Annotated in this window: 220 protein-coding genes, 2 tRNA genes, 2 other RNA genes, 1 pseudogene, 5 riboswitches and 1 other annotated feature (2 of these 231 only partly in view); of the genes and pseudogenes, 80 read left to right on the forward strand and 145 right to left on the reverse strand. The window is 53.4% G+C overall.

Features of this window, described 5'->3' with window-relative positions:
- A protein-coding gene (locus tag CIG75_RS16225; protein ID WP_094237575.1) for an S-layer homology domain-containing protein crosses the window boundary here: on the forward strand, positions 1-99 show its 3' end. It extends 1,566 nt beyond the left edge of the window; the window shows 99 of its 1,665 coding nt (coding positions 1,567-1,665); the start codon falls outside the window, past its left edge; it ends in the stop codon at positions 97-99.
- A 470-nt stretch (positions 100-569) separates the two neighbouring features.
- Here the strand turns inward: CIG75_RS16225 and CIG75_RS16230 are convergent, their stop codons facing one another.
- From CIG75_RS16230 to CIG75_RS16240, 3 genes are all read right to left on the reverse strand, one after another.
- Complete coding sequence (locus CIG75_RS16230; protein WP_157729601.1) at positions 570-2,192, reverse strand: peptide ABC transporter substrate-binding protein; 1,623 nt, start codon at positions 2,190-2,192, stop codon at positions 570-572.
- 240 nt (positions 2,193-2,432) lie between these two features.
- Entirely contained in the window at positions 2,433-2,807 is a 375-nt protein-coding gene (gene queF, locus CIG75_RS16235) for a preQ(1) synthase (protein ID WP_094237577.1), read from the reverse strand.
- Between the two features lie 117 nt (positions 2,808-2,924).
- Positions 2,925-3,365 carry a hypothetical protein gene (locus CIG75_RS16240; protein ID WP_094237578.1) on the reverse strand — a complete coding sequence of 147 codons (441 nt, stop codon included), beginning with the start codon at positions 3,363-3,365 and terminating at the stop codon, positions 2,925-2,927.
- 143 nt (positions 3,366-3,508) lie between these two features.
- Here CIG75_RS16240 and CIG75_RS16245 point away from each other — a divergent pair, with 143 nt between their 5' ends.
- A complete protein-coding gene (locus tag CIG75_RS16245; protein ID WP_094237579.1) occupies positions 3,509-4,834 on the forward strand; it encodes a serine-rich family protein in 1,326 nt (441 codons plus the stop codon).
- 315 nt (positions 4,835-5,149) lie between these two features.
- On the opposite strand, the gene CIG75_RS16250 is transcribed toward CIG75_RS16245, so the two are convergent.
- Positions 5,150-5,428 (reverse strand): hypothetical protein, encoded by a 279-nt coding sequence (locus CIG75_RS16250; protein WP_094237580.1) that lies wholly within the window; start codon positions 5,426-5,428, stop codon positions 5,150-5,152.
- 245 nt (positions 5,429-5,673) lie between these two features.
- On the opposite strand from CIG75_RS16250, the gene CIG75_RS16255 reads away from it, so the two are divergent.
- Positions 5,674-7,221: an oligosaccharide flippase family protein gene (locus CIG75_RS16255; protein ID WP_094237581.1), complete on the forward strand. Its 1,548-nt coding sequence runs from the start codon at positions 5,674-5,676 to the stop codon at positions 7,219-7,221.
- A gap of 165 nt (positions 7,222-7,386) precedes the next feature.
- Here CIG75_RS16255 and CIG75_RS16260 read toward each other — a convergent pair whose 3' ends face one another.
- From CIG75_RS16260 to CIG75_RS16280, 5 genes are all read right to left on the reverse strand, one after another.
- The gene (locus CIG75_RS16260) at positions 7,387-8,430 is read right to left on the reverse strand and encodes a M42 family metallopeptidase (RefSeq protein ID WP_094237582.1); all 1,044 of its coding nucleotides are present in this window, start codon (positions 8,428-8,430) and stop codon (positions 7,387-7,389) included.
- 72 nt (positions 8,431-8,502) lie between these two features.
- Positions 8,503-9,834, reverse strand: coding sequence for a DUF4830 domain-containing protein (locus CIG75_RS16265; protein WP_094237583.1), 1,332 nt, complete (start codon positions 9,832-9,834; stop codon positions 8,503-8,505).
- Between the two features lie 21 nt (positions 9,835-9,855).
- A complete protein-coding gene (locus CIG75_RS16270; RefSeq protein ID WP_094237584.1) occupies positions 9,856-10,353 on the reverse strand; it encodes an RNA polymerase sigma factor in 498 nt (165 codons plus the stop codon).
- Between the two features lie 115 nt (positions 10,354-10,468).
- Positions 10,469-10,840: a hypothetical protein gene (locus CIG75_RS16275; protein ID WP_094237585.1), complete on the reverse strand. Its 372-nt coding sequence runs from the start codon at positions 10,838-10,840 to the stop codon at positions 10,469-10,471.
- A 34-nt stretch (positions 10,841-10,874) separates the two neighbouring features.
- Entirely contained in the window at positions 10,875-12,326 is a 1,452-nt protein-coding gene (locus CIG75_RS16280) for a leucyl aminopeptidase (protein ID WP_157729602.1), read from the reverse strand.
- Positions 12,327-12,469: 143 nt separating this feature from the next.
- Here CIG75_RS16280 and CIG75_RS16285 point away from each other — a divergent pair, with 143 nt between their 5' ends.
- On the forward strand, positions 12,470-12,754 hold the full coding sequence (locus CIG75_RS16285) for an AtpZ/AtpI family protein (protein ID WP_227874262.1): 285 nt from the start codon (positions 12,470-12,472) through the stop codon (positions 12,752-12,754).
- Between the two features lie 19 nt (positions 12,755-12,773).
- Here the strand turns inward: CIG75_RS16285 and CIG75_RS16290 are convergent, their stop codons facing one another.
- The 3 genes from CIG75_RS16290 to CIG75_RS16300 all read right to left on the reverse strand — a co-directional run bounded on the left by CIG75_RS16290 (position 12,774) and on the right by CIG75_RS16300 (position 15,360).
- A complete protein-coding gene (locus CIG75_RS16290; RefSeq protein WP_094237588.1) occupies positions 12,774-13,352 on the reverse strand; it encodes a hypothetical protein in 579 nt (192 codons plus the stop codon).
- A 215-nt stretch (positions 13,353-13,567) separates the two neighbouring features.
- Positions 13,568-14,035, reverse strand: coding sequence for a hypothetical protein (locus CIG75_RS16295; protein ID WP_094237589.1), 468 nt, complete (start codon positions 14,033-14,035; stop codon positions 13,568-13,570).
- Positions 14,036-14,127: 92 nt separating this feature from the next.
- Positions 14,128-15,360 (reverse strand): LCP family protein, encoded by a 1,233-nt coding sequence (locus CIG75_RS16300; protein WP_094237590.1) that lies wholly within the window; start codon positions 15,358-15,360, stop codon positions 14,128-14,130.
- Between the two features lie 137 nt (positions 15,361-15,497).
- Here CIG75_RS16300 and CIG75_RS16305 point away from each other — a divergent pair, with 137 nt between their 5' ends.
- Positions 15,498-15,839, forward strand: a complete 342-nt coding sequence (locus CIG75_RS16305) for a histidine triad nucleotide-binding protein (RefSeq protein ID WP_094237591.1) — start codon at positions 15,498-15,500, stop codon at positions 15,837-15,839.
- A gap of 20 nt (positions 15,840-15,859) precedes the next feature.
- On the opposite strand, the gene CIG75_RS16310 is transcribed toward CIG75_RS16305, so the two are convergent.
- A complete protein-coding gene (locus CIG75_RS16310) occupies positions 15,860-17,206 on the reverse strand; it encodes an oligosaccharide flippase family protein (RefSeq protein ID WP_157729603.1) in 1,347 nt (448 codons plus the stop codon).
- Positions 17,207-17,367: 161 nt separating this feature from the next.
- Between CIG75_RS16310 and CIG75_RS16315 the strand changes: the two genes are divergently transcribed.
- Positions 17,368-17,691: a YtrH family sporulation protein gene (locus CIG75_RS16315; protein WP_094237593.1), complete on the forward strand. Its 324-nt coding sequence runs from the start codon at positions 17,368-17,370 to the stop codon at positions 17,689-17,691.
- Positions 17,688-18,176 carry a sporulation membrane protein YtrI gene (locus CIG75_RS16320; RefSeq protein ID WP_094237594.1) on the forward strand — a complete coding sequence of 163 codons (489 nt, stop codon included), beginning with the start codon at positions 17,688-17,690 and terminating at the stop codon, positions 18,174-18,176. Before CIG75_RS16315 ends, CIG75_RS16320 begins: the two co-directional genes overlap by 4 nt.
- An 11-nt stretch (positions 18,177-18,187) precedes the next feature.
- On the opposite strand, the gene CIG75_RS16325 is transcribed toward CIG75_RS16320, so the two are convergent.
- Both CIG75_RS16325 and CIG75_RS16330 read right to left on the reverse strand, forming a co-directional pair.
- Positions 18,188-18,697: a hypothetical protein gene (locus CIG75_RS16325; protein WP_094237595.1), complete on the reverse strand. Its 510-nt coding sequence runs from the start codon at positions 18,695-18,697 to the stop codon at positions 18,188-18,190.
- Between the two features lie 28 nt (positions 18,698-18,725).
- On the reverse strand, positions 18,726-19,346 hold the full coding sequence (locus tag CIG75_RS16330; protein ID WP_157729604.1) for a Gmad2 immunoglobulin-like domain-containing protein: 621 nt from the start codon (positions 19,344-19,346) through the stop codon (positions 18,726-18,728).
- A 180-nt stretch (positions 19,347-19,526) separates the two neighbouring features.
- Between CIG75_RS16330 and CIG75_RS16335 the strand changes: the two genes are divergently transcribed.
- Positions 19,527-19,853 carry a DUF1811 family protein gene (locus tag CIG75_RS16335; RefSeq protein ID WP_094237597.1) on the forward strand — a complete coding sequence of 109 codons (327 nt, stop codon included), beginning with the start codon at positions 19,527-19,529 and terminating at the stop codon, positions 19,851-19,853.
- Positions 19,850-20,473: a YqkE family protein gene (locus tag CIG75_RS16340; RefSeq protein ID WP_094237598.1), complete on the forward strand. Its 624-nt coding sequence runs from the start codon at positions 19,850-19,852 to the stop codon at positions 20,471-20,473. Before CIG75_RS16335 ends, CIG75_RS16340 begins: the two co-directional genes overlap by 4 nt.
- Positions 20,474-20,712: 239 nt before the next feature.
- On the opposite strand, the gene CIG75_RS16345 is transcribed toward CIG75_RS16340, so the two are convergent.
- The 8 genes from CIG75_RS16345 to CIG75_RS21705 all read right to left on the reverse strand — a co-directional run bounded on the left by CIG75_RS16345 (position 20,713) and on the right by CIG75_RS21705 (position 26,617).
- Complete coding sequence (locus CIG75_RS16345; RefSeq protein WP_094237599.1) at positions 20,713-21,123, reverse strand: hypothetical protein; 411 nt, start codon at positions 21,121-21,123, stop codon at positions 20,713-20,715.
- A gap of 83 nt (positions 21,124-21,206) precedes the next feature.
- A riboswitch (ZMP/ZTP riboswitch) is annotated at positions 21,207-21,293 on the reverse strand.
- A 302-nt stretch (positions 21,294-21,595) separates the two neighbouring features.
- Entirely contained in the window at positions 21,596-21,976 is a 381-nt protein-coding gene (locus tag CIG75_RS16350) for a hypothetical protein (protein ID WP_094237600.1), read from the reverse strand.
- A complete protein-coding gene (locus CIG75_RS16355) occupies positions 21,973-22,179 on the reverse strand; it encodes a hypothetical protein (protein ID WP_094237601.1) in 207 nt (68 codons plus the stop codon). Before CIG75_RS16355 ends, CIG75_RS16350 begins: the two co-directional genes overlap by 4 nt.
- A 65-nt stretch (positions 22,180-22,244) precedes the next feature.
- The gene (locus tag CIG75_RS16360; RefSeq protein ID WP_094237602.1) at positions 22,245-22,853 is read right to left on the reverse strand and encodes a flavin reductase family protein; all 609 of its coding nucleotides are present in this window, start codon (positions 22,851-22,853) and stop codon (positions 22,245-22,247) included.
- 18 nt (positions 22,854-22,871) lie between these two features.
- Entirely contained in the window at positions 22,872-24,032 is a 1,161-nt protein-coding gene (locus CIG75_RS16365; protein ID WP_094237603.1) for a homogentisate 1,2-dioxygenase, read from the reverse strand.
- Entirely contained in the window at positions 24,016-25,011 is a 996-nt protein-coding gene (locus CIG75_RS16370; protein WP_094237604.1) for a fumarylacetoacetate hydrolase family protein, read from the reverse strand. Before CIG75_RS16370 ends, CIG75_RS16365 begins: the two co-directional genes overlap by 17 nt.
- A complete protein-coding gene (hppD, locus tag CIG75_RS16375) occupies positions 25,011-26,111 on the reverse strand; it encodes a 4-hydroxyphenylpyruvate dioxygenase (protein ID WP_172844471.1) in 1,101 nt (366 codons plus the stop codon). Before hppD ends, CIG75_RS16370 begins: the two co-directional genes overlap by 1 nt.
- Before the next feature lie 158 nt (positions 26,112-26,269).
- Positions 26,270-26,617: a hypothetical protein gene (locus CIG75_RS21705; RefSeq protein ID WP_456119757.1), complete on the reverse strand. Its 348-nt coding sequence runs from the start codon at positions 26,615-26,617 to the stop codon at positions 26,270-26,272.
- Positions 26,618-26,711: 94 nt separating this feature from the next.
- Here CIG75_RS21705 and CIG75_RS16385 point away from each other — a divergent pair, with 94 nt between their 5' ends.
- On the forward strand, positions 26,712-27,641 hold the full coding sequence (locus CIG75_RS16385) for an RluA family pseudouridine synthase (protein WP_094237607.1): 930 nt from the start codon (positions 26,712-26,714) through the stop codon (positions 27,639-27,641).
- The gene (locus CIG75_RS16390; protein ID WP_094237608.1) at positions 27,638-27,856 is read left to right on the forward strand and encodes a hypothetical protein; all 219 of its coding nucleotides are present in this window, start codon (positions 27,638-27,640) and stop codon (positions 27,854-27,856) included. Before CIG75_RS16385 ends, CIG75_RS16390 begins: the two co-directional genes overlap by 4 nt.
- Before the next feature lie 55 nt (positions 27,857-27,911).
- On the opposite strand, the gene CIG75_RS21485 is transcribed toward CIG75_RS16390, so the two are convergent.
- Complete coding sequence (locus CIG75_RS21485) at positions 27,912-28,037, reverse strand: hypothetical protein (RefSeq protein ID WP_265415043.1); 126 nt, start codon at positions 28,035-28,037, stop codon at positions 27,912-27,914.
- A gap of 182 nt (positions 28,038-28,219) precedes the next feature.
- Positions 28,220-29,089, reverse strand: a complete 870-nt coding sequence (locus tag CIG75_RS16395) for a LysR family transcriptional regulator (protein ID WP_094237609.1) — start codon at positions 29,087-29,089, stop codon at positions 28,220-28,222.
- 123 nt (positions 29,090-29,212) lie between these two features.
- Between CIG75_RS16395 and CIG75_RS16400 the strand changes: the two genes are divergently transcribed.
- Both CIG75_RS16400 and CIG75_RS16405 read left to right on the forward strand, forming a co-directional pair.
- Positions 29,213-30,310: a citrate synthase/methylcitrate synthase gene (locus CIG75_RS16400; RefSeq protein ID WP_094237610.1), complete on the forward strand. Its 1,098-nt coding sequence runs from the start codon at positions 29,213-29,215 to the stop codon at positions 30,308-30,310.
- A gap of 238 nt (positions 30,311-30,548) precedes the next feature.
- Positions 30,549-31,238, forward strand: a complete 690-nt coding sequence (locus CIG75_RS16405) for a DUF7121 family protein (RefSeq protein ID WP_094237611.1) — start codon at positions 30,549-30,551, stop codon at positions 31,236-31,238.
- Between the two features lie 37 nt (positions 31,239-31,275).
- Here the strand turns inward: CIG75_RS16405 and CIG75_RS16410 are convergent, their stop codons facing one another.
- Positions 31,276-32,223 carry a 4-hydroxy-3-methylbut-2-enyl diphosphate reductase gene (locus tag CIG75_RS16410; RefSeq protein ID WP_094237612.1) on the reverse strand — a complete coding sequence of 316 codons (948 nt, stop codon included), beginning with the start codon at positions 32,221-32,223 and terminating at the stop codon, positions 31,276-31,278.
- Between the two features lie 274 nt (positions 32,224-32,497).
- On the opposite strand from CIG75_RS16410, the gene CIG75_RS16415 reads away from it, so the two are divergent.
- Positions 32,498-33,769: an MFS transporter gene (locus CIG75_RS16415; protein WP_157729605.1), complete on the forward strand. Its 1,272-nt coding sequence runs from the start codon at positions 32,498-32,500 to the stop codon at positions 33,767-33,769.
- 336 nt (positions 33,770-34,105) lie between these two features.
- Here the strand turns inward: CIG75_RS16415 and CIG75_RS16420 are convergent, their stop codons facing one another.
- Positions 34,106-35,035 (reverse strand): 50S ribosomal protein L11 methyltransferase, encoded by a 930-nt coding sequence (locus CIG75_RS16420; protein ID WP_094237614.1) that lies wholly within the window; start codon positions 35,033-35,035, stop codon positions 34,106-34,108.
- A gap of 206 nt (positions 35,036-35,241) precedes the next feature.
- Between CIG75_RS16420 and CIG75_RS16425 the strand changes: the two genes are divergently transcribed.
- The gene (locus tag CIG75_RS16425; protein WP_094237615.1) at positions 35,242-35,940 is read left to right on the forward strand and encodes a protease complex subunit PrcB family protein; all 699 of its coding nucleotides are present in this window, start codon (positions 35,242-35,244) and stop codon (positions 35,938-35,940) included.
- 72 nt (positions 35,941-36,012) lie between these two features.
- On the opposite strand, the gene hisS is transcribed toward CIG75_RS16425, so the two are convergent.
- Entirely contained in the window at positions 36,013-37,263 is a 1,251-nt protein-coding gene (gene hisS / locus CIG75_RS16430; RefSeq protein WP_094237616.1) for a histidine--tRNA ligase, read from the reverse strand.
- Positions 37,264-37,315: 52 nt separating this feature from the next.
- Positions 37,316-37,599, reverse strand: a binding site (T-box leader).
- Positions 37,600-37,722: 123 nt separating this feature from the next.
- Here hisS and CIG75_RS16435 point away from each other — a divergent pair.
- Both CIG75_RS16435 and CIG75_RS16440 read left to right on the forward strand, forming a co-directional pair.
- Positions 37,723-38,400, forward strand: a complete 678-nt coding sequence (locus CIG75_RS16435) for a peptidylprolyl isomerase (protein WP_094237617.1) — start codon at positions 37,723-37,725, stop codon at positions 38,398-38,400.
- 179 nt (positions 38,401-38,579) lie between these two features.
- A complete protein-coding gene (locus CIG75_RS16440; RefSeq protein WP_094237618.1) occupies positions 38,580-39,014 on the forward strand; it encodes a hypothetical protein in 435 nt (144 codons plus the stop codon).
- Between the two features lie 5 nt (positions 39,015-39,019).
- On the opposite strand, the gene CIG75_RS16445 is transcribed toward CIG75_RS16440, so the two are convergent.
- Both CIG75_RS16445 and CIG75_RS16450 read right to left on the reverse strand, forming a co-directional pair.
- The gene (locus tag CIG75_RS16445; RefSeq protein WP_094237619.1) at positions 39,020-39,286 is read right to left on the reverse strand and encodes a spore germination protein GerPB; all 267 of its coding nucleotides are present in this window, start codon (positions 39,284-39,286) and stop codon (positions 39,020-39,022) included.
- A gap of 14 nt (positions 39,287-39,300) precedes the next feature.
- Complete coding sequence (locus tag CIG75_RS16450) at positions 39,301-39,522, reverse strand: spore germination protein (RefSeq protein WP_094237620.1); 222 nt, start codon at positions 39,520-39,522, stop codon at positions 39,301-39,303.
- A gap of 140 nt (positions 39,523-39,662) precedes the next feature.
- On the opposite strand from CIG75_RS16450, the gene CIG75_RS16455 reads away from it, so the two are divergent.
- Genes CIG75_RS16455 through CIG75_RS16465 form a run of 3 tightly spaced genes read left to right on the forward strand, consistent with a single transcriptional unit; the run spans position 39,663 to position 40,388 of the window.
- The gene (locus CIG75_RS16455) at positions 39,663-39,884 is read left to right on the forward strand and encodes a spore germination protein (RefSeq protein ID WP_094237621.1); all 222 of its coding nucleotides are present in this window, start codon (positions 39,663-39,665) and stop codon (positions 39,882-39,884) included.
- A gap of 4 nt (positions 39,885-39,888) precedes the next feature.
- Positions 39,889-40,191, forward strand: coding sequence for a hypothetical protein (locus CIG75_RS16460; RefSeq protein ID WP_094237622.1), 303 nt, complete (start codon positions 39,889-39,891; stop codon positions 40,189-40,191).
- Complete coding sequence (locus tag CIG75_RS16465) at positions 40,188-40,388, forward strand: hypothetical protein (protein WP_094237623.1); 201 nt, start codon at positions 40,188-40,190, stop codon at positions 40,386-40,388. The genes CIG75_RS16460 and CIG75_RS16465 overlap by 4 nt, the downstream gene beginning before the upstream one ends.
- Positions 40,389-40,460: 72 nt before the next feature.
- Here the strand turns inward: CIG75_RS16465 and CIG75_RS16470 are convergent, their stop codons facing one another.
- From CIG75_RS16470 to CIG75_RS16490, 5 genes are all read right to left on the reverse strand, one after another.
- Positions 40,461-41,447 carry an electron transfer flavoprotein subunit alpha/FixB family protein gene (locus tag CIG75_RS16470; RefSeq protein WP_094237624.1) on the reverse strand — a complete coding sequence of 329 codons (987 nt, stop codon included), beginning with the start codon at positions 41,445-41,447 and terminating at the stop codon, positions 40,461-40,463.
- Positions 41,448-41,487: 40 nt separating this feature from the next.
- Positions 41,488-42,252 (reverse strand): electron transfer flavoprotein subunit beta/FixA family protein, encoded by a 765-nt coding sequence (locus CIG75_RS16475; protein WP_094237625.1) that lies wholly within the window; start codon positions 42,250-42,252, stop codon positions 41,488-41,490.
- Between the two features lie 45 nt (positions 42,253-42,297).
- Positions 42,298-42,897 (reverse strand): fatty acid metabolism transcriptional regulator FadR, encoded by a 600-nt coding sequence (locus CIG75_RS16480; RefSeq protein WP_227874263.1) that lies wholly within the window; start codon positions 42,895-42,897, stop codon positions 42,298-42,300.
- Positions 42,898-43,037: 140 nt separating this feature from the next.
- Positions 43,038-43,228, reverse strand: a non-coding RNA gene (ssrS, locus tag CIG75_RS16485) — 6S RNA.
- 212 nt (positions 43,229-43,440) lie between these two features.
- Positions 43,441-44,172 carry a DUF6602 domain-containing protein gene (locus tag CIG75_RS16490; RefSeq protein ID WP_094237627.1) on the reverse strand — a complete coding sequence of 244 codons (732 nt, stop codon included), beginning with the start codon at positions 44,170-44,172 and terminating at the stop codon, positions 43,441-43,443.
- Between the two features lie 114 nt (positions 44,173-44,286).
- Here CIG75_RS16490 and CIG75_RS16495 point away from each other — a divergent pair, with 114 nt between their 5' ends.
- Together CIG75_RS16495 and CIG75_RS16500 are read left to right on the forward strand one after the other, a co-directional pair.
- Positions 44,287-45,429, forward strand: coding sequence for a cation:proton antiporter (locus CIG75_RS16495; protein ID WP_094237628.1), 1,143 nt, complete (start codon positions 44,287-44,289; stop codon positions 45,427-45,429).
- A gap of 104 nt (positions 45,430-45,533) precedes the next feature.
- Positions 45,534-46,994: pseudogene (locus CIG75_RS16500) on the forward strand (IS1182 family transposase).
- 206 nt (positions 46,995-47,200) lie between these two features.
- Here CIG75_RS16500 and CIG75_RS21035 read toward each other — a convergent pair.
- Both CIG75_RS21035 and CIG75_RS21040 read right to left on the reverse strand, forming a co-directional pair.
- Positions 47,201-47,323: an FDLD family class I lanthipeptide gene (locus CIG75_RS21035; RefSeq protein ID WP_193791323.1), complete on the reverse strand. Its 123-nt coding sequence runs from the start codon at positions 47,321-47,323 to the stop codon at positions 47,201-47,203.
- A gap of 321 nt (positions 47,324-47,644) precedes the next feature.
- On the reverse strand, positions 47,645-47,752 hold the full coding sequence (locus CIG75_RS21040) for an FDLD family class I lanthipeptide (protein WP_193791324.1): 108 nt from the start codon (positions 47,750-47,752) through the stop codon (positions 47,645-47,647).
- Between the two features lie 868 nt (positions 47,753-48,620).
- Here CIG75_RS21040 and CIG75_RS21645 point away from each other — a divergent pair.
- The gene (locus CIG75_RS21645; RefSeq protein ID WP_407701296.1) at positions 48,621-48,803 is read left to right on the forward strand and encodes a transposase; all 183 of its coding nucleotides are present in this window, start codon (positions 48,621-48,623) and stop codon (positions 48,801-48,803) included.
- Positions 48,804-48,925: 122 nt separating this feature from the next.
- Here CIG75_RS21645 and CIG75_RS16510 read toward each other — a convergent pair whose 3' ends face one another.
- The 5 genes from CIG75_RS16510 to CIG75_RS16530 form a co-directional block, all read right to left on the reverse strand.
- On the reverse strand, positions 48,926-50,626 hold the full coding sequence (locus CIG75_RS16510; RefSeq protein ID WP_094237630.1) for a methyl-accepting chemotaxis protein: 1,701 nt from the start codon (positions 50,624-50,626) through the stop codon (positions 48,926-48,928).
- 190 nt (positions 50,627-50,816) lie between these two features.
- Positions 50,817-52,514 (reverse strand): methyl-accepting chemotaxis protein, encoded by a 1,698-nt coding sequence (locus CIG75_RS16515; protein WP_172844472.1) that lies wholly within the window; start codon positions 52,512-52,514, stop codon positions 50,817-50,819.
- Positions 52,515-52,824: 310 nt separating this feature from the next.
- Positions 52,825-52,998 (reverse strand): hypothetical protein, encoded by a 174-nt coding sequence (locus CIG75_RS16520; protein ID WP_157729606.1) that lies wholly within the window; start codon positions 52,996-52,998, stop codon positions 52,825-52,827.
- Between the two features lie 138 nt (positions 52,999-53,136).
- Positions 53,137-53,934 carry a GTP pyrophosphokinase gene (locus tag CIG75_RS16525; RefSeq protein WP_094237633.1) on the reverse strand — a complete coding sequence of 266 codons (798 nt, stop codon included), beginning with the start codon at positions 53,932-53,934 and terminating at the stop codon, positions 53,137-53,139.
- 147 nt (positions 53,935-54,081) lie between these two features.
- A complete protein-coding gene (locus CIG75_RS16530; RefSeq protein ID WP_094237634.1) occupies positions 54,082-54,378 on the reverse strand; it encodes a hypothetical protein in 297 nt (98 codons plus the stop codon).
- A 135-nt stretch (positions 54,379-54,513) separates the two neighbouring features.
- Here CIG75_RS16530 and CIG75_RS16535 point away from each other — a divergent pair, with 135 nt between their 5' ends.
- Positions 54,514-55,623, forward strand: a complete 1,110-nt coding sequence (locus CIG75_RS16535) for an aminopeptidase (RefSeq protein ID WP_094237635.1) — start codon at positions 54,514-54,516, stop codon at positions 55,621-55,623.
- A gap of 38 nt (positions 55,624-55,661) precedes the next feature.
- On the opposite strand, the gene CIG75_RS16540 is transcribed toward CIG75_RS16535, so the two are convergent.
- The 8 genes from CIG75_RS16540 to CIG75_RS16575 form a co-directional block, all read right to left on the reverse strand.
- Positions 55,662-59,444: a UvrD-helicase domain-containing protein gene (locus tag CIG75_RS16540; protein ID WP_172844473.1), complete on the reverse strand. Its 3,783-nt coding sequence runs from the start codon at positions 59,442-59,444 to the stop codon at positions 55,662-55,664.
- The gene (locus CIG75_RS16545) at positions 59,437-62,745 is read right to left on the reverse strand and encodes a PD-(D/E)XK nuclease family protein (RefSeq protein ID WP_094237637.1); all 3,309 of its coding nucleotides are present in this window, start codon (positions 62,743-62,745) and stop codon (positions 59,437-59,439) included. The genes CIG75_RS16540 and CIG75_RS16545 overlap by 8 nt, the downstream gene beginning before the upstream one ends.
- A 125-nt stretch (positions 62,746-62,870) precedes the next feature.
- Positions 62,871-63,320, reverse strand: coding sequence for a cupredoxin domain-containing protein (locus CIG75_RS16550; protein ID WP_094237638.1), 450 nt, complete (start codon positions 63,318-63,320; stop codon positions 62,871-62,873).
- Between the two features lie 147 nt (positions 63,321-63,467).
- The gene (locus CIG75_RS16555) at positions 63,468-64,931 is read right to left on the reverse strand and encodes a hypothetical protein (protein ID WP_094237639.1); all 1,464 of its coding nucleotides are present in this window, start codon (positions 64,929-64,931) and stop codon (positions 63,468-63,470) included.
- Complete coding sequence (locus CIG75_RS16560; protein ID WP_157729607.1) at positions 64,928-65,479, reverse strand: RNA polymerase sigma factor; 552 nt, start codon at positions 65,477-65,479, stop codon at positions 64,928-64,930. Before CIG75_RS16560 ends, CIG75_RS16555 begins: the two co-directional genes overlap by 4 nt.
- A 158-nt stretch (positions 65,480-65,637) precedes the next feature.
- Positions 65,638-66,216 (reverse strand): tRNA 5-(aminomethyl)-2-thiouridylate-methyltransferase MnmM, encoded by a 579-nt coding sequence (locus CIG75_RS16565; protein ID WP_094237641.1) that lies wholly within the window; start codon positions 66,214-66,216, stop codon positions 65,638-65,640.
- 72 nt (positions 66,217-66,288) lie between these two features.
- Positions 66,289-67,245, reverse strand: a complete 957-nt coding sequence (locus CIG75_RS16570; protein ID WP_094237642.1) for a tRNA modification radical SAM protein MnmL/YtqA — start codon at positions 67,243-67,245, stop codon at positions 66,289-66,291.
- Between the two features lie 264 nt (positions 67,246-67,509).
- Positions 67,510-68,832 (reverse strand): phytoene desaturase family protein, encoded by a 1,323-nt coding sequence (locus CIG75_RS16575; RefSeq protein WP_094237643.1) that lies wholly within the window; start codon positions 68,830-68,832, stop codon positions 67,510-67,512.
- A gap of 171 nt (positions 68,833-69,003) precedes the next feature.
- On the opposite strand from CIG75_RS16575, the gene CIG75_RS16580 reads away from it, so the two are divergent.
- Positions 69,004-69,597, forward strand: a complete 594-nt coding sequence (locus CIG75_RS16580; RefSeq protein ID WP_094237644.1) for a TetR/AcrR family transcriptional regulator — start codon at positions 69,004-69,006, stop codon at positions 69,595-69,597.
- Positions 69,598-69,750: 153 nt separating this feature from the next.
- On the forward strand, positions 69,751-70,359 hold the full coding sequence (locus CIG75_RS16585) for a superoxide dismutase (RefSeq protein ID WP_094237645.1): 609 nt from the start codon (positions 69,751-69,753) through the stop codon (positions 70,357-70,359).
- A gap of 43 nt (positions 70,360-70,402) precedes the next feature.
- Here CIG75_RS16585 and CIG75_RS16590 read toward each other — a convergent pair whose 3' ends face one another.
- Positions 70,403-71,206 (reverse strand): inositol monophosphatase family protein, encoded by an 804-nt coding sequence (locus CIG75_RS16590; RefSeq protein ID WP_094237646.1) that lies wholly within the window; start codon positions 71,204-71,206, stop codon positions 70,403-70,405.
- A gap of 227 nt (positions 71,207-71,433) precedes the next feature.
- Between CIG75_RS16590 and CIG75_RS16595 the strand changes: the two genes are divergently transcribed.
- A complete protein-coding gene (locus CIG75_RS16595) occupies positions 71,434-72,717 on the forward strand; it encodes an ATP-binding protein (RefSeq protein WP_094237647.1) in 1,284 nt (427 codons plus the stop codon).
- 24 nt (positions 72,718-72,741) lie between these two features.
- Here the strand turns inward: CIG75_RS16595 and CIG75_RS16600 are convergent, their stop codons facing one another.
- The 4 genes from CIG75_RS16600 to CIG75_RS16615 form a co-directional block, all read right to left on the reverse strand.
- Positions 72,742-73,488, reverse strand: coding sequence for an energy-coupling factor transporter transmembrane component T family protein (locus CIG75_RS16600; protein WP_157729608.1), 747 nt, complete (start codon positions 73,486-73,488; stop codon positions 72,742-72,744).
- On the reverse strand, positions 73,481-75,148 hold the full coding sequence (locus CIG75_RS16605) for an ABC transporter ATP-binding protein (protein ID WP_094237649.1): 1,668 nt from the start codon (positions 75,146-75,148) through the stop codon (positions 73,481-73,483). The genes CIG75_RS16600 and CIG75_RS16605 overlap by 8 nt, the downstream gene beginning before the upstream one ends.
- A 1-nt stretch (position 75,149) precedes the next feature.
- Positions 75,150-75,731, reverse strand: coding sequence for an ECF transporter S component (locus CIG75_RS16610; RefSeq protein WP_094237650.1), 582 nt, complete (start codon positions 75,729-75,731; stop codon positions 75,150-75,152).
- 89 nt (positions 75,732-75,820) lie between these two features.
- Positions 75,821-75,924: riboswitch (TPP riboswitch) on the reverse strand.
- A 236-nt stretch (positions 75,925-76,160) separates the two neighbouring features.
- Positions 76,161-76,424, reverse strand: coding sequence for a glutaredoxin family protein (locus CIG75_RS16615; protein ID WP_094237651.1), 264 nt, complete (start codon positions 76,422-76,424; stop codon positions 76,161-76,163).
- Positions 76,425-76,529: 105 nt separating this feature from the next.
- Between CIG75_RS16615 and CIG75_RS16620 the strand changes: the two genes are divergently transcribed.
- Complete coding sequence (locus tag CIG75_RS16620; RefSeq protein ID WP_094237652.1) at positions 76,530-76,829, forward strand: hypothetical protein; 300 nt, start codon at positions 76,530-76,532, stop codon at positions 76,827-76,829.
- 18 nt (positions 76,830-76,847) lie between these two features.
- On the opposite strand, the gene CIG75_RS16625 is transcribed toward CIG75_RS16620, so the two are convergent.
- On the reverse strand, positions 76,848-78,056 hold the full coding sequence (locus CIG75_RS16625) for an MFS transporter (protein WP_094237653.1): 1,209 nt from the start codon (positions 78,054-78,056) through the stop codon (positions 76,848-76,850).
- A gap of 333 nt (positions 78,057-78,389) precedes the next feature.
- Between CIG75_RS16625 and CIG75_RS16630 the strand changes: the two genes are divergently transcribed.
- Genes CIG75_RS16630 through CIG75_RS16640 form a run of 3 tightly spaced genes read left to right on the forward strand, consistent with a single transcriptional unit; the run spans position 78,390 to position 80,832 of the window.
- Positions 78,390-78,623: a FeoA family protein gene (locus CIG75_RS16630; RefSeq protein ID WP_094237654.1), complete on the forward strand. Its 234-nt coding sequence runs from the start codon at positions 78,390-78,392 to the stop codon at positions 78,621-78,623.
- 29 nt (positions 78,624-78,652) lie between these two features.
- Positions 78,653-79,441, forward strand: a complete 789-nt coding sequence (locus tag CIG75_RS16635) for a FeoB small GTPase domain-containing protein (protein WP_094237655.1) — start codon at positions 78,653-78,655, stop codon at positions 79,439-79,441.
- On the forward strand, positions 79,438-80,832 hold the full coding sequence (locus tag CIG75_RS16640; protein ID WP_094237656.1) for a nucleoside recognition domain-containing protein: 1,395 nt from the start codon (positions 79,438-79,440) through the stop codon (positions 80,830-80,832). The genes CIG75_RS16635 and CIG75_RS16640 overlap by 4 nt, the downstream gene beginning before the upstream one ends.
- Positions 80,833-80,868: 36 nt before the next feature.
- Here CIG75_RS16640 and CIG75_RS16645 read toward each other — a convergent pair whose 3' ends face one another.
- On the reverse strand, positions 80,869-81,120 hold the full coding sequence (locus CIG75_RS16645) for a hypothetical protein (RefSeq protein ID WP_094237657.1): 252 nt from the start codon (positions 81,118-81,120) through the stop codon (positions 80,869-80,871).
- An 89-nt stretch (positions 81,121-81,209) separates the two neighbouring features.
- Here CIG75_RS16645 and CIG75_RS16650 point away from each other — a divergent pair, with 89 nt between their 5' ends.
- Entirely contained in the window at positions 81,210-81,659 is a 450-nt protein-coding gene (locus tag CIG75_RS16650; RefSeq protein ID WP_094237658.1) for a YlbF/YmcA family competence regulator, read from the forward strand.
- Between the two features lie 45 nt (positions 81,660-81,704).
- On the opposite strand, the gene CIG75_RS16655 is transcribed toward CIG75_RS16650, so the two are convergent.
- From CIG75_RS16655 to CIG75_RS16715, 12 genes are all read right to left on the reverse strand, one after another.
- A complete protein-coding gene (locus CIG75_RS16655) occupies positions 81,705-82,568 on the reverse strand; it encodes an aldo/keto reductase (protein ID WP_094237659.1) in 864 nt (287 codons plus the stop codon).
- Positions 82,569-82,710: 142 nt separating this feature from the next.
- Complete coding sequence (locus tag CIG75_RS16660) at positions 82,711-84,156, reverse strand: DUF4397 domain-containing protein (RefSeq protein WP_094237660.1); 1,446 nt, start codon at positions 84,154-84,156, stop codon at positions 82,711-82,713.
- 102 nt (positions 84,157-84,258) lie between these two features.
- Positions 84,259-85,704, reverse strand: a complete 1,446-nt coding sequence (gene cls / locus CIG75_RS16665; protein WP_227874264.1) for a cardiolipin synthase — start codon at positions 85,702-85,704, stop codon at positions 84,259-84,261.
- Positions 85,705-85,947: 243 nt separating this feature from the next.
- Positions 85,948-86,913, reverse strand: a complete 966-nt coding sequence (locus CIG75_RS16670; RefSeq protein ID WP_094237661.1) for a hypothetical protein — start codon at positions 86,911-86,913, stop codon at positions 85,948-85,950.
- Positions 86,910-87,872: a hypothetical protein gene (locus CIG75_RS16675; protein WP_094237662.1), complete on the reverse strand. Its 963-nt coding sequence runs from the start codon at positions 87,870-87,872 to the stop codon at positions 86,910-86,912. Before CIG75_RS16675 ends, CIG75_RS16670 begins: the two co-directional genes overlap by 4 nt.
- A gap of 148 nt (positions 87,873-88,020) precedes the next feature.
- Positions 88,021-89,793 carry an ABC transporter ATP-binding protein gene (locus CIG75_RS16680; protein WP_094237663.1) on the reverse strand — a complete coding sequence of 591 codons (1,773 nt, stop codon included), beginning with the start codon at positions 89,791-89,793 and terminating at the stop codon, positions 88,021-88,023.
- Positions 89,790-91,529 carry an ABC transporter ATP-binding protein gene (locus CIG75_RS16685; RefSeq protein ID WP_094237664.1) on the reverse strand — a complete coding sequence of 580 codons (1,740 nt, stop codon included), beginning with the start codon at positions 91,527-91,529 and terminating at the stop codon, positions 89,790-89,792. Before CIG75_RS16685 ends, CIG75_RS16680 begins: the two co-directional genes overlap by 4 nt.
- 299 nt (positions 91,530-91,828) lie before the next feature.
- Positions 91,829-92,461 (reverse strand): hypothetical protein, encoded by a 633-nt coding sequence (locus CIG75_RS16690; protein WP_094237665.1) that lies wholly within the window; start codon positions 92,459-92,461, stop codon positions 91,829-91,831.
- 24 nt (positions 92,462-92,485) lie between these two features.
- Positions 92,486-93,430 carry a heme o synthase gene (cyoE, locus tag CIG75_RS16695; RefSeq protein WP_227874265.1) on the reverse strand — a complete coding sequence of 315 codons (945 nt, stop codon included), beginning with the start codon at positions 93,428-93,430 and terminating at the stop codon, positions 92,486-92,488.
- A 281-nt stretch (positions 93,431-93,711) separates the two neighbouring features.
- A complete protein-coding gene (ctaD, locus tag CIG75_RS16700; protein ID WP_407701266.1) occupies positions 93,712-95,352 on the reverse strand; it encodes a cytochrome c oxidase subunit I in 1,641 nt (546 codons plus the stop codon).
- A gap of 22 nt (positions 95,353-95,374) precedes the next feature.
- Positions 95,375-96,358: a cytochrome c oxidase subunit II gene (gene coxB, locus CIG75_RS16705; RefSeq protein WP_094237668.1), complete on the reverse strand. Its 984-nt coding sequence runs from the start codon at positions 96,356-96,358 to the stop codon at positions 95,375-95,377.
- A gap of 326 nt (positions 96,359-96,684) precedes the next feature.
- Entirely contained in the window at positions 96,685-97,830 is a 1,146-nt protein-coding gene (locus CIG75_RS16715; RefSeq protein ID WP_094237670.1) for a THUMP domain-containing class I SAM-dependent RNA methyltransferase, read from the reverse strand.
- Between the two features lie 92 nt (positions 97,831-97,922).
- On the opposite strand from CIG75_RS16715, the gene CIG75_RS16720 reads away from it, so the two are divergent.
- The gene (locus tag CIG75_RS16720; RefSeq protein ID WP_094237671.1) at positions 97,923-98,168 is read left to right on the forward strand and encodes a hypothetical protein; all 246 of its coding nucleotides are present in this window, start codon (positions 97,923-97,925) and stop codon (positions 98,166-98,168) included.
- On the opposite strand, the gene CIG75_RS16725 is transcribed toward CIG75_RS16720, so the two are convergent.
- Both CIG75_RS16725 and CIG75_RS16730 read right to left on the reverse strand, forming a co-directional pair.
- Positions 98,169-98,645 carry a hypothetical protein gene (locus tag CIG75_RS16725; RefSeq protein WP_094237672.1) on the reverse strand — a complete coding sequence of 159 codons (477 nt, stop codon included), beginning with the start codon at positions 98,643-98,645 and terminating at the stop codon, positions 98,169-98,171.
- 107 nt (positions 98,646-98,752) lie between these two features.
- On the reverse strand, positions 98,753-100,516 hold the full coding sequence (locus CIG75_RS16730; protein ID WP_157729609.1) for an aromatic amino acid hydroxylase: 1,764 nt from the start codon (positions 100,514-100,516) through the stop codon (positions 98,753-98,755).
- Between the two features lie 215 nt (positions 100,517-100,731).
- Here CIG75_RS16730 and hemQ point away from each other — a divergent pair, with 215 nt between their 5' ends.
- The gene (hemQ, locus tag CIG75_RS16735; RefSeq protein ID WP_094237674.1) at positions 100,732-101,484 is read left to right on the forward strand and encodes a hydrogen peroxide-dependent heme synthase; all 753 of its coding nucleotides are present in this window, start codon (positions 100,732-100,734) and stop codon (positions 101,482-101,484) included.
- Positions 101,485-101,947: 463 nt separating this feature from the next.
- Positions 101,948-102,754: a DUF2935 domain-containing protein gene (locus tag CIG75_RS16740; protein WP_094237675.1), complete on the forward strand. Its 807-nt coding sequence runs from the start codon at positions 101,948-101,950 to the stop codon at positions 102,752-102,754.
- A gap of 43 nt (positions 102,755-102,797) precedes the next feature.
- Here the strand turns inward: CIG75_RS16740 and CIG75_RS16745 are convergent, their stop codons facing one another.
- Together CIG75_RS16745 and CIG75_RS16750 are read right to left on the reverse strand one after the other, a co-directional pair.
- Positions 102,798-103,508 carry an SIR2 family NAD-dependent protein deacylase gene (locus CIG75_RS16745; protein ID WP_094237676.1) on the reverse strand — a complete coding sequence of 237 codons (711 nt, stop codon included), beginning with the start codon at positions 103,506-103,508 and terminating at the stop codon, positions 102,798-102,800.
- A gap of 3 nt (positions 103,509-103,511) precedes the next feature.
- A complete protein-coding gene (locus CIG75_RS16750) occupies positions 103,512-104,057 on the reverse strand; it encodes a GNAT family N-acetyltransferase (RefSeq protein ID WP_094237677.1) in 546 nt (181 codons plus the stop codon).
- A gap of 452 nt (positions 104,058-104,509) precedes the next feature.
- Here CIG75_RS16750 and CIG75_RS16755 point away from each other — a divergent pair, with 452 nt between their 5' ends.
- Together CIG75_RS16755 and CIG75_RS20825 are read left to right on the forward strand one after the other, a co-directional pair.
- Entirely contained in the window at positions 104,510-105,664 is a 1,155-nt protein-coding gene (locus CIG75_RS16755) for an aminotransferase A (RefSeq protein ID WP_094237678.1), read from the forward strand.
- Between the two features lie 173 nt (positions 105,665-105,837).
- On the forward strand, positions 105,838-105,981 hold the full coding sequence (locus CIG75_RS20825; protein WP_157729610.1) for a hypothetical protein: 144 nt from the start codon (positions 105,838-105,840) through the stop codon (positions 105,979-105,981).
- A gap of 314 nt (positions 105,982-106,295) precedes the next feature.
- Here CIG75_RS20825 and CIG75_RS16760 read toward each other — a convergent pair whose 3' ends face one another.
- On the reverse strand, positions 106,296-106,505 hold the full coding sequence (locus CIG75_RS16760) for a helix-turn-helix transcriptional regulator (protein WP_094237679.1): 210 nt from the start codon (positions 106,503-106,505) through the stop codon (positions 106,296-106,298).
- 188 nt (positions 106,506-106,693) lie between these two features.
- Between CIG75_RS16760 and CIG75_RS16765 the strand changes: the two genes are divergently transcribed.
- The gene (locus CIG75_RS16765; protein ID WP_094237680.1) at positions 106,694-107,095 is read left to right on the forward strand and encodes a helix-turn-helix domain-containing protein; all 402 of its coding nucleotides are present in this window, start codon (positions 106,694-106,696) and stop codon (positions 107,093-107,095) included.
- Positions 107,096-107,256: 161 nt separating this feature from the next.
- On the opposite strand, the gene CIG75_RS16770 is transcribed toward CIG75_RS16765, so the two are convergent.
- Both CIG75_RS16770 and CIG75_RS16775 read right to left on the reverse strand, forming a co-directional pair.
- Complete coding sequence (locus tag CIG75_RS16770) at positions 107,257-107,748, reverse strand: acyl-CoA thioesterase (protein WP_094237681.1); 492 nt, start codon at positions 107,746-107,748, stop codon at positions 107,257-107,259.
- A gap of 144 nt (positions 107,749-107,892) precedes the next feature.
- A riboswitch (cobalamin riboswitch) is annotated at positions 107,893-108,084 on the reverse strand.
- A gap of 28 nt (positions 108,085-108,112) precedes the next feature.
- Complete coding sequence (locus CIG75_RS16775; RefSeq protein ID WP_094237682.1) at positions 108,113-109,345, reverse strand: GNAT family N-acetyltransferase; 1,233 nt, start codon at positions 109,343-109,345, stop codon at positions 108,113-108,115.
- Between the two features lie 207 nt (positions 109,346-109,552).
- Here CIG75_RS16775 and CIG75_RS16780 point away from each other — a divergent pair, with 207 nt between their 5' ends.
- From CIG75_RS16780 to CIG75_RS16800, 5 genes are all read left to right on the forward strand, one after another.
- The gene (locus CIG75_RS16780) at positions 109,553-110,377 is read left to right on the forward strand and encodes an IucA/IucC family C-terminal-domain containing protein (RefSeq protein ID WP_157729611.1); all 825 of its coding nucleotides are present in this window, start codon (positions 109,553-109,555) and stop codon (positions 110,375-110,377) included.
- A 176-nt stretch (positions 110,378-110,553) separates the two neighbouring features.
- Positions 110,554-111,537 carry a 2,3-diaminopropionate biosynthesis protein SbnA gene (gene sbnA / locus CIG75_RS16785; RefSeq protein WP_322348615.1) on the forward strand — a complete coding sequence of 328 codons (984 nt, stop codon included), beginning with the start codon at positions 110,554-110,556 and terminating at the stop codon, positions 111,535-111,537.
- Positions 111,538-111,580: 43 nt separating this feature from the next.
- On the forward strand, positions 111,581-112,594 hold the full coding sequence (gene sbnB, locus CIG75_RS16790; RefSeq protein ID WP_094237684.1) for a 2,3-diaminopropionate biosynthesis protein SbnB: 1,014 nt from the start codon (positions 111,581-111,583) through the stop codon (positions 112,592-112,594).
- An 11-nt stretch (positions 112,595-112,605) separates the two neighbouring features.
- A complete protein-coding gene (locus CIG75_RS16795) occupies positions 112,606-114,441 on the forward strand; it encodes an IucA/IucC family protein (RefSeq protein ID WP_094237685.1) in 1,836 nt (611 codons plus the stop codon).
- Entirely contained in the window at positions 114,438-115,625 is a 1,188-nt protein-coding gene (locus tag CIG75_RS16800; protein ID WP_094237686.1) for a type III PLP-dependent enzyme, read from the forward strand. Before CIG75_RS16795 ends, CIG75_RS16800 begins: the two co-directional genes overlap by 4 nt.
- Positions 115,626-116,826: 1,201 nt before the next feature.
- Here CIG75_RS16800 and CIG75_RS16805 read toward each other — a convergent pair.
- From CIG75_RS16805 to CIG75_RS16815, 3 genes are all read right to left on the reverse strand, one after another.
- Positions 116,827-117,207, reverse strand: a complete 381-nt coding sequence (locus tag CIG75_RS16805; protein WP_094237687.1) for a hypothetical protein — start codon at positions 117,205-117,207, stop codon at positions 116,827-116,829.
- Positions 117,204-118,487: a helix-turn-helix domain-containing protein gene (locus CIG75_RS16810; protein WP_172844474.1), complete on the reverse strand. Its 1,284-nt coding sequence runs from the start codon at positions 118,485-118,487 to the stop codon at positions 117,204-117,206. Before CIG75_RS16810 ends, CIG75_RS16805 begins: the two co-directional genes overlap by 4 nt.
- Before the next feature lie 290 nt (positions 118,488-118,777).
- On the reverse strand, positions 118,778-119,965 hold the full coding sequence (locus CIG75_RS16815) for a helix-turn-helix domain-containing protein (protein WP_094237689.1): 1,188 nt from the start codon (positions 119,963-119,965) through the stop codon (positions 118,778-118,780).
- Positions 119,966-121,309: 1,344 nt separating this feature from the next.
- Here CIG75_RS16815 and CIG75_RS16820 point away from each other — a divergent pair.
- The 5 genes from CIG75_RS16820 to CIG75_RS16840 all read left to right on the forward strand — a co-directional run bounded on the left by CIG75_RS16820 (position 121,310) and on the right by CIG75_RS16840 (position 125,877).
- Complete coding sequence (locus tag CIG75_RS16820; RefSeq protein ID WP_094237690.1) at positions 121,310-121,987, forward strand: TetR/AcrR family transcriptional regulator; 678 nt, start codon at positions 121,310-121,312, stop codon at positions 121,985-121,987.
- A 66-nt stretch (positions 121,988-122,053) separates the two neighbouring features.
- A complete protein-coding gene (locus CIG75_RS16825; RefSeq protein WP_157729612.1) occupies positions 122,054-123,199 on the forward strand; it encodes a YhgE/Pip domain-containing protein in 1,146 nt (381 codons plus the stop codon).
- 65 nt (positions 123,200-123,264) lie between these two features.
- Positions 123,265-124,215, forward strand: a complete 951-nt coding sequence (locus CIG75_RS16830; RefSeq protein WP_094237692.1) for an ABC transporter ATP-binding protein — start codon at positions 123,265-123,267, stop codon at positions 124,213-124,215.
- Complete coding sequence (locus CIG75_RS16835) at positions 124,196-125,077, forward strand: ABC transporter ATP-binding protein (protein ID WP_094237693.1); 882 nt, start codon at positions 124,196-124,198, stop codon at positions 125,075-125,077. Before CIG75_RS16830 ends, CIG75_RS16835 begins: the two co-directional genes overlap by 20 nt.
- Positions 125,078-125,091: 14 nt before the next feature.
- Positions 125,092-125,877, forward strand: coding sequence for an ABC transporter permease subunit (locus CIG75_RS16840; protein ID WP_094237694.1), 786 nt, complete (start codon positions 125,092-125,094; stop codon positions 125,875-125,877).
- Positions 125,878-126,037: 160 nt separating this feature from the next.
- On the opposite strand, the gene CIG75_RS16845 is transcribed toward CIG75_RS16840, so the two are convergent.
- The gene (locus CIG75_RS16845; RefSeq protein ID WP_227874267.1) at positions 126,038-127,012 is read right to left on the reverse strand and encodes an ABC transporter substrate-binding protein; all 975 of its coding nucleotides are present in this window, start codon (positions 127,010-127,012) and stop codon (positions 126,038-126,040) included.
- Between the two features lie 203 nt (positions 127,013-127,215).
- On the opposite strand from CIG75_RS16845, the gene CIG75_RS16850 reads away from it, so the two are divergent.
- The 3 genes from CIG75_RS16850 to CIG75_RS16860 are packed head-to-tail and all read left to right on the forward strand — an operon-like array spanning position 127,216 to position 130,100.
- Entirely contained in the window at positions 127,216-128,226 is a 1,011-nt protein-coding gene (locus CIG75_RS16850; RefSeq protein WP_094237695.1) for a FecCD family ABC transporter permease, read from the forward strand.
- Complete coding sequence (locus CIG75_RS16855; protein ID WP_094237696.1) at positions 128,223-129,260, forward strand: FecCD family ABC transporter permease; 1,038 nt, start codon at positions 128,223-128,225, stop codon at positions 129,258-129,260. Before CIG75_RS16850 ends, CIG75_RS16855 begins: the two co-directional genes overlap by 4 nt.
- 15 nt (positions 129,261-129,275) lie before the next feature.
- Positions 129,276-130,100, forward strand: a complete 825-nt coding sequence (locus tag CIG75_RS16860) for an ABC transporter ATP-binding protein (RefSeq protein ID WP_094237697.1) — start codon at positions 129,276-129,278, stop codon at positions 130,098-130,100.
- A gap of 15 nt (positions 130,101-130,115) precedes the next feature.
- Here the strand turns inward: CIG75_RS16860 and cobA are convergent, their stop codons facing one another.
- The 21 genes from cobA to CIG75_RS16965 form a co-directional block, all read right to left on the reverse strand.
- Complete coding sequence (gene cobA, locus CIG75_RS16865; protein ID WP_094237698.1) at positions 130,116-130,889, reverse strand: uroporphyrinogen-III C-methyltransferase; 774 nt, start codon at positions 130,887-130,889, stop codon at positions 130,116-130,118.
- A 15-nt stretch (positions 130,890-130,904) separates the two neighbouring features.
- Positions 130,905-131,837: an adenosylcobinamide-phosphate synthase CbiB gene (gene cbiB, locus CIG75_RS16870; protein WP_094237699.1), complete on the reverse strand. Its 933-nt coding sequence runs from the start codon at positions 131,835-131,837 to the stop codon at positions 130,905-130,907.
- Positions 131,838-131,906: 69 nt separating this feature from the next.
- Entirely contained in the window at positions 131,907-132,578 is a 672-nt protein-coding gene (locus tag CIG75_RS16875; RefSeq protein ID WP_157729613.1) for an adenosylcobinamide amidohydrolase, read from the reverse strand.
- Complete coding sequence (locus CIG75_RS16880; RefSeq protein WP_094237701.1) at positions 132,575-134,083, reverse strand: cobyric acid synthase; 1,509 nt, start codon at positions 134,081-134,083, stop codon at positions 132,575-132,577. The genes CIG75_RS16875 and CIG75_RS16880 overlap by 4 nt, the downstream gene beginning before the upstream one ends.
- Complete coding sequence (locus CIG75_RS16885) at positions 134,080-134,634, reverse strand: histidine phosphatase family protein (RefSeq protein ID WP_094237702.1); 555 nt, start codon at positions 134,632-134,634, stop codon at positions 134,080-134,082. Before CIG75_RS16885 ends, CIG75_RS16880 begins: the two co-directional genes overlap by 4 nt.
- On the reverse strand, positions 134,631-135,440 hold the full coding sequence (gene cobS / locus CIG75_RS16890) for an adenosylcobinamide-GDP ribazoletransferase (protein ID WP_227874268.1): 810 nt from the start codon (positions 135,438-135,440) through the stop codon (positions 134,631-134,633). The genes CIG75_RS16885 and cobS overlap by 4 nt, the downstream gene beginning before the upstream one ends.
- Positions 135,437-135,970, reverse strand: coding sequence for a bifunctional adenosylcobinamide kinase/adenosylcobinamide-phosphate guanylyltransferase (gene cobU / locus CIG75_RS16895; protein WP_094237703.1), 534 nt, complete (start codon positions 135,968-135,970; stop codon positions 135,437-135,439). Before cobU ends, cobS begins: the two co-directional genes overlap by 4 nt.
- The gene (gene cobD, locus CIG75_RS16900; protein WP_157729614.1) at positions 135,952-136,995 is read right to left on the reverse strand and encodes a threonine-phosphate decarboxylase CobD; all 1,044 of its coding nucleotides are present in this window, start codon (positions 136,993-136,995) and stop codon (positions 135,952-135,954) included. Before cobD ends, cobU begins: the two co-directional genes overlap by 19 nt.
- Complete coding sequence (locus tag CIG75_RS16905; RefSeq protein ID WP_094238478.1) at positions 136,976-138,358, reverse strand: cobyrinic acid a,c-diamide synthase CobB; 1,383 nt, start codon at positions 138,356-138,358, stop codon at positions 136,976-136,978. The genes cobD and CIG75_RS16905 overlap by 20 nt, the downstream gene beginning before the upstream one ends.
- A 16-nt stretch (positions 138,359-138,374) precedes the next feature.
- Complete coding sequence (locus CIG75_RS16910; RefSeq protein WP_094237705.1) at positions 138,375-139,466, reverse strand: cobalt-precorrin 5A hydrolase; 1,092 nt, start codon at positions 139,464-139,466, stop codon at positions 138,375-138,377.
- Positions 139,459-140,262: a precorrin-4 C(11)-methyltransferase gene (cobM, locus tag CIG75_RS16915; protein WP_094237706.1), complete on the reverse strand. Its 804-nt coding sequence runs from the start codon at positions 140,260-140,262 to the stop codon at positions 139,459-139,461. Before cobM ends, CIG75_RS16910 begins: the two co-directional genes overlap by 8 nt.
- On the reverse strand, positions 140,259-140,993 hold the full coding sequence (gene cobI / locus CIG75_RS16920; protein WP_094237707.1) for a precorrin-2 C(20)-methyltransferase: 735 nt from the start codon (positions 140,991-140,993) through the stop codon (positions 140,259-140,261). Before cobI ends, cobM begins: the two co-directional genes overlap by 4 nt.
- A complete protein-coding gene (gene cbiE / locus CIG75_RS16925; protein WP_094237708.1) occupies positions 140,990-142,204 on the reverse strand; it encodes a precorrin-6y C5,15-methyltransferase (decarboxylating) subunit CbiE in 1,215 nt (404 codons plus the stop codon). The genes cobI and cbiE overlap by 4 nt, the downstream gene beginning before the upstream one ends.
- Complete coding sequence (locus CIG75_RS16930) at positions 142,194-143,297, reverse strand: cobalt-precorrin-5B (C(1))-methyltransferase (RefSeq protein WP_094237709.1); 1,104 nt, start codon at positions 143,295-143,297, stop codon at positions 142,194-142,196. The genes cbiE and CIG75_RS16930 overlap by 11 nt, the downstream gene beginning before the upstream one ends.
- Positions 143,294-143,962: a precorrin-8X methylmutase gene (locus CIG75_RS16935; protein ID WP_094237710.1), complete on the reverse strand. Its 669-nt coding sequence runs from the start codon at positions 143,960-143,962 to the stop codon at positions 143,294-143,296. The genes CIG75_RS16930 and CIG75_RS16935 overlap by 4 nt, the downstream gene beginning before the upstream one ends.
- Positions 143,952-144,737 carry a precorrin-6A reductase gene (gene cobK / locus CIG75_RS16940; RefSeq protein ID WP_094237711.1) on the reverse strand — a complete coding sequence of 262 codons (786 nt, stop codon included), beginning with the start codon at positions 144,735-144,737 and terminating at the stop codon, positions 143,952-143,954. Before cobK ends, CIG75_RS16935 begins: the two co-directional genes overlap by 11 nt.
- The gene (locus CIG75_RS16945) at positions 144,734-145,687 is read right to left on the reverse strand and encodes a sirohydrochlorin chelatase (protein WP_094237712.1); all 954 of its coding nucleotides are present in this window, start codon (positions 145,685-145,687) and stop codon (positions 144,734-144,736) included. Before CIG75_RS16945 ends, cobK begins: the two co-directional genes overlap by 4 nt.
- An 11-nt stretch (positions 145,688-145,698) precedes the next feature.
- On the reverse strand, positions 145,699-147,462 hold the full coding sequence (gene cobJ / locus CIG75_RS16950; protein ID WP_094238479.1) for a precorrin-3B C(17)-methyltransferase: 1,764 nt from the start codon (positions 147,460-147,462) through the stop codon (positions 145,699-145,701).
- Positions 147,463-147,602: 140 nt separating this feature from the next.
- Positions 147,603-147,780, reverse strand: a riboswitch (cobalamin riboswitch).
- A gap of 35 nt (positions 147,781-147,815) precedes the next feature.
- A complete protein-coding gene (locus CIG75_RS16955) occupies positions 147,816-148,910 on the reverse strand; it encodes a nicotinate-nucleotide--dimethylbenzimidazole phosphoribosyltransferase (protein WP_094237713.1) in 1,095 nt (364 codons plus the stop codon).
- A gap of 72 nt (positions 148,911-148,982) precedes the next feature.
- A riboswitch (cobalamin riboswitch) is annotated at positions 148,983-149,157 on the reverse strand.
- A 37-nt stretch (positions 149,158-149,194) separates the two neighbouring features.
- Complete coding sequence (gene cobO, locus CIG75_RS16960; RefSeq protein ID WP_094237714.1) at positions 149,195-149,758, reverse strand: cob(I)yrinic acid a,c-diamide adenosyltransferase; 564 nt, start codon at positions 149,756-149,758, stop codon at positions 149,195-149,197.
- Between the two features lie 254 nt (positions 149,759-150,012).
- Positions 150,013-151,047, reverse strand: coding sequence for a serine hydrolase domain-containing protein (locus CIG75_RS16965; RefSeq protein ID WP_094237715.1), 1,035 nt, complete (start codon positions 151,045-151,047; stop codon positions 150,013-150,015).
- Between the two features lie 101 nt (positions 151,048-151,148).
- On the opposite strand from CIG75_RS16965, the gene CIG75_RS16970 reads away from it, so the two are divergent.
- Positions 151,149-151,814, forward strand: a complete 666-nt coding sequence (locus CIG75_RS16970; RefSeq protein WP_094237716.1) for an SOS response-associated peptidase — start codon at positions 151,149-151,151, stop codon at positions 151,812-151,814.
- 47 nt (positions 151,815-151,861) lie between these two features.
- On the opposite strand, the gene CIG75_RS16975 is transcribed toward CIG75_RS16970, so the two are convergent.
- From CIG75_RS16975 to CIG75_RS17025, 10 genes are all read right to left on the reverse strand, one after another.
- Complete coding sequence (locus CIG75_RS16975) at positions 151,862-152,392, reverse strand: hypothetical protein (protein WP_227874269.1); 531 nt, start codon at positions 152,390-152,392, stop codon at positions 151,862-151,864.
- 65 nt (positions 152,393-152,457) lie between these two features.
- Positions 152,458-153,306, reverse strand: a complete 849-nt coding sequence (locus CIG75_RS16980) for a 3-hydroxyacyl-CoA dehydrogenase family protein (protein WP_094238480.1) — start codon at positions 153,304-153,306, stop codon at positions 152,458-152,460.
- Positions 153,307-153,514: 208 nt separating this feature from the next.
- A complete protein-coding gene (locus tag CIG75_RS16985; protein WP_094237718.1) occupies positions 153,515-153,748 on the reverse strand; it encodes a cold-shock protein in 234 nt (77 codons plus the stop codon).
- A gap of 83 nt (positions 153,749-153,831) precedes the next feature.
- Positions 153,832-154,032: a cold-shock protein gene (locus tag CIG75_RS16990; protein WP_094237719.1), complete on the reverse strand. Its 201-nt coding sequence runs from the start codon at positions 154,030-154,032 to the stop codon at positions 153,832-153,834.
- A 351-nt stretch (positions 154,033-154,383) separates the two neighbouring features.
- Positions 154,384-154,857 carry a Cys-tRNA(Pro) deacylase gene (ybaK, locus tag CIG75_RS16995; RefSeq protein ID WP_094237720.1) on the reverse strand — a complete coding sequence of 158 codons (474 nt, stop codon included), beginning with the start codon at positions 154,855-154,857 and terminating at the stop codon, positions 154,384-154,386.
- A 276-nt stretch (positions 154,858-155,133) separates the two neighbouring features.
- Entirely contained in the window at positions 155,134-155,601 is a 468-nt protein-coding gene (locus CIG75_RS17000) for a hypothetical protein (RefSeq protein ID WP_094237721.1), read from the reverse strand.
- Between the two features lie 953 nt (positions 155,602-156,554).
- Positions 156,555-157,175, reverse strand: coding sequence for a DUF4376 domain-containing protein (locus CIG75_RS17010; RefSeq protein ID WP_094237723.1), 621 nt, complete (start codon positions 157,173-157,175; stop codon positions 156,555-156,557).
- Positions 157,176-157,189: 14 nt separating this feature from the next.
- On the reverse strand, positions 157,190-157,978 hold the full coding sequence (locus CIG75_RS17015) for a hypothetical protein (RefSeq protein ID WP_094237724.1): 789 nt from the start codon (positions 157,976-157,978) through the stop codon (positions 157,190-157,192).
- A gap of 540 nt (positions 157,979-158,518) precedes the next feature.
- Positions 158,519-158,989: a hypothetical protein gene (locus CIG75_RS17020; protein WP_094237725.1), complete on the reverse strand. Its 471-nt coding sequence runs from the start codon at positions 158,987-158,989 to the stop codon at positions 158,519-158,521.
- A gap of 160 nt (positions 158,990-159,149) precedes the next feature.
- Positions 159,150-159,211, reverse strand: a tRNA-Arg gene (locus CIG75_RS17025).
- A gap of 234 nt (positions 159,212-159,445) precedes the next feature.
- Between CIG75_RS17025 and CIG75_RS20830 the strand changes: the two genes are divergently transcribed.
- Positions 159,446-159,766 carry a hypothetical protein gene (locus CIG75_RS20830; RefSeq protein ID WP_157729615.1) on the forward strand — a complete coding sequence of 107 codons (321 nt, stop codon included), beginning with the start codon at positions 159,446-159,448 and terminating at the stop codon, positions 159,764-159,766.
- Positions 159,767-160,844: 1,078 nt separating this feature from the next.
- On the opposite strand, the gene ssrA is transcribed toward CIG75_RS20830, so the two are convergent.
- From ssrA to CIG75_RS17095, 13 genes are all read right to left on the reverse strand, one after another.
- Positions 160,845-161,213, reverse strand: a transfer-messenger RNA (tmRNA) gene (gene ssrA, locus CIG75_RS17035).
- A 75-nt stretch (positions 161,214-161,288) separates the two neighbouring features.
- Positions 161,289-161,759, reverse strand: coding sequence for an SsrA-binding protein SmpB (gene smpB, locus CIG75_RS17040; protein WP_094237727.1), 471 nt, complete (start codon positions 161,757-161,759; stop codon positions 161,289-161,291).
- Positions 161,760-161,838: 79 nt separating this feature from the next.
- Entirely contained in the window at positions 161,839-164,178 is a 2,340-nt protein-coding gene (rnr, locus tag CIG75_RS17045; protein WP_407701297.1) for a ribonuclease R, read from the reverse strand.
- 105 nt (positions 164,179-164,283) lie between these two features.
- Entirely contained in the window at positions 164,284-165,006 is a 723-nt protein-coding gene (locus CIG75_RS17050; RefSeq protein ID WP_094237729.1) for an alpha/beta hydrolase, read from the reverse strand.
- A gap of 87 nt (positions 165,007-165,093) precedes the next feature.
- Entirely contained in the window at positions 165,094-165,333 is a 240-nt protein-coding gene (gene secG, locus CIG75_RS17055; RefSeq protein WP_094237730.1) for a preprotein translocase subunit SecG, read from the reverse strand.
- An 88-nt stretch (positions 165,334-165,421) separates the two neighbouring features.
- Positions 165,422-166,708 (reverse strand): phosphopyruvate hydratase, encoded by a 1,287-nt coding sequence (gene eno, locus CIG75_RS17060; protein WP_094237731.1) that lies wholly within the window; start codon positions 166,706-166,708, stop codon positions 165,422-165,424.
- Positions 166,709-166,747: 39 nt separating this feature from the next.
- Complete coding sequence (gene gpmI / locus CIG75_RS17065; RefSeq protein ID WP_094237732.1) at positions 166,748-168,286, reverse strand: 2,3-bisphosphoglycerate-independent phosphoglycerate mutase; 1,539 nt, start codon at positions 168,284-168,286, stop codon at positions 166,748-166,750.
- Positions 168,287-168,302: 16 nt separating this feature from the next.
- Positions 168,303-169,061, reverse strand: a complete 759-nt coding sequence (tpiA, locus tag CIG75_RS17070; protein WP_094237733.1) for a triose-phosphate isomerase — start codon at positions 169,059-169,061, stop codon at positions 168,303-168,305.
- A 181-nt stretch (positions 169,062-169,242) separates the two neighbouring features.
- On the reverse strand, positions 169,243-170,430 hold the full coding sequence (locus CIG75_RS17075) for a phosphoglycerate kinase (RefSeq protein ID WP_094237734.1): 1,188 nt from the start codon (positions 170,428-170,430) through the stop codon (positions 169,243-169,245).
- A gap of 171 nt (positions 170,431-170,601) precedes the next feature.
- On the reverse strand, positions 170,602-171,612 hold the full coding sequence (gene gap, locus CIG75_RS17080; protein ID WP_094237735.1) for a type I glyceraldehyde-3-phosphate dehydrogenase: 1,011 nt from the start codon (positions 171,610-171,612) through the stop codon (positions 170,602-170,604).
- Between the two features lie 15 nt (positions 171,613-171,627).
- A complete protein-coding gene (locus CIG75_RS17085) occupies positions 171,628-172,674 on the reverse strand; it encodes a sugar-binding transcriptional regulator (protein ID WP_322348591.1) in 1,047 nt (348 codons plus the stop codon).
- Between the two features lie 140 nt (positions 172,675-172,814).
- Positions 172,815-174,167 carry an RNA polymerase factor sigma-54 gene (gene rpoN / locus CIG75_RS17090; protein WP_094237736.1) on the reverse strand — a complete coding sequence of 451 codons (1,353 nt, stop codon included), beginning with the start codon at positions 174,165-174,167 and terminating at the stop codon, positions 172,815-172,817.
- A gap of 74 nt (positions 174,168-174,241) precedes the next feature.
- Positions 174,242-174,433: a YetF domain-containing protein gene (locus tag CIG75_RS17095; protein WP_094237737.1), complete on the reverse strand. Its 192-nt coding sequence runs from the start codon at positions 174,431-174,433 to the stop codon at positions 174,242-174,244.
- Between the two features lie 138 nt (positions 174,434-174,571).
- On the opposite strand from CIG75_RS17095, the gene CIG75_RS17100 reads away from it, so the two are divergent.
- A complete protein-coding gene (locus CIG75_RS17100; RefSeq protein ID WP_094237738.1) occupies positions 174,572-175,387 on the forward strand; it encodes a pyrroline-5-carboxylate reductase dimerization domain-containing protein in 816 nt (271 codons plus the stop codon).
- Between the two features lie 47 nt (positions 175,388-175,434).
- On the opposite strand, the gene thiD is transcribed toward CIG75_RS17100, so the two are convergent.
- The gene (gene thiD, locus CIG75_RS17105; RefSeq protein WP_094237739.1) at positions 175,435-176,241 is read right to left on the reverse strand and encodes a bifunctional hydroxymethylpyrimidine kinase/phosphomethylpyrimidine kinase; all 807 of its coding nucleotides are present in this window, start codon (positions 176,239-176,241) and stop codon (positions 175,435-175,437) included.
- 134 nt (positions 176,242-176,375) lie between these two features.
- Between thiD and CIG75_RS17110 the strand changes: the two genes are divergently transcribed.
- The 4 genes from CIG75_RS17110 (at position 176,376) to CIG75_RS17125 (ending at position 180,078) form a co-directional block, all read left to right on the forward strand.
- A tRNA-Arg gene (locus CIG75_RS17110) sits at positions 176,376-176,450 on the forward strand.
- Positions 176,451-176,598: 148 nt separating this feature from the next.
- Positions 176,599-177,465, forward strand: coding sequence for a tetratricopeptide repeat protein (locus tag CIG75_RS17115; RefSeq protein ID WP_094237740.1), 867 nt, complete (start codon positions 176,599-176,601; stop codon positions 177,463-177,465).
- Positions 177,466-177,802: 337 nt separating this feature from the next.
- Complete coding sequence (locus CIG75_RS17120) at positions 177,803-179,290, forward strand: tetratricopeptide repeat protein (RefSeq protein WP_157729616.1); 1,488 nt, start codon at positions 177,803-177,805, stop codon at positions 179,288-179,290.
- A gap of 59 nt (positions 179,291-179,349) precedes the next feature.
- On the forward strand, positions 179,350-180,078 hold the full coding sequence (locus CIG75_RS17125) for a DsbA family protein (RefSeq protein ID WP_094237742.1): 729 nt from the start codon (positions 179,350-179,352) through the stop codon (positions 180,076-180,078).
- Positions 180,079-180,099: 21 nt separating this feature from the next.
- Here CIG75_RS17125 and CIG75_RS17130 read toward each other — a convergent pair whose 3' ends face one another.
- Both CIG75_RS17130 and CIG75_RS17135 read right to left on the reverse strand, forming a co-directional pair.
- On the reverse strand, positions 180,100-182,043 hold the full coding sequence (locus CIG75_RS17130; protein ID WP_094237743.1) for an LTA synthase family protein: 1,944 nt from the start codon (positions 182,041-182,043) through the stop codon (positions 180,100-180,102).
- A 107-nt stretch (positions 182,044-182,150) separates the two neighbouring features.
- Positions 182,151-182,840: a uracil-DNA glycosylase gene (locus CIG75_RS17135; RefSeq protein ID WP_094237744.1), complete on the reverse strand. Its 690-nt coding sequence runs from the start codon at positions 182,838-182,840 to the stop codon at positions 182,151-182,153.
- Positions 182,841-182,931: 91 nt separating this feature from the next.
- Here CIG75_RS17135 and CIG75_RS17140 point away from each other — a divergent pair, with 91 nt between their 5' ends.
- The 4 genes from CIG75_RS17140 to CIG75_RS17155 all read left to right on the forward strand — a co-directional run bounded on the left by CIG75_RS17140 (position 182,932) and on the right by CIG75_RS17155 (position 186,514).
- A complete protein-coding gene (locus CIG75_RS17140) occupies positions 182,932-184,950 on the forward strand; it encodes an ankyrin repeat domain-containing protein (protein ID WP_172844476.1) in 2,019 nt (672 codons plus the stop codon).
- 84 nt (positions 184,951-185,034) lie between these two features.
- The gene (locus tag CIG75_RS17145) at positions 185,035-185,340 is read left to right on the forward strand and encodes an Mpo1-like protein (RefSeq protein ID WP_227874270.1); all 306 of its coding nucleotides are present in this window, start codon (positions 185,035-185,037) and stop codon (positions 185,338-185,340) included.
- A 55-nt stretch (positions 185,341-185,395) separates the two neighbouring features.
- The gene (locus CIG75_RS17150) at positions 185,396-185,671 is read left to right on the forward strand and encodes a hypothetical protein (RefSeq protein ID WP_094237746.1); all 276 of its coding nucleotides are present in this window, start codon (positions 185,396-185,398) and stop codon (positions 185,669-185,671) included.
- A gap of 162 nt (positions 185,672-185,833) precedes the next feature.
- Complete coding sequence (locus CIG75_RS17155) at positions 185,834-186,514, forward strand: hypothetical protein (RefSeq protein WP_094237747.1); 681 nt, start codon at positions 185,834-185,836, stop codon at positions 186,512-186,514.
- Positions 186,515-186,574: 60 nt separating this feature from the next.
- Here the strand turns inward: CIG75_RS17155 and CIG75_RS17160 are convergent, their stop codons facing one another.
- The 9 genes from CIG75_RS17160 to CIG75_RS17200 all read right to left on the reverse strand — a co-directional run bounded on the left by CIG75_RS17160 (position 186,575) and on the right by CIG75_RS17200 (position 198,284).
- On the reverse strand, positions 186,575-186,829 hold the full coding sequence (locus CIG75_RS17160) for an HPr family phosphocarrier protein (RefSeq protein ID WP_172844477.1): 255 nt from the start codon (positions 186,827-186,829) through the stop codon (positions 186,575-186,577).
- A gap of 22 nt (positions 186,830-186,851) precedes the next feature.
- Complete coding sequence (gene whiA / locus CIG75_RS17165; protein ID WP_094237749.1) at positions 186,852-187,796, reverse strand: DNA-binding protein WhiA; 945 nt, start codon at positions 187,794-187,796, stop codon at positions 186,852-186,854.
- A gap of 22 nt (positions 187,797-187,818) precedes the next feature.
- Positions 187,819-188,985, reverse strand: a complete 1,167-nt coding sequence (locus tag CIG75_RS17170) for a gluconeogenesis factor YvcK family protein (RefSeq protein ID WP_094237750.1) — start codon at positions 188,983-188,985, stop codon at positions 187,819-187,821.
- A gap of 6 nt (positions 188,986-188,991) precedes the next feature.
- Positions 188,992-189,861 (reverse strand): RNase adapter RapZ, encoded by an 870-nt coding sequence (gene rapZ, locus CIG75_RS17175; protein WP_094237751.1) that lies wholly within the window; start codon positions 189,859-189,861, stop codon positions 188,992-188,994.
- Between the two features lie 137 nt (positions 189,862-189,998).
- Positions 189,999-192,083, reverse strand: coding sequence for a methyl-accepting chemotaxis protein (locus tag CIG75_RS17180; protein WP_094237752.1), 2,085 nt, complete (start codon positions 192,081-192,083; stop codon positions 189,999-190,001).
- Between the two features lie 412 nt (positions 192,084-192,495).
- Positions 192,496-194,412, reverse strand: coding sequence for a selenocysteine-specific translation elongation factor (gene selB, locus CIG75_RS17185; protein WP_157729617.1), 1,917 nt, complete (start codon positions 194,410-194,412; stop codon positions 192,496-192,498).
- Positions 194,413-194,431: 19 nt separating this feature from the next.
- Positions 194,432-195,376, reverse strand: coding sequence for a thioredoxin-disulfide reductase (gene trxB, locus CIG75_RS17190; protein WP_094237754.1), 945 nt, complete (start codon positions 195,374-195,376; stop codon positions 194,432-194,434).
- Positions 195,377-195,513: 137 nt separating this feature from the next.
- A complete protein-coding gene (locus tag CIG75_RS17195; protein WP_094237755.1) occupies positions 195,514-197,241 on the reverse strand; it encodes a tetratricopeptide repeat protein in 1,728 nt (575 codons plus the stop codon).
- A 77-nt stretch (positions 197,242-197,318) separates the two neighbouring features.
- Positions 197,319-198,284, reverse strand: coding sequence for a ribose-phosphate diphosphokinase (locus CIG75_RS17200; RefSeq protein ID WP_094237756.1), 966 nt, complete (start codon positions 198,282-198,284; stop codon positions 197,319-197,321).
- Between the two features lie 106 nt (positions 198,285-198,390).
- Between CIG75_RS17200 and CIG75_RS17205 the strand changes: the two genes are divergently transcribed.
- The 7 genes from CIG75_RS17205 (at position 198,391) to CIG75_RS17235 (ending at position 204,122) form a co-directional block, all read left to right on the forward strand.
- Entirely contained in the window at positions 198,391-198,822 is a 432-nt protein-coding gene (locus tag CIG75_RS17205; RefSeq protein ID WP_094237757.1) for a rubrerythrin family protein, read from the forward strand.
- An 83-nt stretch (positions 198,823-198,905) separates the two neighbouring features.
- Positions 198,906-199,496 carry a DUF3501 family protein gene (locus tag CIG75_RS17210; protein ID WP_094237758.1) on the forward strand — a complete coding sequence of 197 codons (591 nt, stop codon included), beginning with the start codon at positions 198,906-198,908 and terminating at the stop codon, positions 199,494-199,496.
- Positions 199,497-199,592: 96 nt separating this feature from the next.
- Positions 199,593-199,895, forward strand: coding sequence for a hypothetical protein (locus CIG75_RS17215; protein WP_094237759.1), 303 nt, complete (start codon positions 199,593-199,595; stop codon positions 199,893-199,895).
- A gap of 128 nt (positions 199,896-200,023) precedes the next feature.
- Complete coding sequence (locus CIG75_RS17220) at positions 200,024-200,509, forward strand: glutathione peroxidase (protein ID WP_094237760.1); 486 nt, start codon at positions 200,024-200,026, stop codon at positions 200,507-200,509.
- A 136-nt stretch (positions 200,510-200,645) separates the two neighbouring features.
- Positions 200,646-201,968 carry a spore germination protein gene (locus CIG75_RS17225; protein WP_157729618.1) on the forward strand — a complete coding sequence of 441 codons (1,323 nt, stop codon included), beginning with the start codon at positions 200,646-200,648 and terminating at the stop codon, positions 201,966-201,968.
- The gene (locus tag CIG75_RS17230; protein WP_094237762.1) at positions 201,961-203,043 is read left to right on the forward strand and encodes a GerAB/ArcD/ProY family transporter; all 1,083 of its coding nucleotides are present in this window, start codon (positions 201,961-201,963) and stop codon (positions 203,041-203,043) included. The genes CIG75_RS17225 and CIG75_RS17230 overlap by 8 nt, the downstream gene beginning before the upstream one ends.
- Positions 203,040-204,122 (forward strand): Ger(x)C family spore germination protein, encoded by a 1,083-nt coding sequence (locus CIG75_RS17235; RefSeq protein ID WP_094237763.1) that lies wholly within the window; start codon positions 203,040-203,042, stop codon positions 204,120-204,122. The genes CIG75_RS17230 and CIG75_RS17235 overlap by 4 nt, the downstream gene beginning before the upstream one ends.
- Positions 204,123-204,152: 30 nt before the next feature.
- On the opposite strand, the gene CIG75_RS17240 is transcribed toward CIG75_RS17235, so the two are convergent.
- From CIG75_RS17240 to CIG75_RS17260, 5 genes are all read right to left on the reverse strand, one after another.
- Positions 204,153-204,788 (reverse strand): hypothetical protein, encoded by a 636-nt coding sequence (locus tag CIG75_RS17240; RefSeq protein ID WP_094237764.1) that lies wholly within the window; start codon positions 204,786-204,788, stop codon positions 204,153-204,155.
- Entirely contained in the window at positions 204,785-205,642 is an 858-nt protein-coding gene (locus tag CIG75_RS17245) for an ABC transporter ATP-binding protein (RefSeq protein ID WP_094237765.1), read from the reverse strand. Before CIG75_RS17245 ends, CIG75_RS17240 begins: the two co-directional genes overlap by 4 nt.
- 4 nt (positions 205,643-205,646) lie before the next feature.
- On the reverse strand, positions 205,647-207,701 hold the full coding sequence (locus CIG75_RS17250) for a hypothetical protein (protein ID WP_094237766.1): 2,055 nt from the start codon (positions 207,699-207,701) through the stop codon (positions 205,647-205,649).
- A gap of 62 nt (positions 207,702-207,763) precedes the next feature.
- A complete protein-coding gene (locus CIG75_RS17255) occupies positions 207,764-208,138 on the reverse strand; it encodes a hypothetical protein (protein WP_094237767.1) in 375 nt (124 codons plus the stop codon).
- A 555-nt stretch (positions 208,139-208,693) separates the two neighbouring features.
- Complete coding sequence (locus tag CIG75_RS17260) at positions 208,694-209,554, reverse strand: GNAT family N-acetyltransferase (protein WP_094237768.1); 861 nt, start codon at positions 209,552-209,554, stop codon at positions 208,694-208,696.
- 162 nt (positions 209,555-209,716) lie between these two features.
- Here CIG75_RS17260 and CIG75_RS17265 point away from each other — a divergent pair, with 162 nt between their 5' ends.
- From CIG75_RS17265 to CIG75_RS17275, 3 genes are all read left to right on the forward strand, one after another.
- The gene (locus CIG75_RS17265; protein WP_094237769.1) at positions 209,717-210,307 is read left to right on the forward strand and encodes a helix-turn-helix domain-containing protein; all 591 of its coding nucleotides are present in this window, start codon (positions 209,717-209,719) and stop codon (positions 210,305-210,307) included.
- A 36-nt stretch (positions 210,308-210,343) separates the two neighbouring features.
- Positions 210,344-211,588, forward strand: a complete 1,245-nt coding sequence (locus CIG75_RS17270) for an MFS transporter (protein ID WP_094237770.1) — start codon at positions 210,344-210,346, stop codon at positions 211,586-211,588.
- Positions 211,589-211,792: 204 nt separating this feature from the next.
- Positions 211,793-212,077 carry an SAV0927 family protein gene (locus tag CIG75_RS17275; RefSeq protein ID WP_227874443.1) on the forward strand — a complete coding sequence of 95 codons (285 nt, stop codon included), beginning with the start codon at positions 211,793-211,795 and terminating at the stop codon, positions 212,075-212,077.
- A gap of 44 nt (positions 212,078-212,121) precedes the next feature.
- Here CIG75_RS17275 and CIG75_RS17280 read toward each other — a convergent pair whose 3' ends face one another.
- Positions 212,122-212,814, reverse strand: coding sequence for a response regulator (locus CIG75_RS17280; protein WP_227874271.1), 693 nt, complete (start codon positions 212,812-212,814; stop codon positions 212,122-212,124).
- A gap of 200 nt (positions 212,815-213,014) precedes the next feature.
- On the opposite strand from CIG75_RS17280, the gene CIG75_RS17285 reads away from it, so the two are divergent.
- Genes CIG75_RS17285 through CIG75_RS17295 form a run of 3 tightly spaced genes read left to right on the forward strand, consistent with a single transcriptional unit; the run spans position 213,015 to position 216,997 of the window.
- Positions 213,015-213,272, forward strand: coding sequence for a hypothetical protein (locus CIG75_RS17285; protein ID WP_094237773.1), 258 nt, complete (start codon positions 213,015-213,017; stop codon positions 213,270-213,272).
- The gene (locus tag CIG75_RS17290) at positions 213,269-215,530 is read left to right on the forward strand and encodes a TOMM precursor leader peptide-binding protein (protein ID WP_094237774.1); all 2,262 of its coding nucleotides are present in this window, start codon (positions 213,269-213,271) and stop codon (positions 215,528-215,530) included. Before CIG75_RS17285 ends, CIG75_RS17290 begins: the two co-directional genes overlap by 4 nt.
- An 18-nt stretch (positions 215,531-215,548) precedes the next feature.
- A complete protein-coding gene (locus CIG75_RS17295; RefSeq protein ID WP_094237775.1) occupies positions 215,549-216,997 on the forward strand; it encodes a SagB family peptide dehydrogenase in 1,449 nt (482 codons plus the stop codon).
- Positions 216,998-217,016: 19 nt separating this feature from the next.
- On the opposite strand, the gene CIG75_RS17300 is transcribed toward CIG75_RS17295, so the two are convergent.
- Positions 217,017-222,086 (reverse strand): AAA family ATPase, encoded by a 5,070-nt coding sequence (locus tag CIG75_RS17300; RefSeq protein ID WP_172844478.1) that lies wholly within the window; start codon positions 222,084-222,086, stop codon positions 217,017-217,019.
- Positions 222,087-222,922: 836 nt separating this feature from the next.
- On the opposite strand from CIG75_RS17300, the gene CIG75_RS17305 reads away from it, so the two are divergent.
- Positions 222,923-223,903 (forward strand): hypothetical protein, encoded by a 981-nt coding sequence (locus tag CIG75_RS17305; RefSeq protein WP_094237777.1) that lies wholly within the window; start codon positions 222,923-222,925, stop codon positions 223,901-223,903.
- Between the two features lie 421 nt (positions 223,904-224,324).
- On the opposite strand, the gene hisZ is transcribed toward CIG75_RS17305, so the two are convergent.
- A complete protein-coding gene (hisZ, locus tag CIG75_RS17310; protein ID WP_157729620.1) occupies positions 224,325-225,566 on the reverse strand; it encodes an ATP phosphoribosyltransferase regulatory subunit in 1,242 nt (413 codons plus the stop codon).
- 81 nt (positions 225,567-225,647) lie between these two features.
- A complete protein-coding gene (locus tag CIG75_RS20835) occupies positions 225,648-225,794 on the reverse strand; it encodes a hypothetical protein (protein WP_157729621.1) in 147 nt (48 codons plus the stop codon).
- A gap of 144 nt (positions 225,795-225,938) precedes the next feature.
- Here CIG75_RS20835 and CIG75_RS17315 point away from each other — a divergent pair, with 144 nt between their 5' ends.
- From CIG75_RS17315 to CIG75_RS17330, 4 genes are all read left to right on the forward strand, one after another.
- Positions 225,939-227,081, forward strand: coding sequence for a KamA family radical SAM protein (locus tag CIG75_RS17315; protein ID WP_094237779.1), 1,143 nt, complete (start codon positions 225,939-225,941; stop codon positions 227,079-227,081).
- A gap of 2 nt (positions 227,082-227,083) precedes the next feature.
- On the forward strand, positions 227,084-228,475 hold the full coding sequence (locus CIG75_RS17320) for an ATP-grasp domain-containing protein (RefSeq protein WP_094237780.1): 1,392 nt from the start codon (positions 227,084-227,086) through the stop codon (positions 228,473-228,475).
- Positions 228,472-229,746, forward strand: a complete 1,275-nt coding sequence (locus CIG75_RS17325) for an MFS transporter (RefSeq protein WP_094237781.1) — start codon at positions 228,472-228,474, stop codon at positions 229,744-229,746. The genes CIG75_RS17320 and CIG75_RS17325 overlap by 4 nt, the downstream gene beginning before the upstream one ends.
- Before the next feature lie 301 nt (positions 229,747-230,047).
- Positions 230,048-230,686, forward strand: partial view of an ATP-grasp domain-containing protein gene (locus CIG75_RS17330; protein WP_157729622.1) — the start only. It continues 753 nt past the right edge of the window; the window shows 639 of its 1,392 coding nt (coding positions 1-639); the start codon lies at positions 230,048-230,050; the stop codon falls past the right edge of the window.

Genomic DNA, 230,686 nt, shown 5'->3' on the forward strand with positions numbered 1-230,686 from the left:
GACAAGAACATCAGCTCTGTCGAACCGCGCCGCGCCGCAACCCGTGCCGAAAGCGCCGACATGCTGTACAATCTGCTCACCTACCTCAAGATGATTTGAGGAAACAACAAAGGCTCAAACACAAAAAGGTACCAACTCCGCGTTTGGATGTTGGTACCTTTTATTTTTGATTGGTCATGTGTTTGAACCAAAACTGAACGTTATCCGATCAGAAGATTTCTCCCTCTGTGCTGTCACGCTCCTTTACGGAATGATCACCTGAGTCCTTTTGGTTGACATCTTCCTGTATCGCGCTCCTTTCGGGTCGTTTATCTGCTGATGAACGCTTTTTCGGAGTGTTTCGTTCGTTTCGGTAGAGCCTCCTTTCCTCAACCGCTGTGTGTAGCAGCGAGTTGTTGTTGAATTCATTATAACTTACTATTCTGATTATTTGAAATACATAGACGAGTTGTTTTCAGCTTTTATCTACAATTAGGTAGGAATAACTTCATAATTCGACCTTATTCGCACGATTTCTATAAAAAACAGGAGCCGGCGCCGGCTCCTGTTTTCCATTTTGCATAAGGCAATTATTTTTTGCCTTCGATTTTAACATGCTTGAGGTCGTAATCGACCCCGTACGGGAAGGTCACGAGCCCTTTGACATACTCTTTGGTTGCAAACGATTTGCCGCGGAAGAAGATCGGACCGATCGGCATATCCTTCATCAGAAGCTTTTCAGCATCGACGAGGTATTGTGCACGTTTTTTGGTGTCCGACTCAGCTTTTGCCAGCTTGATCAGTTCGTCATACTGCGGGTTGTTGTATTTCACTTTGTTGAACTCGCCATCTGCGAGGTACAGGTCGAGGAAGGTCATCGGGTCATTATAGTCCGCGCCCCACAGGGACAGACCGATTTGGTAATCCATGTTCCGCTCTTTTTCCAGACGCAGTTTGAACGGTACGCCTTGAACATCGACGTTGATGCCCAGTTTGGAGCGCCATTGCTCTTGAAGCAGTTCTGACGATTTTTTCGCGACGTCAGAGTCATCGACGAGCATTTGCAGTTTCAGGTCGGATGCTTTCAGACCTGCTTCTTTCAAGCCTGCTTCGAACATCTCTTTGACTTCTGCGTCCGTTTTCTTGCTCAACGTGTCGCCAGCAGTTTTGCGGAAATCGCCGCCTGCCGAGTCGGATGTGCCATTAGGAACAAAACCTGTCGCACCAACGGTACCATTGTGGTACACGATGTCTACGTACATGTCACGGTCGATCGCCCACGTAATCGCGGTGCGGATTTTCGCGTTATCAAGACCTTTTACTTTCGGGTTAAAAAGCAGGTAACCGTTGGTCAGTTCCGGCTTCAAAGAGAATTCGGCGGAGTCTTTGTAACGGTCCACATGGTCGCGAACCAGTCCGACGCGGTCGAGTTGACCAGCTTCATACATGTTCACAGCTGCGGTGGTATCTTTGATCACTTGGTAGTTGACCTTTTCCAGCGTCACATTGGACGCATCCCAGTAGTCGGCGTTCTTTTCGAGGGAGACGGAAGTGTCATGCTCCCAACCAACCATTTTGAACGGACCATTGGAAAGGATCGTATCGAAAGAAGTGCCATATTTGTCGCCTTTTTCTTCAACGAACTTCTTGTTTTGCGCATAGAAGATCGGGAACGACATTTGGTTCAGGAAGAACGGAGTCGGGTTGTCCAAAGTGACTTGCAGAGTTTTGTTATCGAGCGCTTTCACGCCGATTTCTGCATCAGAGCCCTTGCCTTGGTTATAATCGGAAGCACCTTTTATCCAATAGAGCATAAAGGAGTACTGCGAAGCAGTTTCCGGTTTCAAGGTGCGCTTCCAAGAGTATACGAAATCTTCTGCGGTGACTGCATCGCCATTGCCCCATTTTGCGTCACGCAGTTTGAAGGTAAAAGTTTTGCTGTCCGGGGAGATCTCCCAAGATTCTGCGATACCCGGTTGTGCCTTGCCTTCTGCGTCGAGGCGCACAAGACCTTCCATCGTATTGGCCATCATCAGGAAGGAGTAGGCATCGGTTGCTTTGGAGACGTCCATGTTCGGCAGGTCATCGCCGATATACAGGTTCAAGACTTGCTCGTCCGAACCTTTGCCAGTTGACGAGTTATCGCCGCAACCGACGAGCACGGTGCCCATCATCACGGCAGCCATCGCGGTGCCAAACCATTTCTTTTGCATTTTTGTATCCCCCATTCTATATGGTGAAAATATTCTCACAGATTGCTTCAAAAGAAGTACGGAGCCTTATTCGAAATAATAATCGACAGCCAATATAAAAGTCAATGTATTGACCAATTGTCCCAACCTTATGAAGACTAGCACTACTTATTCAACTCATAAGGTTGGCAATTGCGAATCGCAAACATAAAAAAAGAAGCCTCGGGCGTAAAGCTCCAGGGCTCCTTGCGATGTAACTGTTTAGGCGCGGCTGCGTTTAAATTCCGGATTGTGCTCTACTTTGACGTTGGTATAAATACCACCGCGAACGTTAAATTCACCTTCGACTTGCATCCAGCGCGGTTCAAGTGCTTTCACGAGATCGTTCAGAATGATGTTGGTCACGTCTTCGTGGAAATGACCTTCATCACGGAACGCCCAGAGGTACAGCTTGAGCGATTTCAGTTCGATGATGTGCGGACCTGGCACGTAGCGAACGATGATCGTCGCAAAGTCCGGCTGGCCTGTCTTGGGGCAAAGCGCGGTGAATTCCGGGCAGCGGATTTCTACTTCATATTCACGCTCCGGATGAGGATTCGGGACCGGATCGAGCGTTTTTGTCGGTTCTGTAGACATATGTATACCCTCCAAAGGTTCAAAATCTAAAATTTACTATATCCCACCGAGTCCGACTTTTCAACTAAAATGCCATAAAAAGCCTGCGAAAGTCCGCAGGCTGTGCAGAACGCTGGCTTAGAACTGGCGCTGAGTTGGGTCGTTGTGCGGAGGATTCATCTGTTGGGCGCTGTACGTGTTCAGATTGTCACGATTGCCGCTCTGCGCCTGTACGAAGTTTTGGACCTGTTGGAACATGCGATCCGCCGTGTTTCTCATTTCGCCGTACTGTTCCATCGACCGCCGTTCTTCATTAAGCAATTGCGGAGGAACCGGCATGTTGAAGGCGGTCGTGCCTTGCCAGTTTTGGTTGTTTTTAAAGGGGGATTGGTTCTGGTTTGGCATAGATTGCATTTGTTGTTGCTGACTGGGCTGCCTGGGCTGCTGCGAGAGCATGTGCATCGTCCGTTCTTCGGTGCGGATCAGCGAGCCGATCATCTGGCGAATTTGGCGCAGTTCAATCTGCACCAGTGCGATGTCCGCTTCAAGTTGCTGCAAGTTTTGCGCGTTTTGTGGCATGATGAAATCTCCTTCGGCAAGTGTTCATTCCCTTTTTACGATGTCCGTTTCTGCCCTTTTTTATAAACCTGTGCATATTTCTTCCTTGGCGAGGTACAAGATAGACACAGTGAGACTTGTATTCGCAAGAAGGAGGAAGAGTCATGCAACAAAACATTGACCGGATGTCCAGCCAAGTGCAGGATCTGCAGCAGGAAGTCAGCCAGCTTGCCCATATGGCCCAGCAGTTGGCGCAGCAGAACATGAACCAATACCAACAAATGCAGTCCAACGCCAATCAAAATACGCACAAGACGTATTACCAAGCGGCTTACCAAGAGCATCAGGCCAGCCGTTTGCTTTATGAGATCGCATCAGTGTGCAATGACATGAACCACCATATTCGGACGATCTCCCAGCAGCTACAGAACAGCGGCGTGATTGGCGGGAACAGGATGCAGGGCACGTCCAACCAAGGACAGCAAGGGCTGAACAATTCGCAAGGCGTGCAGTCACAACAGATCTCCTTCATGATGAACCAAAGCCCCGGCCAACAGATGGGCGGTTCACAATCGCAACCCAACATGTCCCCAACAGGGCCGATCGCCACCGACACTACCCATTTCCATAAAACTCAGGCCCCTGGCTGGGAACGGTCTCGCACTACTTCCAGCACCGATGGCTCCAACCTGCTAACCAACCAAGGCACTCAGGGCGGCACGACCGGCACCAGCACGCCCCTCTCCATGGGGACAAGCTCCCAAGGTACCGCACAGGGCACTTCCTATGGTGGCGCTATGCAAAACAGCAACGCGATGAACAGCGGGGCTTCGATGGGGGGCGCATCTCAAGGCACTTCTTATGGTGGCGCTACGCAAAGCGACAACGCAATGAACAGCGGGGCTTCGATGGGCTCCTCTTCTCAAGGTACTTCTTATGGCGGCGCTACACAAAGCGGCAACGCAATGAATAGCGGGGCTTCGATGGGCTCCTCTTCTCAAGGCAACTACTATAGTGGCGCTATGCAAAACAGCAACGCGATGAACAGCGGGGCTTCGATGGGCTCCTCTTCTCAAGGCACTTCTTATGGTGGCGCTACACAAAGCGGCAATGCGATGAACAGCGGGACTTCGATGGGCTCTTCTTCTCAAGGCAACTCTTACGGTAGCGCTTCGCAAAACAGCAACTCGATGAACAACGGGGCTTCGATGGGCTCTTCTTCTCAAGGCAACTCTTACGGTAGCGCTTCGCAAAACAGCAACTCGATGAACAACGGGGCTTCGTTGGGCGGCGCTACACCCTCTAGCCAGGTATTTGGCGGCTTTCAAGCGAATGCGACAGATAATGGTCCGTCGCTGAACAACAGCACGTTTAACAACAAATCGAATAGCGCGATGTACCACAACACTGCTCCTGCGAACAATCAGTCGCAGAACAACTCGTTCAGCTCATCGTCACCAAACGGGTCGGACAGCAATAACCATTCGTAAAACAATCCGCCATTCCGCACACCACTGGTGCATCCGCCCAGCTTGCACCATCTCAGATTGCTTATCAGTATTGCTCACCTAGCAATTCGACTTTGCTGAACGAACACAAGCTTTTCCCGACCCGGTCTCTTTTCCTGTACAATGGGCGGCATCGTACGAGGCTGACCTGCAAGTTCCGGCCGCCTATGCTGACTTTGCGTTCAGCAACATGTTTGCCGGCAACGTGAAAAAGCTCTTCACCCAACTGCTAGCCTAATGAAAAGAGGTCGATCGGATATGCTCCGATCGACCTCTTTTTCCTGAACATCTGAAGTCTTAATGCAACGGCTCAACTCGGCGGCTCAACGCCGCTCGATAATGCTCATACATCGCGCGCTGACGGTCTGCGTCTTTGATCGTCGAAAGGTACGCCTCGCGCAAATCCATCCGCTCATCGGGTGTCATAAACGTTTCAAAATCGGCGATGATCAGTGCCACCACCTGCTGTCGTTCTGTGGCCGACCATTTTAGAAATTCGTCATAGGGCAAGGAGCGAATATCGACTCGAAACTGTTCCAGCATCTCTTGTGGCATGTCTTGATATTTGATTCCCATCGCGAATCCCCCTTTCCCTTAACTTTACCATAAAAGAGCAAGAACCTCACAAGCTCCCCATTGGTTATCCATCCACTCGACAAGGTCTTCTGGTAATAGCATCAGGTCGGAGCACGGCGAACTTCAAGTCAGCCAACGTAGGCATAAGTCATGCAAGCCTGTTGATCGGACGGTATGTTTGCATCGGACGGGTCATACGATGAATTGATAAGGAGTGGACAAACTGCCGTGCGGAGGGGTGCTCGTTGGTTCAACCGTTTCCAGTTCGTGAATCGAGCATTTTGAGCCTCTCAGAGCTGATCTCGCGGCTGTTGGGGCTCTTGTTTTTGGCACGTTTTGTGACGACGCTCGGGCTTGCAGAAAGCGCGGAGTTTCGGATGGTCTTGCCTCTGATCGGCGTTGCCGCAACGTTCGGTTCGATCGGACTGCCACAAGCGCTGACCCGTCTGTTTGCATCTGCCCGATTAGAGGTCGGGCGTCCAGTGCCAAGGTCACTTTTGCGGACGGCGCTGTGGGGAACGGCTTGTGCAGTGGGATTTGCGCTGCTCTCACTCTTGCTGATGTCGGGGCTAGCCATCCAAACCGGGATCGAGTTGCGGGCGTTTGTCCGATTGGCGGAGACGGCGGTTCCGCTGCTCCTGTTGATCTGTGTGACTGGGAGTTTGCGCGGGATGTTGCTTGGACTTGGGAGTACGTATACGCCTGCATTGGCTCAGGTCGTGGAAGTGGGGGTGCGGCTGTTGGCGCTGATCTATTTGCTGCCCGCTTTGACACTCGATCATGCGCAGGCGGCCGAAGTTGGCATCCTGACGCTGACAGCAGGTGAAGGGGTGGCCGCCCTCTTATTGGCGGCGATGTTGTGGCGGTTGATGCAAAAGCGCGGGGTGCTGCGAGATCGGGGAAAAAGCGGACTGGGCAGTGTGCTGCGCATGTCACTTGCACCGACCGGACAATCCTTGCTGGCCAGCCTCGGCTATGCGTTCGAACTCCCACTGGCCCATGAACTGCTGACGAAGACGCACGGCGAGACGGCTGCATCCCAGCTCGTGGCCGAGTATGCGACGATCGCCCTGCCCCTGCTCTGTGCACCGATGGTGCTGACCGACGGGATTGCCACCGCGTTGTTGCCCATCGCTTCTGCGGAGCGGGCGGTGAGCGGTAGCCGCGCTTTTGCTGTCCATCTGCGGCGGATCATCGGGGTGGTGATGATGGTTGCGGTGCCGACGACAGGAGTCGTCTGGGTGCTTGCTCCGACGCTTAGCGGGTGGTTTCAAGCCCCTGGAGCCGCTCTGCTCCTCCTGTTGCTCGCCCCGCTCGCCCTGCCGCTCTATTTGCAGGCTCCACTCGCCACGCTCTTGCAGGCACAAGGGCGAAGTCGGGCACTGCTCTATGCCGGGCTGCTCGGCGATGTCGTGCGCCTTGGCGCGATCTTCGTCACGTTCGGACTGTGGGAGCTGGGCCGTGCTGGATTTGCACTGGCATTTTCCGCTACGGCGCTGGTGCAGACGGGGACGATGCTTGCGATGCTACAGCGCTACACCGCACTCGCTGTGCCGTGGCGGACGCTGATCAGTTCGTGCCAAGCTGCACTGGGAATGGTTGCGCTGTTGCTCGTCGCGCTTCATGCGCCGCTTCCCTATTCGTTTGCCAACCTACCCATTTTGTGGAGCGCAGCCGCTCTGCTTGTCGGCATCGGCACGCTGTTGCTTGCTCAAGAGATCACGCCACAGAGTCTCTCGCGTCTTCCTCTGCTCGGAATCCTTTTCGAAACCAGACGAAAAAGAGGCGGGTGAGCAGCCGTGCGTCAGCGCCCAAGAACCATACAGAATCCCTTTTTCAACCACGAAAAGCCCCTCTTTATCTGAGGATCATATCATCTGTTACTTCTGCCCATCCTGCAGGCAAAATAAAAACACGAGAGGTCTACACCTCTCGTGTCGCTTCCAATCATTTGCTGTTTACACCAGATCGCTTTGCAGATAGGCCACGATCAGCTTGACCGAGTTTTCCAAAGACGTCTTGTGCGTGCGCTCCATCGAGTGCGACGCATCGATCCCAGGTCCGATCAGACCGTGTTTCACATCGACGCCTGCTTTCATCGCAGCCGATGCGTCAGAGCCGTAGTACGGATAGATGTCGACCGCATAGTTCAGACCGTTCGCTTTGGCCAGTTCGACGAGGTGCTTGCGCATTCCATAGTGGTATGGGCCGGACGAGTCTTTGGCACAGATCGAGACACAGAACTCATCGGTCGTTTGGCCTTCACCGATGGCACCCATGTCGATCGCGAGGAATTCGACCGTTTCCGGCGGAATGTTGGAGTTCGCCCCGTAGCCGATCTCTTCGTTGTTAGAGATCAGGAAGTGGGTGGTGTACGGCAGTTGCTCACCGCTGTCCAACACCGTTTTCAGCGCGCCAAACATGCAGGCGACCGACGCTTTGTCATCGAGATGACGCGTTTTGATGAACCCGGTTTCCGTCACTTCGCAACGCGGAGCAAAAGAGATAAAATCACCGACTTCAATGCCTAACTCGCGCACGTCGTCCGCGTTTTTCACCACGGCGTCCAGGCGAATTTCCATCGTGCTTTGGTTGCGCTCATGCGTGCTGGTGTCTTTGTAAACGTGCACAGAAGCATGGGTCGATTGGATCGTACCCGTATACAACTTGCCATCTGCCGTTTCGATCTGGCAGTATTCACCTTCGATCGCGTTGTACGCGAAGCCGCCGATCAAGGTCAGTTTGATACGACCGTTGCCTTTGATCTCTTTGACCATCGCTCCGAGCGTATCAACATGTGCGGTCAGTACGCGGTGCACATCGTTGTTTTTCCCAGGCACAGTCAGGACCAGACCATCCTTGTTGTTGCGCTTGTTCTCAATGCCAAGTCGCGCGCATTCCTCTTCGATGAAACGAATGACTTTCTCCGTATTTCCGGAGGGGCTCGGGATGTTGACCAAGCTCACCAAGAAATCCACCACATATTGCAAATTCACGCTCATCTTTTGTTGAACCCCCTTTTCGCATCTGAGACTAGTATACAGAATTTAGCAGGGGTTCGCGAGATGTTTCCTCTATCGTGGGCTGCCATCGATCCACTCGATCTTCCAAGGTGCCTGCGACGTTTCTTTGACCATGCCGATGAAAAACGCGTTGATGCCGTCCTGTTGACCGAGCTGCGTTTTGTACTGCACGCTTACTGTGACTTGGAATTGCAACTCCCCGGCCAATTGGCGATTGAGACGAGAGCCTTTATAAGACTCAGCAGGGAGGCTTTTGTTCGACACTTCGGTCTCCTGCAAATCGATCACTTGCACAAACGAGATATTTTGCGGGTTATTGCCGCCTTTATCCCAGCTCTGAGCATACAGTTTCTCGCCGTTATTCATGTGCCAGAAGGTGCTTTGATACCCTTTGGAGTACAACGCGTAGGCGGTCGCGTAGTCGCTCGATTGAATCGCTTCGTAATATTTCAGGATCACCTGTTCCGGCGTCCATCCGACCATTTGCGCATCCGGTCCTTGCTTGTAATTGACCTGTCCATTTTGGACGAGCCAATCACCCCACGATGCTTTGGCAAGGTCGGTGAAATCGCGCTTTTTCAAGGAAGCGGCCATACCCGTTCCTTTTTGAAGCCAAGCGCCAATAGGGTTGCCGTCCTTTTCGAGCACGACAGCGGTGGTGTTCATCTTCAAGCCGTCATCCCACATCTCTTTGAGCGGGACCGTGTACGCGACGACCGTCTCCCCCTGATGACGAGATACATCAAGGCCGATGTCTTTGGCATACAGATTATGTTTCGCCCAGTATAGACCGAGCGGATAAGCGCCTGGTTGGTCGATAAAACTGTCCGGCAACGTCACCGTTTGCATCTGGAACGAGTCGCCAGTCGGCGTCCATCCATAGGTGCCCAGCAGGTTGACGATCTGCGGATCGATTGTAGAAGACGTGCTTGCTAGCTCTTTCTTCTGTTCATTAATAGCGGTCAAATCATTCCGATTGCCCAAGTCGTCCAGACGTTCGCTCGCGATGGCCTGATCCGGATTTTTGGCCTGCTCGCCACTTGTGGAAGCTGTTTGATTGCGTAACGCATCGTCCCCTTTGCTACTGAGAAATCCGGGCACTTGTGTGAAGACAAGGAGGACGCAAGCAGCTGCGAGGCCCGCTGTGACGTAGCGCGACAGGCGGCGCCACCTGTGCGCGTTGACCGCCTTGACGATCTCCGCTCGGGCTGGGAGCAGCGAGCGGCTTGGCATTGGGATGTCTTCCAGATCAAGCGTGATGCCGATTCCTTGCACCAGCTTCTGCTCCTGCTCACATTCGGAGCAGGTCAGCACATGCTCGATCATTTCCGGCGTGAGGTCGGCACTCCATATGGCTTCTTTAACGTCTTGGCATTGAATCATGTTCGCGTTCACCCCCTGTCTTTACAAATGTCCTCGCAACCGATCACGCAGGCGGAACAGCCTGGTTTTGACAGTCGCTTCCTTCATTTCAAGCAATGAGGCCACTTCTTTCAGCGGCAGATCCTGAACGAACCGTAAAATAAAAATCTGCCGATCCACCCCGGTCAGTTCCCCGAGCAATTTTTGAATCAACATCTTCATGTTCACTTGATTTTCGAATCCTTCACTGGTCGAAGCAGTCTCGGACAGCTCAACCATCGTGACGTTCTTCTTCTTCCGCACCGCGTCACGCTGCGTGTTGAGGATGATTCGATACACCCAACTCTGTATCGCACAGTCGCCCCGGTAGGTGTGGAGATTCCGACATACCTTCATAAGCGAATCTTGAGCCAGATCTTCCGCATCGTGCTGATGTCCGGTCAAGTGATAACAAACACGGTAAACAAAAGGCTCCAGTTCCTTCAAAAAATCGGTCATCGCGCTCGCATCCTGCAAGGCGCGTTGAATCTGCTGCTCCACGGTGTCACCTCCCGGTCAGGGCATTTCTATATCAATATGACGCACTTTCCAGACAAAAAGATTCAGAGGAGCTCTGGAAACAAAAAAACCACCTGCATCCACAGGTGGTTCTTCGCTACTCTCTACCACGGATGCCCGGGTGGTCATCTGTGCCAGGGAGATCGAGCGGAGGTGGCGGGACTTCGTCTTCGGTGTCAGGAAGGTCTTCTTGGTCATGCTCCACGTCGCGCTTGTTCTCGTTACCGCCCAGTTTGAACTGGTCGACAAACTCTTCCTCCCAATACAGGGACAGCGCGTACTTGTGCTCCAAGCCCGCTTTCTTGTAGTCTTGGCGCACTTGTACTTGGTTGGCGATCATGACCGGCGTTCCATCGAAGTTGAAACTGTGCTGCTCTTCGATCTGGTCGGCGAGGCGGCGAAGCAAATCGGCCACGCTTTGTGCCGTCATGATATCACGGCGTTTGATTTTGATCTCCGTGCCACTCATCGTACATCCCTCCGCAAGTGAGACTTGATGAAGCTTACTTTGCCAGACGCTCAGCCACTTTGATCAGCGAGCGAGTCGAGAACCCGGTCGCCTCTTCGATCGTGTACCCGCTAGTCTTCTTAGCTCTGGAGACGTTCGCCATGTCGATGTGCACGAACGGCACGTCATCGGCAAACGCTGCCAGAAACACGCCGCCTGCGATCGACGCAGCGTTGCGATACGAATAGTTGATATAGTCGGCGATCGAGCTTTCGATCAGCTTCTGGTACTCCGGGTAGTTCGGCAACGGGAAGAGGCGCTCACCCACTTCGGCACCTGCTTGCTTCACTTCTTCTACCCATTGATCGTCATTGCCATACAAGGAAGCTGCTTCGGAGCCCAGCACGACCACGACCGCGCCAGTCAGAGTGGCCGTATCCACGATCTTCGTCGCGCCCAGGTGCTTCACATAGGCGATGCCGTCAGCCATCACCAGACGGCCTTCGCAGTCGGTGTCGATCATCTCCACCGTCTTGCCGTTAAACGCTACTGCCACATCGCCAGGCTTGAACGCACTGCCGGAGATCATGTTCTCCGCTAGCGTCAGGATGCCGATCGCGTTGACGTTCAGTTTGCGCTGGGCGATCGAACGCATCGCACCAAGCACGCAAGCCGCGCCGCCCATGTCGGTCTTCATGTCACCCATGCCAGTTTCCGGCTTGATGATGTAGCCGCCTGTGTCAAAGGTGACGCCTTTGCCGACGATCCCCAACACTTCTTTCGAATCGGGTGCGCCGTTGTAGCGCAATACGACGAGGCGCGGCGGAATCTCGGAGCCTTTACCGACCGACCACAGCAAGTTCAAGCCCAATTCCTGCAACTTTTCTTCATCCAGCACTTCGACTTCCAGACCGACTTCGGTGCCCAGTTCTACCGCTTTGTCAGCGAAGATCACAGGGTCGAGCAGGTTGGCCGGCGTGTTGGTCAGATCGCGTGCGAGGTTGACCGCTTCGGCATCAAAATGCGCCGCTTCCACCGCAGCGCTGACATCAGTTTCAGCGTAGACATGAAGCGTCGTGTAGCGCTTATCTGCCTCCGGCTCCGACTTGTGATTGTGGTACACGTAGCGCCCCATCAGCAAGCCTTCGGTGATCGCTCCCGCATACGCACAGGTAAGCGCCGACACTGCCACACTCTCACCACGAACGCTGCGAGAGACCGTACCAGCTGCCTTACGAACAACTTCAGCGTTGACTTTGTCTGCTTTGCCTACGCCAACGAGATAGAGGTGCTTCGCCGCGATGCGGCCATTGGTGCGCACATGGGTCACCGAGTTGGCTTTGCCTGTAGCTTCCCCATCTGCAAAGAGCCCCTGCAATTCACCGCCCAGCACTTCATCAAGTGCTGTAAGCTCGGTCGGTAGTACCGATGTTTCTGCATAGAATACGACCAGCGAGTCGGCTGCAATGGTTTTCAGATCCGTATGTTTATGTACATGAAGATTCACAATTAGTCCCCCTTGCCCATTTTCCTAAACTTGGAGTATGCTCAATCTAAGTATAACAAAAAAGAGAGCCAAATGGCTCCCTCAGTGTGTTTATATCGGAATCTTGGTCATACACTTAAAGTGGAAACGTGGAGGTGATGGCTGTGAACAAGCAGGTGAAGCCGGATGAACGAGAAGAACAACAGCCAGAACAAAGCAAATATGTCGTGGAAAAAAATGAAGCATGGCGCGCATTTGGACTGGTATCGGCCATCGGGATCGATCTGGCCATCTGCACGGTGGGCGGCACGTTGCTCGGACAGTGGCTAGACGGACTGCTTGGCACCTCGCCGTGGATGCTTTTGCTCGGCATTTTGCTCGGTCTTACTGCCGGCATCTACGGGATCACCAAGCTGATCGCCGTCTTCAACTCGGATGCAAAGAAGTGACGTGCAACGAACGCGTTCCTCAGGATTCCTTAAACGGATTGCTCTTCAGAACTTCGTCGATCTTCGTGAGCTCCTGACTGAAGGATTGGAGGCGGCCGATGGTTTCCGCTTCAAGGTCCGCATCACCTTGTTGTCTGGCCGCTGTAAATTGTTCCAGCGACATATACAGGTGTCCCATGATGATCTCCCTTGTCAAACGCAGATCAAAATCAGCCGCTAATTTGCGCTCTTGAAACGGTCCGTCATCCATGATGAGACCGTTTAAGTACAGTGTACGGTATAATTCCCCGCGGTTCGTTTCGTACTTTTCGCCACGCAACTTAAACTCACTGATCAAGGCGTCGATCGCTTTGACCATACGACCATCTCCCTTTTTCACCCGCAGATACTCGATCAACACATGCAGTGTCTTTCCATTTTCGTACATGTAGAAGATCACTTCCTCGTCTCGTAAATACAGGTGAAAGATCAGAGACTTGCCTTTCCCTTTCTCCTCCAGTTGGACCCCAGTGCGAATTACGCGTGCTTTCCAAAGATCGACCTGCGCGCGAGTGCTTTCGCCCGAAATGTTTCGATAGATCACAATCTGGTTTTCCATTCTGCGTCACCCTCCTCGGTGCTGATCGGAGGCTTTTCGAGAGAAAAAGGTTTGACATATCTTATGTCCTAGAGCCGATTTTATGACTTCAATTTCATAAAAATGGGCAAGTAAAAAGACCCCTTGACGGGGCCTTCTTCCTATAAACAACAATCCCGATCTGTTTATTTTCTTTCTTGTTTGCTCACTCGTTCGATCAACGCTTGTTTTTATTGCTAATCATTTTTAGGTGACTCGAAGTGTCCTTGAAAATCGACTTCATCGACTTTCCATGTTCCATCAACAGAAATGAGCTTCAACCCCACATGCCTATAGTATAGAGAGCGGTCCGGATTATAAACGACCGTCGTGTTTACGATATATCCATCTTGGTGATCCGCCCCGATTTCAAACACATCGTTAATCACCACATCTTTAACTTCCGGTAGGCCTTGACGACCTCTTACATTATGAACATAGTCATCGTATCCGAGCAGGCCTTCCTTCATCATTTTCTGACCCTTCTCGGTGGCGTATTCGGTGCCTTGTAAGTCCTCACCTTCAGCACGATTCAAGTAATCTAATGCGGCTTTGTCAAACTTTACTGCAACTTCCTGTGCATTTGATTTGTCCTGAGAACGATCTCCGCATCCTGTTGCCAACATACTTGTAACAAGAAGCAACACACCAATGATCTTTCTCATGACGTCACCTTCCACTTCTTTTCGAAGTCTCTTCCTTTTTTCTAGGATTCGAGTTTGTGACACCACCAGACAAACGTCCCGGTTTATAGAAATCAATTCACCATTTGAACAAGCGCTGCGCTCACATAGCCGTACATGCCATCTTTGGTGCGGACGTAGTACCAATCGCCTTGCTGTTCTTCGACCGACAACAGCTCACCGGCGTAGACCTGCCCGATTATCTCATGCTCCGTCCCCGGCTTCTGACGCAGGTTGACATATTCGCCAGAGACCTTTGCTGACGGCCCTGTGGATGTCGTCTGTGCGGGCGGTGGCTGTTGAGTGCCCTGATTGCTGTTGCCAGTTGGGCCATTCTGTGGTACTTCCTGATGGTTTTTATCGGTGCCCGGCTCAATCGTCGTTGCGGTCTGTGTATCCCCGATCTTCTCATGGACGAACTGGCGCGTCCCTTCGATGTCGGGCCAGAGGATCTGCTCGCCGCTTACGTTCAACTGTTCGGTCAAAAATTCAACGGGTGGCAACTGCTCGGTCACCATGCCGGACGCATCCACTTTCAAGCCAAGCGCGATCAGTTTGTACAGATCGCCCGCCGCCACGTTGCTCGACGTATACGGCGTCACTTCTTTTAAAATCTTGGGCAACTTGAGCGCCATGCTCGGCGAAGCAATCTTTTGCCCAACGATTTTTACCATTTCTCGCTGGCGTTCCGTGCGGTCAAAATCGGCGCGTGCCGTGCCGCGGTATCGCACATACATCAAGGCCTGTTGACCTGTGAGATGCTGCTCGCCCGCGTTGAGCAAAATATCATACACGCCATCATCGGCATGCACCATTTTCTCTTGGACGTTCACATCCACGCCGCCGATCGCGTCGATGATTTTCGCAAAACCTTGAAAGTCGGTCGCAACATAATAATGAATCGGCAAGTCTAAAAAGTCTTGCACCGTCGAGATCAGCAATTCTGGCCCACCATAGGCAAACGCTGCGTTGATCTTCGCTTGCCCAACACCTTCGATGTTGACATACGTGTCCCGCATGATCGAGAACAGCGATGCTTTTTTGGTGACCGGATTGACGCTTAACAACAAGATCGTGTCGGAGCGGGGTTGCTCTCCTTCCCCGCGGGAATCGACACCCAGGAAGAGGATGTTTACTTGTTCCTTGCCCTCCCATGTCGCGGTATTCAGCAGATTGTCTCCTGTGGAGAACGTATTGTTTGAATTGACCGCATCTAAGAATGAAAACATCGAGTAGACGTAATACCCGGCAACCAACAAGACTGCCATCAGCAACACGCTGATGAACCGAAGCCATTTTTTCTTCACGCATTCATCTCCTCCATCCAAATTCTATTCCACGCATCCGTTCCTTTTCCTGTATTCTTAACGATTTCATTCCCTTTTTGACTCGATCCGTGTTACTCTGTTGGTACAAGCATCCATATGACGGAGGAGGTTATAACATGTCGGACTGCATCTTCTGCAAAATTGTTGCAGGTGAAATCCCTTCCAAAAAAATCTACGAAGACGACCACGTGCTCGCCTTCCATGACATCAATCCGATCGCGCCCGTTCACGCGCTGGTCATCCCGAAAAAGCACATCCAAAGCGTGTTGCATGTAGGACTTGAGGATGGCGAGACCGTACATAAGATCCACTTGGCGATTCAAGAAGTCGCGAAGATCCTTGGCGTCGCGGAAAGCGGCTTTCGCGTGATCACCAACACCGGGGAACACGGCCAGCAGACCGTCTTCCATATTCACTACCATGTGATCGGTGGACGCCAACTGAACTGGGATATGTAAAGCTCACCAAAAAGACCAGCCTATCGCTGGTCTTTTTTGCGCAGTTTGCTGGTTAGTTTGCCAAGCAGATTTTTGTACTGCCCGATTTCATCTGGCTGTAACACGAACAGCTTGCGGGGCGAATATTCGGTCGCTTTGCAGAAATAGAAGACGGCAATCGAAAAGATGATCAGGTACCCTGTCGATTTGGCAAGCGCCATTCCGGCCGCGCCAAAGTGCAGCAGACCGTAGAAGAACAGTGTGAGCACGACGTTCGAGACGACAGACACCGCTTCCAGCCGGATCAGTATTTTCGGCTGCCCTAACTGATTGGTAAAGAAAGAGGTCAGCACGTTTGCCAGCCCCAGCATCGCCACGCCCGGCAGCAAGATATAAAACGGAACGAGCGACGGCTCAAACTTTTCACCAAAAGCGAGGCGAATCACCGTCGGCATCAGCAGATAGAAAATGATCAGCGAGGCGAGCAGAATCACGCCCGTATGCCGAAACGTGCGCGCCGTCAGCAGCGAAGAATCTTTTTCCTCCAGCGAGGACACGCGAGTCAGCACCACTTGCAGCAAGGACGAGGAGACAAAGAGCAACATGTCAGCGACTGTGATGGCCACCGAGTAGATCCCCGCCGTCTCGACCCCGATCAGGAAGAGAACGAGGTAAAAGTCGATCCGATAGTTGATCTGCGTCAACAGCCGACTGCCTGCCAACTGGTTGCCATACCGAAACACTTCCTTGAGCAACGAGCGATCCGCTTTGGGCCACAGGCTGACCTTCCCTTTTTTCACCGCGACCACGGCGGAAATCAGCGAGGTGAGCACATAGGAGGCCAGCCACGCGATAAAGGTAAAGCAGACCTTGTCCCCATACTCGGTCGGCAGTGTGCAGGCGGCGATAATCAGCGGAATGATCAACATCGACTGCAGCGTGTTCAGCCGATTCAGCCATTGCAGTTCATTGAGTCCCAAGACGAGACGCGTCACATAGACGTGAAGCAATGCAAACGGTGCGGCCAGTCCTGCGATCCACCAAGCCATCGCTTCGGTCGGCTTGCCCTGCCAGAACGTTTCCCAAAACCACGGCGTCACCAAGAGCGCCACGAGAAAGATCACCGAGACCAGCAGGAAGCAAAAGAACAGCGTTGTGGAAAACACTTTTGCAGGCGACTGCTTCCGCTTGTTGATCCCATACGGTATGTATTCGGAGTACGCTCCGACAAATGGCGAGTAAATGGCTAGGTTGTTGGTGATCGTGGTCAAAAACCCCCGTCCCTCCGGCCCCAAAAAACGCGCCGTCATGATCGCGGTGATCAGCACCAGCCCCGCCCCTAAAAACTTGTAAAACAAGGCCCACAGGACCCGCATGTATGACGTCATAAGAACCCCTTCTTCTTCTAAACAAGCATGGTATGAAATCATGTAGATTCCATTTTATCACAGTTGAAGCTGTCCTCCTACGCCTGTTTGTTTACAATCGCATGTCTGTCCCCTTTTTTGCATAGGTATCAACAAAGACATGGGACGAGGAGTGAGAGTCTGTGGGATTTTTGAGTACGGTCATCCTCGACTTCTTCGTAGCGCTCGGAATCGTGCTCGGCGGCTCGATCTTCGGGGCGATGGGGGCGTTTCTCACACATCGCCCGCCGATGACAGAAATGGTGGACATGGCGGATAAATTGAAAATCTGGGCGCTGGTCGCCGCGCTCGGGGGCACGATGGATGCGCTGAAAGTGCTGGAGACGGGCGTGCTCGGCGGGCAGTTCGGCGCACCGATCAAGCAGCTTTGCTATATTGTAGCGGCCTTTCTCGGCTGCAACGTCGGCTACTTTTTGATCAAATGGATGGTCGGTGAGATCAAATGAGAACCCGTCAGTTTCTGGCCACCTTTTCGGTCGGGGCGCTTTTTGGTTCGGCGGTGCTCTTAACGTTTAGCGGACACGATCTGGATCTGCTGTACCTGCGCCTGACCGAGCGGCAGAACGAACTGAACCAACTGCAAGAAGACCATCAGAAATTGCAGGAAAAACTGACGCACATCGAAAAATCGAACGTCCGTAAAATTCACAAGATCAATGTCACCGTGCTTCAGGCCCCCGATGAGTTCATCAAATTGGCCGTGCAAAAAGAGGTCAAAAACCGCATGAAAAAGCTGGTCGATAAAGAGTTGAAACTGTTCGAAGAGAATCCCGATGTGTTCCACGATTTTCTGGACAGTCGGCAGTTCCACATCTCCGACCACCTGATCACGATCAAAATGAAATATGTGGTCGTGGGCGAGACGACGACCATTTTCATCGAAGCCTTTAAGGATGCAGAGTCGCTGAGCCACTCTGCACAAGGCACATAAAAACCCGCCGATCAATGGCGGGTGATTTTGGCCTGTTCTTGCATGCGGATCATCTGAATCTTCAAGCGGTGCAGTTCCATCGCATCAAATTGGCAGACGAAGGTGGCGACGCGGGTCAGATGTTCGACCATCTCCTCCTTGCCGGACAGTTTCGGAGGCATTTGATCGGTCAACCCGATGATGCCAAGTTCGGCGATCGATTCGATCAACGTGCGGTCTTGCGTCCAGTCGAGGCGGAAGACCGCAGTATGCTCGACATCGCCATACGCATAATCGACATGTCCGAGCAGGTAGAAATTATCTTCAAACGCGACGATGGCGCTGACAAGTCCGTAGGTGAGTTGTTTTTCTGTGTTGCCTGGCTCAAGTGTAACCTTGAGTCCGCCGTGCGGGACGAGCAGAGGCCAGGTCAATTGGTTAGGAATATGGAAAAGACCTGTCTGAACGGGAGCGGGAAACTTTTGTAATTGTTCGGCCGCTTCCGCTCCGCTGACCAGCTCTAAGTGCGGTTTTTGCTGCATGAATGAATACCTCCTCTTGAGACGTTCGCTATTCCGGTTTGATCTTCAGCAACAGGGGATTGGTGCGCGAGCCGTCGCTTGCGCTTTTCGTGTAGAACTCGACGAGCAACACTTTTCCTTTGTATTCGGAAACGAGCGGGATTTCGGCCTGCACCGGGCTCCAAGCGGGAGCACCTTCCCCTGCTTGCAGTACGCTTTCCGGTTCGAGTAGCATTCCGGTCTCGTCTTTGACGCGGAAATAGGCAACGCCTTCAAAAGCGCGCATATCTAAGAATACGTAGAGAGTGCGGCTGGCGTCCGACCAGTCGATGCTTTTCAGTTGAAACGCGTCGTTTACGTAGCCGCGGTCGCGAATGTTCATCGAGCCACTTCCGCTGTAGGCGGCGAACGAAATCGCATCGGTCGCCGGGACGGGCGTTTGCGATGTGCCCGGCTCCGGGGTAGGAGTTGTTGGTGGCGCCGGTTGCTGCGCTGGCTCCTGGGCGGGCTTAGGCTCCTGATGTTGCTCACCTGGCTGTTCGGTGACAGGCTTCCCAATCGGCTCATCCTGTTTGGAAAAATAGGTGTTGCTCAGGTATGCGACAGCTCCCACGACCACAACAGCTCCGAGCCAGATCGGCCACGCCTTCTTGTTGGTCAACTTCCCCATGGTGACACCCCTCCTCATCGTACACTATGTAAATCATCTCAAAGATCGACCTGAACTGTCAATTGACGCGCAGAAATACGACCCTGCCTCGATGCGTGAATCCGGCCGCTCAAGGCGGGAAGCGCAGGAAAGGTGTATAATAGAAAGATCGAAAGTCAGGTCAAAGGAGACATAGGAATCATGGCAAAATTGTACCGCGAGATGAGCAATGAGGAATTGGACGTGGAGATGAAACGGCTACAAGACGAAGGGAATCGTGCGCTTGCCGAACAGCGTTACGAGGAACTGGACGTATTGGAGCGTAAATATTATCTCGCGCTTTCCTATACCATGGACAAAGCGCAGATCAAAATTGGCAAAACCTACACGATTATCGATTCGCAAGACCGTTTCGAAGTGACGCGAATGGATGGCGTGATGGCCTGGGGCTATCTCAACGGTGTGCGGTTGGAAGAAGCCTATCCGATGGCGATGCTGGTCGATCCGGAGCAAGGAGCAAATCAGTGAGCCGCAAGCACCGTCACCGCGAAAACAAGGTGAAAAAGATGCACACGATCATCGGCGGCTACGAGAAGGTGTTGGAGGATCTCGGCACGATCGAGCAGGTGCGCTCGGTGATCACAGGAGTCATCTCCCCGCATAAATCGGAGCAGGAGGAGATGACGTTTCAGTATTTTACAGACAGCGGGCTGAAACTTTTGGCCAAGACGACAGAGGCGATTCAGGAGATTTTCATCGTCTGCGAAGACGGAGATAAACAGCGGGTGCTCGACGAACTCCGCACCCGCGGGCATCTAAAGGAGAAGGTGAAAAAGATGAAAAAAGGCAAAAGCAAAGGGAGCAATAAACAGCAAAACGCACAACAGCGCGACCCGCTCGACAACTACCGCGTCGGCAAAAACGACATGCCCAAAGAGAAAGGCACCACCCTCAAAGACCTGCTCAACCCAGAGATGCTAAAACAACTGCAAGAAAAGTCCTCCGAGATGAAAGCACAAGAGCGCGCCCAAGAAGACCAACGCCGCCAAGCCGAAGTCACTCGCCGCGAAAAAGAGCAGAAGGAATTGGATAACAACTTCGAATACCTGCTCAACAACTCCAAACAAGACTGGAAGCAGTATAAATAGGATCTGACAGTCACAGTCTGCACATCTAAACCCTTATCGTTTGAATAGGATGAAGGCGTCAGATCAGCGACAGACGTATTGCAGGAATCTTCGGGGTATTTTATCGATCTTCCGCTCGTGCAGCACCCCAAAAGTGAATCATAATGAGCATGCGAACAGGAAAAAACCCCCGTGGTTGAAACGGGGGTTTTGCCTTTCTGAAACGCTTGCCAGTTAAACAGACGAGGGTTTCCTCGCAGCTATTGCTTGACGCTTGCTTGTTTCACCACAGGTGAATTGCCGCCTGCTGCCCGCTTGATTGGAAAGACGGGGCGAAGATAGCGGTCGTAGAAGCCTTGACGGGCCAGGAAGGTATGCAACGGGTCCTCGACGAACATGCGCCACAGGACACGGCGACCGTTTGATTCTGGGAAGATCACGTAACGGCGCAGCGGCTCTCCACTCGCATCGGCCAGCCAAAGCGAGGTGACCTGCTCCAGATCACGCACGCGCTTGAACAGCACCTCAGTTCCGCATCGGGCGCAGGTGCTTGGTTGCCAGGCGACCTCTTCAAAGCTGCCCTCTACCGTCAGAATCTCCTCAAACGTTGCTCCCTTCGCTTCACAATGCGGGCAGGTCACCCGCTCCCCATATCGCTCCTCGAATACCATCTGACAAACGCCCCCTCTCTCCTCATCCCTACTGTCTCGGCTCAGAAAAAAAGATAAAACCGCCCTGAGCCTCTGAAAAAATCCAAAGGTGCCCAGGCGGTCGGCTATGTTTGTTCCTCTCGCACTCCCTCGTGGTGCACTCCACGTTTCCGCCAGTTATGCGAGACGGTTCTCAGTTGTCAATGTTACTTGCGTTGGTTGTGTTACATGATTGAGTAGCATGTCTCTGCTGTCTCTCATTGTAAACGATCTTCTCTGTCCTGACAAGCCGCTGCTGCCGAGAGCGAATATCTGCATTACGGCACTTCCCCAAGTGCCGCCCCCCCTAGGCACAAACATTCACTCTCTCGTGGCAGCTTTTCATCGCTGCATCGCTTTTAATAAGTGCATCCCCTACGTAGATTATACGACATAAACTTTTCGATTTCAACAAAAATAGACAGAAATTTAATAATTGTCGTACAACGTTTGCTTAACGCACGAACATCGTCGATAGGTAGAACAGCACGCTGTACACAAAAGCGCTGCCTAACCAGATCCCCACCTTGTCTTTCTTCGCGCGCGCATAGGCACGATACGGCAGTAATGCGCCCCACAGACCGCCGACATAAACGCTCAGCACAAACAGGATTTTCGCGCTTTCACCCACCCCGGTTTCTGTCGCCAAGCCATACATGTAAAGGCCAAGATAGGTGGCAAACAGCCAGGTAACCAGAAAACCGACGATCCAATAAATCAGCATCGCACCGATGCCATCCACAGGCGTTTGGTATTTCGCTTTGCGCTTGATCACATACATTAGCCAGACTACAGCCAACAGTGGCAAGAGCAGAGTGATGATCAATTTTATCATTTCGAGTTTTCCCCTTCCAACACCACATCGCCTTCAAAGCGTTCGGCGTATTGCATAAACACGTCCCGCGTTACCGGCCCCAAATTGGCGCGGTACATCCCGAGCGAAATCTCGAAACCGTCACGCTTGTTGATGTCCGCAAAGCGCGCCACCATCTGTTCGCCTTCATGTAGCGTGTACGTCGCATAGTACAACTCTGACATCTATTGTCTGCCTCCCCTCGCAAAGGACAAGGCAACCTGGCAGGCAGGTTGCCTTGTTTAGCGTACTATTTTTTTCGCATCATTTCAAACGTATCCGTGCAACGCACGTAATCAGCCCCTGCGAGACGGCCGATCGGCTGAAGCTTTTTCGTATCGATCTTGCCATCAAAATGCACCTCATCATCGACGTGCACCTGAACAACCTGACCGATGACCAGCGACCCAGCCCCTTTGTCGTCCCCGATGTGGACGATCTCTGTCAACTTGCACTCGAAGTTGACAAGCGATTCCTTGACGCGCGGCGCTTTCACCACCGTACTCGCCACAGGCGTCAAACCCGATTCTTCGAACTCGGAGACATTTTGCGGGAACTCGCCTGCCGTCACGTTCATCTGGTTGGCGAACGATTCGGACACGACGTTGACGACGAACTCTTTCGTCGCTTCGATGTTCCGCAAGGTGTCTTTTTTCTCACCGTCCGTCCCGCGTCGCATCACCGAAAAACAGATCGTCATCGGATTGGCCGCAACTGCGGTGAAGAAAGAAAACGGTGCGAGGTTGAGATTGCCCTCCGCATCAACCGTCGAAACAAAGGCGATCGGTCGCGGCAGAATCGCGCCGTTCAGATATTTATAAGCAGCGTCCCAAGAGAGTGTTGCCGGATCAAGTTGCATATGTTTACCTCTCTTTCTTTACGCCTTTGGAGGCAGCCAGGAGTACATGTAGTTGGTGTCTTCCACCCCATGCGCCACTTTGGCGATGTGAAGCGGCTTGAACGTATCGACCATGACGGCTAGTTCCTGCGTTTCTTTCGCCCCGATCGACTTTTCGATCGTGCCGGGGTGTGGCCCGTGCGGGATGCCCATCGGGTGCAAGGTGATCGAGCCTTCTTCGATGCCTTTGCGGCTCATGAAATTGCCATCGACGTAGTACAGCACTTCGTCCGATTCGATGTTGGAATGGTAGTACGGCGCCGGGATGGACAGCGGATGATAGTCGTACAGGCGCGGTACGAACGAGCAGATGACAAAGCCTGCCGCTTCGAAAGTTTGATGCACCGGCGGCGGCTGATGCAGACGTCCGGTGATCGGCTCAAAATCGTCGATGTTAAACGCGTACGGGAACAGATACCCATCCCAACCGACCACATCGAGCGGATGGAAGTCGAAGATGTACGAGTGCAACATGTTGCGCGATTTGACGCGTACTTCAAACTCACCTTTTTCATCGTGAGTGATCAGTTCGGACGGCGGACGGATGTCTCGCTCGCAAAACGGCGAGTGCTCTTCCAACTGACCGTGCTCATTGCGGTAGCGACGCGGTGTTTTGATCATCGAAGCCGATTCGATCACAAAAAAGCGGCTCGGACTGTTCATCACCACGCGATACGTCGTACCGACCGGAATCATGAGGTAGTCGCCTTTGTGATACGGCAGGTTTCCGAAGATCGTCTCCAGCACCCCTTCCCCTTCGTGAACGAACAGCACTTCATCACAGTCACCATTGCGGTAGTAGTAGTTCATCTCGGTGGTCGGTTTGCTGATCGCAAGTGACACGTCACTGTTGAACATCAGCACTTGGCGGGAATCGATCGCATCACCCGACAATTCAACGCGGTTTCCAAAGAAGTGACGATGCTTGAGCGCACCCGAATCTTCTTTTTCAATCACGATGTCGCGGATCTTTTCCACCCGCGTCACTTGCGTCGGCGGGTTGATATGATAGGTCAACGAGTAAATATCAGAAAAGCCTTTCGTAGACATCAACTGTTCGCGATACAGGGAGCCATCCGCCTGACGGAACTGCGTGTGTCGCTTCGGCGGGATCTCTCCTAATTTATGATAAAATGGCACAGCCGCTGCCTCCTTCCTCTTTCACTGTGTTGCGTAACACGCCGAGGCGTTCAATCTCCATTTCGACCAGATCACCAGGTTCCAGCCAACGGTGCACGTCCGTCCCCAGTTCTAAGATACAGCCAGTGCCAACCGTACCAGAACCGATCACATCGCCTGGGTACAGCGTAACGCCTTCCGATGCGCGGGCGATCAGATCGGCGAACGAAAAGTAGATCGTGCGGAAATTGCCGCGGGATAGCTCTTGTCCATTGACTTTGGCCGTCATCTCCAAATTCCAGCGATCCCCGTCCCGCACGTCCTCCAGTTCATCGAGCGTCAGCAGATACGGGCCCATCGACGTCGCAAAATCTTTGCCTTTTGCCGGGCCCAAGCCCACCTTCACCTCTTCGCGTTGCACATCGCGGGCCGACCAGTCGTTGAGGATGGCAAATCCAGCGATATGCTGAGCCGCATCGGAAGCTTTGATGTCGCGCCCTGTCTTGCCGATCACACAGGCGATCTCCAGTTCAAAGTCGAGCCATTTTGTATAGGCAGGACGCTCCACCAAAGCATCCGTCCCGACAAAGGCATTGTGATTGGAGAAATAGAACACCGGGAAATCGTACCACTCCGGCACCATCTCCAAGCCGCGGCGACCCCGTGCTGTTTTGACATGCTCTTCAAAAGCGTAGAAGTCGCGAAACGAACGCGGGCGCGGCACCGGTGCGAGCAGCTGTGCTCGTTCGAGTGGAAGTGCGAACGGCAAACTGGCAACCTGCGTGTTTGCTGTGTATTCAGCGATGGCACGGGCTGCTTGCAGCCCTTCCCCTTCCAGCTCTAAGATCCCGGCCATAGTGACAGGAAGAGGACGTTGAGAAAGACAACGTCCTTGTTCCTGTGCATGGCCTTGGGCGAGCGCGAGGTCGAGCACATGATCGTGCTGCAAGTAACCTGCTCGTTCACCCAGTTCCGGATGCTGATAGGATACGAATTTCATTACAGGGTGCCGCGCAGTTCCTGCTCGCGTTCGATCGCTTCGAACAGCGCGCGGAAGTTGCCTTTGCCAAAGCTCTTCGCACCTTTGCGCTGGATGATTTCAAAGAAGAAAGTCGGGCGGTCCATGATCGGCTTGGTGAAGATTTGCAAGAGATAGCCGTCCTCATCGCGATCGACCAGCAGATTGAGCTTCTTGATCTCTTCAATCTCTTCGTCGATTTCGCCGACGCGGGACTTCAGGTCCTCATAGTAGGTGTCCGGCACGTTCAGGAACTCTACGCCGTTTTCGCGCAGTTTCGCAACCGTCTCGATGATGTCATGAGTGAGCAGCGCCATATGTTGTGCGCCCGGGCCATTGTAGAAATCGAGGTACTCTTCGATCTGCGATTTCTTCTTGCCTTGTGCCGGCTCATTGATCGGGAACTTGATGCGGCCAGTGCCGTTTTGCATAACTTTGGACATCAGCGCAGTGTATTCGGTGGAGATGTCGTTGTCGTCAAAGGAGATCAATTGGCTGAAGCCGAGCACTCGTGCGTAGAAGTCCATCCATTCGTTCATCTTGCCTTCTTCGACGTTGCCGACGATGTGGTCACAAGCGACAAGCCCTGCGTTGTTGATCGGCATGTTGCCGTTATAGGCTGTGAAGCCCGGCAGGAAAACTCCTTTGTAGTTGTCGCGCTCGACAAAGGTGTGCAGAGTTTCGCCGTACGTATAGATCGCCGCCAATTTGACGGTGCCGTGTTCATCGGAAAGTTCAATCGGTTCAAACGCCGATTTTGCACCGCGCTTGATCGCTTCATGATACGAAGAGGTAGCATCGTCAACTCGCATTGCGATGTCCTTAACACCGTCGCCATGCGTTTTTACATGCTGTGCGATCTCGTTGTCTTCGATCAGCGTGCCGGTCAACACGATGTTGATGTCACCCGATTGCATCAAATAAGAAACGCGGTCGCGGGAGCCCGTTTCAAGACCCTTGTACGCCACCGGCTTGAAACCGAAAGCGCCTGCCAGGTAAAAGGCTGCTTGTTTCGCGTTCCCTACATAAAATTCTACAAAATCGACATGACGAAGCGGTAAAAGGTCCATTTGTTCTGCCATTATCCATTTCCCCCTACTATTAAAAGGTTTCTCGAAAGTAGACTTCCCTGTTTGACAGGTTCCCATTTATCCGGAAACCGTTTTCAAAATCTTCTTATGTTCAGATTACCAATCTCTGTACTTGTCCTGCAAGAGATTGCATCACCGCCCATTCGCTGTTATGCGGTGAAGTGAGAGAGATCAAAACCACCAAATACTGTCACGATTTCTGCCACCCCAACAAGCCATACTAAGCCCAGACCCCATTTTGAAAGGAGTGCATGTGGATGCCGGAAGTACGCTGTTCGGTTAGCAACTGTGACTACTGGGCAACAGGCGGCGGGTGCAACGCAAATTCCATCTTGGTGGACATTGACGCGCACGCCAATCGTGACTTCAGCTCTGAAATTGGCGAAATCGGGGAAGGTGTACACAAAGATATTGCGCATCACAAATCCGCTACCATGTGCCACACTTTCAAACAGAAGAAACAGTAACTCTACGAATGCAAAAAGGGCAGCCTTCATCGGCGGCTCTTTTTGCGTGTTCGGCTTTGCAAGACGAGTGGACTATGTTACAAAGGGAATACTACACGGAAACGATGATCGGAGGATTTTGGTGATGTCAGAACGGAAGTGGACGGCGCATACGGTGAGCGCGGCGGAAGCAGGGCGGACGGTAGAGCAAATTTTGACGGGGTCGCTTTCAATTTCGCGGCGGATGATTCAGAAACTGACGCGCACAAAAGGAATTCAGCTCAACAAAAAGCCGGCCTACCTGGGTCGTGAAGTCAAGGAAGGCGATGTGATTCGCGCCGCACTATCTTTTCAAGAGGAAGCGGGACTGGCTCCGGTCGAGATGCCGCTTTCCATCTTATTTGAAGATGAGCATCTGATCGTGGTGAATAAGCGTCCGTTTCTCTTGGTGCATCCGACCAATCCCACACAGACAGAAACGTTGTCACATGGTCTCACCCACCATTTCATGCAACAAGGTTTACAGACCAAAATGCGCCCCGTGCATCGGATCGACCGCGATACGTCGGGCGTACTGGTGGTCGCCAAGACAGCGTTTGCCCATCAGCATCTGGATCGTCAACTGCGGGATCGCGAGCTGAAGCGGGAGTATGTAGCGTTTGTTGACGGTACCATCTCTGAAGAGCGCGGGCAGATTGACGCACCGATCGGAAAACATAAGCAAAATCCCAACCTGCGGGCGGTGCGACCGAATGCGGGAGAGTTTGCTTTGACACGATATCACGTGCTGGAGCGTTTTGAGACAGCAACGCTGGTGCAATTGGAACTGGAGACGGGTCGCACCCATCAAATTCGGGTGCATCTGACCCATCTCGGCCATCCGCTGCTCGGTGACCGCCAATATGGGCATGTCGGTTTGAATTTGCTAAAACGCCAGGCTTTGCACGCCTCTAAAGTATCTTTTAACCACCCTGCCAGCGGGGAGGTCATTGTCGTCGAGGCGCCTCTCGCCCCCGACTTGGTCGCTTTGCAGGAGAAGTTGCAGAAAGGTGCGACGTCTGAGGTGCGGGGATGAAGGCGGAACGGCGGAGAAATGTGAGTCGGCTGCTCACCTTTCTTTCGTTTTTGTTGCTCATCGTGAGCACGACCTTTTTCGTGCGGATCAAAGCGCAGGGCCATACCGTGCCCCTCTGGTTGATGGGAGTGACTGGCTACGCGTGGATATTTTGCGCCTTCCTGCTGATCAACAACGTGGCACGAAAGTTTTCTCGAAGAAAGCCGATTCAATAATGCAAAAAGCCGCGGGAGCCTGTGCCCGCGGCCTTTTTATGTGCTGCATGGAATGTTATTTGTGGGTGTGCTGTGCATGGTTTCCATGCGTTGAATCAGCATGAGTGGTGTGCTCGCCGCCGCAACCGGTGAATGTGACAGCAACGGTGAGAATGAGTCCGGTAAGTACGAGTCGTTTCATTGTTACATCGCCTCCCTCACCTTTTATTTTACCACAGATTCGCCCAATTCGTTCGTACGATTCGCTCCACCATGCAGCTCTCGCCTTTGTGGAGATCGCGCCAAATCTCATAGATGTCCGCCTTGGAACATACGCATTCAAGTTGGGAGCTTCGAACAAGCATTGATTGGGGAAGGTACTGTTCATGCGAGTTGAAGCAGTTTGAGAAAATCCTGCGCAGCCCGTGGCAATTCTTTGTTGCGTGGCGTGATGACGTAGGTGTACGCGGTGGGCAGGCGCAGGTCCGGGGTGGGCAGTTCGACCAGATCCCCTTTTGCCAAATCTTCCTGTACCGCCGATTTGGGGAGAAAGGAGACGCCAAGACCTTCGATGATCAGTTTGCGGGTGACCGCGACCTGTGAAACTGACATCGGGCGAATCGGAGCACGATTTTCATGAAGCTGGAAGAGCAGTTCGTCCCAATATTCAGGGTGATTTTTCGTGAGCAATGGGTGGTCGAGCAACAGTTCGCGGTAGTCTACTTTTTGCGGATCGACCGTCCCCGGTGCGATCAGCGTCACCGGGTCTTCGTGCAAAATACGCGTCTCCGTGTCAGGATGCGAGGAAGCGGACCGCGCCAGCCCGATGTGTGACCGCCCCGCAGCGATTCCAGGCCCAACCGAAGGGGACAAAGTCGTATAGATGCGAACTTCTACGTTGGGGTGCATCATCGTATACTTCTTCCAAAGCGGTGGCAACACATGCTCTGCGCAAAGCGGTGCTAACAACAGATCCAATCGGTCATCATAACCTGCCTTCCAGCGCGCCAGATCGGAAAGTGCCTCATCGTGCGCTTCGAGGATGCGATCAGCATGCAGTCGGAAGCGCTCCCCGGCTGCAGTCAGCCGTACTTTGCGACCGGAGCGCTCAAACAACGGATAGCCAACCAGCTCTTCCAGTTGACGGATGTGAACCGAAACGGTCGGTTGCGCCAGATAGAGCCGCTCCGCCGTGCGGTGAAAATTGAGTTCCTTTGCCATCATGATAAAAGTGCGGAGGAGTTTGAGATCCATGTTGTCAATCCTCTAATTGATTATATTTTATAATCGTATACCACAAGTATCTCTATTTCCCCTTCAATAAATGTGTCGATATACTGAAAACAGAAGATAGTATGAGAAAAGGGGTTGGAGAACTTGGAAAACATCATCTCGCTCGGACTGGAACATGTCGTCGTTGCACAAACCGACTTGAGCCTCGTCGATGGACAAAACGGACTGCTCGTCTATCGCAACCATTGGGCCCGCGATCTGGCCATCAATCATACGTTTGAAGAAGTCGCCCATCTTCTCTGGTACGGCCATCTGCCCAGTGCGGCCGAGTTGAAAGCGCTTCAGGACAAGCTGGTAGCCCAGCGCGAACTGCCCGCTTTTGTCAAGACAGCACTCGACGCGATTCCAGCCGATACGGACATGATGAGCGCACTGCGGACAGGTGTCTCCCTGCTCGGTACGGAAGCATTTGCCGCTTGGCCCCCGACATTGGAACAGGTGATTTCGCTGACAGCCAAGGTCCCGACGATCGTCGCTTATCGTTACGCCCGCCTTGAAGGCCGCGAGCCAGTCAATCCGCGTGCCGATCTCGATCATACGGCAAACTATCTGTACATGCTCAAGGGAGAAGTACCGCAAGCCGCTCACGTGCGTGCGCTTGACGCCTATCTGATCTTGACGCAAGAGCACGGTTTGAACGCATCGACATTTGCTGGACGTGTGGTCGCCTCCACCCGCTCCGACCTGATCTCCTCGGTGACCGCAGCAATTGGCGCGTTAAAAGGCCCGTTGCACGGTGGTGCACCGTCCGAGGTGACCGAGATGATCGAAGCGATCGGCAGCAAAGAAAACGCCGAACCGTGGATGCGTGCCAAGTTGGAAGCGGGCGAGCGTCTGATGGGCTTTGGCCACCGTGTCTATCGAACGTACGACCCGCGCGCCAAAGCACTGTCCACGATCTCTTCCGAACTGGCGGGCGATGATCCGTGGTTCGCACTCGCCGTGCACGTCGAAGAAGTCGGCCTGCGCTTGTTAAAGGAGTACAAGCCGAATCGTCCTTTGAACACCAACGTCGAATTTTACGCAGCGGCGGTGATGCGTGCCATCGGCCTGCCCGACGCACTGTTCACCCCGTCGTTCGCCGTCTCTCGCACAGTCGGTTGGTGTGCACACATCCTTGAAGCAGCATCCGGTCGGATCATCCGTCCGCAATCGACCTATACCGGTGTGATGCCGGAGTAATGTTGCAAGAAACCCGACAGGTCCAGCGCCTGTCGGGTTTTTGTGTGTTGTCACCTTTCGTTGTCCAAAGTCTCATTCGCTTCGTTTGAGCTGATTTTCGATCTTTGCTGAGAGAAATCCGATTTCACATTTGTGTAGATTTAGATTCTCCAAATCTATATAATTGATACAAGCAGCTCTTCTCACCAGATACGTGGACCCCACGGGTCCAACTTTTCAAAAAGGGGAAGAAAGTCCAATGTCCCACAACAAGTTTAATTTCCGCAAAGAGCTGCCCGCCCTTATGATCGTTCATCACGATGTACGACTATTGAAGGTTGCCGTCAAAGAACTTAACGACGGTCAAAAAGAACTGCGTCATCACATACAAAAAATCGAAAGCAACCTAAACGAGTTAAGAACTGAAATGGTAGGTTTCAAAACGGAGATTCGTAATGAAATGCAGGATTTCAAGGCGGAGATTCGCGCAGAAATTGCTGAAGTGCGTGAAGAGATGGCTGAAGTCCGCGCAGAAGTTGCTGAGGTTCGTGAAGAGATTGCCGAAGTTCGCGAGGAAATTGCTGATATCCGCGAAGAGATTGCCGAAGTTCGCGAGGAGATGGCCGAAGTCCGTGCAGAAATTTCTGAGGTTCGCCAAGAGATCGTTGAAGTTCGAGCAGAAGTTGCTGAAGTCCGCCAAGAGATCGTTGAAGTTCGAGCAGAAGTTGCTGAAGTCCGCCAAGAGATCGTTGAAGTTCGAGCAGAAGTTGCTGAAGTCCGCCAAGAGATCGTTGAAGTTCGAGCAGAAATCACCGAAGTCCGCCAAGATATTGTCCAGATTCGCGCGGAGATGTCCGAGTTCCGAACTGAACTAACAGACTTCCGCAACCAGATTACCTCGACCTTATCCGAGGTATTTGAAGCGATTCGCTCACTGGATCGCCGATAAGAAAAAAGTCAACATCCGCGAAGGATGTTGACTTTTTTTACTTCGTCTTCTCTTTAAAACGCGGCAAGATACGATTCAATGACACTTTGCGCAGACGTTCCCACGTCGCTTCATTTTGCGAGTCGTACTGCTCAAGGAACTCGATCACTTCTTTGGTGATCTGCGTCGGTGTCGAGGCACCTGACGTGACGGCCACTCGATTTACACCTTGCAGCCATTCCAGTTGCAACTCCGAAACATCGGCGATGCGGTACGCGGTGGTGCCTGCGATGTCTTCCGAAACTTGAGCGAGACGGTTGGAATTGTTCGATGCCGGGTCTCCGACGACGATGGTCAGATCGGCCGCACCAGCCTGTTCCGACACCGCTTCTTGTCGAATCTGTGTCGCCAAGCAGATCTCATTGTGAATCTCCACATGCGGAAACTTTTTCAGCACCACATTCATCAAATGCTTCGTATCCCACTGACTCATCGTTGTCTGGTTGGTAACCAGAATCTTCTCGCCTTCGAGCTGCAAATTCGCGACATCCGCTTCCTTCTCCACAAGATGCACCGAATTCGGGGCTACCCCCATCGCACCCTCTGGCTCTGGATGGCCCTTTTTGCCGATGTAGATGATCGCATAACCCTGTGCGGTCTTCTCACGAATCAGTTCATGTGTCTTCGTGACATCCGGGCAGGTAGCATCAACTGTGGTCAAGCCTTTCTCTTGCGCTTTTCTCCGTACTTCCGGTGAGACGCCATGCGCTGTAAAGATTACGGTGCCTTTGTCAATCTTATCGAGCAGTTCCAGGCGGTTGTCGCCATCGACCGTGATGATGCCCTGCTCTGTGAATGCATCGACCACATGCTGATTGTGAACGATCTTGCCGAGTATATAGACCGGGCGAGGCAAATCAAGGTCCTTGGCCGCCTGCTGAGCCAGCACCATCGCATCGACCACCCCGTAACAATAACCGCGCGGTGAAATTTTGATGACTTCCATCTGTGATTCCTCCTGCTTTGTGCAAGGTTGAAAACATTTTAAGTATAGCATATTGACAACGGAGCGTCTTGGCAGGATAATAAGAAAAATTAACTGACAATCCGAAAGGGGGCACATGTGATGATCAATCGTCGAGCGTTTGAAGCAACATTATACGCGCCGCAGCATGTGCCACAGGATTGAACGGGACTCGTTTTGCTATTTTATGAAAAACGACCGCGGGCAACTGTTGCCTGCGGTCGTTTTCTGTCTTTTCGGAAAAGGAGGTGTGCTCATGTCTCGGGATTTCAAGCAGTTTCGGGAAATACTGGCCAACCGAAATTTTACAACCTATCTTAGCACCTACTACTTAGGTGGATTTTCCAACTTTGTGCAAATGTTTGCAATCTGGTCGCAGGTGTTACGTCTTTCCGGCCATGACCCTGTGGCGCTTGGGATCGCGACGATGCTCGAGATTTTGCCCGGTATTTTGATCTCACCGTGGGCCGGGCTTCTGGCAGATCGCATGTCCAAACGCACGCTGCTCATCATTTGCTACATCCTGCGTGCCGGAACTTTGTTTTTGATGTTTTTATCCACCGAGCTCTGGCATCTTTACCTGCTCGCTGCCATTCATTCCACGTTTGTCTCCTTTGGTGAGCCACCACATCGCGCATTTTTGCCATTGCTCGTGAAATCCGATCAATACGTGGCGATGAACTCGCTGCTTGCGACCATGAACAATCTCTGGCAAATCTTTCGCCCTGCGCTCGGCGGATGGGTCGTATTCTCTTTTGGTTCGCAAACCGCTTTTTTGGTCGGCATGACGCTTTACCTGCTCGCCCCACTGCTGCTTTTGCTGGTCAAAGTCCACGACCGTGCCGCGAACAGGAGCAAAGCTGAACGCTCTAACTCCTCCATGTGGCAGGAGGTGCGCGAAGGTGTCGCCTACATTCGAACTGAGCCGATATTGATCTATCTGTTCGTGTTCATGATGCTATTTACCTTGTGCATGGGCACGCAAGGCACGCTGACGATGTTGTTTGTCGGCCAGCACCTCGTGCCGGAAGATCAAGCGAGCGGCGCTGTCGGGCTGTTGTTCTCCGCACTTGGCATCGGCGGCTTGGTCGGCGCATTTCTGACCACTTTGCTCGTCAAGCGGCTCCCGATGCTGCTGTTGCTCTTCGCATCACTCGCCCTTGATGGAGTCGCAGTCGTGGTGTTCGCGATGAGTGACACGATGACCGTCGCCATCACCTGTTTCGCCTTCTTTGGCATCATCGGCTCGGTTAACCAGATCGTACAGGACACTCTGATCCAAACGATTGTGCCAGAACATATGCGCGGCCGTGTCTACGGAGCATTCGGCCCGATCACCGGCCCCCTTTCCTTGCTATCTGTCGGTGCCGGAACTTCGCTTGCCGCCGCGATCGGGACGCGTGCAGTCTTCGTAATCTGTGGCGTGATGGAAATTGGTGCAGTCGGCATCTGCCGCCTGTTGCCTTCCTACAAACAGGTACGCGAATCGCTCGCCGAAAAGATTCCACAATCGACATTTCACACGTAAGCGCCGGGACTGCAATCCCGGCTTTTTTTTCAAGTTGTTTCGCTGTTCTCCGGTCGCCTGCAGCATATTTTGAGTAAACGAGAAGTCGCCACCTGCTCCCCGAGCCCACCCTTGACACCGAACTGATGATGGCTCTGCTTTGCTTGAAATAAATATAGCAATTTTTCAAATCATTCGTTTTTCTCGTAGATTCGGATCATCCTTCGAAATCGGTCAGCATGTTCTTGATTGCGTTCGATTGTTTTCAAACCTATTCATTAAGGAATAACGACCTCCTCGCCTGCATTGATCGGCGGGCCATAAAAAAGAGGCGGCCCCTTTCTCGCCGCCTCTCCTCTACTTGGACAACTGCTGCACGGTAAGCGTCACCCATTCCTCACCTTGCCTGCGCTCTGTAACGCGATAACCTATCTCGGCAAAACAACGTACCACCTGCTCCTCGATCCACTCCACAATTCCTGACAGCAACAGCACCCCGTCTGCTTTCACAATTCGTGTCAGCAACGGCGCCAATTCCATCGCTTCTTTCCCGCCGATATTCACCGCCACGAGATCAAAAAAGTGCTCCACATCGGCAAACTCTGTAAAAACATCGCCGATGCGAATCTCGATCCCTTCAATCCCGTTCAACTCCATATGATACAAGATACTGCTCTCTGCCGATGGATTGAGATCGACCGCCACCACAGGAGCGGCACCTTTCTGCCGAGCGAACAGGCTCAAGATTCCCGATCCCGCACCGAGATCTGCCACCGCATCCCCTGCCTGCACCATCATGTCGATCAGCTCCAGACAGTGCCGTGTCGTCGGATGCAACCCAGTGCCAAACGCAGCAGACGGCTCGATGATGATCGTCGCCTCGCCCACCTCGCGCTCTTCATCCCACGGTGGGCGAATCATCAAACCAGGGCGTACCTCCAACGCGGAAAACGCATACACCGGATCTTCCGTCACCGCTTGCGGTACGCTCACCTCCACCGAATGGGCCAGCCCGTCCAGCAAAGCTCGCATCCCTTCTTGCCGCTCGTTCAAAAGCTCAACCGTCTGCTCTTGAGCCACTTCCTCATACGCACGAACGATCGTCCGCTCCGTCTGCACCTCCTGAAAGCCATAGCCGTCCTCGGTTACAAACGTCTCAAACGGCGCATCGATCCATACATATTCAATACCGCGCATCTGCAAAATCGCGATGACTTCGTCTGCCCGCTCCGAATCGACAGTCAGCGCGTATTCGACATAGCGTGGTTCTTGTGCCTCACTCATCATGACAGCCTCCTTTTCGTTTCGACTCTTGCTCCCTTTGCTTCGCCTTGATAAAATCGATCCACAACATGCCCGTTCGTCGCCACATCCTTGAGTATACACGAAAAACTTCTTCCCCAGAAAACGGAACTCTGCTCCGCGATGGAAATCTGGCAGATGCGGCGTAAGGCAATGCTCGACAGATCAATCCCCCAAGGAGGCGTTTTTACATGAACAAACAGCATGTCACCCGTAACGAGCTACATACAAAGGTTCTAGAGATCGGCAGTTTTGCTGCGCCAGACGCGATTGATCGTCCAAACGAAGAGGTCACGCGACTTGAAGCAGCCATGATGTTGAGCAACATGCTTCCGGCGATGAACTCTGGGATCGCCGGCGCTTTGAAAGCGCCGTTTCCAGACATCACAACGCTTACTGCCGAGCAGCAGGCGGCTGTTGCTCACATGTACCACCTTGGACTCATGGTCGGTAACGTTGCGGGCAACTTCGAGCCGCACCTCAAACTGAGGCAAGACGAGGCCGTGCAGATCTTGCACCTCACGCAACAGCGTCTACAGGCCCGCAAGCGCTCGGTCCCCTTTGAAGTGATCCACAACGCAGAAGACCTCCCGCAACAGGTAGCAAACAGCGCCGCTGGAGCGATGATCGACCCAGGCTTTCAAGTCGTGCACAGTGAAGCGGCCACCTATGTCATCGTCTCCGGCGGCGAACGCCCGACTGGTGGCTACTCGATCGAGCCAACAAGCGTCGTCCAAGCGAACGGCCAAATTGAAATCCAAGTCGAGTTGATCCGCCCTGATCCTGAGATGATGCACCTTCAGGCGTTCACCTACCCACAACTCATCCTGCGCCTGCCCAAACTCGACCAGCCCATCGTCCTGCTCAATCTGTCCGACTTAACCGTCTAATGCTTTCGAAAGCCAGCTTCTTTACGCAGCTGGCTTTTCTGCGCATCTAGCCCCGAAAGAACTCCGCTCTCTTCAACCACCCAAGCGGGACAATAACTCATCAAGGCTCAACAACTCTTGAGCGCCTGTCTCAAGCTCTTTCACCATCAGCTTTCCAGCCACCAACTCCGCTTCACCCGCAATCACTGCCACTTTCGCCTTGATCCGATCCGCCCTTTTCAGCGCAGCCTTCAGCCCTTTCCCGCTAAAATCCCGCTCCACCGAAAGTCCAGCGCGCCGCAGTGCGTCCAAGACGGGCAGCACGGCAATCTCCGCCGTCTCGCCAAGCGGTATCAGGTACACATCCACCCCGTACTCGTCCTCCGCCAACGAAATGCCCTGCTCCTCCAGCAGCAGAAGCGCCCGCTCCAAACCGGCTCCAAACCCAACGGCTGCCAACTCCAACCCGCCAAGTTCGGCATACAGCCCGTTATAGCGCCCTCCAGCCGATACGGTCGCGCCAGTTGCTGTCATCACCTCGAACACCGTCCGTGTATAATAATCCAACCCGCGCACCAGCTTCGCGTCCACTCGATACGGCAGTCCCAGTGCTTCCAGCCCCTGGACCACCTTGCCAAAATGCGACTGACACCCCTCACACAAACACTCCTGAATCGACGGCGCCCCCAACAATCCAGCCTGACAACACGATTCCTTGCAATCCAAAATCCGCAGTGGATTCTTCCCCGCTCTGCGTTGACAATCCTCACACATCGCTTCCAACCGCAGTTCCAGATACTCTAACAGTTCCTGCCGATACTGTGGTCGGCACTCCGCACAGCCCACACTGTTCAATACAAGCGTCAACTCGCTTGCCCCCAACTCCTCATAAAAACGCATCGCTAGAGCCATCACTTCCACATCGGCGGAAGCACTTTCAGTTCCCACCAGCTCAATTCCAAACTGGTGATGTTGCCGCAGCCGTCCCGTTCCTGGCCGTTCATAGCGAAACATGGGTGCCAAATAATACAACTTCAATGGCAAGCTCTCCACATAGAGCTTATTTTCCAACACCGCCCGCGCCACAGCAGACGTTCCTTCCGGACGTAGCGTCAAACTCCGCCCGCCCTTGTCAAGAAACGTGTACATCTCCTTTTCCACAATATCAGTGCCATCGCCAACCCCACGAATAAACAATTCGGTGTGCTCAAACAAAGGAGTCCTGATTTCGCGAACATGGAAATGACGGCACACCTCCCTCGCGATTTCCTCAAGCTGTTGCCATTTCGTAGTCTGCCGCGGCAAAAGATCGGCAGTGCCACGCGGACGATTGATTCGTTCCATCTTCCAAAACCCTCCTCCATTGATTTGAGCAAATAAAAAAACCCTCATCCCATAACGGGACGAGAGCTCGCTCGCGGTACCACCCATCTTGCCATGCACCACCCAGTTCATCAGAACCCAGGCCGCACATGACCACTCATCAGGAGTCAAAACAACTAACCCCCCTTCCGCTGATAACGGTGGAAGTCTCCGGTGACGTCTACTCAGCTGCCATCTGACAGCCGTTCGGGCCACAGCTCAAAGGTGTGTTTCCAGCATCCCTGGCGACCGATTCGCACCACCCATCGGCTCTCTGCACGACCACAAGACCTGTACTTTCCTTCTCATCGCAAGTATCGCAAGATGGAATTTGTATTTTATTGTATGCACCCTGTCTATCTTTGTCAATACACTTTGCCTACCCTTGGATGCCTGATACAATAGAGTCAGAAAACGTCCTGACAAACGGAGGAGCAAAACATGAACAAACGAATTTTGCTGACCACGCTGCTCAGCACCGCTCTGATCTCAACGCTATTATCGGGCTGTGGCACCGACGAAGCCAAAGAGCCGGTCAAACAATCCAACCAAAACAATAACCCCCAAGGCTCCACACCTGCCAAACAGAAACAGTATGCCAACAAGCCGGAAATGAAGATCGACATAGCAAAAGAATACACCGCTACCATCCAAACAAACAAAGGTGACATCAAGATCAAACTGTTAGATGACGCAGCTCCCGTCACCGTCAATAACTTCATCTTTCTGGCAAAAGATCACTATTACGACGGTGTCACCTTCCATCGTGTGATCAAAGACTTCATGATCCAATCGGGCGACCCGACCGGCACCGGCGCGGGCGGCCCCGGCTATAAATTTGAAGACGAACTCCCGCCATCCAAGCCCTATGCAAAAGGCATTCTCGCCATGGCCAACGCAGGCCCCAACACGAACGGCAGTCAGTTCTTCATCGGCAGCGGCCCACAAGCCGAGGGACTGAACAATATTCCCAACTACACCGTGTTCGGAGAAGTGATCGAAGGCATTGAGGTCGTGGACAAGATCGCTGCCGTTCCCGTCGGAATGAGTCCGAGCGGTGAAAACAGCAAGCCCCAAGAAGACGTGCACATCAAAACGGTTACCATCGAAGAAAAATAAGAACAATTTACCACGGCCCTCCACAAATCAGGAGGGCCGTTTCACTTTCGACAGAAGTTCTGTTTCCCGTCGATTTCCCGGGAAATTGTCGAACAAAATCGCCTTTACCTGCACAATTTAGCACACCTTTGGCTAGCAATTCCATATGCTGAAGGATCAATCAGCAGGAGGGTCTGTCGATGGCTAGAAAATACCTTGGACGTAAACGCCGCCGCGAAGAGCGTCGCCTCTTACCACATGTTCCGTCCGACTTTATCGTACCGCCCCGCAATCCGCCCGGATTTGGTATCGTTCGAAAGGAACACTTTGAAGAGACTCCGTTGATCACAGGGCAAATCTACTTCGATGACCCTTTTTACAACGTGATCTCACCGCCTCCTTTCGGCCCCGCTGACCCCGCCTATCCCCAATGGTTGAATGTCATGCAGAAGGCGAAAGAACGCGACGAAAAGTGTCCGATCAGAGGCGAGACTCCACCCTGCCAAGCGGCTCGCGAGGCCTATCTTGAAGCAGCCCGCCAGTATGCCTATGTCCTCGATCGCGTATACGGACTCAATCGCGTCCAGCCCGACCAAACTGGGCAACCTGCAAATAAGCGAAGAGATCGTACCTGAGCTGATCAGGTACGATCTCTTCGCTTATTTTGTCCGTTCCCTGACGTCCCGTTCTCTGTTGCCACCGGCAACCCCTCTTGTTTCAAGATCGGTTCGAGTTCCTGATGAATTTTATTCTCAAGTATTTCGTGAGCTTGTTGCTCCGTCACCTGTTCTGTAATGACCTCCGCACGGGCCTTGATGGCGCCGCTGGAACCAATTTGCAGGATCGAAGAGCTCGTCATTGTATTGACAGTAATCGAGCCAATACGAATGGTTTGGTTGACGCGCATCGTTTCACCTCCCGTTAGATAGCAGCGATTATATTTTCGTCTAGCACATCGTTATCGTTCGTATTTGTCGATGAGATCACATTATACGTTTGCGGGAAATCACCCGTATTAAACGATCCGGAACCGGCATACGTTTTGGCCGTCGTTTTTGGTGAAATGAGACCTACATCCCCGATGCTCAAGACTCCCCCCGAAGAGATGTTGATCACTTTTAGACTGCCGAGAATTGCAGGCACGACGCCACCACCTCTGCCTAGATTCATTTCTATGGGCAGTCTATGCGTGGCAAATGACATGGGTGAGTGCCTGCACAATTTCCACATGAACTGCATATCTTACTACCAGTGAAATTGTCAACGTAAAAGGAGCGAGTGCCATGCCATCCGTGGTCGGTGGTCCGATCAAAATCATCAGCGTATCAGGCGGCACCCTCATCTTTGGCGACTCCGGGTTTATTGCGCCTAAAAGCGCCTCTAAATCTTACAGCGGCTCTGGCGGCGGCTTGACCGGCGATTTCCCGGTGACGATCAACGGAATCAACAACACCTCAACGGTTGATCCAGATGTCGTCGATAGTAGCAACGCAACAGGAGTGTAACCCGATGTTTCAACGCTCTCGCCCCAAACAAACGATCGTTCATGAGATGTTTGTGCTTGCTGTCGGCTTCTCAGGCGTTGTGCACATTGGCGACGTCTGGCAAGGCGTAAGTCCGTTCGACTACAGTGAAGCCTATGCCGGGTACCGCGGAGCTGCTAGTTACGCCACCGAAGGTACGTTCAAAGAGATAGTCAACAATCGTCTACATTATGCAGACCAGATTGACGAAGATGTCCGTGATGACAACATTCTGGGAGAGAAATTGGAAGTCTTCCTCCCCAACACAAGAGGTGTAAGTTCCCGATGAAAAAAGTCAAACTCAATGTGGTCAACAACGGCGACCTGCAAGTGGGGAAGTTCAAAATCAATACGGTGACCGCCTCCGCTGTCGTATTACTTGGCGATGCTGAAATCATCACTCCGCGTACCGCGTCGGTTACTCGTGGTGTTCGACCTATTGGCGCTATCGTTCCCGCAGTTTCAGGTCCAGTCGGCAGAAGCTAAAAACACCCTCTTGACAGTCACGACTGCCAAGAGGGTGTTTTTATGGAAAACCAAGTTCTTTGGAAAAGCCGATTACTCAGCCAACACTTTTTTCAATTCTTCGGTCAGAATCGGCACGATGTCAAAGAGGTCGCCGACGATGCCGTAGTCTGCCACTTTGAAGATCGGAGCTTCCGGGTCTTTATTAATCGCTACGATCACTTTCGAGTTCGACATACCTGCCAAGTGCTGAATCGCACCCGAGATGCCGACTGCAAAATACAGGTCTGGAGTTACTACCTTACCGGTTTGACCGATCTGCAACGCGTAGTCGCAGTAGTCCGCATCGCAAGCACCGCGCGAAGCACCGACAGCCGCACCGAGCACTTCTGCCAGGTCATACAACGGCTTGAAGCCTTCTTGCGATTTGACGCCACGACCACCGGAAACAATGATTTTCGCCTCCGACAGGTCAACGCCACCGGTCGATTTTTTCACCACTTCTTTGATGAAGGTGCGCAGGGAATCGGCCGAGAGCTCCGCCCACACTTTCACTTCTTTATCGGCCGAACGAGAAACGTCAGGCTCGCCTGCAGTCAGGTTGTTCGGGCGAACGGTTGCAAATACGATTTCGCCAGCCACTGTGTTTTTAGTAAACGCCTTACCTGCATAGATCGGACGGGTGAACACCAAGTTGCCACCGTCTTCGGTCACGTCGATGATGTCAGAAACTTGACCTGCCGCGAAACGTGCAGCTACTTTCGGTGCCAAGTCGCGACCGATCGCGGAATGGGACATCAACACGAGATTCGGGTTGACCTCTTTGATCATCGCGTCGAGTACCGCTGCATATGCATCCGGCACGTAGTTTTCAAACTGCGCGTCATCTGCCACCAGCACTTTATCGGCGCCGTAGTGAGCCAGTGCTGCCGTATCGATGGTACTGCCGTTGTTGCTGATGATGGAAGCGATCACCGTGCCGCCGTTCGCCAGTCGCTTTGCAGCCGACAGCATTTCAAAAGTCACGTTGCGGACTGCGCCGTTGCGCAGGTCTGCCAATACGAGAATCGTTCTGCTCATGTTTAGTGCTCCTCTCTGTCTTTCAAGTTACAATCCCAAGTTACAGGACTTTCGCTTCAGTGCGCAGCAAGCCGACCAGTTCTTTGACGCGCGATTCGTTGTCGCCTTCCAAAATACGACCGCCCGTTTTGGCAGCAGGCAGGAACGTTTCCAAAACGACAGACTTCTTCGCGATATCGCCAGCCACGTTCAGGTCGCCTGCGCCCGGGTTCGCCAGCGGCTTCTTGTTCGCTTTGCGAATGCCGATCAGAGACGGGTAGCGCGGGTCGTTCAGACCTTGCTGAGCGGTGACGAGGATCGGCAGTTTGCCGCCGACGACCTCAAGGTCGCCTTCCGCATCACGGTGCGCGACAACGTCAGTACCGTTCACTTCCAGTTTGGTGATCGTGCCGATGTGCGGGATGTTCAACAGCTCTGCCACACGGATCGCCACTTGGCCAGAACCGTCGTCAACCGCTTGGTTGCCGCAGAGGATGATGTCGTACGCTTGATCTTTCAGGTAGGCCGCCAACACGTTGGATGCGGTGTATTCGTCGCCAAAAAGGGATTCGTCGGTGATGTGTACCGCTTCATCAGCACCCATCGCCAAAGCGGTGCGCAGCGCTTCTTGTGCACGCTCCGGACCGATGGTGATGACAGTCACCGAACCGCCATTTGCGTCGCGCAGTTTGATTGCTTCTTCAACCGCATATTCATCATACGGGTTCATGACAAAACGAACGCCGTCTTCTTTAACTTGGCCGTTCTCGACAACGATCTTTTCCTCAGTATCAAACGTTTGTTTGAGGCACACGAAAATATTCATCGGTGTGAACTCCTTTCAGACTTGAAATCCAAGTGTTATGCATTGCTAGGTGCGAAGTCCGCCGACCATCACATCGTAGACCGGATCGATCAATGACTCCAGGTCATACTTTGCCCCAGTGAGAATCCAGGCGGTCACAGTCTCGTCCATCGTGCCGAAAATCATACGACGGGCAATTCTCTTATCCATACTTTCTCGAAAAACGCCAGATTCAATGCCCATCAGAATGATCTTGTCGATGATGTGGTAGTACGGACGGATGATGTCACCGATCTGCTTACGCATCTCCGCGTTCGACTGGCGCAGATGAACTTGTGTAAACATCGCCAAATCTGGATTGCTGCCGAGGGTTCCAAAATAGATGGAGATCAATCCTCTTAATGATTCGGCCGCATCTCCGCCCCCGAGATTCAATTCGTCGTGAATTCGATCAACAATCGTGCCGATCGTCTCGCGAAGGATCGAGATGAGAATGTCTTCTTTGTTCTTAAAATACAGATATACGGTGCCATCTGCGACCCCCGCTTCCCGCGCAATCTTAGAGATTGGTGCGTTGTGATAGCCTGCTTGGCCGATCACTTTGACAGCGGCGCCAAGGATCGCCTCGTACTTTTCATTGTTCTTCTTTTGTGCGATCGTCCTCACCTCAATGAATGAGTGTCCATTCATTTCATACTATTATTTTAGAATAGGCAGTCAAATCCGTCAACTGCTGTTACGAAAACGACAAAAAAGCGACCTGCCGCTCTGGGAGGTCGCTTTTGCTTGTGGGCGTTAACCTATGTAGGTACCCCGCAGATGCCGTCGAGCCCCATGTTTCAGAACCTGCTCTCGCAGGTGGGTGACCCGTCATCAGTTTTTGACTTCCCAATCGTCTTTTACAAGAGGTGGGCCTGTCATACGCCAACAAGTTCTGTCTCCCAAGAAACACTCAAGGTTCAAAACAGTTGGACCCTAACGTACACCGCAGGAATCTCTTGATTGTGTCAAGTGTTCGAGTTTACGTCTTCGTTCTAGTGTTGCCCCGAAGCGATGTCTTTATCCTACAGCATGCGGCCACACTTCACAACATCAGACTTCAAACAAACGACTTCAAAAGAACGAGCAACTCCAAAAGAAATCGAACTGAGACTGTGAGAGATCATCTTCCTAGCGTGCACCCATCTTGATAAATTTCTGCCAGATGACTTACAGAGACTCCGGCTCTGGTCGTAGCGGCAACAACGGCATCAGGTTAGGCGCAATGATTTCGATCGAGTTCAGGTAACTGCTCAAGTAAAGGAACAAAAAAGCCAGCGTGTCCGCTCCGGCCGCCACCGGGCCAAGCGTGCTTTCTTCTGACGGAAAGTAGCGCACCTCACCTGTTGCTGACGTTTGATACACCACCAGCCCCACGTCTAGCACAAACACCCCGCTGATCCGTTCTGCAAGCGGCCAAGTTGACTGTTCATCAGCCAGAACGCTTGCGATCTCATCCAGAGTCAATTCGCTGGTTCGAGCCACGATCAGACCGAGCGTATACGGATGCTCGTTCATCAACTCCAAACCGCCAGTGTACCCTTTTTTCGTCATCTTCCGCAGTTGCCGCACAGAACGTATCTGGTGTGCTTCTTCCACCAACAACCCCGCTGTCAACACCTCCAGCGTCTGTACGACCGCCCCTGTCGTCTCCGCGGGGATGATCTCTTGCTTCCCAGCACGTAACTGTGGCGTCTTCAAGCGGTCATATATCACCAAGTCACACATTTCCGAAACGGTGCCATCAAGCGAAAAGACCTGCCCTCTGCACCCGGCGAACGCCGCAGGCATTTTCACAAGCAAAAAATTGGCCAACTGTTCCCGAAATGGTGCAAGTTCGACAAAATTCACATTTTGTTCACTTTTTATCCCTTCATAAAATAAGGCCCACAGATCTTCCATCCACCTACGCCACCCTTATCATAAAGTCTTTTCCCCAGTATCGCAGACATGATATTCTTTTGCCAAATTCGCACACTCTATTGTTAGCGCTTGGAACAGAAAGGAGCCGATCGCATGCTGATTTTCGAACTCGCCATCATCTTGGTTGCAACAAAACTGGCTGGCGACCTGGCCGTACGGCTCGGCCAACCTTCCGTCTTAGGTAAACTGCTGATCGGTCTGCTCCTCGGTCCTTCCCTGCTCGGACTGATTGAAAACACCGAGGTGTTACATGAGCTCTCACAAATCGGTGTCATCCTGCTGATGTTCATCGCCGGCTTGGAGACCGATGTCCAAGAATTCAAACGATCAGGCAAAGCAGGCTCTCTGGTTGGATTCGGTGGGATCATCGCACCGCTTGGCATCGGGTACCTGTGTGGCTACCTCCTCGGCTTGGACACACTGCCCTCCATTTTTCTCGGACTGCTCCTGTCCGCGACGAGCGTATCGATCACCGTGCAGTCCCTACGTGAGATGGGCCGTCTCAATTCCCGTGAAGGCACGACTCTGATGAGCGCTGCCGTCATTGATGACGTGGTGGTGGTCATCCTGCTCGCCTTCTTGCTCAGCTTTGCTGGCGGCGATGTCAACCTACCGCTATTGCTCGGCAAAAAAGCTGCGTTCTTCCTGATCTCCATCCTCGTCGGCTGGAAAGTGGTGCCGTGGCTGTTGCAAAAAATAACATCATTGCGCGTCACCGAGCCTGTGGTCACGATCGGAATTTCACTTTGCTTCCTCTTTGCTTGGTTTGCAGAAACCACCGGAGTGGCGGCGATCATCGGCGCCTACATCGCGGGCGTTTCCATCGGGCAATCCAAGCAAAAGCAAGAAGTGATGCACAAAACGGAAACGATCGCCTACGCGTTCTTCGTCCCGGTCTTCTTCACTTCGATTGGCGTGATGACCGACGTGCAAGGCATCGGTAACAACTGGTGGCTTGCCGTAGTGCTCAGTATCGTCGCTGTGCTGACCAAATGGGTCGGCTCTGGCTTAGGTGCGAAGCTGGCCGGTTTCTCCACCCGCAGTTCGCTCGCCGTCGGGGCCGGTATGGTCTCGCGGGGCGAAGTAGCACTGATCATCGCAGCCATCGGGTTGGAAGCGAACCTGCTCGACAAATCGCTGTTTGCGGTACTCGTGGTCGTCGTGCTGGTTACGACCGTCGTGACCCCGCCTTTGTTGAAACTAACCTTTCCCAAACATGAGAAAAAGGCCCCCTGAGCAGAGAGCACTGTAAAAAGGCTCATAAAAAATGGAAACAGCACCCACACGGGTGCTGTTTGCTTTATAATGGAACTATTCTAATCTACTGAGGTTGAGTTTCTATATTACATTCCAGTAAACAAACGAAAGCTTCGTTTCACGCAGAACTTTATCATTTGATCCCATCAGATCATTTATTACGTAAGATTAACGATGTTGTTGATTTTGACTTTATTCATTCACTCGTCGAAGACTCCTACTGTTTGTACTACGGCCGTCCGGCGAATGAACCGGAACTGCTGTTTCGATTGCTTTTCCTTCAGTTCCTTTATAATCTTTCGGACGAACGCGTCATCCAAGAGGCTCAGGTCAACTTGGCATATAAATGGTTCATCGGCCTCAATCCGGAAGATCAACTTTCTCGTTTTCGAAATCACCGCTTAGGAGCTAACCGCGTTGAGCGAGTTCTCTTTGAGTTGGTTCGCCAATGCGTCGACCAAAAGTTGATTCAATCAAAAGTCTTATTGATCGGTTCAACTCATACATTTGCCAACACACAAAAACAAGACGCACTCAATGTACTAAAAGACGCGGCGAAACGTCTTCACCGTTCTGTGACCAAAAAACATCCTAAGCTAGACAAAAGGCTTCCCAAACTCCCAAAACCTTCTGGTGAAAGTCGTAGAAGAATTGCTGCCTGACGCAGAGGGAGCCATCCGAGAAAAGTTGGACTTTGCAAAACGTATCGTCGCAGACGAAAGGTTGCTTGCAAGAAAGGGAATCATGTCTGCCATAGATCCCGATGCAAGATTCGTTGGAAATCCAGCACCAAGTCGTTTTTCGGATACAAAGAACACATCGCCATGACTGAGGAAGAGATTATTACAGCTATTGAAGTAACGGGTGGTTCGTCTGACGACGGCAAACTTTTACCGAACTTGCTCGAGAGCACACAAACAACAGGAATACAAGTTGAAGAGGTTTTAGCGGATACTGCCTACTCCGGCAGCACGAATCTCAAACTGTTGCAAGAGCAGAACATCACAGCTACAATCCCACTTAATCCGTCGGTCTACTCATCTCGCAGCCAAGGCGATGGTTTTCTCTATGTCAAAGACGCAGACGCTGTTCAATGTCCAGCCGGACATTTGAGTGTTCGCAAATCCCGACAGGGCAAGAAGAATGTCGGTACAAATCAGGTAATGGTTTATTACTTTGATGTAGAGAAGTGCAAAACTTGTCCTTTGCGGGATGGTTGCTACAATCCGGGAGCTAGGACAAAGACTTATTCCATTCGTCTGATCTCTAAGCATCATGAACAGCAGATGAAATATGAGCAAACTTCTCTGTTTCAAATGCGAAAGCGGCGCCGCTCGAATATTGAGCACAAAAATGCCGAACTGAAAATTTATCATGGGATGACCAGGGCCAGATACCGAGGTCTCTTCGGCATGAAGATTCAAGCTTACCTTACGGCTTTCGCCGTGAATGCGAAAAGGATGACGCGGCTTCAAGACCAGAAAAAGGCGAGCCTCCTAAGTGGAAGCTCGCCTTTTTCTGGTCAAAATTCATCCTCGCCCTAGTTGAGCTCTCCACAAAGTCACTTTTGCAGTGCTCTCCTGAGGGAGTCGCTTTTTTTCTTAGTAGCAGACAAATGCGCAAGAATCTTGCGTAACGCCCGGTCGCAGTTGCGGGGTGTTGAATTGCACAACTTGAACATCCAGATCAAAATTTTCCATGGGTACGATCTCCTTTCCAGATTCGAATTTTCTAAATTTACAAGCTGTTCTTACGCCAGGGTCAGATCTTCCGGGTAGCAGACGAATGCGCAAGAAGTTTGCGTGATGCCCGGCATTACCTTGGTGGTGGTGATTTGCTCGATTTGAACATCCAGATCGAAGAAGTTTTCCATCAGAATCGCTCCTTTCTTTTATTTAAACTCGTGAACTTACTCGCAAACGAATGCGCAGGAACCTTCCGCAGTTTCGATCGTGTTCATGACGACATCAGCGGTGTTCAACTGCGTGATTTGCACATCCAGATCAAAGAAGTTTTCCATTAGAAAATCTCCTCTCTTGCGTGAGATTTAGACAGCATCGCAAACAAATGCGCAAGACGTGTTATCACCAGTCGGTCTGTAGTCGACCACTTGGGTCACGTTCGAGACTTGTACATCGAGATCGAACATTTCCATCACGATCGCCTCCTTTCTATCGGAACAGATTCGAATCTATTAGTACGGTTCGCAAACAAATGCGCAAGAACCAACGGCGGTCCGCACAGCTGCTACTTCTGCGATCGCTTCTTGCTCAACTTGCACGTCCAGATCGAACATTTCCATTATGATAACCTCCTTTCCTCTTAACTGATTTTCTAATTAAAATATAATTCAAAATATTTATTTGTCAACATTTGAACTTTACTCACAACGAAAGAACAATACCCCAAACGAAAATACGACAAAAAGCGTGCAAACATCGTACCGCTCAGTACTTTGTCTACACGCTGTTCGCATGCAGGAGTTGTCTTTCTTACGCCAGGATGAGATCCGGATAGCAGACGTATGCGCAAGTATCTTGCGTTTCGCCCGGCATGATCGCATCGTTGATGACTTGCTCGATTTGAACATCGAGATCAAAGAACTTTTCCAACACGCGACCCCTTTTTAGTACGAATCATCGTTGCAGACTTCCCCGCAAGAATCTGTCGTTTCGGCGGGCATGATCAATTGGGTATTGATTTGTTCGATCGTCAAATCAAGGTCAAAGAGCTTTTCCATCAGCAGACACCCCTTTTACAAAGTACCCGTTGGGTCGCAATGATCGGCACAAGAATCTTGCGTGTCGGTCCTAATAACATCGTTGTTGCTGACGTGCTGGATTTGCAAATCAAGATCAAAAAGCTTTTCCATCAGGTATTCCCCCCTTCTTACTAAAAGATGTTGCACAAGTAATCGCAACTAATGTAAGAAGTAATGTGTCCCTGTTCCGGGGTTACTTCGATAACTTGAATGTCAAGATCAAACAGTGTTTCCATCGTCGTGTCACCTCCTTTCTAATTTCACATGTTATATTTTAATAAAAAATATAATTCATAATAATTGTTGTGTCAAGTTTTACTTTTAGTTAGAAAAATGCGCCTATTCCATTCGTCTGATCTCTAAGCATCATGAACAGCAGATGAAATATGAGCAAACTTCTCTGTTTCAAATGCGAAAGCGGCGCCGCTCGAATATTGAGCACAAAAATGCCGAACTGAAAATTTATCATGGGATGACCAGGGCCAGATACCGTGGTCTCTTCGGCATGAAGATTCAAGCTTACCTTACGGCTTTCGCCGTGAATGCGAAAAGGATGACGCGGCTTCAAGACCAGCAAAGGCGAGCCTCCTAAGTGGAAGCTCGCCTTTTTCTGGTCAAAATTTATCCTCGCCCTAGTTGAGCTCTCCACAAAGTCACTTTTGCAGTGCTCTCTGAGCAGGGAGCCTTTTTCGTTCTTTCGATCTGTTTCTCCGACTACAATTTAAACGCACTGACCGAATCTTGCAGTTCGTTTGCCATTTTAGCCAGCATATTCGAAGCGGAAGTGATCTCTTCCATAGAAGCTGTCTGCTCTTGCACAGTCGCAGCCACCTGTTGCGTGTTGCCAGCCGCTTGATCGGAGAACGATGCGATCGTATCGATCGCCAAGACCAGTTCCTGTGTCCCCGCATTGACTTGCTCCACCGCTTCGACGGTGTCTTGCGCCTGTTTCGCCAGCGAGTTGACCGCCGCATGAATGCCACGGAAGGAGTCTCCGGTCAGGTGGATCATCCGGATGCCTTCATCGAACGATTTAGTCCCTTCATTCATCGAGACGATCGCCACACCAGCATCCGTTTGTACTTCACCGATCAGCGCACGAATATGATCGGCTGCCGAAGCGGACTGCTCGGCCAGTTTGCGCACTTCGTCTGCAACCACGGCAAAGCCTTTGCCCTGCTCACCTGCGCGCGATGCTTCGATCGCTGCGTTGAGCGCCAACAGGTTGGTTTGGCCCGCAATGCTTGTGATCAGCGCAACGATTTGTCCGATCTCGTCCGTCTTCTGTCCAAGCTTGTTCAATACTTGCGCGGTGCTGTGAATCTTCTCCGTGCTCGTTTCCATCTGCTTGATCGTCTTGTCCACCACATCATGCCCGTCTTTCGCGCGCTCCGTCGCCGTGCGCGTCGAATCGGTCACTGTGGTGATGCCAGATACGATCTGATCGATGTTGACCTTCATCGCGGACACGATCTTCGTCGTGTCGGTCACGCCTTGCAATTGCTTGTCCGCACCGCTCGATACTTCCTGTACGGAAGCTGCGATCTGCTCCGCTGCACGGCACGTATGATCTGCTCCAGCCATCAATTGCTCCGAGGTCGAAGCTACCTGTGCGGAGTTCAAGGATACTTGATGCAGGATTCCGCGCAAGTTGTCCACCATCTTATCAAAGTCTCGGCCGAGGTCACCGATCTCATCGCGGGACTTCATGTTCAGAGCATCCAGCGTCAAATCACCATCTGCTACTTTCTTCACCTGCGCCGCCAGACGATACACCGGCGCGGTCAACATTCTAGAGATCACGATCACGATCAGAATGCTCAACACAATCGCTGCGCCCGATAGAATTAACACAAAATTTTTGCCATCATGGTTGATCTCGACCGATCTTTTGGTCGCTGCTGAGCCAGAATCTTGATTGATCTGCTTCAGTTTGATCAAATCGGCTGTCGCTTTGTCAAACTCGATCAAGGCTGCAGTATCCGCATTGTTGAATCCTAAGCTATCACGTTCTTCTGCCGCTTTCAACAGGAGTGGAATTTGCTTTTCAAACGCCGCATAAGAGCTGGCAAACGAATTAAAAAGCGCTACCTCTTCTTCACCTTGGGAGAGTTCCTTAAACAGAACCATCTTGCTAGTAACTTCTGCTTGGCTGGCCTTGATGGCCTTGATGACCGCTTCGGTCGCTTCGGGCGTCTGCGCCAAGCGCATCCGCGTCATCAACCGTTGCATGTTGGTGACATTCGCATTAATGTCGCCAGCAATCGCAACACTTGGCAATACATGAGCGTCAATCTCGTTCGCTTGCTTTTCCATGTTGTCCATTCGCTCGACCGCCACTGCTCCAATTGCGATCAGCAACAATAGGACGAGGAAAAAGCTTACGAATAATTTCATACGTACTGAAAATTTCATGTCATTAGTTCCCCCTCATAGCAATAAGTACACCTATTAGTCAATAATCGACATGGTTTCGACATCCACAAACCTTATAATAAATGAATATGCGACATTTTGAAAGAGATTTTTTATAACTTTTAGGAATGCATAAATAAATATCGCATGAAAAAAGGGCTCTCTAACTTTGATGAGCCCCATTTTCCCTCTATAATTTGAACGAGCTCAGCGATTCCTGCAACTCTCCCGCCATCTTCGAAAGTTGGTGTGAAGCGCTCGAAATTTCCTCCATCGAAGCGTTTTGCTCTTCGACCGCTGAGGCCACCTGTTGCGTGTTGGCCGCCGCCTGTTCCGAAACGGCCGCGATGCCTTCCATCGTGCCTACCATCGTCTGCGCGCCTGCGTTGACCTGCTGTACAGCTGCCGACACTTCTTGTGCCTGCTCGGACAGCGTGGTAACAGACGAGAGGATCTGCTCAAATGCCGTCCCGGTCAGCGCGATCATCCGAAAACCTTCTTCCACAGCCACTGTGCCTTCCCCCATCACGGAGATCGCACGGCTCGTGTCTTCTTGCACCTCCTTGATCAGGCGGGAGATGTGATCGGCCGCGTCGCCCGACTGCTCAGCCAACTTGCGCACTTCGTCAGCGACAACCGCAAAGCCTTTGCCATGCTCGCCAGCACGCGCCGCTTCGATCGCGGCATTTAAGGCGAGCAGGTTGGTCTGTCCGGCAATCGATGTGATCAAGGAGACGATTTGTTCAATCTCCTCCGATTTCTGGCCGAGCAGGTCGATCACATCAGCTGTTGAGCTCGCCTTGTTGCCAATCAATTGCATCTGCGCCACCGTGCGCTCAACCACCTCTTGTCCATCTGCCGCCTTGCTTGTCGCCTGAAACGTAGCATCGGTCACCGCTTGGATCGAGGACGCAATCTGTGTGACGCTTTGCGAAATGTCGGCGACCACCTGCGTCGAGTCGTGGATGCCACGCAATTGTTTCTCCGCTCCCAGCGACACATCTTGAACAGACTCGGCGATCTGCCCCGCCACTTGACCCGTCTGTTCGGCGCTCGCCGTCAGCTGCTCCGACGTCGCCGCCACTTGATGGGAGTTGAGTGAGACCTGCTGCAAGATCGTGCGGAGGTTCTCTGTCATCAGATTCACATCATCCGCAAGATCGGCAACCTCATCTTTCGTGGACACCTGTAACGGCTGTACCGTCAAGTCGCCAGTTGCTACCCGCTTGACCTGTTCGGCAAGACGAAGCACCGGGGAGGAGATTCTGTACGAAACAACAAGTCCGATGGCGATCCCGATCAAAATGGCCGCAACCGACAAGATGATCGTGTACCAGCGAGACGATTCATTGATTGCCACCGCTTCGGAGGTAGTCGTTCGCGCATACGCCACATTCAATTCGACAAGTTCAGAGACCAACTGGCTCGATTGCACGAAGTCCTGATGGGCAATCGCATTGGTCGCATCCCATGCTTCATTGCTGATCGACGGGTCGATCAGCTTGGGAATCTGCTGCTCATACTTCTGCCACTTTTCAGCAAACGCCTGAAATTTGCTGTTCTCCTCGTCCGTTGCAGGTAGCTTTTCATACGAAATGCGATGTTCATTTATCGCGCTGACCACCTTCGTGAGGTCCTTGCGCAAGCGATCCTGTTCAGATGGATTCGACTCTAATCGAACGCGCAATACCAAGCGGTTGGCCTCGCGCACTTCGGCACGCAGTTCTGACAACACGATCACACCTGGCATAAGATCGCGGTCAATATGTGCCACCCGCGTCCCAATCTCATTCATCTGCAGCATTGAAGTCAGGCCCATCGCAACTAAAAGCAATAGAACTACTGAAAAACTTACTAATAATTTCATGCGAATCTTCATTCTCATCATTCTGGCTCCTCCTGATCTACAGACACTGTTACAATTCAATTGTATCATAATATTAATTCGATTTTCTAAAAATATCCTCCTGCATTATAAAAGGGAAACCCAACAACTTTTTTGGGGTACCGATCCACCTCTTTGCTCCCTCCGCTCTGCGCGTGATTCATCGTGCAACGCAACCGTTTTCTGCAGGCGCGATCAACTGGGCGAGATACGGGCGCACCAACTTATATACCGCACCAGAAGGTGCTACCGCCCTGCAACAGAAAAAACCTGGCGCGCCGCACGCCAGGTTTGATCCGCTTCCACTCCCTGATTACTTCTCCATTGCTCCGTGCCACTCCAGCACGTTCTGCGCCAGTGCTCGCTCCTCCTGCACTGCCTGCACCGCCAGAGTCGCATCATCGGTCTGCTTGGGTACCGCTTCCTCAGCCACGACGAAATCCCCTGTGGTCAGCCCAAGCAAAATGGCAATGAGGAACACTGACACTCCTGGCCCTCTCATCTTCGCGACACCTCTGTTTTATCCGTTTCTCGAAAAAGTGTATTCATGTAGCAAGACGTATAGAAGGCAGATCAGGTTTCTCTCTGCACCAAAAAAGGACATGCCTGGCATGCCCTTTTCCGCTTAGACGCTCGGTCCGTCTTGCAATTGTTGCAGTTTCTCTTTGATCTCTTCTGCCAATTCGACCAACTTCTCAATGTCTTCGAACTGCAGATCGTGAAAGCGCTGATGAAATTCGGCCGCTAGTTCGACATGACCGGAGAGGATCAACTTCTCCATATCGCGGAGAATGTCTTCTACGGTGTTCGATTTGGTCTCAAATAAAATCTGCGCTTCCAAAATCTCCTCGCGAATCACCGACATCTCGTTGTCGAGTTGAAACGACGCTTCCGCCGCTGATACGAGGCGCTTGCGAACATTGGTCGGGATGTTGCCGCGATATTTGTAATTCAGCGAGTGCTCGATCGTCGCCCAAAAGTTCATCGCGAGCGTCCGAATCTGAATTTCCGCGAGCAGTTCCAATTCCCCGTCGGCCGTCTGAATCGGGTATTTGACGATAAAATGGTAGGAACGATACCCGCTCGGCTTGCGGTTGGTCACATAGTCGCGCTCTTCGACAACCACCATGTCTTTGCGGTTGCGAATGTGCTCCGCCACGCGGTGCATATCCTCCACAAACTGGCACATGATGCGCAGGCCCGCAATGTCTGGAACCTTTTCCACCTCTTCCAGTGAGATGTTCAAGATCTTGGCTTTCTCGATGACGCTCGAAACCTTTTTCACTCGCCCGGTCACAAATTCGATCGGTGTATACTCTTCTCTGCGCTTCAGTTCTGAGCGCAAGGAGCGCAGTTTGACTTTAAGTTCTTCTACCGCTTGTTCATACGGAATCAAGAACGTCTCCCAATCACGTCCGTACACACGGGACGCCCCCTTCACTTGCGACATGCAATCGATCAGGTACCTAACGCATCGATCATAGCAAATTTGACTCCAAACATCCATTCACACTGCTAAGATATTCAGAACCAGCCTCGTTTCATGCGCCGCACGATCGATCATTTCTAACTAGAAGCGCTCCTTGCCGTACTCTTTGATAAACGATGGCGTATGTACGCGAACATACAAAATCCGGCCCTCTTCCTCCGTCTGCCAATGCAGCGTGACCGGAGTCCAGACACCGCGGTCTTTAAACACCGCGACCGTTTGGTGGTAGCCTTTTTTCGATAGGTTCGGATTGATGATGTCGCTTGCCAGCAGGCGCGCGCCCATCTCATCCGCGTTCTCTTTGGTGAGCACCGTTTCGTTTGGCATGTATTCGATCAAAATCGACTGGATCGCAGACAAATATTCAGGGTAAATCATCTCAGGGTACCTCCTTGGGTACAAACATTTGCTACAAGAGATAATAGCATATTTGGAAGTGATTTTCGATGCAGGATTTCCCCCTTTCAGCTTGAAGTGATACCTATAACCAAACAAAAGAAAGAAGGCGTATCGATGCTCGACCCAAGAATGACCAAACTGGCTGAGACGCTGGTCAATTTTTCCACCAACGTCCAACCTGGTGAAAATGTGCATATCGACGTGACTGAGATCGACATGGCATTGGTAAAAGAAGTGATCAAAGCTGTGCATAAAGCGGGCGGAAACCCGTATGTCACGATCCGCCACAACGAAGTCCAACGCCAACTACTGAGGAACGCCACCGAAGAGCAACTGCGCGTCTGGGGGGAAAGCGAAGCGGCGCATCTGGCGAAAATGGACTGCTGGATCGGCATTCGCGGCGGCAACAACATCTCTCAACTGTCCGACGTGCCAGGTGAAAAGATGGAGATGTACAACAAAGTGTACCGCAGTCAAACTGGCAAAGGGATCATGGCAACCCGCTGGGTGACCTTGCGCTACCCGACCGATGCGTTCGCCCAATCGGCCAACATGAGCACCGAAGCGTTCGAAGAGTTCTTTTTCAACGTCTGCACGATGGACTATGCCAAAATGTCCAACGCGATGAATGCGCTAAAAGAGCTGATGGATCGCACCGACAAAGTCCGCCTCGTCGGACCTGGTACCGACCTGTCCTTCTCGATGCAGGGCATTCCGTCTGTCAAATGTGACGGCCGCGTCAACATCCCGGACGGCGAAGTGTACTCCGCACCGGTGCGCGATTCGGTCAACGGCGTCATCTCCTTTAACGCGGCGACCAACTACCAAGGATTCACGTTTGAAAACGTGCGCTTCGTCTTCGAAAACGGCAAAATCGTGGAAGCGACGTCCAATGACAACGAGCGCATCAACCGCATTCTCGACACCGACGAAGGCGCGCGCTACATCGGTGAATTTTCGATCGCCTTCAACCCATACATTAAATATCCGATGCTGGACACGCTGTTCGATGAAAAAATCGACGGCTCCTTCCACTTCACCCCAGGCCAATGCTATGATAACGCCTACAATGGCAATCATTCGGCGATCCACTGGGACATCGTCAACATTCAACGCCCGGATTTTGGCGGCGGCGAAATCTGGTTTGACGATGTGCTGATTCGCAAAGACGGTCGTTTTGTGATTCCAGAATTGGAAGCGTTGAACCCGGAGAATCTGCTGTAATCAAAAAAAGCCCCTCATGCAGGGGCTTTTTTGCTGCTCTAAAACAAACTCAGTTGCTCACCGTTCTGTTGCGGTTCCTCTTCATCCAGCGATTCCTCGCCTTTGCACAACAACCGATAGCCGCAGTGCTGGCAGGGACGCTCATCTGGCGCCACCGCATACGCTTCCTCTTGATCGTGGGTCGCAATGTGATCCAAAGCGGTGCGAACCGTCCGTTCCATCTTTTCCAAATCGGCATCGCGAACTGAGACCTGCGCCTCCTTGCCAAGCGCTGTGAAATAGAGGACCGACCGCTCCACCTCCCATTTCAGCAGTCGCTTCACCACCAGCGTGTACAGCTGCAACTGCGGTGTGTAATGCTGAGCCGTACCGAGCAGTGAGCCCTCTGTGATGCGATTGGTTTTAAAGTCGATCACCACCGCAGCTCCGTCCGCACGGCGAACCACCTTGTCCATCACGCCAGTCACTTCATGCGGACCAAGCATCAGGCGGAACATCCATTCACTGTGGCGCGTGGTAGCAGTCTGAACTTCTTGGAACAGCGGGCTTTGCAAATAAGCATCGACATCCCGTTGCAGCTCAGGTAGCACCGCTTCCGCATCAGACTCACCGATGCCCCTCTCCGCCAACGCGCGCTTGAGCAACGTCTTTGCCTGATCGGGCTCATCCAGTAATTCCAGCACGCGGTGCACAAGCGACCCGCGCTCCGTAGCGCTCAGCGACCGCACGCCCGCTACCGTCACCACTTCCCGTTCCTGCGTGTCCGACCTGACGTCCTTCGCCCCCGCCACTTCCGGCAGGCGCAACACAGCTTGATAAAAATACTGTCTCGGACAAGCCAAGTAGGTCAACAGAGCAGACACCGACAACAAAATCCCTTGCGAACGGTCGGTCTGCACATGCTGGGTCAGCGGAAATAAATGGTGCAGTCGCTCCACCGTCTGTGCAGGAGCAAACGCTCCTGCACTTGCACCTGCCGCTGCGACCTCTTCCCACGCTGCCAATACTGGGAAAACGGCAGGCGCACCGCCCGACAGCATCGATCGCCTCGGCACCACTTTGTCGCTTGCACGCAAAGGCGATTGGCTCCGCTCTGCTTCTGGCTCCGCTTGCACGAGGATCTGAGGCATGTCTGCCGCGCGCACAGTCGCAGCCTCCAACTCCGACGTCCACTTCACCTCTGGCCATTCCGCTTGGATCGAGCTTGCCATCTGCGTAAGCTCTCCGTCTGCCATCGCCGCCACCAACCAGTCGAACCACCTGCTGTTCTCAAGTGTCATCCGCTTTTTCGGCACTTCGCGACTGCCGACGAGCAACAGGTAATCTCTGGCCCGCGTCATCGCTACATATAGCTTGCGGCGCTCCTCTTCCAACGCCTTGCTGCGGTCAAGTTCGCGCAGTTGCGGCACATAGCCCATCTCATTCCACGCCTCATGCTCCGTGAAGGTCGGCACCAATCCGAAGGCCGGATCGTAGTGAAACTTCCCCTCGCTACGCAGATGAAACTCGCGGGCCAGATCGGGCAATATCACGATCGGAAACTCCAAGCCCTTCGACTTGTGCACCGTCATGATCTTCACCACATCGCTCTGCTCCGATTCGACCTGCGCGTCCGCCTCGTCCACACCCGCTTCGACCCGCACCTTCACATCCTGCAAAAATGGCAGAACCCCTGCCCGTTCCGGAGACTGGTCGTAGGCGAGATCGAGCAGTTTGCGCACGTTCCCGACCTTCTGACTCCCGCCAAACGTCAGCAATAGCGCCTGCTCGTACCCGGTCACTTCCAAGATGCGCGCCACCAGTTCCCCAGCGGACAAAAATCCCTGTTCCTCCCGCCAACTGTTCAAACAGCGCGCGGCAAACTGCAACTTCTCCTGATCATCTGGCGCAACCGAACTCCACGTTTCCAATTCCTCAAACACTTCGCTCAGCAAGCCCTGCTTCCCCAGCCAGTACAGCGCATCGTCCGACACGCCAAACAGCGGCGACCGCAGCGCCCCGATCTTGGCCACCACGTCGCGCTCATCGACCACAGCCTGCAACAAGAGCATGAGATCCCAGACTTCCTGGCGTCGGAAAAAGTGCCGCGACCCGATGATGTAATAGGGAATCCCCTGTTCCTGCAACGCGTGTTCATAGTAAGTCAGATGGGTCATCGCCGAAAACAGCAACGTCACATCGCGATACTGCACCGGACGCAAACCGTCCTCCGCAGGCACTAGCAACTCTTGCCCGACCATTTCCTTGATGCGCTTTGCGATCGCCTGCGCTTCCTTGAGTTTGCTGGTCGCCGCATCATCCGCCCCGCTCAGATGCAGGATTTCCACCATCGCACCGCCGTGGGAAGACTCGCGCGTCGCCACCATCGCTTCATACTGCGCGGCAAACTGCGGGCCGTCCTGTAGCTCAGGCATCACTCGTTCAAACAAGCGGTTCACAAAGGAAATGACCGGAGCCTGCGTCCGAAAATTATGCGCCAGCGCCACATGCTCCCCGCCGCGATCCTGAATCGCCCGTTGTGTTTCGACAAAAACCTCCAAATCGGCGCCTCGAAACCGATAGATCGACTGCTTCGCATCCCCGACCACAAACAGCTTCAACTCCGGATTCTGTGTACGTAACGCATCCAAAAGCCCTTTTTGCACCGGATTGGTATCTTGAAATTCATCGACCATCAGATAGCGCAGTTGCTGTGCCAACGCCAGACCTGCCTGCGGATGATGCAACAAGCGCACAGCCCGATTTTGCAAATCGGTAAAGTCCAGTCCACGCTCCTTGCGCTTGTGCTCCACAAACGCCGTATGCACCCGTTCCAACACGTCACAGACGTCGCGCACGGCGAGGCGCATCTCGTCAGGTACCAACTTGCCGATCACGCGCATGGCGATCGCCTTCAGTTCATTTACATCTGCCTTCAACTCTTTGATCAAGACACCCCAACCGCTCGTCAAATCGATCAAACGCTCCGCAACATCTGCCCGGTACGGCAAGTTGTCAGCCCGCCAAGCATGCAGTTGCAGCGAGAGGTCCGGCCAGGCGGCCTGCACGTCCGCTCCGCGTTTCGCCGATCCTTTCGACGTGTCCTTCTGGGAGAGGTCCACCTGAGCAATCCGCTCCATACAGCCGATCAGCCGCTCCACATCCGCTTCCAGTCCATCCGCAAGTTCGTCCAACTTGGCAAGCGATTGTTCCGCCATGCCTGCAAAGTCCTCCGTATGCTCCCGAACGCCCTGATAAAACCGTGCCAGATGATCGACCAGCGCTTCATACCCGTACTCGGTGACCAGTCGGATCACAGCCTCAGAACCAGCGGTCAACCCCTCATCCAGCACCGCTCGCAACGCCTCTTCCAGCGCCACGCGAGCTTCACTCTCCTCGAGTACCCGAAACTGCGGATCGACTCCCGCCTCCAGCGGATATTGACGCAGCAGATCGGAACAGAATCCGTGAATCGTGGTGATCGCAGCTCGCTCCACCTCTTCTTTCAACTGCCCGATCAGACGTTGTTCAACAGGAGCCGCCGTGCGCTTCCACAGGTTCAACCGCTCTCGAATCCGCGCCTTCATCTCGGCAGCCGCTTCCTTGGTAAACGTGATCGCCACGATCTGCCCTGGGCGTGCCGGCCAGCTTTGCGCCAGATTTCGTTCGGTCGCTTCCAGCTCCAGCGGCGGCAACACCAAGGGCCGCCCAGCGAGCATCGCCGTATACCGCTCCGTCAGCACCCACGTCTTCCCCGCCCCAGCACCTGCCGAGACTGACAAATCTGTGTCCAGCTCCTTGATCGCCGTCCATTGCGCTTTCGTCGGACGCGGATCACTCATCGAACTCCACCCCTTCCCTTGCCGCGCCTGCCGCATGGCTCAAAGCCCGCAAGCGGTCATATCGACACACCCGCCGATATTCACAATAGGAACAAACCACTTCGTCGCCTGGCAGAACTGCAAACGCTCCGTCGGCCATCTGCTCCCGATACTCTTCCATCGTGCGCTCAGCATGTGCAAACAGCTCCGACCAGCTCTCTTCATCCAGTTTCGTTCGCTTTTTGCCCATCCCAAGCCCGTCCAGATAGTCTGCCTTGACCAGCGCACTCGATGTCCGGTCGCCCTTTTCAATCGAAAAATAGGCCGCCCCAGCCGCCGACCCTTCTGCAAACAGCGCCTGTTCCACCGCCTTCACATAGACGGGCAGTTGAAAATCCAACCCTTGCTCCACCGCCTTGGGCATCGCTTTGGTGTTCTTCGTCTTGTAATCGACTACCACAAACGTCCCCTCACGCGTCGCGTCAACACGGTCTACCTGCCCGCGAAACTTGAGCTTCCCGACCGTCACGGGCAACGCCTGCGACTTCGGATCGGCCCCTTGGGCCGCTGGCATCCCGAACACCCACTCCAAATAGCGCGGCACCAGCGGCAAGTCCATCCCTTCCCAAGCGGCGGCCTCCACTTCAAACCACTCGGTCAGTCTGCGCAACAATCGATCTTTTTCCAACAATTGCCGCACTCCGACCTCTGTCGATCGCTCCTGTTGCGCCTTGATCCATTCCTGTTCAAAAACGGAAGCCAACTGCCCGCGCAGCCGTTCCACCCAGTCTGGTGTCATCCGTTCGGCCGCCGTCACTTGGCTGTACAACCGATACAACACCCGATGATACAAATTCCCCTTGGCAAGCGGCGACAGTTCCTCCGCTTCCTCCTGCTCTCGCTCAAGCATCAACACGCGGGACAAATAGAACTTATACCCGCACTCCCCAAACCGATTAAACTGCGACACGCTGTACACCGTTTCCTCCGAAAAGCGCTGACCGAGCTCCTCCCGAATCTTGGGATCTGCTAGGACACCGTCATACCGGCTCACAGCCACGCCCGCGGCGCGCTCCCGTTCACTCATCGCCTGCCCCACTACGCGGAACCAAAACTCCGGCTCCACCAACTCGATCGCTTGCGCAGCCAACAGTTGTGCCGCCGTCCAATCTCTCGCCTCTTGCGGATTGGAAACGTGCGCCCCGTCCTCAGGGAACAAGGCCGATCCGCCCAAATAAGCGTCCGACTCCAAGCGCTCTTTCAAATCTGGGCACAATTCAAACAACTCATCCAAGAACCGCGAGGCCAACTCCTGCTTCGACCCACCGACGTACGAAAGCCATACGCCCTCACGCGCAGTATGCAAACCCAGCAGGAAAAACAGCTTCTGCTGATCGACCTGCACCTGCGGCGAAAACAGCGGGATCTGTTCGGCCAGTTTTTCCCGCAGACCCGCTCGAAGCAACCACGGCGCAGCGGCAGGCGTCGGCCACACCCCTTCATTCAGGCCCACAAAAAACACGTGCGCGAACGACATGCCGCGTGCCGCCGATGGACTCAGAACCTGCAAGCCACCGCGCGTCCCTCGCTCCACCACGATCTCTTCCCGTTGCAAGTGGTTACGCACCACCTGCGCAAACTCCGCTCGTGAATAGAGCGCCCGATCTCCCAGCACGGAATCGAGCTGTTCCAGCGCTCCCAGCACGTTCTCCAGCGTCTCCCGCGCCTGTAATTCCCGCTGCAACTGCTCCATTCCATATCCTTTTCGCTCGCGATACTGCAACACCAAGCGCCGCTCCAACTCCACCCCCGGCATCAGATCGCGCAACGCCTGGGCGTGCGTGCCGCCTTCCGCACTGGCCGGAATGACAGCTACCAGAGCGGCCAGCCGTTCGATCCACGCCAAGACGGCCTGCAGGTCTTCCACTTCCTGCAAGCCCTTGCACGCCACATCCGTTTGCCCGCGACGCACGCGCGCCTGTTGCCCTGCGATCTCCGCCGTCAGCCGTCCGGCCCAATTTTCATACCCGTGCGCTACACCGAGCTTCCGCACAACCTGATGCAAGACGGCAGCCGACGGTCCCTGTTCCCCGCGCAGCCAGTCGGCAGCGGCCAATTGTAGCAGTAGATCGCGATTCCACGCTCCGTCCTCCAGTGCATACAGCGTGAGCAATTCCCGCATCCACGGTACCTGTTCCCCCGACAGCGACACCTGTTGTCGCAACGGAATCCCTTCTCGCTTCAACACTCGATGCCCCACGCTGCCATACCGAATCTCCCGGTTGCACAGCACCGCCAGTTCACCGAGCGGCACGCCTGCGCGGTGCAGTTCTTTCACCCGTTTCGCCACCCATAACCATTCCTTCTCCTCGGTGCGCGCACAAAACGCATGCACATGTGGAGCGGATGTCACGGGCTGGGCGTGCGGGGCAAACAGACGCTCCTGCACAGCCAACAGGTCCGCTTGCACATCCGCACCGCCTTCCTGCTCCTCTGCGAACGACAACTGCAGCCCGAGTTCGGACAATTGCTCCAACGTCCGCTCGAGCAGATCGTGCAGGCTTTCCATCCAAGCCCAGCGCTCACTCTGAAACGGCACAAACATCTTCACCTCAGCAATGCCAAGCAGAGGCTGTAACACCTTGAGCTGATGTGAGAAAAAGTCGGTAAAGGAATCGACAAACAGCATCTCGACGCCCGGAAAAACAGCAGCTACTCCATTTCCCTCCAGAATCCGTGCCGCTTCCAAATAAGCTTCTTCCGTATCTAACAACAGCGACTCGCCGCCAGACAGTTCGCGCTCATAGGCTGTGAACACTGCGGCTAAAACGGCCAGATTCTCCTCCTGTCCGCTGTCCTGCCCCCATTTCAGCAAGGTCTCTGGCCGTACCCCCGCGCGCCGCAACTCGGCAATCTGCTCACGAAATGCAGCCACCACGCTTGGCGAGTGGGCCCATTGCGCCAGCGGCACGGAGTTCCACTCCATTTCCAGTCCACGCAACACCTTGGCGATCAATCGCTCCGCCCCCAGCGAATCCAAACGCACATATGACTTACCACCGTGCCGCAACACCCGCTCAACCACTTCAAAAATGGTCAGCACCTGTTCGCCCACCATGCCGCCGAGCCCCTCAAGGGATTGTGAGCGAACCACGCTCCCTAATCCTCGCGTCGGCACGACATACAACCAAGACATGCCTCGTCCCGCCACAATCTCCTGGCGAACGCGCTCCGTCCAGATTTTCCGATGCCCGTGATGAAACGCCCCAGCCACAACTTCCCGTCCCACAGCCCGTCCCTCCTCTGCCTCATTCCTACCCATCTTCGCTCCCCCTCCCGCAAATCCTCCCTCACCAGCCCAGTCTGCACAGGCAGCCCTGCTTCCAGTTTTTCCAAGCCATTGGCACCAACAAAAAAGGACAGGCTGCTCGAGCCTATCCCTCAAGACTATTCCACGCGCAAATACCCCACCATCGGCCCTTCATGCTCCACCGTCGGATGAGTCAGGCAGACGATCCGATACGTCCCCACCTGCTTCGGTGTGAACGAAACGCTGGTCACCTTTCCCTTCTCGACATTCCCCTTCACACCTAATCCTTCAATCTCAAACGGATGAGCTTTCCCTTTCAGCCCATAAAAATGCAACGTCACCTGCTTCCCTTTATCCACCGTCAAAAATCCGGGGTCCCAGCGATAAGCTTCAATTTCTTTCCCATCTGCCAACTTTGTTTTGATCTCATTGGTCACAATCCAAAACTCCTGCTGCTTCATCCCTTGCTGAGCAACATGAACCGTTTCGGATTGCGACTGAGTTTCGGCAACACCGACGCTGACCTGTCCGACCAACACGGCCACCGTGACCGTACCGACCAACAGAGATTTCACGAACCAACTCATCCTCTAAAACCCCCCTCGCATCATGTACTCCTACTATCCCACCAGCGTCCGCCAACCATTCCCATCCTTCCCGCACATAAAAAACAGCCCAACCGGGCTGCCTTTCTCGTTCGAATCGCACAGCGTGTCAGCAGATGCGATCAATCCCTACTTTGGAACCTCAACCTCATAAGGATCTGCCAACAACTTCCCACCCTCATCAAACACCTTGACCACAAACTGCTGGCCCGCAAACTGCTTCAACATCCCATACGGTACGGTGACCACCTGAACTCGGCCCTTTTCACGCTTCAAGTGCACTTGCAGTTCAGAACCCTTTAATGAATAATCGGAAAAGATCCCGTTAAACACATAGAAACCGGTTTCCTTGCGCAGATCCACCTTTTGATCGCTCGAGATCACATCGACCGTATCCAAAAATTCGGGCGTCCGATCTGGATAGGAGAACACCAATCCCTCCACAGGCAGTTCCACATTCTGCACATCAAACTTCACCTTGGCAACCTGTCCCAGACTATGATCGGGTGACAACATGCGATTCTTCAAATCCAGCAGATAGCGCCCTTCACCAGCCGCGACCCGAATCCGCTCATTCGGCAGGGCATGCAACGCTTCATATTCGTCTGCGCCAAGCATCCGTAACATTCCGCCCAACCAGCCCGAATCGCGCATCTTCCCATCGATCGCATCATAGAACAAAACCTCTGACTTCTTTGACTCAGCCGCGGTAAAATTCACAGCCAGCAGATTCGTGTCGGTCCAAAATACCGCTTTGGCCTCCCCCTTTGGCAATTCCACCAACTGTTGCGGCTTCATGCCGACAGCAGCCTTATAGATCACAGGGGCCTCCTCCGGGTCTACAAACACCAACTGTGAGGAAAACGACGGATCGGCGGCAAACAACGTCCACCGCCCCGCCTCCGACCAATCCGATTTCCGCAAAAACGTCTCGGTTTTGCCGCGCTGTGTGCGCGAAATCTCCAAACCGTCCGATCCGTCAAACACCACCTCACCTGAGCGCTTAATCTCCGCGATCAGCCAACGCCCGACGCTATCGGTCACCGTCACCTCATACGCTTCACTCGAAGCTTTCTCTGTCTTCGAGCCCCACGACACGCGCACGCTGTACTGAATCTTCCCGCTTCCCTTCGACGCATTGTAGATCGTAAACCCCGTCATATGCGGATCGGACAAGTTTTGAGTCACCACAGATTCCTGCTCGCGCATGTCGTCAACCAATAGTGCATTCGCATCTTCGGTGCGCCGTTGCAGCAAAAAATCAAAATACGAACTGACCACATCGTAAGGAGCTAGCCCTTGCACGCCCTGATTCGACTTGGGTTGGGATAGTGTCTTCCATTCCGGCACAGCGACCAGCCCCTCTTCGCTGAACGGGGAGGTGATCAACAGACCGCACCACACCGCCACAGCGATCGTCAGTGCGGTAGTCACGCGACGGAACCAACGCGAACGCTGCTGCACACGGGTTCGACGATCATATTCCTGCAACACCTTGTTCTTAAACTGCATCGCATCGGCCGGTTGGTCTTGTTCATCTGGCTTTAACTGCTTCAGATCGTTCTTCAGATGTTTCCACTGCTGTTCCGTCATCGTAAACTCACCCCTTCCTCTGCCGCTTTACGTGCCATCTGATCAAACAGCGGATCATCGCCAAGCATTTCCTGCAGTTTCTTGAGTGCCCGATGCAGCTTGGTCCGTGTCTTCGCCGATGTCCAGCCAAAGATCGAGGCCGTCTCCTCCGTCGAAAACTCATGGATCATCCGCAGCACCACCACGTCGCGATCATCCTTTTTCAGCTTTAGCAAAGCTTCGCGCAACGCCTCTTCCTTGGCACTTATCTCCGCCCGCTCATATAATGAAAGCTCATCGCTGGCCACATCTTGCACCTCGTTGAGCGAAAATAAATTCTTAAACCGCTTCTTTCGATACCAATCGGCGACAGCACGGCGCGCGATCGCCAAAATCCAGGTTTTCGGAGCAGCTAACCCTTGGAAGCGGTCAGCTCCGACGAGAACGCGGACAAATACTTCCTGTGCGATGTCCTCCACATCCTGTCGAGACCGCACCTGATAGCCGACAAAAGCAAAAACGTCCCGGTGGTAGAGACGGTACCATTCATCAAAATCGTGTTCCACCATCGAGCCTTCCCCTCTTCCCCGCATTGAATTTCATTCTCATCTATAAATATAGTCGGGGACGCTACGAATTCTGTTACACATTCCGGCAAATAAGTAATCACACACCGAAGCGTTTCACCATTCAGATACAGAAAAAGACTGCCTGACGAACAGGCAGTCTACTGAGCGCGCTTTTCCAGCGCGAGCAAAATCGGCGGGTCGTTTTGTTGATTCAAAAAACGGTACTGCAACACATGCGCCTGCGACACATCCACGGCCTGGGCCCAAGCCAAAACCGCTTGTGTTTCGGCCTTGCCCGCATCATGCCCCGAATACAGCATCACCGTCATCACACCGCCGACTGAGAGGATGTTAAGCCCGGCTTGCAAGGCGGTGAGCGTCGATTCTGTTGTCGTTACGACGGCTGGATCACCGCCCGGCAGGTATCCCAAATTGAAGGTGATCGCCTGCACCCGACCATGCCACGCGCTCGGCACCACGTCCTGCATCTGGGCATGGCTTACCAAGTGCAGCTCGACCCGCTCACAGACACCCGCGTCGGTCAAGCGATCCCAAGCCCGACGCAACGCGGCTTCCTGCACATCAAAGCCGATCACCCGTCCCGTCGCCCCGACAGTTTCCGCCAAAAAAAGCGTATCTGAGCCCTTGCCAACCGTGGCATCGATCGCCACATCGCCCGGCTTCAGCACGTCGGTGAGCAGTTCTTTCACAAACCGCAACATCGGCCTGATCACCATGTTCCAACCTCCGCGCCAAGACCAGCGTTCGAGGATGGTTTCACTGCAACGGCAGCTACTGCTTGGGCAGACTTACCCTTGCGGCACATAATACTTCCCTTGCCACGAATCCCTTCTCTTCAACTCCGCATCGATCCCATTGAGCACCGACCACTTATCGAGCGACCACAAGGGACCGATCAGCGTATCGGGCGGTCCGTCCCCGGTCAGGCGATGAACGACCATTTCCGGTGGCAAAATCTCCAGCATATCGCAGACCAGATTGATATAGCGGTCCGGGTCTAAAAATTCCACCAGACCCTCCTCATACTGCTTCACCATCGGGGTGTACTTCAGCAGGTGCAACAAATGGATCTTGATCCCTTGCACCCCCATCTGCGCTACTGCCCGCGCCGTCTCCATCATCATTTCATCGGTCTCGCCGGGCAGACCTAAGATAATGTGTGAGCACACTTTGATCTCCTTGGCTCGCAAACGCTCGACCGCATCCAAATACACTTGGTAATCGTGCGCCCGATTGATCAAATCGGCCGTCTGCTCATGAATCGTCTGCAGACCTAATTCCAACCACAAAAACGTCCGTTCATTCAACTCACCCAGATACTCGACCACATCATCGGGCAGGCAGTCTGGCCGCGTGGCCACCGACAGCCCGACCACATCGTCTTGTTGCAGGATCGTCTCATAATAGTCCCGCAAGGTCTCAACAGGAGCATACGTGTTCGTATAGGCCTGAAAATACCCGAGGTACTTCGCTTTCGGCCACTTCCGATGCATCTTCTCCTTCACATCGTGAAACTGCGTCACCAGATCATCCTTGCGATTGCCCGCAAAATCACCAGAGCCGCGCGCCGAGCAGAACGTACAACCGCCTGTCGTCACCACACCGTCCCGATTCGGACAGGAAAATCCGGCATCGAGCGGCACCTTGAAGATCTTTTCCCCGAAGACGGAGCGCAGATGAAAATTCCACGTATGATATCGCTTATCGCCCCAAAGGAGCGGTTCTTGCTTCGTCAGTTGAGTCATGTCAAGACTCCTTTCTGCATAAATCCCCAACGTTCAAACTCCATTGTAACATGCTACAGCCTCGCAGAAAAATCCGCGACCTCATCCCCAATTTCTCGGTACGATACCGCCCGTTAGGACATATGATACAACAGATTAGCGGGTCATAATGCAAGTCGGGGAAAAACGAACCAAAAAAAGCACCAAGCTACCTGTTGGCGAGCAAAAACGCCCCTCACCGCATCGACGGTGAAGGGCGTTTTTCATCTGCTTCCTACCTTGTCATTAGACGGCCCGGCTCAGCAATACGATTCCACTATTGCCTTTGCGCAAAATGCGCTCCCCTACCTCATAGCCCGAGGAGAACGACAACTCCGACAGTTGGCCGACACCTTGCACCCAATCTCCGGCAAAATAAGCGTTCGCACATGCGTGGAACTGCACAGGCATCAACTGCTGGTCATCCTCCACCTTGATCTCCTGCGCCGCGGCGCGCTCCGTATAACGCTTGGCTGCCAACTGCTCGCGCCACCCTGCCAGATGCTTGTCAAACAAGCGCTCGATCGCCTCTTTGCGAATCGCCGCGTGCTCGCGGTCACCGACCTCTTCACTCTTCAGATAGGCAACCGCCTGAATCAGTTGGCCACCCTCCGGCGTGCACGGCGTATACGCAGAGATGTCGGTCATAAACACCCGCGCCTGCTTGTCATAAATATACGTGTACGGCGTCTCAATCCGCTTGGACAAACCGATGTCATACACCAACACATTGTTCGGCTTGTGCAACAGATATGGCGAGATCGACGCTGCCAACGTCGTACCTTCAAAGATCTTCGCCAGCTCCTTCGGCGGCACCGCGAACACAAATTCATCGCCTGTGAACAGCCCCTCAGAAGTCTCCACACCGACCACGCGCCCTTGCTCGAACAGCACGCGCTCGATCTTCGCCTTCGTCACCACCTTGGAGCCATTTTCTACGATCACGCGCTCCAATTCGGACACAAGCGACCCCCAGCCACCCGCAATGTACGAGACGGCCTTCGAGGTGCGGAACAGGCGCTGGTAGTATTTAAAGAACACGGTCGAGGGAATGCGCTCCGGCTCTTGCGTAAAGAAGTTGCTCGATGCCAAGGTCAGCATCAGATCCTGCACCTGCTGATGCTTGCCCGAGCGCCGCAGCCACTCACCGATCGACACGCCTTCCTCTCCGCGTTCGAGCAGGCAGACGGTCTTGACGATCTCGATGGCAAACCGCGCCTTCACAGCCCCTTTGGGCAGCACTTTCGTCTTGAACAAGCCCTCCAAAGTCGCCGGCATCTCCGTCATCTCATGACCCAGGTCATAGCGCGCCTTCTTCGGATCGAAATCCACCCAGCCGATGTTCAACTGCAGTTCCTTCTCCAATTTCCGAATATACGACGAATCCCGGCTGTAGATCGCATGCGCACCAAAGTTAAAATCAAAGCCTTTAAGCGGAATCGTCACCGCACGTCCGCCCAATTTTGGCGCTTTTTCCAACAACGTCACATCATGACCCGCCTTCGCCAACCGTGCCGCCACACTCAACCCTGCCAAACCGCCACCGACTACAACCGTCCGCTTGTTCATCGTAATTTCCTCCTCAAATCAGGACTTGAAACATTTATATATCCACACTCTTAATGTACTGAGTCTAAAATGTACCTAGTACAATTATATTACAGGTCTACGAAATATGTGTCCACCCCCAAAATGGTGTAAAATAGAACTGACCAACACCTGAAAAGAGAGGGAAACACGATGTCCAGTCGCAGAGAGCGCAAAAAACAAGAGACGCGCACCAAAATTTTCACCAGCGCGATGAAATTATTTCAAGCAGGCGGCTATGATGCCACGACGATCGACATGATCGCTGAGCACGCCGATGTGGCACGTGGCACCGTCTTTTTACATTTTCCATCAAAAGAAGCGATCCTCGCCCATTGGGGACAGGACCGCTTTGAAGAGATGATGGAGCGAAGCGTGGAGTGGGATCAACCCGATCTGTCTGTAGAAGAAAAGGTGATGCGCCTGTTCAAAATCGCGCTCACTGCCAACCAAGAGAGCTTCGATCTCGTGAAAATCTGGGTCAAATCGACGCTCGCCACGCCGACTGCGATGATCCACGAGCGCCAAAGCCCCGTTTCCCTGCGCAACCTGATGGCCGACATCCTCGAGTCCGCACAGGAAGAAGGACACCTCAAACAGACGATCGATCCGATCATTGCAGGCGACATGCTGGAAAATATCTACCTGCACGCCATGCAAGACTGGGTGTTGTCAGAAGGCAACTGGCCGGTCGAAGAGATCTTGACGACCAAGATCCACTATCTGTTCAACGGGCTCAACCAATAATCGCACGTTTCATGTATGAACCGTGTCGATTGCGAGTATTCTAGTCTGGGGAACGTAAGACACATCACCAAATTTTGTCTTGGCTTTCCAACCTAATTAAGATAAGATATATGTATGTATAAAAACTACTTTCTACATAGGAGGTAATACCCAATGGCATACCAACTGCCGGCACTTCCGTACGCAAATGACGCACTCGAACCGCATTTCGACGCACTGACCATGGAAATTCACCATGACCGTCACCATGCGACCTACGTAAACAATGTAAACGCAGCACTCGAAGGACATGACGATCTGGCTTCCAAGTCGATCGAAGAGCTGATCGCGAACCTGGATGCAGTTCCGGAAAACATTCGCACCGCAGTTCGCAACAACGGCGGCGGCCATGCGAACCACTCCCTGTTCTGGGAAATCCTTTCCCCGAACGGCGGCGGCGCTCCGACTGGCGCAGTAGCAGATGCGATCACCGCTGCATTTGGCTCCTACGACAACTTCAAAGCTGAGTTCACCAAAGCAGCTACCACCCGTTTCGGCTCCGGCTGGGCATGGCTGATCGCTGACGGCGACAAAGTGGCGATCACCACCACCGAGTACCAAGACAGCCCGATCATGCAAGGCAAAACCCCGATCCTCGGCCTCGACGTTTGGGAACATGCTTACTACCTGAAGTTCCAAAACAAACGCCCGGACTACATCGCTGCTTTCTTCAACCTGATCAACTGGGATGAAGTCAACAAGCGTCTCGCTGCTGCGAAGTAATTCGGATAGAAAAAGCCTCTCCACCACTTGGAGAGGCTTTTTTTTACGTATGAAGCAGACCTTCCTGCACCACCGCCAGCAGTTCATTCCGCTTGTCAGGATGGCATCCGACCAAATACGGCTCTGCATGCATCCCTGCAAACGGCTCCCCGTCGAAGTCGATCACCAATCCGCCCGCTTCCTGCAAGAGCAAAAGTCCAGCATATAGATCATCGCCTTCTGAGTTGTACAGCACGACGCCGTCCAAATCCCCGCGGGCCATCATGCACCACACCAGCGTCGGTGCCCAGACCCGAAGCACCCGCTTCGCTGTGAGATCCAGATGGTGCTTCAGCCTCATCGCCCGCTCTTCCTTTTGCACGATATGGCCTTGTATCCAACCCAGCGTCAATTTTCTGCCCGCCTTGGGCGCTTTGATCCGCAACGGCTGCCCGTTGCACGTCGCCCCTTTGCCGCGCTCGGCCAGATACAGCTTGTCCTGCACCGAGTCATAGATTACCCCAACCATCGCTTCTCGCTGCACAAAGAACGTGATCGCGACCGCATACAAGGGCAAGCCGATCGCATAGTTATTCGTGCCGTCCAACGGATCGACCAGCCACAGATAGTCGCCTTCCACGCCCGACCAGCCCGTCTCCTCGCTGCGAATGCCGTGCTCTGGAAACTCAGCTCGAATCTTTTCCAAGATGATCGCTTCTGCCAAGCGGTCCACCTCGGTGACCAGATCGCCGTGCTCATCTTTCTCCTCCACCGCAAATGCTCCGTCAAAACGCGACTTGGCCAGTTTCCCAGCCGCAGTCGCCGCTTCCATCGCCACTCGTTTTACTTGCTCGATCATTGCTTGCATAGCTTCGCCCCCCTCTTCGTTTCCATAGTTTACCCGATTCAACGCCAGATCGTCTAACCGGTCGCACGCGAACCCAATGTTTAGTGCGATAATTAATTGATCCATCTAAAATTTTTACAATTCAAAAAAGGTTTCCTGTAGTAATCTGTCGAAAATTGACGACAAGCCTATCGCACAACAAACTACCTATTTCTGACGATATCGTACTGTCCTCGAGGTGAGTCGTTTTGAACGAAGTAAAAGATCTCATGCTCAATATGCTCATCATCATCCTGCCCATCTTTATCTATCAGACGATTTGGATCGATAAAATAAGCAGTCCGATGGTCACTGCCCGCGACCGAACTGCCATCAGCATCGTGGCGACCGTTGCGGCTCTTTGCTGTATGACCCTGCCGGTCACTCCGCTGCCCGGCTTTGTCTTTGACCTGCGTCTTGTGCCACTTTTGATCGGGATTCTTTATGGCGGATTTCGCTCCAGCCTGTTCCTCATCGCCGCCGTGTATCTATACAGCTGGTACTTGGGCGGCCCTGGCTTTCCCATCATGGCGCTGACCTATCCATTCGTCATCCTGGCCGCCTATCTGATCTCATCTCGTTTTAAGCGATGGGGCCGCCGCCAGAAGCTGCTCTCTGCCTCGTTGCTCACGTTTTTCGCTTCCTTGCTGGTCAAAACTGCTGTCGTTGTGACCGCCTATCTCCCACAGCCGGACACGCCACAGCTTCCAATCATCGCCGCCTTCGTGATCCTGCACGTCCTCTCGATCTGCATCTCGATCTTCCTGATCGAAAACATGCGGGAAAAAGCGGCCTTACGCTTCGAGATTCAACAGGCTGAAAAGCTGCGCATCATGGGCCAGCTCGCCGCCTCCATCGCGCATGAAGTCCGCAATCCACTGACCGTCGTGCGCGGGTTCCTGCAATTGTTGCAATCGGACCAGATTCCTGCTGAGAAACGTCACATGTTTCTCAAGCTCGGCATCGACGAACTCGACCGCTCCGAGACGATCATCTCCAACTATCTTGCGTTTGCAAAGCCGCAGTCCTCGCGTCTTGAAACGATCGATGTCGCCGAGCGGGTCGAGCATGCCGCAGCTATTATCTCTTCCTATGCGACGTTGCAAAACGTCGAGATCAAGCACCAGATCGCCCAAGGCTTGTACATTGCAGGCGACCCTGAGCAGCTCTCCCAAGTGCTGATGAACCTGGTCAAAAACGGCATCGAGGCGATGCCAAACGGTGGCACCCTGCACATGAACGCCTACAAGCGCGGACAGAACGTCAAGATCGACATCATCGACAACGGCGTTGGTATGAGCGAAGCGGAACTGGAACGAGTTGGCACCCCCTATTTCTCAACCAAGCAGAACGGAACGGGGCTCGGCCTGATGGTCACCTACCAGATCATCCACTCGATGCAGGGCACTGTGCAAGTCAAAAGTGTCCCCGGCAAAGGCACCCAATTTATGCTGACTTTTCCTCAGAATGAAAAAAACGCTCTTCCCGATTGAGGAAAAGCGTTTTTTTTGTTGTGCTTACAGCAAGAACAAAACAGCCACATTTGTCAGCAACAGCAGGGCGACATAGAACACATCTTGACGCCCTACCGTCATCTGATGATAGAACGTGCGATTGAGTGTACCGTCAAAGCCGCGCGCTTCCAAAGCGACCGCCACGCGCTCCGCTTTGCGAATGCCTTGTGCGAGCAGTGGAATCGTATCGCGCACGATCCCCTGCACCTTCCCACGCAGTCCCGGCAGGCGAGAGACGCCACGCACGCGATGCGCCGCTTTGATCAGCGCATACTCCTCTTTGAACAGCGGCAAGAAGCGAAACCCAGCCAACAGCGCATAGGCGATCTTCGGCGACAGTTTACACTGCTGCATCAAGCTCATCACGAGCTTGGTCAAATCGGTAGTCGCCGTGAACAAAAAGCCATAGCAGACGAACGCCATCATCCGGAGCCCGATGTTCAAGCCGTTGATCACCCCTTCTTCGGTGATCCGAATCCAGGCCCATTCCCACCATACCGTCTCGCCTTTGCCATAAGCGGCGAGCACCCAGGTGGTCGAAAGGAAAATGATCAAAAACGGCGACACGCGCCGCACAAATGTACGCAGTGGAATCTTTGCCAAAGTCAGTGTCAAAATCACCGGAATCAGCAACAGATACAGCGTGGTCAACGGTTCGCTGGCCAAGACGATCAAGATCATGCAGAGGAGGTGCAGGATCAGTTTGACTGACGGATTGACCTGTCCGACAAAACTGTTCGTCTCATACATAGACACTCCCCTCCTCCCGTACAGCTTTCCGACGCTGATACTCATAGGACAGTGGCTCGACGAGCGCGGCGCGGGCCAACAGGTCTGGTTGCGTAAACAGTTGCTTGGGCGTCCCGTCAAACAGCAGCCCGCCTTCTGCAAATACCAACACGCGCGTCGCGGTCTCCGCCACCAACTCCACATCATGCGTCGCCATCATCACTGTCGTACCGCTCGCGTTGCGCTCTTGGATGCGCTCGATCAACTCCCGCGTCGTCGCGGCATCCTGCCCGAAAGTCGGCTCATCGAGCAACAACAGCTCCTGATTTTTCAACAACATCCCAGCGACGCTCAAGCGGCGTTTCTGGCCTTGCGACAAGGTAAATGGGTTTTTCGACGCTAACGCCTCGAGGTGAAAATCCTCCAAAAGCTGCTTGGTTTCCCGGTCCACCTTCTCTTGTGGCCATTTCGCCAAGCGCCCGCCAAAGGCGACTTCCTCAAACACCGTATCGGCGATAAACTGATGCTCCGGATTCTGGAACACAATCCCCATCAGGTCATACAACGCTTCCGGCTTGTACGTTCCAAGCTCCTTCCCTTTTACCAGCACCTGACCGCCACTCACAGGAAGCAGTCCACCGACCGCCTTCAAAAACGTGCTCTTTCCTGCTCCGTTCGGTCCCATGATCGCAACCCACTCTCCTGGCTGCACGCGCACATCGACACCGGACCAAACGTTCCGGCCACCTCGATAGCTCATCTGCAAGCCTTTAACATCCAAGAGCGGCTCACGTTCATCGGTCGGTGCGATGGCACTGGATCGGGCCGCAGTTGGCACGCCACTCATGCGCTCATCCTGCGCGGCAGACTTCCGGTTGCCCCCCTCCCCTTGCCGTTCCAAGCGCTGTGCAAGAGGAGCCTGCGGGTCGCTCAGCAGTTGCTCCCACGTCACCGGCCACATGCGCGGTGTCCAGATTCCATACTCGCGGATGGCATCCTCATTTTGGCGCAGAACGTCTTCCGGCTTGCCTTCGCCTTGCAAAGAACCGTCTGGCGCAAACAGCAAGACGCGATCAATCCACTCCATCACGCTCTCCAACTTATGCTCGATCAGCACGATCGTCTTCTCATGGCGCAGTCGAGCGATGTCTTGCAGGACCTGTCTGGTGTTCTCCGGATCGAGCTGCGCCGTCGGTTCATCAAAGAAGAGCACGTCCGGCTCCAGCGCCAGCAAGCAGGCCAGCGCCAACCGCTGCTTCAAGCCGCCGGACAGCTCGGAGATCGGTTTGTGAAGCGGGAGATCAAGCCGGACTTCCCGCATCAACCGCTCGATCTGTCCGCGCATCTCGGCAGGTGGAACTCGGCGGTTCTCTAGCGAGAACGCGATCTCATCTTCCACCGTCAACATGCAAAACTGCGCGTCCGGGTCTTGAAACATCACGCCGACGCGATCAGGACGGTACACCGTCCCTTTCATCCACGCTTCGATTGAGCGGGGGATGATGCCAGACAACACTTGTGCCAGCGTGCTTTTCCCACAGCCGCTAGGGCCGAGCAACAGCACCGCTTCTTTTTCTGCAATCTCTACACTCATCTCTTGCAACACGGGGGTCTCGCGGTCAAAAAATTGCACAGACACCCCTTCACAGCCGAGAAAGGGTGTCTTTTTTTCGTGATTCATATTAGAACGGTTTCTCCATCCGCTTGCGGATGATTGCGTAGTTGTTTAAAGCCCCCGTTTTGGCCAATGCATCCACGATCAGCTTCGCCAGCAGACCGCCAAGAACTGCGCCAGATACCGTGCGGATCACAATTTTCGCCAGCATCGGTCCGGTCGAAAGCTCAGCCAAGCCCCCGGTCAGCGCCTCATAACCCAAGCTGGCCAGCGCAGCAGCGGCACCGCCCAGCATCAGCGTGCCCATGTTGAACTTCTTATAACGGAAAAGTGCAAATACCAACTCGGTCGCAGCGCCCTGCGCCATCCCGTAGAGCAGCGTAGACAGGCCGTACGGGCCACCCATGATAAATTCGCCCGACGCAGCAGCCATCTCTGCGATCAGCGCCACACCTGGCTTTTGCACGATGTAGGCGGCAAGCACGCCCGCGATGAACCAGGTGCCATAGACGATCTCACCGAGGCCCGGGTAGATTCCGTCTGCCACGCCATACAGCGGCGCCCATGCGATGTACAGGAACCCGCACAGCACGGACAAGATCACCGTGATCATGATTTCTCTGAAATTGACGACATAACTATTCTTCATGTCCCATTTTCCTCCTCGAAAAAAGCTTCAATCGCATAAAAAAATCTCCTCCCGGAATCCGGCAGAAGATGAATACACAAGACAAATATCGTCCAATGCCGTCACTTCCTCACGCCGGTATTACCCAGGATCGAGTGAAAGGGTTAGCACTGATCGTGCTTCTCAGCCAAAGTAGGCACCCCTAGCAACTGCGCTTTTTTCAATTTTTCGTTCTCACCCATTGTAGTAGAAGGACAAACCGTTTGTAAAGGACATTCTCCGCGCCCAAGTTCACATCGTCACGACCGCTCCCGTCCATCCTCCGAATGCCGCGCACCTGCGCCAGTTTTTCCGCCGCTTACAAACAGGCAAGATCCTTCTACTTCGCCTCGATCCGCACCTCGACCCTCTCAAGCTCCAACGCCTTGTGCATCGAACCCAGCGCCCAGACTAGTCTGCGCGAGTTTGCTTTTTTTCTTCCAAATAACGCCGCAGCCAGTGCTCCGCAATCTTCGAGACGAACGCCTCTTCCCCATCGATCGCCAACACCGGAATCTTGTCCCAATATTTCGCATACACCGCTTGATCGGTCGTGATATCAAACTCCTCCACTTGAAGTGGATAGGTCTGCCCCACCCGCGCCAAGATCGGTTTGACTTTCTCACACAACGTACATCCGTCTTTCGTATACAACGTTATTTGAAACGGCTTCATCGTTCCATCCGACCCCTTCGATTACATTCTCAGGAATACTTTACCACAGCAAAGAACACGCTACCAACTAAGAATGGGGCTGTCTAATAAGAAAGGAGCTGTCTGATGAACGTACTGCTGATCGTAAGTATCGTCGCACTCCCACTCTTCCTCTTCTTCCTTCGCAAGCATCGCTTGGCGTGGCTCTTCGACCTGCTCAGCGTCATCGCCACGTGGCTGTTCCTGATCACCACCGGGCTCAGCATCCTGGAGATCAAGCGGATGGGCGTCGAGTTCACCACACACATCCATGAGATTTTTAACAACTGGCTCTTTCTCAGCACCTCGGGCTACCTCGGGGTGTACAGCGTATACCGCCTGCTGATCACCACCGTACGGGCACGAAAAAACAGGCCCTCCCCTTGAGCGTGGGAAGGGCCTGTGCTATGCTTGCGCCTGCTTGGGCGGCGCTTCTTGTTTGGGCAGTCGGCGCAGTGAGAGCAAGAGCGTCGCTCCAGCCGTCGCCAAACCGCCGTAGAGGAAGATCTCCCGCACCGAAAACCAAGTCTCCACCACGCCAGCCAGTGCCATCGATCCGACCGTGCCCGCCATGAAGACCGTGTTGTAAAATCCGAGCACGCGCCCGATATAAGCCTGCTCCGCTTCGATCTGGATGAGCGTCGCGGCGGCGATCATCGCCATCACCGAGAACATCCCGATCCCGACCAGCGCCAGCCACTCCGTCCAAAACGACTCGGTCGTGCTCAGCACGGCGATCATCAAGGCATCGACCAGAATCCCGATGCGCACGATCAGCAGCAAATCGACTCTTTTCAAAAAAGCGAGCGTTGCTGCCCCCGCCGCCAAGCCGAGTCCGATGCCCGCCTCCAGCCAACCGAACTCTGTATCGGTCACCTTGATGATATTTTTCGAGAAGACGACGAGCAATACATTAAACATCCCGCTCACAATCATCGCCGTAAACATGATCGCCGTCGCGTTCATCACGCGCGGCAGCTGTACCATATAGCGCGCCCCTTCACGAAGCTCCACCCAGAATTTCTTTTCCTGATTCGCCCCCTTCTGCTTGGCGGCAGCTTTGGCCGACACAGACAAGAGCGACAAACTCATCGCCGAATACAGAAACGTCGCCGAATCCACAACAAACGCAGCCGTATACGACCAAAAGCCGATCACTGCCCCGGCCGCGATCGGTCCGGCGATGGCCATCACTTGCATGGAGGTTTGAATCCTGGCGTTGTACCCGAGCAGATCGCCTTTCGGAAAAAGCTGCGGAATCAGCCCCTGTTGCGACGTTGAGGAGACAAAGCCAATGATCGCGATGACAAATGTGAACGAATAGATCCAATAGACATGCGGCAAAAACGGGATCGACAAAACGAGCCCTGCCCGTATCAATTCGCAGGCGATCGCCAACTTGCGCTTGTTTAAGCGGTCGATCCATACGCCGAGAAACGGCCCGAGTATAAGCATAGGTAGATAGGAAGCGACCATCACCTGACCGACGCTGAGCGCCGATTCTGTTTTGGCATAGATCATCAATGACAGCGCCAAGAAGTGAAAAGTATCTCCTAGCTTCGACACAGAGCGGCCTGTCAACATCAGCCAAAAGTTGCGTTGCAGTTCTGTCATCTCTAGTTGCCCCTATTGCTAAAATTTTCGAATGATTACAATAGTATGGATAAGTATAATCCAGTTGTCAATCTCTCAAAAAAAATTGTCACCAAAATGTTGCACAATGCACAGTTTTCGTAATATGATTTAGCATAGAGAAAAAACTTTTCACGCGGCTAACTTTTTTGAGTCCATCTAACTATAGCGGAGTCACCAAATGCAACCCCTGGCAATAGTATGTGAGTGCCACTTTTTTTAGGCTCAAAAGTTTCCCTTGTGCAAAAGAGTTAGCTTCAGGTAAACCAGTAGGCATTTTCAATACGATCTAACTGTTGATAGGAGGTTTTGTTCATGGAGATCATTCCACTGCCTGATCTTTTGATCGGCGAACGGGCGCGAGTGGTATCTTTGAACGCGACTGGCGCACAGAGGCGCCGAATGCTTGACCTCGGTCTTGTCCCGCAGGCGGTGATCGAAGCGCTGCGCAAAAGCCCGGCTGGCGACCCGGTCGCCTATCGCATCCGCGGTGCGGTGATCGCGTTGCGCCGCGAAGAGGCATCCCTTGTGATGGTCACGCGCATTTAATTTGATAGTTGCGGAGGAGGATAGAAATCATGTCACAACATAGTTTTCGAGACACGCATGCAGTCTGCACAGAACGGTTTGCGATCGAATTGCCAAGCCCCGATGAACTGGTCATTGCGCTGGCTGGCAACCCGAACACAGGCAAAAGCACCGTCTTCAACGCTCTGACCGGGATGAACCAACACACGGGCAACTGGGCAGGTAAGACGGTCGGTAGCGCGATCGGGCGCTTCCGTCATCAGGAACATAGCTTCACCTTGGTCGATCTGCCAGGCACCTATTCCCTGCTGTCCCAATCGGCAGACGAACAGGTCGCCCGCGACTTCATCTGCTTTGCCAACCCGCACGCAACGCTCGTCGTCACCGACGCGACCAATCTGGAGCGCAACTTAAATCTCGCGCTGCAAGTAATGGAGGTGACCGACCGTGTGGTGGTCGCAGTCAATCTGATGGACGAAGCGAAGCGCAAAGGCATCACGATCGATTTCGTGAAACTCCAAGCGGAGCTCGGGGTGCCTGTCATCCCGATGACGGCGCGAAGCGGCGAAGGACTGAACGAACTCAAGGAGATGCTGTGGAAAGTTGCACTCGGTCATGTGACCCCGACACCGAAGCTCACCACCTACTCGGAACAGGTTGAACGGGCGGTGACCGCGTTGCTCCCGCAGGTCGAACCGCTCGTCTCCGGCGTGCTTCGCTCGCGTTGGGTCGCGCTGCGCCTGCTCGATGGCGATGAATCGGTGCTACAAGCTCTTGAACAGTACACCTTGGAGCATCCGCGCCTCTTCAGCACAGGTGATGTGGTGATTCCCTCATGAAGCAAGGGCAGATCCAACAATTAAAAAATTTGATGCAAAATCTCCAGCAACAAGACACGACCGACCTGCGCGACCAGATCGTCAGCGACATCTATGCCCGGACGGAGGAGATCGTCACACAGACGGTGATGCTGCCCGAAAACAAAGCGCAGCATGAATTTGACCGCAGGCTCGACAATGTGCTGACCTCGCGCTGGCTCGGCTACCCGATCATGATGCTGATGCTTGGCACCGTCTTTTATCTGACGATCGCCGGAGCCAACCTGCCATCGAGTATGCTCGCCGATTTCTTCTTCTGGATCGAAGGGTATCTGACCACCTTTTTCCTCTGGCTAGGCACTCCCGCTTGGGTGCATGGTGTGTTGGTCGAAGGGCTCTACCGCGGAACGGCGTGGGTGGTGTCGGTCATGCTACCACCGATGGCGATCTTCTTCCCAGCGTTTGCGATCTTAGAAGATTTTGGGTATCTGCCCAGGGTGGCCTTTAACCTCGACCGCTTTTTCAAAAAAGCGGGGGCGCACGGCAAGCAAGCGCTGACGATGAGCATGGGCTTTGGCTGCAATGCAGCTGGTGTGATAGCCTGCCGGATCATCGAGTCGCCACGCGAGCGGACCATCGCGATTATCACGAACAACTTCGTTCCTTGTAACGGACGTTTTCCGACGCTGATCACGCTGGCCACGCTGTTTATGGGCGGCGCGATCGGGCTGGCCTATGGCTCACTGGTGGCGACGGCGGTGGTCGTCGGGTTGGTGCTGGTCGGCATTTCTGTGACCTTGTCCGTATCGTGGCTACTCTCGAAGACGATGCTGCGCGGTATTCCGTCCAACTTCACCTTGGAGTTGCCACCGTACCGCAAACCGCAGTTTGGTCGACTGCTGATCCGCTCGGTGTATGACCGCACCGTGTTCGTGTTGAAGCGCGCCGTGATCGTTGCTGCTCCGGCCGGTATCGCGACGTGGATTCTCGCCAACATCCAAGTTGGCGATGCGAGCATTTTGCAACATACTGCTCTGTTCCTCGATCCGTTCGCGCAGGCGATCGGGCTGGACGGCTATATTTTGATGGCCTTCATCCTTGGGCTTCCGGCCAATGAGATCGTTCTGCCGATCTTGATCATGAGCTACCTCTCAACTGGAGCGATGACGGAGATGTCTTCGCTTGTGGAGTTGAAAAATCTGTTTCTCTCCAACGGCTGGACGTGGCTGACCGCGCTGTGCATGATGCTGTTCTCCCTGTTGCACTACCCGTGCGGCACGACGATGTGGACGATCGCCAAAGAGACCAAGAGCACCAAATGGACGCTGGTCGCTATCTTACTGCCGACCTCGATCGCGCTTAGCGTATGTTTCCTCGTAGCGCAAACCGTTCGCTTTTTCGGCTTGGTGTAACGAACAAAGACCCTTTCCAACTGGAAAGGGTCTTTGTTAGATGCGGTCGAGCTTGTTGAGCAGTTTGTTGATGCGTTTGAGCTTGATCAGTTCGCTGACTTGTGACTTGATCACCTTTAGAATCGTCTCATCACTCATCTGGGCGACCGTCTGCTGGCCGTGATGACGGATGGTGGCGTCCATGAGGTTGCGAAGAAAATCGTAATAGTCCTGTGCTTGATAGGGGCCAGACAGATGTGCGGACAGTTCGTCGGCGTACTGCTGGAGTTCAACTTGTAATCGTTCCAAAATTTTTCCCTGCCTTTTTTTGCATATTTCCATGTAGAAGCAGCTGTTTTGGAGTACAATGAAACGAGAGCAAAGGAGGTTTTGTTCCAGTGAATACTGTTCAACATACATCGCTTTCGGACGTTTTGATGAAGACAGAGGAAATTGTCAGCATGCTCAAATCCTCGGAGGAAATGAAACGCTACCGCCAAGCGGAAGATAAAATCAATCGCCACGGTGACGCACAAGCGCTTTTGTTTGTGGTCAAAGCCAAGCGCAACCAATATTCGCAGCTCTCCTTGCGCCACGGGTTCGATCATCCCGCGGTGATCAAAGTCAAGCAAGAGTATGATGACGTGCTCGAACACATCGCCCAAATCCCACTGATCGACGAACTGCAAACGGCGCAGGAGGACTTGAACGATGTGATCCAAGGCATTCTACACACGCTCGTCTCTTCGGTCAACAACATGCTTCCCGTTGAAAAGGGAGATGAGCCAGGCGATGGTGCGAGCGGAGGCTGTGGCAGTTGCTCATCCGGTGGCTGTGGACGCCATTGACAAACAGGGGAAAGCCAGCAGATGACTGCTGGCTTTTTTTGATGACTATAGGGCCCGCTGATACCACGAATCGCCGCCCCACGAAGCAGCCTTCCACGGCAAAGTCTGCGGCGTGGCCAGATGCATGATCTCCTTCCAGAACTCCAAAAGTTCCTGCTCGGTCATCGGTTTGAAGTTCTCCGCGATGGCGAGGTTTTTCTCCAACTGCTCCATCGACTCCATACCGACGATCGACGTCGAGATCGGAAGTGACAACGTATAGCGGAGCGCCTGCTCATACCAGTTGCCCAATTTGCCTAGCGCCATCACCTTCATGCCGATGATGCCCATGCCTTTTTCCCGTGCCAACGGCACAAACTCATGAGCAAAGGAATAGATATGATGATCGAGCGCTGACAGGGCGATCAAGGCACTGTCAAAATCGAAGCGGCGGATCGCTTCGACCAACACCTGCGGATTGGTGTGGCCGGAGATGGAGAGCTTTTTGACCAGACCCTGCTCCTGCGCTTCCAGCAGGGCTTTGACGGCACCGTCTTCAGCAAAACAGCGATCGAGTTCTTCAAAAGTGACCATGTTGTGCAGCCGCCATTCATCGACATAATCGGTCTGCAGGCGCTGTAAGCTCGCTTCGAGCAGTCGCCATGAGCCATCGCGGGTGCGGTCGTGCGTCTTGGTCGCGATCTTCACTTGCTGGCGTCTGTCTTGCAAGGCCAAACCAAGTCGGTATTCCGATTGCCCATCGGAGTAACTCGGCGCGGTATCAAAATATGTAATGCCACGATCGATGGCGGTGTTGACAATATCGATCGCCGCCTCTTCCGTGCAGTGGTGTTCATCGACGATACGCTGTGCGCCAAAGCTGAGCAGTGGCACCTGCCAGCCTGTGCGGCCAAATGGTTGTTGGATCATCGTAGTCTCTTCCTTTCTTGTCCGACAGTGATCTGCATCCATGCATTTTCTCTACCTTATGCAGGATTCCCTTTTTCTCGATAAAAAAGAAGCCCTTTCGCTCGAAAAAGAAAGGACTTCTCTGACATATTGGGCGGACAAGTCATGCTTCCGGAATCATTTCGATGGCAAGCGGCGGTTGGCCACCGCGCAGGCCGACGATGTAGATCGTGTAGGTGATATTCGGGTCGAAACGCATTTTTGGCAGGCGCAGGACCACATCCTTCTTGCCTGCCAGACGCAGCTCGAGATCGCGGCGGCCAGGGGCGACTTGGAGATACGGCGATTTTTCTTTGTAGGTCAAATGCCCGATCAACACTTTTCCGGAGACCAGCCCGACATCGACCGCCGGAGTGTTCGGAGAGAGGTGGACAAATTTGACTCGGGCAAAACCCGGTTTGGTTTTCTTCGGCTCATCCTCAATGATAATCGGGCGGACATTTTTAAAATAGTCGGCGATCACGATCGAATAGGATTGATTCGGTTTGGCATTGAAGGTGGTATCGATCAGGGCCCCCACCTGTTTGCCATAGGGAAAAACCTGCACGCGGTGCCGTCCCGGTGTCAGGGGAAAATAGTTGCTGATTCCTTCAAAATCGACGTCTTCCGCCACCTTTTTGCCATCGACGACAATATCGACGCCAGGGGTATCGGGTGAGGCGTGGAAAAAGCGGACGCGGGCCTTGGCGACCGGAGGGGTGGCCGGTTTGACGACGGGGACCGCCTCGATATCCACCAGTTCCGCGACCGGGATTCCTTGTTCCACGAGCGGAATCGGAATCACATCACCATCCCCGGTCATCATCGGCACAGCCTCCGTGATGACCCCGCTTTGCGGGAGCGAGCTGCTCGGCTGGTACACGCCTCCTAGTGGCATCGTTCCGCTCGGCTGGTACACTCCTCCTTGCGGGATCGTTCCACTCGGCTGATATAGCACCCCACCTTGTGGGATCGTTCCACTCGGCTGGTATAGCACTCCTCCTTGTGGCAACGTTCCGCTCGGCTGATACACTCCTCCTTGTGGCAACGTTCCACTCGGCTGGTATACCCCTCCTTGTGGCAACGTTCCGCTTGGCTGATACACTCCTCCTTGTGGCAACGTTCCACTCGGCTGGTATCCCCCTCCTTGTGGCAACGTTCCGCTCGGCTGATACACTCCTCCTTGCGGCATCGTTCCACTCGGCTGGTATACCCCTCCTTGCGGCATCGTTCCACTCGGCTGGTATACCCCTCCTTGCGGGATCATTCCGCTCGGCTTTTGACTCTTATTTGCATCACCAGCGCCGAGATGGCCTGGCGTCATCATCTGTCCTTGAAACTGGGTGTTCAACTGCTTCAGCACTTCATCAAGCATCCCTTGCAACTGATCTTGCGTACCGGCACGCGTGATCAAGGAGCTTACATCCTCATGCTGCTCTTGTAGCAAGCGGCACGCTTCCTGCATAAAGTCATACTGGTTTTGCTGGCTCTCCTGCACCAAATGAACCAACTTTTCAACCTCACGAGCCAATTGCTCATACGCAACAAGCTGTTGTTCCTCTCTGTTCAAACCCTAGACCTCCTCGGAAGGTTGTTGTCAATTCTCCGCCACTCCCATTCCAAAGTATTACAGCGTCTAGGCAAAGGTTCATCAACTATGCAATTTGGGCTTTTACAAAATCGGCGACAGCAACCGCGCGCCCGACTCGCGCAACCGATCCTTCAACGGTCGGTTGAAGTATACTTCCTGCTCCACCTGTACACTATCTTGCAAGTCCTGCACAAAGTCTTTCGTCAACCGCTCCACAAACTCGTGATTGTACAAAAAGGCCCCGATCTCAAAATTCAACAAAAAGCTTCGTATATCAAAATTGGCCGACCCCAAACAGCCAACCTCATCATCGACCAATAACACTTTCGTATGCAAGATTCCTTTTTGGTACAGATACAATTTGACCCCGGCACTGAGCAGCTCGGTAAAATAAGACCGCGATGCCCAATAGGTCAGGCGATACTCTGGCACGCCCTGCACGATCAGTTTGACATCCACTCCGCTCAGCGCCGCCATCTTCAGCGCCATGATGATGCTGTCATCGGGAATAAAATAGGCCGTCTGCAAATAAATCCGCTTTTCTGCCGTCGCGCACGCCGTAAAAAACATCTGCCGAATCGAATCAAACTCCGCATCCGGGCCGCTTGGCACGATCTGCACCAGCATCGTTCCAGCCTGCTCTGGCTTTGGGTAATACTTTGGAGCGTTGATTGGCTTTCTCGTCACAAAAAACCAGTCATTTAAAAACGCCCGCTGTAACATCTGCACACTGTCCCCGTGCACTGCAAGATGCGTATCCCGCCAGAATCCAAGTTTCTGGTCCCGCGACAGGTACTCATCCCCGATGTTCATCCCGCCAAGAAATCCAACCTTCCCATCGATGACCACGATTTTGCGATGATTGCGGAAGTTCAATCGGTTCGTCAAAAAGGGAAACTTCAAGGGGAAAAAGACCGCCACCTCGATCCCCGCACGCTCCATCTCCTGAAAAAACGCCTTGGGCGTTTTATGCGAACCCAACCCGTCCACCATCACCCGCACCTCGACGCCTTCCTGTCGTTTGCGTATCAACAGTTTGCGTGTATCCTGACCGATCTCATCATCTCGAAAGATGTAATACATCAAGTGTATATGATCTTCGGCTCGCTCCAACTCGGCAAAAAGTTCCTTAAACTTCTGCTGACCGTCGGTCAATACCGTAAAGCGATTGTTGCTCGTCAGCGGGGACAACGAGTTGTTTAACGACAGGCGCACCAGCCGCTTTTTCTGCTCCATCCCGTAGCCTGGCAACAGCTCCTCTTCACTCAACTGTTGCAGTTGCTGTTCCACGATCGACTCCAAACGATTGCCCTTGAGATGCTTGTGGCGAAACATTCTGCGCTTTTGTACATTGCGCCCGAGCAACAAATACAGCACAAATCCGAGAATCGGAAGCACCGTGAGAACGATCAACCAGGAAATCGTTTTCCCCGGGTTGCGGTTTTCCAAAAAGATTACCGCCCCGACCAAAACAACTTGCAGCACACCCAAACCAAGTACAATGATCCAGTCGATCGTCACCACCACCCTTGCGCCTCAGTTCTCCGTAGTATGCACGAAAAAAGGCACCTCCATGTTGCGGAGGTGCCTGCCAAACTGGGCTAGACATCGACATCTATTTTCTGACCGACTGCCGTATGACTGCGCTCGAGCGAGGCTGAAGCGGAGGCAATCGTTTCTTTCGTCTCATGTTGCACAACTTTCGACCCGTTAGCTAAAGTCGTGTGAATAGCAATGTCGCGTTGCACATACTTGACTGGTTAAAAAAGACTATTGCAAGATCATTTGTTTCTGCTCAACACCAAGTTCGCGCATCCGCGTGTCGATCAAGGACTGTACACGGCCATCCAGTTCTTCGTAATATTGATGCGCTGGAAGCGACAACAATTCCAATGTATCTTCGTAGCGCGCCCAGATCAGCCAGTCCAACTGCTTCGGTTTTTTCTCCGCTTCTAGCAGTCGGAAGCGCACAAACGAATGGGCATCCGGCCCTTGTTCGGCCGTCTCCTCGATCGTATCCAAAAGCTCGATCTCAATCGAAATGCCTTCCGAAGCTAGCTCCGTTCGGTAACTGACTGCAACATCTTGGGCGACCGCTTGAATCTGCTGTTCGGCCGTCCGCAACACCTCTGTCGGCACTTCGTTGACATGAATCACATCGTAGGCGTTGAGCTTCGGGATACCGAGCGAGTTGAGCGTAGCTTGCATCAGATCGCGATGCTCTCCGTACAGCTGTTCCACATGCCCGATCGGGCGCAGAGCGAACATGACATGCCCGCGAAACACCGAATAGCCAAAGCAGTCCTTCCACTCGATCCGCGTCTGAAACGCTCCTTGGGACAGCAGTCCATAGCGCGGTGCAAACATCGTCACACCATCGCGGTCGAACAGCACCACTTCCTTGCGCCGCGTGTTGCTTTTGAGATAAAACGGCCACAGCACCATCACCACGACCAGCCCGATCAGCATGCCGCCAACCAGCTGCTCGACATCGTTGAATGAGACGATGTTCTCTCGCGTGATCACCCGCACGACGCCGATGACGACAAACACGATGACAAACGGCACGACCATCTTTTGAAAGGTCAGCTTTTCCACAGCTCCATTGTCCACATCCACGCGTTGCAAGACTTCGTACCGTGCACGGTGGCGAGAAATCAGATAGGCCCGCACTGGCACATTTAGTCCGTACAGCGCCAGCCAGATCGCGAAGGCAATCACAAACCCCGTCATCATGACACGACCACCTCTCTCGCCTTCTGTGCGTCGCGCATCGTCATTTTGATCCACTCCTGCAAGCGGTCGATCAACTCCTGCCCGCTTGTGCCGAGCAGATACCCGACACTGCCTGTCGAATGCCACAGCGGGAAGACACCGCCGACGATTCGTTCGCCGGAGTCGCCATCGATCAGATTCAACTGCAACCACGAACGAGCCTGTTCATCGAAGAGACGGTCGCCAGGCATGTTGCGCATCACGCCGAACTCGGGCCGCAAGTTCATGAGCTGCAGTTCATCATGGAACAGGTCGAGCAGATCCCAGCCTAAGTCGTTGACTTCATCTTCTGCCGCGTAGAAACGCTCCTCATCGACCTGCGCCGACCACAATCGGTCGGTCAACTCCAAGCGGTCCACGCCCAGTTCATATAACGCCTCTTTGACCCGCACATAGTCGGCCGCCCGGTATTCGACCTGCGCCACAGCGTCGCCTTCACCTGAAAACTGGATGAAGCTCCCATCGATCTTGTACCCGATGATCTCGTCCCAAGCTGTGAACAGCGCGGGACCCTGTTTCCAAAACGGCCGACCTAAATTTTCAGGAAACAGCCAGACGCCGCGATCGGTCAACAGATAGCTCTGCACGTTTTGAAACGGGCGACCGCGATGATAGTAACAAGTCAGCGCCCCCATATATACGAAACAACCAATCACCAAAAGTTCGCTCTCCACCCCGATCAGCAAAAACGCGAGAAACGCGATCGTCCAAAGGACGACTCCCCAATAGTTTTTGCCGATGCGATAGCCGACCAACTCCGTGTTCACATCTGACGCGAACCCCACATGCTCCGAGGTAAAAATCTTGCGCTTCATGCGATTTCTTCGGAATGGTAGCAGGCCAAACGCTGCCGTGCCGATCAGATAGCCCAGCACGCCTGCGATGAAAAGCGCCTTCCAGATTGCCAGCACTTCGGTCATCTGTCAGACCACCTCTTTCAAACTCACAAGTAACTAAACAAACTTAGACTATAAGTATAGCAGAAGACAAATGATAACTGACTACTTATTTGCTACCAATCTGCCCAATAAAAAAAAGCCGCCCCATTCGGGCGGCCTTTTTCCTCTCTTATACAGCCAAATTCTCGCCGATCTCCGCTTCCCGTTTGAACAGGCGCGCATAGACGCCATCTTGTTGCAGCAGAGCTTCATGTGTGCCCGTTTCGACCACACAGCCGTTCTCCAGCACCACGATCCGGTCAGCGGTCAACACGGTGGACAGACGGTGTGCGATGACCAGCACCGTCTGCTTGCGGCGACGTTTGGTGATCGCTTCGTTGACCAGCACTTCGGTGATCGGGTCAAGCGCCGAACTGGCCTCATCGAGCACCAACAGCGGTGCGTCCGCAACCAGCGCACGAGCCAGCGACAAGCGTTGCTTCTGACCACCAGACAGCAAGTTGCCGCGCTCACCGACCGGTGAGTTCAGCCCATTGGGCAGAGCGTCATAAAACTCCTGCAAGCCGCTGTCCCGAATCGCCTGCAACAGCGTCTCATCGCTGGCATTCCGATTGCCAAGCCGCAGGTTGTCGGCCAGCGTCCCGTTGCGCAGTTGTACATCCTGAGACACGACCGCAACCTGTTTGCGGAGCCAGCGTGCATCCAGATCGCTTAGCGGTTGGCCGTCGAGGTAGAGTTGCCCCGCGTCCGGCTCATACAGCCGCAACAGCAGATCGACCACCGTCGATTTGCCCGAACCGCTCGGCCCGACCAGCGCCACCGCTTCACCGCGCTGGATCGCAAAGGACAGCTCCTTCAACACGCGATCCGTTTTGCCCGGATAGGCAAAAGCGACCCCTTCGAGCAGCAGGTCCCCTTGCACCTCAGGCAAAATCAGACCTTGTTCCGTTTCGGCAGGTGACGTCTGTTCGGACAGCAAGATCTCCGAACGGTCGAGCGCAGGCCCTGTGCGACGCACCGACAGCCAGTGACGCAGCATGCGTTGCAACTGGTTCGCCGCCACCCCGACCAACGTCGCGGCCGCCAGCATCTCACCTTGCGTCAAGTTGTCATTCCAGATCAGCCACGCCGAGATCGCGTAGACGACGCCGATCGCCACGCCATTAAACGAGCCGATCACCACATAGGACTGCATCCGTGCTTTCAGTTCGCGGTGGCTTGCTTGGATAAAGCGCTTGCGAATCACGGCGACCGACTCGATCTCCGACTCTGCCACGCCGAGCACGCGTGACAGATGAATCCCCGTCACCGATTCGCGCAGCCGCTCCAGATAGCTCGACGCTTCCCGTCTGGCATCGGCGGAGGCGGTTCGCGTTCTAGCCCCGACCAGATTCGAGCCGTAATAGAAGATCACGCCTAACACCAAAGACGTCACCATCAACAGCGGGTTGATCCACGCCAGCACCGCCGAGTAGATCACCACGCCTTGCACCGAAGCCATCAAGGACGAACCTTCCCAGGCTAAGAAATTGTGGAGCGTATCGGGATCATCGGAGACGCGGGCCAGCAATTCGCCCGATTGGTTGCGGTGGTAGAAGCTGAACGGAAGCTTTTGCAGATGGCGAAACAGTTTCAATTTCTGCTGGATCGTCACGCCTTTGGCGACATAATGACAAAAATACTCGTCGATGACCATGAAGACCAAGTCGAGCACCGCCGCGATCACCAGCAGGATCGCCAACCCCCAGAGCAGGTTGCCATTCCCCTGATCGGGCAGAATGGAATCGACCAGCCAAGTCATCGCAAGCGCCGGAATCAAGTCGCCGCAGACCTGGCTGATCGCAATCACAAACGAGTCGGCTGCCACCCATTTGGTGTAGGGCCGCAAAAAGGCTAACACCCGTTTGCCATCGCTCAACTTTTTCGTCGCTGTCTGACTCATACGGCCCCCTCCTTCTCCAGTTCGCTGTACTGCGCCATATAGAGCCGGTAATACTGCCCTTGCAGTTTTAAGAGCTCTTCATGCGTGCCGCGCTCGGCGACCACGCCACGATCGAGCACAAGAATCTGATCGGCCTCGCGCACCGTGACCAGACGATGAGCGATCGTGATCGTCGTCCTACCTGGCATCAACTGCTCCAACGACTCCTGTACACGCTCTTCTGTCGCCCCGTCCAGCGAGGAGGTCGCTTCGTCAAAGATCAGCACCGGAGGATGGCGCAAAATCGCCCGAGCGAGCGCGACCCGTTGTCGTTGCCCACCGGATAATTTCAACCCGCGTTCACCGACGACCGTCTCATAACCTGCTTCCAAACCCTCAAGAAACTCAGACAATCCAGAAGCCTGCACCGCCGCATCCAATTCCGCTTGCGACGCATCGGGACATGCGTACAGCAAATTTTGACGCAACGTGCTGTTCAGCAAAAAGGTCTCCTGTGACACCACACCCACTTGCTGACGGAACGAGTTGCGATCATGAGTCATCATGTCCTTGCCATCGACGCGCACCGTCCCCTGCTCCGGTGAGTACAGGCCGAGTAGCAATTGAATCAACGTGCTCTTCCCACCGCCCGAAGCGCCGACGATGCCGATATGCTGTCCGGCTTGCACTTCAAGCGTCACGCCGCGCAGCACCGGTTCTTCTGTGCCCGGATAGGTGAACCAAATGTTCTCCATTTCCAGATCACCGCGCACCGTGCCAACCACAGGCAAGCCTGCCGCCTGTTCTTCCGGTAGATCTAAGTATTCATAAATGCGGTGCAAAGCCGGAATCGCCTGTTGAATCAGCAAGGCATTTTCAGCAAGTGCGCGAATCGGATTGAACATCGCCGGAATAAACCCGATGCACGCGACCAAGGTCCCGACTGTGATGTCCTCTTGCCAGACGGCAAAACCGCCGACCAACATCACAATGCCCGGTGATGCGATCTGCATCATTTGCCCCAAGCGCCAGTTGACTTTGCTGATCAACGCCGCGTAGATCGCAAACTTCTTCCACGCGTTCAGCTTCACCGTCTGCGTGTTTGTCTCCTCTTCCTCCGTCACGAACGAGCGCACGAGACGAATCGACTCGATGCTCTCCTGCATGTGCGCATAGAGATCGGCGAGCATGTCGCGTTGCACCTCGCTCAGTTTGCGCACCTTGCGCCCAAGCAGATAGGACGGGCCAAGATAGATCACAAACACGCACAGCATGATCAAGGCCGCTGGCCAATAGATCGCGATCACCGCCACAAACGCTGCGATCGCCCCCAACATTTGCTGTAAAAAGCGCGGGATGACCGTTGAGTTTAAATTTTGGATCGCTTCCACATCGTGCGTCAACCGAAACAGGATGTCCCCGCGAGGCGTGGTGGCAAACATCGACATCGGAGCACGGTGGAGCTTACGAAAAGCGTGCAACTGCAAATCAGTAATAATATCAAGACCGATTTTAACTTGTACAAACTCTTGCAAAGATTCAAATATTACTTTGCCCAAAAAAGCGAAAAACACGCTGGCAACCAACCATCCGATAACATGGGTCAACACTCCAGGCAGCACAACATCGACCAGTTTCCCCAGCAAGATCGGCGGAAGCGTCGCAAAAGCGCCTCCCAGTATCGCATACAAAAGAACCAGCAACAGTCGCCATTTATAGGGCTGGAACAGAGCTATCGTCTGCTTAAACATCGTCATAAGTAGTTCCCCCCTACAAAAAGATTTCTCTCAAATATACTGCCGCCATACACAAATTGGAAGTGTTTTTACAAAAGTTCAATTATTCAGTTTCTAGAAATCCTGGCCTGTGCCATACGTAACTTCTTATTTAAATGCAGAAACGCCTCTTCTCAAGTGAGAAGAGGCGTTTTCCCTGTGTGCTGCTTAGTTCTTTTGCGTAAAGGAGCCAGTGTAATAAAAAATTCCACAGAGCAACGCTACGAATACGAACGCACCAGCAGCAAATCCGAGCAGAGCCATTTCGGTTAACCCCCTTGTTACTGAACGAGTTCCATGATACGAGTACCGCACCATTCTGCGAACTCGCCCACGGAGATCATGTCGGTGAGGACCAGCGTGAGGACGCCGGTTGCAACAGTGTACAGAAACACAGACAGTGCAGCCGGAACCAGACGGTTCAGCGCTTTGATGTTGCGTTCGCTGTAGTATTTACCGATTGCCATCATGAAGCCGATGCAGACGAGCGACAGGGCGAGTTGCAGGAAGTAGATCCCCATGTGGGTCGTCCAAGCATGTTCGCCTTGTTCATGGGTGTAGAACAACAGCCAAATTTGCATAACAGCATACGCGGTGATCGCAAGGGTGGACAAGACCATCATAATGTTGAACTTGCCCATCGCTTTCGAACGGAAGAAGCTAGCCGCCAGCAACAGCAGGAGACCTGCAACCAGCAGAATAATCGTCGTGATCGCCGGGAGATCTGCATTAGGTCCGAAGTCTACGGTAAACTTATCCGGTGCCCAGCCGCGCAGATACACGTTTGCCGCAACAAACGTTGCGAGAAAAAACGTGAAGGAGATCAGGCTCAGCCAAGTAGCAAAGATCCCGTTGTCTTTAATGCCTGTGCCTTCGCGATGCGGCACCCAATCGGGAGCGTGATGTGCAGACATCTTCGTTCCTCCTTTTCTTCAAGATTACAGGTACGGTTCTACGATCATCACGATGCTAAGCACCGTGAGGTAGATCAGCGAGTAAACAAACGAAATGCGAGCCCATTTGATCGTATCTTTCACTACGAAACCGACGCAAGACAACACCAGCCAGCCGAAACCGAGCACGAGCGAAGTGATCAGGTAGGTGTAGCCAACATTCGGAACCAGATACATCAAGAACGAAACGGGAACCATCGCAGCCACATAACGAATCATGTGACGCTTCGTCACTTCAAAACCTTTTACAACCGGAAGCAGCGGAATGCCCGCTTTCCCGTAATCTTCCGCCCGGCGAATCGCCAGCGCCAAGAAGTGCGGCGGCTGCCAGAGGAACATCCACAGGAAGAGCACCCAAGCGCCAAAATCCATGTTGCCCGTAGCTGCCGTCCAACCCATCACGATCGGCACAGCGCCGGAGACGCCGCCCCAGATCGTAGAGGTGGTAGATGTGCGCTTCAGCCACATCGTATAGACGACAACGTAATCGAACAGACCGATCAAACCAAGGAACGCCGTAAGCGGATTGACGAAAAACGTCAAGATCAACGTGCCGACCACTGCGAACGCCACGCCCAGCCAGAGAACGTGTGTTGCGTTCAAGCGGCCGCTCGGCAACGCACGCTTCGACGTGCGCTCCATGTTTTTGTCCAAGTCACGGTCGATATAGTTATTCAAGCAAGTACCCGCCATGATCACAAGCGCGGTACCGATCAGTGCGTAGAAGATCGTAGCGCCAGCTGCTTGACCGTTCGAGGCAAGCCAAAGACCTGCAAAGACGGTCATCATGTTGGCCAACGTAATTCCGATTTTCGTTACCGTTACAAAGTCACGCCAGGTGCCAGTCGGTGATTCCGACAACGGACCCGGTTCCATGACCGGATTCGAGACGCGAGAAGCGGTCGAAGTAGATTGTACAGTCTGTTCCAAATAGTTCCCCTCCCAGCAATGTTTCATGAGATCTCTCTGTTGAAGATGACCAGAAGGAGCCGGAACGACCAGGACCCACTTCCTGATCTTGAATACCGAACAGGAATCGATGCGACTTGCTTACACGTTTGTGTCAGCAAGCGGGGAACAACTGGCCAGGCTCCGATCCCGGTCTATCATTGACAAGTGCGACTGATCAAAACGACAGTTGACCACCATGACGACCCCTTCCGCGAGCTGCCAGTATTCCACCGCTAGTAACGGCTGTTTCACAAGATGAGTTAGGCGGTGACACCGTCGTCATCGAGCGTTTTACCGTCCTTTTTCTCACCGAATTGATACGGGTCGGAAGTAACAACCGGCATCTCTTCAAAGTTGAACTCGGTCGGCGGCGAAGAAGCGTTGGTCCACTCGAGGGTTTGTGCACCCCACGGGTTTTGAACCGCTTTTTGGCCTTTGAAAATCGCATGCACCAAGTTTGCGATCAACAGGAGCGACGCGATCCCGATGACGAAGGAACCGATGGTTGCCACTTGGTTCAGCGTGGTCAGTTCCGGCTGATAGAAGAATACGCGGCGCGGCATACCAGCCATACCGATGAAGTGCATCGGGAAGAAGGTCAAGTTCGTACCGATGAAGTACATCCAGAACGCGACTTGTCCAAACTTCTCATGGTACATACGACCGGTCACTTTCGGGAACCAGAAGAACATACCCGCCATGATCGCGGTCATCGAACCGCCGAAGACGACGTAATGGAAGTGAGCGACAACGAAGTAGGTGTCGTGCAGGTGAAGGTCAAGCGGAACTGCACCCAGCATGATACCCGAGAGACCACCGATGGTGAACAGACCAAGGAAGCCCAAGGAAACGAACAGCATCGGAGTCGTATACTTGATCTGACCGCCCCAGAGGGTTGCCAGCCAGTTGAAGATCTTGATCGAGGTCGGAACCGCGATGATCATGGAAGTGATCATGAACGGAATCCCCTCGGTCATTTGCATACCTGCTACGAACATGTGATGCGCCCAAACCATGAAGCCGAGCAGACCGATCATAATAGAAGAATATGCAATCGCTTTGTAACCGAAGATCGGCTTACGTGCGAAGACCGGCAGGATTTCGGAGACGATACCCATCGCCGGGATGATCATGACGTATACGGCCGGGTGAGAGTAGAACCAGAACAGATGTTGATACAACATCGGGTCCCCGCCCGCCTGTACATTGTAGAAGACCGTGCCAAAGTGACGGTCGAGAAGCAAGGTGGTAACCGCACCTGCCAGTGCCGGAGTACCGAACAGCTGGATGAAAGAAGTTACCAAGTTCGCCCACACAAACAGCGGCATGCGGTTGAAGGTCATGCCTTCAGTACGCATGTTCCAAGTGGAGACGATAAAGTTGATCGCTGCGAGGATCGAGGACAGACCCAAGATATGCACCGATGTGATCCAGAAGTCAAGCCCAGCTCCTTGTGACTCGATCGAATACGGCGGATACGCCGTCCAACCTACGTCCGGAACAGCTCCAACGAAGAAGCTGACGAAAAGAACCAGACCGCCCAGCAGGAACAGCCAGAAAGACAGTGCGTTCATTCTCGGGAACGCCATATCGTGTGCACCGATCATGATCGGTACGAGATAGTTACCAAAGGCACCAGTGAGCATCGGAATGATCCAAAGGAAGATCATGATGGTACCGTGCACGGTGAACGCTTGGTTGAATTGCTGCGGCTCGAGTACCTGAGTATCAGGCAATGCGAGCTGCGTGCGGATCAGGATCGCCGCCAGACCGCCAAAGAAGAAGAAGATAATCGAGGTGAGGGCGTACATAATCCCGATCTTCTTGTGGTCAACGGTTAGAATCCAATCGCGGAAGAAAGACTTGCGCTTAACATCTCCCGTCGCTGCCAACGTTTCCACCCCCATCGTTTTTCAGATAGTGTTATTGAAGAGACTTGATATACTCGACAACATTTTTAATTGCCTCCGGTTCCATTTGGAACGCAGGCATCATACCAGTGCTATAGCCTTCCGGAGTTTTTGCATCCGGTTGGACAATCGCTTCTTCCAGGTATTTTTCGTCGACCGTAACTTCTTGGCCGTTTACGATTTGTTTTTTGCCGAAGAGACCTTTCCAGGTCGGGCCTGCCGACTTGCCGCCATCGATAGTGTGGCAAGAGGTGCAACCGTTCGCTTGAACGACATATTGCGCGTCAGTCTTCGGACGGGTCAATTCTGCGTCTACCCATGCGGTGAACTCTTTCGCCGGCATGATCTGCAGGTCAGCCAGCATCAATGAGTGCTGATTACCGCAGTATTCGGCGCAGATGACGCGTTTTTCGTATTTGTTCTCCCCACCACTGAGCTGGTCAGCGTTTACCCAGAAACGCGTCTCACGGCCCGGAACCGCGTCTTGCTTGATACGGAATTCCGGAATCCAGAACGAGTGGATAACGTCTTTGGAGTAGATTTTGAAAAGGACATTCTCGCCTTCCGGGATGCGCAGGTCGTTAAACGATTTCGCACCGTTCGGATATTCGAATTCCCATGCCCATTTCATACCGGTTACCTTAATTTCGTAAACATTTTCCGGCGGCTCTTGAATGGTGTAAACCATACTGGTGGAGTAAATCCCGATAAACACCAAAATCAATGCGGGAATCAATGTCCAAATGACTTCAGCCTTGGTATTGCCATCGATCGCCTTACCGTGCTTATCCGGATGTTTTCTCTTGTACCGAATAAGGAAGATAACCAAGAGCGCTTCTACCAAGATGAACATAACGAGAGCAATCCAGACGATCATCCCAAACAGACCGTCGATGTCTTTCGCCGTTCCGGTCAGGGCTTCTGGAAGATAAAAGTTACTCAGTCCCACTTGTCCTCCTCCTATCTGTGAAATTTCCTTTTGTGCTGCGGAAGACACGTTGCACTCTTCCTGTTATCACCACAGGACAATAGGTTCGACGTGTTCAGACAGCATTCTACTTTTCGATTATACTAGTTCTTCCCGCTTTCATGTTTTCTTTTTTATGTCCATTTTGGTCATTTTCTTGACAAAAATGTGACCGACCGCACGTAATCTTCGTTTTTTGACGAAACAGCACAATTTACTCAAGAAAACGTCTCGCAAAGCAGGAAATACCGCCAGTATATCTACTAGATTATAGAATGCAGTTTCCTCAGACTCGCCTCCCATTGTACACCAAAAAGCCCCCTTGCAAACAAGGGGGCATCTGGAAGTGGTAACAATCATGTGAAACTTCGACGCGGCGGTAACGGACCGAAGTATTGGTAAAGGTCGCACTCGATCCGACCATTATACAGCTTGCGTTTTTTATCGGTGCGTTTGCCGTACAATTTCTCGAACGATTTGTTCGAAGTGAGGATGAACACCGACCATGTGTCGAGTTTTTGCGTGATCAGGCCAAAGTCTTTGTACATCTCCTCCACTTCGCGGCGCTCGCCAAGACGCTCACCGTACGGCGGGTTGCCGACCAGAACGCCGTATTGTGATTCCACTTTCAACTGCTTCACAGGCAGGTTTTTCAAACGGATGCCGTCCGACACTTTGGCCTGCCGAATGTGGTAGTTGGCGAGTGACAACACCTCAGGGTCGATGTCAGAGCCGATGATTTCGAGCGGTCGATCAAACTGGGCCAGGTCTTTCGCTTCTTCGCGCGCCTTGTCCCAGATCCGCTGCGGCACGACCGGCCAGTTCGATGCTGAAAAATCGCGGTACAGGCCGGGTGCGATGTTGCGTCCGATCAGCGCTGCTTCGATCGGAATCGTACCCGAACCGCAGAACGGATCGATCAGCGGACGATCCGGCTTCCAACGCGTCAGGTCGATGATGGCCGCTGCCAGCGTTTCTTTGAGCGGCGCCTGCGCGGTCAACTGACGATAGCCGCGCTTGTGCAGACCTGCGCCAGACGTATCGAGCGTGATCGTGGCGATGTCTTTGTTCAGCGCCACCTGAATGCGGTAGAGTGGTCCGTTTTCATCAAACCACTCGATGCCATACGCCTCTCTCATCTTCTCGACGACCGCTTTTTTCACGATGCTTTGGCAGGCCGGCACGGAGGAAAGCTGCGATTTTTGCGACTTGCCGTCCACCGGGAACTCAGCATTCTTCGGCAGCCACTGCTGCCAATCGACCGCTTTGACCCCTTGGAACAGCTCTTCAAAGGAAGTCGCTTTAAATTCTGCCATCTTGATCTGCACGCGGTCGGCACTGCGCAGCCACAGGTTGGCGCGGGCGATCGCCGTTTCGTCGCCTTGAAACTCAACGCGTCCGTTTTCGGTCACCACATCGGTGTAGCCGAGGTTTTTCACTTCGCGGGCCACAATCGCTTCGAGTCCCATCGGAGCGGTGGCTATCAACGTAAATTTTGACATTCGTGATCCTCTTCCGTTCTCAGAATGTTGCACGCAGCTTCCGTCCTGAGTACCCATATTGGGTGTGTAATTTGCTTTCAGGAGGTTGAAACGTGCACAAAAAGCTGCAACCCAAACTGTTGCCGCCTAAAACGTTACAAATGAAGGGCATCTCTCCCCGCACGATGCAGGAGCATGACAAGCTGTATGAGGGCTATGTAAATAAAGTCAATGAAACTCGGAAGCAACTCGCCAGCATCGATGTGTCCAAAGGCAATCCCAGCTACAGCTCCGTGCGGGAGCTCAAGCGCTCTGCCAAAGCGCTAAAAGATAGGTCACGCTTCAAGATCTTCGGGTAGTTACTCCATTTCGAAGAGCAGTTCCCCTTCTTTGTCATAAAATCCTTCGCCATCCACCTGCAGGTGGCCATCGGTCGCGTCGAGCAGCTGCTCGAGCAGTTTCTCCGCGACTTCCCAGCCCCGCTCGGTGATGTCATTGGGGATCAGACAAGCAAAAATCTGCTCGGTGCTGCTCAAGATGGCAGCGACCTCCGCTTTGCCTTGACCTTCGAGCGCTTGCAAGTTTTCCTGAAACTCGGCGATCTCTTCGGCCAGTTCGCCCGTTTCATCGCCCGCCTTTGAGCGGTCGAGAATCAGCGACATCTTGTTGGCATCATAAGCGATGTGCAACGTCTGCCAGTTCGGGTCGGCAAAGCGCTCCTCTTCGTGATCTGGAAAGGTCTCAAATTCAAATCCTGCCCGCTTCAACACTTCGGTCAGTTCGGCCAGTGCAGGCGCAGTTTGCTGTTTCGTCATCACACGTAAAAAATGGGCCATGAAGTTGCTCCTTCAATTCAATAGTCTCTCTGCTAGTATTGCCCAATCCTCGAAAAAAGACCAGCGCAAGTGCGAAAACTGCGCTGGTCTTTCGATATTGTTGCCCATTAACGAGCCAAGTTGATGCCGTTCTCGATCAATTCCTGCAAGCCTTCATCTGTAGCAGCCAGTTCGTTCAACCACTGTTCAATGTGCGCTTGTAAGTCTGGAGCAAGTCCTTTTGGCGCGAGGAGTTCCAAGATCTCAACACGCAGGAGCCAGTCGTTCGGGAACGCTTCGTCAAGAACTGCCACCGTGCGCGCCGTCAAATCCTGCACGCCGCTGTCATCCGAATTCGCTTCACGAAGGTTGCGAATCGACTGGTAGAGGTCGTACAGTTTCTGCTCATCGGCCGTCACCTCATGACGCTGAGTGTTCAGCGCCGATTTGGTGAAGGTAGATGAAGCCCATGCCGCACGGTCTGCCGCACCTGCATACACCGAGGTGATCACAGCGCCGACCGCCATATCGAATGTGCCCCACTCCGCTTGGAAGAGGACATGGTCGCCGTGCGTCACCGTGCAGTTGTCAAAACCGATCAGCACGATCTTGCCAGCTTCGCGCAGAATGTAGGTCACTTCACCGGATACGGTCACGCCCGAAACAAATGTCAGATCGGTGACGTTGCCTACTTGCAAGCCTGCCGCATCAAGTTGCGTATCGCTAAAGTCTTCCAGCGGTGTGTCATGCCCTTTGATCAAGCCGATCGGGGAACCGAAACCTTCCCCGTGGTACTCAAGGTCGTGGCCGCTCAGCATTTGGTTGGCGACCGCCAGCATCGTTGGGCCTGTGGTCTTCAAGTAGACCGCCTCACCTTGAGCATCATACTCAAGGTGAGTAAACGTGCCGCTCACTTGCAGACCGGACGAATAGACGGCCGTCGCGAGGTTGTCCGAGCGAAGCGCTTTTTTCAACGACACGGTGCCGCCGACTTGGTACGCCATCGTTTTCGCAAACTCTTTCACCGCTTCAGTCAACTGATCGAAGTTCTCACAGACGTACAACTGCGGCTGGGGTTCGGTGATGTTGTAATCCTTGGTCGAGCAGGTGTGCAGATCGAAAGCAACCTTTTGCACGTGCGGTCTGTACAGAGCGCGGCTTTCTCCCATCGAGGAGAGCAGTCCGGCGCCGTAAATCTTCGGATCGCTGACCGAGCCGATCAAGCCGTATTCCACCGTCCACCAGTACAGCTTGGAGATGTCACCCGCTTCGGACGACTCGATGACTGCAGCTTCGGCACGCTTCAGATTTTCTTCCGCTTCCTCGACCTGCAACGCCGTAGCCCGCGGATCTTCTTTGACGATGGACAGCAGACGGATCGCTTCATACAGATCATGATCTTCTTTGGAAGCGAGTGCCTTGGCGCCTATTTCGCCAAAAAATTGGAGGAACTCTGCGTAACCTGGATCGTGCAGCATCGGAGCATGTCCGGCCGACTCATGGATGATGTCAGGCGCCGGGGTGTAAGCGATATGATCCAAGGTGCGGATGTCGCCCGCGATCGGGAGCAGTCGGTGCGCTTGAAAATCGAAAAAAGCAACCGGAGGAATAAAGCCGTCGATCGCAACAGCCCCCCAACCCATTTTCGAAAGCTGGAGATTCATCTGTTCAATATTCGGTACCGACTCGGTAGACATGCCGGTCACACGCATCCCGTCTTCGTAAGAGCCATAGCCCTTCTCCGCCAAAAATGCACTGTTTTGGCGAAGTACATAGCGCCAGACCGCATGGTCGATCGGTGAGTATTTGTCATAGTTTTGTTCCACGCAGAATGGTGTCAAATGCGGCGGAACTGGAATCAATGCAGCAGTAGTTGTTGAATGGCTTTTCAAGGTGAAGACCCCCTTCGAGATCAGAATGCCTAACTATTACTCTACCACATCAGAACGTAGAAACGAAACAACATTTAACTCATTACAATTTCAAAATATACACGGAACTTTCATATTTGTCGATGCTGTGACTTCGTGTTGAACCGAAATTCGTTATGGTATACTAACGGGGAAAGCGAGGGTTCGTACGTACATATTAAAGGAGTTGTCACGACATGAGTCAAAACGAAGCATTGCTTACGCTGGAGGGCTGGTTTGCCCTGCACGATTTCCGCAAGATGGATTGGGACGCATGGAAGGCTGCGTCCGAAGAAGACCGCAACCAAGCGATCGACGAATTGCTGGCTCTGATCAACAAATGGAACCTGAACGAAGAAGCGAAAGAGGGCAGCACTGCGCTGTACTCGATCCTCGGCCACAAAGCTGACATGGTGTTTATGTTCCTGCGTCCGTCCTTGGAAGAGCTGAATGCGATCGAAACCGAATTTAACAAAACGAGCTTTGCCGACTTCACCTACCAGGATTATTCCTACGTGTCGGTCGTCGAGCTCTCTAACTATGTCAACAGCCCGGATGCCAACCCATATGAAGACCCGCAAGTGCGTGCGCGTCTCTACCCGTCTCTGCCGAAATCGAAGCACATCTGCTTCTACCCGATGAACAAAAAGCGCTCCGGCGAAGACAACTGGTACATGCTGACCATGGAACAGCGCCGCGAAATGATGCGCTCGCACGGGATGATCGGCCGCACCTATGCAGGCAAGATCAAACAGATCATCACCGGCTCCGTCGGTTTCGACGACTGGGAGTGGGGCGTGACCCTCTTCTCCGATGATGCGCTGCAATTTAAGCACATCGTCTACGAAATGAGATTCGACGAAGTGTCCGCTCGCTTTGGCGAATTCGGCAACTTCCTCGTCGGGAACATTTTGGATGCTGAAGGCGTCCGCAAGATGTTGAACATCTAGTTTCGGGCATTTGTTTGGCTTGAAACCCATACATTTCGACTGAAACAACAGAGCTTATCAGACCGCACGAACGAATCGTAAGACTGCCTAAAATCGCTACGATGATCTGCTGGCAACATCACACGATACGTTCGAATCGCAGTTTACACCCCTCCAGGGTCCACATTGGAGGGGTTTTTTCATGACCAAAAGGGCTTTTCATGATCATAGCGAAAGACTTCCTGCACGACAAGATTTGGAAGGTACAACCATTGAAAGTAGTAGTCTGATGAATCGGACCTAAGATCCAACGGGCAGTCACTATAACTAGACATAGGGCACCTTTAAACCCTGTATCTCAAGGCTCAGTGGTGCCCGCTTTGATCTATTGTGATTGCAAAAATGGAAAAGTTAGGCTCATCTCTTCTGCACGCTGCTGGGTAAACGCACATAAGTTGCCTATGACAAAAGGAGGAGAGACGACTTGCCTACCCATCAACAGGCCGCCTTGTTTGAACACCGTTTTTGGCTCCAGATCATGGGCGATCATGCCCGATTCATTCTGGCCACCCTCTCGTCACAAGAAAAGCGGGAAGTTGAGCGCACTCTCGCGTTTCGCTCCTCATTTGACCAGCTGTTAGCAACGTCACGCCATCACTTGTCGGACGAGGAACTGATCGTGCTCGCTCAGCAAGCGGCCCAACTGACCCACGAGTTTCGCCAATTCAAACTGCATCTCGTCTCCCGCCAACTGACCGGAGAGATCGCGCTCACACTCCCACCGACGTTCCTCAATCATATGGTCAACGAACTTGAGGAATACAGCCGCATCCTGAACCATCTGCTACAAGGCAAAGAACCGCCCGTCTTCCATGCTGTCCACCACCACCTGCTCTGGCTGCCCGATGCGTCCGGTCATGCGGACGGCTTGGCCTCCTACACCGATATGAGCGAGAAGTTGGTCATCGCCAGAGCGAAATCTTTCTCCGCACATTTCAGCGACCTTTATCTAAAAGCGATCGAGATGGCAGGCTTCTTGCGCACCGGACTTCAGGAGTTCCCACCGCTTGCTCGATTGAACAAAGAAAGCGAACTGGAGATCCTGCTGTTCATGGAATTCCTCAATGAACTGGAACAGATGGAACTGGACCACACCCTCCTCAGCACCCTATCCCCGCTGATGCCCGATCACATGTATCGTGAAGAATGCTATTACCTGACCAAGCTAGGCGCAGTGTCGAACCTCTGCCAACCGAATTGCGACCCGACCCGGCCTCGCGTCCAAGACTAGGGTGCGCAAAAGGCACTCGCCATTCGAGTGCCTTCTCCACGGATCAAAGCTGTGAGTTGAGCGCTTGCAGCAATTCGCCCGCCTTGCCTGTCACCACCAGATCAAACCGATCATCGTGCTCGGTCGGCTCCGCATTGAGCATCACTAGCCTCCCCTGTGTCATCATTGGCAGCTGTGCGACCGGATAGACTTGCAAACTCGTCCCGATCACCACCATCAATTCTGCGCTGCGCATGTCGTTCAGCGCTCGTTGCCAAGGCAGCGCGGGCAGTTGCTCCCCGAACAGCACCACATCGGGCCGCAGTTTGCCCTGACAGAGCGGACAAGCTTTCCCCGCCAAAAAGTCGGTCTGTGCGGTCTGATGCGCACAGGTGTTGCAACGCACCGTGCGAAGCGAACCGTGCAGTTCGTATACCTGTTGACTGCCCGCCTGCTGATGAAAGCCGTCCACATTTTGTGTCGCCACGCTATGCAAAAAGCCGCGCTGCTCCCACTCCGCCAAAATGTGATGACCGCGGTGCGGCTTGCAAACGTCCAACCCACGTATGCGCATCGCATAGAACTCTTGAAACAGTCGATAGTTCGATTCCAGCGCCTCCACCGTTGCCACCGTACGCGGGTCGATGTTCTGCCACCAACCGCTAGCGGAGCGAAAGTCGGGCAGCCCGCTCTCCGTAGACATCCCTGCCCCGGTCAATACGACGGTGTACCTCGATTCCTTGATCCAGCGGGCCAGCGTTTGAATCGCTTCCATCGCTTACTGTCCTGCCCACTCGGAAGCAAGCATCGAATAGACCACATGATCGAGCCAGCGATCATACATCCATTCGCGCTGGCGGAGCACACCTTCTTTGACAAATCCGAGTCGCTCCGGAATAGCTTGGCTCTTCACGTTGCCTGTCGCGACCCGAATCTCCACCCGATTCAGTTGATATTCCTGAAACGCCTGATCGACCAGCGCCTTGACTGCTGCTGTCATCAAGCCACGCCCTGTGAATGACCGGCCCAGCCAATAACCGATCGAAGTGCCACGGTTGCTCCAATCGATAAAATGATAGCCGATCACGCCTGCGAGCTGACCTTCATAAAAGATCCCGTAGTGTGTGCCTTGGTTGTTCGCATATTGCTCTCGGCCCATCTTAATGAATCCGAGCGTGTTCTCCACCGCCTGCACTCCATCTACGAACGGCAACCACTCGCGCAGATGCTCACGATTCGCATCGGTCAAACGAAAGAACTCCTCAGCATGAAATTCCTCCAGTAGACGCAATTCAGCGCCTTCAAATAATACGTGTTTCAGCATGACGCACATCCTCCTCAACGACGAAAAATTTTACTCATTGTACCATAAACATCTACTGCATGACCGAGTTGGACACTTGTCAGTTGCAAACTTGTCCTCTTTGACATCTACTGTATCATCAACATTTCGAAGGGGGTGACTTTGTTATGTACGGTGCACTTGGTCCACACACGCGTTGGGCGGTCGTCTTCCTGATCATCTTCGTGTTGTTTATCCTGCTCATTCCTCCCTGCTAATCAACGGGTCACCCACGAAAAAGGGATTTGCTCCACCGAGCAGATCCCTTTTTCGTGGGCAGATCAAATAAGCCCGTTCCGCACAGCTCTGACCCATTTGCCACGCCCGAGACTTTGCGCATTCGGAAGGATGAAAAATCGGAAGGGTTGCTTTTTTCTTGGCCGCTCTTGGAGTAAGATAGGGAGAACGTCAAATCGGAAAAAGGATGATCGATGATGGAACACTTGCTCAACCAGCGCGTACGGGACATTCAAATGTCGGGCATTCGCAAGTTTGCGATGATCGCAGCCGAATACCCAGACGCGATCTCACTCACACTCGGCCAGCCCGACTTCCCAACTCCAGAGCATATCAAGACGGCAGGTCAAACTGCCATCGCAAACAACCGCACTTCTTACACACCCAACGCCGGACTGCCTGAGTTGCGAGCAGCAGCCAGCGCTTTTTTGTCTGCCAAATACGGTCTTTCCTACTCCCCGGACACGGAGATCATCGTCACCAACGGCGCATCCGAAGCGCTCGACATCGCGCTGCGCACGATCTTAACTGAAGGAGTAGAAGTGCTACTGCCAGGCCCGATCTACCCAGGCTACGAGCCGCTGATCTCCCTGTGCGGTGCAGTTCCAGTCTATTTGGATACGACAGAAACCGAATTTCGCGTCACCGCCGAGATGGTGCAACGGGCGTTGACCGACAAGACCCGTTGCCTGATCTTGCCCACACCGTCCAATCCGACCGGAGTGGTTCAAGATGCGGACAGCTTGCAGGCGATCGCCGAAGTGTTGCGCGACCGCGATGTCTTCGTCATCTCCGATGAGATTTATAGCGAACTACTATATGAAGGAACGCATGCGTCGATCGCCGCGCAGCCTGCGATGCGCGAAAAGACGATCGTCATCAACGGGTTGTCCAAATCACACTCGATGACCGGCTGGCGCATCGGCCTTACGTTTGCCCCCGCCTATCTAACAAAACAGATGGTCAAAGTCCATCAATACAATGCCGCCTGCGCTTCCTCGATCTCGCAGTATGCTGCGTTAGAAGCGCTGACAGCAGGGATCGACGACGCCGCACCGATGCGTGAAGAATATCGCCAGCGCCGCGATTACGTCTGTGCTCGCCTGCTCGCCATGGGCTTTGATCTGGTCAAGCCGAGCGGAGCGTTCTACCTTTTCCCCTCGATCCGAAAATTCGGCCTGTCCTCCTTCGACTTCGCCACCCGCCTGCTCGAACAAGCTCGGGTCGCCGTCGTGCCCGGCGTTGCATTTTCTCCACTGGGTGAAGGATTCATTCGCATCTCCTATGCTTCGTCGATGGAGCAGTTGCAAGAGGCGATGGATCGCTTGGAAACGTTTATGAAATCACTCTAACCAAAAGAAGCGAAGCACAACATGTGTGCTTCGCTTCTGCTTTTTAGCAAGATTCAATTGTCAGCCCCATTGATTACACTTATGAAAAAATATGTTTACAACCATTGCATAAGCAGATTGTTCCAGTTACAATCAAAACGATGTCATGCAGGCCAGAAAAGGGAGTTTTTGTTTTGAACAAAAAACTATGGCTCCAACTGAACACCAAGCGTTTCCAAACAAGGCTGCTCATCTTTTCACTGCTCAGCGCAGCGACGGCTGAGACACTCAAATGCATTTATTGGGGGATCAAAGTGTTGCAAGCATCCGCACTCTAATCCCCTTGTAAAACAATAGAAGAGGCGGGTCAGGATTGCACCTGTTGCAAGAAAGGCGCTCCATCAGGTACCCATCCGTCCAAAGAGAGTCACCTGATGGAAGCCAATCATCGGACTGCATGATGTCCAGGTACAATCTGACCTGTCTCTCCTAAGCTCTAGTAACCGTAATGAGTCTACCTATTATCCATACTGCCCATACACACAGGTAATCCTACTCTCCGCGATCAAAATTTGTCAAGCGAGCGACGGAGCAGAGTTCTCCGTGTGCCAAGCCCTTCCGAGCTGGGCCAATCGAACCGCTATGCTGTCAGCTACTCCTTCTCCTCCACACCTGCTTGGTCGAAAAACAACTCATCGACCGTCAGCTTGAAAAACCGCGCCAACTTGATCTGCAGTTCCCTGCGCGGAAACCTGTGCCCTGCCTCGATCATCGCATAAGTGCTGACCGGAATCCCAATCTCATTCGCCATTTCCTTTTGCGTTCGATCACCGCGCAATGCTGCCATCTTCTCGTTTTTCATGCGCCCTCCCGCCCACACTTCGAAACCTATATGCAATCATTATAGATACGTATCGTGAACAGTTCAACGCAAAGTACAGCAAGTACACATTATGTGTACCATTTTGCTCTATACGAATGAGAATCACCATGATAGGATGGGGAGGAAATGGCAATCACATTACGTGATTTTAAGAAGGGGGCGTATGTGTGACAAACACATTTTGTGAACGATTATCAGCACTTCGAGTCAAAAGCGGCCTTTCGCAGCAGAAGTTTGCAGACATCTTGAATCTGACCAAAAGCGCACTCTCCAACTACGAAAACGGCACTCGCGAGCCTAACTATGCGACCTTGGTCAACATTGCGGACAACCTCAACGTCTCGCTCGATTACTTGCTCGGGCGCACCGACGACCCTCGCCCCGTCAAACTAACTGTCGGCACTGAGCGACCTTTCGAATTTCCCTACAGAGAACTTCTGAAAAGCTTAAAAGACGACCAATATACGTTGGGTGGACGCCCGATCCCACATTTGATGAAGACGATGATTCAAATCCCGCTCGAATCGATTCAAAAAATCATCAACGCCTTTTTGGCGGAGAACAAGTAATCGCGTTGCCCGTTTGTTTCCTCGCGTGTATAAAATGCAGAAACAGCAAAGGAGTCCACGCGGGCTCCTTTGCTGTTTGGGGTCCTCTCCATCCTCTGTCGTTTGCGCTCAGCTGCAGACGCCCTTGCGAACAGAAGGTGCAAAGAGATCACTCCATTCGCTTACAATTGTTCCTGCGCCATCTTCTTCCGACGTTCCATCCGCACCGCATAGCGTCCTTCTGCCAATTCGTACTGCCTGCGCTCCTCAGCAGATTGCGGTACAACTTGCGGCACCGCAGTCGGCTTCCCTTCCTCATCTAATGCGATAAACGTCAGATAGGCCCTTGCCGTCAATTGTCGCTCTCCGGTCAGCAGGTTCTCCGATTCCACCTTCACATAGACTTCCATCGAGGTTTTGTGCACCCATGTGACATACGCCTCCAGATTGATCGCTTCCCCCGTCTTGATCGGCGCTAAAAAATCGAAATTGTCACTGCCGACCGTAACCACCGGTTTGCGACTGTGCCGCATCGCGGCGATGCAGGCGATTTTATCGACATAGGCCATCACTTTGCCGCCAAAGATCGTTTTGTGATGGTTGGTGTCCGGTGGAAATACGAGATCGGTCATGCTGGTTCTCGACTCACTACTTGGCTTGCTGAACTGTGTCATCGTAATACACTCCTTTTTGAACGATACTGCTGTAGCCAAACAAAAAACCCAACCGATAGGGTTGGGTTGGGGCGTGTACAACGAAGTGGACGACATCAAAATGAGATCGTCAAGTGGACACACCGTTCCTTTCCGCGAAGGTTGCTTGGTGTAGCGAGCAAGGTAGGTCTCCTGGCTTCCGAATCATCGCGTTCTCTCGTCTTCCCCAACGTGGATTGAGTGACATTGCTGAGAGATAGCTCCCCGGTTACAGTGGCGGGACCGCTCGGGATTTGCACCCGATTCCCTGTTACCCCTCGTGCTATGTGCGAGGGCACCTTACTGCCGACTTATGCAGTTGTAGTTTTACTATACCAGCTCACTCCTAAAACGCAAACATGCACATCATCTTCTCATTGGTGCGGAACAGCCGGGTCAGCGTCTCCACATGCGCCGCATCGGACAGCTTGGCCAAACCTAAGCGGTGCAGGCGGTCGAACGTGGTCGTGCCTGCGAGCAAGCTGGAAAAATCGGCGACAGGAAGCGTCAGTTCGGCATCGACCGGACCCTCGGTCACCATCTGCGGACGGCCTTCGTCGAAATACAGCAACGTGCTGGCCTCGTTTTGCGGGAGAAAGCTGTCTTCGAGGGTCAGCTTCAGCTTGAACGTCTCCCCGTTGAAGTTGTGTTTTTGCAATTCGGCAAACAACTTTGGAACATCGACCACGCGCACCATCAACCCGCAACCACTGACGCTGGTTTCGAGGAAGATCGAATCGAACACATCGTGCATGTTCGTCGATGTGGTGCTCAACAAGTAATGAATCCCCTCATCTTGTGTGCTGATGTTGACGCGGTGGAACTGGTCCGCTTGGCTGTGCAAGAAGGTGAACAGCTCCTGCAAGGCCTGATCGCTCTCGTAGACGATGTGCGGGATATAGATCTGGTTGACCAGCATGTGATCTTTGATGAAACGCATCAACATATAGCCTTTCAACACACCGTCTTCGCGGAAGCCGACGACGCGGGCGCTGTCCGCCTTGAAGAACCCTTCGAGATGGTGCGCAGACAACGGGGTCAGTCCATTGCGCGTCAGACTGTAGCGGTTGTAGCAGGCGACCACTTCTTCGAGGTTGTCGCTCGTCAGAATTTCCAAATTGTCCTTGCTCGTATAGCGCGGCAGGTTGGACGGCTCGATGCTGAAGCGACGGTGCTCGACGCCCGCACCGAAGCCCATCTGATTATAGAAGGACATGCGAAACGGAAACAGCGTGACAAAGCTGGTCCCTTTTTCACGGAAATGCTGAAGTGAGAAAGTCATGATCTCCTTGGCGATCTTCTCTTTTTTATACAAGAGATCGACTGCGACCAACGCGACGCCGCCCACCGGAACCATGCCTTGACCGCGCAGGTTCATCTCAAAATCGAGCAGGCACATGCCGCCGACCATCGTTTGCTCACGGAAGACTCCGTAAAACGTGCGCTCCGGAAAGCTGAAAAAGCGCTTCATCGAAGCTACCACTTGCTCCAGCGTGCCGCCAAAACCCGGGTACGCGTTGCGGTACAGTTTGGCAAATAATTCTGTATCTTCAAGTCCTAACTTTTTGATCTCAAGCATGCTGGACGACTCCTTCAATTTTTAATTCTATTATAAACGAAACCTTCCATTTTTGGATATGCTCCCCTTCATATCTATACAGCCGCTTCCTGCGTTCTACCACTGTTTTTTGTACAGAATCCTTGACAACGAGAATCATTATCACCTATGCTACAAGTAACGAATCTAACCGAACCCTCTTTTCCTGGAAAGGAGTTTGTATACAAGATGAACCAGCTGCCGCAGCATGTGAAAATCATCGAACGTTTGCGTCAAGAAGGGATGCGCCTGCCCTTCCATTTTGCAGAGGAGCAAGATCGTCCAGAAGGCATTGCGATCGAACGTCTGCTCAAGGACGTTACTTTGTTGCGCAATCTGATGCAAAATGTGGCGACGCAGATGCAGTCAAACAACCTAGTCGCTGCCGCATCGCTGTTTCAAAAGCGGCTGGCTTCCGTCTTGCTCGCTTCCGTTCTCACGCCGCTGTCAACCGTCGGGCTTGGCCTGATCGCCGATGCCGACTCGACGGAGATCGTGCTCGTGGACAACCTGCCTGCCCGTGTGATCCTTGATAGCAGTCACCTGCAACTGCTCGTCAATCGCCTGCCCCACGATTATCAAAACCTTGGCCCTGGCCATGTCCATCACGATTCTGCACAGGTGCAACTTGTGCTCAAAGCGCTGTTCGATCGGACGCTCGGGCCGTTGATCTATCAGATCGCCTCCGAGTTCAAACTGTCCCCAAAAGTCATGTGGGGCAATGTCGGTAACTTTGTCGGCTATCTGTACGGGGAACTGTGCGACCACCCCGTCTATCAACAAGCCGCACAAGCCGACAAAGAGGTACTCTTTCACTCGGTCGGTTTCACTGCGCCGCCGCTTTCCCAAACGTTCCACGAAGTCTGGCTGGAAGAGATCACTCCAGCTCGCAAAATTCGTGTGCGCAATTCCTGTTGCCTGTGGAACCAGTTCCCCGGCAACAAATCCTGTACCACCTGTCCGCTTGTCTGCAACGCCGAGCGAGCAGAATTGCTCACCGCTTACAACGCCTAATCGAATATGCCTACCCAAGCCTTGCCTTCCTTCGGAAGCGCAAGGCTTTTTTACTATTTTTTTATTAAAAAAAGAGAAGCGCGAACAAAGTTATTGACATGAGAATGGTTATCATTCAATATAAGTTATGGTGATAATGATTCTCATTCCCATATTTGCAAAGGAAGGTGTCTCGTTTGACCGCATCCTTCGTCCTCGCGCCGGAGCAACCGCGTCCGGTGTTACAGTCGATTGCCGACTGTGTTGGCAACACGCCGCTCGTGCAGTTGAACCGGCTGTTCCCCGGCCGGAACATATATGCCAAGTTGGAGCTGATGAACCCCGGCGGCAGCATGAAAGACCGCCCCGCTCGCTACATCATCGAAAAAGGCTTGGCCGATGGCATTTTCACACCCGATACCCACCTGATCGAAAGTACGTCGGGCAATCTCGGCATCGCGCTGGCGATGATCTCCCGCATGTACGGCTTGCGCTTTACCGCGATTGTCGATCCGAAGATCACCAAGACCAACCTGAACATCATCAAGCAGTTCGGGGCGAACATCGACATGGTCAGCGTCCCCGATGCGGCAGGGGGCTATCTGCAAACGCGCATCAACCGTGTGAAAGAGCTTTTGCAAACATTGCCCAACGCGTACTGGATCAACCAGTATGCCAATGAATTGAACTGGAAATCGCACTACCACGGAGCTGGCAGCGAGATCGCTGAGAGCATAGATGGAACGCTTGACTACCTGATCGCGCCCGTCTCCACCACGGGCAGCATCCTCGGCATCTCCCGCCGCCTGCGTGAAAAATTCCCGCAGCTACAAGTCATCGCCGTCGATGCGGTCGGCTCGGTGATCTTTGGCACCAAGCCTGCTCCGCGTGAACTGCCCGGCATCGGGGCCTCTCGCGTGCCGGAGATTTTCAGCCCGGCCGAAATTCAACAGGTGGTGCACGTCACCGACCTCGAATCGGTCTCTGGCTGCAACCAACTGCTCGATCAGGAAGGCATCTTCGCCGGCGGCTCGTCCGGCTCGGTGATCGCAGCGTTGCAAAAAGTGTTACCCACCTTGCCCGAAACGGCTCGCATCGCCATCATCCTGCCCGACCGCGGCGACCGCTATCTCGACACCGTCTATGACGCAGAGTGGGTAAAGTCCCTGCATCGTAGCTAAATCGACCAACTACAATTTCCACCCCTGAGAGGAGAACCATACAATGAACAACCCTTCCATTCTCTACCTGAGCAAAGCTGACATCATCTCCGTCGGCGGTGGCACTTCCGACCTGTACGTCAAAGCGCTGTCGAACGCCCTTGAACTGCACAGCAAAAAAGATATCGTCCAACCGCTCAAGCCCTACCTGCGTGTCGATGAGAAAAACGGCCACATCGCCGACCGCATCATCGCGATGCCTGCCTATGTCGGCGGTGAAGCGCCGGTGTCGGGTATCAAATGGATCGGCTCGAAAGCGGACAATCCGCAAAAGCGCGGCATGGAACGCGCCTCTGCGCTGATCGTGCTCAACGATCCTGAGACCAACTACCCGATCGCCGTCATGGAAGGCAGTCTGATCTCCGGCATGCGCACCGCCGCGGTCACGGTGCTGGCCGCTCGCTATTTGGCGCGTGAAGGCTTCACCACCGTCGCTTGCATGGGTTCGGGCATCATCGCTAGCATGCAACTCCGTTCCCTGCTCGAACAGTTCCCGTCGATCACGACCATTCACCTTTTCGACCTCAACGAAGCGGCAGCCCACCGCCTCGCCGACACCTTGAAAGAGCAGCGCGAAGGTCTTGAGGTGATCGTGGCGACCGATGCGGAAAGCGCGGTGCGCCAAGGCGACCTCGTCGTCACCTGCACCGTCACCGACAAGCCGTACATCCCGTTTGCTTGGTTGAAAAAGGGCGCGTTTGTCTCCAACATCTCGATCATGGACGTGGAAAAAGAAGTCTTCCTCAAAGCGGACAAAGTGGTCGTGGACGACTGGGATCAGTGCAACCGCGAGAAGAAGGTGATCAACCAGCTCGTGCTCGAAGGCACCTTCTCCCGCGAAAAGCTCCACGCAGAACTAGGGGAAATTTTGACCGGAAGCAAGCCGGGTCGGGAAAATGAAGACGAGATCATTCTGCTCAACCCGATGGGCCTCGCGATTGAAGACATCGCTTCCGCTCATGAAGTGTACCAACGGGCCGTGTCTGAAAATGCAGGCACACGCCTGAACCTGTACTAGAGGTGAACGCGATGACCGATCAGCATCTGCATCAGGCCAGTTCTGCAGCACAATCGGCTGCTGCTGAACGCCTGTTCAATACGTTTTTGCGAGAAACGGGCCAAGCGCCAACCGTCCTTTTGCCAGTCGACCCCCGCTGTAAGGCGTTGCCAGCTGTAACACTGGAAACCCTGCAAGCGGACGGACACCTCTTCTGCCTTGAACTTCCCGCCACCAAGACGCGCCTGTATGGTTCGCTCCGCTACTCCTCCTTGTTCGGGCATCACCGCTACGGCCAGCATTTTTGGATCGAAACGGCAGAGCGCTCCCTGCAACCGGCCGACGCTTTGCAAGTGGCCAATGCCATTCTGCTCGAAGTCGGACAGCGCGATCCAGACCCGTTGTCACGCAAGCACCGCACGGAAGCCTTGTCCGAGCAGGTGCAAAACTCGATTGAAAAAACGACTTTGTTCGTCCAGCACCACCTAAAGCACGGCGCCAAGCTGTGGGAGCTGACAGGTGGCGAACGAACCAAGCGCTCCGAAAGCGGGTTGGTGTTCGGACATCCGTTCCATCCGACCCCCAAAAGCTCGGAAGGATTCTCAGCGGAAGATTTGCCGCTCTATGCACCGGAACTGAATGCTTCCTTTGTGCTCAGTTACTTTGCGGCAGCGCCGGAGATCGTGCAGGAAGCATGGGTGGAAGGGACCGACATCGACCCGTTCCCAGCCGACCTGTTGGAAGAAGCGAAGCATCGCCTCTCGTCCGACCGTCAGCATTACAAATTGTTGCCTTGCCATCCATGGCAGGCCAAACATCTGCTGGGCTGGCCGGAAGTACAGGAACTGATCCAATGCGGGCAGTTGGTCTACCTCGGACCGCTCGGCGTGGCGGTGCACCCGACCTCATCGGTACGCACCGTCTGGTCGCCAGGTCTTGGTGTGTACATCAAACTCCCGATCAATGTCCGCATCACCAACTTCATCCGCGTCAATCCGCTCGATCAACTGCAGCGTACGCTCGATGCGGCGACCTACACCGAACGTTTGCGTCCGATGCCCTATGGAGGTTTTACCGTGCTCGCTGAAGCGGGGTATCGAACGCTCGTCCCACCAGGTCTGTCCGAAGCGGCAAAACATCGGCTGATCGAAAGCTTTGCTGTCATCTTCCGGCAAAATCCGGTTCGGATTGGGCAGGAGGAGGAACAGACGCCCGTCGTCGTCGCCTCGCTTTTGGAAACGCCGCCTGGCGAAGACGTGACAGCGTTGTACCGCTTTATCGAGCAGGCCGCACAAACGAGCCTTGAGCGGCTCGATGCCGCTTTTGTAAAAGCATGGCTGCATCGCTATATCGGCATCTCCCTCCTGCCGTTGCTCGACCTATTTTTCCGCCACGGGTACAGCGCCGAAGCGCATGTGCAAAACTCGATGATCGCATTCGACCGAGGTTGGCCCTCCCATTTTTATGTCCGCGATTTAGAAGGCGTCTCCGTTTCGCGCGATCTGGGTGGGAGCGTTCTCCGAGCAGACAGCGCAGCGCTTTTCGATGACGAGCAGGCGTGGCACCGCTTCAAATACTACATTTTCGTCAATCACATCGGCCATCTGCTCCACACGTTGGCGCATGACACCGATGTCTCCGAACGCGAACTGTGGCAAGTCGTGGCAGAAGCGATTACCGCCCACAAAGGCTTTACTTCGGAACGTGCCACGCGTTGCTTGGAAGATCTGTTCCACACCGCGTTTCTCCCTGCGAAGGCCAACCTGATCTCGCGCTTCCAAGGGCGTGCCGAAACGCCGCTCTATGTGGATCTTCCCAACCCTCTGTACAGATCCGTTCACCAAGCCAAGGAGGGAGCGACCGCATGAAGAAGATCGTTGAGTATATCAATACTGCCAAACAGGAAAGCGACAAACCGTTCTGTGCCTTTCTGTACGACATGGAGCACCTGTGCACGCATGTGCAGGCCCGCGTACAATCGATGCCTGCCAACACGCGTTATTTCTATGCGATCAAAGCCAACTCCGAGCTGCCGATCTTAGCGGCGCTGGCACCGATCGTCGATGGCTTCGAGGTGGCATCGATCGGTGAGGTGCGCAAAGTCCGCTCCGTTTCGCCAGACATTCCGATCATTTTTGGCGGCCCTGGCAAATCGGACGAAGAACTGATCGGAGCGCTTGAGCATCACGTGTCGCTGATCCATGTGGAAAGCCTACATGAACTGCGCCGCTTGAACGAACTGTGCGGCAAGCGCAACACGGTCATGCCGATCTTGTTGCGCGTCAACCTGCGCGGCCCCCTGCCGACCGCCACACTTGCGATGGGCGGGCGACCGACCCAGTTCGGCATCGACGAAGGGCAGATTGCCGAGGCGATCCAACTGGCGAAAACTTTGCCGCACGTAAAGCTCGAAGGTTTCCATCTCCACTCGCTCTCCAACAACTTGCACGCGGCGGAGCACGTCAAATTGGTACAATACTACATCCAGCTCATCAAAGGGTGGGCGGCCGAATTTGAACTCACCCTCTCCACGCTCAATGCCGGCGGTGGGATTGGCGTCAACTATGCCGATCTGAACGACCAGTTCGACTGGGAGCTTTTTGTCAGCGAATTGGGGCCGATGTTGGAAGCAGAACTGCCTGAGGGGCTGACCGTGCTCTTCGAATGCGGGCGCTATAACACTGCGTCTTGCGGCTACTATGCTGTCGAAGTGCTGGACATCAAAGAAAACCACGGCAAAACGTATGCGATCGTGCGCGGCGGCACCCAACATTTCCGCCTGCCCGTCTCGTGGCAACATAGCCATCCGTTTGTGGTGCTGCCCTCGGAGCGTTGGGACTACGCGTTCGAGCGCAAAGAAGTCAACAACATCCCGCTCACCGTCGTCGGGCAACTCTGCACGCCCAAAGACGTGCTGGCCAGCGACATCACCGTGCCCCACTTGCGCATCGGCGATGTGATCCTGTTCCTCTATGCGGGCGCATACGGATGGTCGATCTCACATCATGACTTCCTGAGCCATCCGCACCCGGATCATCTGTATTTGGAATAGGGAACAGCGACGTGTAAAATCAGGGTTCTCATGGGCAGAGCAATACGGAAATGCAAAAAGACCTTTGCGGCAGTGGTCGAAAGGTCTTTTTGCGATGCGTGTGGAGATGAAGGGCGGGGGAGTTGCTTAGCTATGGTCTGCTTTAAATGCGCTTTGCATCGGGTCTGCCATTGTTACGTCGTTTGTCAGGTTTTTTTCCACATGTTCCAACAGAACTTTCAGTCCCCTATATATCGGGTCTGTCATTGTTACAAACACAGTGAAAAGGATTCAGCATACCGATCGAGACTTTCAGTCCCCTACATAACGGGTCTGCCATTGTTACCTGCGGAGATTTTTACCGACTTCGTTGAATTCTTTTACTTTCAGTCCCCTATACAACGGGTCTGCCATTGTTACTCGGCCTCAAAGCGCTGAAAAGGCTGTCCGCTTTTCACTTTCAGTCCCCTATCTTACGGGTCTGCCATTGTTACATTGAGTCGACATCAAAAGAACTGTACTACGAGATCCACTTTCAGTCCCCTATATATCAGGTCTTCCATTGTTACAGTATTACACCTGCCGCGAAGCGTGGTTGCTCTTCACCTTTCAGTCCCCAATCTAACGGGTCTGCCATTGTTACCTTCATGCGGGAGACAATGGAGTTTCGTTACTTTATCTTTCAGTCCCCTATACAACGGGTCTGCCATTGTTACGATAACGGACACCAACTCGCCGCTACACAAGAACAATATCTTTCAGTCCCCTATACAACGGGTCTGCCATTGTTACTATGGGACACCGCGTTTACAAGATCGACACCGAGGAACTTTCAGTCCCCCATATATCGGGTCTGCCATTGTTACCGACCGAATCGGCCAACGATAAAACGAGGCATAGCAAGGCTTCTGGCGCTCTTTGATTCGGACTGCATCTTGCTTTTTTCGAGGATCGACTTTTTGCTTCAAAATAGGGGGTATCCTCGAAAAGATACCTTGTTGCTTTTATTGTTTCCTCCTATAGTATAAGGTATTCTTTCCCTGGATAAAATAGCTAAGTTTATCTTGTAACCGCATCACGAGACTTTCGTACGGCCTTCGAAACCGATCAGTAAAGCGGGATTTTAAAAATTGCGCTACAACTATCGAAAAATTTTTTCGTTACGCCAGATCAGTATGTACTCAACAAAAAGACGACCAACAAAGGTCGCCGTCGATGATTCCTAACCGTCCAAACCTTCAAGATGCAACTTCGCATCTGTTTCCGTCCCCGCTTCGAACTCGTGCCCGCACCACATCCAATTTCCTTGTCGCGCCTTGCGCTTGTACAGATACCCCCAACTGCCATTGACGCCGACCATCGCGCCTGCTCTTTCCCATAAAACACCGTCAGCTAAGCCCGCTACGCCGAAAATTCTCTCTTCAAATTTGGACATGGCCTGATAAAAATTTTGTGCTTGCACTCGATGACCGCGAAAGTACCAACGATCCTGATCCTTCTTATGGATGAACAGGCAACCTGCTAACCTCCCGATCCTCACCTTCGTTCGAGAATAGCACTCCCAATTCAGTCTCTCATAAGGAGTCATCAGCTTTACTTTCACAACACAATCCCACGCTGGTCGAGTTGCTCGATCAGGTTCTGCTGAAATCGAACCATCCGTTCATATGCTTTTTGATGCTCTCCCTTCCTGTCCAAGTACTGGCACATTTGCCGATTCACTTCGTCAAGCTCCGCCATCTTGCCGTGCTGCTCAAAAATCTTGATCGCGTTGGTCAGGTGTTTTTCTCCCTTCAACTCGTCATTGTGATGAAAATAGACAAAGGAGAGAACACGGTGGACTTTCCCTATTATCGGATCAGTGTCTGAAAGCGCCATTCGAGCTTTTTCTGCGTATGCCCAGGCTTCGTCTAGTTCATTATGTTCCAAGCAGATCATCGCTATGTCTGCCATGATGTCTCCAGCTTTAGATTTGTCCCCATCTCGCTCATACTGATCCGCTATGGATAACAGTTTTTGAACGGACATCTTCCAATCGCTCGACGCACGTTGCAGCATGACCAAGCGATGTTGCATCGCGTGGCACTGTTGCCTGTTCGCTTGTTCCTCCAACAGCACTTTTGCCTTCATCGCATATTCTTCTGCTTGTTCATACTTCTTTTGCCGATCATAGAGCTCTGCCAAACGGATGTATGTCTTCCCTCGTTCTTCACCATTGCACCGATTGAGTAACAATGCCTGCTCGTAATACTCGACCGCCTCCGAACCCTTCCCCATCCGCTCATGAAGGGTCGCGAACTGCATCAGAATCTTTGCTTGAAAATCTGCGTCAAGATCTTCAACTCTTTGTACTTCATCCCAAGCTCGGCTCGTATGAAAGAGTGAGATCGGATATTCATTTTTCAACAAAGCGACCTGCCCAAGAGCTAACATCACTTCAGCGAGCAAATGGTTGTTCCGTCCCGTGTTGCAAATTTGATAGAGCTGATTCAACACTTTTTCCGCTTCAAGAAGATTCCCCAACGCAATGTGGCATCGTGCAAATTCTATCTGCAAGTTCTCTTGTGGAATCCGATGCTGTGTGTGTTCTAATAGATCATGCAACAACGGCATGGCTGTTTGAAATTCCTTCGCTCGGACCATGCTCATCGCCAATTTGTATTTGCTGGAGTATTCGAGATCCAGATTCACCTCTTTTAAGAGTTGCTCAAGTGGAACTTCGAGGCGATTCGCAATCGCAACCAGCGTTTTATACGAGGGACGCGCCCGGTCACTTTCAATTTGCGAAATTAAAGATGGTGTGCATATGCCAGAAGCAAGCTCAATTTGAGTAGTACCTTTTTTCAGGCGAAGTTCACGAACTCTTTGACCGAGTGACATCATTCCCATCATCCTTTCCAGAATTAAGTATCTAAGATTAGGATAATTGGGATGGATTGCAAATAATATATTTTAAATTAAGTGCCTTGCCATTGCGTAAAACGCCATATGTCAATTCGGAAAATGACATAAAAACGCCCTCGCTAAAATTAACGAGGGGTCGATTGTTTACCGATATGCGGCGATTCCAGGTTCAGGTGGAGAGGTTTGCGCTTGGTTGCTTACAGACAAACTGCCTGTAAGCAAGCTAAGAATGGCTGCAAACATCAATCCCGATAGTACCCATTTTCTCACTAAAATCCCTCCTCATTTAGAAACTCACTTTTGGTACCAGAAAGCATACGACTCTTTTCATAGTATCTTATCGCACTTTCTCCGTCATCTTTCAAAAAATAATATTCCATCAGTGATTTACAAGCGAGATAACGGAGCGTTTGGCTAATGTTCGGATTATTAATTACCGACTCTGCATAAGACGGATCATCTCTGACGACAGTTTGCATCACCTGTAAACGTCCCCAATATTCTGGATACTCCTGTGCAAGTGACTCGTATTCATTTAGAACTTGCATCGCCATGTCGTAATCACGAAGTTGCAGTAACGACTTAACATATTCTTTTACTGCAAGGATCAGTATACCTTCAAACTCCTGCACTGTATTGATTGCTGAAACTAACAATCTGGCAGACGTTTTGTAATCACCCGCAATGTATTCATAATGCGCGACATTAATTAAGGCGTGTCCAATTTGTTTTTTGTCATTTGTCTGCTCAAAAAGTTCCAGTGAACGATACGCAAGTTTTTTTGCCTGTACCAACTCGCCGCGATCCTCGTACATTTTCATTCGAGTGTAATACGCCCGCCCAAGTTTATTTGGGTCATCAGAAAACACTTCTTCAACGAGTTTTAGCATCTCTTCGATCTGACTATATTCTTTACGAATGGAGCTAGTTAACATCAAGTTCGAGGTAACAAGATACAGCAGTTGTTTATCATCAAATTCTGTTTCAACGCTTTTTGCATACTCGTAAGCAGTCAACCATGTTTGGTGTGCTTCCTCGAATCTTTCTTGAACAAAAAGGACCCGGCCTAAAAGATTCAGGCTATTTCCTCTCTCCGTCATGCCTTTAGCAACTTCGACCAACTCCATTGCAAGGGCATTCGCTCGAATCAACATCACTTTTGTTCTTTTTTTGCCAGTCAGAACTTTTACCAATTCTTGCTCTTTTTGAAAGGTATCCTCCTGTTTCAAGCGTTCAGGGGACACGTTTAGCCCTTTCGAAATAAGTTCTAATTCCGAAGGAGCAATACGTCTCGTGCCAAGAAGCATTTGACGGAATGTCTCGCGATTCATCCCAATTTTCTCCGCAAATGCACGAATGCTATACGCATCGCCTTTCTCGGTCATCAATTCTGAAATACGTCTCCCTAACTTGATTTTGGCAAGCGTCGAACTTGCCGTATATTCAACCGTAGACATAAAAATGCCCTCCTATTACAAATAATCCAGTGTATATATAAAAAGTTCCTCACAGTTATACATTCGGTAATTATATATAATAGTTATTCATTTGTACACAACAATTCTAACTCTTGAGGAATTGTAGATGTGTAGAGTCTCTTCAGTTATTTTTTGTTACTGCCCGCTTTGAATATAGATTTGCTAAGTATCAGACCTCAAGAGATGTAATTTCTGAAAGCACAAGTTTCCCCAAACAGATGTAGCAATCATAATCGGAGCAGGTGTAGCCTTTTGATTTTTCCCATGAAACTGAAATTTCGTTTGACATCGATTCGAGATCGACCCAGCATTCAATACTCCCTGTCGTTAGTTTGTGATAGGAAGGAAACTTGGATTAAGAAATCGGAGATAGAGATACAAGTTGTCATTTTCATGTGGGTTTCTTCTAATCACGATGTCCGATTCTTATCACCCTTGAACGCGACCGTCAATCTAATCTGACCACTTAGAAACACAAAAAAGAGGAGTGTCAAAAGACTACTCCCCCAATGACTTTTATCGCTCAATAACTTAATAGAAACATCTACACAGAGCTTATGCTTGAGTTGGCTGATTATCGCTATCGAACGGGTCTGCCATTGTTACAACCAGCTTCAACAACAACTAAACAACAGGATCAGGCACTTTCAGTCCCCTATATATCGGGTCTGCCATTGTTACGGCCAAGATCATGCGGTCATTGCGATCAACGCCGGAGATTTTCAGTCCCCTATATGACGGGTCTGCCATTGTTACATGATGATACATACAAAATGCCGATAACGATTACATCTTTCAGTCCCCTATATAACGGGTCTGCCATTGTTACTTCTGGGTTCAGCACTTGGGCAAGGGCTACCCACTGCCCTTTCAGTCCCCTATCTAACGGGTCTGCCATTGTTACCGACCTCGGCCGGGATAAGAAAACGCAGTCGTGGCGCGGCTTCACGAGACGTTGCGTCCCTGCTGGAAACTGCTTTTTTTCGAGGATCGACTTTTTGCACCAACAGGTGGGGGCATCCTCGAAAACCGTATCCTGCATGATAAAGAATTTCCACTTTCAGTATAACGGATACCGAGCATAGAAAGAATAGCGAGTTGGATTTTCCTTCGTCGTTTTGCCACAAACAGATGGCCTCCATCACTCGCTTGACCCCTCCCCTCCTCCTTGTTGTCCCCTTATGAGAAACTGTCGAGTACCTCGATGCTCCCCATTCTCATTTCCGAAAAAACACTCCCCTTGACTTCAAGCTCCAACGCGAGATATGATCTGAGTAATGACTCACTCATTGAGTGAGTGCTCAATTACATCGGAGGTTGACCATGGCAGATACCACCAACGATCAAAATCAACGTGACAACATCGAAACTGAATTTGACCTCCTTCCCGATTCTGAACTGACCGAAAAACATTGGAAAATCCTCGAAGCTGCTGTGCGGGTTTTTTCTGAAAAAGGGTTTGGTGCCAGCCGCACGAGCGAGGTGGCAAAGGAGGCAGGTGTTTCGGAAGGAACGATCTTTAACTACTTCAAAACCAAAAAGGATTTGCTTGTCGGCTTGCTCATCCCGCTCGTGACTCGCTTTTTCCGACCGTTGATCTTGAGTAGCTTGGAGCGGATATTGAGCACGCGAAAAGAGCGGAGCATTGAAGAGGTCTTGCACGATGTGACGCTGGATCGTGTCCAACTGATTCAAAAAAATCTTCCTTTGATCAAAACGGTTGCGGCTGAAGCCGCTTTTCATCCTGAGTTGATCGACCCCTTGCGAGAACAGGTCGCACCCAAGGTGATCGAAACGATGAGCCGCTATTTTCAAGCTGAGATCGACAACGGCACCTTCCGCGATATCGATCCCAAACTGCTCTTCCGCACGTTTGCCAGCATGGTCGGCGGCTACATACTGACTCGAAATGTCTTGCCAGCAGAATATGAGGATGCGGACGAGGAAGCGGAACTCAAGCAAATGGTTGACATTTTCCTGAATGGAGTAAAGAAGCAGTAAGGAAACTTCTACAGTTTTCCAAAATGAGGAGGGTATCAAATGGATGGTGTAAAGAATCGAAAGTGGATGTTGGCACCGATTCTGGCGTTGATCGTTGTTTTTATTTTTTCTCTGGTCCAAATACCTGCGGCGAAACAAACTCCCAAAAACGTCCCGATCGCCATCGTCAATGAAGACGCGGGAATGAACACGCCGAATAACGGCCAGATGAATGCAGGTGACATGATCGTGAAGATGATCACCCAAGCTACGAACGAGAAGACGGACGACAAGGCACCGACTGTCCAGTGGATCACCGTATCGAACTTGGAGACGGCTCAAAAAGGAATGCTTGAACAAGAGTATTATGGCGTACTGATGATTCCAAGCGACTATACGGTCAAACAAGCATCTCTGCAAACGCCGACTCCTTCATCACCTGAGATTAACATTTACGTGAATCAAGGGATGAATGCGATGGCTGCCAATACGGTCACACAAATGCTCAACGGAATTGTTGATAACATCAACAAAGAGACCCGTACTAAGTTATTAGAAGCTGCGAAGCAAAAGGGGCCGTCGCTGACAATCGAACAAGCCGCGATCTTTGGCGCTCCGATCACCAAAAACGTTCATTATGTCAATCAAACGGGCACATTGGCCAGTGCGCCCACCGCACTGTTTCAGCCGCTTTGGATGGGAAGTATAGCAGGTGCGCTCCTCATGTGGTTCGGACTGAGAAAAGCAGGACCATCCACTCCAAAGAACAGGCTGACTGCGATTGCAAAGCAAATTGTCACCGGAGCGATCGCCGCGATCGTGGTCGGCTTTGGCCTGGCCTGGATTGCCGATGGAATACTCGGATACGATCTTCCTGATTTTACATCCACCGCACTATTCTTGACGCTTGCTTACTTTAGTTTTATCTTGATGATTTCGGCCATTCTCACTTGGATAGGAATTGCCGGGATGCCGATTCTGGTGCTGTTACTGTTCTTTGGCGCACCTTTGCTGGCCCTTGCACCAGAATTTATGCCCACTTTCTATCGGGATTGGGTGTACTCTTGGCTACCGATGCGTTTTCTGATCGATGGACTGCGCGAGATGTTTTTCTTTGGCAAAGAGTTTAGTTGGAATCAGCCGACCTCCACATTGGTCTGGATCGGTATCGGAAGTATCGTTGTCTCCTGTCTGTCGATCTTGAAGCCAACGACTCAAAAGAAGACTGCTTAATAATTAGAGACCGCAGGTGCACTGTGGTCTCTTTCTCAATAAAGGATAGGAAAGGGGACTATCATATGCCGGTCATTGAGATTGAGCATTTAACGAAGGATTATGGTCATCATCGAGGGATTTTCGACGTTTCCTTTAGCATTGAAAAAGGGGAAGTTTATGGATTCTTAGGCCCGAACGGAGCAGGTAAAACGACCACCATCCGTCATATCATGGGCTTTTCACGTCCGCAGCAAGGACGCACCTTAGTGAATGGGCTTAATAGCTGGGAGCGTGCGAGCGATATCCAAAAGGACCTCGGTTATTTACCAGGGGAAATCGCGTTGCCCGAGTCTCTGACCGGCCATCAATTTATCAAAATGATGGCCGAATTACGGGGCATCACTGATATGACGCACACGAAAACCCTGATTAAGAAGTTTGAGTTAGATCCATCCGGAAGCTTGAAACGGATGTCGCTTGGCATGAAGCGGAAGCTCGCCATTGTCACGGCGTTCATGCATGACCCCGCCGTGCTTGTGCTAGATGAACCTACAAGTGGATTAGATCCGATCATGCAAAACCTCTTTATCGAGTTCATTAAGGAGGAAAAAGAGAAAGGTAAAACCATTTTAATTTCGAGTCATATTTTTTCTGAGATCGATGCGACCTGTGACAAGATCTCCATCATCAAGGATGGCCGATTAATCTCTTCATTCATGGCGGATGATTTGCGCCATAGTGAAATCAAAACTTATGAGATCGAATTTAAAACCGAAGAGGAATTCAATCGATTTGAGCACGCAGTAAAGGATTGTGAAAAATTTGAAGCTCTGTCTCTAACCCCTCACAAACATCAAACAATCTTGCGTATCTACGATACGGATATCAATCGTTTTATCTCATTTATTTCCGATTATGACGTGAAGTTCTTTTCGGAAATCAAGTTTACGTTGGAGGATTATTTCATGAAGTTTTATGACCGTACCTCAAACGAAACGGGAGGTGTCGAACCTTATGCCGCTTATCGAAATTAAAAATTTAACGAAAGATTTCGGTCGCGGGCAAGGTGTCTTTAACCTCAACCTAACGATCGAGAAAGGCGAGGTTTTTGGATTCGTAGGAACGAATGGAGCCGGTAAAACCACGACGATTCGCCATATGATGGGCTTTTTGAAACCGATAAGCGGTACCGCGACGATCAATGGAATGGATTGTTGGACAGATTCTGCCGAAATTAAGAAGTTGCTCGGTTATATTCCAGGAGAAATTACATTTCCCGATGCACCGACCGGAACCGAGTTCTTAAGAAGGCAAGCGGAGTTATTGGGAGTAAAGGATATGTCCTATGCGGAGAGCATTATTAAAAAGTTACAGCTTGATCCTACAGCCAATTTGAAAAGAATGTCCAAGGGGATGAAACAGAAAACGGCGATTGTCGCAGCTTTGATGGCCGATCCCGATATTTTGATTCTCGATGAGCCTACTACAGGATTAGACCCCCTCATGAGAGCTGAATTCGTAGATATATTGAAGGAAGAAAAAAAGAAGGGCAAGACGATTTTCATGTCGAGTCACATGTTTGAGGAAGTTGAGGATACTTGTGACAAGGTCGCGTTAATCAAGGGAGGAAAGGTGGTTGCGGTCAAATCGACCGCCGAGGTAAAGCACAACGAGAACAAGGTGTATAAAATCGAGTTCCTTTCCCGCGAGGATTATCTGCGCTTTTTGTCTAAGACGTTTGATATCGCGGAGAAACGAGAGAGTCGCAATCAAGTGCTTGTTCGGATTAACGACCGCGATATCAATTTATTATTTCGGGCACTGAAGCAGTGTCCAATCAAATTTATTGCGGAAATGAAGTTAACGCTTGCTGACTATTTCAAGGGGTTATTATAAGGAGGGTGCACCCAATGTTTAGCAAACCGATTTTCAAACAAACATTCAAGGCGAATTTTAAGTTATGGCTCATTTTTACCGTCATCATGACGTTGTTGCATATCGCGCTAATTGCAGTATTCGATCAAAGCACCATAATAGACATGTCAGGTATGGTTAAGGACACCCCGCTTGCCAACCTGCTCGGAGAGGCCACTTTCCTCGGCATGCTTGCCAGTACCTTCTATGGCATTCATGGTGTACTCCTGCCTATCGTATTCATCATTATGACCGCCAACAGTTTGATTGCATCGCAGGTGGATAGAGGTTCTATGGCATATTTACTCTCTACCCCGACGAAAAGAAGTACCGTTGTTCGTACTCAAGCGACCTACTTGATCGCATCGCTCATTATTATGTTCTTGATCATTACCTTGGTTGGTCTTTCTTCCATCCAAATATTCCAAGGCGACGTCGACATAAACGAGAAGGATTATCTTATGCTCAATTTAGGTTTGTTTCTCTTGATGTTTGCAACAAGCGGCATTTCATTCTTTTTCTCCTGCGTATTCAATCTCTCCAAAAACTCTTTGGCATGGGGGGCGGGAATACCGATGGCTTTTTTTCTCCTTCATTTGATGGGAGACGTCGATAGCAGTTTAGAAGGGTTAAAATATGTATCCATGAACACGCTGTTCGACACGCATGCGATTTTAAACGGAGGCAATTATGCGGTTCAGTTTGCCGCACTTGCTGTTATCGGAATTGTTCTTTATGTGCTTGGCATACGTGTGTTCAAACAAAAGGATTTGCCGCTATGACGAAGCGAAACAGGCTGTCGGAGACGGCAGCCTGTAGCCGCTGTTCGGGTGAGCCACATCGTACAACTTTTCGCCTTCGTTCAGATACGAAGTATACGTCTCGTTAGCCTAAAACGCAAAAAAGAGCCCTTGCCAGCAGCAAGGGCTCTTTCGATTGCAACTATTTCAAGATGTAGGTCGAGAGGTCATCCAGCAGCAGGTTGGCCGCTTTGATACCACCAGCGGTGTTCCAGATCGCATCGTCAACACGGTGCGCTTTGCCCGCTTTTACAACGTTCAGGTTTTTGAACAGGTTGTCGTTCATCCACTCTTGTTCGGTCTTGGTGCCTTCGCCATTGCCCGTATCGTAGGTGAAGTAGAACATGATGTCGCCTTCCATTTCCGGCATGCGCTCTTTGCCGATCTCCGCGACGAAATCTTCTTTGTTCTGTGCCGCCGGACGTGCTAGGCCGAGCTCTTTAAAGATGATGCCGGAGAAGGTGTTGTTCAGGTAGAGACGAGTTTTGCCTGCCATGAAGCGAACCATCGAAACTTCGGTCTTCAGTTTATCGCCCGCTTTTTCTTTGAACTCAGCGATGCGCTTATCCCAGGCAGCCAGTTGCTTGTCGCCTTCGTCTTTCTTGTTCAACGCTTCTGCATACAGCTTGTAGTTGATCTTCCAGTTGCCACGCAGGTCTTCTGAGAAGACGGTCGGCGCGATCGCTTTCAACTGCTCGTATACTTTCTCTTGGCGCATCTTGTTGCCCAGGATCAGGTCAGGCTTCAGCGCTGCGATCGCTTCAAGGTTCGGCTGGCTCTCGTCGCCAACCACTTGGACGCCTTCCATCTCCGATTTGATGTGCGCATACCACGGATCACCCGTCCAGGATTTGACCGCACCAACCGGTTTGACGCCCATCGAAAGCAACGCTTCGGTGCCTTCGTTGGTCAGAACGACAACGCGCTTCGGTGTACCTTCAATCGGCGTTTCGCCCATCGAATGTTTGACCGTGTATTTTACTTCTTGTTTTGCAGGCTCTGCTCCCGGTTGCTCTTCCGATTTCGTTCCGCAGCCGGACAGGATCAGCATAGAAGATAAGAGTACCGTAAACATGGTGAAGCCGGACTTCTTCAGCCGGTTCATATTCGAAAACATTGTGTTTCCCCCTCGTTGAAAATGATTCTCATTTACAGCCATATCCTAACTCTTCGCAGCGTACCTTGTCAATAGGGGATTTTGATAATTGATAATGAGTCTCAAATTCATTGACAGGATGTTCCCCATTTTCTACACTAAGTAGGTATCCTCGCTACAACATGAGCAACGTCAATCAAAACCATCAGGAAGAAGGACTTATTATGTTTGTACTATTACCTAACTCTTTTGGTAAGATCGCTGGATTGTTGGCGTTGGTCGCATCGGTGATCTGCCTGTTGTTTATTTCGATCGTCTTTGGTGTGATGGACACCACCTGGCAGACGGCCGTCGAAGCTTATACAAATTTTAGCGGTACCAATGAGCAACTCGTCATCAAAGAGGTACGCGTGCCGCGCGCGCTGATCGCCGCCGCTGTCGGGGCCTCGCTCGGTATGGTCGGGGTGTTGATGCAAACGCTGACCCGCAATCCGCTGGCCGATCCAGGTATTTTCGGGATCAATGCGGGTGCTTCGTTCTTTATCGTGCTGTCGATCTCTTTTTTCTCGGTCAACTCGCTGTCCCAGTTTGCATGGATCGCCTTTTTGGGCGCGGCGGTGAGCGGTGTGGTCGTCTATGTGCTCGGAGCGTTAGGTAAAGACGGCTTGACTCCGCTCAAGCTGACGTTGGCAGGCGCGGCGATGACCGCCCTGTTTTCTTCGATGATGCACGGGATGCTCGTCGTCAATGAACGGACGCTTGAAGAAGTGCTGTTCTGGCTGGCCGGATCGGTCGCAGGCCGCAAACTGGAATTTTTGGTATCGGTGCTTCCCTACTTGGCTGTCGGCTGGGTCGGCACGCTGTTGATCTCGGGTCAGCTCAACGTCCTGATGATGGGGGATGATGTGGCCAAAGGTCTCGGCCAGCGCACGGCGCTTTTGAAAGTGACGACCGGATTGCTGATCATCCTGCTCGCCGGTTCATCGGTCGCCGTCGCCGGTCCGATCGGTTTTGTCGGGCTCGTCATCCCGCACATCGCCCGCTTTTTGGTCGGGATCGATCTGCGCTGGGTGCTGTTGTACAGCGCGGGACTCGGAGCGGTCCTGCTACTTGGGGCAGACATTGCTGCCCGATGGATCACGATGCCCGACGAACTGCCACTGGGTGTGATGACAGCGCTGATCGGCGCACCGATCTTTGTGTATGTGGCACGAAAGGGGCTTAGCAGGCAATGAAGAAATACATGACATTTCGCACCAGCAAACTGCCGATCTCCTTTCTGATCGACAGAAAAGCGCTGCTGCTCACCCTTGTGCTCGCCTTGCTTCTGTTTGTAGCCGTGGTGGTTTCCACCGGGCTTGGCACGATGTTTATCGCACCGCTCGATGTGCTGAGCGTCCTTTTTGGTGGCGGCTCACCAGGCGACCAACTGGTCGTCTTGAACCTGCGCCTGCCGCGCATTCTCGTCGCACTGCTCGTCGGGATCGGACTTGGCGTCTCCGGAGCGATCATGCAAAGCTTGATCCGCAATCCGCTCGCCTCTCCCGATATTATCGGCATCACTGGCGGCGCTTCGGTCGCCGCGGTCGCTTTCTTCACGATGGTTGAAGGTGTCAGCATCCATTATGTGCCGTTTGCAGCAATTGTCGGGGCGGCGATCGTGACGCTTCTGATCTATGTCCTGGCGTGGAAGAACGGCGTCACGCCACTGCGCCTCGTGTTGGTCGGGGTGGGCATCGGGGCCGCGATGAGTGCGCTGACGACGCTTCTGATCGTGACCGCTCCGATTCAGTTGACCGCCCGTTCGATGATCTGGCTCTCCGGTACGGTGTATGGCTCTTCTTGGCAAAACGTGTGGACACTGCTACCGTGGACCCTCGTGTTTGTCCCGCTATCGATCATCTTTGCGCGCAGCATCAACGCCCAGCAGTTGGGCGATGAGGTGGCGACAGGCATTGGCAACCCGGTACACCGCCACCGCTTCCTGCTCTTGATGTTCTGTGTGGCGCTGGCCGGATCGGCGGTCGCAGTGGGCGGCGCGATCGGTTTTGTCGGATTGCTCGCCCCGCACATCGCCCGCAAACTGGTCGGCTCGGCGCTTGGCGCCTTGATCCCCGCAGCCGCTCTGTGCGGCGGTCTGCTCGTCGTTCTCGCCGATCTGATCGGTCGGATGGCGTTCGCTCCGCTCGACGTTCCAGCCGGAATTTTTACGGCAGCGATCGGCGCTCCGTTCTTTATCTTCCTGCTGTATAAACATCGCAATCGATAGATGGGAGAGATTCACATGGAGGCGTTAGAAACCAAAAACCTATCCTTGTCCTATGGCGAGGCCACGATTATTGACAGCTTGAATCTGTCGATCCCTAAAGGAAAAGTCACCGTCTTCATCGGCAGTAACGGCTGTGGCAAATCGACACTGCTTCGCTCGTTAGCCCGCCTGCTGAAGCCCGTTTCGGGCGCCGTTTTGCTCGACGGTGAAGCGGTGGCCAAACTGCCGACGAAAGAAGTCGCCAAGCGCCTTGCCATCCTGCCGCAGGGTCCGGTCGCACCGGAAGGGTTGACCGTCCTGCAATTGGTGAAGCAAGGTCGATATCCCTACCAAAACTGGCTTCAGCAGTGGTCAGAAGCGGATGAAAAAATGGTGCGCGATGCGCTCCTCGCCACGGGAATGGCTCCCTTTGCAGAAAAAGCGGTCGATTCGCTCTCCGGCGGGCAACGGCAACGGGCCTGGATCGCGATGACGCTCGCGCAAGGCACGAGCACGATCTTGCTCGATGAACCGACGACCTATCTCGACCTGACCCATCAGATCGAGGTGCTCGACATTTTGTTCGATTTGAACCGCACCGAACAGCGCACCATCGTCATGGTGCTGCACGATCTCAATCTTGCTTGTCGCTATGCCGATCATATCGTCGCCTTGTCCAATCAAAAAGTGTACGCACAGGGCAAGCCTGAAGAGATCATCACGACCGATCTGGTCAAAGACGTGTTCCACATGGACTGTCAGATCATCGCCGACCCGGTCTTTGGCACCCCGATGTTAGTTCCGTTTGGCAAAGGGCGTCAGGTAAAGCGTGAAGAAGCGGTCGCCCTAGCGATCGGATAATAGAGAAACGGCCAGTCACTCGATGGAGTGACTGGCCGTTTTTAGGTTGGCAGGATCGAACCAGTGCAGATCGTGCCGCAAGTTGACAACATCGCCGACGAGGATGATCGACGGGTTTTGCACCTTTTGCTCACGCGCGATCTCGGTGATCGTCTCCAAGGTGCCTTGAACGGTCACCTGCTCTGGCATCGTGCCCCAATGGATGAGTGCGACGGGCGTCTGCGGGTCGCGTCCGTGGGCGATCAATTGCTCGCAGATCAGCGGGAGATTTTTCACCCCGAGATAGAAAGCCAGCGTGTCAATCCCGGTGGCGATCTTATCCCAGCGAATGCTGGATTGCGGTTTGTTCGGAGACTCGTGCCCGGTGACGATCGCAAAGGAGGACGCGATGTGACGCTGTGTGACCGGAATGCCCGCGTAGGCAGGCGCGGCGATGCCCGCTGTGATGCCGGGCACAACCTCATAGGGGATACCGTGCTCGCGAAGGCACAGCGCCTCTTCCCCACCTCGCCCGAAGACGAACGGGTCACCGCCTTTGAGTCGCGTCACCACTTTGCCCGCTGAAGCTTGGGCCACCAGCAGGGCATTGATCTCTTCCTGCGGCAAAGAATGGCGGTCGGGGAGTTTGCCGACGTAGATCAGCTCGGCTCCCGCTTTGGCGTGTTCGAGCAGCTTGGGATTGGCCAAGCGGTCATAGAGGATCACATCCGCTTCGCGAATGCACTCGACACCTCGCAAGGTGATCAGTTTTGGGTCACCTGGACCTGCTCCCACCAGATAGACTTTCATGTTGGTTCCCCCTTCTCAAGCAAGCAGCCAGTTGATCGATAGTAAAAAAGCGAGATAAAGTGCGGTCGAAACGTACAGCATCCGGATCGTTTGCAAAATGTGATCGGGCGTGATCTCCCGAGTTGGGTCGCCCAAATAGGCACGAAAGGATGGCACGCCGTGGTAGCGATTTTCTCCGCCGAGGCGGATGCCAAGCGCGCCTGCGACGGCCGCTTCTGCCCAGCCGCTGTTCGGGCTCGGATGCTTGCTTGCGTCGCGTCGGGCGATCTGCCAAGCGCGTTTCCCGCGGCCACCAGCGGCGAGGACGAGAAAGGGCACGGTCAGGCGGGCCGGGATGTAGTTGGCGATATCATCAAGGCGAGCGGATGCCCAGCCCAGATGGAGGTACTTATCGTTCTTATAGCCGACCATCGAGTCGAGCGTGTTGACCGCACGGTAGGCCAAGGCGAGCGGCGCACCCCCAAGCAAGGCGTAAAACAGCGGTGCGGTGACGGCGTCCACGATGTTTTCTGCGACCGTTTCGATGCCGCCGCGAGCGATTTCCCGTTCGTCTAGATGTTCGGTGTCGCGTCCCACGATCCAAGAGAGGCGCTGACGGGCGAGCGCCAAGTCCCCTTTTTTCAACGCTTGGTACACACCTCTTCCCGCGTCGGCAAGCCCTTTGACAGCGATGGTGGTCGAGATGAGCCAGATCTCCAGAGCGATGCTGAGCCAAGGGTGGATCGCGTACAGCAGTTGGAGCAACCAATAACTGAGTGCAAACACGCCGCCTGCGATCACCAGCGGGAACAGCGTGCCGATCAAACGCTCCGGCCATTTGCTGCGCTGGCGTTTGGAAAGCAGGCGGTCAAGTTGAGTGATCGCTTTGCCCATCCAGACCACAGGATGTGGCAACCAACGCGGATCGCCGACGAGCAGATCGATCAAGTAGGCGAGGGCAAGGTTCATCGGTACGTCCCTCCTTTCGAGGCAGCGGTGATCAGCAGATAAGGCAGGAGCGAACGATCAGCGACGGTGCTAGGCATGTTCGTGCCGCTCCCGCAAGGAGATCAGCAACGATTGGTAGACCGTGTCGGCGATCGCACTGCCAAGTTCGGTCGCCAGTCCCGCATACTGGTGGATACCTTCGTATAGCGGGTTCTGTGTGGCGGCGACGATCACCGCATCGGTGGTCGTTCCCGTCGCGAATCGACCACTGCCATCATGGATCGTCACTCCGCTGTCTTGCAGGGCGGCCGCCTTCGCCTCGGTGATGGTGATGACCGCATTGATCAGCGCGGCTTCGGTCAAGCGACCATCGATGGCGACGATGATGTTGATCGTGCCAGCTCGGTAGCCAGGATAGGTTTTACGTGCCACACCTGCGCGGGCGGCGTTGCCAACTCCGGCGGTGACATACGACTGCAAGCGGAACTGGTCGCCGCTGGCAGCCCTTTCGACCACGTCGTCAACGTCTGCCGCTGTCATCATCGCGGCCGTCTCGTCGATCGTCAGGCCGAGGTCAAGAACGCGGTGTTCCAAGTCGAGCCAAGGGTCGTCCGAACTGTAGCCGTGCGGCACCTGGGCGTTGACGATGTATGATTTCTGCTGACAGCCCCCGCCGAACAGCGCCGAACTCACCGTCTGAAAAGGTCTGTCTGCGGAGATGATCAAGGCACCTCCGGCCACTTGGCGATGAAACGGGCTCACGCTTGCTTCACCCCGTTCCAGTTGTTGAGGATGGTGTAGATCCGCTCCATGTCCAAATGCTGGCGAAGATGGGCAGCCAATTTTTGATAGCTGTCCTCGCGGCGCTCCGCTTCCCCTGTCACCTCGTCGCCGCACGGAGGCAGTCCTTTTTCCGATCGAATCGCATTGAGGTAGGCGCGGGTGAAGGCGCGGTTTTGGAACAGACCGTGGAGGTAGGTGCCGAAAACTTTGCCGTCTGCCGAAACCGCTCCATCCTGCTCGCCTGAGTCAAATTGCAAGAAAGGTTCAGCCGCATGACGCTCGGTGCGGCCAAGGTGGATTTCGTAGCCTTCGACCTCGACTCCTTGGAAGGAGCCGAGCAGTTGGCCCGCATTGCGGACAGTGCGTTTTTCTGCGTGAAACGTGGTCGAGGTGGCCAACAGACCGAGTCCGTCGAGCGTGCCGCGAATAGATTCGACATGCTCCGGATCGTACAGCGTCTCCCCCAGCATCTGAAAACCGCCGCAGATGCCTGCGATATGGCTCCCTCGTTCATGGGCGCTGCGAATCGCTTCGGCAAGCCCCTGTTCTTGCAGCCAGATCAGGTCCTCCACCGTGTTCTTACTGCCCGGCAACACGATCAGGTCGGGGTCACCAAAGCCGCGCAGAGACGTGATGTAGCGAACGCTGGTGCTAGGCTCTTCCTGCAACGGCGAGATGTCGGTGAAGTTGGAAATGCGCGGTAGCTTGATCACCGCAATGTCGAGGTCGGCGCCCGTGCGGTCCCTTTTCTTCAATTTGAGGGCGTCGAGCGCAAGCGAATCCTCCGGATCGATGTCATGCTCAAAATGCGGGATGACGCCCAACACCGGGATTCCCGTGCGCTGTTCGAGCCACTCCAGCCCACTGTCGAGCAGTTCTTTGTTGCCGCGAAATTTGTTGATGATAAAACCTTGAACGCGCGCGCGCTCATGCGGGTCGAGCAGTTCAAGGGTGCCGACGATCGAGGCGAACACACCGCCGCGTTCAATATCGGCGGCGAGTAAGACTGGGCAGTCGAGCAGGTCGGCCATGCGCATGTTGGCGATGTCGCGGTCTTTGAGGTTGATCTCAGCCGGACTTCCCGCGCCTTCGACGACGAGCATGTTGTAATCCTGCGCGAGGCGGGAGATCGACTCCTCGATCTTCGGCATGACGGTCGGCACAAACTGACTGCGGTAGGAGAACGCCTCCATGTCCGCATGGTGGCGCCCGTGGACGATCACTTCGGAGACCATGTAGGCCTTCGGTTTGAGCAGGATCGGGTTCATATCGACCGTCGCTTCGATGTTGCACGCTTCCGCCTGCACGCCTTGGGCGCGCCCGATCTCACCGCCATCTTGGGTGATGTAGGAGTTAAGCGCCATGTTTTGCGATTTGAACGGGGCGACGCGGTGGCCGTCTTCGTAGAAAATGCGGCACAGGCCGGTGCAGAGCAGACTTTTGCCCGCATCGGACGTGGTGCCTTGGATCATGATGCTTTTCATCGCAGATCTCCTTCCGTGAGCATTAGGATGGCGTGTCCGCCTGGCGGAAGTTGCAAGGTCTGAAACATTGCGGTGTCGCGGTGCCCATATTTGGCTAAAAGCCAGCGCAACGGTCCACCGTGCGAGACGGCGGCGATCGTTTGCTTGGGGTGGACGATGAGCATCTCGTGGAGCCAGTCGGTCAAGCGGCTGTCGAGTTGTTGCAACGTCTCACCACCGGGCGGCGCGAGGTGCCAAGGATCGTCGTACCACGCGAAGAGGTGAGCGCGGTCTGCGATCTCGTCATAGGTCTGCGCTTCCCAAGCGCCAAAATGCAACTCGGAAAGGCGAGGGTCAGCCTGCAAATTGATCCCCAGATGCTTGGCGGTGTCGCGGGTGCGTTGGTAAGGACTGTGGTAGATGGTCGCGATGTCATGTTCGGCGAGCGTCTGGCGAAGTCGAACGGCTTGTTGGCGACCCGTTTCATTGAGCGGGACATCGGTGTGTCCGATGTAGCGGCGTTGCACGTTGGCGTCCGTTTCGCCATGTCGAATGAGCAACAGGGTCGTCATGCGAGCAAGCACCCGAGCAGAAAGGTCACTTCTGCCAGTTCGCACAAGGCACCGTAGACATCGCCTGTCAAACCGCCGATCTTGCGCTTCGCCGTGGCGATCAGCATCCAGCAGGCGAGCACAGAAATGAGCAGTGCCCCTTTTAGCAAAAACAGAGCGGGAAGCGCAAGCACCAGCGGCCACAGTTGATACCAGACCGGGCGCGTCCGCAACGTTTGCGCGAGGCCGTCAGCCCGCGCATACGGAAATGCGTACAAAGCGACCAACATCACCGCGCGGCCCCAAACGGTGGCCATGAGCAGTCCAAGCCATAGCTCAGTACCGTGCAGATGCGCGAGGACCATCGCTTTGTTCCCGAGCAACAGCACCGCCGCCAGCACGCCCATCCCGCCGACGCGCGAGTCTTTCATGATCTCCAACACCCGTTCCCGCGGGCGATGGCTGCCAAAACCGTCTGCCGTGTCCATCAGCCCATCGAGGTGCAAACCCCCGGTGAGATAGACCCACAGCGTGACGAGGAGCATGGCGAGCACGAACGGAGGCAATCGGTCTTCCAACAACAGGGCGACGCAGGCCAGCACGCCTCCAAGCACGACTCCTACCACTGGATACAACGGTGAGCTGTGCCGCCATGCCGCAGGATCAAGCTGCTTGGGAACTGGAATGCGCGTCAAAAACGCGATCGCGTGCCAGAAGGCATGAAGGTACAGCTTGAGCGACATCGCTTCCCGCTCGGCTTTCCCGCCCTCTTGCTCTGCAAGCGATCCGTCGGCGCGACGCTCATGCCCGTCGAGAGGTGTGCTCATAGCTGCAACGCCCTCCCGGCGACGACCAGATGAACCTCATCCGCATGGCGAGCTAAAAGCTGGTTGACCTCGCCTAACAGGTCGGCGAACACGCGGCCTAGTCTGGTGAGCGCGACGCCGCCAAGACCCGTTTCGGTGGTGACGAGCACCGCTTCGAGGTCCGGTCTGCTGAGCAGGTCGGCCAGACGTTCCGCTTCGGCCAGGACGAGGTGACGAGTGCCAGCGTCGCGAAGTTCCGTTTCCGGAATGTTGATCAGGATGTTCGAAAGCCAAGTCGAGAGGCAATCGATGAGAATGCAATCCCAGTCTGCAAGCTGGGAACTGATCGCTTCGGTCAGTGCAGGGCCCGATTCGAGCAGACCCCAGCTGGCAGGACGGCGCTGTTGGTGCAGGGCGATGCGGTGGTGCATTTCGTCGTCCCACGCTTGACCGGTTGCAACGTAGAGCACGCGTCGCTCAAGTCCGGCCCGTCGCTCAGCAAAACCACTTTTTCCAGAGCGAACCCCGCCCGTTACGAGCACGAATGACATGCGATCACCTCCTTGACCTTTTGTAACAACAGCAGGTTTTCCGCTCTAGTGCGCACCGCCACCCGGTAGAAACCTGCCCCAAGCCCCGGATAGTCGGCACAGTCGCGGATCAGGATGCCCCGCTCGCCCAAGCGTTCGGTCAAATCGGTCAGCTCCGTCTGGAACAGGATGAAGTTGACTGTGCCGCTGTAGACGGTAAAACCAAGCTCCCGCAAGCCTTGTTCGAGAAAGGGGCGCTCCCGATTCAGCCAGGCAAACGTGCGCTCCGCATATTCCTCATCTTGCAGTCCGGCAACGCCCGCCTCTTGGGCCAACGTGTTGACCGACCACGGTGGCAGTTCTTGTGCGATGCGTTCGCGCAGGGCAGGTGTTGCGACGAGATAGCCCAGCCTAAGACCTGGAATCGAGTAAAATTTGGTCAAGGAGCGCAGCAGAATCACATGTTCACGCATGAGACTGCTCTGCTCAGGCAGAAAGTCAAGAAACGCCTCGTCGATCACCAAATAAGCCCCGCGCATCGCCAAAACGTCAGCCATCTGCGCCAGCCAGTCCAGCGGCACGAGGCGGCCGTTCGGATTGTTCGGGGAGGCGATCACAAAGACATCGACCTGTGCACACACATCCAACAACTCGGACAGCTCAGGCAGAAAATCTTTTTCTGCCCGCGCCATGACGGTGAGCAACTCCGCTTTGGCCGCTTCCGCATATTCGGAAAAACAGGGTTGCAGCAGTCCGACCCGCTGTGGGCGCAACGCGTGGAAGATCGCAAACAGCAACTCGGCCGCTCCGTTCCCCACCAGCAACTGCGAGCTGGACAGCCCCGTTTTTTGCGCCAGTGCCCGATACAATTCGGTGGCCTCTGGGTCCGGGTAGTGCCTTACCGACTCGCCCCCGTTTACGATCGCCTGCAAAACGGACTTCGGCGGCCCGAGCGGATTGATGTTCGCGCTGAAGTCCAACAACTTCTCGCGCGCCACCCCATACCGCTCTGCAGCCGCCTGCAGATTACCGCCGTGTTTGGCCATAGCGTTTCGCTCCTTCAACGAAGCGTTTGGCAATCGCCGGATTGGACGGAAAATAAAGATGCGTGTAGCCTGCGACAAGGTTGTGCGACGCATAGCCTTCCGCTTTTTCCCCGCGCAGCCCTTTGATGTGATAAGCGGCGGGAAACGGCTCCGCTTCCACAAGCGTCGAGTAGTGGAACTCATGCCCTCGCGCCTGGTCGCTTTTGGTAAACAAGAAATTGTCGGTAAGCGCGGTCACTTCACGGTAGCCGAGCGCGGCCAGCTTTTTTTGCATCCCCACAGCGCCAGGCACCACGCCGCTCATCGCATACGTCTCGCCCGCACGGTCGGTGATCGTGTCGCAGAGGTACATGTACCCACCACACTCCGCCAGCGTCGGCAGGCCATCCGCGATGCGCTGTTTCAAATCGGCACGCACCGCCTCATGCCCCGACAACTCCGCCGCAAACTCTTCAGGAAAACCGCCGCCGATATACAGACCTTCCGCCTGCTCAGGGACTTTTTCGCCCGCGAGCGGCGAGAAGAACAACAGCTTGGCCCCGTTCTGCTCTAAAAGTTCTAAGTTCTCCTGGTAGTAGAAGTTGAACGCCGCATCTCTTGCCACCGCGATGTTCGTGACAGGCGCAGACGCTTGGCCAAACAACACAGCGGACGCTGGCTCTACATCGGGTGCCGCATTTGCGATCTGCAAGATGGCATCCAGATCGAGCGCAGACTCGACCAGATCGGCCAGTTTCTCAAACAAAGGAGTCAGTTCGCCGCGCTCGATGGCTGGTACCAGCCCGAGATGGCGTTCGGGAATCTCGATTCCCGCTTGGCGAACGAATCCGCCGATCACTGGGATGTCGCACTCCTGCTCGATCGCCGTTTTCGCTAAGGAGATGTGTCCAGCACTGCCCGCTTGATTGGCCACTACTCCGGCGATCTGCACCTCTTCGGTCAGCGTGGCAAACCCTTTGACGATCGCCGCGGCCGACCGCGCCATGCTCGCGATGTTGACGAGCAACAGGACGGGCGCCTCAAGCAGCATCGAAATCTCCGCCGTGCTGCCGCGGTTCGTCTTGGGATCTTTTCCGTCATAAAAGCCCATCACGCCTTCGATGATCGAAAGGTCAGCCCCGGCACTGCCCCGCCAGAACACTTCGCGCATCACATCAGGTTCGACCATCCACGTATCGAGATTGCGTGAAGGGCGCCCTGTGACGGCGGTGTGATAGGTCGGGTCAATGTAGTCAGGGCCTGCTTTGAAGCCTTGTACCTTTAGACCGCGCCGTTTGAAGGCAGCCATCAACCCGAGTGTCAGCGTCGTTTTGCCGACACCGCTCCCCGTGCCGCCGATGACCAGCCGGGGTCGGTTGGAGATGAAATCGCTCATGTGCTCAGCCTCCCGGTACGATGGCGATGGACAGCGTCACATTGCCAGATTTTTTCTTTTCAAGCAACCAGTCGGTAGCGCCCGCCGAACGCAGTGCCGCCGGTTCACTGACCCCGTAAGCGCCTGTGAATTTGTACACCGTTTCGGACGGGTTTTTGATCGAAATTTCGTTGAGTTCGTCGGGCGTGTAGGTCACAAGCGGCCAGCCGTATTTGGTGCAGAGCGCAAGCAGGCCCACTTCGTCTTTTTTCAAATCGATCGTCGCCACATTGCGCACCGACTTGATTGACAGGCCCAACTCTTCTAGCGTATGCCGCACTACCGCTTCAATCTCCTCCTGCTCCGTACCGCGGTTGCAACCGATGCCGAGCACGATACTTTTCGGGCGGTAGAGCACCCCGTTTGCCAACAGCGTCTTTTCTTCCGCTTCGGACAGCAGGCGGTGCGTGATCACAAGCGCCGCGTTCCACTCGCCCGCGCTGGCCAACGCTTCTGCTGTGGTCACACGGCGGATGTGGTCGGGCAGCGGTTTGTCATACTGCCACCAGTTGCGCTCGCCCGCTTCCTGCACGACGACGACCGGCTCCTCGTTGACCACCGCAGCCGAGACGGGCGTCGCGCGATCGAAGCTTTCGATCTCCCAGCCGAATTGCCGTCCAAACAGATCGACAGGAATCGTTTTTTGCACATCCGATGCGGTGGTGATCACAGGCACAGCCCCGATCAGTTCCGCGATGTGGCGCGTCAATTCATTGGCACCGCCGAGATGGCCGGACAGCACGGAGATCGCATGTTGACCACGGTCATCGATGACGACGACGCCAGGGTCCGTTTTTTTATCTTGCAAAATCGGAGCGATCATCCGCACGACCGCCCCGAGCGAGATAAACAAAACGATGCCGGAGTAGCGAGCAAACAGGTCGGGCAGGATCAGACGCACCGAGCCTTCGAACAGCTCGATGCCTTTGCTATCCTCATCGCCGCGCGCAAATTTGCTCATGTAATAGAGATCAGCACCGGGCAGCAGGTCGTACAGTTCGCGCGCCTTTTCGACCCCGTGCTTGGTGATCGCGACGAGGGCGTACGGATTACTCATGGGTGGGTACCCCTTTGCGGAAGCGGTGCGTGAACGATTTGTCGTACAGCTTGGAACGATGTCCGTCCTGATCGATCAAAGTCGGGTCGAGCGCCCAGCCCGCGAGGATCATCGCATGCGAGCGGATTCCGTTTTCGCGCATCGCATCGTCCAACTGGGCGAGCGTCGTGCGGACGATCAACTGATCGGGCCAGGAGGCGCGTTGCACAACGGCGACCGGGGTGTCCGGGCTCCAGCCTGCATCCATCAATTCGCGCATCACCTTTTTGGTCAGCGTGGAACTCAAGTACAGCGCGAGCGTACAGTGGTGGGAAGCGAGGCTTTGCAACTCTTCGCGCTCCGGCACGGGAGTTCGTCCCGATGCGCGGGTGAGGATCAGCGTCTGTGTCAGTTCCGGCACGGTCAATTCTGCTTGCAGTGCAGCTGCGGCAGCAAAAACTGAGGAAACGCCGGGGATGATCTCAAACGCCACATCCGCTTTTTTCAGCAGGCTCATCTGCTCCAAAATCGCTCCGTACACAGCCGGGTCACCGGTGTGAACGCGAGCGACGCTTTGGCCTGCTTGGACGCGGGCGATCATCAGCTCGACCATCTCGTCGAGATCCATGCCCGCGCTCTTTAACACTTCTGCGCTCGGTTTGGCGCGGGCGATCAAGTCTTCAGAGACCAGCGAGTCGGTGTAGAGCACGACGTCTGCCGCTTGCAGGATGCGCAGACCTTTGACGGTGATCAGATCAGGGTCACCAGGGCCAGCGCCGACAATGTAAACTTTCGGTTGTAAGGTAAGTTCGGTCATTTGCGCACCACCATCAGCGTGAGATAGTTCAGTTCGGAGCCTTTCAGCTCGGTGATATTTTTCCAGACTTGCTCGTCGCCGGACGTGACTTTGGTGACGACAGACGCTTTGTCGGTCAGGCCGAGTTCCTGTAGCAAGTCAATCATCTGGTCGAGGACTTTCGCCACTTTCAGGAAGACGATGCAGTCGTGATTTTCGATCGCCTTTTTCATCTCGTCGCGGTCGTCCGTTGCCGGGATGATCGCAAACTGTTCGTCTCCGTCCGCGAGGAAAATTCCGAGTCGGGCTGCTGCGCCCAGTGCGGAGGAGATGCCCGGCACGGAGTGGATTTCCACTTCGGGATGTGCCGCTTGCATCATGCGCGCCATGTGAATCCAAGTCGAGTACAGGTTCGGATCGCCTTCGGTGACAAAAGCGACGTCTTTGCCTGCCGACAGATGCGACCAGATCTCTTCGGTCGTCTGTGCCCAGTGCGAGTTGAGCGTGGCTTTGTCTTTCGTCATCGGAAAGACAAGGCCGAGCATCTCTTTTTCACCGGGCTGGATGTACAGCTCAGCGATGGCATGCGCATAGCTCTTGCTGCCCATGCGCTTCTTCGGATAGGCGATGACGTCCGCCTCTTTGAGCAGACGAAACGCTTTGACGGTGATCAGTTCCGGATCGCCCGGGCCGACGCCCAGTCCGTAGAGGCGGCCCAGCGATTGCGATTGCGCGGTATTGGCTGTGGTCATGTCTGGCTTTCCTCCTTGTAGGCGGTGATGATGTAGATCGGGTTGAGCCCTTCGAAGCGGGTCATGTGCAGGATCGGCTTGCTGCGCGACGTTTGCAGTAAAGTGACGCGCGTGCTCAAACCGACTTTGCTGAACGTTTGCGTCGCTTCGTACAGCGTTTCGATCGTGGCGGCGTTCAGCACGATCCGTCCGTTCGGGCGCAGGCGGTCGGCGCAGATTTGCAACAGTTCGGCCATCTCGCCGCCGCTACCTCCGATGAAGACCGCGTCCGGGTCGGGCCAGTCGGTCAGCCCTTCTGGTGCTTTTCCGTGGACGAACGTGATGTCGGCGCGAAACTTCGCGGCGTTCGCACGGGCGTTGCCGAGGTCAGGTTCATTTTTTTCAATGGCGTAGACTGCTCCGTCGCGGGCGATCCGTGCCGCTTCGATGGAGACCGAAGCGGTGCAGGTGCCGATGTCCCAGACCGTGCTATCGCGATGTAGATTGAGCTCGGACAGGCTGAGCACCCGAACTTCCTTTTTCGTGATCAAGCCCTTATCCGGCTTGCGTTGGGAAAATTGGTCATCGTCGATCCCCAGTCCCCAGCGCGGTGCGGTGTGTCCGGGCTTTTGCAACAGCAGGACGACATTGAGCGAGGAAAAGCTTTGACCTTGCAACTCCTCTAGCTCGTACAGGCCGCAGCGCTCCGTCGCCCCGCCGAGATTCTCAGCGACGAACGCTTGGTACTCGGTCATGCCAAAGGACAGCAGATAGTCGGCGATCACAGACGGTGTGTTCGTGTCATCGGTGAGCAGGGCGACTTTGTGCTGTCCATCAATTTTTTGCGCGAGACCTTTGATCGATTTGCCGTGCAGTGAGGTGATGTAGGCGTCTTGCCAACTCACACCAAGGCGGGTAAACGCAAGCTGCACCGAGGTGAAGTGCGGGTGGATGACCACTCCATCCAATTTTTTCGCCAAATAGCCGCCGATGCCGTAGAAGAGCGGATCGCCCGAGGCGAGGATGGTCACCGTGCCTTGCGCGGCTTCGATCTTTTTGACCAGTTCGGTCAGACCGCCTTTGATCACCCACTTTTCTCCGGTAGCATCTGGGAAAAAAGCAAGGTGGCGCTCGCCGCCGATCAGGATGTCCGAACTTTTGACCAGCGTATGTTGTTCCGGCGCGAGAACGCCGTCATCGCCGATGCCGATCACATGGATTTTACCGTTCATCGATGTCTGCCCTCCCTAACATATCGCCTTTCATCGTCGTCAGCACCGTCTCGACCCAGAGACCCCCGCCCATTTCGTTTAAGGCGTGGCGCGAGGCGTGCCAGCTCAATATTTCAAAAAAACGGCGGTGACCGCTAGCATGCATGATGTCACCCACTTGCGCAGCCGTGTTGGCGGTGCGGATTTCCTCGAGCATCTCCTCGGTGGCGCCGCACTCGGCGGCGATGTCAGCGAGAAAATTGAAATCGACCGCAGCCGACTTGGAATGCACCATCATCACGCCTTGCGCGACTTTGGAAAATTTGCCCATCATGCCGACGAGCGAAACTTGGGTCGCTCCCTGACGCTTGCAGTGGCGCAAGGAGAAGCCGACAAAATCGCCCATTTGGATAAACGCCTCCTCGGGCAACTCCGGGTAGATCCGCATCGCATACTTCTCACTGGAACCACCTGTGGTCAACACGAGATGGTCACATCCGCTGGCTCGGGCCACGCGGATCGCCTGCACCACCGACGCTTGGTAGGCCGCACTGGAGAAGGGGACGACGATGCCTTTCGTGCCGAGGATCGAGATGCCGCCGATGATGCCAAGCCGCCCGTTCAGCGTCTTTTTCGCGATCTCTTCCCCGGCGGGAACGGAGATGACGACGCGAACGCCGCGGTTGATGCCGTACTCATTTTGCAAGTCAGCGACCACTTGGCGGAGCATCCGGCGCGGCACCGGATTGATCGCCGCTTCACCGATCGGAACGGGAAGACCTGGCTTGGTGACGCGGCCGATGCCGATGCCACCATCCAGTTCAAGCTCGCCTTCGCGGTCGGGATCGAGCCAACTCACTTCGGAGCAGATCAGCGCGCCATGCGTGGCATCTGGGTCGTCGCCTGCGTCTTTGATCACCCCGCAACTGGCTTTGTTGTCACCGACCTGCAGATCTTCAATTTGAAAAGTGGCCGTCTCTCCGATCGGCAAAAGCAGTTCGACCGCCTGGACAGGCTCTCCTGTGATCAAGGCGGTCAAAGCAGCTTTGGTAGCGGCCGCAGCGCATGAGCCGGTGGTGTACCCGTAGCGCAAGGGCTTGGCTTCGTCGGTCACTGCCCCTCTGCTCCTTCTACAGCCATCAAGGACAGCGCGTTGACCGCCGCGACGGAGACGGGCGAGCCGCCTTTGCGCCCGATGTTGGTGATGAACGGCACGTCGCCGTCGATCAGTTTGGCCAACTCTTCTTTCGACTCTGCTGCGGACACGAAGCCGACCGGCATGCCGATGATCAGCGACGGTTTGGCCTCACCGATTTTGATCAGGCGGATCAGTTCCAGCAGGGCGGTCGGCGCATTGCCGATCACGAAGATGCCATCCGGTTGTTCGCGCACCGCTTTTCTTGTGGCCATGATCGCGCGCGTCAGGTTGGCCGCTTTCGCTTCAGCCGCGACGTCGGCGTCCGAAATGTACACCTTCACGTCACCACCGAACTTGTCGAGTCGCGGTTTGGAGATGCCGACTTGCACCATCTGTACGTCTGCGTAGATCGTCTTGCCGCGACGAATCGCCTCGATGCCCGCTTCGACCGCTTGCGGATGGAAGACGAGGCTGCGACCGAGGTCGAAGTCGGCCGACGCGTGAATCACGCGCTGAACGACAGGATACTGTCGGTCTGTAAACGGGTGTGCGCCAAGTTCCTCGGTGATGATGTCGAAGCTTTTGCTTTCGATCTCTTGCGGCTGTACGGTAAGCGGGACAAAATCAGTTTTAAAGTCCATGGGAAATCTCCTCTCTCATTGCGTTGACCTGTTCGATGATCGCTTCGAAGTCATGGAAGGCAAGACCGTATTGGAGCTTAGGACGACCGATGACGATGACGTGGAGGCCCAGTTCGAGCGCCGCATCCACTTTTTCATCGACAGAACCTTGCTGACCGCTTTCTTTGGTGATCACGACGTTCGTCTTGTACTGGCGGTAGAGCGCTGTGTTCAGGTCTTTCGAAAACGGGCCTTGCATAGCGATGATGTCTTTTTGTGGGAGGCCGAGCTCGGCGCATTTTTCCATGTTGTCGAGACGGGGGAGCATGCGGGCGGTGAGGTTGATCCCCTCCAGACCGAGCAGTCGTTGCGTAAAGATTTGCAACGTTTTGGAGCCGGTGGTGAGCATGATGTTGCCTTTCAGCTCGGCAGCTTTTTCGGCAGCGGCAGCGTAGTCCTCGACGAAGTGCAACAGCGGATTGTGATCGAAGTTGATCGACTCACGCTCAAAGCGGAGATAAGGCACGTTGCACGCGCGACTCGCCGCCATCGCGTTTTTGTGCGCCTCTTCCGCAAAGGGATGGGCGGCATCGACGACAAGGCGAACGCCGTGTTCCGTGATGTACGCGGCCATTTCGTCTGCGGTCATGCGCCCGATGCGGACCGGGACGCCCGCTTCGGTCAAGGAGTTCGCCGCCGAATCGGTGACGACCGATGCGGTCAGCTCATACCCCTCTTGGCGCAGCTTGACGGCCAATTCGCGCGCATCGCTGGTACCTGCGAGATGAAGAATCATTTGCGTACCTCCGCGTGATCATGCTCGTGATGGTGGTCATGGTCGTGGTTATGATCGTGATCATGGTCGTGGTCATGATCGTGATGGTGGTCATGGTCATGATCGTGGTCATGATGATGGTGGTGGTGATGATCCTCCATCGCGGCCAGACGGTATTTGCACAGATCGCAGTTCATCTTCGTCTCACCCTGCGCCGCTTCGACCGCCCGTTCATGAATGATGTTGACGAGGTTGTCATGGAAGCCGAAATAATCGGCCATCACCATCTGCACATCCGGGTAGGTCTGTTGAAACGCCTCCGTCATCGACTCCATCCGCTTGATCAACACGCCTGTGAACAGGAAATAGGGCAAAATGAAAATCCGCTTCGCACCCAGCTTCACACAGCGCTCCACCCCGCCTGCAAAATCGGGTTCGGTCACACCGATGTAACAGGTCTCCACGAAGCCGACCGGAACTTGCTCAAACAGCAGTCGCGAAATTTTGCACAGATCGCTGTTCGCATCCGGATCTGAACTTCCGCGCCCAACGATCAGCACCGCATCATCCGTTCGTTCCGTGCCCGATGGGGAAAAACCAGCTTCGGCCAAACGCGAGCTCAAGATGTCCAGCGCCTTCGTATGCACCCCGATCGGTTTGCCATAGGAGAAAGCGACGTGCGGATGGCGTTCTCGCGCTTCATCGATCTCATGCGGGATGTGCAGTTTCGAGTGCCCGGCACCGAACAGAATCACCGGAACCAGCGTCACCGCTTCTGCACCGCGCGCTACGCAGGTGTCGATGCCCTTGGGGATGCTCGGCGCGGCAAATTCGAGAAAACAGGTCTCCACAATCGGAAACTCTTGCGCCAACTGCTCCTGTACCCGCTCAGCGAACACCAGCAGTTCCTGATTGCCTTCCGGGTCGCGGCTTCCGTGTCCAACCAGCAAAATCGCGTGTTTTTTCGACATGTGTAGTCCTCCTAGTCTCCGCAGACCGTATCGACGGTGATGGCGGGAACGTGTTCGTTGTGGTGATAACCTGCGACCGAACCAATTCGTTTGAAAAATTTATGAAAACGCTCGTCAGGGTGACCTTTTTCTTTGTACTCGGCCAAAACGCGGCCCACCGTATCGACGAGCTCGTCAGCCGAGATCCCTTCGGCGACCGGCTGCGCGGGATGGGCGTTTCTGCCGATCGTCTTCCCACCGAGGAACAGGTCAAATTTGCCACGGCGATAGATGACAGCGAGGTCTTCATGCACCGAGCCGTAGCAGGCCATCGCACAGCCTGCAAAACCGATCTTCAGTTCCTTAGGAACGGCAAGCCCTTGGAATCGTTTGGCGATTTCATCCGCTTCCGGGATCGACTGCGACTTCTCCCCATTGCAGAAGTCGCATGCTTTGATCTGCACCACGTCACCGATCGGCTGCACGAGGAGCCCGACAGCTTGCAACTGGGCGGCGATCTGCTCCGGCTCTTTGGTCGTCACGCGCAGCAACACATAATGGTGCGGCGTGTACTCGATCTCGCCGTCCTCACCCGCCGCTTCGATCAGCGTGGCCAATTGACGCGCGTTCAACTTCTTGTTGCCCACCCCAGGTGAGACGGCGATTTCCAAAATGGCTGGCATCGCGTCAAACGGGTTGAGGGTCGGCTGTTGTACCGCTTTGCTGCTCACAACCCCGCGTTCGGCCAGCATCTGAACGGCCTGCAGAGCCAAGTCGAGCGGTTGCGCGCTTTTCGCAGGCGCTGTGCGAAGCACATCCTCACCTTCGCACACCCCGCTTACAACACTCGCCCCGTCCTGCTCGGGCTCGCTCCTTTGCGTTTCGGCCAGCGTCTCAGCCGCCGTGTTAGCATCATCTGGCAACGTGACCGATCCGCTATCTCCTCCAGTCGGTCGCTCCGTGACGCCGCCGTGGAGTGCCCACGGTTCGTGCTCCGCTTTCAGGCGCTCATTCGCTCGGATCGGTTGCTCCGCTCGGTCCAACGTGTACTTGCGCTGATACCCGCGCGGCGTGATCATTTTTCCGTCATACACAAACGTAGTGCTGTTGCCGATGATCACCGTCGTCAGCATTCCGATGTCATGTTCGAGCATCTCGCCGAGTGTGGTCAGAATCACCGACTGGCGATCGCGATACGCGCTTTTCACCAGTCCGACCGGAGTATCGGCCGCACGGTATTTCAGCAAAATCTTTTGTGTCTCCACGATCTGCCGCGTGCGCTTTCCGGAGCGCGGATTGTACAGCGCGACAATAAAGTCACCCATACCTGCCGCTTCCACCCGGCGTGCGATCAGCTCCCACGGTGTCAAGTGGTCACTGAGCGAGATCGTGCAGGCATCGTGCATCACAGGTGCCCCAAGCAACGAAGCGCAGGAGTTGATCGCCGAGATGCCCGGGATCACTTCCACTTCCACGCCGTCCGCTTCCCGCCAGCCTTTTTGCACCAGCACCTCATAGACGAGGCCGGCCATGCCGTATACGCCAGCATCGCCCGAGGAGATCACCGCCACCTTTTTGCCCATCTCCGCTTGGCGCACCGCTTCGATCGCTCGGCTCACCTCTTCGGTCATGCCCGTACGCACGATCTCTTGATCGGTCAACAGCCCGCGGATCAGATCGACATAAGTGTTATACCCGATGATCACGTCCGACTCCTGAAGCGCCTCGCGCGCACGCTCCGTGATGTGTTGAAAACTCCCCGGTCCAAAACCGATGATCAACAGCTTCCCGCGCATCTCGTTCATCTCCCATCTGAAAATTTCAAATAAAAAACGCCTCCCCGAAGGAAGGCGTCTAAACGTCCACATGCAAATGCATTCACAAAAAAGCATTCATGACAAACGATCGCCCACCCCTCTTATATCCCCGTAAGAAGGTATGGAAAACAATACAGGTAGGTCTCCTGACTCATGGATCATCACATCCTCTGCCTTCCCATCGTGAAACAGTGGCTTGTTAGAGGATGCTACCCAAATTACAGTGGCGGGACCGTGCCGGACTTACACCGGCTTCCCTTTTAAGCTCTTGCGAGCACCTGAACGTTATCCTATTTATTTGTGATCGAACGATTCAAAGTATAGGTGAAAAATTAGGGCTTGTCGAGACCTAAATCGGCAAACGTGGCCATCTCCGACACCAATCGACAAGCGGCTTCCAACAGCGGAATCGCCAGCACCGCCCCCGTTCCTTCCCCGAGGCGCATCTCCAACATCAACAGTGGTTCCAACCCGATTTCCTGCAACAGGGCAAGGTGGGCAGGCTCCTGGGAAAGATGCGACGCGAACAGTGCCTGTTTCACCCGTTCTTCCATCCGTACGGCGACCAGCGCCGCCGCCGCCGCGATCACGCCGTCCACGATCACCGCCATCTTGCGCTCCCACGCGCCGAGGACGACACCGACCAGCCCGGCGATTTCCAGCCCGCCCAGTTTGGCGAGCACATCGAGCGGATCGTTCGCATCCGGCCGATTGACCGCGATCGCCTGCGCGATGATGCGCGCCTTGTGCAACACTTGCTCATCCGCGATGCCAGTTCCGCGACCGACCAACTGCAACAGCGCCGCCTCGTTCTCCGCACTGGCAGACGGTGCGCACTCGTCAGGACTCATTTTGGAACCCGCTTGTTCCTCGCCCACTGCTTCTGCGATCCACTCAGCTCGCCCGAGCAAAACGGCGGCCAGCGCCGCGCTCGGCGTCGTGTTTCCAATGCCCATCTCGCCAAGTGCGACCACCTGCACGCCTTGCGTATGCAACCGTTCGACCGTCTCCACGCCGACTGCGATCGCCTGCTGGGCCTCCTCTTTCGTCATCGCTGGCCCTTTTGCCAGATTGGCTGTGCCCATGCGCACCTTTCGCGAGAGCACGCCCGGCACGTCTCCTTCCACCCGACTGCCGACATCGACCACATGCACCGCACAGTTCATCTGCCGGGCCAACACGTTCACCGCCGCTTTGCCGTTGGCGAAGTTTTGCATCATCAGCCCCGTTACAGCGGATGGGAACGCGCTCACCCCTTCCTCGGTCACACCATGATCGCCGCACATCACCACCACGGCGCGCTGCTCCACCTTCGGGAACACCGTGCCTTGCAACCCTGCCAAACGAATTCCGATCTCCTCCAGTTTCCCGAGGCTTCCCGGCGGTTTCGTCAAAATGTCCCAACGTTCTTTTGCCGCATTGATCATCGCACATCATCCCTTCAAGAAAATAGAAAAAGTCCAAGCCTAAAAAGGCTTGGACTTTCCAAATCCAAACAAAACGATCCATCTCGACAGGCAGGTCTTCTGGCTCTCGGATCATCCCCATCTTCCCTGTCCTTCCCAGACCGAATCGGTCCAGTGGTCAGAGAGGGTCCCCGAATACAGCGGCGGGCCCGCGCGTTTGCTTCCCTATTCTCCCGTCGTGACGGGCACCTGTCGATTGACATCCATTTTTCTAGCTCATAGACTACGGCAAGCCGCGCGAAAAATCAATACTCGATGCCAAAAACAGCGGGGATGCCTTCGTCATAGTAATGCTTGACCGGGTTCATCTCCGTCACCAAGTCGGCAAGTTCGATCACTTCTGGCAAAGCGTTGCGCCCGGTGATCAACAGGTGCACGTAATGCGGGCGAGTTCGGATCGCTTCGAGCACCTCTGCCAACGGCAACACATCGGCCACAGGAAAGCGCTCGATCGACAGCGCATTGTTCAACTCATCCAAAATCACCAGATCGTACTCCCCCGACAGCACGCTCTCCTTCGCCACCGTCCAAGCGCTTTTCAGTGCCGCCCGATGCTCCTCCGGCGTCTTCGTCCAGGTAAACCCGATCCCGAGCTGGCGGATTTCCACGCCCAATTTTTCCAAGGCGATCTGCTCACCATAGGTACGCTCCGGCGACTTGATAAACTGCAAAATCAGTACCTTGTACCCACGCCCGACCGCTCGCACGCACAGCCCCATCGCCGCGGTCGTCTTGCCTTTGCCATCACCGGTGTAGACCAGCGTCATGCCTTGTCGCTTCTCTCGTTCCATGTGCTCACTCCTGTTCATATCGCACCGCCGCTTCGATCCGTTCGAGCAAACCGGCTTTGCTTTTCGTCTTGAGCTACTTGTACGGCTCCTGATTGCTTCTGCGCCATTTAAGCACAGATTACCCGTCCGCTTCAAGCCACTTCAGACCCAAAATCTTGCTATGCACGGTGGTCGCAGGCATAGCATACAGACTGGACGAGAGCATAAACCGCAACTGTTTTTCTCCGTCTGTGTAAAATACTTCGATTACAGTATAGGTAAAACTGCTCGACTCAGCGTACACACCGCATCACACAGTCGCCAAACTCACGGAGGTAGTGCAGATAGTCCCCATCCGGTCCGCTGTAGTTATAACGTTTGTTGCACATCCTGACGACGACAAGCTCCTCTTCCGGCACCACCAACAGGGCCGGACCTGTCACGCCAAGAATTTGATACGAGCCTTTGGGAACCGTAGAGCCAATCTCACTTCGCAAAGCCTGCCGATCCTGCACATACCAAAAACAGCCGATCGAAGGCAGATCGGGATCGGACAGCTCAGGACTTTGCACCTCTGTCGCCAGCCGTACAAGTTCCGCAGGCACGACCTGTCTGCCGTTCACTCGCCCGCGCGTCAGATGCAAGTACCCCCACATGGCGAACTCGCGCGCCGAGACAAACAGATTGCGCTGCATTCCGTCCCCGCTGCCATCTGTGCCCAGCACCAACTCCGTCTCCTCCGGCCGATCCAAAATCACCGACACCAACTGCTCCGTAGCTTCTGTGCGCCATCCGGTCTCTGTGAATCCGAGCGGCCCGAACACCGTGTCCTGCAAAATTTCTGCCACCGTCTTCCCCGTCGCACGGCGGATGATCTCCGTCATCATCACCACATTCACCCCGCGATAGGCCCACGAACTTCCTGGAGCAAACTCGCGATACAGCTTGCCATCGGCATCAGCATGCAAGCCATGCGTATGCGTCACAAGATGCCGGATCGTCGTCCCCTGTAGCAAATCGTCGTCATACTCTGGCAGATAGTCGAGCACGAGATCGTCCAGACCGCCAAGCTTTCCTGCATATATGGCCCACGCCGCCGCCAATCCAATGTAGCTTTTTCTGGCCGAGGCGACATTGAACTGCGAGCTGGCTGTCACCTTCCGCGCCCCTGCCGCATGTGAATGAAAGCCAGCGTATCGCTCCATCACGATCTCATCCCGCTGGATGACCAGAAGTGCCGACCCGCTCCCACCATTCAGGTGGTTGATCTGCTCCACATAGGCGGCCAATTTTTCAAATCGACCGTTCTGTTTCGTCTCCAACTGCATCCCGTGTCGCCCTCCTTTTCTGTCCCGTTGTACTTTCACTTCTCTCCTGATTTCTCCTCCTTGACTCCGCTCGTGGTATCATGATCAGAGGAGGTGTTCCTATGTGCGGACGATTCACCCTGACCATCACACCCGATCAACTCGCTCTGCGCTTCGATGTGCCCGAGCCTACCTATGACTACCGACCCCGCTACAACATCGCGCCCGGACAAAACATTACCGCTGTGATCCAAAGCGCAGGACAGAACCGGATCGGTCAGCTCAAGTGGGGGCTGGTGCCGCCGTGGGCGAAAGACGAAAAGATCGGGTACAAGATGATCAACGCCAAATCGGAGACGGTGCGGGAAAAACCAGCCTTCAAAAGCGCCTTTCTCCGCAAACGCTGCCTGATTCCCGCCGACAGTTTTTACGAATGGCAAACGACCCAAGGCGGCAAGCAACCGATGCGAATTTTGCTGAAAAACCATGATCTCTTCGCCTTCGCGGGCCTCTACGAATCGTGGACCGCCCCAGATGGCAACCGATTGCACACCTGTACAATCCTCACCACCAAACCCAACTCGTTGGTCGCCCCGATTCACGACCGCATGCCGGTCATCCTCCGCCGCGAGGACGAAGCGCTGTGGCTCGACCGTGACAAACACGACGCCGAACTGCTGCACTCCTTGCTCATCCCCTTTCCTGAGGACGAGATGTACGCCTACCCCGTGGATAAGCTGGTCGGTAACGTGCGCAATGAGGTGCCCGCGTGCATCGAAAGCCTGTAACCAGAAAAGCCACCGCGACGGCCTTGGCCCGCGATGGCTTTTCAGATTTACATCAGATCTTTCATGCGCTCCTTCTTACTCGAATCTCCTTTTCGGAGCAATAGCGCAACACCGAGCAGCAAGAACAGCGCAGCAAACCCGTACCGTCCGACCCAGACGAGATGTCCGATCCCAAAGACGGTGAAGAAGATCACCGACAAACCGCCGAGAATCCCGACTGGGATCAGCAATCCTGCGTGGCGTCCGCCAAAAATATACAGTTCAAACAACCCCAGCGCGACCGATGCCAAAAAGCCCGGCCACATGTAGCTCCACGCATCGAACAGTATCGAGATCTGGCAGACTGTGCCGACACCGAGTAAAATCCCACCTGGCACCAGCAGTCCTGGCAAGCGACCACGGCTGTAAAAAAAGCCGATATGAAAGCCCAATCCGAGCGGTATCAAAATCAGCGACGGCCAGAACATGCCAAAGATCACATCGGGTGCGATCAACTCTCCCAAAAATCCGAACTGCCCACTTAAAAACAGCAACCCCAGTACGATAAAGATAATGCCCAACCAATTTCGGGTATTCAAAAGCCCCACCTCGCTCTACGTTAGATGGGGCTAGTGTACCATATTGTGCAAAGGACTGGTAGATTTTAGTACGAATAAAACCCTTGACCCGATTTGCGGCCATGCAATCCAGCTTCCACCATTTTGCGGAGCAACGGGCAAACGCGGAATTTCGGATCTTGGTAGCTTTCATACAGGATGTCGAGCGACTGTACGACCGTATCGAGGCCGATCAGGTCGGCCGTCTCCAGCGGGCCCATCTTGTGGCCGAAGCACTCTTTGAAGATGTCATCGACCGACTTCGGATCGGCCACTTGGTCTTGCACCACATAAGCCGCTTCGTTCATCAACAAATGGGACAGACGGTTGGAAACAAAACCGGGCAAGTCGTTTACCATGATCGCTTTCTTTTCCATCGAGCCTAGGAAATCGTTGGTGAACTGAATCGTTTCTTCTGACGTATGCCAGCCTTTGATCGACTCCACCGTCGGCTTCATCGGCACCGGGTTCATAAAGTGCACGCCGATCACCTTATCGGGACGCTTCATCAGGCTGCCGATCTTCGTGATCGAAATGCAGGACGTGTTGACGAGAAACACCGTTTCTTCGTTGCAGATCTCGTTCATTTTCACGTAGCAATCGCGCTTGATCTCCCACACTTCCGGGACGTTCTCGACGATGATGTCCGCATCGGCCAACAGCGAATAATCGGTGGTAAACGTCAGGCGTGGCATGACAACATCCACCGGCTCCAATTGCTTGTCCTTCTGATAAAAGCCAGCAAAGCGCACGTTTTGGTAGATCGACGCTTTTGATTTTTCCAACACTTCCGCTTGCAAATCAACTACGACCACTTCATGCCCAGCCTGTGCTGCGCTTTGCGCAACGCCAGAACCCATCACACCAGCACCAATAACTCCAACCTTCACTGAAATCCACACCCCTCTTGTTGAATCCTTCTGATTTTACTATTTAATTCGCATTCGCCACCGATACCTCCTCCACAAGTATCGAAAAAAGAAAAAGCAGGTCGAAAATTCGACCCGCTTTCACAATACGTGCTACTTCCTTAACAAAAGAGCACCCGTTTGTCGGTCAGACAGACGGGTGCTCCTTCATCTGAGCGATGTATCGATGGAGAAATTATTCCTCGATCTGCACACCTTTTTTAATCGATTTCAAATCGCCATTCGGATTGTCAAGAACTGGTAGCAACTTGGTGCTGCTCTCCATTGGGGAATTACAAAGCCGACAAGTCGGCACATGCTCGAAGGCGAAGTTGTCTCGCATCCAGCCCTTGCAATCATCTTGTGTGCAGGACCAAATACGAGTATCTTCCATCGGAATTTCTTCTTGCGACTTTGCTCGATTATACATGGTCGAACCCCCTCAGTTGATTTTGCGAAGACGAAATAAAAAACTGCCCCTAACCAAGTTAAGGGCAGTTTGAAGTTGTTAGCTTACAGCTTTACAACGTTCTCAGCTTGCGGGCCACGAGCGCCATCAACAATGTTGAATTCAACTTTTTGGCCTTCGTCGAGAGTTTTGAAGCCGTCGCCAGTGATAGCGGAGAAGTGAACGAATACGTCGCTGCCGCCTTCAACTTCGATGAAGCCGAAACCTTTGTCAGCGTTGAACCATTTAACTGTACCTGTTTGCATTTGGAAAAACCTCCAGAAAATTAGATTAACATGTTTCTTTTATTCTCGTGAAAAAATAAAATTCACACATTGAAAAAAGTATCATACGTACAACTGATAACCCTTTGCAACACGTGAATTAGGTAATCCGTTTGTATTTGTTCTTATCTTACCATAGGCAATCCGGAAAAGCAAATCATTGGAACGAAATTCTCACAACAAAAATTGGCATGGCCACTCGCCCCCCTTTTCCATGATTGTAAACATAAGGGAGCCCTTCGACTCCCACTGCATCCCTTTCTAACTTGCTTTGAACGCATCCCCTTGCAACAAGAAGGCCAGTTGCTCAAACCGTTCCAACTTTTGCACCTGTTATGTTTTGATGACATCGGCCAGTTCATATTTGATGACCTTCTTTATTTCATCAAGGCTGACCTCAATCTGATAGCCGATTTTCCCACCACTAAAGATCAGGGTCGCCAGATTCGATGCGCTGGCATGGATGACAGTGCGGAAAAATTTTTTCATCCCAATCGGAGAACATCCACCATGAATATACCCTGTCAAACCCAATAGATCCTTAGATTTCAGCATCTCAATCGACTTTTCACCGACCTGTGCAGCCGCCTTTTTTAAGTCAAGCTCCTCTGCAACAGGAACAAGAAATACGTAATGGGTTCCCGTCTTCCCGGTTGTGACCAGCGTTTTAAACACATGCGCCGGATTTTGACCCAACACGGTAGCGACATCGACACCGCTGACCGCATCTGTGTGTGTATAATAATGCTCCTGATACGCAATCTTCAGGCTATCGAGCTTGCGCATCGCGTTCGTTTTCTCGCTCATCTTTTTCCTTTTCTCCTCTCCACTCAATATTTTTCTCGCCGCTATGACCGATGTTTTCGTAGCATGTCATCACCTTAAAAAATGCACTAGGCAAGCATACGACAAAAAAGCGTCTAGACAAAGCCCCTCCCCTTCATCAAGAGTTCCGTTTTCGAAATCGGTAGCTTTACACATTGGATTCTAAACGTCGATTGGGAAAAGGGAATACATGATTGTTCCCCCTTTTTTCCTCTCTACTTGGAAGGAAACTGACTTCTCTTCCATCTGAGTGAATCGTTATTGTTTTTGGATGGATTCAATCACCCATGTTTCGAAAGGGGACCAGGGCAGTGGATAGGTATATGATGCCAGACGAACTTTGAATAAATCTCCTTCCAAGTTGATCACCGTGAAGTAAATCTGATTCGGTTCGTTCTCCAAATCCTCGGTTGAGGAAACGATTTTCACTTGCAGCGGACGTGACGCATCCTGAAGTGCCTGCAATAATTCTGGTGCGATCGTATTTGGTAAATAGTCATCCGCTTGGAACGTATCGAGCTCATTTTTTAGTTGCGCATTGCGATTCCATTCTGAATGTCCAACAACTGGGATACCGATCAAGATGACAGTAAGAATCGCAGTCGTGATCAGCTTCCTCTTTGAAAAGCGTCTTTGTCGCATGCCGACAATCAAGAAAACCAACAAAATGATGAAGATCAATAACATCAACAAGCCAGCAAACAGATCGTAAGGAATATCGATCACCCTTTCAAGTCATTAGTCATTTACGTCAGAAGCCCCCTGTACTTCGTATTGAACTCACTCGTAAGAAAAAACATCATGACAGATTGCTCAAAAGTAGAGGTCATGGCTTTGAACTTTACATCACTGCTTGAGTTAGGCGTGAATTTGCACCAATCTAATTGCTTGAGCAAGTGCATCTAGATCGGACATTTCTTCGTGATCCATATAAAATTTCCTATCCTGATTCACTTCATCAAACAGAAACATTGCATATCCCCCTTATTATGTAGGGTTCTTTCTCACAGGAGGAGTTTCCTCTTCATTTGGTAAGCCGAACAGCAAGTCGATACAATGAACTAGCCAAGGTTCGCTTTCCCAACCTTTTCAAGTTCTCGGTGGCGTTCGTCAACCCCGAGAGCGGATGCAGCTATGCAAGCAATTCGATCATGAGTAGAGGGAAACGGGTATTTTCATGTATTGAAGTCAAACCATAGATGAGCGTCTGCACCTATAGCGGACCGGCTATGCGCTCTGCTTGACCGCCTCCCGCAGTGCGCCTTGCGTTCCTCTCTAAGCCGCGCCCTATCCTCTTCCTTGCGCAGCTGTTCCGCCTCTTAGCATTGCCCCTCCACTCCCTGCTGCTGTTCAATGCTATGTCTATCCGAATCTGTTAGTACGCAAAAAGCCCCGCTATTTAGCGGGGCTAGGCGAAAAAAAGAGACCGCTTCATCGCGCTCTCGTGGTGTTGCACTTGCGACTCGGACAACGTCGTAGTGCTGATATTTGGTTAACCTCTGGACGGAGACCGATATGAGAACGTCACATTCGACGATCCGGCCATATCCGAAGTACAATGCAGCATGCGTGTAGGCGTTTCCCGTTAACTTTGCGATCAGCCAGGATACCACCCAACTAGTCCACCTGCGCCGATCGATGCTCGTCCATGCCGCGGACGAGGATAATGTCGCCAGGCGTCAGTTCCATTCGATCGACGGCAGCTCCTCGATCGTCTGTGCCACTTCCACAGTAGCTTTGAGCGTCCAGAACTTCGCGATCTGCGCTTCTTTGTGGGCATCGCCGTCTAAGCACACCTGCTTGAACTGATCGACTGTGTGGGTAAGCGGTCCGGCATCCTTAGTCTTCCAGAGAAATTCGGTTGGCGCGGTTCCGGCGGCAATGCCTGCCAGTCGTCCGGTGAGGTTTGCTTGGTCTTCGCGATCGAAGCCGTATTGGTGCTCCTCTCCAAGTGCCGTGGAGACAAAACCACCGATGATCGCTTGGTTGCAAAAGTCGTTGAGCTGAGCGATCTTTGCCGCTTTAAGTTGGTCGAGATTGAGCCCTGTTGCGTCAACATCAAACACGATGGTCCGTGAGAGTGGTTGAACACGATATGGATAGCGGGCAAAGTTCTCCGCAAACTCACCGAACGGTAACTCCAACACGCCGACTGTTGCTGGTACTCGTTCGGCCAGTGCAACATATGAGGAAAAATCCTGTTCGATTGTGGTCTCAACCACATCTCCTGACCGTTCACCAGTGTCCACCAGTACATTGCCTGTCGCTTTGTCATAGTAGATTTTTCGTCCGATCTGCATAAAAGTCACCTCCATCATTCTATTGCGAGCCATTTGTGACTTCGGGCAGATCCATTGACAGTTTCGTATGCCACAAGCATTTCGAAACCATCGGCAAGTACAAGGAACTGGCCTGGGCCTGTTCCTTGCGTGAGAGTTGAATTCATGTATGTCGTGGCGGCCGACACTTCCCAAAAGGAGTTCCGATATGGTCCGTTTATATAGTCCGTTGTTCTGACTATATAAGCTTCTGCGTTCGAAGCGAGTGAATTAGCGATAATGAGTGAAGGTTGGAAGCCCAATCCTGTGACTGTGATCTTGTGCCATGCACCTGTTTTCACTCCGGCCGCTGTGCCACTTGCAAATCGTTTTCCTGTGATAATTCCAGCAATTCCGTTAGCCAATTCCTGAAACGAGTGAGGGGCAGTTCCTGCTACCGTGCCCCCCTTGGCGACAACGGCGGCTGCGACCTGCGCTTTCCCATTATCGACAGATGTAAAAAGCTCAATTTGGTTTCCTGTGAGTTCCATAAGGACACTCTCTAAGTCATCTCTTGAAAAAGTGCCGCCTGCAAAGTCAACTTTTATCGCACTGGCCGGGTGCGCGGCAGTCGCCGTGTTTACATGAGCATCCACCTTGGCCTGCGCTCCTGTAGGAGTCTCCGCTCCGATCTGTTGCGGTGTCACGCCATGCGGATTGTTCTTCTCTGCGGCATGATCCTCAATAAGCTGCCTCCCCTCTGCAATTCCTCCTTCAATCCGATTTATATCCTTCTCCGACAATACATCATTGTAATTCCAGTCTGTCTTCGGAACGTAAGGCATGTAGCACCTCCTTCTTGGTCTCACTATATAGCCGCTAAAGATCCAAAAAGATGAGGTGGAAATATAATAGCCCCGCCATGTAGGCGAGGCTGTTCATTCTAATTTTCTGTCCGTAGAACTTCGGCGTCATGATGGAAGCTGTCCCGCATTTCCACCATGTGCGCTCCTTCCCACATCGTGCCTAAAGCGCTGATGATGATGTCCGCCGCCACTTGGTCTGCCTGCCCAGATCGGTTGTGATCTCCAGTACTACCGCCTGCCGGAGTGTATTTACTGTGTAGTTGCAGGCAACGGTGATCTCGTCGCTCGAGGTCTGAGTGATCGAGCCGTAGAGGGCGATGGCGAGCTGAACTGACACTATGTCGAGCTTTAGGGCTGGCGTCTCTCCAGTGGGTGCCGCGCAATTGTGAAACTGAAGAGTATAGGAAAAAGAAAGACCGCCTGCGCGTTTAGACCTAATGGCAGTAGAGTCGCGGGCGATCTATCCTTATCCTGTTGAACCTATTGCTTTAGATGGACTTTTATTTCATAGTCACTCCACTAGCGAGCAATACCCGTTAAGACGTAGTCATTAGTAGTGAAATGGCTTAAATAGCTGTACACTCTGATGTAGTACTTCTTCCGATTATCCAAATATTTCACTATTTTCTCATCCTTGTTTGAACCATTTCGGGAGAATCCGACCAAATTGTAGTTCTCATCGTACAGTTCTAAATCATAATCAAGAGCAAAACTAGCGCTTGGAATTTGTAAAGTAATTTCAAAATTCTGTCCCCTGCCGAGAATCTCGAAGAAATCCTCATCTTCTCCAGTTGCGGTTGACCTTGTAGGGGTTCCCCAGAGATTTGCTAGAACCGCAATCGCTCCAAATGCTGTTTGTAGGCGCTTCGCATCCGCAAAGCTATCATTGTTTTCGTAGCTATCTCCACCAGTAGCCGCATTCACTCCATGAGGTGCGACCGCAGAAGCGAGAACCAATGCAGTGAGCATTCCAGCAACCAATTTCTTCATCAAAAACACTCCTCTGTTTTGTATTTTCATATTTATATTACAAAATAAATTATTTTTTTGAATTCTGCACAAAGGTTGATTTCGTACCCAAACCAATACTTTTTCGCTTGCATTCTGATATGAACAATTAGTAGATATTCATTTATGCATACTCTGCTGCTCCCGGCAGGATTCGAACCTGCGACCTGCCGCTTAGGAGGCGGCTGCTCTCTCCGCTGAGCTCTAGGCCCAAGATACACGCATATGCGATGGAGTGCTTGAAGCGTCATTACATTTTTTTCAAAAATGCTTCTTTGATTGCACTTCTCCAATATTCATAAATGAATATTCATTGGCGATAACGCCTTCTTTTGTACAGCAAATAATACCCCAGCTTCTCTAAAACGCAGTTTTCAATGTTACACAATTGGTTTCCCTGTGATATAATTAATTAAAACTATAAGGAGTTGGTTAAAAGTGAAAAGATTCGTAGTTGGCACTCTTGCTGTTTTGTCAGCCCTTGCAATCGCTTCATCCGCTAGCGCAGCCCCTGTTAGCCTTGTTTCTTCCAGTCCAGCCTTACCAAGTGTAGAAAGTGTCATCCAGCCTGAAGCCCAATCAAAAGAAGTTGAGTTGTATATTTCCTACACGATAGGGCAGACTATCTATCCAGTCATTCATTACTCTGATAAATACGGTTATACTGGATATATTCACCAGATAAGTTCTGAAACTAATGGTGACACTATTACAGTGCTATACAGAGGGACACTCTACAAGTGGGATAGACTTCCCTAAAAAAGGAGGCTCTTGCCTCCTCTTTTTTATTGATCCAAGCAAATGTAGAAGCATCTGCACGCGATGCATTTACCAAAAAACGCATAAATTTGTTCTCCTTCGTACTTATGTTTGGAAATAGAAAGACCACCTGCCTTGATCGTCATGATCTGCAAGCGGTCTATCCATCATCAATTGCTTCTGGCACAAGTGTATCACGCGGTGAATGTGCATCGCAAAAACTGTCCGAAATGTCCGAAGTGTCCGTGGTTGTTTGTCGTATATCGCCCAAGCGAGTTTCCGGTTCACCTCGTGCGCCCGCTGGCGAGATACTTCAAGGCGTTTGGAAATCTTCGTCACCGTCTTGCCGCCCTCGCTGCACTGACGTTGTTCGGATTCTAGGCCATATCGGCCCGATCAATCTTGGTTTTGGTCATAACACTTCCGCCCCCTTTTCTACATATTGAATCACCCAAAGTACAGTATTCTATTTACTTTTTCATGAAATTTATGTTATTATTAAATTGTTACAAAATAAAAAAATCGGAGGTGTTTGTCATGTTGAAAGCTGCCGGTATTTTTGTTTTGGCTGCTGTGCTTACTGTTGGAATTTTCGAGTGGGGTGGACCACCACTAGACGAATGGGGTTGCTACTGGCAAGGCGATTACCGTGTTTGCCAATAGCCGATGTGCAGAGACCGCTGAAGCGGTCTCTTTTTTTCACCTCGCCCGCCTTTTATATCTGGTCTCTCGCTCGGACAACCAATTGGAGGAAGAGGCGATGGCTCCTCTTCTTAAAGAGATCGAATCGCTTGATAAAAGGATAAACAACTGGTTGGAACTAGTAGGCGAGGGTCTGGGGGAGTGCTTTCATCGGAAAAATCAAACATGCTGAGATACAAAAGGAGGGGATCAAAGTGGAGTTGAAACGGATCGAACGAAGAACTCGTAAAAAACATCCTCAAAACGAAAAAACACTCACTATTCTCCCGCATGATCACGAGAAAAAGCAAGTGCTTCAGGAATTTGTAAACACTGTAGTCGTTGAAAGCCGCGCCATACATGAGTTTGACGCCGATCTCTCGTACAGGGTTTTTAATGGTGGAGGCGAGGGGAGTCGAACCCCTGTCCGAAGACCTCGCTGCATGAGCTTCTACGAGTGTAGTCGTCTCTTTTGGAAGTTCGCCGTCAGGACGCGGAGCGACACGCTGCCATCAGGCTAGCTCGTTTACGTTTCGCTGGAGGACCACGAGCAAGTCCTCAAGCTATCCCGCTAGAGTGACGTCCTAAGGGCTACGCAGGAGTAAGCACAAAGGACGGATTCACAGACTAAGCTGCGAACGCGAGGTTTTGGTTAAAGCTAGGTTTCTTAGCGTTTATCGCTTTCCGCGTTTTTTACGTGGCCTCGCAGCCCCACGACTCGCAACATCATACTCGAACAATCCCCGTCGAATCCAAAAACGCCCCCATGATAGAAGGGTCTTGCCGGAACTGCACGCTTACTAGTATACCACACTCTCCCCCGCCACGGCGGAGGTACTTCTTAGTACTTCTGGCGTTCTCTGAGCACACGCTCCATCTCACGCTTGGCATCGCGGTTTGCGATGTCCTGACGCTTGTCGTAGTTCTTCTTACCCTTCGCAAGACCGATCAGCACCTTGCAGTAGCCATTCTTGATGTACAGCTTGAGCGGAACGAGCGCATAGCCCTTCTCACGCGTCTGACCGAACAGCTTGTTGATCTGGTGCTTGTGCATCAGCAACTTGCGCGTGCGGGTCGGGTCTACGTTGTGGCGATTGCCCTCTTCGAACGGCGAGATATGCAGGTTCATCAGGTGTGCTTCACCGCTAGAAATACGGGCGAAGCTATCCTTGAGGTTGGCGCGGCCGCGGCGGATCGACTTGATCTCCGTGCCAGTCAGAACGAGACCCGCTTCGATCGTTTCTTCGATGAAGTAATCATGCGTTGCTTTTTTATTCTGGGCGAGGACTTTCGGTTCTGTCTGTGCCGACATCGGCGTGCCACCTCCTTATGTTCCAAAAATATTAGCATACCCCTCGCACGATCGTCAAGAGAAAAACCCGCTGAATCGATCAGCGGGCTTTTCTCTTTTTGTTTTTGCGACGCGCTTTGTTCACCGCTTGCTTCAATTCGGCCAGTTCGGCTGGTGTGCGTCCCGTCTTCTTTTTCTCCGCCGTCTTTTTGCCAGCGTTAGCCTTAGCGTTGGCGTTGCCGCCTTTACCTGCTACCTTGCTGCCTTTGACCTGTTTGGTCTTGCGGCGCTCGGCCAATTCGGCGCGCTGCTCGTTGTTTTTCACATGGTTGAGCAGTTGGAAGTCGATCGTGCGATCCGTCTTGTTCGCACCCATCACTTTGATCTTCACCGGATCACCGATGCGGTAGATGCGACCTGTGCGCTCCCCGATCAGGCAATACTGCTTCTCGTTGAAGTTGTAATAGTCGTCGATCATGTAGGAGATATGAATCATCCCCTCGATCGAATTTTCCAACTCAACGAACATCCCAAAGGAGGTCACGCCGCTGACGATGCCCTCGAACACTTCGCCAACTTTGTCCAACATGTATTCGACCTTTTTCATATCGTCCGTCTCGCGCTCCGCTTCCACCGCGACGCGCTCGCGTTCTGACGTGTGCTTGCCGACCGTATCCATCATCTCTTGAAGACGCTCGATCCGCTCATTGCTCAACTTCCCGCCGTTGTTGATCACATCGCGAATGATCCGGTGAATCTGCAAGTCCGGATAGCGGCGAATCGGTGAAGTGAAGTGGCTGTAGTATTTGGCAGCCAGCCCGAAATGGCCGAGCGGCTCCGGCGAATATTTCGCCTGCTTCAACGAGCGCAGCATGACGGTGTTGATGATCCGCTCCTCCTGCGACCCTTTCACTTTTACCAGCAACTCTTGCAGCGCGTGCGGATGAATCTTGTTGTTGCCGCCCGCCCCTTTGATGTGGTAGCCGAAGTTGTGGATAAACTCGTTGAAATTTTGCAGACGGTCAGCATCCGGCTCTTCGTGAATCCGGTACAGGAACGGGATGTTCATCCAAAAGAAGTGCTCAGATACCGTCTCATTGGCCGCGAGCATGCATTCTTCGATGATCATCTCAGCAATCGTGCGCTCACGCTTTTTGATGTCGGCTACTTTGCCGTCCGCGCCGATGATGATCTTCGTCTCCTGAAAATCGAAGTCGATCGCACCGCGGTCCATCCGGCGGTCGCGCAGTTTCATCGCCAGTTCCTCCATCGTTTGGAACATCGGCACCAGCGCGGCATAGCGCTCCATCAAGTCCGGATGTTGATCTGGCTCAGTCAGGATTTTCCGCACGTTCGTATAGGTCATGCGCTCCGTCGTATTGATGACCGACGGGTAGATGTCGTGGCGCACCAGTTCCATGCTCGGGGAAAATTCCATCTCGCAGGTCATCGTCAAGCGATCCACCTGCGGGTTCAACGAACAGATCCCGTTGGACAAACGATGCGGCAACATCGGAATCACGCGGTCTACGAGATAGACGGACGTACCGCGCGCATACGCTTCCTGATCGAGCGGTTCCCCTTCGCGAACGTAGTAGGACACGTCTGCGATATGTACGCCGAGCAGGTAATTGCCATTGTCAAGCCGTTCGACGTTGACCGCATCGTCAAGGTCTTTCGCGTCTTCGCCGTCGATCGTCACACAGACCCAATCGCGCAGGTCTTTGCGGCCTGCCATGTCACGTTCGGTGATCAGATCGGGTGCGTCGTTCGCCGCTTCCAGCACCTCTTCTGGGAACTCTTCCGGCAGTCCAAATTTGCGGATTACCGACAGGATATCCACGCCTGGATCGTCCGGGTTGCCGAGCACTTCTAGCACCCGACCCTGCGGATTGCGCCAGCCTTCCGGGTAGGCAGTGATCTCCACCACGACCTTGTGACCCTCTTTTGCCCCGTTGTAATCTTCCTCAGCCAAAAAGATGTCCTGTCCAAGACGCTTGTCATCAGGGGTGACAAACGCATAGCGGCCCGTCATCGTCACGATCGTACCGACGACCGTCTTCGTGGCACGCTCCAAGATGCGGATGATCTCGCCTTCCTGACGCTTGCCGCCGCCTTTCTTGTTGATGCGGGCGATGACGCGGTCGCCATGCATCGCACCATTCATATCGCCTGCTGCCACAAACAAGTCTTGCGGCCATTTCACACTGTCTTCCGGGATCACAAAGCCAAACCCTTTCGATTTGCCTTGCAGTTTCCCTACGACCAGATTCATTTTTTCAGGTACACCAAACGCATCACTTCTGGTGCGGACGATCTGCCCGGTGTCTTCCATCAAGCGAAGGATTTGGATCAGCTCTTCCAGTCCATCCGTGTTGTCAATGCTGAAATGGTCTTCCAGTTCAGCGATGGTCATCGGCTTGTATTCAAGCCCGCTCATCAGTTCTAACAGTCGTTCTTCGGTTAGCACAGTTATCGGTGCCCCCCTTCTTCTTTTCTAAAGTATGCGCAGACTGGCGCGGGGCTAAACAAAAAGAGGGCCATTTCACACGTTGCCCTCTGCTGCCCCCTCAATCCGCTCGATAAAGTTGACCACGCGCTGGCAAACTTCCTCTCGTTCGCAATCGTGGCAGATCATGTGCCCCGAACGAGAAAAGAATTGCAACTCTTTCTGACCGCACGCGGCCGCCTCCAAAATGTAGGCAGCACTGCGCGGCTCGACCAAATCGTCCAACTCGCCTTGGACCACCAAAAGCGGTACGTTCAACTCGGCCAGCTTCGGTTTGACCTCCTGAATCAGACGCCGGAAATGAACGAGCGAGCGCAGCGGCGTTCCTTTGACCTTTAACATGTAGCGCGCCACATCATCGTGACGGTCTCCGGCGCGCATCGACTTTTGGATCGCTTCGGCGATCGTGCGAAAAAGTTGTTTGTGGTTGATCGTGTAAATCGGCGAGGAGAGCATCGTCAGCGATCCGATACGCTCTGCGTGCTTGATCGAGAGGTAGGCCAAGATCAAGCCGCCCATCGAAAAGCCGACCAAGTGGATTTTTTCATGAGGGTGCTCATTCATCAGGCTGATCAGTGCTTTTTCTGCGCTCTGGATCCAGTCCCGCCACGTCACACGGTTCATCTCATGTCGCGTCGTGCCATGTCCTGCCAATGTCGGCATCGCGACGATGTGTCCGGTTGCGGCCAAAACTTTCGCCAGCGGCTCCACTTCAAAAGGTGTGCCGGTATAGCCATGTAACAGAAGACAAACTCCCATCTTGTTCGTCGCCTCCCCGCCCCTGTTTATGAAAAAAGTACCGCCTCCTCCAAAGGACGAGCACGGTACTCCATTTGTTAGTCGATGTTACGCGTTTGCAACCAGCCAAGCGACCCACAAGGTGAGGCCAATGAAGCCAATTGCCAATCCTGCCGTAATTTTAGCCAGAACTGCATCAAAACCACGAGCTTTACGGCCAACGAGTTGTTCCGCACCGCCAGTGATCGCGCCGGACAGACCTGCGCTCTTACCTGATTGAAGCAGGACGACCAAAATCAAACCGAGTGCAAAAATTACGAGCAGAACCTTCGCAATCGTCAATAACATCCAACTCACCTCCAGGGTGTGGAACGTGCCCACACAGTTACATCCTCTATATTAGCAGAAAGCTCCTTTGGTGACAAGAAAGGGCCGTTTAACGCTTGATGTTGTAAAATGCCGATTTACCACCGTATTGCGCGGTGTAGTCGAGCATGTCTTCGATGCGCAGCAGTTGGTTGTACTTCGCCACACGGTCGGTGCGCGACGGTGCACCCGTCTTGATTTGACCCGCGTTGGTTGCGACCGCGATGTCTGCGATCGTCACGTCTTCCGTCTCGCCGGAACGATGCGAGATGACCGCCGTGTACCCAGCGCGCTTCGCCATCTCGATCGCGTCGAACGTTTCGGTCAAGGTGCCGATCTGGTTGACCTTGACGAGGATCGAGTTGCCGACGCCTTTGGCGATACCGTCTGCCAGACGCTCGGTGTTGGTGACGAACAGGTCGTCGCCGACGAGTTGCACGCGCTCACCGATGCGGTCGGTCAGCAGTTTCCAGCCATCCCAGTCATCTTCGGACAGGCCGTCTTCAATCGAGATGATCGGGTATTTATTGACCAGCTCTTCGTACATCGCCACCATCTCTGCAGACGTTTTGGTCACGCCTTCGCCTTCGAGGTGGTAGTTGCCGTCTTTGAACATTTCGGTCGCTGCCACGTCGAGTGCCAGCATGATGTCTTCGCCCGGCGTGTAGCCCGCTTTTTCAATCGCAGACATGATCAGCGTGATCGCTTCTTCGTTCGTCTTCAGGTTCGGTGCAAAACCGCCTTCATCGCCGACAGCTGTGTTCAGCCCCTGTGCTTTGAGGACGTTTTTCAAGGAATGGAACACTTCCGCTCCCATGCGCAGCGCCTCGCGGAACGTTTCAGCCCCGACAGGCATGACCATGAACTCTTGGAAGTCAACCGTGTTGTCCGCATGTTGACCACCGTTCAAAATGTTCATCATCGGCACCGGCAGTTGCTTCGCGTTGAAACCGCCAAGGTACGTGTAAAGCGGCAAGCCGAGCTCTTTGGCTGCTGCGTGCGCCACGGCCATCGAGATGCCGAGGATCGCGTTCGCACCGTATTTCGATTTATTCGGGGTCGCATCGAGCGAGATCATCAGGTTGTCGATGCCCACTTGGTCAAAGATGTCTTGGCCGATCAATTCCGGGCCGAGCTCCTCATTTACATTTTCCACCGCTTGGAGCACGCCTTTGCCGAGGTAACGGCCTTGGTCGCCATCGCGCAGTTCAACCGCTTCATACGCTCCGGTCGAAGCACCGGACGGTACCATCGCGCGGCCGATGATGCCTGTTTCCGTTTCGACTTCCACTTCAACGGTCGGATTGCCTCGAGAATCGAGAACTTCACGTGCACGTACATCATAGATAATACTCACCAATAAACACTCCTTTTATGTAAATGGGATGGGATTCCGTTACGAAATGATGCTTTTGCCAGTCATCTCTTCAGGTTGTGCCAGTTGGAGCAAGTTTAGTACGGTCGGCGCGATGTCAGCGAGGATGCCCCCGTCGCGCAGCGCGACCCCTTCTTTGGTGACGATGAACGGCACCGGCTCGGTCGTGTGCGTCGTGCACGCTTCCCCGCTCGGCAGGATCATCATGTCCGCATTGCCGTGATCGGCGGTGATCAGGCAGACGCCGCCTTTTTCCAACACTTTCTCGACCACTTGGCGCAGACAGGTATCGACAGTCTCTACCGCTTTGACCGCCGCTTCCAAAGAACCGGTGTGTCCAACCATGTCGGCATTGGCAAAGTTAAGGCAGATGAAATCGACACCCGCTTCGATCTTTTCCACACAAGCGTCCGCCACGCCCTGTGCGCTCATCTCCGGTTGCAGGTCGTAGGTGGCCACTTTCGGCGAGGGGATCAGCGCGCGCTCTTCGCCTTCAAACTCATCTTCGCGACCACCTGAGAAAAAGCTGGTCACGTGCGGGAATTTTTCCGTCTCCGCGATGCGCAGCTGCGTGAGCTTGTTTTGCGTCAACACTTCGCCCAGCGTGTTGTCGAGGCTGGTCGGCTTGTAGGCGACAAATCCGCCCACCGACTCGGAAAATTTGGTCAGGGTGACGTAGTACAGGTCTTGCGGACAGCGTTCGCCGCGATCGAAACCGCGGAAGTCCTTGTTGGTGAACACCTGCGAGATCTGAATCGCCCGGTCGGGACGGAAGTTAAACATGATGACCGCATCTTTGTCTTTGATCAGCCCAACCGGAGTTCCGTCTTCCTTTTTGATCACCGTCGGCAGGACAAATTCGTCTGTCACCGAGGCGCGGTACGAATCTTCTAGGGCCTGCAGCGGGTCGGACGCAGACGGCCCTTCGCCGTAGACCATCGCCCGGTACGCTTTTTCTGTGCGCTCCCAGCGTTTGTCGCGGTCCATCGCATAGTAGCGGCCTTGTACGGTCGCAATATGACCGACACCGTTGTCGCGCATGCGTTTTTGCAGGTCGATGATATATTGACGCGCCGTGCCTGGGATGACGTCGCGACCGTCGAGGAAGGCGTGGACAAACACTTGGTCCTGCCCCATGCCCTGCTCATGGCAGAGGTCGAGCAGTTCCATCAGGTGCGAAATGTGGCTGTGCACACCACCGTCCGACACGAGCCCGTACAGGTGGAGGGCGGTGCCGTTCGCTTTGCAGTGTTCGATGGCATTGAGAAACGCCTGATTATGCTTAAACTCGCCTTCGCGGATCGACTTGGAGACCCGGGTCAGATCTTGATACACGATGCGTCCGGCACCGATGTTCAAATGCCCGACTTCCGAGTTGCCCATCTGCCCGACCGGCAGGCCGACCGCTTCGCCCGAGGCGGTCAGCGTCGTGTGCGGATACTGGTTCCAATAGCGGTCAAAATTCGGCTTCTTCGCCAGATAAACGGCATTGCCTTTCGTCTCCTCGCGCCAACCGAAACCGTCGAGGATGATCAAGGCGACAGGTGCAGGACGTGTCATATGGTCGTTCCCCCTCTTACTTCAGTGCGCCTTGGAGCAGTTTGGCAAACGAGCCTGGATCGAGGCTCGCCCCGCCGACCAATGCGCCGTCAATGTCGGGCTGAGCCATCAGCTCTGCGATGTTTTCAGGCTTAACCGAACCGCCGTATTGGATGCGCAGCAGATCGCCTTTTTCCTTGCCGTACATCTCGCTTGCCACTTGGCGGATGTGTGTGCAGACATCGCCTGCATCTTGTGCCGTCGCCGTCTGTCCCGTGCCGATCGCCCAAATCGGTTCATAAGCGATGACCACGCGAGACACATCGTCAGCCGACACGTTGGCAAGGGCGGCGCGGACCTGCTCCTCGACCCAGTTTTTCGTGATGCCTTGGTTGCGCTGATCGAGGTCTTCACCGACACAGATGATCGGCAACAGTCCGTGCTTGAACGCCGCATGCACTTTTTGATTGACCGTGTCATCCGTCTCGCCAAAATACTGACGGCGCTCGGAGTGACCGATGATCACATAGGAGCAGCCGACATCTTTGAGCATCAGCGCCGACACTTCCCCGGTGTATGCTCCTTCTTCCGCCTGATGCAGATTTTGCGCGGCCAGTTTGATCGTACCGCCTGCAAGCAGATTGTTCAGGGCATAGAGTGAGGTCGCCGGGGCGCAGAGCACCGCCTCGACATCTGTCGTGTTCGGAGCGAGCTGTTGCAGATGCTCGACGAAGGACTGCGCCTGCGCGACCGTTTTGAACATTTTCCAGTTGCCAGCGAGAATCGGTTTACGCACTAGATTCTCCTCCTCTACCTGTCGTTCTTTATTTGTCATTCAGGGCGACAACTCCCGGCAATGCTTTGCCTGTCGTTCTTTACTTATCATTCAGGGCGACAACTCCCGGCAATGCTTTGCCTGTCGTTCTTTACTTATCATTCAGGGCGACAACTCCCGGCAATGCTTTGCCTGTCGTTCTTTACTTATCATTCAGGGCGACAACTCCCGGCAATGCTTTGCCTTCGAGGAATTCGAGCGATGCGCCGCCGCCAGTGGAGATGTGCGACATCTTGTCGGCCACACCCGCTTTTTCGACTGCTGCCACCGAATCCCCGCCGCCGACGATCGTGGTGCCGGAGCATTTGGCCACCGACTGCGCGACCGAGATCGTACCTTTGGCAAAAGCGTCCATTTCAAATACGCCCATCGGACCATTCCAGATGATCGTATTCGAACGCTGCACGACCAATTCGAACGTGCGCATCGATTTCGGCCCGATGTCAAGCGCCATCCAGCCGTCCGGCACGCCTTCGAGTTCAGCATCGACGACGCGATGTTCCGCATCGGCCTTGAACTCGGATGCGACGACGAGGTCTTCCGGCAGGAACACCATCACGCCCATGCTCTCCGCTTTGCCAAGCAGTGCCGAGGCGAGTAACAACTTGTCCTCTTCGACGAGCGAATTGCCCAGCTTGTAGCCGAGCGATTTCAGGAAGGTGTTCGCCATCCCGCCGCCGATGATCAACTGGTCCACTTTGCCGAGCAGATTCTCCAAGACGGTGATCTTGTCCGACACTTTGGCCCCGCCGATGATCGCGGTAAACGGGCGGTTGGGGTCATCCAGCGCTTGACCCATGAAGTTGATCTCTTTCTCCATCAACAAGCCTGCTACCGCGGGCAGATGCTCCGCGATGCCAGCCGTCGATGCGTGTGCGCGGTGCGCCGTGCCAAACGCGTCGTTGACATAGACATCGGCCAGCTCCGCAAATTGCTTGGCAAGCTCCGGGTCGTTTTTCTCTTCGCCCGCATGGAAGCGAACGTTTTCCAACAAGAGGACATCGCCGTCTTGCAACAGGTTGACGCGCTCCTGCACCTCGGGCCCGATCGAGCCTTGCGTTTTTTCCACAGCTTTGCCGAGCAGCTCGGACAGACGCTGTGCGACCGGCTCCAACGAGTATTTGCTATTCACTTCGCCTTTCGGGCGGCCAAGGTGCGACGCAAGGATGACGCGAGCTCCTTCTTCGATCAGATAGCGGATCGTCGGCAACGCCGCCACAATTCTTGTATCATCGGTGATGGTCGCGCCGTCGAGCGGGACGTTAAAATCGCAGCGGACAAATACTTTTTTGCCCTTCACATCGAGATCGCGAACCGATTGCTTATTCATAGGAAGTTCCTCCGATCATAGGAAATGAGGAGGTGTCGATATCCGTTCCTCCTCATGTATCTTTTCCCTATCGATTTTACCAAATGTTACTGCCTGATGGAACTAACATTTGGTGAAAGTGTCATACTTTTTTCAAGGACATCCCTGAAATATGTTATACAGTTTCAGTTCTTACGCAATTCCTTTTGCTGCCATGTATGCGCAGAGATCGACGACGCGGCAGGAGTAACCCCACTCGTTGTCATACCAAGAGACCACTTTTACCATCGTTCCGTCGATGACCATCGTGGACAGCGCGTCGATCGTCGAGGAGTTCGGATTGCCGTTGTAGTCGATCGAGACGAGCGGCAGTTCGGAGTAGCCGAGGATGCCTTGCAGACCGCCCTCTGCCGCTTCCTTCAGCATAGCGTTGACCTCTTCGACTGTGGTCGGTTTCTCCACTTCGATGTTCAGATCGACCACCGAAACGTTCGGTGTCGGCACGCGCATCGCAAAGCCGTTCAGCTTGCCTTTCAACTCTGGCAACACCAGCGCGACCGCTTTGGCAGCCCCTGTGGTAGTCGGGATGATCGACAGCGCCGCCGCGCGCGCACGACGCATGTCTTTGTGCGGCAGGTCGAGAATGCTCTGGTCGTTCGTATAGGAATGGACGGTGGTCATCAATCCATGTTTAATGCCGAGCTTGTCGTTCAAAATTTTGGCGAACGGCGCCAAACAGTTGGTCGTACAGGAAGCATTGGATACGACATGGTGGTTAGCCGGGTCGTACTGGTCTTCATTGACGCCCATGACCACGGTGATGTCTTCATTTTTCGCCGGAGCGGAGATGATCACTTTTTTCGCGCCGCCTTCCAGATGCGCTGCCGCCGCTTTCGCATCGGTGAAGCGCCCGGTCGATTCGACGACGATGTCCACACCAAGCTCTGCCCACGGCAGTTTGGCCGGGTCTTTTTCGGCCAGCACCTGCACCTCTTTGCCGCCGACGATCAAGGTGTTATTTTCAGCGCGCACTTCAGCCTCAAATTGGCCGTGCACCGAGTCATATTGCAACAGCAAGGCGAGCGTATTCGCATCGGTCAAATCGTTGACCGCTACGATCTCCACCTCTTCATTGCCAAACGCTGCCCGAAACACATTGCGCCCGATGCGCCCAAATCCGTTGATCCCCACTTTGATAGCCATCTATATGTCTCCTCCTTAGGATTCAATCTCTCTTTTTGTCTGTCCCAGAATCGCGTCTGCCGCCGCTTCATCGGTGATCAGCACCTGTAGCGGACTTCCATAGGCCACGGCAGAAATCGCCTCTGCCTTGCTTGTTCCTCCCGCGACTGCCGAAATGCGCTCAATGTGCTTCAGGTCGCTCAAGCGCAGCCCCACCGTGTTCATCGCATGCACGATGTTGCCCATCGCATCAAAATAGTACCCGAACGCTTCTGCGATCGCCCCGTGCGCCTCGATCTGCTCGATGCGGCTCTCAGGGAGTCGTCTGCGCTTCGCCATAGGAATAGCTTGCCCGATGCCGTGCAGGACAATCCGAGCGGAGCGCAAGCGGTGCAAGGTGTCCTGCACCTGCGGGTCGCTCATCAGCGACTGCAGCGCTTCATCGCTCAACACGTCTGGTGCGTGGAGCAGGCGGTAGGTGCCGCCCAGTTGAGCGGCGATGCGCGAGGCGATGGTGTTGGCCTGAAATTCCATGTTCTCCCCGACCCCGCCGCGCGCTGGCAACACTTCTACGCCAAGCGATGCACGCGAGATCGATTCGGCGACGGTGGCGATGGTCGTGCCTCCGGTGACCGCCAGAATGTCGTCTTGGCGCAAGGTCTTCTTCAACCATTCTGCCGCCGCGTGACCGATCGCCTTTTTCACCAATGGATCGGCATCGGCGTCCCCGGCCACGATGTGCACTTCCTGCAGTCCCAACTTCTCAGCCAACCGTCGCTCTTTCTCGGCCAACCCTTCTACTTCGCGGATCACATCGGCCAACTGCACAAGCAGGTTGATGCCGCGCTCCGTCAGGTGCATCCCGACCGTTTCCACGACGATCAGCCCCTGATCTTTTAAAAAATCGACTTCGGCGCGGAGTATGCGCTCGGTCGTATTCAATTGTTGCGCTAAGGCTCGTCTGCCGATCGGCTGGGTAAGATAGAGATGATGCAAGATGCGGTAGCGCTTTTTCATCATTTCGATCAGATCTGGCACGAGCTGTTGCTGAAGCTCCAACAGGTGTGTTGGCACAACATTCACCTTCCTGAGTCTTCCTAATCGGGACTCAAATCGTCCCTCGTATGCAAATAGTGTCCCACAACTGGTGAAAAAAATGCAGACGCAACGGTCTGCTCCTTTTTATCTTATCCAACTATCGGTCATTGCGCAACCGCTTTTCCTTATTCTTCATATCGTTTGCGTAAAGACGATGAGGGGATGTGCTCTTCTTCACGATATTTGGCCACCGTGCGGCGCGCGATCTCAATGCCTTTTTCCTGCAACAGTTCGGTCAGCTTTTGGTCGCTGAGCGGCTTGCGCGGGTTCTCGGCCTCGACCAGCTGTTTGATCTCCGATTTGATGCTTTCGGCCGAAGCGCTTTCGCCAGATGTGGTCTGAACGCCCGAGGTGAAAAAGTATTTTAGTTCAAATACACCGCGCGGCGTCTGCACATACTTGCCGGTGGTGGCGCGGGAGACGGTCGATTCGTGCATGCCGATCTTTTCAGCGACCTGACGGAGCGTCAGCGGCTTGAGGGCGCGAACTCCCTGCTCAAAAAAGGCGCGTTGCAACTCGACGATCGCTGTGGTGACGTTGTAGATCGTCTGCCTGCGCTGCTCGATCGACTTGAGCAGCCAGAGCGCATGGCTCAGCTTGCTGTTGATGTAATCTTTCGTCTCTTTGTGCAGTTCATCGCTGGAAGTCAACATGTTGCGGTAAAAGTCGTTGATGCGCAGGCGCGGTACCGACTTGTCATTGACGATGACCACATAGTCGCTTCCGACTCGCTCCACCGTCACATCGGGGATGATGAAGGAAGGCGATTCGGTCGAGTACATGCGCCCCGGTTTGGGATCGAGCTTTTTGAGCAGATCGACCATCCGTTGCACCTCGACAGGCGAAACGTTTAACAGCCCCGCGACGCGGGTGATCCGCCCTTGGGCCACCTCTTCGAGATAGTGGTCGATCAAGCGCTCGATCGCAGGGGGGACGTTTTCCATTTCGGCCAACTGCAAGCGGAGACACTCCCCGAGATTGCGCGCGCCGACCCCAGTCGGCTCCAAGCTTTGCACGTGCTGCAAGGCGTGCAAGACGCGCTCCTTTTGCACGGCAAGCGCCACAGCACAATCTTCCACCGACAGCGTGAGGTAGCCGTTGCTGTCGAGATTGCCGATCAGATACGTCCCGATGCGGAGCATTTCTCCGGTGAGCGGCAGCAGTCGGAGCTGCTTTTCCAGATGTTCATGCAAGGTGACCCCTTGGCGGATGCCGTCTTGCGCTTCTTCTTGCGCCGGAGCATACGAACCGCCAGCCGTCTGCGAACCACCGTTTTGACGCAGTTCTTTGGCCAGTTCGGTCCAATCGATCGTGCGTTCCACTTCGAGCATCGGGTTGTGCTGCGTTTCGCTTTCCAAAAAGTCGAGCAGTTCGAGTGACGAGAACTGCAGCACGGTGATCGCTTGGCGGAGTTCTGGCGTCATGATCAGCTTTTGTGTCTGTTCCTGCCAGAGTCCGTAGCCCATTCCTACCTGCATGCTCTCCTCACCCTTTCGCTTCTTGCTTTGCTTCTAAGTGTAGCAAAACGTCATCGGAAAAGCGATTGCTAGGTTTAGACAAACAGGACGTGCACCCGCCCAGACTGATCGAGCAATGCATATCGGACATCCCGAATGTCATAGATTTGCAATTGGGAGAGCATCTCGCGCACCCAAGGTTCCGACTTGCCCAGTTTCATTAAATTGTCATAGACCAGCTTTCCGTGCCGAACGAGGGGCATCGGCTGCGCGGTGAGTTCCTCCATGCTCAGACTCCTTTTTTGATGTGCAAAACATCCTTTTTATTCAGGGTGCCGTAAACCAGCGCAAAAAATTCATTGTTCTTATCAGGCAGACCTGTCGAATATGCTCGTAGTATAGACATTCAGAAGGAGGAGACTGCCTTGCGGATTGGATTTATCGGGACAGGGAGTATGGGAGGTATGTTAGTCCGGGCGTTTTCCCAGTCCACGCCCCCTTCGGAGCTTCAGGTCGTCGCCTGCAACCGAAGTCCGGAAAAACTGGCCCAAATCACGTCGCGCTTTCCCCACGTGGAAACGGCTGCATCCCCTGAAGAAACGGTTTCCCGCTCCGACATCGTCTTTTTGTGCGTGAAACCTGGCGATGCTAAGGGTGTCATACAGCAAGTCTTGCCTTATATTCGGGAAAATCATTATTTTATCTCGATCAACAGTGCGGTGATGCTTGAGGAGATGGAAGCGATCCTACCCTGTCGCGTGAGCAAAATCATCCCGTCGATCACGCAAGTCGGGCTGTCTGGCGTCACGCTGGTCATGCATGGCAGCCGCATGCACACCGAGGAGCGCCGCTTTATTGAAGGCTGGCTTGAGCGCATCTCCAAACCGATCGTTGTCGAGGAATCAGACCTGCGCGTCTGCTCCGACCTCAGTTCGTGCGGACCAGCTTTTTTGGCGGTGATGCTGCGTGAGTTTGCGATGGCGGCGGTCAGACAGGGCGGGATTCCACGCGATTTGGCCGATTCGCTGGTCAAAGAGATGACGATGGGGGTCGGGAAACTGCTGACCGAAGAAGGCTTTGAGTTTGAAGACATCATCCGCCGCGTCGCGGTGCCAGGCGGGATCACCGCCGAAGGGATCAAAGTGCTGCACCCGTCCTTACACGGGGTGTTCGACCAACTGCTGGTCACGACCCGCTCCAAATCGAAACATCACGGAACGGCTGAGCACGACCATAAGTGAGCATAACAAAAAGCGGGGTCACCAAGACCCCGCTCCCTTCTGTTTCATTAAATGTGCTGTTGATGACGCCGCACATACGCCCAGTGGTTGGTCGGTCCATGACCTTGACCCAAGCCGAGCGAATCTTCGATCGCACAGGTGATAAACTGCTTGGCGGTATGTACCGCTTCATAAACCGCAGCGCCTTTCGCCAATTCGGACGTGATCGCGGCAGAAAATGTGCAACCCGTCCCATGCGTGTGCTTGGTCTCAAAACGCGGCGAGACAAATTCGGCAAACTGCTCCCCATCGTACAAAATGTCGAGCGCATCGCCTTCGAGGTGTCCGCCTTTGACGAGAACATAGCGCGTGCCAAAGCTGTGAATCTGGCGCGCCGCTTCCTTCATCTCTTCCACCGTGCGGATCGTGCGTCCAGTCAGCACTTCCGCTTCCGGCAAATTCGGCGTGACGACGGTGGCGAGCGGAAGCAAGTGGCGGATCAACGCTTGCTGTGAATCATTTTCCAGCAGCTGCGCTCCGCCTTTGGCAACCATGACCGGATCGACGACAAGGTTCGGCAGTTGGTGTTCTTTGATCTTCATGGCGACCGTTTCGATGATCGGCACTTGTGCCAGCATGCCGGTCTTGATCGCATCCACGCCGAGATCGACGGCGACAGCATCGATCTGCTGTGCGATCGCCTCCAGCGACAAGTTGTAGATGCCGTGAACACCCAGCGTATTCTGGGCGGTAACGGCGGTCAGGGCGCTCATTCCATACACGCCTAGTACGGTAAACGTCTTCAAATCGGCTTGGATTCCGGCGCCGCCGCCCGAATCACTGCCTGCAATCGTAAGCGCACGAGATACAGTCATTCTCTGATCCCCTCCATTCGGTGCTGTCCTCTATTTTACCAAGACCGGTGCAAACTTCACAGTTGCTTTTTGCAAACGATTCCTGTATCATAGCAATTGTTCTTCTTCACAAGAACATGCTCATTTCACAACATGTGCCCTTAGTGTATCGGATATCACGGTGGCCTCCGGAGCCGCAGAGGCAGGTTCGACTCCTGCAGGGCACGCCAACAGATCGAAGAAAGAAAGGCTTCCTACAAGCGTAGGAAGCCTTTTTCTATTTCATGCCTTATCTTTTTTCTTTAAGCTTGAAACTTCTTGCCTAAAACATCGTCTTACATAGTAAGAGGAAAATAACCCCCAAGGAGGACTCCCCTCATGAAAAAGCCACTTCTCGCAGGTTTGATCGCAGGCGCACTGACGACAGCGCTGTTCTCCAGTTCGGCGCAGGCAAGCGTCGAGCTCTCCCCATCCGTTCCACAGTTGCAACCCGGTGTGTGGGACTATGTTCAGGAACACCATCTGCGCGACCTGCCCGACCCCAACGAAACGCTGGCGATGGTGCAAGCCTACGCGAACACCGCACCGACTGCCGAGCAGATCCCCTACTACCGCGCGCTCGTTCAAAAATATCCGGAAAGTCGTCACGCGCACGAGCGGCTCGTCAGCGCCTTGCAGTCATCGCTGCAAGACGGTCATGACCCACACCCCGCCAAGACAAATGTTGAAATCCTCCAACATTATTTGACCGCATCAAAAATTGCCGATTCCTTTGGCCAAACGCTCTACATAGAGAGCATCCGCCACTATGCGCTCGAATCCAGCATGCCGGAGAAAGCATCCGAATGGTATGACAAACTCCTTCGTAAAAATCCGTACAACTGGAATCTCAACATGACCTATGCGGAGCTCAACAAAGCGCTGAACAATCCGAAAGCGGAACTGTTCTACCTAAAAGCGATCAGCGCTCGCCCGGAAGGCAACCTGGATGCTCACATCGGCTACACCGAGTATCTGCTCGACCAAGGCCGCTATGCCGAAGCGTTTCGCGTCGCACTGCTGCCCGGTGAAAAAAGCGATTACCTCGATTTTCTACACGGGTACGCATTAGAAAAAATGGGCCGGGGCTTCCTCGCCGCCTCGTACTATTATCAAGCGCAAGGATTCTCCAAAGACTTCCCATTCCCCTCGCGCTATCAGATTGCAGCGAGCCCTTACCAAACTGGACTTCATTTTCTCGACTAATCCACGCCGCCTCTTTCTCGATGAAGGAGGCGGCTTTTTTGCGGTCTGCACCCGGAGCGCCCTATGGTCTCCGCCGCCAAACGCATGTCCAGCTTGGCGCCACCATCCTCGCGCCTCGTCTTTGCTACATGTACCGCCACCTTCCACCTTCCGCTTCACTGCTTATCCCTTCAGATCGAGAGCACATCCACATTAAAAATACCTCAACATTTTCTGGAACATTTTTTGTATTACTTCTTATATCGTATATAAAAATTGAACATTGTGAACTTACATGCTATGTGTTATCCTTTTCCCGTATCATTATAATATTTTTTACATTCGGAGGTGTTTCACTATGAAAAAGCTGTTCAGCATCATGCTGGCAGCAGCACTGCTGCTCCCTCCTGCAGGAATGGAATGGAGCGGTAGCGCAGTTGCGACTGCTGCCTCGGACAAGAAGTTCCAACCCGGGGTAGAAGAGTTCATCCAAGGCAACTACCTCGGTCATGCCAACGAACTTCCGGACCCGAACGAGTCTGTCGAAGTGTTGCAGAGCTACCTGACCGCCAAGGGTTCGCCCAAAGAACTCGACACGTTCAAGAATCTGGTGAAGAAGTTCCCCGATTCCCGCCATGCCAATGTCGGTCTCGCGATGGCGTACTACAACGAGTTCGCCGCGACGAAAGACAGCAAACTGGCCAAACTCGCTTTGCAGCACGAACTGAAAGCGGCCGAAATCGCACTGACTTACGGCAAGGTGCAGTACACCGGCTGGATCAAACAGATCGCGCTGGATGCAGGCACGCCGGAAGCGGCCGTCGCGTTTTTTGACAAAGCGCTCGCCGCTTACCCTGGCGATTTCGAAGCAGCTCTGCACAAAGCAGAAACGTTGGGCAAGATGGGCAAAAAAGCGGAGGCAGAAGCTTCCTTTAAACAGGCGGTCGATCACCGCCCGGCGGGCAACATCGATGCGCACGCTTCCTATGCCGAATTCTTGCTTGAGCAAGGCCGCTACGAAGAGGCTGCGCTGAACACGATCCTGATCGGTGAAAGCGCGTACTACATCAGCTTCCTGCACGGCTATGCGCTTGAGAAATTGGGCAAAGGCGAAGAAGCGCAAGCGCATTACGCCAAATTTGCTGAGTTCTCCCAATCGTTCCCGGCTCCGGCGAAGTTTAAGATCGAGCGTTCCGCCTACCAACTCGGCCTCAGCTTCGAACAACCGGTCGGCGCTGTTGCCAGCGCAAAAATGAGCCCAGACAACACGCTCGAAGCGGTGATCATGCCTGAAGCAACCACGGCGACGACCAACCTGTCATGGGCGGTCACCTGTGAGGCAGGCGGCGAAACGGTCGGCGGCATGCGCATGGTCGGCTGGTCGATTCGTCAGCGCGTCAACCGCGGCTCGACCAAAGTAAACGGCACGACCTGCCTGTCTGTCACCAACTCCGGAACGACGATGGATGACAAATACGGCAACGTCATCTGCCAATCAAGCCAATATTCTGGCGTCACCTGCAACTCGTCCAAAGATGTAACCAAGTGCACCAACTCGAACGTCCGCACGACGACGACCAACCAAGTCGCGTTTGACGTGTACAATGGCCTGGTGCCAGACCCGTACACCGGGTACTGCCCGACCGGCACGAGCAGCAGCACGACCTACTGCACGGCGACCTGCACAGGTGCCACGAACAACACAACCTCCTTTACCGTAAAAACTCCGCACTCGTTCTTGGCCTACTCGCATGCTCCGCTGTGGGGCTGTGCAATCAATGCGGGTGCCGTTTGCGGTAACGGCGGCGGCGACAACTATTTTGACTACAACAACGCGAACAACTAATGCCTGAATGAAGAGGGCTTCGGCCCTCTTCTCCTTCACAAGCACAGAGGAGAGAAAACATGAAAAAATGGCTGGCTCCCGTATTGATTCTCTTTGGTGTTCTGATCATCATCCAATCTGTTGCCATCGTCCTTACCCTATTTAAAATGAACGATCTGGAGCAAGCGCTCCCCGCACTGAGCAAACAGGTTCAACAGGCGGCTGAAGACCCCAATCAAAACGTTGACAAGCCGGGCGCGCAAACAGCCCCGACCCCGGTCGAATCGGAAGGCTTCCCAGAGCGGGGACCCAAAGATGCAGCGGTGACCATCGTCGAATTTACCGACTTCGAATGCACCTTCTGCAAATCGGTACAACCGACGATCGAGCAAGTGATGGAAAAGTATGACGGCAAAGTCCGCCATGTGTTCCGCAACTACCCGATCGGGGCGATTCATGCCGGAGCGGTCAATGCCGCGATGGCCGGACTCTGCGCGAACGATCAAAATAAATTCTGGGACTATCACGACCAACTCTTTGCCAAAGCGAACGACAGCGGCTCGCTAACCAAAGAATTGCTCAAACAAACGGCGGTAGACCTCGGCCTGAACGCATCTGCATTTAACACCTGCTTCGACAACAAAACGCACCTCGACCGCGTCCAAAAAGACTTTGAAGCGGGCAACACCTACACCGTTTCCGGCACGCCGACCTTTTTCATCAACAACCGCATCGTCACTGGTGCTCAACCGTTCGATGTTTTCACTGAAATTATCGAAGAAGAGCTGGCCAAAGCTGCCAAATCATAAGAGGGACCCCGGAGGGTCCCTCTATTTTGTGACGTGCTCGTTCTCCATCACCCGCGGCAACGTGTCCCAGCGGACGATCAGATCGTTCATTTTAAACTCCCACTTGGCGCGTTCCCAACCGGGTCGGCACGTTTCAACCGGGAGCAATGCACCATCATTCGTGCGGTCATGGCATTCTCCGTGGTTGAAGAGACCGTCCTGACTGGCCAGATAGAACAGATTGTCGGTCGCAAAGGTCGTCGGGTTGGCGTACTGGCGCAAAGCGGAGAAGCTCTGACCTGGCTGCATGTTCAGCAGGTCTTGGCCGAAATAGAACACTTTGCTTTTGTCCACACCAAGCAGGTTGACCAGCGTCGGCATCAGGTCCATCTGCCCACCTGGGGTGTGGTTGACGCCAGCTTCGATACCTCCGGGCAGACGGATGAAGAGCGGTACCTTCTTTTGTTCGTGATAGAGGTAATCGTCCACCTCACGCCCGATCCCTTCATATTTGCCGATCTCCTGCTTGTCCAGACCGTTCGCAAAATGATCGCCATACACGACGAACAGGGATTCGTCCATGATGCCTCGTTCTTTTAACTCCGCCATGTACTCGCCTAGCGCTTTGTCCGCATAGTGCTGTGCATGCAAGTAGTCGGTGAACAACTCGCTGTACTGCCCAGCCGGGATGTTCAACTCTTTGTAGGCATCGGGAATCTTGTAATCGGTGTGACCGGACAAGGTGATGTAAAAAGAAAAAAACGGTTGGTGCGTAATGCTGATCACGTCCAGCGACTTGTTGAATAAGGTGCGATCGGATGCTCCCCAACCGATGACATCTTCGTTTCCAAAAAAGCTTTCGGAGTAAAATTTGTCAAACCCTTGCGCTTTGTACATGTTCTCTCGGTTGTAGAAATCTGGCTTGTAGGTATGAAACACAAACGCAGAACTGTAGCCGCTCTCCTTGAGCACGGTCGGCAGTGCACGGTACTGGTTGTCCGCTTCCTGCGTGTAGACCGCCCCCGCTTCTGCCGGGTAGAACGAGTTTAAGGTCATAAATTCTGCATCTGACGTGTTGCCTGTACCGATCTCAGCCAAGTAGTTATCGAAATAGATCGACTCCCCGATCAGTTTGTTGAGATGAGGCGTCACTTCCTGACCGTTCACTTTGCTGTTGATCACAAAGCGTTGCAACGCTTCCATCTGCACGATGATCAAATTCTTGCCCTTGGCAACATCCTGCCCATTCGGAGTCGGCTCTTGGCGACGCTCGGCCATCCATGTGCGGATTTCGCGGAGGTCGCTCTCTTGCAACTGTTGGATGTTGTTGCCGCCGATATAATGATACGCATCCACCGCATGATAGCTTAAAATTCCCATGTGGCGGATCATCACGTTGTTGGTATACATCTCCGTGTAGGCTGGCTTGCCGTACACAGCGACCAGCCCATACCCTTGCAGGGCGAGCAGCGCTACACTGCATCCAGCCAGCAGAACTGAGGTGCGCGCGCGTATTGGCAGACTGCCGATACGGTTCACCAGCTTGTCCTTGCCGCCGATCACAAGCAGCGGGATCAGCACCACAAAATCGACTAGCAACAGCAGGTCTGAGCGTTTGATCAGGTTCCCGATCTCCGTGGTCACCGTGCCCAACTGTCCTGCCGTCTCCAACATTGGCAACGGGATGACACGATTGTAGTTCCGATAGAAAAGAAGGTCGGCAAAAATGATAAAACTGATCACCAGATCAAAGATGAGCAGCGCCGCCAAGCGAATTTTTTTCGGCAACAAAACGAACAAGCTGCTGAGCAGAAACAGCCCGGCCAACGTTGCGACCCATTGCAAGGGCGAACCGATGCCAAGGCCAATCCAAACATCGAGCAGCACAAATTTTATGAGCAAAAAGCCATTGAAGTAGAGCAGGTCACAGTTTTGCTCCGCAAAGGTTCGTAAACGGCCCCCGATCTGTTGCATCTGAGTGCGCATTTCCGCGATCAGCCCCCTCCTAAGCTCTATTCTTATATCAAGCCACTCCGGCTAAACAGGTTGTCAAAAAAACCGTTCCAATTGGAACGGCCATTCCCGATGTAAATCTATACGTCCGTAGGATCAAGCAGTTGACAAATTATTTGAAATATCCCATACCACATCGCTTTTGTCAACTTTCCGGTAAATGTATTTTGCTGGCTTGGATGGTAGGAAGCAACCAAATGCGGCCGTCCATCGTCAAACGTATAACAGGCACCGTGGGCAAAGGTTAGACCTTTAACGTCGTATCCTTCTTCCTGCATGAACTTCTTATAGTTGTCAAATGCGATTTTGCCAAGCGCCAACACGACCTTCTTTTCGGTGAGCAAGCGCAGTTCCTCCGTAAAAAAGGGACGACAGTTCTGAATTTCGCCTGCGGTCGGTTTGTTCTGTGGCGGGGCGCAGCGAACGATGTTGTTGATGTAGGCGTCCACCAATTGCAGACTGTCGGTGCGATGCAACGCTTCTGGTTCGGTGGCAAACCCGAAATGATGCAGCGCTCCATACAGCCATTTGCCCGACTCATCGCCGGTGAACACCCGTCCCGTGCGGTTGGCCCCGTGCGCGCCCGGTGCGAGGCCCAAGATGATCAGCCGGGCCTTCGGGTCGCCAAAACCGGGCACTGGGCGGCCCCAGTAGGTGTCGTCCTGATATTTTGCTTTCTTCACCTGTGCAACTTCCTGACACCACTCTCGAAGTCGAGGGCAGGCGTCGCAGGAAGTGATGCGCAAAGACAGCTCTTGAATGCGTGTCATTTCCCTCTCCCCTTTTCACTCATTATACAGGAAATTGCCCAGCCGATCTCGAATCAGTGTATTATCTGTACTTACAGGGAGGTTCATTAAAATGAAGAAGAAGACAGTTATTTCAAGCCTCTTCGCACTCATCCTAACCCTACCTCTGGCCCATGCACCTGTGCAGGCCGCTATCACCCCCGTTGAGATTCAGGTCAACGGCAAGGTGCTGTCCACAGATCAGGCTGCGTTTAATGATGATGGAACGGTATTTGTGCCGATCCGCCATTTGGCCGAAGCGCTCGGCGGCACTGCTACATGGGACAATACCAGTCGCATCGCGACTGTGACGATCGGCAATAAGAAGATTGATTTTGAGATCGGCAAGGACATCGCCACCGTCAATAACGAACGGCTCCGCATGAGCGGGAGCACGCAGATCGTCGGCGAACGCACGATGGTTCCGATCCGCTTTATCGGGGAACATGTTGGCGGTGAAGTCAAATGGGATCAGGCAAAACATGCGGTGATCATCGATACTCGCTCTGCACCGTTGTTTGACGCGATTCGCGCAGGCGATGTCCGAAAGGTCACCGAGCTGTTGAACGACGGTCTCAACCCGAACGCGATCCAACTGCAAAAGTCGGCTCTGTTCACCGCGATTGAATCGGAAGAGTTGGAGATCGCTCGACTGCTCCTGCAAAAAGGGGTCGATCCCTATGGAGCGACCAACTTGCAAATGCCTACGGCCCTCCATGAGGCGGTGACCCGCGCCGATGTTCGCGCGGTCGAATTGCTGCTTTCAGCGGTGAAAAGCCCAACCTTCGAACAAAAGTTTAATCAGGAGTCTGCCTTGTACTACGCGGTGCTGCACAACCGCAATTCGATCGTGAAGGTGATGCTGGAGCACGGCGTCAACCCGAACATTCCAACGATTCTCGAATCGTATCAAAACTCTCCGGACGACCGCCCGGACAACGAATTGCTACTGTATGCGGTCCGACAAAACAACACGGAGATGGTCGCCGACCTGCTGGCCGCAAAAGCGGACCCGAACGTCCTATTCGAAAGCGAGATGCCGACCATTTTGCACCATGCGGCCTATTTCAACATGGATACCAACATCCGCACGTTAAAGCGCTATCAAGCCGATCCGAACCGGACCACCAAGCAAGGCTGGACTCCGTTGATGATCGCCGCAGAGCGCGGACATACTGCCGCGGTCCAAGCGCTGATCGAGTCGGGCGCTCAGCTTGATCTGCAAAACGCACTCGGCGCCAACGCCTACCTGATCGCGAAAACGCACGGCAATGAAGCGACGATGAAACTGCTGGCCGCAGCCGGTGCAGACACCGCGTACAGCCCCAAACTGAGCGACGATGCGGTCCACTTCCGAAAGCACACCACCCATTTTCAAGAGGACGACACCGAGCTGATGCGCGCCGCCTATATCGGGCAGACCGGCTTGGTGCGTGCACTGATCGAAGGCGGTGCTAATCCGAACGCGCTCTCGGTCAATGGCTCGGCGATCAACTATGCGAGCGGCTACACCGAAACGGTCAAAGCGATCCTGAGCGCCCCGTCCTTTACAGACGAGGAGAGCAAGAACAATGCTTTGAATACGGCCATCGATGGAAGAAACGTGGAACTGGCCACCGCTTTGCTCCAAGCAGGCGCGAAGTCGACGTACCAAACGTACAACTTGGCACTGAACAACGCACCGGAGATGCTCGACTCCTTGTTCAAAAACGGACTCGACCCGAACGACGGGCTGTATGGAACAAAAAATTACGGCCTGACTCTTGCTTCCATGTGGAATCAGATCGACCTAGTCCGCACCTTCCTCGCCAACGGTGCCGACCCGAACCTCGCAGATGAGGAGGACAAAACACCGCTTATCCATTCCATCCGGCGCGGCGATGTGAACACATCTTCCCTCTTGCTCGCCAAAGGTGCCAAAGTCAACCACACCGACAACTCCGGCCACAGTGCGCTGTACTATGCGGTGAAGCGCAGTGACGTTGCCGCTGTCAAACTGCTGCTCGATGCAAAAGCGGAAGTAACAGCGGAGATCCGCGAAATGGCGAAGCAAAAAGTCGCACAAGACGTGCTCGACCTGCTTCCAAACTAAACGCTACATCACAACGGCCAAAGCTGACCGCAGATTCCTTCTTCTGCGGTCTTTTGCGCTCAGAAAGTGAAGGTGACTCTGCCCTTGCACCGCATCCAACAAGACTTGATCCGCTATCAACAAGCACATCAGCATCCGATCAATCAGCTCCTGCATTACTTCGCTTTCCTCGCCGCACTGCTCGGCTGGATTTGGCTCTTCCTCGACTGGCGGGTGACCCTCATACTCGCTGTCTTGCACTACGCCCTGTCGTGGACCGGCCACTTTTGTTTTGAAAAAAATCAGCCTGGGTCGCTGAAGTCACCTTGGCTTGGTTTTTCCGCAGGCTTTCTCTGGTTTTTCATCCGAACGCTCGAATTGCTCTTGCGCCGTAAACTACTTCCAGTGTAAAAGGTACACCTCACGTACAGGTTAAACCTATGACTTGTTATGGAGGTGTTCTTGCATGGAAGAAAGCTTGCCCAGTTTGGATCCTTCTCAAAAACGCAAGGACCCCAAGCTCTTTGTGATTCTCGGCTGGATTTTTGCCGTGATAACCCTGTTCTTCCTGCCCTTTTTGTTTGGCCCGGCAGCGATCATCATGGGTGCCATCGCCATAAAACGCGGCGCGAAGGCGAACGGCATCTGGATCATCGTGCTGGCTGCTCTTGTGCTTCTCCTCTATCTGGTGCTCACCGTCTTTGCGGTCTCCTTCCTGATGAACTTGCCGACCGCACCCTGATCTTCACACGCTGCACAGCCTCGATCACTACAGCGGACCAACTCGTGCTTTGAGCACTTCGGCCATCGTGATGCAGGCTCGCACAGTAGATCGCCACTCACCTCTCTTTGGCTTGGCGCATAGGCTACTATCAGCCCACTGCCTACAGGGAGGTGACAGATCATGAGCACGCTTGGACTGCAAGAGGGCTGGGCGGAGAACCGTCCCGTCCATTTCGTATCTGCAGGTCTCACCCCGCTGACGCTGGCCGGAATGTATGTGTTGATTCGCGGCTATGACCCGCGAGGCGGGCCTTTGCTTGCGGCACGACAAAAGCAGATACTCGACTCGATTCCTGGCATGAGCGGCCACAGCGCACTCCGGCTGGTGCATTTCGTCGAAGTGCCGCCCGATCTGCCGCTCGATGCGGTCACCGGGGTGCAAGACGTGCTGAAACGAGCGTTGCGCGTTCGGACACCTGGCATGGTCGTCAACGCCCCCGTCGTACCACTAGAAGCGAAAAGCCCGCTCTACCCGATTGTGCCCGCTTGGCATGAAGGAATGCTCACCGGATATCTCGACATCGGGCCGATGCCGATACGCACCGGAAATGCCTACCAATGCATCCGCGGGATCGACAAGACGACGGGAAACATCGTCCCCGTGCCAGGTCAAAAGCTGATCTTCGACTCACTGCCGACCAATCCATCCTACAGCTCGGTACGGCGCTTGCATTATGTGCGGGTGCCTGAAGAGGTGGAGGCTCATACATTACGCAGTGTCGAACAGATCATGGAGCGGCGACTGGCGGTGCGTCCCACGACGATGTATCTCAATGTCCCGATCCCAGAAACGCGGCTGTAACGTGCCGACATAAACAGGAAAACCACGTTTCGCTCGATTGGCGAAACGTGGTTTTCCTGTTTATTGATGGGTGACAAGCTCTGCCAATTTCTCCACCGCAAGCTCCGCATCGGGCCCATCGGCACGGATGATCACTTCTGAGCCACTGGCGATCGCCAGCGACATAATGCCCATAATGCTTTTTGCATTGACCGCTTTTCCTGCTTTTTCAACATAGATCTCGCTGGTAAAACGGTTCGCTTCTTGCACGAACAGCGCGGCCGGTCGGGCATGCAATCCAGCAACCAGTTGCACAGTCACAATCTTCTCTGCCACCTTCTGGCCCTCCTCGCAACTCTTAATTTTTGTTAGTATAACCCGTTTTTGCCTTTTCTGCCAACTCATCCAGCTTGCGCAGGCGATGATTGACACCCGACTTGGACACGACGCTGGGCAACATCTCCCCGAGTTCCTTCAAGTTGATGTCGGGAAACTGCAATCGCAACTCGGCAACTTCACGCAAACGGGGCGGCAAGTTCTGCAGACCGATGACCCGTTCGAGCAGTTTGATGTTCTCAATCTGCCGCACCGAAGCTTCGATCGTCTTGTTCAAGTTGGCCGTCTCACAGTTGACCAGACGGTTGACTTGGTTTCGCATCCCTTTGACGATGCGGATGTCTTCAAATTTCAAAAGCGCCTGATGTGCGCCGATGATGTTCAGAAATTCGATGATCTTCTCGACTTCCTTTAGATAGACCACATAGGACTTCTTGCGGTCGATCAGTTTGGCGTTGAGATCGTATTCGTTGATCAACGTCAGCAGCGCGGCAGAGTGGTCATAATCGTTTGAAGCGATCTCCAAATGGTAGGAAGAACCTTCCGGGTCGTTGACGCTGCCTCCCGCGAGAAAGACTCCGCGCAGATAGGAGCGCTTGCAACAGTTCTTTTTGACCAGCTCTTGATTGATCCCGGCGACAAAGACCAGATTTTCCCCGGCGATGCACAGTTCCTGCAAAATCTCTCGCACCTGAAACGGTACGCGCATCATGTAGACGTTGTTTTTCTTCAAGCGCATCTTCTTGCGCACCAAAATCTCTGCATGCACACCGAACAGTTCTTTGAGCAACGTGTACATCCGGCGGGCAATCGCCGCGTTTTCGGTGGTCACATCGAGCGAGATTCGCTTGCCGGAGATGAGCACCGTACCGTTCATGCGGATCAGGGCGGCCAGTTCTGCCCGTTTGCAGCAGGGTTTTAAGTCGAGTTGGGTCAGTTCTTTTTTCGTGCGGGCAGCAAAAGACATCGATTGCCACCTCCTTTCCGTATTAGCGGCGGAGTTTGTTCGGATCGCGGCCGATCAAAGCCAAAATCTGCTCGGAGATCATCCGCGCATCGTGTCGCGCATAGATGGAGTAGTGCAGAAAATTGCGCGCGATCACGTTGAGCCCCAGATTTTGCAGATTCCAAAGGTCGGCCACCACCGGCGCCGCCCGTTTCTCGCGGTACTGCTCGATCACGGCTGGCGGGATCGGTGCGGAATTGACGAGGATGTAATCGAACAAGGGGCGCTCGATGTGATCATAAATCGCTTTGACGTGATCGGATGCGGTATAATGATCCGTTTCTCCCGATTGCGTCATCACGTTGCAGATGTATACTTTTTTCGCCGCAGCGTCTGCGATCGCTTGCGTCAATTTTGTCACGAGCAGATTGGGCAGGATGCTGGTGTACAGCGAACCAGGACCGATGACGATCACGTCCGCCTGCTCGATCGCTTCTAGCGCTTCAGGCAATGGCTCCAGATCGTTCGGTTGCACTTCGACCCGCTCGATCTTCTTGCCGGAAAGCGGAATCTGGGACTCGCCCTCCACAAAGCTGCCATCTTCCATATAGGCGCGCAAGATGACCGCTTCCCGCACAGCAGGCAGGACTCGGCCGCCGACGGCCAGTACGCGGGACGCCTCTTTGATCGCCGTTTCAAAATCTCCGGTGACATCTGTCAAAGCGGCGATCAGCAGGTTGCCAAACGAATGTCCGGCCAGTCCTTCCCCGCTTTTGAAGCGGTGGGACCACAGCTTTTCCAGCAGTGGTTCGGTGTCCGAAAGCGCTACCAAACAACTCCGAATGTCTCCGGGCGGAGGCATGTCAAAGTCGGAGCGCAACCGCCCCGACGAGCCTCCGTCGTCGGCGACTGTCACGATCGCCGTGATGTCGATGTCAAACTCTTTTAAACCTCGCAACAGCACGGACAGCCCGGTGCCGCCACCCACGACGACGATACGCGGCTTGCGCTTTTCGAGCAGCATCTGCGTGCGGGTGATCTGCTCATCGCGCCACCACCCGAAAGCGAGCAGCCCAGAGCCCATCAACAGACAGACCAGCCCGATCAGCGATGTTTGCCCAGGGAGGCTGTGAATTCCGATCCCAGCTGCGATCAGTCCAAGTCCGAACGAGCAGACTGTCCAGGCGAGGAGCAACCAATAGCGCACCATCTCCGGTTATTCCTTTTCGGAGTCGCGGTGCACGACGCTCGCCCACTCGCGGTTTTTGAGATGTTCATGCAGCGTTTCGGCCAGTGCGACCGAGCGGTGTTTGCCACCGGTGCAACCGATGCCGATCACCACTTGCGTCTTGCCTTCTTTGCGAAATTGCGGGATAAGGAAATCGATCATGTCCTCCAGCTTGGTCACAAACGATTGAGTAATCGGCCATTTCATCACATAGTCATACACATCTGGGTTCTTCCCGGTCAAAGGACGCAGGGAATCGACATAGTGCGGGTTGGGCAAAAAGCGCACATCGAACACCATATCCGCTTCGATCGGCACGCCGTATTTAAAGCCGAACGACATGATATCCACTTTCAAATGCCGATCCTCAATGTGTGAAAATTGACTGAGGATTTTTTGCCGCAGTTCGCTCGCTTTCAGATGTGAAGTGTTGATGATCAGGTCGGCATTGCCGCGGATCTCCTCCAACATCTTGCGCTCATCTGCGATCCCTTCGACGATCCGCCCGTCTTTGGCGAGCGGATGGCGGCGGCGCGTTTCTTTGAAACGGCGCACGATCGTCTGGTCATCCGCCTCGAGAAAGACGATCTGGTAGTTGATATCGGGCCCCTTTTGCTCGAGTGCCTCCAACGCTTCCATCAGGTCGCTGAAAAAGGCCCCACCGCGCAGATCGCAAACCAACGCCACTTTCGTCACATTGCCCGAGGACTGAATGATCAGATCGCCAAACTTCGGGATCAAAGCGGGCGGCAGGTTATCAACACAGAAAAATCCGATATCTTCGAGTGCCTGCATCGTCACCGATTTTCCCGCGCCGGACAGTCCGGTGATCAACAGTAGGTTAATACCCGCTTGCATTCTCTTCACTCCCTGCAAGTTCATGCCAATTTGTATCTTCTTAGTGTAGCAGATGACCGAACGGAAAGAAAGAAATCCAAGGCACAAAAAAAGAGCCGGGCGTATCACGCACGGCTCTTTTTGCTAACTTGGTACGATTACGATCTTTCGGTGCCTTTTTCAGCACCTTCATCGCTTGGGTCAGCCAGATCTTTTACATCTTCCGAGCTTTCTGTCAACTCCGCATCGGCGGCAAGCTGATCCTGTTCGGAACCGCCTTCCGTCGAAGCAGCAGATTCAGCATCGGTTGCCCCAACAATTCCATCATACGCTACGAAGTCCTGTTGGGAGGCTTCACCCTCTGATTGCGGCAAATTGTTCGCTGCGAGTTGACTGTTCGCCCGCGCCTCGGCGATCGAGACGACCAAGCCAGTACCGGCATGGACCTCTTCTTCCACCGTGAAGCGGGAGACGCTCAACTGCAAAGCATCAGCCAATTTCGAAAGCGTGACGGCAGACGCTGCCACCTCTTGCATCGAAGCGAGCTGTTGCTCAGTCGCCGCAGAGACTTCTTGCACCCCTGCTGCCGACTCTTCGGAGATCGCTGCCACATCTTCGATGTTTGCAAACACTTGGTTGGCCGAGACGGAGATCGTAACGGTCGTGTCCGCTACGAGGCGAATCCGCTCGAGCATCTCTTCGACAGACGTCACGATGTTATCAAAGGAGCTATTCGTTTCCTGCATCGCTTTGACACCCGCATCGACGCGCTGGTTGGAACCGCCGAGCGCCACTTTCATCTGCTCCATGCTCTCATGAGCAGACGAGACGATCGAGCGCACTTCACCTGCCGCCTGCGAAGACTGGTCGGCAAGTTTCTTCACTTCGTCAGCGACGACCGCAAAACCGCGCCCATGTTCGCCCGCCCGCGCTGCTTCGATCGCAGCGTTCAGGGAGAGCAGGTTGGTTTGCGACGCGATCTCGGTGATCACGTTGACAAACTGGATGATGCGGCCCAGTTCCGAATAGAGGTGTTCGAACGCCTGCACCGTCTCCACGTTGGCGGAGCGGATGCCTTCGATCTGTCCGGATGTGGTGTTCAGCACCGAACGACCGGACAGCGCCGTGTCTGTCGTCTGCTGTGCCGCTTCCACGATGCGATCCATCGTGTTCTTGATCTCACCGACCGACTCGGCCAGATGTTGCATCAGGTCTGCGCTTTCCTGTGTGCGTTCTACTTGGCGCGTCGTCCCTTCCGCAACCTCTTGGATCGTCGTCGCGACCGACTCGGCCGCTCGGTTGCTCTCCTCAGCTGAGAGCGCCAGGCGCTCCGAAGCTGCAGCAACGGACAGCGAGGCGGTGTTGACCTGGCCGATGATCTGGCGCAGGTTGGAGATGACATCCGATGTGGAGGTGGCGAGTTGCCCCAGTTCGTCGCTAGAATTGATCTTCACATCAACGCGCAGATCGCCTTGAGCCAGCACTTCATTGACTTGGACCATGTGATTGATCCGGCGCTGCAAGTAGCGGTTGGTCGCAAGACCGAGCGCGCCAGCAAACAGTGCGATCAGCGAGATGACGATCGTCGTCAAAATCCAAGCCGAGCGGTAGATCGAGTCGAGCAGCCCTTTTGATTCGGCGATCACGCGTTGGTTTTTATCGTTGATTTGGGTGAGAGTTTTGGAAAGATTCTTATAGCCGGAGGAAAGGTTGCCCTCCCAGAGTTGGAAAGCGATCACTTCGCTCTTACCCGCCTCAGCTATTAATTTTGTCTGTGAATCTTTAAAGAACGCCCAGTTATTTTCTAGGTCTTCGAGCGACTTTTGATCCTCTTCTGATTTATCTGCCAAATTTCTATACTCGCTGATGCTCGCTTCGATCACCTTGTTCAGGTCCTCGAGCTTTTTCAGTTGGATCTGTTTTCCGTCCTTGTTGTTGCTACTACGGATATAGTTAACCATTTCACGGTCGTATTGAGCAGCAGTAACCTTCATTTCTTCAGCGACCTGCATCGCCCGGAGATTGACGGTCAACGCTTCGTCCATGTTGTCTTGGAGCATTTTCAATTGCCAGATCGACATCACGCCGACTGCCAGAATTCCTACAAACGTTACAACGATGATAAGACCCAATTTTTGACTCAGCTTCATCTTGATCTTGCTGTCGATGCCTTCATAGACACGATCCAGCCATCGGAACGTCGCACGTTGAAAAACGCTCTTTTTCTTTTCTGTTGGCGTCACTACCCTACCCCCTTCTTTCTTCCCAAACAAACTCCAATCAGAATTATTTATTCTCTTCTTCTCTACGAAACGTCCACATTCCTGCCATATTTACGCTTAACCTGCTATAACATTTAATCAAGCTAAACTAATGGTTCATGACTGTACATTTATGTGAAAATAGAAACAAATCAGCTCCTGTACAGCGCCCTTCACAGCATACCACTGCACCTATTCGTTCACAACGAAAAACGAGCAGCAATCTCTCGCCACCCATCCGTTTTTAGACAAAAAAAAGAGTGAGACACACCCGAACGGGCTGGTCTCACTGGGAAAGAGTACTGAAAAGGGGGGTCAAATTTGCTTGTCTTTATCATAGCTCTTTATTATTGCGAGACGATTACACAGACGTGAACAGTACGTGACATTTATTTTAGTTCTCACTCGTCTCGGCCACCAGCACGCGCTTGGCTTCGATGCGTTTCGTAAATTTCTGCTGATCAAAATACTCCAGCACCGCCACCGCCAGCTTGCGCGACGTGCCTGCCCAATCGCGGAATTCGGCCACGCCGAAAGGTCCGACCTTTGCATAGCGCTCGCGAATCAGCGCTTTCGCCTCCGCAAGGGTCGATGCCCAAAAATGCACCCCATCCTCGAGCTCGACCAACATTCCCGTCTCTCGCAGGTAGTGATAGAGTCCGACCAGCGTCTGCTCCAGCGCCTTCGATTCCTTCAGCACCTCTTCAAATGACGGCGGTTGATAGCCACCGCGCAAAAAGAGTTCCTCGATCTTCCCGAGCACTTCTTTTTCGCGCAGCGTAAACGGCACCACATAGCCATTGATCGCCAGCTTATCTCGCTGCAGAACGAACCGTTCTTGTCCAGCTGTCGTCATGAGCAGGGCGTCGAACAGCTTCGGTTTGACCTTCTTGCCCAACTGAGACAACACCTGTGCTTTCGGGACGGTGATGTGATACTTCCCTTTTGCAAAATGAGCTCTGATCTTCTCCTCGATCTCATCGAACAAACGGAGCATCGCCTCAGTTCCGACATAACCGCCCGCCACCTCTGTCACCTGCCCCGTTTGCAGCAGAGGGGCGAGCCAGTCTTGAACCACATCCTCCGTCGCATGAACCGCATCTGCCAGCGCTCGCGTTCCAGCGCCCGGATCGTCTTGCAACGCTTGCAAGATCAGTTGATCCGGTCCGCCTTTTTCCCGCTGTTCCAACTCTTCCAGCACATAGTCGCGACGGCGTCTGTGCTCGCGTGCTGGATGGGGGTCGATGATCGTGCCACCGCCGATGGTCAGCATCGGTGAAAACGTGCGGATGATAAAGCGGTCGCCTGACGCGCAGACGATCGGACTCTCCAGATCGATCTGCACCAGACTGTCTTCGCCTGGCGACAGTTGGTCACCGTCAAGAATGCTCACCCGTCCCATCGCTTCGCTCGCCCCGATGTAGAAGCGAATCCGCATCCGATTGGTCAAGGCGCGCGGCGCATCGTCGAGCAGATGAAGACGCGCATCCACGCGATTTGTGGCCTGATACAGCCCGCTTTGGGCGATCACCATGCCGCGCTCCAGATCGGACCGCTCGACCCCGTGCAGATTGAGCGCCGCCCGCTGTCCAGCGCGCGCAGAATCTGCCGACTCGCCGTGCACCTGAATGTGCCGCACTCGTACAGGCAAGCGTTGCGGCAAAATTTCCACCGTGTCCCCGACCTGCACCTGTCCGGCATAAACGGTACCTGTCACCACCGTGCCAAATCCCGCGACCGAAAACACCCGATCCACAGGCAGGCGCAATGGTGCGGTCACTTCCCGCGGCACCACTTCTGCCGCCAAGCGCCCGATCTCTTGGCGCAACGATTCGATCCCCACTCCTGTTGTGGCCGACACCGGAATGAGCGGCGCGGCGGCCAGAAACGTCCCGGCCAACCCGCTGCGCACTTCCTCTTCGACCATCAACAGCCATTCGTCTTCCACCCGATCGATCTTGGTCAACACGATGATGCCTTTTTGCACGTGCAACATCTCCAAAATATGCAGGTGCTCGAGCGTCTGGGGCATGATCCCATCCTGTACATCGATCACCAGCAGGATCAGGTCGATCCCGCCCGCTCCCGCCAGCATGTTACGCACGAAGCGCTCATGCCCTGGAACGTCAATCACCCCGACGCGTCTGCCGTCGGGGAGATTGACGGGGGCAAATCCGATGTCGATCGTAATGCCCCGCTCTTTTTCCTCTTTGTGAACATCTGTATCTTTCCCGGTCAATGCTTTGACCAGCGTCGTTTTGCCGTGATCGATATGTCCGGCCGTTCCTAGGATCAGAAATTGATCGTTCATCGCGCTCAATCCTTTTGCTTTATGCTTGATCCTCTTCCCACAACTCGACATAGTGACCGGCATAGAACGCCGCCACCGCGCCGTCCGCCGTAGCGGTGACCACTTGGCGCAAGACGGTCTCACGTCCATCGCCCGCCGCAAACACGCCTGGCAGTTTCGTTTCCATCTTGTCGTTGGTCACCACATAGCCCGATTCGTTCAGAATCGGCAAGTCGGTGAAGAATTTCGTATTGGGCACCATGCCGACGTAAATAAAGATCCCGTCACAAGCAAATTCGCTCGCTTCGCCCGTTTTCGTATTTTTCAACTGGAGCTTTTGCACTTTGCCGTCGCCTTCGATCGTCTCGACCGTCGTATCCCAGATGAAGTTGATCTTCTCATTTTTAAAAGCGCGATCCTGCAAAATCTTCTGTGCGCGCAGCGTGTCGCGACGGTGAATGATCGTCACTTTCGATGCGTGGCGGGTCAGATAGATGCCTTCCTCAACCGCCGAGTCGCCACCGCCGACCACGACCAGTTCCTTATCACGGAAAAACGCACCATCACAGGTCGCACAGTAGGAGACGCCGCGCCCGCGAAGTTCATCTTCGCCAGGAGCACCCAGTTTACGCGGTTCTGCACCTGTGGCCAGAATGATCGTCTTGGTCAAAAATTCGCCGCGACCCGTGATCACTTTCTTGATCTTCTGATCGGCATCTTCGATGCGCTCCACATCGCCTGTGATCATCTCTGTCCCGAAGTCTTCCGCCTGTTTGTGCATGATCATCGACAAAGATGGACCGTCTACAGACTCCACGCCTGGGTAGTTTTCGATCAAATGGGTGGTCGATGCTTGACCGCCCGGCATCCCGCGCTCGATCAGCGCTACTTTCAGGTTGGCACGACCTGCGTATAGACCAGCAGCCATCCCGGCCGGACCGCCGCCGATTATGATCACATCATAAAGATTGTTGGTTTCGCTCATCAGAATTGCCCCCTTGTATTCAAAAGACGCGCAAGCACCTCTTGGCTAGTATGAGAAAAGAAAAGGACGAGGATTCCTACTCCTCATCCTCGTCCTTTAGTATATCTAAGCATGGGTGGTATGTACTGTAACTCTCCCTACAAATCCTCTCCGTAACTGGGCGGTTGCATCAACTGGCGATAGATCTTCGACACCGCACCTGCCGTGACACCGTAGCGCGCGGCCACTTCCGCCTGCGTGACTTTCACACCCAGTTTGCGCAGCACCGCATACTCCAGCGCGGCAGCCCAATTGGCCAGTTTGACGATGCGCGGCGGCGCGTGAAACACCTGATTGAGATAACCGGTCCAAATGTCCCTCGCCAGATGGCGAGCCGCTTCGCCATGCGCGCTGTCCAAGTTGGAAAAGGTCAGGTCGAGCACTTCCTGCCACTCCGCCTTCCACGTCAGCAGATCGTCCTGCGGGAGTGACTGCACGCGAAGCAAGACCTCTTCTTTGTCGAGATGGGCCTGAAACGGGCCTTCCGCTCCGATGTGGCGCAACACGTAGATCGCCAGCCTCTTCAACTGATCGATCTCCTCCGGGTTCTTGATAAACTCGCGCAGGACGTGCTCCACCTCTTTGTCGGCCAACAGCGCAAAGGTCTGAATCACCTGAATCTTCGTCTCCAGATCGCCATGCTTGAGCGCCCAGAACAGCGAGGAGCGGATCAGCGGGTCATTGCGCCAAGCGCCCAACTGCCCGGTCTGAATCTGCTCTTTCATGATCCGAAACTGCTCCTGAAACGGGATGTGATACTGATAGGACACCGTGTCCATCTCCCGCTGGGCGGCCAGCGCTTCTTTGACCTTGTTCAAATAATAGCCTGGCGTCTCCGATTCCGGATCGAGCGTCTCGATTTCCTCCCAGACTTTCTTCGCTTTTTCCAAAAATCCGAGGTTGGCGGCCGACGCCGCGACACAGTGCAACAGCGCCGTATCGGTCCGGTCGCCCCAGCGCAGCAATTGCCGAAACAAGCGATACGCCGTCGTATGCTCGCCCAAGATGCCCATCGTGGTCGCCAACTTATATGTATGATCAAAATACAGCGGGTACAGCTTGCGCAATCCTGCCAGGATCTCCTGCAACTGCTGTTGATTGCCTAAATGCTGATGAAAGACCGCCAAGTTGCACAGCGCGTGCACATTGGAAGGATCGCGCTCCAACACTTCGCTTGCGATCTCGATCGCCTTGTCGATATCGCCTTGGTAGTAATAGGCGAGCGACAGGTTGTTGCGGGGCGCTGTCGAGTCAGGCTGCTGTTCCACAGCCTTTTCCAAATACTCGGACGCCTCCATGAACTTGCCTTCCTCGAGCAGTTTGCGCGCCGTATCATGTCCGCCCGCCTCTTCCGACTGCTGCTGTTTGCGCTCTTGAAACACTTTGCCGCCGCCAAACTCCTGCACCAAGATCTGCATCATTTCCTCAGCGTCTTCGGCAAACTCCCCGTGCGGGTCGAGCTCCAGATAGCGGGCGACATGTTCTTCCGCATGTTCATAATCGCCCAGATTGGCACAGTTGTTCGCCATGTAAAAATAGCATTCGAACATGTCCGGGTCGATCTCTTTGATCACCTTATGCAAAATCCGATTCGATTCCTCAAATTCGCCCAACTCGGAGAGGACGCCTGCCAGATTGCAGTGGTTGACCGGATTATCAGGCTCCAGTTCCGCAGCTTTCCGGAAATTTTTCATCGCATTTTTCAGGTCATGACGATCCAGATAGTGCACCGCCCGCTCAAAGAAGAAGGCGGCATCCACTTGGAATGGAATGACATTGCTATGATGTGTGCGTAGTTTCTCTTCCTGGCTATTCGGTTTATCCACAGGCGTCACCTCCCGAGTATTTCTAATTTGTCCTAGTATATCACAATCAAGAAAGCACTGTCATAATGAGCAGTCATTCACGGTCGGCTCGTATCGAGCGACAGCGATGAAATCGAGCGATTGGTGTGAATCCGTTCGATCGCTTCTGCAAACAGTGGGGCGACAGACAGCACTTTCAGTTTCGGAAGTGCGTCGAGCCGCTGAATCGGCAGCGTATCGGTGACGACCACCTCCTTGATCAGCGGATGATTGAGCCGTTCATGCGCCGGATGGGAGAACACCGCATGTGTCGCGCAAAGGATGCCTTCTTTGCGCGCTCCATGCTCGACCAACCCTTCGATCACCTTGACCAGCGTGCCGCCCGTGTCGATCATATCTTCAATGATGATCGGCACCTTGTCTTTCACCTCGCCGATCACATGGGTGATCTCCGCTTCATTGTGCTTGGGCCGACGTTTGTTCATCAGAGCGACGGGCAGATCGAGATAGGTCGCCAGCCGCTCTGCCGTCTTCGCCCGCCCCGCATCGGGGGAAACGATGATCGCACGGCTCAAATCTTTGGTACGAAGATAATCGGCGATCAGGTCGAGCGCCGTTATATGATCGACCGGAATGTTGAAAAATCCTTGGATCGCCGGCGCGTGTAAATCCATTGTAATCACGCGCTCCGCCCCGACGGTGGTCAACACATCGGCTACCAACTTGGCAGTAATCGGCTCTCTCGGTTGATCTTGCTTTTCCTGACGTGCATAACCGTAGTACGGCAAAATCACATTAATCATGCCGGCTGAAGATCGTTTCAACGCATCGATCATGACCAGCAGCTCCACAAAATGATCATTGACCGGATGCGAAAATGATTGAAAGACATAGACATCTGCGCCGCGCACGCTTTCTTCGATGCTGACGTACGTCTCACCGCTTTGAAAGCGGGACAATTTCGCCACACCAAGCGGCACCCCGAGCATTCGGCACACTTCATGGACCAGCTCCGGATTGGAGGAACCGGAGAAGATCTTCACATCCTTTGCAGGTCGTTTCAAGGCAATCACTCCTTCGATCAAAATGTGAGATAGCTTACAGTCAGGGGTTCAGTTTGGAGTTATTCTAAATATAGAATTAATCCATGTTCAAAGGGAGGAAACAAAAATGGCATACGAAATCAAAGGCACCAAAACGGCAGAAAACCTCAAAACAGCATTCGCAGGTGAATCGCAAGCGAACCGCCGCTACCTGTTCTTCGCAGAAAAGGCTGACGCAGAAGGTGAAGTTGAAGTAGCAGAACTGTTCCGCGCGATCGCAAACGGCGAGACCAAGCACGCATTCGGTCACTTCGACGCACTGCGCAACAACGGCGAAGGCGACCCGGTGACCGGTCTTCCGGTCAACAATGCAAAAGAGATGCTGGCATCTGCCATCGCTGGTGAAACTTATGAGTACACCGAAATGTATCCGGGCTTTGCAAAAACGGCTCGCGATGAGAACTTCGAAGAGATCGGCGAGTGGATGGAAGTCATGGCAAAAGCTGAGCGCGTTCACGCACAGCGCTTTCAAAAACTGCTCGATTCGCTCGAAGCGTAAGGGCTGAAAGATCCGCCCCGTACATCATACGTGCCGGGCGGTAACTTCATCATCATGACCAAGGAACCGGAGGTGGATTTTTTATGACAACAGCGTTGATTAGCAAAAGCGACATCGTGGCACTCCCGACGTACCGTCAAGGCCGCGACGAATATGTCAAAAAGATGATCCAGTATAAGAAGGCCCGCCGTGTGCGCTTCAATGAGGACATTTCGATTTTGTTCGAAAACAAAAACACGGTCCTCTTCCAAATCCAGGAACTTCTGAACAACGAGGATCTGACCGACCCGAAAGAGATCAATGAGTATATTGAGATCTACTCGGGGATGGTACCGGGCACAAACGAGCTGTCGGCGACCTTGTTCATCGAAACGGATGAGCAAACGGCGCTGACCGAGCTTTTGGGCAAGCTGAAAGGCATCGAACATCACCTCTCCTTGGTTGTGAACGGTGAAACGATCAAAGCGGTCTTTGAAGAAGAGCACGACGATCGCGAGTTCACCACATCGGTGCACTACCTCAAGTTCCCGCTGACCGGAACGGCGATCGCGTATCTCGCCAACGGCTCCTATGAGCACGAAGACGTGAAGCTGGTGCTTGACCATGAGCACATGAACGTCACCGTCGCGCTCACGCCAGACACGATCGCGTCTTTGGCTAAAGACTTGGCCTAATCGAAAACGCCCACTGCCGCAAGAGGCAGTGGGCGTTTTTTCTACACATGCTCAGTTGGTGTATGTCCCACACTAAGCACAGGGAGGTGGTCAGGCATGCTTTCATTTACCGGCTTTCTGTTGATCAGCATAGGTCTGTTTGCGCTTTTTTATGTGTGGTACTGGGCCGTGCACCGCAACGGCGTGCCAAACGCCGCCCAAGCGGAGGCAGGCGACAGGCGGACCCACGACGATACGCACAGGAAGCGTTCGAAGGTGTGGCCGCGCAACGTCGCGATGGTCGAATTCGGCTCGTTCGATGAGCCTGAAGACGCAAAGCGCACCGCAGAACGTCAGATCACCGATCCGCACCGTCTGTTGTCCGCCCCAAAAAGCGAGGCCCCGCGCGACAGCAAGTAGCAGCACCATACCCCTTCGCACGCGCGCGAAGGGGTTTTTGCAAGCATCCAAGGTGAACTCAAGCTATAATCGGACAAGATGTGGTATAATATACCAAGATTTACGCATTTCGAAAGGAGACTGTGTACATGACCACTTTCTACGACCTGACAGCTACGACCGCCCAAGGCGAATCGCGTTCCTTGGCTGACTACAAAGGAGACGTCCTGCTGATCGTCAACGTCGCATCCAAATGCGGCTTCACCCCGCAGTATGAAGGTTTGGAAAAATTGTATCAGTCCTACAAAGATCAAGGGCTGCGCATCCTCGCCTTCCCGTCCAACGATTACGGCGCACAAGAGCCGGGCACGATCGCCGAAGTGCAGCAGTTCTGCTCGATCAACTACGGCGTCACATTCGATCTGTTCGACAAGGTGCACGCCAAAGGCGCTGACCAGCATCCCGTCTACAAATACTTGACCAACCATGCGCCGGAAACTGGCGACGTTCACTGGAATTTCGAAAAGTTCCTCGTCGGCCGCGATGGCCAGATCATCGGGCGCTTCGGCTCCCGCGTTGCACCGCTCGATGGCGAACTGACAGACGCTGTCGAAAAAGCGTTGGCTGTCGAGTAACCGTTCAATTTGCACAAGCAAGAGACCTCATCGCCAGAGCGGCGGTGAGGTCTCTTTTTTGTGCACTGATCGACCATCAAAAAACTGTGCATATTGTTGAAATCTGGAATCATCCTATATGCAAGAGGTGAGTGCCTTGTCTGATACCATTTCGCTAGCATCGTTAGAAAAACTGGGCGACTTTCAAAAGCAGTCCATTCGGCTTTTGGAGCACGACGTGTGTTTCCTCTTTTTGCATACTCTGGTCGATGCCCACCAAACCAAGCAACAACTGTTCACATGGAGTGCGGAAGCAGTCACTCGGGCGTGGGATGTGGAGATGTTGCTGGTTCGGATCGAAGGAGAAGCGATCAGTTCTGATCAACTGACCGCCGCCCTCGTCAATGGTATGGCCATCCTCCAGTTCCCAGATCGGGCACAATACATTCAGTTTGTTCCGATTCGAAAAAAGTTCGATCGTTCGATAACAGAATCACAGACGCAAAGCGTGGTTCAAGGCGCGCAAAATTCATTTACTGAGGATCTCAACACCAACATTGCACTGCTGAGAAAACAGTCGGTAACCCCCGAATTGATCTATCGTCCCGTCACGCTTGGCACCCATTCGAAGCGATCTGCCGCCATGCTCTATCTGGAAGGAACGGCAAATCCTGAGCTGGTCGATCAGGTCTGGCAAGCCATTCAAAAAGGAGCAAAGCTCAAACATCACACCTCGCAAAGCATGTTAAAAACGCTGCAACAAAAATGGTGGAATCCGTTTCCGACCGTTTACAGCACCGAACTGCCGCACGAAGCGACTCATTTACTGCAGGAAGGGCGAGTGCTCGTCTTTCTAGATCAATATCCTATGGCAATGGCTGCACCCGGCTTGCTCCAAGATGCATTTGGACTGGCCGAAGATCGGAACTATCCGAGCATCATCACCTATTTTTTTCGCATTTTTCGCGTGATCGCCTTTATCATCGCGATCACCGCTCCTTCGCTGTACGTGGCGCTGATCGCCGTCAATCCGGAGGTCCTCCGCATTCAGTTGGCCTTGTCGATCGCCCAGAGTCGGGAGGGGGTGCCCTATCCGGCGCTGGTCGAAGTGTTGTTGATGATGTTGGTGATGGAACTCGTGATGGAGGCGAGCGTTCGGCTTCCCAAGAGCATTGGACCAACGGTGACGATGGTTGGGGGGATCGTGTTGGGACAAGCAGTGGTACAGGCACAATTGGTCAGCAACCTGTTGATCATCGTGATCTCGGCGATGACGATCGCCAACTTCTCCATCATCGGCTACCAGAACGCGGTAGCCGTGCGCCTCGTGAAATATGCGTTGCTCATCATCACGACAATCTACGGACTGATCGGCATGATCGTCGGCGTGGCGTGGTGCATTGCGTTTATAAGCGGGATGACAACGTTTGGTATCCCCTATCTCAGCATCATGAAAGTAAAAGAGGGTTCGCATGAATAATCAAGTGTATCAATATCGTGTGCTCTTCTTTGTCATCCATCTGGGCTCCGTTTTTCTGTTGTTCCCAGAAATGATCCTCTTGCTCGGACGCACGCCCTGGCTTCCGATCTTGTTCGGGATGATCATTCAACTTCTGTTGCTCTGGCTGTATCTCTCCGGGCTGCGCGCATTTCCGGGGCAAAATCTGATCGACATCTTTTTGTCCAAAGGCAAATGGTTCGCACGTCTTTTGTTGCTGCCCTATATCGTGTACCTGTTCAACGGCAATTTCATCTTCATCCGCTCCTATGCCGAGATGATGACGATCACCATGTTCAAACAAACACCGATCTGGGCCCTAGCTGTGCTTCTGCTCATCATTCCTTTGTACATGGCCAGCAAAGGACTTAGCACAATTTTGCGGACCACGATGCTGCTGTCCATGCTGTTCCTGCCGATGTTGCTCGCGACCATCATCGCATCCGCTCAAAATATTGATATCCGCAATGCATTTCCGATCGGCGAATTTTCCTTGCAATTTCTGGGGAGTATCAACTTTATCAGTTTGTTTTTTGTCTTCAGTCCGTTCTTGATCCTTGGCATGCTCAATCACAACGAGAAGGTCCTGACCGAAAACAAACGACCCGCGATGTACTATTTGATCTCCGGCGCCGTCGCACTGTTTTGTTTGATCGCCGTATACATTCCGATCCTGTCCTTTGGCTTGGAGATGAACCAACGGCTCCAATATTCCATGCTGATTGCGATCGATGCGGTCGATTTGGAATGGTTCGTCTTTGATCGGATCACGGTGTTCTACGTCAGTTCCTTGCTGGCATTTGTGTTCATTTATTTGGCGATCCAATGTTGGATTTTCACCCAGTTGGTGTCCAAATTGTTTCTTCCTCGGCTGAAGCCAAGTCTGATCACGTGGAGCTTTGGTCTGGTCACCTTGGTGGGAACGGTGTTGATCCCGACCTGGGAATGGGTATTTAAAGCAGTTCGCTTAGATACCCCGTTTCGCTTCTACTCGATGGTGCTGATTCCGCTTCTCATCAAAGGCATGTCGCTTCGAAAAGGCAGGTCGATACAATGAAACGGAAGGTGAAAACTTCTTGGTTGCCACTCGGCTTGCTGCTCTGCTGGCTGCCGATGCTCGTCGGTTGTTGGGACGTAAAAGACATCAACCATCGCTCGTTGCCAGCGGCGATGGCGATCGACATTTCTGACAAAGGCACTTATGAGGTCTGGGTAAAAATTCCGAAGATCGGCGGCAAGACCAGCAGTGAATATATCGTCACCTACGCGCAAAATCCTTCCCTGTCCAAAGCGATCGATACCATTTCGGCCAACCTCGACCGCACCGTAGATTTGTTACATATCAAAATGATCTTTATCTCCAAGAAGGTGTGTATACGCGGTACTTCTGAGGTGGTGGACTATGCGATTCGAACCCGAGAGATTGGGAACAAAAGCAAATTGGCGATCGTAACGGGTGACATGAATCAATTTTTTAGCTCGACCTCGAAAAGTGTGTCTGGAAGCACTGGGATTTCCTATGATAATTTTTTCAGCACGCAGTCCGGATGGACGCCGGAAGTGGTCCGGATTTCGCTCTGGGAAGCCTACCGCGGACGTTGGTCCATGACGCAAGACAGCGTGCTGCCGGTCATCACCAGAGGTACCACCACCTTGTTGACGCTCAAGGGCGGCGCGTATATGAGAGAGGGAAAGCTGACGGGAACGCTTAATCTTAACGAGACCTTTACCTACAACGTCTTCAAAGGTGACTTCAGGGGCGGTATTGTGCAGTTCTTTGAAAGCGGAGCCGTCCGGATTCTGGAAGCGAACGTGGACAAAAAAGTAAAGATTATCGGCGATCGACCCATCTTGGACACCCGATTCAAACTGACCGTCACCGTGCTGGAGCGCAAGGGCAATGCAACCGATGAGACGTTGATCAAAGACATCCAACAGATGTTCACCAAGACATTTTTAGACACGCTGGCCCAAGCACAATCGGATCGAACTGACATCTTTGCCATCGGTCAGTTGTTTCGGAGCAAATATTCGTTCAGCCAATTGCAAAAATGGAAAGACGAGCTCTATCCACAGCTGAAAGCGAACATCAAAGTCGATGTGATCATCCGCAACCGCGGGAATTTGAGAAATTAAAAATCCCCCTTTTCTAAGGGGGCCGTATCATCAATGAAAACGGTTCTGTCGATTCAACAAGATCTGACCCAACGTCAGCAACAGCACACCACAGAGAAATGTGGTGACGGATCGACTTGCGAACGCTGAAATCGGCAGGACTCGATCATTAAACAGATAGACATTCACGTACGGGAAAAGCTCCCCTTTGGTGAATATTTGCGTGCAAGAGTAGAGAATGAGCACCACAAGGGACCAACCGCAATTTCGGAATAGAACGACCGATGCATAGCCCAGTCCGGCAAAAAATATACTTTGTGTCGCGAACTGAAGAAACAAAGACGCCGTTACGAACTCGGGGAACCAGACATCGATCAGCGCAATACTTGCCAGCAAAAACAACAGATAGCCCGCCAAAAAGAACAAAACTCGAAATAGTCCAAGTTGCAAACGTGAGATCGGATAACTAAAAATCGTTTCCCCACCCGGTTCCTCCAAAAGATCTTGAAACAAAAAGATCGACCACCAGGCAGCGAAAGCAGGGAGCATCGCTTCCAGCATCGGTAAAAGTTGATTCGTAGAAAAATAGCGTCCAGCCCATACAGACAACACCAAAATCAACAACGGAAGATACGCGTTGATCCCCATCGCTTTCCAGTCAAAGAACAAGTTCAGTCTCCCGTTCATACCGATTCCTTCATGAGATATAGATAGCCCTCTTCCAACGAGGGCGATACAGGGACAGCTCCAATTGGAGGGATGTTTGCTAGAAATCGAACCTGATAGCGATCGCCCACGCGATGACTGGAGATCACGTGCAAAGAGTCTGCAACCTGATAATATTCATCCTGTGTCACTTCCAAATGCCACACGTTTCCTTCCGCCAATTCGCCCAACTCTCCGATGTACCCATGCGCAATCAGTTTCCCTTGGTGTAAGATCGCTGCCCGATCACATGTTGCTTCAATGTCTTCCACAATATGAGTGGAGATGATGACGATCGAATGCTCGCCCAATTGTCGCAACAGTTTACGAAAACGAATTCGCTCCTCCGGGTCGAGACCTGCAGTCGGTTCATCGACGATCAGTATTGGCGGATCGCCAAGGATTGCTTGTGCGATGCCAACTCGGCGCACCATCCCTCCCGATAATTGCCCAATTTTTTTATCCTTTTGATCGTACAGATTCACCTGTTGCAAAACTTGCTCAATGATCTGTGCACGATTCTTTTGCAACCCCTTTAGAACTGCAAGATGATCCAGCACTTCATGCACTTTCATTTGTTTATATAGGGAAAAGTTTTGAGGAAGGTAGCCAATCAGGCCACGCACCTCTTGTGTCTTGCTCCAATCCACTTCTCCAAAGGAAATCTGACCACCGCTTTTCGGCAACAGAGTCGTCAAGATCCGCATCAGAGTGGTCTTACCAGCACCATTTGGACCTAGCAGACCAAACATGCCAGTAGGAATCGTGATTGAGATATCCTCTAACGCCCTTACTTTTCCGAAATTCTTAGAGACTTGTTCAAGTTTAAGTTCCACTCTGTCACTGTCCTCCTTTTGATGCTGCCTGAAGAGAAGAAATGTCTTTCCAACCCATGGACTCGCTCTGTTGCAAAAGCTTCAGCCATTCATGAAAGAACGTTTGCATCCGGTGAGAATCGTTCGAATTTTGCTCCACGTACGTCATGATTTGTTGTAATGTTTCCGCTTCTCGTTTCATTCCGCTCATCTGATAGCTTCGCTGGAGGCGTCTTACACTCACAGACGATACATCACCTTGTCGAAAATGAACCCAATAATCATAGCTATTCACCAGTAAAACATGCATGTCTAACGGTTGTTTCACCGACTCAGGAGAGCGTATGAATGCAAAAAGCAATTTCTCGATTTGAGAAGTTTCGTGTTGCAACAATCCTAAATTGTAGGATTGGTTAATGTTAACCAAGACATGATCTTGCCCAAGCCACATATCGCCTGTATAGTTGTTGGTTTCGGTCGGTGTTGAAAGAAAGAACACCGTTTCAGGCAAAGAGGTTGGAGTAGAGAACCTCCAGTCTCCGTTGATGAGTCCCAACGCCTGCTGAGTACGCGACAAATAGGCTGGCACATCCTTCAACATAGACGTTAGCGAAACGGGGTAAATCACACGAGTTTGACCTATTTTTGTCTCTGTCATCATGCCGCCCACAATGGTAAGACCATTTGGTACAGTTCCCTTCCATTGATTGTTTGCTGTTTGCGGCAAATTCGTGTACAGCTGAACATTGCCCTGATACTGCAAGGAATATGCGATGTCATGTTGCGGAGCGAGAGGAGTACGTCGCAGATCAATCGAACCTACGTGCATCGCTTGATGAGAACCCTCTGTTGGCAGCCAAGGGAAATAGTTCGGTAACATGACCGCCTGCTCGTTTGCAAAAAAGTAAGGAGAGCTGTGTCCTTCGTATTTCACATTCAGCAAGACCTGCTGTCCCTGTTTCACTTTCGATAGAAAAATGATTTCCGTCTGGTCTCCCCTTTGCTGAAATTGCAAAGGCTGCCCCATTTCATCTGCAACTTTAGTGACTCGAAGATCATGATACAAAGTAAAAACCAAACGGTCGATGTTCTCTAGCGGCAGTACCTGTAGCATCACCTGCGCTTGAAGACCATTGTCCGTCTTCAGAGCAATCTCATAGGATGTGATCTGGTACGCAGTAGTACTCTCGATCTGGACTGCACGGTTGTGCTCATAGTAAGCATAGTCATTCACTTGGCTCTTCTGTTGATAACTTGAAAAATTGAATGATAGCAACACCAGCCCCACCACCAAAAGGGGGAAAAAAAGTAGTTGCTTGACCGGGATAGTACGTCTGTAATTTTTAAACAACGTAATCATCCATATAACCCCAACCACAATCAACAATAGAAAACTTTTCTGGTTCCATCGAAATGACTCCATCGGGAGACCGTATACGGGATCATAAGGATCAGTAAAGCTGGTTTGACCTAAGTTGATAAATTGTAAAAACTGAGTGGCATTCACTCCTGTAACGGCCATCGGTAATTGATAGATCGAAACATTAAGCGGCCCGAGAAACGTCCAAAGTAACAACAAAAGCGGATATGCGGCTTTTGATTTCATGTACGCCCCGACGATCATTCCGATGATGCCCGATAGGAAGAACGGTACTCCCCAATACAAGAGCAAGTACAACAAGGCTTTCTGATAAAACACAGCCGCTACATCTGCTCGGAAATAGAAACCATAAAGCACCAAAAGAGTGCTTGCAAGAAATAGAGTGAGTATGCTCCACAAAGCTGCAAGTTTCCCCAAGATTTTCGAACGAAAACCGTTTGCAAGACTGAGAAAAATCTCCTCAGAGGAAGAAAAGTACTCTCTCCTTACCAGGGACAGACCTAAGAGTAACGAAACAAAAATACCAACCTGCACGATAAAAGCGGAAGCAACGAGTGTCCCCCCAGGGTCTTTTTCACCCATAAAAAATGAAAATGTATACCCAACATACGTTACTAAAAGAAAGAAAAACAGCCATGTCCAATAATTTCGTCGTAACAACTTGATTTCCACAGCAAAGGAACTCAAGAATGTGTTCATCCAACTCTTCCCTTCAAACTCGTATGTAAGGACAGACCGGTTGCCCAATCTGTCCTGAAGAATTAATTCGTAGCACTACCACTTGCAACTACACCATAGTAGTTTGGCCCATCCGGATCGAGCCAAAGATAGTGGAGGGATTCCGATGCATTAAACGTGTAATTAGTAAAAGATGCGCCAGCAGTCAATGATTGATCAAATTTTCTGGTATCTGGGCAAGCTGTGCAGTTTTGTTGGTATACTTCAACCCAAACTTTGTTCGTTGAAATCGGGTTGTTATAGCCATCTACTGAAACTGTCCCTTTCATTGACACCGAACCGCCGCGAGCAAAAGTATCATAGTACCCAATCGTAGCCGAAGAGGTACCTGCCGCGTAAGCAGAAGATCCCACCAAAAATGCGGCTGCTAAAAGTGGTAAGTAGAGCTTTTTGTCCATATCATATTCCTCCTAGATCTGTGATTTCATTCATAGTTGAAAAAGTAACATAACAAATCATTCGTCATAAACGCAAGTGTAAGTATATATTTTGTTACAAGATTCGTCAACTAAAATTTCCCAAATAGATAAACCATGTATAAACTTTTCAACACCTTACAAAATCTTTCTTTCCCAAGCGCTCTTCACCCACATTTTTCTTTTGGCCCCGCTGCTATTCATAAAAAACGTACTGTTCGTTGATCAAAATGAAATTCGCTACACAATCAAATGGCTTGCGATTCGACTGTGAGGAAGAGTTGCAAAGCTGAACACGACCGCTGAAAATAAATATGAACTCGTCTGATGGGCGACAAAATGCATCTTCGTTCATGTCCATCATCTCATAATATAGAGGCTAATGCGTTTTCGTCCGCACTACTTCGATCAAGCACTCGAAGCGTTTACAAACGACAGACAATTCCCTTGCGCAAACATCCCGATTCTGAATGGCTGTGAAAACACGAATTTGCATCCCCGCCCTTTGCAATTGCAAAGAGGGTTATACGAATACGTTTACAACGGCAGACGGTAATAGCCGAACGCTGTGGTCAGCTCAAACCCGATCGATTGATAGAGCCCGAGCGCTTTGCGGTTTTCGGTTGCTACCTCGAGCGCATGGCGCGAACGTCCCGCCGCCTGTAGCCGATTGACCAGCGTCCAGAGGATATAGCGCCCATATCCTTTGCCGCGCTGCTCTGGCTCAACGACGAATCCGTAGTAAAATGCGGTATCCGCCTCACTTAAACTGATCGAGATCGCGGCGATCTGCCGACCCTCGACGACCCCAAGGTAGACCTGGCGGTTCGGGTTGTTCAAGTCGTTGGCGATGTTGTCTCGCATGTCAGCTTCCGAAAGCCCAAACCCAACCGCCATCAAATGCGCGATCACCGCCGCATCCTCCTTCGTTTGCGCCCGTACCAGCTCTACGTCACCACCTTGAGGCGCTGAGCCCGCTCCTTTCAGATCCATCCCATACTCGGAAAACGCGTACGCTGCGCCGATTTTTCTTGCAAATGCCTCTGCTGGCAGCGCATCCTCTTCCACGATGAACAACATGTTTTGGTAACCTCGCGCCGCACACTCGTCCTTCGCCGCTTCGTACAGTCGTGTGAATACGCCTTGACGACGATGTGCCGGGTGCACCATGCCGCTGATCTCAATCTCTTTTTTGTTAAAACCATACATGCCTAAGTAGCCGATCAACTGACCATCCTGATAGAACAGGAAGTCATTCACCACATCCCCACTGCGGTTTTTCACCAGATCAAGAACCAGCTTGAGCGCCACTTTGTCCTGTTGCCTGACCAGGCTTGCCAGCGCAGTGATCTCTTCCAATTCTGTCGGTGATACTTGCGTTCGTGCTTCGATCGTCATCGTTTGTCGATTTCCCCTTTTTTCCAGTGATACTCATAAGTATACAGAACATTGACAACATTTTGGAGTCGAGCGTATACTATGGATAACCGATCAAGAAAATTTGATCGAGCTGTAAAAATAGATCAAGCAAGTTTGACTGATCATAATCTGAGGTGAGGGATGAAACAGGATTCCGTCTATGAAGTGACCTCATTGGAGCAGATGAAGGCACTGTCCAACCAATTGCGAGTGCAGATCCTCAACCAATTTGATGACGAGCCGCGCACCTCCAAGCAGTTAGCCGACCTGTTGGAACTGCCCGCATCCAAGGTTCACTACCATGTGCGGGAGTTACATAAAAGCGGCCTGCTCGTGCTGGTCGAGACGCGGGAGAAAGGTGGGGTGATCGAAAAATACTACATGCCGGTGGCAAAGCAGATCCGCATTGCCCTACAAGAGTCGGACACGTACAACAATGAGGAGCGCACGGTGCGCTACGAAATTGGGCGAGCGTTTGTCGATGAGTATTTGAACGCCTACCACAAATCATTGCAACTGGTTGACCAACTGCGCGAGGAAGGCAAGGACACGGAAGGCTTAGGGCCAGCGACCGTGATGGGCTGGCTCTACCTGACCAAAGAGCAACAACAAGAGATGCGCAAAGAGATCAAAGAACTATTGAAAACGTGGGAAGAGCGATACAGCCAGCAGGAGAAGACCGATCAGACCCGTCCTTGGCGGGCATTCCTTTCGCTGTTCCCGGAACTGTAACGCATCGCATGTCACTAAAAAAGGAGAGAGTTGCAAATGCTGGCATTTCTCAAAGGCAACCCGCGCTATTTTTGTTATTGGGCAGCCACTTGGCTTTCCGAATTTGCTGACTGGATTCGCAACATGGCCTTGCTCTACATCGTCATGGAGCTTTCGGGCAATTCACCGCTAGCCGTGTCGTCCATCCTGTTCGGCGAGTATGCACCGATTTTCTTGTTCGGCTTCTTCGTCGGCGTGTTTGCAGACCGTTGGGACCGTCGCAAAACCATGCTTGGGGCGGTTGGGTTCCGAGTCTTGGTCATGCTGTTGTTCGTCGGAGCGATTCTGATCGAGTCGCTGTGGTTGCTTTACATCGGGGCGTTCTTGGCCACGGTCGCTTCGCTGTTTTACCGCTCGCCGTCTGCTGCGTTTGTGATGCAGTTCGTGCCGCGCGAAAATCTAAAGACGGCGATGAGCTTGCGTCAAATCACCAACTCTGTCACGATGTTGATCGGCCCGGCCGTCGGGACGGCAGTGTTCATGTCGTATGGTGGCGCAGTGGCGCTGGGGCTGACCGCACTGTTGCTGTTCGGTTCGTTCCTTTTGATCCTCGCCATCAAGGTTCCGTCGAGCGCGCGTGAGGCTGACAACTCGAAAGGGAAGATCAAAGGTGTCATGCTCGAAATGATCGAGGGGTTCAAATACTCGTGGAGCAATCTGGCGGTGCGTCCGCTCCTGTTCACACAAGCGTTTATCGGGCTGGGCTCCGGTTTGATCAACGTTGTCGAAATCTTCATCATCACCGAATTCTTAGGACTGCCTAAAGAGATGCTGACTTGGGTTGTCATGGTGCAAGGAGGCGCGATGCTGATCGGGGCCATGATCGTGCAACGGATGAGTACGGCGCCGGAGCGACTGTTGGTCTACGGTCTGCTGGTGATGGGCGTCGGATTGGCCGGTGCGGTAGCCTACCCTGCACTGTGGGTGACGATCGTGTCGATCAGCGTGTTCTCCTTCGGGAACTCGATGCTGACGATCGGTATCGGTACGACGATGCAAACCTACATTGCGTTCGAATTCCAAGGCCGCACCGGAACGACTGTCGTGACCCTGTTCAACGGTTTCATGGTCGTGGCGATGCTCTCCGCCGGCTTCTTGCAAAAAGCGTTGACCACCGTGCCGCTGGTGTTGGCATCTGGGATCAGCATTGTGCTCGGCGGACTGGTCTGCTGGTACATGTTCCATCGTGCATTCAAAGCCGGGTTGGAACCCGCACAATCTTCTCATCAGGCTCAAGCCTAGCCAAAAGACCTCGTGGATGTTGTCCACGAGGTCTTTTCCTTTGCCCCTTACCATCATAAAGACTAGTTCATAAGGTCAAATGCTAGCTGGAGCCGCTCCGTTCTCGACTTGCGAGGACGGACATAATTTATTGCACAATTCCGTAAACTGTAAAAAGTCATCGTCATTCCAATTTTGGAAAAGAGGTGGATGCTCGTGCCGCGTATGATCAGCCATGAGAGCTATGAAGAATCCAGATCCCGATTTGTCACCCTCGTCACCGATCACTCACAATATGACCTCGTGATCTCTTACTCCTCACATTTTCTAGGCAAAGCGCTCATCTTGCACATTCAGACCAACCTGTTCGACATTTTTGACTTGCATGACGTCCGAGACCACGCGACCTTCGGAGCCAAACTCGGCATTGCCAACTGCGAAGACGCGGAACTGGTGAGCGACTACCTCGAAGATGTGATGCCGATGATCTACACGCCAACCCAATACTGAGCGGTCGTCAAAAAGGCAAGCGCCTGTGCGCTTGCCTTTTGCAATCATTCTGCGGAGGTGGCTGGGCCATCCTCCTCCAACATCTCCTGTAACAGTGTGACCACTGTTGCGCGATCATGGATGCCGACTTTGCTGTAGATGACGCTCACATAATTTTTGACCGTCCCTTCGCTCATAAACAGCGCATCGGCAATCTGTCGGTTCTTCAGCCCCTGCACCATCAGCACAGCCACCTCTCGTTCACGGTCGGTCAAATAAAAGCCCCGGCGTTTCGAGCGCTCCTCTTCAGCGCTCTTCTGCTCTGGCGTGGAGAGGTGATGCAGGCGGGCCGCCAAGCGATTTGCAACCTGTACGGGCAACATCAACTGCCCATTCACCGCTTCTCGAATCGATTGGATCAGCTTATCGCCCTGAATATCTTTTAACAGATATCCGACCGCCCCCTTTAACAAGCCTTCTACAATAAAGTCCTCCTCATCGAAGGTGGTCAGGATCAAAACTTTCATCTCCGGCAGATGCTTTTTGATGATCGTGATCCCTTCAATCCCGTTTACACCAGGCATCTTGATATCCATCAGCACGAGGTCCGGCTGCAGTTCCTTCGCTTTTTCAAACGCTTCCAGCCCGTTTCCTGCCGTTGCGATGACTTCCATATCGTCTTCTAAATTGATGATCGTCTTCAATGCGTCGCGCAATAGAACTTGATCATCCGCCAGAACTATTCTCAAATGACTCAAAGCGCTCGTCCCTTCATTTTCTGTATCAGCACGTGCGACCCTCCCTTCAATTGTAACCCACAACGCGATTCGTAAAAAGCGAGAAATATTATCAACTTCTCTGTTTGAATTGCCTAACATTCACATGCTATGATCAACTCGAAAGATGGAGCGCTCCGACCAGGAGTTCCTTCATCTAATCATGATAGGAGGAACGACAAATGAATGAAGAAATGCAATTGAAATATGCAAAGTTGATCGCCGCCGCGTGGATGGACGAGCAATTGTTGAACCGTTTACGCCAAGAGCCTGCCGCCGTGCTGGCCGAATATGGGATCACCATCCCCGGCGCTGAACACAAACGGATCGTTCTTGTCGAGGACACATCCGATACGATCCACCTGCTTCTTCCATACAAACCAGACCATGAGCAAAAGCCGTCACACGATCTGTGCTGCATGCCGAACACCCTCACATGACGGGCGGGTTGTCGCGCCCCGCATTCAGTGGCAACTATCGTGTGCTGACTGCGGGTGCCGATACCCTGATGCTGATGTCAGAAGCGGGTGACATCCTCCTGCAGGGCAGAGCGTATTCGGCACTCGCTCCGCTGATCGACGGGCAAAGGTCATCCGATCAACTCGTGCGCATGGTGCGGGATCTCGTCCCCCCAGCCGAAGCCTACTATGCCTTGCTGCAGTTGGCGCAGCAAGGCTTTTTGACGGAGGGGGGTGACACTCTTCCAGCGGAGCAGGCCGCTTTTTGGCATGCGCTTGGCGTCGATTCTCGCACCGACCGTGAAGCACTGCTCCCGCGCAAAGTTGCCGTCACCGCCCTCGATCCGCTCGACCGCAACACTTTTTTGGACAAGTTGCACCACCACGCAATCGAAGTGGCCGACCCATCCGAGCAAAGCGCGTTTGACATCGTGCTGACCGATCACTACCTGCGCGAGGAACTGCTCGCTTTCAATGAACAGGCATGGGCTATGAACCGTGCTTGGCTGCCTGCCAAACCGATCGGCTCCACCATCTGGATCGGGCCTTTCATCCGCCCGTCGCACACCGCCTGCTTTGCCTGTCTCGCCCATCGGTTGCATGCCAAGCAGTTCGCTCGTGAACGGATCGCCGCGCATCAGAACTGGTCGAACCGTGATCACATTCCACAGGCGACCACGCAGGCCAGCTTGCAGACCGCACTGGAACTGCTGGCATTGGAAACGGGAAAACTGCTCCGCCACGACCGCTATCCCACCTTGCATCACACGCTGATCTCCATCGATCTGCTGACCTTGCAGACACAGACGCACACCGTTGTGCGCCGTCCGCAATGTCCGATCTGCGGCGACGGCAGCAGTCGTTCAACTCCTCCCGCGCCACCTGACTTGCAAAGTCGGCAGAAACTGAGCGCGTCAGATGGCAGTTCCCGCACTGTGACAGCAGAAGCAACTTGGCAGACCTACGCGCATCATGTCAGCCCGATCACCGGGATCATCAAACAGCTTGCGGTTGCTGATCCCGATCCTGTACATCCTGCGATCCACAACTATACGGCCGATGCGAATGTCGTGTTCACCCAAAGCCATGACCTCGACACGCTCAAACAGCATCTGCGCAGCAGAAGCGCTGGAAAAGGCACGAGCGCACTCCAAGCAAAAGTCGGCGCGCTCTGCGAGTCGCTGGAACGGTATTCCGGCCTGTATCAAGGGGATGAATTTAGCATTCGTTCGAGCTATCACCAGCTGGCCGACCGAGCGATTCACCCGCACCACTATCTGCTGTTCAGCGAGCGACAGTACGACCAGCGCGACAAAATCAACAGCGCGCGGCTATCGATGTTTGAGTGGATTCCGCACCGCTTCGATGAGCACAGCGTCGTCGATTGGACGCCGCTGTGGTCGCTGACCGAGCAGCGTGTGAAATACCTGCCGACCGCCTGTTGTTACTATTCCTATCCTCAACAGGCCGAGCGCGCGTTTGCCCTCGCCGATTCGAACGGGTGCGCCTCTGGCAACACGCTGGAAGAAGCGATTTTGCACGGATTCTTCGAGCTTGTCGAACGCGATGCGGTCGCGATCTGGTGGTACAACCGCCTGCGCCGCGAACAGGTGGACCTGAACAGTTTCGGACACCCTTACATCGCACAGTTGCGGGACGCCTATCGAAGCCACTATCAACGCGAGTTTTGGGTGCTCAATCTGACGCACGATCTGCAGATTCCGACCTTTGCCGCGATCAGCCGTCAATTGGGCCGTCCCGCGGAGCATCTGATCTTGGGATTCGGGGCGCATTTTGACCCTGAGATCGCATTGTTGCGCGCGCTCACCGAGATGAATCAATCCCTCCCCCTGTTACGTCAAGGCATCTCCGCCAATGTCCATCGACAGATCGCCAATTGGTGGCGCACCGCTTCCTTGGAAAATCAGCCCTATCTGGCACCCGATGCGACGCGTCCTGCCGTACGCGCTTCCGACTTCCGCAACGTTTGGCAGGATGATCTGCTCGACGATCTGCGACTCGCCCAACAGATCGTCGAGCAAAAAGGGATGGAGATGCTGGTGCTCGATCAGACGCGGCCCGATGTTGGCCTGCCCGTCGCCAAGGTGATCGTACCCGGCCTGCGACACTTTTGGACGCGATTCGCTCCAGGTCGTCTCTACGATCTACCCGCTCAGCAGAATTGGTTGGCACAGCCGCATGCGGAAACGGAGCTCAATCCGATTCCGATGTTTTTGTAAAAAGAGGGGGAGGATCTGATGTCAGCAACCCTTTTGACCGGCTTTCGTCCAGATGTGGCCGTGCGCGAACAGCCGGATGGCACGCTGTCGATCTCGCTGTCCAGCCAGACCGTGCTGATTCGATCTGTACCGAACGGACTTGCTCGCGCCATTCGATGCTTGGCCACCACAGGAGCGAGCCAAGCTGACTTAGAGAAACTCGTGTTGGCGCATGATGGCATCGCGGGCATGTCGCTCTGGTATTATTGGCATCGGCAGTTTCTTCAGCTCAATTTCATCTGCTATCCGCTGGAGGTCGATCGTGTGCGCATTGCGACCGTTCTGTCCACCACACCCGAATTGCTGACCGCTTTCCCCGCCATCCGGCCCACCGACGCTTGTCAACTTTCCCGCTTCGCGAGCCTGCGCCTCGACCCGGAGCTTAGTTGCCTGCGCCTCGAGACGCCGCTGTCCCCTTTCGCTCTCCTCCTGCACGACCCGAGCGCTGTGACGCTGATCGGTGCCCTGTCCACCTCCAAAACGGTTGAAGAGCTCGCAGCCGTTCTGCCTGAGCACAGGGCGGTCATCGAACCGTTGCTCGCTCGTCTTTTGTTCGCGCGCCTCGCAGTCACCATAGACGAAACGGGCGCAACAGCTGAGACCAGCCATCCGACACTGCCGTACTGGGAATTTCATGATCTGCTTTTTCATAGTCAAAGCCGGATCGGCAGGTCTTCAGGCGCATTTGGTGGCACCTATCGCTTTGGCAAACACGATCCTCCCGCTCCGGTCGTCAAACCGAACATGTCGGAAGAAATCTATCCGCTGTACCGCCCTGATCTTTCGCAATTAATCGAGCAGGATGCCTCGTTCAGCGCCGTATTAAGCGCCCGTCGTTCGAAGCGCGCCTTCGATGACGAGCATCCGCTCACTGGCCAACAGGTGGGGGAATTCCTGTATCGGGTGGCACGGATTCAAGAGCTCTTGCCCGCTTCGCCAAGCCATCGCGAACTGGAACTGAGCAAGCGTCCTTATCCGGCGGGAGGTGCGCTGTACGAACTCGACATCTACGTGGCGATCCTGCACAGTTTCGATCTGCCGCCTGGCTTGTACCAATACAATCCGTTACAACACGAGCTGTGCAAGCTGTTCGAATCGACTGCTGAGTTGCAGAGCATGGTGCACACCTGCCGCCGCGCAGCTCTGCCCGATCAAGAAGCACCCGGTCAAACGCAAGCGCTGCTATTGATCACCTCCCGATTCCCTCGGCTGAGTTGGAAGTATGAGTCGATCGCCTATGCGACCACGCTCAAAAACACGGGCGCCTTGTATCAGACGATGTATCTGGCCGCCGCAGCGATGGGGCTGGCCGGAACTGCGGTCGGCAGCGGGGATGCCGATCTGTTCGCCCGCCTGAGCGGAATCGACTATTATGAAGAAACGCTCGTCGGTGAATTTCTCCTCGGCACAGCAAAAGCCACACCCTGAGCGCAGGGTGTGGCTTTTACTATGGAATAGGGACCACAAGGCGCAGCTTACAGCCTTCCCCGGGTGCAGAACTGACCAGTTGTTTGCCCCCCACTTCTTCGATCCGTTCGCGCATCGTCGTCAATCCAAATCCGAAAACAGAATCTTGGAAGCCGATTCCGTTATCGCGCAGTTCGAAGTGGATCGTGCCGTGCTCCTGATACAGACGGAACTGAAACTTGGTGCTCTTGCCGTGCCGCACACCGTTGGTCAGCCCCTCCTGCAAGGCGTGGTACAGCGTCTTCCGCAATTTTGCATCCAGATTCGGCATCGGGTCGATCTGATATTCGATCTCCAAACCGATCTGTGTTTGCGCATCGAGCAGCAATTTTTCGAGCGCTTGCCCGACCTCCATCTGCGAAATGTTATCTTTTAGCATCCGAACGGAGATCCGCACTTCGTGCAGACCGTTGCGAAGATTATCCTGGATCGCGTCCATGATTGGCAGCGCTTTGGTCAGATCTTTGGCTGCCAGCCGCTTGCAAGACTCCATCTGCACCACGGAGGTGGTGAGCGTGTGGCCGATCACATCATGCAATTCGTGGGCGATGCGCGTTCGCTCCTCTAGCACCGCAACGTCAGACCATGCCCGCGCCGTCTCTGCGATCGATCGCTCCAGCTGTCGTTTCGATTCTTCGAGGTCGGCCGTGCGACTGCGCACCTTTTCCTCCAAGTTAGCGTACAGGTTGGCATTCTCGATCGAGATCGCCAACTGCGTGCTGAGCAACTGCAACAGCTCGACGCGCTCGTCGGTAAACGCATGCGTGGTCAAATTGTTTTCGAGATAGAGCAGTCCGACCTGCTTGGCCTGATGTCTGACCGGCAGGCACAAGAGCGATTTGACCTGACGAGTTTGCAACGAGAGATCATTTCGAAACAGCCCTTCCTGACAAGCATCATGCAACACCACGCTTTCACCCGTTCGCGTCACATAATGCACCACCGCCTGACTCACTTCCACCTCGGTATCGTGCGGGACAAATCGCCCATGCTGTTCGAAGAGCATCGTCCCCACTTGTGCCCCCGCATTTTCCAGCAGGATCTGCATCATCTTTTCGATCAGCTTCGGCAGCACGATCTCACCTGTGATCGCTTGGGCCGACTTGATCACGGCGAGGTAATCCAAATTGTGCTCCCGTTGGACCGCCGACAGCTCCTCCCCAAAGAGATGCGGGTAGCGCGCTTTCATTTGCATGGCCTTGCTCTTCGCGCCCCATTTCAAAAAGGCATGGTAGGCGGCGCGCAAATAGGAATGGGCAATCTGCGTTTTGCCGATGTGCAGATAGAAGTTGGCCGCACACTCATGCGCAATCCCCTCGTCATTCCAGAACTGTTGCTCCAAAGCGCGGGAAACGGCCTGATCGTACAAATCCATCGCCCGTTGGCTGTGCCCCTTCAGGCGCGCGACTTCTGCGGCCAACAGAATCGATTTGTGCCGATAGTTCTCCGGACAGCGCTGTGCGGCGCGGTGAAGCAGTTTTTGCAAGCGACCGATCTTTTTCCACGCTTTCGTCTGCTCCTGCTCCTCCAACTGATCGAAATGCTGAGTAAGCGTCAGCGCATACAAATAAAAGAAATTGACCTCGACAAAATGCCCGCGCGGAAACATCTTCTCCCGCTCCATCTCTTCGGCAAGCAGCAACGCCTGTCCATACTCCCCCGCCAAAAACAACAACAGCAACTTGCTGTACAAGTAGTTGAGCGGTTGCATCTGATTGGGTTGGCGACCTTCCAGCACCGTTTGGCGATATTTGGCCTCATCAAAATCTGGGTGGGACAGCTCGAACGGGCCTGCCCCCTGTCCGATCAGATTGCGGACGGCACCCATGAGAATCTGCGACGCTTGCAACAACCATTCGTTGTTGCTGATGCGCACGGCAGGCAGTCCCTTTTGCAATTCGGCCTGCACCTCATCCAACGGGATGCCGCTGGCGATCATCCCATGCACCTTCATGACCAGAGAGTTGGCAAAGATTCGCAGGTCCCCTGTCTCCTGCGCCCGTTGCAAGACGGTCGCAAACGATCGGTTGACATCGCGCATCGGTGCGACAAATGGCATGATGTTGGTCGTATAGCTAAACAAGCCCTGACAGCTGACCCCGCCTTGCCGTCTCCAATAGGCCACTTCTGTCTCCACACCCAACTGCCCATAGGCCGCGCTCAGTTCAAAGTTACCGCGTTGTGCGACCAGATTCCCGTACATGATATAGGCGGTGCAGGTCGGTGCCGCCGGCCCATGCGCCAAGGAGAGTTCTAGGATCTTCAAAATCAGCCGGATCATCACTTTTTCATCGACCACCAGCATCACCACTGCCATCGCCCACAAAATTTCCATCTGCGCGATCACCTTGGCATCGCTGGCGAACGGCAAAGCGGTCACGTTCTGAATGCGCTTTTTGGTCAGGCGGCTTCTGATCCTCACATAGGCGGCCGTCCGCGAGGCCACGTCCGATTGCAACGGACGCTTCATGCCAAATTGTCGCAACGCCTCCATCCCCAGTTCGAACGACTTCTGGGCGCGATTCTCTCTGGAGACGGTCAAAATCCGAAATTTATAGATCGGCAGTTTCTCCACATCCGTTTTCGCATGCTGTAGCAGCAGAGCAAAATAACGATCCGCCTCTGCAACCTGTCCACCAAAGGACACCAGTTCGAAACGCTCTCGATACAGCTCAAACGTCAAGGCGTGCTGATCCTGCCAACAGTTTTCCGTCAGCAGCGCGATCCCATTTTCACAAAAACGCAAGGCTTGTTCATAATCGAGCGCTGCCTTAGCACGTTTGGCAACCGCCAGATTGAGTTGTGCCACATATTCGCGCTCCGCTTGAGTTTCCAGTCGGTCCAACGCGCGATTAAAATGATTCACCTGTTCATACTGCAAGTCTGCAGAAAGGTCTGCGTCTGAACCGGTTTGCAACTGTCTGGCGAGCAGTAGGTGAATGCGCTTTTTTTCATCCTCCGCCACCGACGCATAGGCGGCCTGTTGGATGCGGTCATGCGCAAATTGCAATTGGTTTTGCCACTCGATCTGCTCATCCGCTTCTGGCAAGCGATACAGCCACTGACTGCTTGTGCCTTTCGCATAGAGCAGACGCTCTTCGATCAACAAGAGCAGATCGCGGGCGATCGCAGAGAGCTCGGTTGTCAACACATGCTGCAAGGTCTCCAGTGAAAACGTCATCCCGATACAGGCGGCCGCTCCTAACAGGTGGCGCGCGCGCTCCGGCAATTCCCTGATCGTGCTCAGAATGTATTCAACTTGGCTTTCGTTCACCGCTAAGGCGTTGATGGTGTCCATGTCCCATCGCCACTCTCCGGTCTGCACCTCTAAACTGAGCAATCCTTTTGCGGGCAACGCTTGCACAAACTGTTTGACCACAAACGGGCTGCCTCCCGTTTTCTCCGTCACCGATTGGGCCAACTGAGCGACGCTTTCACCCGAACTGCGCAGCGTGTCCTGTAACAGCTTTTGCACATCGAACACCGTAAGCGGACGCACGTGCATTTCGATCAAGGTAGCTTGTCCAGTCTGCAATTTGGCGATGCGCTCTAACAACGGGATGTCGGCGCCCTCCTGCTCGACCCGATAACTGCCGATCACCAGCAGATGCGGAATCTTGCGCTCCGTCAACAACACTGCGATCAGATGAGCAGAGGCCGGGTCGGCCCATTGCAGATCGTCGAGAAAGAGCAGGACGGGATGTTGAGCGGTCGGCAGAATGCTGAGCACTTGAAGAATGGCCAGCAGAAAGCGGTTGTTCGTTTCCTGGGCCGGCAATATCGGAACGGGCGGCTGTGATCCGACGATCAATTTTAACGCAGGAAGCGCCTCCACCAGCACGCCGCTCAGTTGACCCAACGCGCGCAAGATCTCCTCTTTCCACCAAGCAATGCTCACTTCGCCTTCTGCCAAAATGCGCATCACCCATTGCTTGAGCGCTTGCAACACACCTTCATAAGGCGCATGTCTGATGTTTTGTTCAAATTTTCCTTCGAGAAAGCAAACCGGCTCCTCTGAGACACGATGGTTTAACTCGCGCACCAGTGTAGATTTGCCAATTCCAGCCGGGCCGACGAGCAACACCCCTTCACTGCCTCCGCGCCGCGTGCGTTCGAACGCCGCTTGCAGTGTCTCCATCTCCCGCTCCCGACCGTACACCAGATTGGAGAGATGAAAATGCTCAGAACGGTCTTCCTCGCCGAGGATGAGGTCCTCGATCCGCCCGTGTTCACGCCATTGATCTTTGCAACGCGTCAAATCATGCAACAGACCAAAAGCGCTCTGATAGCGCTCCTCTGCGTCTTTTGCCAAACATTTCAGCACCAGATCACCAAGGATCGTCGGCACTTGCGGATTGAGCAGAGCTGGCGATACCGCCTCCTGCGTAAAATGCTGATAGATCAATTTGACAGCGTTTTGTTCTTCAAAAGGCAGTCGTCCGGTCAGCATCTCATAGAAGATGACGCCCGCCGAGTACAGGTCGGAACGATGATCTGCCATTCGGTTCATGCGCCCGGTCTGCTCCGGTGAACTGTAGGCGCTGTATGATTCGAAAACCTGCTCGTCCGACCGTTCGTCGGGGAGCCAAGCCGCACTGGAAAAATTGGTGATTTTCACAACAGGTTCGACCGATCGCACCAACAGGTTCTCGGGGCGCAGATCGCGATGGATGATGTTTTTGCGATGCAGTTGCAAAATCGCTTCTGCCAAAGCGATAGCCAGATCGAAAAAGCGTGACAGGTGCAAGCGCTCCATGTCCAACACCTGTCTCAGCATCTCACCGCCGCCATCTTCCAGCAGGAGCAACCACGTGTGCCGATAACGCTCCAGTCCGATCGGAGCGACCACGCCTAGCGAAGCGGCCCGTTTCGCCATCTCATACTCATATTTGAGCTTTAATACATCTTGCGGAGTCGGATATTCCATCTGCAACGTCTTGATCAGCACCCGCTTCCCTGTCCTGGCGCAACTTGCCCGATAGAGCACGGTCTGCTGTTCTTGGTGCAACAATTCGAACGCCTCATATTCAGAGTCTGCTGGAAACTGCATACTGCACACCTCCGTCCGTTCCGTCATGTCTAGTCATATATTGCGATCAAAAGTCATATATGACTAAAATTAAAAACCCATGACTGAAATCTATCGTAATTCAAAGATATGATATGCTCAAGAACTGCTTGATCTAGATGTTAGGGTCTTCACTCGTTTGTTAATCGCTATCCACAAGTGGTTTAACATCGAATCCCCTCACCTGTCAAGGCCTACGATTCGGTCGCACAGCAAGAAGCGTCTGCGCTGAGAACTTCCTTCGTGCTGCCGATCGACGTGCTGAGACAGCTCTCTTGCCCGGTGTTGGGCAACGCTATCGTGTCCTATTAGACGCTGCTACCCAACTCGCCTTGCAGTACGAAGTGACGAGCGCACTCTTGGGATCGACTGTTCCCTGTTGCGAACAGCCCCCTCACTTGCCAAGAGCCACTTCGCCTGCGTACTGCTCCCCGATGCGCGGTGCTCGGCTGTTTCAGCCACAGCGTCTGGGCCGCCCCCACGTTTGCCCAGCTGATGGCAGAGTTCGACGCACCCTGCTCGTCGGTGGGCCCGCAAGCCCCTACATGGACGGCAGGCAGTTCGAAACAGATTCCTTACCGAAGTCAGATGACGTTCGATTCCAGCAGTCCCCAATCGTAAACGTGAAATAGATTGGCATCAAAAACAGAACATGAGCTTGCAGACATCATCGCAAGCCACAAGCAAGTCTGCTCGACCACGACAGCTACTCGCCAACTGTATGGGAGGCACGCGCAGACTCAACGAATGTTACGACCCGATCGTCCTTCACACGCCCGATCGTTTTCAACTAGAAGAAGAGGAAGTGACGTTATCCCATGCAGAATCCGTTTGAAAATCCGCCGCGCACAACCCGCCAACTGCCGTTTACCGGCATCGAGTTTGGAGGCGTGCGCGAAGCTCCCCCGATCGCTCAGTTGCGCGGCGAGCTGAATCAGCATTTATTTGCCTTGACTGCAGACCTGCCTGAGCCGCTATGCGCCGAAGCGCATCAGGTCCTGCGCGGATACTCAGGCGGGGATGGCGATTTCTACCGCCTTTTTTACACCCCGATCTGGTCTTTTCTGCACTGGGTACCGGAAGCGAGCGGCCAAGCGGCCGATGCAATACTGCTGCAGGAAGCTCAGAAAGCACATGCGATGTCCCTGTTTCTCTATCTCTGGGACGACCACCTGTCCGATCATCTGCTGCCTGTCGATCTGCTTCGGCTGCAAGTTCGCACGCTGGCCTGGCAGAGCTTTGCATCGCGAAGCCGCTCGCTGTGCAAACGCATCGGGACCAACCCGAGCTTGCCCGATTGGCATGCCAACTCTTATCTCGCCTCTCTCCATCGACCGCGACACGTATTGAATCTGGAGGACTACTGCCAACAGTTTCAACAACAGGTATCGATTTGGACAGTGGTTCCCTATCTGTTGGGCAGCGTCGTAGGAGGTGACGAGTCGGCGTCTGCCCTCGCCCGCCTGATCATGAATTTCGCGGTGGCTTGGCGATTGCTCGACGATGTGCAGGACATTGAACACGATCTGCTGCGCGGGACAGAGTCGGCCGTCTGGATCGAATTGGACCCAAGCGGCAAAGAACTGTGGGCTGCCTGCCACTCCCAGCCGCAATCTGCAGAAGCGTGGGCCGAGCTGGTGCAACACATTCAAGGCTCGGGCTGCTTGCAACGACTGTTACATCTGATCGACTGCAACTTGCAGACCGCATCGGCAACGGCCGCCGCCCAAGGCTGGTTTGGCATCGTGCAAGAACTTGAGCAGTGCAGACAAGGGATTGGCATCCGTCCCAAGCGTTAAAATTTTGACACGCGAAGTGAACCTGTTCCGATCACCGCAAGTCGGGCTCGCTCTTTGCTGGGAACGATCTCAGCGGTTGACTGCTGTCCGGCTGGCATCAAGCAGTTGCCGAAATCGAACACTTCTCGCGAACCAATTCTCGAGATTGCGCGAGATATGCGATACATTTATTACCTGCAAGACATGCAGTACATCCATTACAGGCAGTAGATGCAAATCTTAAAATAGATCCCTTTCATGCGATACACCTTTTATACGTGATGCATCCGTTACACCGTTACACGCCATCGTCATACGAAAAAAGGGAGGCCCTCCGCGGGTCTCCCTTGCTTGTTCTGTCCGTCTCGTCAATGTAAAAAAGCTGAACCTCCGACCGAATCTGTGCGTGCCTGAGCACAAATGGATGTCCGACCCGCTCTCGTCACAACGAGAACATGTGACAGAAATCGGTGAACATCGCCCGCAGCAATTTGTTCGACTCGAGGAGCTTGCCACCCTTAAATGGAATCAGCGTCACATGCTCCTCTGAGCGCTCTTTCATCGCCGCTTCTACATCATCGACATGTTGTGCCGTGATGATAAAACGTTTGGAGCGCAAATAGGTGGCAAATCCGATCACCGGATAACGATCGGCCGCCTCATATAATATCAGAAAACGTTCTTTCGGGTCTTTCGGGAACGACTTCTCCAACACATGAAGCACTCGCTCGATGCCGATCATAAACCCGGTCGCAGGCATCGCCCGCCCAAATCTGCCGACCAGTTCATCATAGCGTCCGCCCGAGCAGATCGGGAGGTCAACATTAGGACCGTATCCTTCAAAAATCGCACCCGTGTAATAGGGCCGCGACAACAGCAGACTCAAATCGATCTGCGCGTGCTCCGCCGCGTTGTACAGGACGAGGATCTCCCAGATCGTGCGCAGATTGTCGAGCGCCGCCAAAGCCTGCGCAGACGAGGTGATCGCAGCCGCATCCGCCAAGATGGCGATCCCACCACGCAGGTGTGGCACTTTTAGCAAGCTGCCCCGCGACGCTTCCGATTCCACCTGCTCCTGGACCAACTGCTCATAGCGCACATACTCTTTGGCTACCAACGCGTCTGACAACTGCCCACGCAGGTTGTCGTCACCGACATGCTCAGCTAACAACGCCTGCACGAATTGTACCTGTCCGATCTCAAGTCGGAAGCCTTTCACCCCGGCCGCTTGCAGCGCACTCGCCGCCAATGCGATCAAGCCCGCATCCGCATCGGGGGAACCATCCCCCATCAGTTCCACTCCGGCCTGCGTAAATTCGGCATCGCGCCCCGCTTCCGGATGCTGTTGCCGGAAGATGCTCGCATTGTAGGACAGACGAATCGGCAGCGGTTTCTCTTTCATTAAGGAAGAGACCACCCGCGCGATCGGCGCCGTCATGTCGGGGCGTAAGGCGACAGTGCGTCCCGAGCGATCTACCGATTTGAACAGGCTGTCTTCCTCATCGCGAAACGCACCGTTTAAAAACGTATCTGCATATTCAAATGTCGGAGTGACGATCTCCTCATAGCCCCAACGCTGAAACACTCCAGCGATCTTTTTTTCTACCTCTCGTTTTCGTGCTGCCAGCGGAGGCAACACATCGCGCACACCGCGCGGTTTCTCCAATCTTATTGGTTGATCCACTTTCTGCACACCCTCTTTACTTTAGTATACTAATGTACTAAAGATGCGTTACGGCTATCCTAACATGGCATCCAACATCTGTCAACGCAAGACCCGCCATGTTGTTAACACGCCGGCCAGCATCACATTGACCACGACGAGCACATGCACCCACAGCGGCATCGTCTCCCACATTTTCAAATCCCACAACACGACAAACGCGGTCAAAACATAAAAAGGCTTCAGCAATCACACACCCCCATTTTACTTATCATCCCCCAAAAACCGACCTAAAAAAAAGCATTAAGAATTAACAAAAAGTGCTGGTAATTCTGAATTTATCGAGTTAATATACTTGTATCCGTAAATACAACCAATAGGGAGGCGCAAGCAATGTCCACGACTTCAGAAACCACGAAAAAGAAGTTATCCGAACGTGAACGTCAGATGCAACAAACCGTACTGAAACGCTTTCGTTCCAAAGTTAGCCCGTCTCTAGCGCAACTGGTCAAGAAATCTGACGCAGTCGCTAAACAGTTCCTCCCAAGCCCGTATGAAGCCCTTGATTTTGGGACTGAAGCACCGTTTGAAGAAGGCAAAAACAACCACGGCATTTACGGTCTCGAACGTATTTATGAAGACCGCGCCGTCCTGACTCCTTATTTTGAATGTTCCGCATACTGTCGCTACTGCTTCAAAAAGACCCGTACTCTGGGTGGCGAAGCAAAGCGCATGACCGATGAAAACATCGATGCGGCCATCCGCTATATCGGCAGCGACTCGCGGATCAAAACGGTGTTGATCACCGGCGGTGACCCGTTTATCGACGCTGAATTGCTCGAGCAGGTACTGGTGAAAGTTGCAGAAATCCCGCACGTGCGCAACATTCGCGTCGGTACTCGCAACATCTTGTTCCAACCGGAAAAGATCACCGATGAACTGGCGGAGATGGTCAGTCGCTTCAACCATATCGATTATGAAAACCCGAAAAATTCGCGTAACATCTCGGTCGGTCTGTCGATCAACCATCCGGATGAACTGACCCCCGAAGTGGTGCGTGCCGCACAGCGCTTTATCCAGCGCGGGATCACCATTCGCGGTCAGACCGTTTTAATGAAAGGCATCAACGATGACGCCAAGACGATCCACGAATTGATCTCGCTGTTCCTGGCCGTGGGTATCGTGCCGTACTACCTGTTCCACTGCATGCCGGTCATCGGTGCGAAGCACTTCCGCACCTCGGTGCAAAAAGGCATCGACATTTTGAAAGCACTGTCGCCGTTCTCCGGCTCGACCGCCCCGCACTATGTCTATGTTACCCAAATTGGCAAACACCGCGTCGGTCCGGGCCACCAGCTCGACTACGTAGAAATTGACGGCCTCAAATACATCAAAGCGACCACTCCGTACAAAGCTGCCGACTTCCTCGAGTTCTCCGACAACACCAAGCTACCACCGTTGCATGAGATCGACGAAAATGGCTACGTAGTGTCCTACTATTTGGACGGAGATGACGACGAACTGGAGGTACTGTAACGATGACGCAGCAAAAATCGTTCGTTTTTATTGATAATATGTACCCGCTCATCATGGCACGCCGTGCTGTCACCGCAAGAGAGCGTGGGTATCGCTCCGTGTTGATTTCCCTGACCCTCTCCGAGATGGAACTGAACGCGATCAAGGATTTCGAGACCAAACACAACATGCTGATCTTTGATGAGGTGATCTCGACCGATGCGTTTGACCTCGACACGTTGCGTAACCTGCTGGCCGGTTTTGAAAACGAGTATCCGATCGCTGCCTTCATGAGCAACATCGGCATGTTCCACCAAGGCACGCTGGTCGGCTCCAATGTTGCCATCCTCGCCGAAGAGCGCGGCTTGCCATCGCTAAGCTCCGATGCGGTTTTCCGTTGCAACAACAAGTATCTCATGCGTGACGCGCTTCGCCACGCAGGCGTACCGACCGTTGATTTTGGACTTGCTACCGACGAAGTAACGGCTGTTGAACATGCGAACCGTATCGGCTATCCGATCATTTTGAAGCCGCTGAATGGCGCAGCTTCGCACATGATCGTCAAGTGCTCCAACGAGGAAGAAGTGATCAGCAAATTTAAGGATGCGATGGTTCGACTCCCCGCTTCCACCAACCTTGCCGCATATGAATCGGCACACAGCTATCCGAACAAAGCGGGCGAACTGGTGCACTTCGATCCGTTGCGCACGATGCTGATCGAAAAGTATATCGACGGTCGTGAAGCGAGCGTGGAATTGCTGATCACCGAAGATCAGGTCATTCCTTTGCTCGTGCATGACAAAGTGACGCTGACCGAGCAAGAGCGCTGCTTCTACGAGCACTTGCTCGTCGTGCCGCCGCAGCGCTTTACGGAACGTGAGTCCCAAGAGATGAAAGACTACGCCGTGGCGGTCGCCAAAGCGGTCGGTCTCAAAAACACTTTCTCCCACGTAGAACTGCGCTATGACAATCATGGCACCGGCCCGCAGCTTTTGGAGATCAACCCGCGTATCGGCGGCATGTGGGTGCATGAAAGCATCCGCTCGATGGTTGGCATCGATTGGCAAGCCACCTTGGTCAGCCTGTGCGAAGGTACCTTTACCCCAGAGTCGCACTACGAATCGAGCGAAGAGATTCACGCCATGTTCTGCATCTATCCTCCCCACTCCGGGCTCTTGGAAAATGTCGAGGGCATGGATCAACTGCAAGAACTGCCGGGGATGCTTTTTGCTAGGCAATCGGTTCCCAACGGCTCGGTCATCTATGGAGATGATGAAGAATGCTTTGCCGTGATATGCTTCCTGAAGGCGGAGTCGTATGAGAAAGTGTATGAAGTGTACGACCAAGCGTTGGAGCTCGTCACCTTTACGGTCAACCCGAATATCACATCGAGGGAAGAAGTGACAAAAGCATGACGAATGCTGTCCCAGCGCCGGACAACAAAAAATCGTTCCGGCACTTGTACCAATTGACAGCAGGTAAGACGATTTCCGACATCGGTAACAATTTTGACATGGTTGCGCTGAACATGTTCGTTTACCTGCTGACCGACAGCGCGCTCTATATGGGGCTGTTCATGTCAATCCGTCTGATCGGTGCTTTTGTGGCTGGATTCTATGCAGGTATTCTCGCTGACCGGATGAACCGCAAGCATCTGATGATCATTTCCGATATCGGACGTTCACTCGCCCTCGTCCTGATCGTACTCACACCGAGCGATTACCAGTTTTACATGCTCTTGCCTGTCACCTTCGTAATGGGATGCCTGTCCACGCTGTTTGGTGTATCGTTACAGTCGAGCATCCCATCGATCGTCGGCAAGGAGAATATCATCAAGGCCAATGCGGTCTTGACCGCTTGGGGCTCGGTCGCGATGGTGATCGGTCTGTTCGGAGCTGGGATCTTGCTTGGCAAAGTCTCCTATGAGACGGTGTTTATCATCGATGCCTGCACCTACCTGCTGTCAGCGCTCAACCTGCTGTCACTACCACTGCGCACCAGCGAAGAGCGCTTAGCCGGCGCCCCGAAAGAGAACATGTCGTTCTTCAGCGAATTCAAGCTGATCTACGTCTACCTGCGCACCGTTCCGATCCTGCTGTCCTTGATGGCGATCCGCCTGATCGACACGTTCGGCTCGGCGGCGCACAATGTCGGGATGCCGGTCTTCTCAGCCCAGCTCAATCCTGCGCAGCCCTCCTTTTATATGGGGATCATCTGGGGTGTCTGGGGCATTGGCAACTTGATCGGCTCGCGAATCATGGCGAAGAAGTTTACGGGAGATGATACCTCGCTCAATGAGCGGGCCTTTGGGATAGCAACGTTCTTCATGTCGTTCTTCTTCATCCTGCTCTTCTTCGAGAGTCCCATCTACCTGATTCTGCTCTTTGCCGCCTTAGCGGGCATTGCGGACGGTGTGTCGATGATCGTCTACAACACCCGCCTCCAGCAAACGCCCGATGAGAAACGCGGCCGGATGTTTGGCGTCTCGTCCACCTTGCAGACGGTCGGCTTTGCGATCGGCATGGTGATCTGCTCACCTCTGTTCGATCTGTTCAAGCCTGTCGTCGTGGTCGGCGTCCTGCACGGTCTGCCGATGATCATGGCGCTGCTGTTCACCTTGTACTACTTTGGAAAATGGAAACCGAACCGAACCAGAAAAAGAGAAAACAGCCACGATGTCGCATAGACATCGTGGCCGTTTCTTCGTTAGGAACACGAAAACGCCGCTTTACTGTTTCCTCTTCTGTCGATTCTGCGAAGCAGGCCCCCCGGCCGAACAGCAGAGCGTCTTCTGTCCGTATTTTTCTACGCGCTTGTCATTTATCCTGCTTACACTTAGTAAAATTGTCCTATGAATTCAATAAAGTTACAGAAGCATAAAAATTAGTTGCAGTGCATTTTATGACAAAGTATTATAAAATATATCAAGTTAAATCATGAAAAAGTATACAGACATAAAAACTGCATGGACAGGAGGTCTTGATCGCATGAGCCGACCACAAGCTGTCGTATTTATTGATAACGTCTTAGTGCTTTTGTTGGCCCGACGCGCTTCTTACGCCCAGGATTTAGGCTATCGTACCTATCTGATCGCCCCACCTATGCTCGAGGCACACACGGAAGCGATGGCGCAATACGAGCAAACCGAACGGGACGGTAGACCTACCTACGATCAGATCTTTCCAACGGAGCATTTTGACATCGACACCTTGCGCACTCTGCTCGCAGAAATTGAACAAGAGGCGGACATCAAAGGACTGGTCGTCGGCAACGGGCCTTTTTGCAAAGATGGCTTGGTCGGTGCCCATGTCGCCACTCTGGCCGAAGAGCGCGGGTTGCCATCGCAAAACGCGGAGGCGCTCTATCTGTGTGGCAACAAATACCTGATGCGCGACAGTTTCCGCGCGGACGGGCTGAACACGATCGACTTCGGCTTGGCAGTCGATGAAGCGTCACTGCTCACACATGCTTCGCGGATCGGCTATCCCGTGCTGATGAAGCCGATCAACGGCGTCGCCTCACATCTGATTCTGAAAAGCAATAATGAAGCGGAACTGCTCGGCAACTTCCGCCTCGCGATGGAGAAGCTGCCAGGATCAGCTTTTCAAGATTTTTACCAAGGCGTA

It is taken from the genome of Tumebacillus algifaecis (assembly GCF_002243515.1).
Taxonomy (GTDB): domain Bacteria; phylum Bacillota; class Bacilli; order Tumebacillales; family Tumebacillaceae; genus Tumebacillus_A; species Tumebacillus_A algifaecis.

Excerpts from the sequence above, each read along its gene's own strand:
- CIG75_RS16230 (WP_157729601.1), bottom strand. The coding sequence starts at position 2,192 with ATGCAAAAGAAATGGTTTGGCACCGCGATGGCTGCCGTGATGATGGGC.
- queF (WP_094237577.1), bottom strand. The coding sequence starts at position 2,807 with ATGTCTACAGAACCGACAAAAACGCTCGATCCGGTCCCGAATCCTCAT.
- CIG75_RS16240 (WP_094237578.1), bottom strand. The coding sequence starts at position 3,365 with ATGCCACAAAACGCGCAAAACTTGCAGCAACTTGAAGCGGACATCGCA.
- CIG75_RS16245 (WP_094237579.1), top strand. The coding sequence starts at position 3,509 with ATGCAACAAAACATTGACCGGATGTCCAGCCAAGTGCAGGATCTGCAG.
- CIG75_RS16250 (WP_094237580.1), bottom strand. The coding sequence starts at position 5,428 with ATGGGAATCAAATATCAAGACATGCCACAAGAGATGCTGGAACAGTTT.
- CIG75_RS16260 (WP_094237582.1), bottom strand. The coding sequence starts at position 8,430 with ATGAGCGTGAATTTGCAATATGTGGTGGATTTCTTGGTGAGCTTGGTC.
- CIG75_RS16265 (WP_094237583.1), bottom strand. The coding sequence starts at position 9,834 with ATGATTCAATGCCAAGACGTTAAAGAAGCCATATGGAGTGCCGACCTC.
- CIG75_RS16275 (WP_094237585.1), bottom strand. The coding sequence starts at position 10,840 with ATGAGTGGCACGGAGATCAAAATCAAACGCCGTGATATCATGACGGCA.
- CIG75_RS16290 (WP_094237588.1), bottom strand. The coding sequence starts at position 13,352 with ATGGAAAACCAGATTGTGATCTATCGAAACATTTCGGGCGAAAGCACT.
- CIG75_RS16295 (WP_094237589.1), bottom strand. The coding sequence starts at position 14,035 with ATGAGAAAGATCATTGGTGTGTTGCTTCTTGTTACAAGTATGTTGGCA.
- CIG75_RS16305 (WP_094237591.1), top strand. The coding sequence starts at position 15,498 with ATGTCGGACTGCATCTTCTGCAAAATTGTTGCAGGTGAAATCCCTTCC.
- CIG75_RS16310 (WP_157729603.1), bottom strand. The coding sequence starts at position 17,206 with ATGACGTCATACATGCGGGTCCTGTGGGCCTTGTTTTACAAGTTTTTA.
- CIG75_RS16320 (WP_094237594.1), top strand. The coding sequence starts at position 17,688 with ATGAGAACCCGTCAGTTTCTGGCCACCTTTTCGGTCGGGGCGCTTTTT.
- CIG75_RS16325 (WP_094237595.1), bottom strand. The coding sequence starts at position 18,697 with ATGCAGCAAAAACCGCACTTAGAGCTGGTCAGCGGAGCGGAAGCGGCC.
- CIG75_RS16330 (WP_157729604.1), bottom strand. The coding sequence starts at position 19,346 with ATGGGGAAGTTGACCAACAAGAAGGCGTGGCCGATCTGGCTCGGAGCT.
- CIG75_RS16335 (WP_094237597.1), top strand. The coding sequence starts at position 19,527 with ATGGCAAAATTGTACCGCGAGATGAGCAATGAGGAATTGGACGTGGAG.
- CIG75_RS16345 (WP_094237599.1), bottom strand. The coding sequence starts at position 21,123 with ATGGTATTCGAGGAGCGATATGGGGAGCGGGTGACCTGCCCGCATTGT.
- CIG75_RS16350 (WP_094237600.1), bottom strand. The coding sequence starts at position 21,976 with ATGATAAAATTGATCATCACTCTGCTCTTGCCACTGTTGGCTGTAGTC.
- CIG75_RS16355 (WP_094237601.1), bottom strand. The coding sequence starts at position 22,179 with ATGTCAGAGTTGTACTATGCGACGTACACGCTACATGAAGGCGAACAG.
- CIG75_RS16360 (WP_094237602.1), bottom strand. The coding sequence starts at position 22,853 with ATGCAACTTGATCCGGCAACACTCTCTTGGGACGCTGCTTATAAATAT.
- CIG75_RS16370 (WP_094237604.1), bottom strand. The coding sequence starts at position 25,011 with ATGAAATTCGTATCCTATCAGCATCCGGAACTGGGTGAACGAGCAGGT.
- hppD (WP_172844471.1), bottom strand. The coding sequence starts at position 26,111 with ATGGCAGAACAAATGGACCTTTTACCGCTTCGTCATGTCGATTTTGTA.
- CIG75_RS21705 (WP_456119757.1), bottom strand. The coding sequence starts at position 26,617 with ATGAAGGCTGCCCTTTTTGCATTCGTAGAGTTACTGTTTCTTCTGTTT.
- CIG75_RS16385 (WP_094237607.1), top strand. The coding sequence starts at position 26,712 with ATGTCAGAACGGAAGTGGACGGCGCATACGGTGAGCGCGGCGGAAGCA.
- CIG75_RS16390 (WP_094237608.1), top strand. The coding sequence starts at position 27,638 with ATGAAGGCGGAACGGCGGAGAAATGTGAGTCGGCTGCTCACCTTTCTT.
- CIG75_RS21485 (WP_265415043.1), bottom strand. The coding sequence starts at position 28,037 with ATGAAACGACTCGTACTTACCGGACTCATTCTCACCGTTGCTGTCACA.
- CIG75_RS16395 (WP_094237609.1), bottom strand. The coding sequence starts at position 29,089 with ATGGATCTCAAACTCCTCCGCACTTTTATCATGATGGCAAAGGAACTC.
- CIG75_RS16405 (WP_094237611.1), top strand. The coding sequence starts at position 30,549 with ATGTCCCACAACAAGTTTAATTTCCGCAAAGAGCTGCCCGCCCTTATG.
- CIG75_RS16410 (WP_094237612.1), bottom strand. The coding sequence starts at position 32,223 with ATGGAAGTCATCAAAATTTCACCGCGCGGTTATTGTTACGGGGTGGTC.
- CIG75_RS16415 (WP_157729605.1), top strand. The coding sequence starts at position 32,498 with ATGTCTCGGGATTTCAAGCAGTTTCGGGAAATACTGGCCAACCGAAAT.
- CIG75_RS16420 (WP_094237614.1), bottom strand. The coding sequence starts at position 35,035 with ATGATGAGTGAGGCACAAGAACCACGCTATGTCGAATACGCGCTGACT.
- CIG75_RS16425 (WP_094237615.1), top strand. The coding sequence starts at position 35,242 with ATGAACAAACAGCATGTCACCCGTAACGAGCTACATACAAAGGTTCTA.
- hisS (WP_094237616.1), bottom strand. The coding sequence starts at position 37,263 with ATGGAACGAATCAATCGTCCGCGTGGCACTGCCGATCTTTTGCCGCGG.
- CIG75_RS16435 (WP_094237617.1), top strand. The coding sequence starts at position 37,723 with ATGAACAAACGAATTTTGCTGACCACGCTGCTCAGCACCGCTCTGATC.
- CIG75_RS16440 (WP_094237618.1), top strand. The coding sequence starts at position 38,580 with ATGGCTAGAAAATACCTTGGACGTAAACGCCGCCGCGAAGAGCGTCGC.
- CIG75_RS16445 (WP_094237619.1), bottom strand. The coding sequence starts at position 39,286 with ATGCGCGTCAACCAAACCATTCGTATTGGCTCGATTACTGTCAATACA.
- CIG75_RS16455 (WP_094237621.1), top strand. The coding sequence starts at position 39,663 with ATGCCATCCGTGGTCGGTGGTCCGATCAAAATCATCAGCGTATCAGGC.
- CIG75_RS16460 (WP_094237622.1), top strand. The coding sequence starts at position 39,889 with ATGTTTCAACGCTCTCGCCCCAAACAAACGATCGTTCATGAGATGTTT.
- CIG75_RS16465 (WP_094237623.1), top strand. The coding sequence starts at position 40,188 with ATGAAAAAAGTCAAACTCAATGTGGTCAACAACGGCGACCTGCAAGTG.
- CIG75_RS16470 (WP_094237624.1), bottom strand. The coding sequence starts at position 41,447 with ATGAGCAGAACGATTCTCGTATTGGCAGACCTGCGCAACGGCGCAGTC.
- CIG75_RS16475 (WP_094237625.1), bottom strand. The coding sequence starts at position 42,252 with ATGAATATTTTCGTGTGCCTCAAACAAACGTTTGATACTGAGGAAAAG.
- CIG75_RS16490 (WP_094237627.1), bottom strand. The coding sequence starts at position 44,172 with ATGGAAGATCTGTGGGCCTTATTTTATGAAGGGATAAAAAGTGAACAA.
- CIG75_RS16495 (WP_094237628.1), top strand. The coding sequence starts at position 44,287 with ATGCTGATTTTCGAACTCGCCATCATCTTGGTTGCAACAAAACTGGCT.
- CIG75_RS21035 (WP_193791323.1), bottom strand. The coding sequence starts at position 47,323 with ATGGAAAACTTCTTCGATCTGGATGTTCAAATCGAGCAAATCACCACC.
- CIG75_RS21040 (WP_193791324.1), bottom strand. The coding sequence starts at position 47,752 with ATGGAAATGTTCGATCTGGACGTGCAAGTTGAGCAAGAAGCGATCGCA.
- CIG75_RS21645 (WP_407701296.1), top strand. The coding sequence starts at position 48,621 with ATGCGAAAGCGGCGCCGCTCGAATATTGAGCACAAAAATGCCGAACTG.
- CIG75_RS16510 (WP_094237630.1), bottom strand. The coding sequence starts at position 50,626 with ATGAAATTTTCAGTACGTATGAAATTATTCGTAAGCTTTTTCCTCGTC.
- CIG75_RS16515 (WP_172844472.1), bottom strand. The coding sequence starts at position 52,514 with ATGATGAGAATGAAGATTCGCATGAAATTATTAGTAAGTTTTTCAGTA.
- CIG75_RS16530 (WP_094237634.1), bottom strand. The coding sequence starts at position 54,378 with ATGATTTACCCTGAATATTTGTCTGCGATCCAGTCGATTTTGATCGAA.
- CIG75_RS16535 (WP_094237635.1), top strand. The coding sequence starts at position 54,514 with ATGCTCGACCCAAGAATGACCAAACTGGCTGAGACGCTGGTCAATTTT.
- CIG75_RS16540 (WP_172844473.1), bottom strand. The coding sequence starts at position 59,444 with ATGAGTGATCCGCGTCCGACGAAAGCGCAATGGACGGCGATCAAGGAG.
- CIG75_RS16545 (WP_094237637.1), bottom strand. The coding sequence starts at position 62,745 with ATGGGTAGGAATGAGGCAGAGGAGGGACGGGCTGTGGGACGGGAAGTT.
- CIG75_RS16550 (WP_094237638.1), bottom strand. The coding sequence starts at position 63,320 with ATGAGTTGGTTCGTGAAATCTCTGTTGGTCGGTACGGTCACGGTGGCC.
- CIG75_RS16555 (WP_094237639.1), bottom strand. The coding sequence starts at position 64,931 with ATGACGGAACAGCAGTGGAAACATCTGAAGAACGATCTGAAGCAGTTA.
- CIG75_RS16560 (WP_157729607.1), bottom strand. The coding sequence starts at position 65,479 with ATGGTGGAACACGATTTTGATGAATGGTACCGTCTCTACCACCGGGAC.
- CIG75_RS16565 (WP_094237641.1), bottom strand. The coding sequence starts at position 66,216 with ATGGTGATCAGGCCGATGTTGCGGTTTGTGAAAGAACTGCTCACCGAC.
- CIG75_RS16570 (WP_094237642.1), bottom strand. The coding sequence starts at position 67,245 with ATGACTCAACTGACGAAGCAAGAACCGCTCCTTTGGGGCGATAAGCGA.
- CIG75_RS16575 (WP_094237643.1), bottom strand. The coding sequence starts at position 68,832 with ATGAACAAGCGGACGGTTGTAGTCGGTGGCGGTTTGGCAGGGTTGAGT.
- CIG75_RS16580 (WP_094237644.1), top strand. The coding sequence starts at position 69,004 with ATGTCCAGTCGCAGAGAGCGCAAAAAACAAGAGACGCGCACCAAAATT.
- CIG75_RS16585 (WP_094237645.1), top strand. The coding sequence starts at position 69,751 with ATGGCATACCAACTGCCGGCACTTCCGTACGCAAATGACGCACTCGAA.
- CIG75_RS16590 (WP_094237646.1), bottom strand. The coding sequence starts at position 71,206 with ATGCAAGCAATGATCGAGCAAGTAAAACGAGTGGCGATGGAAGCGGCG.
- CIG75_RS16600 (WP_157729608.1), bottom strand. The coding sequence starts at position 73,488 with ATGTATGAGACGAACAGTTTTGTCGGACAGGTCAATCCGTCAGTCAAA.
- CIG75_RS16605 (WP_094237649.1), bottom strand. The coding sequence starts at position 75,148 with ATGAATCACGAAAAAAAGACACCCTTTCTCGGCTGTGAAGGGGTGTCT.
- CIG75_RS16610 (WP_094237650.1), bottom strand. The coding sequence starts at position 75,731 with ATGAAGAATAGTTATGTCGTCAATTTCAGAGAAATCATGATCACGGTG.
- CIG75_RS16615 (WP_094237651.1), bottom strand. The coding sequence starts at position 76,424 with ATGAAGCCGTTTCAAATAACGTTGTATACGAAAGACGGATGTACGTTG.
- CIG75_RS16620 (WP_094237652.1), top strand. The coding sequence starts at position 76,530 with ATGAACGTACTGCTGATCGTAAGTATCGTCGCACTCCCACTCTTCCTC.
- CIG75_RS16625 (WP_094237653.1), bottom strand. The coding sequence starts at position 78,056 with ATGACAGAACTGCAACGCAACTTTTGGCTGATGTTGACAGGCCGCTCT.
- CIG75_RS16630 (WP_094237654.1), top strand. The coding sequence starts at position 78,390 with ATGGAGATCATTCCACTGCCTGATCTTTTGATCGGCGAACGGGCGCGA.
- CIG75_RS16635 (WP_094237655.1), top strand. The coding sequence starts at position 78,653 with ATGTCACAACATAGTTTTCGAGACACGCATGCAGTCTGCACAGAACGG.
- CIG75_RS16640 (WP_094237656.1), top strand. The coding sequence starts at position 79,438 with ATGAAGCAAGGGCAGATCCAACAATTAAAAAATTTGATGCAAAATCTC.
- CIG75_RS16655 (WP_094237659.1), bottom strand. The coding sequence starts at position 82,568 with ATGATCCAACAACCATTTGGCCGCACAGGCTGGCAGGTGCCACTGCTC.
- CIG75_RS16670 (WP_094237661.1), bottom strand. The coding sequence starts at position 86,913 with ATGATGACGGGGTTTGTGATTGCCTTCGCGATCTGGCTGGCGCTGTAC.
- CIG75_RS16675 (WP_094237662.1), bottom strand. The coding sequence starts at position 87,872 with ATGACCGAAGTGCTGGCAATCTGGAAGGCGCTTTTCATCGCAGGCGTG.
- CIG75_RS16680 (WP_094237663.1), bottom strand. The coding sequence starts at position 89,793 with ATGAGTCAGACAGCGACGAAAAAGTTGAGCGATGGCAAACGGGTGTTA.
- CIG75_RS16685 (WP_094237664.1), bottom strand. The coding sequence starts at position 91,529 with ATGACGATGTTTAAGCAGACGATAGCTCTGTTCCAGCCCTATAAATGG.
- CIG75_RS16690 (WP_094237665.1), bottom strand. The coding sequence starts at position 92,461 with ATGTCTGCACATCACGCTCCCGATTGGGTGCCGCATCGCGAAGGCACA.
- CIG75_RS16715 (WP_094237670.1), bottom strand. The coding sequence starts at position 97,830 with ATGTCAAAATTTACGTTGATAGCCACCGCTCCGATGGGACTCGAAGCG.
- CIG75_RS16725 (WP_094237672.1), bottom strand. The coding sequence starts at position 98,645 with ATGGCCCATTTTTTACGTGTGATGACGAAACAGCAAACTGCGCCTGCA.
- hemQ (WP_094237674.1), top strand. The coding sequence starts at position 100,732 with ATGAGTCAAAACGAAGCATTGCTTACGCTGGAGGGCTGGTTTGCCCTG.
- CIG75_RS16745 (WP_094237676.1), bottom strand. The coding sequence starts at position 103,508 with ATGGAAGCGATTCAAACGCTGGCCCGCTGGATCAAGGAATCGAGGTAC.
- CIG75_RS16750 (WP_094237677.1), bottom strand. The coding sequence starts at position 104,057 with ATGCTGAAACACGTATTATTTGAAGGCGCTGAATTGCGTCTACTGGAG.
- CIG75_RS16755 (WP_094237678.1), top strand. The coding sequence starts at position 104,510 with ATGGAACACTTGCTCAACCAGCGCGTACGGGACATTCAAATGTCGGGC.
- CIG75_RS16760 (WP_094237679.1), bottom strand. The coding sequence starts at position 106,505 with ATGAAAAACGAGAAGATGGCAGCATTGCGCGGTGATCGAACGCAAAAG.
- CIG75_RS16770 (WP_094237681.1), bottom strand. The coding sequence starts at position 107,748 with ATGACACAGTTCAGCAAGCCAAGTAGTGAGTCGAGAACCAGCATGACC.
- CIG75_RS16775 (WP_094237682.1), bottom strand. The coding sequence starts at position 109,345 with ATGCTTGAGATCAAAAAGTTAGGACTTGAAGATACAGAATTATTTGCC.
- CIG75_RS16780 (WP_157729611.1), top strand. The coding sequence starts at position 109,553 with ATGAACCAGCTGCCGCAGCATGTGAAAATCATCGAACGTTTGCGTCAA.
- sbnB (WP_094237684.1), top strand. The coding sequence starts at position 111,581 with ATGAACAACCCTTCCATTCTCTACCTGAGCAAAGCTGACATCATCTCC.
- CIG75_RS16795 (WP_094237685.1), top strand. The coding sequence starts at position 112,606 with ATGACCGATCAGCATCTGCATCAGGCCAGTTCTGCAGCACAATCGGCT.
- CIG75_RS16800 (WP_094237686.1), top strand. The coding sequence starts at position 114,438 with ATGAAGAAGATCGTTGAGTATATCAATACTGCCAAACAGGAAAGCGAC.
- CIG75_RS16810 (WP_172844474.1), bottom strand. The coding sequence starts at position 118,487 with ATGATGTCACTCGGTCAAAGAGTTCGTGAACTTCGCCTGAAAAAAGGT.
- CIG75_RS16815 (WP_094237689.1), bottom strand. The coding sequence starts at position 119,965 with ATGTCTACGGTTGAATATACGGCAAGTTCGACGCTTGCCAAAATCAAG.
- CIG75_RS16820 (WP_094237690.1), top strand. The coding sequence starts at position 121,310 with ATGGCAGATACCACCAACGATCAAAATCAACGTGACAACATCGAAACT.
- CIG75_RS16825 (WP_157729612.1), top strand. The coding sequence starts at position 122,054 with ATGTTGGCACCGATTCTGGCGTTGATCGTTGTTTTTATTTTTTCTCTG.
- CIG75_RS16830 (WP_094237692.1), top strand. The coding sequence starts at position 123,265 with ATGCCGGTCATTGAGATTGAGCATTTAACGAAGGATTATGGTCATCAT.
- CIG75_RS16835 (WP_094237693.1), top strand. The coding sequence starts at position 124,196 with ATGCCGCTTATCGAAATTAAAAATTTAACGAAAGATTTCGGTCGCGGG.
- CIG75_RS16840 (WP_094237694.1), top strand. The coding sequence starts at position 125,092 with ATGTTTAGCAAACCGATTTTCAAACAAACATTCAAGGCGAATTTTAAG.
- CIG75_RS16845 (WP_227874267.1), bottom strand. The coding sequence starts at position 127,012 with ATGTTTTCGAATATGAACCGGCTGAAGAAGTCCGGCTTCACCATGTTT.
- CIG75_RS16850 (WP_094237695.1), top strand. The coding sequence starts at position 127,216 with ATGTTTGTACTATTACCTAACTCTTTTGGTAAGATCGCTGGATTGTTG.
- CIG75_RS16855 (WP_094237696.1), top strand. The coding sequence starts at position 128,223 with ATGAAGAAATACATGACATTTCGCACCAGCAAACTGCCGATCTCCTTT.
- CIG75_RS16860 (WP_094237697.1), top strand. The coding sequence starts at position 129,276 with ATGGAGGCGTTAGAAACCAAAAACCTATCCTTGTCCTATGGCGAGGCC.
- cobA (WP_094237698.1), bottom strand. The coding sequence starts at position 130,889 with ATGAAAGTCTATCTGGTGGGAGCAGGTCCAGGTGACCCAAAACTGATC.
- cbiB (WP_094237699.1), bottom strand. The coding sequence starts at position 131,837 with ATGAACCTTGCCCTCGCCTACTTGATCGATCTGCTCGTCGGCGATCCG.
- CIG75_RS16880 (WP_094237701.1), bottom strand. The coding sequence starts at position 134,083 with ATGAAAAGCATCATGATCCAAGGCACCACGTCCGATGCGGGCAAAAGT.
- CIG75_RS16885 (WP_094237702.1), bottom strand. The coding sequence starts at position 134,634 with ATGACGACCCTGTTGCTCATTCGACATGGCGAAACGGACGCCAACGTG.
- cobS (WP_227874268.1), bottom strand. The coding sequence starts at position 135,440 with ATGAGCACACCTCTCGACGGGCATGAGCGTCGCGCCGACGGATCGCTT.
- cobU (WP_094237703.1), bottom strand. The coding sequence starts at position 135,970 with ATGTCATTCGTGCTCGTAACGGGCGGGGTTCGCTCTGGAAAAAGTGGT.
- cobD (WP_157729614.1), bottom strand. The coding sequence starts at position 136,995 with ATGGCCAAACACGGCGGTAATCTGCAGGCGGCTGCAGAGCGGTATGGG.
- CIG75_RS16910 (WP_094237705.1), bottom strand. The coding sequence starts at position 139,466 with ATGAGTAATCCGTACGCCCTCGTCGCGATCACCAAGCACGGGGTCGAA.
- cobM (WP_094237706.1), bottom strand. The coding sequence starts at position 140,262 with ATGACCGAACTTACCTTACAACCGAAAGTTTACATTGTCGGCGCTGGC.
- cobI (WP_094237707.1), bottom strand. The coding sequence starts at position 140,993 with ATGACCACAGCCAATACCGCGCAATCGCAATCGCTGGGCCGCCTCTAC.
- cbiE (WP_094237708.1), bottom strand. The coding sequence starts at position 142,204 with ATGAACGGTAAAATCCATGTGATCGGCATCGGCGATGACGGCGTTCTC.
- CIG75_RS16935 (WP_094237710.1), bottom strand. The coding sequence starts at position 143,962 with ATGGACTTTAAAACTGATTTTGTCCCGCTTACCGTACAGCCGCAAGAG.
- cobK (WP_094237711.1), bottom strand. The coding sequence starts at position 144,737 with ATGATTCTTCATCTCGCAGGTACCAGCGATGCGCGCGAATTGGCCGTC.
- CIG75_RS16945 (WP_094237712.1), bottom strand. The coding sequence starts at position 145,687 with ATGTCGAAAAAACACGCGATTTTGCTGGTTGGACACGGAAGCCGCGAC.
- cobJ (WP_094238479.1), bottom strand. The coding sequence starts at position 147,462 with ATGCGCGGGAAGCTGTTGATCATCGGTTTTGGACCGGGGAGTTTTCAA.
- CIG75_RS16955 (WP_094237713.1), bottom strand. The coding sequence starts at position 148,910 with ATGATCAATGCGGCAAAAGAACGTTGGGACATTTTGACGAAACCGCCG.
- cobO (WP_094237714.1), bottom strand. The coding sequence starts at position 149,758 with ATGAACAGGAGTGAGCACATGGAACGAGAGAAGCGACAAGGCATGACG.
- CIG75_RS16965 (WP_094237715.1), bottom strand. The coding sequence starts at position 151,047 with ATGCAGTTGGAGACGAAACAGAACGGTCGATTTGAAAAATTGGCCGCC.
- CIG75_RS16970 (WP_094237716.1), top strand. The coding sequence starts at position 151,149 with ATGTGCGGACGATTCACCCTGACCATCACACCCGATCAACTCGCTCTG.
- CIG75_RS16985 (WP_094237718.1), bottom strand. The coding sequence starts at position 153,748 with ATGTATAATCGAGCAAAGTCGCAAGAAGAAATTCCGATGGAAGATACT.
- CIG75_RS16990 (WP_094237719.1), bottom strand. The coding sequence starts at position 154,032 with ATGCAAACAGGTACAGTTAAATGGTTCAACGCTGACAAAGGTTTCGGC.
- ybaK (WP_094237720.1), bottom strand. The coding sequence starts at position 154,857 with ATGAGCGAGAAAACGAACGCGATGCGCAAGCTCGATAGCCTGAAGATT.
- CIG75_RS17010 (WP_094237723.1), bottom strand. The coding sequence starts at position 157,175 with ATGCAGATCGGACGAAAAATCTACTATGACAAAGCGACAGGCAATGTA.
- CIG75_RS17015 (WP_094237724.1), bottom strand. The coding sequence starts at position 157,978 with ATGCCTTACGTTCCGAAGACAGACTGGAATTACAATGATGTATTGTCG.
- CIG75_RS17020 (WP_094237725.1), bottom strand. The coding sequence starts at position 158,989 with ATGAAGAAATTGGTTGCTGGAATGCTCACTGCATTGGTTCTCGCTTCT.
- smpB (WP_094237727.1), bottom strand. The coding sequence starts at position 161,759 with ATGTCGGCACAGACAGAACCGAAAGTCCTCGCCCAGAATAAAAAAGCA.
- rnr (WP_407701297.1), bottom strand. The coding sequence starts at position 164,178 with ATGAGCGGGCTTGAATACAAGCCGATGACCATCGCTGAACTGGAAGAC.
- CIG75_RS17050 (WP_094237729.1), bottom strand. The coding sequence starts at position 165,006 with ATGGGAGTTTGTCTTCTGTTACATGGCTATACCGGCACACCTTTTGAA.
- secG (WP_094237730.1), bottom strand. The coding sequence starts at position 165,333 with ATGTTATTGACGATTGCGAAGGTTCTGCTCGTAATTTTTGCACTCGGT.
- gpmI (WP_094237732.1), bottom strand. The coding sequence starts at position 168,286 with ATGACACGTCCTGCACCTGTCGCCTTGATCATCCTCGACGGTTTCGGT.
- CIG75_RS17075 (WP_094237734.1), bottom strand. The coding sequence starts at position 170,430 with ATGAATAAGCAATCGGTTCGCGATCTCGATGTGAAGGGCAAAAAAGTA.
- gap (WP_094237735.1), bottom strand. The coding sequence starts at position 171,612 with ATGGCTATCAAAGTGGGGATCAACGGATTTGGGCGCATCGGGCGCAAT.
- rpoN (WP_094237736.1), bottom strand. The coding sequence starts at position 174,167 with ATGCAGGTAGGAATGGGCTACGGACTCTGGCAGGAACAGACACAAAAG.
- CIG75_RS17095 (WP_094237737.1), bottom strand. The coding sequence starts at position 174,433 with ATGGAGGAACTCACCGCGCAGCCGATGCCCCTCGTTCGGCACGGAAAG.
- thiD (WP_094237739.1), bottom strand. The coding sequence starts at position 176,241 with ATGACTGTATCTCGTGCGCTTACGATTGCAGGCAGTGATTCGGGCGGC.
- CIG75_RS17115 (WP_094237740.1), top strand. The coding sequence starts at position 176,599 with ATGAAAAAGCCACTTCTCGCAGGTTTGATCGCAGGCGCACTGACGACA.
- CIG75_RS17120 (WP_157729616.1), top strand. The coding sequence starts at position 177,803 with ATGAAAAAGCTGTTCAGCATCATGCTGGCAGCAGCACTGCTGCTCCCT.
- CIG75_RS17125 (WP_094237742.1), top strand. The coding sequence starts at position 179,350 with ATGAAAAAATGGCTGGCTCCCGTATTGATTCTCTTTGGTGTTCTGATC.
- CIG75_RS17130 (WP_094237743.1), bottom strand. The coding sequence starts at position 182,043 with ATGCGCACTCAGATGCAACAGATCGGGGGCCGTTTACGAACCTTTGCG.
- CIG75_RS17135 (WP_094237744.1), bottom strand. The coding sequence starts at position 182,840 with ATGACACGCATTCAAGAGCTGTCTTTGCGCATCACTTCCTGCGACGCC.
- CIG75_RS17140 (WP_172844476.1), top strand. The coding sequence starts at position 182,932 with ATGAAGAAGAAGACAGTTATTTCAAGCCTCTTCGCACTCATCCTAACC.
- CIG75_RS17150 (WP_094237746.1), top strand. The coding sequence starts at position 185,396 with ATGGAAGAAAGCTTGCCCAGTTTGGATCCTTCTCAAAAACGCAAGGAC.
- CIG75_RS17155 (WP_094237747.1), top strand. The coding sequence starts at position 185,834 with ATGAGCACGCTTGGACTGCAAGAGGGCTGGGCGGAGAACCGTCCCGTC.
- whiA (WP_094237749.1), bottom strand. The coding sequence starts at position 187,796 with ATGTCTTTTGCTGCCCGCACGAAAAAAGAACTGACCCAACTCGACTTA.
- CIG75_RS17170 (WP_094237750.1), bottom strand. The coding sequence starts at position 188,985 with ATGGTGCGCTATTGGTTGCTCCTCGCCTGGACAGTCTGCTCGTTCGGA.
- rapZ (WP_094237751.1), bottom strand. The coding sequence starts at position 189,861 with ATGCAAGCGGGTATTAACCTACTGTTGATCACCGGACTGTCCGGCGCG.
- selB (WP_157729617.1), bottom strand. The coding sequence starts at position 194,412 with ATGAACGATCAATTTCTGATCCTAGGAACGGCCGGACATATCGATCAC.
- trxB (WP_094237754.1), bottom strand. The coding sequence starts at position 195,376 with ATGAGCGAAACCAACAATCTTTATGATGTGATCATAATCGGCGGCGGT.
- CIG75_RS17205 (WP_094237757.1), top strand. The coding sequence starts at position 198,391 with ATGGCATACGAAATCAAAGGCACCAAAACGGCAGAAAACCTCAAAACA.
- CIG75_RS17210 (WP_094237758.1), top strand. The coding sequence starts at position 198,906 with ATGACAACAGCGTTGATTAGCAAAAGCGACATCGTGGCACTCCCGACG.
- CIG75_RS17215 (WP_094237759.1), top strand. The coding sequence starts at position 199,593 with ATGCTTTCATTTACCGGCTTTCTGTTGATCAGCATAGGTCTGTTTGCG.
- CIG75_RS17220 (WP_094237760.1), top strand. The coding sequence starts at position 200,024 with ATGACCACTTTCTACGACCTGACAGCTACGACCGCCCAAGGCGAATCG.
- CIG75_RS17230 (WP_094237762.1), top strand. The coding sequence starts at position 201,961 with ATGAATAATCAAGTGTATCAATATCGTGTGCTCTTCTTTGTCATCCAT.
- CIG75_RS17235 (WP_094237763.1), top strand. The coding sequence starts at position 203,040 with ATGAAACGGAAGGTGAAAACTTCTTGGTTGCCACTCGGCTTGCTGCTC.
- CIG75_RS17240 (WP_094237764.1), bottom strand. The coding sequence starts at position 204,788 with ATGAACGGGAGACTGAACTTGTTCTTTGACTGGAAAGCGATGGGGATC.
- CIG75_RS17250 (WP_094237766.1), bottom strand. The coding sequence starts at position 207,701 with ATGAACACATTCTTGAGTTCCTTTGCTGTGGAAATCAAGTTGTTACGA.
- CIG75_RS17255 (WP_094237767.1), bottom strand. The coding sequence starts at position 208,138 with ATGGACAAAAAGCTCTACTTACCACTTTTAGCAGCCGCATTTTTGGTG.
- CIG75_RS17260 (WP_094237768.1), bottom strand. The coding sequence starts at position 209,554 with ATGACGATCGAAGCACGAACGCAAGTATCACCGACAGAATTGGAAGAG.
- CIG75_RS17265 (WP_094237769.1), top strand. The coding sequence starts at position 209,717 with ATGAAACAGGATTCCGTCTATGAAGTGACCTCATTGGAGCAGATGAAG.
- CIG75_RS17270 (WP_094237770.1), top strand. The coding sequence starts at position 210,344 with ATGCTGGCATTTCTCAAAGGCAACCCGCGCTATTTTTGTTATTGGGCA.
- CIG75_RS17275 (WP_227874443.1), top strand. The coding sequence starts at position 211,793 with ATGATCAGCCATGAGAGCTATGAAGAATCCAGATCCCGATTTGTCACC.
- CIG75_RS17285 (WP_094237773.1), top strand. The coding sequence starts at position 213,015 with ATGAATGAAGAAATGCAATTGAAATATGCAAAGTTGATCGCCGCCGCG.
- CIG75_RS17290 (WP_094237774.1), top strand. The coding sequence starts at position 213,269 with ATGACGGGCGGGTTGTCGCGCCCCGCATTCAGTGGCAACTATCGTGTG.
- CIG75_RS17295 (WP_094237775.1), top strand. The coding sequence starts at position 215,549 with ATGTCAGCAACCCTTTTGACCGGCTTTCGTCCAGATGTGGCCGTGCGC.
- CIG75_RS17300 (WP_172844478.1), bottom strand. The coding sequence starts at position 222,086 with ATGCAGTTTCCAGCAGACTCTGAATATGAGGCGTTCGAATTGTTGCAC.
- CIG75_RS17305 (WP_094237777.1), top strand. The coding sequence starts at position 222,923 with ATGCAGAATCCGTTTGAAAATCCGCCGCGCACAACCCGCCAACTGCCG.
- CIG75_RS17315 (WP_094237779.1), top strand. The coding sequence starts at position 225,939 with ATGTCCACGACTTCAGAAACCACGAAAAAGAAGTTATCCGAACGTGAA.
- CIG75_RS17320 (WP_094237780.1), top strand. The coding sequence starts at position 227,084 with ATGACGCAGCAAAAATCGTTCGTTTTTATTGATAATATGTACCCGCTC.
- CIG75_RS17325 (WP_094237781.1), top strand. The coding sequence starts at position 228,472 with ATGACGAATGCTGTCCCAGCGCCGGACAACAAAAAATCGTTCCGGCAC.